Annotated in this window: 181 protein-coding genes, 1 tRNA gene and 1 pseudogene (1 of these 183 cut by a window edge); 71 read left to right on the plus strand and 112 right to left on the minus strand. The window is 61.8% G+C overall.

The window, feature by feature from the left end:
• Positions 1 to 467 carry the 5' portion of an aa3-type cytochrome oxidase subunit III gene (gene ctaE / locus ABIE18_RS07655; protein ID WP_431115325.1) on the minus strand. It extends 172 nt beyond the left edge of the window, so only the first 467 of its 639 coding nucleotides appear in the window; its start codon is at positions 465 to 467; its stop codon lies beyond the left edge, outside the window.
• Between the two features lie 148 nt (positions 468 to 615).
• Here ctaE and trpD point away from each other — a divergent pair, with 148 nt between their 5' ends.
• Positions 616 to 1,683, plus strand: coding sequence for an anthranilate phosphoribosyltransferase (gene trpD / locus ABIE18_RS07660; RefSeq protein ID WP_499722080.1), 1,068 nt, complete (start codon positions 616 to 618; stop codon positions 1,681 to 1,683).
• Positions 1,684 to 1,759: 76 nt separating this feature from the next.
• Here trpD and ABIE18_RS07665 read toward each other — a convergent pair whose 3' ends face one another.
• The gene (locus ABIE18_RS07665; RefSeq protein WP_223932953.1) at positions 1,760 to 2,038 is read right to left on the minus strand and encodes an Lrp/AsnC family transcriptional regulator; all 279 of its coding nucleotides are present in this window, start codon (positions 2,036 to 2,038) and stop codon (positions 1,760 to 1,762) included.
• Between the two features lie 71 nt (positions 2,039 to 2,109).
• Positions 2,110 to 2,499 (minus strand): DUF3054 domain-containing protein, encoded by a 390-nt coding sequence (locus tag ABIE18_RS07670; RefSeq protein WP_499722082.1) that lies wholly within the window; start codon positions 2,497 to 2,499, stop codon positions 2,110 to 2,112.
• A 131-nt stretch (positions 2,500 to 2,630) separates the two neighbouring features.
• On the opposite strand from ABIE18_RS07670, the gene ABIE18_RS07675 reads away from it, so the two are divergent.
• The 3 genes from ABIE18_RS07675 (at position 2,631) to ABIE18_RS07685 (ending at position 4,125) form a co-directional block, all read left to right on the plus strand.
• On the plus strand, positions 2,631 to 3,008 hold the full coding sequence (locus tag ABIE18_RS07675) for a VOC family protein (protein WP_499722084.1): 378 nt from the start codon (positions 2,631 to 2,633) through the stop codon (positions 3,006 to 3,008).
• 142 nt (positions 3,009 to 3,150) lie between these two features.
• Positions 3,151 to 3,609 carry a VOC family protein gene (locus tag ABIE18_RS07680; RefSeq protein WP_498700588.1) on the plus strand — a complete coding sequence of 153 codons (459 nt, stop codon included), beginning with the start codon at positions 3,151 to 3,153 and terminating at the stop codon, positions 3,607 to 3,609.
• 87 nt (positions 3,610 to 3,696) lie between these two features.
• Positions 3,697 to 4,125 (plus strand): VOC family protein, encoded by a 429-nt coding sequence (locus ABIE18_RS07685; RefSeq protein ID WP_499722086.1) that lies wholly within the window; start codon positions 3,697 to 3,699, stop codon positions 4,123 to 4,125.
• Positions 4,126 to 4,187: 62 nt separating this feature from the next.
• On the opposite strand, the gene ABIE18_RS07690 is transcribed toward ABIE18_RS07685, so the two are convergent.
• Positions 4,188 to 5,171, minus strand: a complete 984-nt coding sequence (locus ABIE18_RS07690) for an Lrp/AsnC ligand binding domain-containing protein (RefSeq protein ID WP_499722088.1) — start codon at positions 5,169 to 5,171, stop codon at positions 4,188 to 4,190.
• A 202-nt stretch (positions 5,172 to 5,373) separates the two neighbouring features.
• Here ABIE18_RS07690 and ABIE18_RS07695 point away from each other — a divergent pair, with 202 nt between their 5' ends.
• Positions 5,374 to 6,123 carry an RNA polymerase sigma factor gene (locus ABIE18_RS07695; protein ID WP_499722089.1) on the plus strand — a complete coding sequence of 250 codons (750 nt, stop codon included), beginning with the start codon at positions 5,374 to 5,376 and terminating at the stop codon, positions 6,121 to 6,123.
• Between the two features lie 623 nt (positions 6,124 to 6,746).
• Here the strand turns inward: ABIE18_RS07695 and ABIE18_RS07700 are convergent.
• The gene (locus ABIE18_RS07700) at positions 6,747 to 8,969 is read right to left on the minus strand and encodes an ATP-binding protein (protein ID WP_499722090.1); all 2,223 of its coding nucleotides are present in this window, start codon (positions 8,967 to 8,969) and stop codon (positions 6,747 to 6,749) included.
• A gap of 143 nt (positions 8,970 to 9,112) precedes the next feature.
• Between ABIE18_RS07700 and ABIE18_RS07705 the strand changes: the two genes are divergently transcribed.
• Positions 9,113 to 9,361, plus strand: coding sequence for a putative antibiotic biosynthesis monooxygenase (locus ABIE18_RS07705; RefSeq protein WP_477515693.1), 249 nt, complete (start codon positions 9,113 to 9,115; stop codon positions 9,359 to 9,361).
• 666 nt (positions 9,362 to 10,027) lie between these two features.
• On the opposite strand, the gene ABIE18_RS07710 is transcribed toward ABIE18_RS07705, so the two are convergent.
• On the minus strand, positions 10,028 to 11,365 hold the full coding sequence (locus tag ABIE18_RS07710; RefSeq protein WP_499722091.1) for a haloacid dehalogenase-like hydrolase: 1,338 nt from the start codon (positions 11,363 to 11,365) through the stop codon (positions 10,028 to 10,030).
• Positions 11,366 to 11,538: 173 nt separating this feature from the next.
• Entirely contained in the window at positions 11,539 to 13,932 is a 2,394-nt protein-coding gene (locus tag ABIE18_RS07715; protein ID WP_499722093.1) for an ATP-binding cassette domain-containing protein, read from the minus strand.
• 252 nt (positions 13,933 to 14,184) lie between these two features.
• On the opposite strand from ABIE18_RS07715, the gene ABIE18_RS07720 reads away from it, so the two are divergent.
• Genes ABIE18_RS07720 through ABIE18_RS07730 form a run of 3 tightly spaced genes read left to right on the plus strand, consistent with a single transcriptional unit; the run spans position 14,185 to position 17,177 of the window.
• Complete coding sequence (locus ABIE18_RS07720) at positions 14,185 to 15,321, plus strand: type III polyketide synthase (RefSeq protein ID WP_499722094.1); 1,137 nt, start codon at positions 14,185 to 14,187, stop codon at positions 15,319 to 15,321.
• Positions 15,318 to 16,037, plus strand: a complete 720-nt coding sequence (locus ABIE18_RS07725; protein WP_499722097.1) for a class I SAM-dependent methyltransferase — start codon at positions 15,318 to 15,320, stop codon at positions 16,035 to 16,037. The genes ABIE18_RS07720 and ABIE18_RS07725 overlap by 4 nt, the downstream gene beginning before the upstream one ends.
• A gap of 9 nt (positions 16,038 to 16,046) precedes the next feature.
• Positions 16,047 to 17,177 carry an FAD-dependent oxidoreductase gene (locus tag ABIE18_RS07730; RefSeq protein WP_499722098.1) on the plus strand — a complete coding sequence of 377 codons (1,131 nt, stop codon included), beginning with the start codon at positions 16,047 to 16,049 and terminating at the stop codon, positions 17,175 to 17,177.
• A gap of 15 nt (positions 17,178 to 17,192) precedes the next feature.
• Here the strand turns inward: ABIE18_RS07730 and ABIE18_RS07735 are convergent, their stop codons facing one another.
• Positions 17,193 to 17,612, minus strand: a complete 420-nt coding sequence (locus ABIE18_RS07735) for a nuclear transport factor 2 family protein (RefSeq protein WP_499722100.1) — start codon at positions 17,610 to 17,612, stop codon at positions 17,193 to 17,195.
• 99 nt (positions 17,613 to 17,711) lie between these two features.
• Between ABIE18_RS07735 and ABIE18_RS07740 the strand changes: the two genes are divergently transcribed.
• On the plus strand, positions 17,712 to 18,389 hold the full coding sequence (locus ABIE18_RS07740) for a peptide deformylase (protein ID WP_499722101.1): 678 nt from the start codon (positions 17,712 to 17,714) through the stop codon (positions 18,387 to 18,389).
• A gap of 17 nt (positions 18,390 to 18,406) precedes the next feature.
• Here ABIE18_RS07740 and ABIE18_RS07745 read toward each other — a convergent pair whose 3' ends face one another.
• On the minus strand, positions 18,407 to 20,422 hold the full coding sequence (locus ABIE18_RS07745; protein ID WP_499722102.1) for a S9 family peptidase: 2,016 nt from the start codon (positions 20,420 to 20,422) through the stop codon (positions 18,407 to 18,409).
• A gap of 69 nt (positions 20,423 to 20,491) precedes the next feature.
• On the opposite strand from ABIE18_RS07745, the gene ABIE18_RS07750 reads away from it, so the two are divergent.
• The 4 genes from ABIE18_RS07750 to ABIE18_RS07765 all read left to right on the plus strand — a co-directional run bounded on the left by ABIE18_RS07750 (position 20,492) and on the right by ABIE18_RS07765 (position 23,587).
• Positions 20,492 to 21,346, plus strand: coding sequence for a methyltransferase domain-containing protein (locus ABIE18_RS07750; protein WP_499722104.1), 855 nt, complete (start codon positions 20,492 to 20,494; stop codon positions 21,344 to 21,346).
• Between the two features lie 82 nt (positions 21,347 to 21,428).
• Positions 21,429 to 21,890 (plus strand): NfeD family protein, encoded by a 462-nt coding sequence (locus ABIE18_RS07755; protein WP_216925837.1) that lies wholly within the window; start codon positions 21,429 to 21,431, stop codon positions 21,888 to 21,890.
• Positions 21,891 to 21,987: 97 nt separating this feature from the next.
• Positions 21,988 to 22,983: an SPFH domain-containing protein gene (locus tag ABIE18_RS07760; RefSeq protein ID WP_477515682.1), complete on the plus strand. Its 996-nt coding sequence runs from the start codon at positions 21,988 to 21,990 to the stop codon at positions 22,981 to 22,983.
• 256 nt (positions 22,984 to 23,239) lie between these two features.
• Positions 23,240 to 23,587, plus strand: a complete 348-nt coding sequence (locus tag ABIE18_RS07765; RefSeq protein ID WP_021470504.1) for an RNA polymerase-binding protein RbpA — start codon at positions 23,240 to 23,242, stop codon at positions 23,585 to 23,587.
• A gap of 75 nt (positions 23,588 to 23,662) precedes the next feature.
• On the opposite strand, the gene ABIE18_RS07770 is transcribed toward ABIE18_RS07765, so the two are convergent.
• The 18 genes from ABIE18_RS07770 to ABIE18_RS07855 form a co-directional block, all read right to left on the minus strand.
• Positions 23,663 to 24,406, minus strand: coding sequence for a polyprenol monophosphomannose synthase (locus tag ABIE18_RS07770; protein WP_224090400.1), 744 nt, complete (start codon positions 24,404 to 24,406; stop codon positions 23,663 to 23,665).
• Between the two features lie 420 nt (positions 24,407 to 24,826).
• A complete protein-coding gene (locus ABIE18_RS07775) occupies positions 24,827 to 26,488 on the minus strand; it encodes an amidohydrolase (RefSeq protein WP_499722105.1) in 1,662 nt (553 codons plus the stop codon).
• A gap of 55 nt (positions 26,489 to 26,543) precedes the next feature.
• Positions 26,544 to 29,513: a DEAD/DEAH box helicase gene (locus ABIE18_RS07780; protein ID WP_499722106.1), complete on the minus strand. Its 2,970-nt coding sequence runs from the start codon at positions 29,511 to 29,513 to the stop codon at positions 26,544 to 26,546.
• Positions 29,514 to 29,537: 24 nt separating this feature from the next.
• Entirely contained in the window at positions 29,538 to 30,374 is an 837-nt protein-coding gene (tatC, locus tag ABIE18_RS07785) for a twin-arginine translocase subunit TatC (protein ID WP_477515679.1), read from the minus strand.
• Between the two features lie 6 nt (positions 30,375 to 30,380).
• Complete coding sequence (gene tatA, locus ABIE18_RS07790) at positions 30,381 to 30,650, minus strand: Sec-independent protein translocase subunit TatA (RefSeq protein ID WP_431115294.1); 270 nt, start codon at positions 30,648 to 30,650, stop codon at positions 30,381 to 30,383.
• Between the two features lie 36 nt (positions 30,651 to 30,686).
• A complete protein-coding gene (locus ABIE18_RS07795) occupies positions 30,687 to 31,037 on the minus strand; it encodes a hypothetical protein (RefSeq protein WP_442005316.1) in 351 nt (116 codons plus the stop codon).
• Between the two features lie 9 nt (positions 31,038 to 31,046).
• Entirely contained in the window at positions 31,047 to 33,086 is a 2,040-nt protein-coding gene (locus ABIE18_RS07800) for a helix-turn-helix transcriptional regulator (RefSeq protein ID WP_499722107.1), read from the minus strand.
• Between the two features lie 97 nt (positions 33,087 to 33,183).
• Positions 33,184 to 33,579: an FKBP-type peptidyl-prolyl cis-trans isomerase gene (locus tag ABIE18_RS07805; protein ID WP_216925697.1), complete on the minus strand. Its 396-nt coding sequence runs from the start codon at positions 33,577 to 33,579 to the stop codon at positions 33,184 to 33,186.
• Between the two features lie 87 nt (positions 33,580 to 33,666).
• Positions 33,667 to 34,596: an FKBP-type peptidyl-prolyl cis-trans isomerase gene (locus ABIE18_RS07810; protein ID WP_499722109.1), complete on the minus strand. Its 930-nt coding sequence runs from the start codon at positions 34,594 to 34,596 to the stop codon at positions 33,667 to 33,669.
• Positions 34,597 to 34,725: 129 nt separating this feature from the next.
• Entirely contained in the window at positions 34,726 to 36,090 is a 1,365-nt protein-coding gene (pafA, locus tag ABIE18_RS07815) for a Pup--protein ligase (RefSeq protein WP_431115290.1), read from the minus strand.
• A 1-nt stretch (position 36,091) separates the two neighbouring features.
• Positions 36,092 to 36,799, minus strand: a complete 708-nt coding sequence (gene prcA, locus ABIE18_RS07820) for a proteasome subunit alpha (RefSeq protein ID WP_431115289.1) — start codon at positions 36,797 to 36,799, stop codon at positions 36,092 to 36,094.
• Position 36,800: 1 nt separating this feature from the next.
• On the minus strand, positions 36,801 to 37,610 hold the full coding sequence (prcB, locus tag ABIE18_RS07825; RefSeq protein ID WP_499722111.1) for a proteasome subunit beta: 810 nt from the start codon (positions 37,608 to 37,610) through the stop codon (positions 36,801 to 36,803).
• An 80-nt stretch (positions 37,611 to 37,690) separates the two neighbouring features.
• Positions 37,691 to 37,894 (minus strand): ubiquitin-like protein Pup, encoded by a 204-nt coding sequence (locus ABIE18_RS07830; protein WP_216925702.1) that lies wholly within the window; start codon positions 37,892 to 37,894, stop codon positions 37,691 to 37,693.
• Between the two features lie 117 nt (positions 37,895 to 38,011).
• Positions 38,012 to 39,631, minus strand: a complete 1,620-nt coding sequence (gene dop / locus ABIE18_RS07835) for a depupylase/deamidase Dop (protein WP_499722270.1) — start codon at positions 39,629 to 39,631, stop codon at positions 38,012 to 38,014.
• Positions 39,632 to 39,681: 50 nt separating this feature from the next.
• Positions 39,682 to 41,493, minus strand: a complete 1,812-nt coding sequence (gene arc, locus ABIE18_RS07840) for a proteasome ATPase (protein WP_431115286.1) — start codon at positions 41,491 to 41,493, stop codon at positions 39,682 to 39,684.
• A 96-nt stretch (positions 41,494 to 41,589) separates the two neighbouring features.
• Entirely contained in the window at positions 41,590 to 42,678 is a 1,089-nt protein-coding gene (locus ABIE18_RS07845; RefSeq protein WP_499722113.1) for a tRNA (adenine-N1)-methyltransferase, read from the minus strand.
• Between the two features lie 111 nt (positions 42,679 to 42,789).
• The gene (locus tag ABIE18_RS07850; RefSeq protein ID WP_431115283.1) at positions 42,790 to 43,953 is read right to left on the minus strand and encodes a site-2 protease family protein; all 1,164 of its coding nucleotides are present in this window, start codon (positions 43,951 to 43,953) and stop codon (positions 42,790 to 42,792) included.
• Complete coding sequence (locus tag ABIE18_RS07855; protein ID WP_499722115.1) at positions 43,954 to 44,673, minus strand: HAD family hydrolase; 720 nt, start codon at positions 44,671 to 44,673, stop codon at positions 43,954 to 43,956.
• Positions 44,674 to 44,795: 122 nt separating this feature from the next.
• On the opposite strand from ABIE18_RS07855, the gene ABIE18_RS07860 reads away from it, so the two are divergent.
• Complete coding sequence (locus tag ABIE18_RS07860) at positions 44,796 to 45,701, plus strand: PAC2 family protein (protein ID WP_431115281.1); 906 nt, start codon at positions 44,796 to 44,798, stop codon at positions 45,699 to 45,701.
• On the opposite strand, the gene mshC is transcribed toward ABIE18_RS07860, so the two are convergent.
• Both mshC and ABIE18_RS07870 read right to left on the minus strand, forming a co-directional pair.
• Entirely contained in the window at positions 45,698 to 46,975 is a 1,278-nt protein-coding gene (gene mshC / locus ABIE18_RS07865) for a cysteine--1-D-myo-inosityl 2-amino-2-deoxy-alpha-D-glucopyranoside ligase (protein ID WP_499722116.1), read from the minus strand. The genes ABIE18_RS07860 and mshC overlap by 4 nt on opposite strands.
• A gap of 15 nt (positions 46,976 to 46,990) precedes the next feature.
• A complete protein-coding gene (locus tag ABIE18_RS07870; protein WP_499722117.1) occupies positions 46,991 to 47,824 on the minus strand; it encodes an undecaprenyl-diphosphate phosphatase in 834 nt (277 codons plus the stop codon).
• A 51-nt stretch (positions 47,825 to 47,875) separates the two neighbouring features.
• Here ABIE18_RS07870 and ABIE18_RS07875 point away from each other — a divergent pair, with 51 nt between their 5' ends.
• Positions 47,876 to 48,808 carry an aldo/keto reductase gene (locus tag ABIE18_RS07875; protein ID WP_499722120.1) on the plus strand — a complete coding sequence of 311 codons (933 nt, stop codon included), beginning with the start codon at positions 47,876 to 47,878 and terminating at the stop codon, positions 48,806 to 48,808.
• A 12-nt stretch (positions 48,809 to 48,820) separates the two neighbouring features.
• On the opposite strand, the gene rfbA is transcribed toward ABIE18_RS07875, so the two are convergent.
• Positions 48,821 to 49,687 carry a glucose-1-phosphate thymidylyltransferase RfbA gene (gene rfbA, locus ABIE18_RS07880; RefSeq protein WP_431115277.1) on the minus strand — a complete coding sequence of 289 codons (867 nt, stop codon included), beginning with the start codon at positions 49,685 to 49,687 and terminating at the stop codon, positions 48,821 to 48,823.
• Positions 49,688 to 49,741: 54 nt separating this feature from the next.
• On the opposite strand from rfbA, the gene rfbB reads away from it, so the two are divergent.
• Together rfbB and ABIE18_RS07890 are read left to right on the plus strand one after the other, a co-directional pair.
• Positions 49,742 to 50,740 (plus strand): dTDP-glucose 4,6-dehydratase, encoded by a 999-nt coding sequence (rfbB, locus tag ABIE18_RS07885; RefSeq protein WP_499722122.1) that lies wholly within the window; start codon positions 49,742 to 49,744, stop codon positions 50,738 to 50,740.
• Between the two features lie 2 nt (positions 50,741 to 50,742).
• Positions 50,743 to 52,152, plus strand: a complete 1,410-nt coding sequence (locus ABIE18_RS07890; protein WP_499722123.1) for a sugar nucleotide-binding protein — start codon at positions 50,743 to 50,745, stop codon at positions 52,150 to 52,152.
• On the opposite strand, the gene ABIE18_RS07895 is transcribed toward ABIE18_RS07890, so the two are convergent.
• Entirely contained in the window at positions 52,144 to 53,004 is an 861-nt protein-coding gene (locus ABIE18_RS07895; protein WP_499722125.1) for a glycosyltransferase, read from the minus strand. The two genes, ABIE18_RS07890 and ABIE18_RS07895, sit on opposite strands and share 9 nt — an antisense overlap.
• A 312-nt stretch (positions 53,005 to 53,316) precedes the next feature.
• On the opposite strand from ABIE18_RS07895, the gene ABIE18_RS07900 reads away from it, so the two are divergent.
• Positions 53,317 to 56,070: a WecB/TagA/CpsF family glycosyltransferase gene (locus tag ABIE18_RS07900; protein ID WP_499722127.1), complete on the plus strand. Its 2,754-nt coding sequence runs from the start codon at positions 53,317 to 53,319 to the stop codon at positions 56,068 to 56,070.
• 49 nt (positions 56,071 to 56,119) lie between these two features.
• Here the strand turns inward: ABIE18_RS07900 and ABIE18_RS07905 are convergent, their stop codons facing one another.
• From ABIE18_RS07905 to ABIE18_RS07965, 13 genes are all read right to left on the minus strand, one after another.
• On the minus strand, positions 56,120 to 57,277 hold the full coding sequence (locus ABIE18_RS07905; protein ID WP_499722128.1) for a glycosyltransferase family 4 protein: 1,158 nt from the start codon (positions 57,275 to 57,277) through the stop codon (positions 56,120 to 56,122).
• Positions 57,261 to 58,685, minus strand: coding sequence for an O-antigen ligase family protein (locus tag ABIE18_RS07910; RefSeq protein ID WP_499722129.1), 1,425 nt, complete (start codon positions 58,683 to 58,685; stop codon positions 57,261 to 57,263). Before ABIE18_RS07910 ends, ABIE18_RS07905 begins: the two co-directional genes overlap by 17 nt.
• Positions 58,686 to 58,687: 2 nt before the next feature.
• Positions 58,688 to 59,353: a YveK family protein gene (locus ABIE18_RS07915; RefSeq protein WP_499722130.1), complete on the minus strand. Its 666-nt coding sequence runs from the start codon at positions 59,351 to 59,353 to the stop codon at positions 58,688 to 58,690.
• Positions 59,354 to 59,355: 2 nt separating this feature from the next.
• Complete coding sequence (locus ABIE18_RS07920) at positions 59,356 to 60,087, minus strand: hypothetical protein (RefSeq protein ID WP_499722131.1); 732 nt, start codon at positions 60,085 to 60,087, stop codon at positions 59,356 to 59,358.
• Positions 60,084 to 62,147 carry a glycosyltransferase gene (locus tag ABIE18_RS07925; protein WP_499722132.1) on the minus strand — a complete coding sequence of 688 codons (2,064 nt, stop codon included), beginning with the start codon at positions 62,145 to 62,147 and terminating at the stop codon, positions 60,084 to 60,086. The genes ABIE18_RS07920 and ABIE18_RS07925 overlap by 4 nt, the downstream gene beginning before the upstream one ends.
• Positions 62,147 to 63,412: a glycosyltransferase family 4 protein gene (locus ABIE18_RS07930; protein ID WP_499722134.1), complete on the minus strand. Its 1,266-nt coding sequence runs from the start codon at positions 63,410 to 63,412 to the stop codon at positions 62,147 to 62,149. The genes ABIE18_RS07925 and ABIE18_RS07930 overlap by 1 nt, the downstream gene beginning before the upstream one ends.
• Positions 63,409 to 64,872, minus strand: coding sequence for an oligosaccharide flippase family protein (locus ABIE18_RS07935; RefSeq protein WP_499722135.1), 1,464 nt, complete (start codon positions 64,870 to 64,872; stop codon positions 63,409 to 63,411). The genes ABIE18_RS07930 and ABIE18_RS07935 overlap by 4 nt, the downstream gene beginning before the upstream one ends.
• Positions 64,869 to 65,531, minus strand: a complete 663-nt coding sequence (locus tag ABIE18_RS07940; RefSeq protein ID WP_224090344.1) for an acetyltransferase — start codon at positions 65,529 to 65,531, stop codon at positions 64,869 to 64,871. Before ABIE18_RS07940 ends, ABIE18_RS07935 begins: the two co-directional genes overlap by 4 nt.
• Positions 65,528 to 66,694: a DegT/DnrJ/EryC1/StrS family aminotransferase gene (locus ABIE18_RS07945; RefSeq protein WP_499722138.1), complete on the minus strand. Its 1,167-nt coding sequence runs from the start codon at positions 66,692 to 66,694 to the stop codon at positions 65,528 to 65,530. Before ABIE18_RS07945 ends, ABIE18_RS07940 begins: the two co-directional genes overlap by 4 nt.
• On the minus strand, positions 66,691 to 67,710 hold the full coding sequence (locus ABIE18_RS07950; RefSeq protein WP_499722140.1) for an NAD-dependent epimerase/dehydratase family protein: 1,020 nt from the start codon (positions 67,708 to 67,710) through the stop codon (positions 66,691 to 66,693). Before ABIE18_RS07950 ends, ABIE18_RS07945 begins: the two co-directional genes overlap by 4 nt.
• Positions 67,707 to 68,816: a Gfo/Idh/MocA family protein gene (locus ABIE18_RS07955; RefSeq protein ID WP_499722141.1), complete on the minus strand. Its 1,110-nt coding sequence runs from the start codon at positions 68,814 to 68,816 to the stop codon at positions 67,707 to 67,709. The genes ABIE18_RS07950 and ABIE18_RS07955 overlap by 4 nt, the downstream gene beginning before the upstream one ends.
• A gap of 103 nt (positions 68,817 to 68,919) precedes the next feature.
• On the minus strand, positions 68,920 to 70,599 hold the full coding sequence (locus tag ABIE18_RS07960) for a sugar transferase (RefSeq protein ID WP_499722143.1): 1,680 nt from the start codon (positions 70,597 to 70,599) through the stop codon (positions 68,920 to 68,922).
• Positions 70,600 to 70,875: 276 nt separating this feature from the next.
• Positions 70,876 to 71,133 (minus strand): hypothetical protein, encoded by a 258-nt coding sequence (locus ABIE18_RS07965; RefSeq protein WP_431115260.1) that lies wholly within the window; start codon positions 71,131 to 71,133, stop codon positions 70,876 to 70,878.
• 39 nt (positions 71,134 to 71,172) lie between these two features.
• Between ABIE18_RS07965 and ABIE18_RS07970 the strand changes: the two genes are divergently transcribed.
• A complete protein-coding gene (locus ABIE18_RS07970; protein WP_216925728.1) occupies positions 71,173 to 71,406 on the plus strand; it encodes a DUF5703 family protein in 234 nt (77 codons plus the stop codon).
• Between the two features lie 13 nt (positions 71,407 to 71,419).
• Here the strand turns inward: ABIE18_RS07970 and ABIE18_RS07975 are convergent, their stop codons facing one another.
• Positions 71,420 to 72,580: an acyl-CoA dehydrogenase family protein gene (locus ABIE18_RS07975; RefSeq protein WP_499722144.1), complete on the minus strand. Its 1,161-nt coding sequence runs from the start codon at positions 72,578 to 72,580 to the stop codon at positions 71,420 to 71,422.
• Positions 72,581 to 72,609: 29 nt separating this feature from the next.
• Positions 72,610 to 73,914 (minus strand): M20/M25/M40 family metallo-hydrolase, encoded by a 1,305-nt coding sequence (locus ABIE18_RS07980; protein ID WP_499722145.1) that lies wholly within the window; start codon positions 73,912 to 73,914, stop codon positions 72,610 to 72,612.
• Between the two features lie 268 nt (positions 73,915 to 74,182).
• Between ABIE18_RS07980 and ABIE18_RS07985 the strand changes: the two genes are divergently transcribed.
• Positions 74,183 to 74,265 (plus strand) — tRNA-Leu (locus ABIE18_RS07985).
• A gap of 95 nt (positions 74,266 to 74,360) precedes the next feature.
• On the opposite strand, the gene ABIE18_RS07990 is transcribed toward ABIE18_RS07985, so the two are convergent.
• From ABIE18_RS07990 to ABIE18_RS08010, 5 genes are all read right to left on the minus strand, one after another.
• Positions 74,361 to 74,645 (minus strand): hypothetical protein, encoded by a 285-nt coding sequence (locus ABIE18_RS07990; protein ID WP_499722146.1) that lies wholly within the window; start codon positions 74,643 to 74,645, stop codon positions 74,361 to 74,363.
• Between the two features lie 60 nt (positions 74,646 to 74,705).
• On the minus strand, positions 74,706 to 75,158 hold the full coding sequence (locus tag ABIE18_RS07995) for an SRPBCC family protein (protein WP_499722148.1): 453 nt from the start codon (positions 75,156 to 75,158) through the stop codon (positions 74,706 to 74,708).
• A gap of 109 nt (positions 75,159 to 75,267) precedes the next feature.
• A complete protein-coding gene (locus ABIE18_RS08000) occupies positions 75,268 to 76,191 on the minus strand; it encodes a MaoC/PaaZ C-terminal domain-containing protein (RefSeq protein WP_499722149.1) in 924 nt (307 codons plus the stop codon).
• Positions 76,188 to 77,528 carry a 3-oxoacyl-ACP reductase gene (locus tag ABIE18_RS08005; protein WP_499722150.1) on the minus strand — a complete coding sequence of 447 codons (1,341 nt, stop codon included), beginning with the start codon at positions 77,526 to 77,528 and terminating at the stop codon, positions 76,188 to 76,190. The genes ABIE18_RS08000 and ABIE18_RS08005 overlap by 4 nt, the downstream gene beginning before the upstream one ends.
• 9 nt (positions 77,529 to 77,537) lie before the next feature.
• Complete coding sequence (locus ABIE18_RS08010) at positions 77,538 to 78,914, minus strand: acetyl-CoA C-acetyltransferase (RefSeq protein WP_499722152.1); 1,377 nt, start codon at positions 78,912 to 78,914, stop codon at positions 77,538 to 77,540.
• Here ABIE18_RS08010 and ABIE18_RS08015 point away from each other — a divergent pair.
• Positions 78,913 to 79,713 carry a TetR family transcriptional regulator gene (locus ABIE18_RS08015; protein ID WP_499722153.1) on the plus strand — a complete coding sequence of 267 codons (801 nt, stop codon included), beginning with the start codon at positions 78,913 to 78,915 and terminating at the stop codon, positions 79,711 to 79,713. The two genes, ABIE18_RS08010 and ABIE18_RS08015, sit on opposite strands and share 2 nt — an antisense overlap.
• 46 nt (positions 79,714 to 79,759) lie before the next feature.
• Entirely contained in the window at positions 79,760 to 81,898 is a 2,139-nt protein-coding gene (locus tag ABIE18_RS08020; protein WP_499722155.1) for an acyl-CoA dehydrogenase family protein, read from the plus strand.
• A gap of 149 nt (positions 81,899 to 82,047) precedes the next feature.
• Here the strand turns inward: ABIE18_RS08020 and glgA are convergent, their stop codons facing one another.
• Entirely contained in the window at positions 82,048 to 83,244 is a 1,197-nt protein-coding gene (gene glgA / locus ABIE18_RS08025; protein ID WP_499722157.1) for a glycogen synthase, read from the minus strand.
• A gap of 93 nt (positions 83,245 to 83,337) precedes the next feature.
• Between glgA and glgC the strand changes: the two genes are divergently transcribed.
• Positions 83,338 to 84,750 carry a glucose-1-phosphate adenylyltransferase gene (gene glgC, locus ABIE18_RS08030; protein WP_431115247.1) on the plus strand — a complete coding sequence of 471 codons (1,413 nt, stop codon included), beginning with the start codon at positions 83,338 to 83,340 and terminating at the stop codon, positions 84,748 to 84,750.
• A 75-nt stretch (positions 84,751 to 84,825) separates the two neighbouring features.
• A complete protein-coding gene (locus tag ABIE18_RS08035) occupies positions 84,826 to 86,277 on the plus strand; it encodes an SDR family NAD(P)-dependent oxidoreductase (RefSeq protein ID WP_499722158.1) in 1,452 nt (483 codons plus the stop codon).
• Between the two features lie 76 nt (positions 86,278 to 86,353).
• Here the strand turns inward: ABIE18_RS08035 and ABIE18_RS08040 are convergent, their stop codons facing one another.
• The 3 genes from ABIE18_RS08040 to ABIE18_RS08050 all read right to left on the minus strand — a co-directional run bounded on the left by ABIE18_RS08040 (position 86,354) and on the right by ABIE18_RS08050 (position 89,767).
• Complete coding sequence (locus tag ABIE18_RS08040) at positions 86,354 to 87,205, minus strand: transglutaminase family protein (RefSeq protein WP_477515641.1); 852 nt, start codon at positions 87,203 to 87,205, stop codon at positions 86,354 to 86,356.
• Positions 87,202 to 88,128, minus strand: coding sequence for an alpha-E domain-containing protein (locus tag ABIE18_RS08045; protein WP_216925742.1), 927 nt, complete (start codon positions 88,126 to 88,128; stop codon positions 87,202 to 87,204). Before ABIE18_RS08045 ends, ABIE18_RS08040 begins: the two co-directional genes overlap by 4 nt.
• 82 nt (positions 88,129 to 88,210) lie before the next feature.
• Positions 88,211 to 89,767, minus strand: a complete 1,557-nt coding sequence (locus tag ABIE18_RS08050; RefSeq protein WP_499722159.1) for a circularly permuted type 2 ATP-grasp protein — start codon at positions 89,765 to 89,767, stop codon at positions 88,211 to 88,213.
• A 111-nt stretch (positions 89,768 to 89,878) separates the two neighbouring features.
• Here ABIE18_RS08050 and ABIE18_RS08055 point away from each other — a divergent pair, with 111 nt between their 5' ends.
• Positions 89,879 to 90,943 (plus strand): YeiH family protein, encoded by a 1,065-nt coding sequence (locus tag ABIE18_RS08055; protein ID WP_499722160.1) that lies wholly within the window; start codon positions 89,879 to 89,881, stop codon positions 90,941 to 90,943.
• 4 nt (positions 90,944 to 90,947) lie between these two features.
• The gene (gene pepN / locus ABIE18_RS08060; RefSeq protein WP_499722161.1) at positions 90,948 to 93,551 is read left to right on the plus strand and encodes an aminopeptidase N; all 2,604 of its coding nucleotides are present in this window, start codon (positions 90,948 to 90,950) and stop codon (positions 93,549 to 93,551) included.
• On the opposite strand, the gene lplAB is transcribed toward pepN, so the two are convergent.
• Both lplAB and ABIE18_RS08070 read right to left on the minus strand, forming a co-directional pair.
• Positions 93,548 to 94,666 (minus strand): lipoate-protein ligase LplAB, encoded by a 1,119-nt coding sequence (lplAB, locus tag ABIE18_RS08065; RefSeq protein ID WP_499722162.1) that lies wholly within the window; start codon positions 94,664 to 94,666, stop codon positions 93,548 to 93,550. The two genes, pepN and lplAB, sit on opposite strands and share 4 nt — an antisense overlap.
• A gap of 87 nt (positions 94,667 to 94,753) precedes the next feature.
• Positions 94,754 to 95,011: a type B 50S ribosomal protein L31 gene (locus tag ABIE18_RS08070; RefSeq protein ID WP_223932840.1), complete on the minus strand. Its 258-nt coding sequence runs from the start codon at positions 95,009 to 95,011 to the stop codon at positions 94,754 to 94,756.
• A 282-nt stretch (positions 95,012 to 95,293) separates the two neighbouring features.
• On the opposite strand from ABIE18_RS08070, the gene ABIE18_RS08075 reads away from it, so the two are divergent.
• Complete coding sequence (locus ABIE18_RS08075) at positions 95,294 to 96,679, plus strand: NAD(P)-binding protein (RefSeq protein WP_499722164.1); 1,386 nt, start codon at positions 95,294 to 95,296, stop codon at positions 96,677 to 96,679.
• 36 nt (positions 96,680 to 96,715) lie between these two features.
• Here ABIE18_RS08075 and ABIE18_RS08080 read toward each other — a convergent pair whose 3' ends face one another.
• Genes ABIE18_RS08080 through ABIE18_RS08090 form a run of 3 tightly spaced genes read right to left on the minus strand, consistent with a single transcriptional unit; the run spans position 96,716 to position 99,206 of the window.
• Complete coding sequence (locus ABIE18_RS08080) at positions 96,716 to 97,609, minus strand: TrmH family RNA methyltransferase (RefSeq protein WP_499722166.1); 894 nt, start codon at positions 97,607 to 97,609, stop codon at positions 96,716 to 96,718.
• Positions 97,610 to 97,616: 7 nt separating this feature from the next.
• Positions 97,617 to 98,402 carry a sulfite exporter TauE/SafE family protein gene (locus tag ABIE18_RS08085; protein ID WP_499722167.1) on the minus strand — a complete coding sequence of 262 codons (786 nt, stop codon included), beginning with the start codon at positions 98,400 to 98,402 and terminating at the stop codon, positions 97,617 to 97,619.
• An 18-nt stretch (positions 98,403 to 98,420) separates the two neighbouring features.
• Positions 98,421 to 99,206: an ABC transporter ATP-binding protein gene (locus tag ABIE18_RS08090; RefSeq protein WP_499722169.1), complete on the minus strand. Its 786-nt coding sequence runs from the start codon at positions 99,204 to 99,206 to the stop codon at positions 98,421 to 98,423.
• Between the two features lie 111 nt (positions 99,207 to 99,317).
• Between ABIE18_RS08090 and serB the strand changes: the two genes are divergently transcribed.
• Positions 99,318 to 100,211 (plus strand): phosphoserine phosphatase SerB, encoded by an 894-nt coding sequence (gene serB, locus ABIE18_RS08095; protein ID WP_499722170.1) that lies wholly within the window; start codon positions 99,318 to 99,320, stop codon positions 100,209 to 100,211.
• 11 nt (positions 100,212 to 100,222) lie between these two features.
• On the opposite strand, the gene ABIE18_RS08100 is transcribed toward serB, so the two are convergent.
• A complete protein-coding gene (locus ABIE18_RS08100; RefSeq protein ID WP_499722171.1) occupies positions 100,223 to 101,755 on the minus strand; it encodes a SpaH/EbpB family LPXTG-anchored major pilin in 1,533 nt (510 codons plus the stop codon).
• A 191-nt stretch (positions 101,756 to 101,946) separates the two neighbouring features.
• Here ABIE18_RS08100 and ABIE18_RS08105 point away from each other — a divergent pair, with 191 nt between their 5' ends.
• Together ABIE18_RS08105 and ABIE18_RS08110 are read left to right on the plus strand one after the other, a co-directional pair.
• Positions 101,947 to 102,396, plus strand: coding sequence for a hypothetical protein (locus tag ABIE18_RS08105; RefSeq protein ID WP_499722173.1), 450 nt, complete (start codon positions 101,947 to 101,949; stop codon positions 102,394 to 102,396).
• A 328-nt stretch (positions 102,397 to 102,724) separates the two neighbouring features.
• Positions 102,725 to 103,093: a hypothetical protein gene (locus ABIE18_RS08110; protein ID WP_499722174.1), complete on the plus strand. Its 369-nt coding sequence runs from the start codon at positions 102,725 to 102,727 to the stop codon at positions 103,091 to 103,093.
• Positions 103,094 to 103,173: 80 nt separating this feature from the next.
• Here the strand turns inward: ABIE18_RS08110 and ABIE18_RS08115 are convergent, their stop codons facing one another.
• The 4 genes and pseudogenes from ABIE18_RS08115 to ABIE18_RS08130 form a co-directional block, all read right to left on the minus strand.
• Positions 103,174 to 103,911, minus strand: a complete 738-nt coding sequence (locus tag ABIE18_RS08115; protein WP_499722271.1) for an ATP-binding cassette domain-containing protein — start codon at positions 103,909 to 103,911, stop codon at positions 103,174 to 103,176.
• 333 nt (positions 103,912 to 104,244) lie between these two features.
• Positions 104,245 to 104,676: pseudogene (locus ABIE18_RS08120) on the minus strand (ATP-binding cassette domain-containing protein); the annotation flags it as partial.
• Positions 104,677 to 104,961: 285 nt separating this feature from the next.
• On the minus strand, positions 104,962 to 105,714 hold the full coding sequence (locus tag ABIE18_RS08125) for an SDR family oxidoreductase (RefSeq protein ID WP_499722176.1): 753 nt from the start codon (positions 105,712 to 105,714) through the stop codon (positions 104,962 to 104,964).
• Positions 105,715 to 105,839: 125 nt separating this feature from the next.
• On the minus strand, positions 105,840 to 106,565 hold the full coding sequence (locus tag ABIE18_RS08130) for a beta-ketoacyl-ACP reductase (RefSeq protein WP_223932850.1): 726 nt from the start codon (positions 106,563 to 106,565) through the stop codon (positions 105,840 to 105,842).
• Positions 106,566 to 106,718: 153 nt separating this feature from the next.
• On the opposite strand from ABIE18_RS08130, the gene ABIE18_RS08135 reads away from it, so the two are divergent.
• The 4 genes from ABIE18_RS08135 to ABIE18_RS08150 are packed head-to-tail and all read left to right on the plus strand — an operon-like array spanning position 106,719 to position 108,836.
• Positions 106,719 to 107,222 carry a DUF3099 domain-containing protein gene (locus ABIE18_RS08135; protein ID WP_499722177.1) on the plus strand — a complete coding sequence of 168 codons (504 nt, stop codon included), beginning with the start codon at positions 106,719 to 106,721 and terminating at the stop codon, positions 107,220 to 107,222.
• Positions 107,219 to 107,494 (plus strand): hypothetical protein, encoded by a 276-nt coding sequence (locus ABIE18_RS08140; RefSeq protein ID WP_499722179.1) that lies wholly within the window; start codon positions 107,219 to 107,221, stop codon positions 107,492 to 107,494. Before ABIE18_RS08135 ends, ABIE18_RS08140 begins: the two co-directional genes overlap by 4 nt.
• Positions 107,495 to 108,367 (plus strand): SURF1 family cytochrome oxidase biogenesis protein, encoded by an 873-nt coding sequence (locus ABIE18_RS08145; protein ID WP_499722180.1) that lies wholly within the window; start codon positions 107,495 to 107,497, stop codon positions 108,365 to 108,367. It abuts the gene before it with no gap.
• Complete coding sequence (locus ABIE18_RS08150) at positions 108,351 to 108,836, plus strand: YbaK/EbsC family protein (RefSeq protein ID WP_499722181.1); 486 nt, start codon at positions 108,351 to 108,353, stop codon at positions 108,834 to 108,836. The genes ABIE18_RS08145 and ABIE18_RS08150 overlap by 17 nt, the downstream gene beginning before the upstream one ends.
• Positions 108,837 to 108,938: 102 nt before the next feature.
• Here ABIE18_RS08150 and ABIE18_RS08155 read toward each other — a convergent pair whose 3' ends face one another.
• Complete coding sequence (locus tag ABIE18_RS08155) at positions 108,939 to 110,537, minus strand: ABC-F family ATP-binding cassette domain-containing protein (protein WP_223946045.1); 1,599 nt, start codon at positions 110,535 to 110,537, stop codon at positions 108,939 to 108,941.
• 279 nt (positions 110,538 to 110,816) lie between these two features.
• On the opposite strand from ABIE18_RS08155, the gene ABIE18_RS08160 reads away from it, so the two are divergent.
• From ABIE18_RS08160 to ABIE18_RS08170, 3 genes are read left to right on the plus strand one after another with little or no spacing between them, the layout of a single operon-like run.
• Positions 110,817 to 111,431, plus strand: coding sequence for a biotin transporter BioY (locus ABIE18_RS08160; RefSeq protein ID WP_223946046.1), 615 nt, complete (start codon positions 110,817 to 110,819; stop codon positions 111,429 to 111,431).
• A gap of 33 nt (positions 111,432 to 111,464) precedes the next feature.
• Positions 111,465 to 112,217 carry an energy-coupling factor ABC transporter ATP-binding protein gene (locus ABIE18_RS08165; protein ID WP_499722183.1) on the plus strand — a complete coding sequence of 251 codons (753 nt, stop codon included), beginning with the start codon at positions 111,465 to 111,467 and terminating at the stop codon, positions 112,215 to 112,217.
• On the plus strand, positions 112,214 to 112,843 hold the full coding sequence (locus ABIE18_RS08170; RefSeq protein ID WP_499722184.1) for an energy-coupling factor transporter transmembrane component T family protein: 630 nt from the start codon (positions 112,214 to 112,216) through the stop codon (positions 112,841 to 112,843). Before ABIE18_RS08165 ends, ABIE18_RS08170 begins: the two co-directional genes overlap by 4 nt.
• A 48-nt stretch (positions 112,844 to 112,891) precedes the next feature.
• On the opposite strand, the gene ABIE18_RS08175 is transcribed toward ABIE18_RS08170, so the two are convergent.
• Complete coding sequence (locus tag ABIE18_RS08175) at positions 112,892 to 114,121, minus strand: thiolase family protein (protein WP_499722186.1); 1,230 nt, start codon at positions 114,119 to 114,121, stop codon at positions 112,892 to 112,894.
• Positions 114,093 to 115,484: a class I adenylate-forming enzyme family protein gene (locus ABIE18_RS08180; RefSeq protein WP_499722188.1), complete on the minus strand. Its 1,392-nt coding sequence runs from the start codon at positions 115,482 to 115,484 to the stop codon at positions 114,093 to 114,095. Before ABIE18_RS08180 ends, ABIE18_RS08175 begins: the two co-directional genes overlap by 29 nt.
• A 61-nt stretch (positions 115,485 to 115,545) precedes the next feature.
• Here ABIE18_RS08180 and ypfJ point away from each other — a divergent pair, with 61 nt between their 5' ends.
• Positions 115,546 to 116,445: a KPN_02809 family neutral zinc metallopeptidase gene (ypfJ, locus tag ABIE18_RS08185; RefSeq protein ID WP_224090248.1), complete on the plus strand. Its 900-nt coding sequence runs from the start codon at positions 115,546 to 115,548 to the stop codon at positions 116,443 to 116,445.
• Between the two features lie 87 nt (positions 116,446 to 116,532).
• On the opposite strand, the gene ABIE18_RS08190 is transcribed toward ypfJ, so the two are convergent.
• The 6 genes from ABIE18_RS08190 to ABIE18_RS08215 are packed head-to-tail and all read right to left on the minus strand — an operon-like array spanning position 116,533 to position 121,687.
• Positions 116,533 to 116,865 (minus strand): metal-sulfur cluster assembly factor, encoded by a 333-nt coding sequence (locus tag ABIE18_RS08190; protein ID WP_018777579.1) that lies wholly within the window; start codon positions 116,863 to 116,865, stop codon positions 116,533 to 116,535.
• Positions 116,866 to 116,878: 13 nt separating this feature from the next.
• Positions 116,879 to 117,664: a Fe-S cluster assembly ATPase SufC gene (sufC, locus tag ABIE18_RS08195; RefSeq protein ID WP_477521537.1), complete on the minus strand. Its 786-nt coding sequence runs from the start codon at positions 117,662 to 117,664 to the stop codon at positions 116,879 to 116,881.
• Between the two features lie 44 nt (positions 117,665 to 117,708).
• A complete protein-coding gene (locus tag ABIE18_RS08200) occupies positions 117,709 to 118,065 on the minus strand; it encodes a non-heme iron oxygenase ferredoxin subunit (RefSeq protein WP_377653811.1) in 357 nt (118 codons plus the stop codon).
• 21 nt (positions 118,066 to 118,086) lie between these two features.
• Positions 118,087 to 119,400, minus strand: a complete 1,314-nt coding sequence (sufD, locus tag ABIE18_RS08205) for a Fe-S cluster assembly protein SufD (protein ID WP_499722189.1) — start codon at positions 119,398 to 119,400, stop codon at positions 118,087 to 118,089.
• A 2-nt stretch (positions 119,401 to 119,402) separates the two neighbouring features.
• Complete coding sequence (gene sufB, locus ABIE18_RS08210) at positions 119,403 to 120,866, minus strand: Fe-S cluster assembly protein SufB (protein ID WP_223932865.1); 1,464 nt, start codon at positions 120,864 to 120,866, stop codon at positions 119,403 to 119,405.
• Entirely contained in the window at positions 120,866 to 121,687 is an 822-nt protein-coding gene (locus ABIE18_RS08215) for a helix-turn-helix transcriptional regulator (RefSeq protein WP_499722191.1), read from the minus strand. Before ABIE18_RS08215 ends, sufB begins: the two co-directional genes overlap by 1 nt.
• Before the next feature lie 109 nt (positions 121,688 to 121,796).
• On the opposite strand from ABIE18_RS08215, the gene ABIE18_RS08220 reads away from it, so the two are divergent.
• From ABIE18_RS08220 to ABIE18_RS08230, 3 genes are read left to right on the plus strand one after another with little or no spacing between them, the layout of a single operon-like run.
• Complete coding sequence (locus ABIE18_RS08220; RefSeq protein WP_499722193.1) at positions 121,797 to 122,762, plus strand: ABC transporter ATP-binding protein; 966 nt, start codon at positions 121,797 to 121,799, stop codon at positions 122,760 to 122,762.
• A complete protein-coding gene (locus ABIE18_RS08225) occupies positions 122,759 to 123,523 on the plus strand; it encodes an ABC transporter permease (RefSeq protein ID WP_499722195.1) in 765 nt (254 codons plus the stop codon). The genes ABIE18_RS08220 and ABIE18_RS08225 overlap by 4 nt, the downstream gene beginning before the upstream one ends.
• A 30-nt stretch (positions 123,524 to 123,553) precedes the next feature.
• Positions 123,554 to 124,498 (plus strand): COX15/CtaA family protein, encoded by a 945-nt coding sequence (locus ABIE18_RS08230; RefSeq protein ID WP_431115214.1) that lies wholly within the window; start codon positions 123,554 to 123,556, stop codon positions 124,496 to 124,498.
• 478 nt (positions 124,499 to 124,976) lie between these two features.
• On the opposite strand, the gene ABIE18_RS08235 is transcribed toward ABIE18_RS08230, so the two are convergent.
• Positions 124,977 to 125,939 carry a heme o synthase gene (locus tag ABIE18_RS08235; protein WP_216925779.1) on the minus strand — a complete coding sequence of 321 codons (963 nt, stop codon included), beginning with the start codon at positions 125,937 to 125,939 and terminating at the stop codon, positions 124,977 to 124,979.
• Positions 125,940 to 126,369: 430 nt separating this feature from the next.
• On the opposite strand from ABIE18_RS08235, the gene tkt reads away from it, so the two are divergent.
• From tkt to pgl, 6 genes are read left to right on the plus strand one after another with little or no spacing between them, the layout of a single operon-like run.
• The gene (gene tkt, locus ABIE18_RS08240) at positions 126,370 to 128,496 is read left to right on the plus strand and encodes a transketolase (RefSeq protein ID WP_477521541.1); all 2,127 of its coding nucleotides are present in this window, start codon (positions 126,370 to 126,372) and stop codon (positions 128,494 to 128,496) included.
• Positions 128,497 to 128,518: 22 nt separating this feature from the next.
• Positions 128,519 to 129,637, plus strand: a complete 1,119-nt coding sequence (gene tal, locus ABIE18_RS08245) for a transaldolase (RefSeq protein WP_499722198.1) — start codon at positions 128,519 to 128,521, stop codon at positions 129,635 to 129,637.
• A 6-nt stretch (positions 129,638 to 129,643) separates the two neighbouring features.
• Complete coding sequence (locus ABIE18_RS08250) at positions 129,644 to 131,275, plus strand: phosphoglucose isomerase-related protein (protein ID WP_499722199.1); 1,632 nt, start codon at positions 129,644 to 129,646, stop codon at positions 131,273 to 131,275.
• A 15-nt stretch (positions 131,276 to 131,290) separates the two neighbouring features.
• A complete protein-coding gene (gene zwf, locus ABIE18_RS08255; RefSeq protein WP_499722201.1) occupies positions 131,291 to 132,847 on the plus strand; it encodes a glucose-6-phosphate dehydrogenase in 1,557 nt (518 codons plus the stop codon).
• On the plus strand, positions 132,844 to 133,785 hold the full coding sequence (locus tag ABIE18_RS08260; RefSeq protein WP_499722202.1) for a glucose-6-phosphate dehydrogenase assembly protein OpcA: 942 nt from the start codon (positions 132,844 to 132,846) through the stop codon (positions 133,783 to 133,785). Before zwf ends, ABIE18_RS08260 begins: the two co-directional genes overlap by 4 nt.
• Positions 133,775 to 134,593, plus strand: coding sequence for a 6-phosphogluconolactonase (gene pgl / locus ABIE18_RS08265; protein WP_499722203.1), 819 nt, complete (start codon positions 133,775 to 133,777; stop codon positions 134,591 to 134,593). Before ABIE18_RS08260 ends, pgl begins: the two co-directional genes overlap by 11 nt.
• Here the strand turns inward: pgl and ABIE18_RS08270 are convergent.
• The 15 genes from ABIE18_RS08270 to ABIE18_RS08340 all read right to left on the minus strand — a co-directional run bounded on the left by ABIE18_RS08270 (position 134,546) and on the right by ABIE18_RS08340 (position 150,485).
• Positions 134,546 to 134,941: an RNA polymerase-binding protein RbpA gene (locus ABIE18_RS08270; protein WP_442005392.1), complete on the minus strand. Its 396-nt coding sequence runs from the start codon at positions 134,939 to 134,941 to the stop codon at positions 134,546 to 134,548. The two genes, pgl and ABIE18_RS08270, sit on opposite strands and share 48 nt — an antisense overlap.
• A 165-nt stretch (positions 134,942 to 135,106) precedes the next feature.
• On the minus strand, positions 135,107 to 135,364 hold the full coding sequence (gene secG, locus ABIE18_RS08275; protein WP_216925786.1) for a preprotein translocase subunit SecG: 258 nt from the start codon (positions 135,362 to 135,364) through the stop codon (positions 135,107 to 135,109).
• A 36-nt stretch (positions 135,365 to 135,400) separates the two neighbouring features.
• Positions 135,401 to 136,216 (minus strand): triose-phosphate isomerase, encoded by an 816-nt coding sequence (tpiA, locus tag ABIE18_RS08280; protein WP_499722205.1) that lies wholly within the window; start codon positions 136,214 to 136,216, stop codon positions 135,401 to 135,403.
• A gap of 74 nt (positions 136,217 to 136,290) precedes the next feature.
• Positions 136,291 to 137,517, minus strand: coding sequence for a phosphoglycerate kinase (locus ABIE18_RS08285; RefSeq protein WP_499722206.1), 1,227 nt, complete (start codon positions 137,515 to 137,517; stop codon positions 136,291 to 136,293).
• A gap of 9 nt (positions 137,518 to 137,526) precedes the next feature.
• A complete protein-coding gene (gap, locus tag ABIE18_RS08290) occupies positions 137,527 to 138,537 on the minus strand; it encodes a type I glyceraldehyde-3-phosphate dehydrogenase (protein WP_499722207.1) in 1,011 nt (336 codons plus the stop codon).
• A 270-nt stretch (positions 138,538 to 138,807) separates the two neighbouring features.
• Complete coding sequence (locus ABIE18_RS08295) at positions 138,808 to 139,431, minus strand: superoxide dismutase (protein WP_216925790.1); 624 nt, start codon at positions 139,429 to 139,431, stop codon at positions 138,808 to 138,810.
• A 175-nt stretch (positions 139,432 to 139,606) separates the two neighbouring features.
• Positions 139,607 to 140,587, minus strand: coding sequence for a DNA-binding protein WhiA (gene whiA / locus ABIE18_RS08300; RefSeq protein WP_018777554.1), 981 nt, complete (start codon positions 140,585 to 140,587; stop codon positions 139,607 to 139,609).
• A 13-nt stretch (positions 140,588 to 140,600) separates the two neighbouring features.
• Positions 140,601 to 141,617, minus strand: coding sequence for a uridine diphosphate-N-acetylglucosamine-binding protein YvcK (locus ABIE18_RS08305; RefSeq protein ID WP_431115202.1), 1,017 nt, complete (start codon positions 141,615 to 141,617; stop codon positions 140,601 to 140,603).
• Entirely contained in the window at positions 141,617 to 142,540 is a 924-nt protein-coding gene (gene rapZ, locus ABIE18_RS08310; protein ID WP_216925792.1) for an RNase adapter RapZ, read from the minus strand. Before rapZ ends, ABIE18_RS08305 begins: the two co-directional genes overlap by 1 nt.
• 86 nt (positions 142,541 to 142,626) lie before the next feature.
• Complete coding sequence (uvrC, locus tag ABIE18_RS08315) at positions 142,627 to 144,648, minus strand: excinuclease ABC subunit UvrC (protein ID WP_499722209.1); 2,022 nt, start codon at positions 144,646 to 144,648, stop codon at positions 142,627 to 142,629.
• A 43-nt stretch (positions 144,649 to 144,691) separates the two neighbouring features.
• Entirely contained in the window at positions 144,692 to 145,360 is a 669-nt protein-coding gene (locus ABIE18_RS08320) for a lysophospholipid acyltransferase family protein (protein ID WP_309926194.1), read from the minus strand.
• Entirely contained in the window at positions 145,347 to 146,063 is a 717-nt protein-coding gene (locus ABIE18_RS08325; protein WP_499722210.1) for an HAD hydrolase-like protein, read from the minus strand. The genes ABIE18_RS08320 and ABIE18_RS08325 overlap by 14 nt, the downstream gene beginning before the upstream one ends.
• Positions 146,064 to 146,174: 111 nt before the next feature.
• A complete protein-coding gene (uvrA, locus tag ABIE18_RS08330; RefSeq protein ID WP_499722212.1) occupies positions 146,175 to 149,102 on the minus strand; it encodes an excinuclease ABC subunit UvrA in 2,928 nt (975 codons plus the stop codon).
• 65 nt (positions 149,103 to 149,167) lie between these two features.
• Positions 149,168 to 149,548 (minus strand): GntR family transcriptional regulator, encoded by a 381-nt coding sequence (locus tag ABIE18_RS08335; RefSeq protein ID WP_216925843.1) that lies wholly within the window; start codon positions 149,546 to 149,548, stop codon positions 149,168 to 149,170.
• A 157-nt stretch (positions 149,549 to 149,705) separates the two neighbouring features.
• A complete protein-coding gene (locus tag ABIE18_RS08340) occupies positions 149,706 to 150,485 on the minus strand; it encodes a trans-aconitate 2-methyltransferase (RefSeq protein WP_499722213.1) in 780 nt (259 codons plus the stop codon).
• A 70-nt stretch (positions 150,486 to 150,555) separates the two neighbouring features.
• Here ABIE18_RS08340 and ABIE18_RS08345 point away from each other — a divergent pair, with 70 nt between their 5' ends.
• From ABIE18_RS08345 to ABIE18_RS08360, 4 genes are read left to right on the plus strand one after another with little or no spacing between them, the layout of a single operon-like run.
• The gene (locus tag ABIE18_RS08345) at positions 150,556 to 153,090 is read left to right on the plus strand and encodes a DEAD/DEAH box helicase (RefSeq protein ID WP_499722214.1); all 2,535 of its coding nucleotides are present in this window, start codon (positions 150,556 to 150,558) and stop codon (positions 153,088 to 153,090) included.
• Between the two features lie 56 nt (positions 153,091 to 153,146).
• Positions 153,147 to 154,529, plus strand: a complete 1,383-nt coding sequence (locus tag ABIE18_RS08350) for a CoA transferase (RefSeq protein ID WP_499722215.1) — start codon at positions 153,147 to 153,149, stop codon at positions 154,527 to 154,529.
• A 29-nt stretch (positions 154,530 to 154,558) separates the two neighbouring features.
• Positions 154,559 to 155,071, plus strand: coding sequence for a GNAT family N-acetyltransferase (locus ABIE18_RS08355; protein WP_477515600.1), 513 nt, complete (start codon positions 154,559 to 154,561; stop codon positions 155,069 to 155,071).
• Positions 155,064 to 156,413, plus strand: coding sequence for an alpha/beta fold hydrolase (locus ABIE18_RS08360; RefSeq protein ID WP_499722216.1), 1,350 nt, complete (start codon positions 155,064 to 155,066; stop codon positions 156,411 to 156,413). Before ABIE18_RS08355 ends, ABIE18_RS08360 begins: the two co-directional genes overlap by 8 nt.
• A gap of 29 nt (positions 156,414 to 156,442) precedes the next feature.
• Here the strand turns inward: ABIE18_RS08360 and ABIE18_RS08365 are convergent, their stop codons facing one another.
• The 4 genes from ABIE18_RS08365 to coaE all read right to left on the minus strand — a co-directional run bounded on the left by ABIE18_RS08365 (position 156,443) and on the right by coaE (position 162,351).
• A complete protein-coding gene (locus ABIE18_RS08365; RefSeq protein ID WP_499722217.1) occupies positions 156,443 to 157,759 on the minus strand; it encodes an MFS transporter in 1,317 nt (438 codons plus the stop codon).
• 29 nt (positions 157,760 to 157,788) lie between these two features.
• Positions 157,789 to 158,817, minus strand: coding sequence for a TerC family protein (locus tag ABIE18_RS08370; RefSeq protein ID WP_223932894.1), 1,029 nt, complete (start codon positions 158,815 to 158,817; stop codon positions 157,789 to 157,791).
• Between the two features lie 166 nt (positions 158,818 to 158,983).
• Complete coding sequence (uvrB, locus tag ABIE18_RS08375) at positions 158,984 to 161,080, minus strand: excinuclease ABC subunit UvrB (protein WP_499722218.1); 2,097 nt, start codon at positions 161,078 to 161,080, stop codon at positions 158,984 to 158,986.
• 29 nt (positions 161,081 to 161,109) lie between these two features.
• A complete protein-coding gene (gene coaE, locus ABIE18_RS08380; protein WP_499722219.1) occupies positions 161,110 to 162,351 on the minus strand; it encodes a dephospho-CoA kinase in 1,242 nt (413 codons plus the stop codon).
• A gap of 22 nt (positions 162,352 to 162,373) precedes the next feature.
• Between coaE and ABIE18_RS08385 the strand changes: the two genes are divergently transcribed.
• Both ABIE18_RS08385 and ABIE18_RS08390 read left to right on the plus strand, forming a co-directional pair.
• Entirely contained in the window at positions 162,374 to 163,060 is a 687-nt protein-coding gene (locus ABIE18_RS08385) for an IMPACT family protein (protein ID WP_499722220.1), read from the plus strand.
• Positions 163,050 to 163,571, plus strand: coding sequence for a GNAT family N-acetyltransferase (locus ABIE18_RS08390; RefSeq protein ID WP_499722221.1), 522 nt, complete (start codon positions 163,050 to 163,052; stop codon positions 163,569 to 163,571). The genes ABIE18_RS08385 and ABIE18_RS08390 overlap by 11 nt, the downstream gene beginning before the upstream one ends.
• Positions 163,572 to 163,668: 97 nt before the next feature.
• Here the strand turns inward: ABIE18_RS08390 and rpsA are convergent, their stop codons facing one another.
• From rpsA to polA, 4 genes are all read right to left on the minus strand, one after another.
• A complete protein-coding gene (rpsA, locus tag ABIE18_RS08395) occupies positions 163,669 to 165,144 on the minus strand; it encodes a 30S ribosomal protein S1 (protein WP_216925808.1) in 1,476 nt (491 codons plus the stop codon).
• A gap of 205 nt (positions 165,145 to 165,349) precedes the next feature.
• Positions 165,350 to 166,384, minus strand: a complete 1,035-nt coding sequence (locus ABIE18_RS08400) for a polysaccharide deacetylase family protein (RefSeq protein WP_499722223.1) — start codon at positions 166,382 to 166,384, stop codon at positions 165,350 to 165,352.
• Positions 166,385 to 166,446: 62 nt separating this feature from the next.
• A complete protein-coding gene (locus ABIE18_RS08405) occupies positions 166,447 to 167,787 on the minus strand; it encodes a GNAT family N-acetyltransferase (RefSeq protein WP_499722225.1) in 1,341 nt (446 codons plus the stop codon).
• A gap of 82 nt (positions 167,788 to 167,869) precedes the next feature.
• Positions 167,870 to 170,512 (minus strand): DNA polymerase I, encoded by a 2,643-nt coding sequence (gene polA, locus ABIE18_RS08410; RefSeq protein ID WP_499722272.1) that lies wholly within the window; start codon positions 170,510 to 170,512, stop codon positions 167,870 to 167,872.
• A 160-nt stretch (positions 170,513 to 170,672) separates the two neighbouring features.
• Between polA and ABIE18_RS08415 the strand changes: the two genes are divergently transcribed.
• Positions 170,673 to 171,137, plus strand: a complete 465-nt coding sequence (locus ABIE18_RS08415; RefSeq protein WP_223932901.1) for a hotdog fold thioesterase — start codon at positions 170,673 to 170,675, stop codon at positions 171,135 to 171,137.
• An 8-nt stretch (positions 171,138 to 171,145) separates the two neighbouring features.
• On the opposite strand, the gene ABIE18_RS08420 is transcribed toward ABIE18_RS08415, so the two are convergent.
• From ABIE18_RS08420 to ABIE18_RS08445, 6 genes are all read right to left on the minus strand, one after another.
• A complete protein-coding gene (locus ABIE18_RS08420) occupies positions 171,146 to 171,691 on the minus strand; it encodes a dihydrofolate reductase family protein (protein ID WP_499722226.1) in 546 nt (181 codons plus the stop codon).
• A 13-nt stretch (positions 171,692 to 171,704) separates the two neighbouring features.
• Complete coding sequence (locus ABIE18_RS08425) at positions 171,705 to 172,634, minus strand: hypothetical protein (RefSeq protein WP_499722227.1); 930 nt, start codon at positions 172,632 to 172,634, stop codon at positions 171,705 to 171,707.
• Positions 172,631 to 173,629, minus strand: a complete 999-nt coding sequence (locus ABIE18_RS08430; protein ID WP_499722228.1) for a hypothetical protein — start codon at positions 173,627 to 173,629, stop codon at positions 172,631 to 172,633. Before ABIE18_RS08430 ends, ABIE18_RS08425 begins: the two co-directional genes overlap by 4 nt.
• A 92-nt stretch (positions 173,630 to 173,721) precedes the next feature.
• On the minus strand, positions 173,722 to 173,943 hold the full coding sequence (locus tag ABIE18_RS08435) for a hypothetical protein (protein ID WP_499722229.1): 222 nt from the start codon (positions 173,941 to 173,943) through the stop codon (positions 173,722 to 173,724).
• The gene (locus ABIE18_RS08440; RefSeq protein WP_499722230.1) at positions 173,940 to 175,145 is read right to left on the minus strand and encodes an inorganic phosphate transporter; all 1,206 of its coding nucleotides are present in this window, start codon (positions 175,143 to 175,145) and stop codon (positions 173,940 to 173,942) included. Before ABIE18_RS08440 ends, ABIE18_RS08435 begins: the two co-directional genes overlap by 4 nt.
• A gap of 179 nt (positions 175,146 to 175,324) precedes the next feature.
• Complete coding sequence (locus ABIE18_RS08445; RefSeq protein ID WP_431115178.1) at positions 175,325 to 175,831, minus strand: HAD domain-containing protein; 507 nt, start codon at positions 175,829 to 175,831, stop codon at positions 175,325 to 175,327.
• Between the two features lie 131 nt (positions 175,832 to 175,962).
• On the opposite strand from ABIE18_RS08445, the gene kynA reads away from it, so the two are divergent.
• Genes kynA through ABIE18_RS08460 form a run of 3 tightly spaced genes read left to right on the plus strand, consistent with a single transcriptional unit; the run spans position 175,963 to position 178,965 of the window.
• Entirely contained in the window at positions 175,963 to 176,832 is an 870-nt protein-coding gene (kynA, locus tag ABIE18_RS08450; protein WP_499722231.1) for a tryptophan 2,3-dioxygenase, read from the plus strand.
• 34 nt (positions 176,833 to 176,866) lie between these two features.
• Positions 176,867 to 178,105, plus strand: coding sequence for a kynureninase (locus ABIE18_RS08455; RefSeq protein WP_499722232.1), 1,239 nt, complete (start codon positions 176,867 to 176,869; stop codon positions 178,103 to 178,105).
• Positions 178,102 to 178,965, plus strand: a complete 864-nt coding sequence (locus ABIE18_RS08460; RefSeq protein ID WP_499722234.1) for a PaaX family transcriptional regulator — start codon at positions 178,102 to 178,104, stop codon at positions 178,963 to 178,965. Before ABIE18_RS08455 ends, ABIE18_RS08460 begins: the two co-directional genes overlap by 4 nt.
• A gap of 36 nt (positions 178,966 to 179,001) precedes the next feature.
• Here ABIE18_RS08460 and ABIE18_RS08465 read toward each other — a convergent pair whose 3' ends face one another.
• Positions 179,002 to 179,733 carry a GntR family transcriptional regulator gene (locus ABIE18_RS08465; protein ID WP_499722236.1) on the minus strand — a complete coding sequence of 244 codons (732 nt, stop codon included), beginning with the start codon at positions 179,731 to 179,733 and terminating at the stop codon, positions 179,002 to 179,004.
• 113 nt (positions 179,734 to 179,846) lie between these two features.
• Between ABIE18_RS08465 and ABIE18_RS08470 the strand changes: the two genes are divergently transcribed.
• The 7 genes from ABIE18_RS08470 (at position 179,847) to ABIE18_RS08500 (ending at position 187,265) form a co-directional block, all read left to right on the plus strand.
• Entirely contained in the window at positions 179,847 to 181,280 is a 1,434-nt protein-coding gene (locus ABIE18_RS08470; RefSeq protein ID WP_499722237.1) for a sugar porter family MFS transporter, read from the plus strand.
• Complete coding sequence (locus ABIE18_RS08475; protein ID WP_499722239.1) at positions 181,277 to 182,206, plus strand: N-acetylglucosamine kinase; 930 nt, start codon at positions 181,277 to 181,279, stop codon at positions 182,204 to 182,206. Before ABIE18_RS08470 ends, ABIE18_RS08475 begins: the two co-directional genes overlap by 4 nt.
• 40 nt (positions 182,207 to 182,246) lie before the next feature.
• A complete protein-coding gene (locus ABIE18_RS08480) occupies positions 182,247 to 183,317 on the plus strand; it encodes an SIS domain-containing protein (RefSeq protein ID WP_499722241.1) in 1,071 nt (356 codons plus the stop codon).
• 130 nt (positions 183,318 to 183,447) lie between these two features.
• Positions 183,448 to 184,662, plus strand: coding sequence for a LolA family protein (locus tag ABIE18_RS08485; RefSeq protein WP_499722243.1), 1,215 nt, complete (start codon positions 183,448 to 183,450; stop codon positions 184,660 to 184,662).
• Between the two features lie 95 nt (positions 184,663 to 184,757).
• The gene (locus ABIE18_RS08490) at positions 184,758 to 185,732 is read left to right on the plus strand and encodes an ABC transporter ATP-binding protein (RefSeq protein ID WP_499722244.1); all 975 of its coding nucleotides are present in this window, start codon (positions 184,758 to 184,760) and stop codon (positions 185,730 to 185,732) included.
• A 76-nt stretch (positions 185,733 to 185,808) separates the two neighbouring features.
• The gene (locus ABIE18_RS08495; protein WP_499722245.1) at positions 185,809 to 186,624 is read left to right on the plus strand and encodes an ABC transporter permease; all 816 of its coding nucleotides are present in this window, start codon (positions 185,809 to 185,811) and stop codon (positions 186,622 to 186,624) included.
• Positions 186,625 to 186,644: 20 nt separating this feature from the next.
• Positions 186,645 to 187,265, plus strand: coding sequence for an L-threonylcarbamoyladenylate synthase (locus tag ABIE18_RS08500; protein ID WP_499722246.1), 621 nt, complete (start codon positions 186,645 to 186,647; stop codon positions 187,263 to 187,265).
• A 36-nt stretch (positions 187,266 to 187,301) separates the two neighbouring features.
• On the opposite strand, the gene ABIE18_RS08505 is transcribed toward ABIE18_RS08500, so the two are convergent.
• On the minus strand, positions 187,302 to 188,426 hold the full coding sequence (locus ABIE18_RS08505; protein WP_499722247.1) for a serine hydrolase domain-containing protein: 1,125 nt from the start codon (positions 188,424 to 188,426) through the stop codon (positions 187,302 to 187,304).
• A gap of 14 nt (positions 188,427 to 188,440) precedes the next feature.
• Positions 188,441 to 189,466 (minus strand): non-homologous end-joining DNA ligase, encoded by a 1,026-nt coding sequence (gene ligD / locus ABIE18_RS08510; RefSeq protein WP_499722248.1) that lies wholly within the window; start codon positions 189,464 to 189,466, stop codon positions 188,441 to 188,443.
• A gap of 113 nt (positions 189,467 to 189,579) precedes the next feature.
• Between ligD and ABIE18_RS08515 the strand changes: the two genes are divergently transcribed.
• Positions 189,580 to 190,245 carry an alpha/beta hydrolase family protein gene (locus ABIE18_RS08515; protein ID WP_477515574.1) on the plus strand — a complete coding sequence of 222 codons (666 nt, stop codon included), beginning with the start codon at positions 189,580 to 189,582 and terminating at the stop codon, positions 190,243 to 190,245.
• Between the two features lie 4 nt (positions 190,246 to 190,249).
• Here the strand turns inward: ABIE18_RS08515 and ABIE18_RS08520 are convergent, their stop codons facing one another.
• The 3 genes from ABIE18_RS08520 to ABIE18_RS08530 form a co-directional block, all read right to left on the minus strand.
• A complete protein-coding gene (locus ABIE18_RS08520) occupies positions 190,250 to 192,334 on the minus strand; it encodes an elongation factor G-like protein EF-G2 (RefSeq protein ID WP_499722250.1) in 2,085 nt (694 codons plus the stop codon).
• 144 nt (positions 192,335 to 192,478) lie between these two features.
• Positions 192,479 to 193,225: a M50 family metallopeptidase gene (locus ABIE18_RS08525; RefSeq protein ID WP_499722251.1), complete on the minus strand. Its 747-nt coding sequence runs from the start codon at positions 193,223 to 193,225 to the stop codon at positions 192,479 to 192,481.
• A complete protein-coding gene (locus ABIE18_RS08530; RefSeq protein ID WP_499722252.1) occupies positions 193,222 to 193,839 on the minus strand; it encodes a TetR/AcrR family transcriptional regulator C-terminal domain-containing protein in 618 nt (205 codons plus the stop codon). Before ABIE18_RS08530 ends, ABIE18_RS08525 begins: the two co-directional genes overlap by 4 nt.
• A 155-nt stretch (positions 193,840 to 193,994) precedes the next feature.
• On the opposite strand from ABIE18_RS08530, the gene ABIE18_RS08535 reads away from it, so the two are divergent.
• The gene (locus ABIE18_RS08535) at positions 193,995 to 195,452 is read left to right on the plus strand and encodes an APC family permease (RefSeq protein ID WP_499722253.1); all 1,458 of its coding nucleotides are present in this window, start codon (positions 193,995 to 193,997) and stop codon (positions 195,450 to 195,452) included.
• Positions 195,442 to 197,103 carry an amidohydrolase gene (locus tag ABIE18_RS08540; RefSeq protein ID WP_499722254.1) on the plus strand — a complete coding sequence of 554 codons (1,662 nt, stop codon included), beginning with the start codon at positions 195,442 to 195,444 and terminating at the stop codon, positions 197,101 to 197,103. Before ABIE18_RS08535 ends, ABIE18_RS08540 begins: the two co-directional genes overlap by 11 nt.
• A 19-nt stretch (positions 197,104 to 197,122) precedes the next feature.
• Here ABIE18_RS08540 and hrpB read toward each other — a convergent pair whose 3' ends face one another.
• Both hrpB and ABIE18_RS08550 read right to left on the minus strand, forming a co-directional pair.
• Positions 197,123 to 199,834 (minus strand): ATP-dependent helicase HrpB, encoded by a 2,712-nt coding sequence (hrpB, locus tag ABIE18_RS08545; protein WP_499722273.1) that lies wholly within the window; start codon positions 199,832 to 199,834, stop codon positions 197,123 to 197,125.
• 81 nt (positions 199,835 to 199,915) lie between these two features.
• Positions 199,916 to 200,959 carry an NAD(P)-dependent alcohol dehydrogenase gene (locus ABIE18_RS08550; RefSeq protein WP_499722255.1) on the minus strand — a complete coding sequence of 348 codons (1,044 nt, stop codon included), beginning with the start codon at positions 200,957 to 200,959 and terminating at the stop codon, positions 199,916 to 199,918.
• A 130-nt stretch (positions 200,960 to 201,089) separates the two neighbouring features.
• Between ABIE18_RS08550 and ABIE18_RS08555 the strand changes: the two genes are divergently transcribed.
• From ABIE18_RS08555 to ABIE18_RS08565, 3 genes are all read left to right on the plus strand, one after another.
• Positions 201,090 to 202,028, plus strand: a complete 939-nt coding sequence (locus ABIE18_RS08555; RefSeq protein ID WP_499722256.1) for a helix-turn-helix transcriptional regulator — start codon at positions 201,090 to 201,092, stop codon at positions 202,026 to 202,028.
• Positions 202,029 to 202,049: 21 nt separating this feature from the next.
• A complete protein-coding gene (locus ABIE18_RS08560) occupies positions 202,050 to 202,454 on the plus strand; it encodes a (R)-mandelonitrile lyase (protein WP_499722257.1) in 405 nt (134 codons plus the stop codon).
• Between the two features lie 53 nt (positions 202,455 to 202,507).
• A partial coding sequence (locus ABIE18_RS08565; RefSeq protein ID WP_499722258.1) for a hypothetical protein occupies positions 202,508 to 202,877 on the plus strand: 370 nt, incomplete at its 3' end.

Consider the following 202,877-nt stretch of genomic DNA (forward strand, 5'->3'; position numbering starts at 1 on the left):
CCATGGAAGCCCGTAGTCATGTAGAAGGCGGAACCGTAGGCATTGGATGACAGGGATACGTGCTCCGAGACGAGCATCGCGTATTCCGTGGTCTGTCCGGCTACGAAGAAGGCACCCATGATGAAGGTGAGGACGAACCATTCGCTCATGCCCCAGCGGGTGAACTGCAGGGGGCCGCCGGTGCGGCGCGGTTCAAGGCGCTCAGCGGCGAAAACGCCCATCTGGCAAGTAAAGGAACTGGCCACGAGGACGATCGTGTTAACGAGCGCAAACGGGAAGTTGAGCTTGGCCGACTCCTCGGCCCACATCAGTCCTGATGTGGAGCGCAGGGTGAAGTACATGGCAAAGAGACCGGCGAAGAACATCAACTCACTGGACAGCCAAACAACGGTTCCAACAGAAACCAGATTGGGGCGGTTCAGCGTCGGGTGCGCCGGGGTACTGGGGGCATGGGTCGCAGATGTCACAAGGACATTATGTCTGTAAAAGTCCAGACTTCCCAATGCAAACCACCGATTCGGGAGACTTTTTCTACAAAGACGCGAAATCGCGCGGAAAAGTTCCCGGTCCGGTTCACATTGGTCATCGGTGCAGCCCGGTCGATAGCATCAAGGGGTGACTTCTCCGGCATCGGCACCTGCAGCCAGCAATAACTGGCCAGGGCTCATCTCAGCACTGATCAATGGCGACGACCTTGCAGTGGGCAATACTGAGTGGGCCATGAACACGATCATGGCCGGCGAAGCGACTCCCGCGCAGATCGCGGGTTTCCTGGTTGCCCTGCGTGCCAAGGGCGAAACGGTGGAAGAACTGACCGGCCTTGTGGAGGCCATGCTTCAGAATGCCAACCCCATACAGATCTCCGGTGAAAAGCTGGACATCGTGGGAACGGGCGGGGACAGGCTGAACACTGTCAACATCTCCACCATGGCAGCCCTTGTGGCGGCCGGTGCGGGCGCGAAGGTCGTCAAACACGGAAACCGGGCGGCGTCGTCGACGTCCGGTTCTGCTGATGTGTTGGAAGCTTTGGGTGTCCGCCTGGACCTTTCGATTGACCAGGTTGCCCGGAATGCGGAGGAGGCAGGAATCACCTTCTGTTTTGCACAGGTTTTCCATCCCTCGTTCCGTCATACTGCAGTACCCCGGCGGGAGCTGGCAGTGCCCACGGCCTTTAATTTTCTCGGCCCCATGACAAATCCTGCTCATGTTCAGGCTTCGGCAGTTGGCGTCGCCAACGCCCGGATGGCTCCTCTGGTTGCGGGCGTCCTTGCCCGTCGCGGCAGCCGCGGCCTCGTGTTCCGTGGTGACGATGGGCTGGACGAATTGACGCCCACGGGGCCATCGACTGTCTGGGAGATAAGGAACGGAACTGTCACTGAACAGGTGTTCTCACCCGCTGAGCTCGGTATCGAACCGTCCACCGTTGCGGATCTGCGGGGCGGGGACGCCGCCGCAAATGCAGTGGTTGTACGTGAGGTCCTTGATGGCAAGACAGGTCCTGTGCGCGATGCTGTCCTCTTGAATGCTGCCGCTGGCCTGGTGTCCGTTGATCTGAACGCCGAGGGTGACCTTTTGGAACGGATGCGAGCTGCCTTCACACTGGCAGCGGAGTCCGTGGATTCAGGTAAGGCCGCCGGCGTCCTGACCAAGTGGATCGCCCTTAGCCAGAGTTCCAAAGGCTAGCCACAGCCTCTGCAGACTGTGCGGCCGCTGGACTGTGCTGCCGCTTCGAATCGGGATCTGCAGGGGTCCCTGACCCTTATTCGAATCCCAACGCAAAGGCGGCGTCGAGATCGTGCTGGGAGTAGGCACGGAACGCTATGTGAGTAGTGGTGTGGACCACTGAATCCACCTTCGACAGGCGGTCAGCGATGACGTCCGCGAGGTCTTCATGCTTGGACACCCTGGCTACAGCGATGAGGTCCCATTCTCCAGTGACGGAATAGACTTCACTGATGCCCTGGATGGCTGAAATCTGCTCGGCGGTTTCCGGGATGCGCGAAGCATCCGTCTTGATCAGGACGAAAGCGGTGATCACGGGGGGCCTTTCCGGAAAAGCTTCATTGCGGACGCACTTCAGCCTAGTACATGGGAGATGCGGGGACCCTTTCAGACTTTGGACTGGCGCTTTCGTGACGTGCGCAGAATTAACGCGAGAATGGCGCGGAAGCCGAGCAGGAAAACACCAAGGCTGATAAGTGCCACGATGACAAAGGGCAACACCACCGTCTGGCCGGTCACCGCCCTGAGCAGCATGCCGATCCCTACGGCACCGATCCAGACACAAATGCCCGAAGGCCAGAGGGCATAGGGCGCACGCCAAACCCTCGCGACCAGCCAGGCGACGCCCGCACCAGCGAGGAAGGGCCAGGCCGTGACAAAGGCGCCTGTGATGATGTCTCCACGGGCATGGGCGTCCCGGCCGATCGCGGCGAAGACAAGAATCAACACGAGGTCGGCGGCGGCGGCAGGAATCCAGGATCTAAGCGATGACGGCATGTTCTGACATTATCCGGGCGGAAGTGTTGGCGCGAAGTTGACGACCCGCAGGTACTCGCTTGCGCTTGGTTTCTGCTCCGGCCACGATGACTGCAGGAACAAAGGACGCACCCCAATTAGTGGAGGAGATCATGCGATTCGTTCAAGTAGCCCAGCATGCCGAAGACCTCAAGCGGGCGGCGGCCTTCTACGCTGCACTGCTGGGCGCCGAGCCCAAGGCTTTGTACGACCCTCCCGGGCTCCTCTTCTTTGACGTGGGTGGCGTGCGGCTTCTGCTGGAGAAAGGAGCGCCGTCGTCCCTGCTCTATTTCGAGGTTGGAGACCTTCACGGCACAGTGGCCGCGTTGAGGAGCAAAGGCGTCAAGATCATTTCGGAGCCGCACATTATTTTCACTCATGAGGATGACCTCCTCGGACCGGCAGATTCAGAGGAATGGATGGCCTTCATTGAAGACAGCGAGGCCAATACCGTTGGCCTGGTCAGCCGGATCAGGACGGCAGGCGACTAACTCTTGCTTGATCAGCAGGCCCCGCGCTGGTGCGCATAACGCATCCGGTGACAGCCGCCGTCGGGCGTTGTGTGGTGGAACCCACACGACTAGCCTCAGTCGGGGGACAACTGGTTCCTCACGATCCTGGAGGACTTGCAGAATGCAGAAGATTTCCACCTGTTTGTGGTTTGACGGCCGGGCGGCAGAGGCGGCGGAGTTCTACACATCGACATTTGATGATTCGTCCATCCTGACATCGATGCCGGGTCCAGACGGACAGGTTCTTACCGTGGACTTCGAGATTGAAGGACGGCAGTTCATGGCCTTGAACGGGGGACCCGCTTTCACCTTCAACGAAGCGGTTTCCCTCGTGGTGAACTGCGATTCGCAGGACGAGGTGGACCGTTACTGGAATGCGCTCTTGGAAGGAGGGGGAGAAGAAAGCCAGTGCGGATGGCTGAAGGACAAGTTTGGCTTGTCATGGCAGATCGTCCCTGCTGGGATGCCGAGCCTGTTGAATGGTCCGGATCCAGCAGGTTCCCAGCGGGCAATGGAAGCCATGTTGAAGATGCGGAAGCTTGATATCAACGTTTTGCAAAAGGCGTACGACGGCGACTGAAAGTTCGGGGGACAGGCGCCTTGGGCGCTGCTAGCATTACCGCACGGTGACGTGCGCACCTATTACAACCATGAGGAGAACTGACTAATGACAACCCGCCTCAACCCATATATCTCGTTCCGCGATAATGCCAGGGACGCAATCAACTTCTACGAGTCCGTCTTCGGTGGCGAACTGACGCTCAGCACTTTCGGCGAATATCAGGCAAGCGAAGACCCCGCCGAAGCGGAGAAGGTCATGCACGCAATGCTGGTAACACCCAACGGTCTGACGCTGATGGCTGCCGACACGCCGAACGGCATGGACTACAACCCGGGCAACAACATCTCGGTGTCTCTAAGCGGCCAGTCCGAGGATGAAGCCGAACTTCGTGGTTACTGGGACAAACTCGCCGACGGCGGTACCGTCACCATGCCACTTGAAAGCGCACCGTGGGGTGACACCTTCGGGATGTGTGTGGACAAGTTCGGCATCGCTTGGCTGGTCAACATTGCAGGAGCCCAACAGGAGCAGTAGCAGGCGCGCGGAACGAATGCCTCGTCCGGCTCGCGTTGGACGGGGCATTCCCGTTCCGGCTTTTACACGATGCGACGGCCAGAGGGATCAAGCCTGACGCCAACATGCTTAGGTGTCCGCAAGACGACTGAACGGTCCATGATCTCCACCATGGGCAACTTCTCACCCAGTTGCCGTTCGAGAATGCTCATGTCCTCAAGCCGGCGAAGCCACATCGCCATCACAATCGAATACAGCCCACCTGTGGTGACGACAAGACGCACTTCTCCGAGGCCTGCCAGCCTGCCCGCCACTGCCTGCACCTGTGTGGCTGGGACACGGAGGAAGTACCAAACGTTTACGGGCCAAGGCGACAATGTACGCGCCATTTCAAGGCGGACAACTATCCGATCCTGGGCCAAAGCTGCGGCTAGAGCGCTCTTCGCCCGCGGCGGGCTGATTCCCAACTTTTGGGATATTTCGGTAATCGAGGCTCGACCGTCAGCGCGCAGGATCCAAAAAAGTTGTTCTTCCAGATCCGCCGATGCGCCCTTCGCGGCCGGACTTGGTTGAGGTGCTGCGCGTTCTATGAGTTTTACCTCGTGGTCCTGCAAGGAGCGCAACCGCCAGCTCCGGGCGTCCGCCAACAGATTGATGCCCGGATGGGTTCTCGTGCTGCGGATTCCTTTGACGGCCGGCAAGCGGTCCAAAACGAAACGTCCGAGGGAGGCGTCATCGCGGCTCATGACAGTGATGACCATGTCCCTGCCACCTGCGGTGTGATCCATGGAGAGCACATCCGGATCGGCCGCAAGCTCTTCGGTCACGCCCGCCATGCTGGCAGGCGAGCACTCAACTTCCACCAGGGCAAAGGCGACTTTGGAACCGAGCCCACGGTAGGTTGCTACCCATGCCAGCCCTTCACCGGAAAGATATTTCCAGCGTCGGGCCAAGGTGACTGCATCCGCACCCACACCAGGTGCCAAGGCCGTCCATGGTGCCCGGGGGCGGATCTGAAGAGCATGCAGGAGTTTGAGGTCCCGTTCATCAAAGTCGAAATCCTGCATGGAACGTCTACTTCCAACAAATTGCCTGCGTTTTGAGTGTGACCAATCACTTGCTGCCTAGATTCTAGGCGTCACCACTCAAACACTTCGGAAGGCAGCCATGCTTGCTCCCGTCCTGCCGTTCGGCCGCGTCCAATCTTCCACGACGGCTCAGCAAGTACAAGTGCTTCTGAAACCTGCACTAAGTCAGCAGGGGAGGGGAGTGGGCACACACCCAACAGTGGCGGGCGAGAGTGAAACACTTCTGCTTGCTTCCGTGCGCGGGGGTGACTCTGGATCCTACGAGGAACTTTTTCGCCGGCACCAAGGCATTGCCACCTATGTCGCCCTGACTGAATCGGATAATCCAACGGATGCTGACGACGTGGTCTCCGAGGCGTTTGCATCGATCCTGAAATCCCTGCTGGAGGGCAGGGGGCCGGTGGACTCATTCAGGGCTTATCTGTTGACCACCGTTCGGCGAATGTCGCACCGTCGCAATCTGCAGAGCAGACGAGCAGCGGCGACGGTGAATGGCGTTGAGAGTCAGGTCATGGTTGTCAACGATGATCCTGTTCTCAAAGACTTCGAGAACACGATCCTTATGCTGGCTTTCCGTTCCCTGCCATCCCGCTGGCAGACCGTACTTTGGCAGGTGGACGTTGAGGGCATGAAGCCGGCTGCAGCGGCACGGGCCATGGAACTGACTCCAAACGCTGTGTCGTCATTGCTCATCCGGGCACGGGAGGGTCTCCGCCAGGCGTACCTGCAAGAACACGTGCAGGAATCAGCTACGGACCCCTGCACGGACTTTTCGCGCTACCTAGGTAAATACGTCCGAAATGCCGTGCGCCAGGCCGCCCAGGAGAAACTTCGCCGGCACTTGGACGATTGCCTCCGTTGCACAGGGGTGTTGGCTGAGTTGGTGGAAGTTCAGTCAGTAATGAAACAGGCCGGGTCCCGCGCTGGATAGGTCTGGCCGCGTGTTTCGCTGCATAGGGGACTGAACTGCCGTTACAAGCTGGAAGTATGTCGGAAAGATGGAGAAAACATAGGCCAGGAGAAAGGCATATCCCATCGCGAACGCGGTCTGGTATGGCCACCTGGTGCGTCGAAGGTTCTCTTCTTCGACTGAGTGCTGACCCGACGTTCCAGGTCGGAACAAACGCACTGGAGGCAACTGCACGTGGAAGATGGTCACTGCAAGAAGCTGAAGGATCGCAGCTGAATAAGCCAGCAGCGGCATCCGACAAAAACAGTGACGATTGGAAAAAGGACATCCACTCCAATGGCGACCACATTTCCCGCCAGCTGAAACCGCACGAAGAACTGATCCGTACGGGATCCCTCCTTCACAGGAAGGCGAAAGCGTCCAGCTGCTGCCACGGCCAGTCCGACAAGAACCAAGGCCAGGAGTATCAGGAACCGTTCCATTACAGACACACCCCAACGGAAGTGACTGTGGGAGCAGGGGAGTCAACGAAGTGCTGTAATCAACGGTTACTGGTCATCGTGCACATTCGACACGGAACTATTCAATGGACCGTGCTGCTTCTCGGCGTTTGACGACGGTTCGCCGACTGGCTTCGCCAAGGTCTAGTCAGGCTTCCGGTGTTCGGCAGCCCAGACAGCCAAGGCAGCGCGGCTGTGCAGTCCCAACTTTGTCAGGGCATGCGCGACGTGGTTCTCCACGGTCCGCGCCGAGAGCGAGAGCTGCCTCGCGATGGACGCGTTCCCGAGGCCTCTGCGCACAAGCTCGGCGATCTCGAACTCGCGGGGCGTGAGCATGTCCGGCTGCAGCACACCTTCGACGGCCCGGAGCTCCTCCGCGGCCTCAGCGAAGGAGAGCTTCTCCCCGGCCTCCCATGCGGACGCGAAGCCTTGCGGTCCGAGCAGCAGCTCAGCGGACGACCGCACGTGGTCGAAGTCGGCGAGCGCAATCTCGTGGAATCTTCCGCCGGCCCCCTCCCTGCGGGTCGTCGCGGCGGCAGCTCGCACCGCCGTCGCCGGGTCCCGGGGCACAGTGAGCGCCGCGAGGCGGGCGAGCGCGACTCCGCGGTAGGATATATCGCCCACCCGGGCGAAGGCGTCCACCCCTTCGAAAAGCCTTGCCCGGCCCATGGCAGGGCGGCCCCGATTCGACTCGGCAAGGCCCAAGTACGTGAGGATCTGCCCCTGCGCCCAGAGGTCCCCCGCGTAAACGGCAAGGTCCAAAGCCCTAGTGAGGATGCGTATTGCCTCCTCGTCGCGATGTGCCCACACCGCCGCCATTCCCCGCATGCCGATGGCCCTGCTCTGTCCGGCTACATCACCGAGCCCTGTATATACGTCCAGAGCCGCCTCGCACGACTCGATACAACCTTCGGTGTCTTTGGCAAGACAGCGGGCGATGGCCTGATAGAAGAAGGCGGCGCCTGCCCCTGCCGAACCTGGTTCAAGAATGGCAAGCGCTTCCGCAGCCAGCCGGTTCCCAGCCTCGGTCTCCTGCCGCGAGGTGTGGCAGACGGAAGCCGTTATCAGACCTTGAGCCCGCGCATCATCATGCATTGGATGGCGTTGCAGAAGACCAGTGGCCCGGGAAAGTCCTTCGTCCTGGGCATAGCGGAACCACAGTTCTCGCGTTGCGCCCATGATCTGAAGGCCCTCGGCAGGTGCGGCAACGACCGCGAAGTCGAGAGCCGCCCGGAGATCCGGCAAGCGATCGACGGCTTGCCCGTTGCGTGAGCTCTCCATCACGCTCAATGGTCTGTCGGCGCTGAACTCTGCCGCGATCCACGCAAGGTGGCGCCTCTGCACCTCCGCGAGCCGTTCGCTGTCGAGCCCGTCGCGAGCGAACTCCCGCAGGCTCTCTAGAAGTCGGAAGACCGTGTGGCCTGCCGCGTCGAAGGACGGCTGGAGCAGGGATCGGGCCACGAGGTCTTCGACGGTCTCCAGCGACGCACCCGCGACGGCGGCCGCCGCGCGCGCGTCGAACGGACTCGCGAAGACGGCGCACGCCTCGAACGCGGCGCGCTCGTGCTCCCCAAGTGGGTCCACACTTGTTGCGATGCAGGCTCTCAGGCTGCGGTGGCGGGCCGGCCCTGTGGAAGGTCCGGATCCAAGAGCATGCAAGGGGCGCTCGAGCAGGGGCAGCATCTCCGCCGGCGTCATGACGGACATACGAGCAGCTGCCAACTCAAGGGCCAGCGGCAGCCGGTCCAGACGTGCGCACAGTTCGCGGGAGGCGGAGCGGGATTCCGAGGAAACCGTAAGTGACGGCCGAACTGCCTGCGCGCGCTCCCAGAAGAGAGCCTCGGCGTCGTCGTCCAGCATGGGCCCCACCGGGACGATACGCTCACCCGAAATGCGCAGCGGCTCTCGGGTCGTCACCAGAACGGTACAGTCCAAGGCGCCCTCCAGGAGCTCGGCCACAAGGGCAGCCGTCTCCTCAAGGACATGCTCCGTGTTGTCCAGCATGAGGAGTACGCGCTCCCCGCCGTCGAGCCACCACAGGATCGCGTTGAGCGCGCCCTCCCTCTTGACACCGCGAAGGCCCACGGCCTCCGCGACGGATAGCGCGACTGGGGCTCCTTTTGGGATTCGGGTGAGGTCCACGAATACCGGATGACCAAAGCGATCGCCCGCGGCGCTCACCGCGGTCAGTGCGATGCGTGTCTTCCCGACACCCCCGGGGCCGGCCAGCGTCACGAGGCGGCTCGACAGGAGAGCGTTATTGATGGCAACTAGTTCGTCGACGCGGCCTATGAAGCTGCTGGGAGACGCCGGGAGACGCCCCGGCGCACGCGCCCTGGGTCCCAGGGCATGGGTTCTCCTGGCCATGCCATCAGTATCTGCGGCAGGGGAGAAGTGTGTCTATCCCCTAAATGAGTAGGCACTTGAGTAGCCGCCCGGATGTCTCAGCCAGCAGTCGAGACCTACTGTAAAGGCATCAGAAAGGGCATACAGACCGTAAGGAGCCCCCCATGTACGCCACAACACCAACCCCGGCGCGAACACCCGCCCCGCCGACAATCCATGAGCGAGCGGCCATCACATGGACCGCCATCTTTCCGCTCGTCGCGCTTAGCCAGTGGGCGCTCACACCGTTGATCGGGCCATGGCCATCTGTGCTCCGGGCCCTGGCAATCACGCTCATCGTGGTCCCCGTCGCCGTATACGTCGTCGTCCCCCGCTTGATTGCGGCGTATCTCCGGCTTGCACGCCGGCCGTGATGCTTCGCCGCTTGTTCGACAGTGAACGGGCCCCGCCGCAAACGCTGTTGACGAAAATCGAGTTGGCAGTCGAGATTCGGGCGAACGGCGCCTTTGCTCCAGGCCCCGGACTTTCGTGCATCCCGGACGCTGGAATCCATGGCCCGGCGCAGTGTCCTGACCCGGCCGGGGGAGAGGCCCGGCTCTTCGCAGTAGCGGTTGAACCTGCGGTTCAGCGCAGTGTCGGAAACCAAAATGCCGCGTTCGGAGGGGAACAGGTCCAGCCCGTCGCTAATGTGGGGGTGGCCGCGTTCCAGCCAGTCCGCGAGGATCTCCGCCGACGAGTCAAACACCCTCGGGACGCTGCGGCGTTTCCAGGGAGATCCTTTCATGGCCTTGCCATAGCGGATCTCCAGCACTGCATACTTGCAGAATTCCCGGGCGTGCGGGTTCCTGGCAAAGTCCACGGTCTGCAGGTGTCTGACCTCATCGCGTTGCAGCCCCCAGCAGTAGGCCACCTTGAACAGGACTAAGTCGCGGTAGATCGGCAGCCAGCCAGTCAAAACAGATCTGCGAAGCCGGGGCGGGCAGGGGGGCAACGAGGTGCTGCAATCAACCTTTACTTTACATAATGTAGATTATCGGCGTTATAAGCCCCGTTGTGGAAGTGGTTACTGGAACTCCCGTTTAGTGGACGCGGTCCACCTGGTCCGGAATGAGGCTGCCGTCCTCGCGCACCACTGGCCCCTTGCTGCTGTCCGGGTTGGTGTACGCCTTGGTGGTGCATGGATACGGCTCGCTACGCTGTGGTTTGGGGTCGATGAACATTGGGGTGATCAGCCACTTGCCGTCCTCGTTGTCGTAGGCTCGGCACATAATTTCGGCGTTGTTCCGGTTCACCACCAGCCTGGCTTCGGTGGCGTCGCCAACGAAGGTTACGTCTGTGCCGGAGTCGCCGGCGGCCAGGATCTGGCGGCGTTCGGCAGGCAGTTGCTCAAAGGCTGAAGGACCCTCGACGCCGAAGATCACCTGATTGGCCCAGCAACGTTTTCCCTCGATGTAGGTCATGACGGAATCTTCGCCGTCGGGTATTCCGCCGCAGCCTTTCAGATGGGAGGTTTGGATGCCATCCTCGTAGACGCTGCGGACGCCCACGACGTGCCCGGCATCGATGCCGACGTCGCCGGCCCACGCTTTGACCACCGGCTCCGGCGATGCGGAAACCACCCAGGTTTCGATGCCGTGTGCCTGAAGAACGCCGATGAGGTCCTTGATCTGTGGGTAGATCCGGATGTAACCGTCCACCTGCTGGCTTCCAACTGTCTGCATGCTGCCTTGTGCTGCGGACAGGTTCTCCTGCTTCATCGCCAGTGCGAACTGGCCGAGCTGCTCCTCGGTATACCCGGCAGAGAGAGCCGTACCCCAGGCATAGGCGCCTATGAGGTGGCGCGCATTGAAGCCCTCAAAAGCTGGCTCGCCGGAACGCGTCTTGTCCTCAAGGATGGCGAGGATTTCATCGGCGCAGTCCGTATTGCTGCTGGTCTTGAGAGGCTGGCCCGGGGCCGTGTCGGTACCGCATGCCACTGTCAGTGCCTTCGCTGCCGCATCCGTAAGGTAGCGGTTTGTGCTTTTCCAGTCCTTATTCGCCGGTTGCAGGACTTTGTCGTGCCGCAGCATCCAAAAGTTCGTGCCGTAGCCGATGTCGTTCTTCACTACGGTGTTGTCCCAGTCAAAGATCGCCACTGGAGCTTTGCCTCCGCGCGCTGTTCCGGTGCAGTTGCTGTGGGCGTCAATGGTCTTTTGTAGTTGTTCCCGGACCTCCCCCGGCCATGCCAGTTGGGCGTCAAGTTGGCGGCATTCGGCTGCTGCCCCAGTATTGGTGGCAAGAGGCGTGGCGCACGACGTGGCCGACATGAGGGTCGCCACTACGGCCGCGGTGGTCGCAAACCGGAAATACTGTTTCCTGAGCGATCCCTTCCTGTGGCTGTTGTCATCCTTGACTGGCCCTGACGAAAATGTGGACATGTTTCCCCCGGTTCTCAAGATTCTTAATGGTCTGTAAATAGTCCAAAGTCCTGAGTAAGTGTGTGTCACATCACGATGGATAGTCAAGGAATTAGAGGGAAATTTCTGGCAGGAAGTTGGGGTCGGCCACTCTGAAGCAAGTGGTATTGGCATTTTTTCAGGCCGGCCACGAATCAAGCGCCGACGTAAACCGCCAAATGCTTGCCGGTCAGCGTCGAGCGGTCAGCCACAAGGTCAGTGGGCGTGCCAGAGAAGACTATCTTGCCGCCGTCGTGTCCGGCGCCGGGCCCGAGGTCGATAATCCAGTCGGCATGTGCCATGACGGCCTGGTGATGCTCGATCACGATGACTGACTTTCCGGACTCAACCAAACGATCCAGCATGCCGAGCAGGTTCTGGACGTCGGCGAGATGGAGGCCTGTGGTCGGCTCGTCCAGGATGTAGATGTCGCCCTTCTCCGACATTTGCGTGGCAAGCTTGAGCCGCTGGCGTTCCCCGCCGGACAGTGTGGTGAGCGGCTGTCCCAGCGTCAGGTAACCGAGTCCGACGTCGGCGAGGCGGTCCAGGATCTTGTGGGCGGCCGGTGTGCGAGCTTCCCCTTCGCTGAAGAAGGTCTCAGCCTCGTTGACAGACATTGCAAGCACCTCTGCAATATTGCGCCCGCCAAGCCTGTACTCCAATACGGACGCCTGGAAGCGCTTTCCTTCACATTCCTCACACGTTGATTCCACCGTCGCCATGACGCCTAAATCCGTGTAAATGACGCCGGCACCATTGCATGTGGGGCAGGCGCCCTCGGAGTTGGAGCTGAAGAGTGCCGGTTTCACATTGTTGGCCTTGGCGAATGCCTTGCGTATGGGCTCAAGGAGCCCAGTGTAAGTTGCAGGATTGCTTCGGCGGGAACCCCGGATGGCACCTTGGTCGATCACCAGGACGCCGTCCCGTTTGGCCACCGATCCGTGAATCAGCGAGCTCTTGCCCGATCCGGCCACACCGGTGAGTACACACAGCACGCCCAGTGGAATATCAACGTCCACGTTTTGAAGATTGTTGGTGGAAGCTCCGCGGACCTCAAGAGTGCCGGAAGCTGTCCGTACCTGCTCTTTAATGGATGCGCGATCGTCGAGGTGGCGCCCAGTGATGGTGTCACTCCCCCGCAGCCCGTCCAGATCGCCTTCGAAGCAGACCGTGCCGCCGCCTGTGCCCGCGCCAGGTCCGAGATCCACCACGTGGTCAGCGATCGCAATCGTTTCAGGCTTGTGCTCGACTACCAGCACAGTGTTGCCTTTATCCCGCAACTGCAGCAGCAACTGATTCATACGCTCGATGTCATGCGGGTGCAGGCCGATAGTTGGCTCGTCGAAGACGTAGGTGACGTCAGTCAGGGATGAGCCCAGATGCCGGATCATCTTGGTTCGCTGCGCCTCTCCCCCGGACAAGGTACCGGCAGGCCGATCGAGGGACAAGTATCCGAGACCTATCTCGGCGAATGAGTCCAAGAGGTGCTGCAGTCCCTTGAGAAGCGGAGCCACTGAGGGCTCATCGATTTCCCGGATCCATAAAGCAAGGTCACTGATCTGCATCGTGCACACATCCGCAATGCTCTTCCCCCTGATCTTGGAAGAACGTGCCTCCGGGCTCAACCTGGTGCCTTCACACTCCGGACAGGTGGTAAAGGTGATGGCCCGCTCCACGAAGGCCCGGATGTGTGGTTGAAGTGCGTCAACGTCCTTGGAGAGCATCGATTTCTGGATTTTTGGGATGACGCCTTCATACGTGAGGTTGATGCCTTCGACCTTGATTTTGGTCGGTTCCCGGTACAGGAGGTCGTGGAGCTCCTTCTTGGTGAACTTGGCAATTGGCTTGTCCATATTGAAGAAGCCTGATCCGCTGAAGATCCGGCCATACCAGCCATCCATCGTGTACCCGGGAATGCTGAGCGCGCCCTCGTTCAAGGACTTGCTGTCGTCGTACAGCGCGGTGAGATCGAAATCGTTGACTGAACCCATTCCCTCGCATCGTGAGCACATGCCGCCCAGGCGATTGAAGCTGGCCTTCTCCGTTTTGGTTTTGCCCTCGCCGCGATCCACCGTGATGGCCCCGCTGGCTTTTACGGTAGGCACGTTGAACGAGTACGCGTTCGGCGATCCGATGTGGGGCTGCCCGAGCCGGCTGAAGAGAATACGGAGCATGGCATTGGCATCTGTTGCGGTACCCACGGTTGAGCGCGGATTTGAGCCCATCCTCTCCTGGTCCACGATGATGGCAGTTGTCAGACCTTCCAGCATGTCCACGTCCGGCCGCGACAATGAAGGCATGAAGCCCTGAACAAAAGCGCTGTAAGTCTCATTGATCATTCGCTGGGACTCTGCCGCGATGGTGCTAAAGACCAACGAGCTCTTGCCCGAGCCGGAGACACCCGTGAACACCGTGAGGCGACGTTTGGGGATCTCGACACTGATGTCCTTGAGGTTGTTCTCGCGCGCACCCTGCACCCGTATGAGGTCGTGGGTGTCTGCTACGTGCGACGGCGGAGACTGCGTGTCGGTGCTCGTGGCAATGCTCATGATCTCTCCATCTGTTGGGCGGCACCTGCTGGTCACAACCTGTTGGTCGGTGCTGCCCAACAGTCCCCCGTCGACGCCGCCTGGCCAGGACTGACCAACGTGAGGTCAGTATGTAAAATTCTCGTTCGTCGTCGCGAATGCGGCAACGGTCATTGTCCACACTAACGGCCCGTGCTGCAGGCCTTTGGGAGGACGCGAAGCCCGAGCCGTTCCAACCATTGTCATCAGCGGCCGACTCACTAAGAATGAAGCATGCCGGTATACATGAGGTCCCTTGAAACCGCAGTTCCGCCAACCATCCTCGTGCAGTCGCAGGCACGCGACGTCTTCGCAGCTCAACCAGGCTTGACGCGGCTCGGATCGCGACTGGTCTCCACCTGCTTCGACTCAGCTGCAATAGATACCCGCTATACGGCGGTGGAAGAGCTGAGCCTCGACGCGCATCCGGAAAATCCACGATTCTTTGACCCTTCGACCAATCTAGTGCTCAGCCCCAGCACCAAAGTCCGGAACGAGATTTTTGCCACGGAGGCCACCAAGCTCTTTATCGAGTCCGGCAAGGCTGCGGTAGCACGCGTGCCGGATATCGACCTCGATGACATTACTCATGTCATTACTGTGTCCTGCACGGGGTTCTTCAATCCTGGTCCCGACTACAAGGTCGTCCGGGCGCTGGGACTGAACCCCGCCGTGCAGCGTTACCACCTCGGCTTCATGGGCTGCTATGCCGCGTTTCCAGCCCTGAAGGCAGCCAAGCAGTTCTGCCTGGCAGATCCAGCCGCCGTCGTTCTGGTTATCTGTGTGGAGCTTTGTTCGCTGCACGTGCGCACCTCCAACGACCCCGACACCATCATGGGTTCGGCCATCTTCGGCGACGGTGCGGCCGCGGCCATCGTGACGTCCAAGGAACCCCAAGGGCCCGAACCAGTGATCAGGCTGGACCACTTCGAAACGGTCCTCACCCCCGTTGGTGAAGAGGCGATGGCCTGGAACATTGGCGACGAGGGTTTTGAAATGGTCTTGGGTTCCTATGTGCCCCACATCATCGAGGAGCACATCACCGGGGCGTTGGAGCCGTTGCTCGCCAAAGAGCCGCAACTGGCAGAACTCCCCTATCGGGATATAACGCACTGGGCCATTCATCCCGGTGGGCGCAGCATTCTGGACAAGGTCGAATCCAAGCTCGAACTCACCGCGGAGCAACTGGTCCCGGCGAGGGAAACACTCAGGGAATACGGCAACATGAGTAGCGCCACTGTGTTGTTTGTCTTGAAGTACATGCTTGGGCAACCCGCAAATCAACGCGAGGAGCGAATCTGCTCCATGGCGTTCGGTCCCGGCCTCACTGTGGAGACTGGCCTCTTTACGTTGGTCTCTCCCACCCTGTGAGCCCGTGGGGATCCCTGAAAGACAGGGACTTGGATGCCATCGAGGACATGGACCGGCCTGATTGTGACCTCCAGCGCCTGGATCGCAGCTACGCCCGCTTCCCGGTGGTTAACCGCCTCCTTTCCGGATGGCACCGGACGTACCGTGACCGCTTCCGTCCACTTCTTACAGCCAACGGCACGGCGTCGGTCCTGGACATCGGGTGCGGTGGTGGGGATGTCGCTCGAAGCTTGGCCAGATGGGCCGCAAAGGATGGATTTGCGTTGAAGGTAACTGCCATAGACCCTGACGAACGGGCATACAGTTTTGCGACCCGGGCGCCAGCGGTGGAAGGCGTCACCTACCGGCGGGCACACAGCGCGGATCTTGTCGCGGAGGGCAGGAGGTTCGATATCGTCCTCTCGAATCACATCCTCCACCACCTCGATGCTGACCAACTCGCCGGGGTGTTGAAGGACTCAGAAGTACTGTGCCGGAGGCTCGCGCTGCACAATGACCTCAAGCGGAGCAATATCGCATACCTTCTCTTCGCGGCAGGCTTCTGGCCTTTGGGCGTCGGCTCTTTCATCTGCGGTGACGGTTTGGTCTCCATCAAGCGCAGCTTCACCTCCGGGGAGCTCCAGGCGGCGGCACCGGAAGGATGGAGGGTGGATCGAAACGGACCGTGGCACAACCTGCTCGTCTACGATCATGCCGGCGATGGATCCTGGACGTGAGGGACAGACGTGCTTGACGTCATCATCGTGGGTGCCGGCCCGGTCGGTTTGTTCATGGGCGCCTTGTTGCTCAAACAAGGGCATCAGGTCCGAATCCTTGAACGCCGTCCGACCAGGAGCCACCGTTCAAGAGCAATAGGAATTCACCCGCCGGCGCTCATCGAACTCGGACGGGCCGGTCTTTCTGCGCCGTTGTTGGCATCCGGTGTGCGGATCGAGCGGGGCGTTGCGTACAGCAAAGGCAAGAAAATCGCCGAGCTGCCCTTTACAGGGGACCCGGGCTTCCCCTTCATCCTCGCTGTCCCGCAACCAGTGACGGAGCAGGCACTGGAACAAGCGATCCTGGCGTTGGACTCCAAGGCGATCATCCGCGGCGCGGACGTGCGCAAGTTTGCCGACGACGGCGGCACTGTCAGCGTCCGGGCGGTCTCACCTTCCGGAGAACACACCTTCACCAGCCGTCTCTTGGTGGCAGCTGACGGAGCCCACTCGCTGATACGACAACGTCTTCTCCCCGACCTTCCGGCCCGCAGCTATCCGGATAGTTATCTGATGGGAGATTTCATTGATGGGACAGGCCACGGAGACAACGCGGTCCTGTATTTGGAGCCCGAGGGGATCGTGGAGTCGTTCCCCCTGCCCGGGGATGTTCGCCGGTGGGTGGTACGGCTTGGAGCCCCGGCGGGCGGCGCGACGGCGGCTGACCTGGCTGCCATGGTCCAAGCCCGGACCGGCGCCGTGCTGGATCCGGAAAGCAACACCATGTTGAGCGCATTTGATGTCCAGTCGAGGCTTGCGGGCCGCATGATCCATGGCAGAACAGTGTTGTTGGGCGATGCCGCCCACGAGATCAGTCCCATTGGTGGCCAGGGAATGAACCTTGGATGGCTTGATGCTGCTGCCCTGGCACCTCTTATTGATGCCTCCCTCAGGGGACAGGCTGTCGGTCGTCAGCTTCAGGTGTTCGAGAAGGACCGACGCCGGGCAGCGGCCCGCGCATCCTTGCAGGCGGGCTTGAACATGGCACTTGGAAGGCCCCTCCCTCCGGCAATCATGGCGGCCAGGAACTCGTTTTTTAGCTATGCGTTGGAGTTTCCTGCTGTCTCAGCGTTGGTGGAGCGGCGCTTCACCATGCGCTAGCTCGTGCGTGTTCCTTCAGGACGTTGCCTGCTCAGGGAGTGTGTAGTAGCAGTCGTAGGTGTCCTGGCTGATGATCAAACCGTCCCGCAGCTCAAAGACAGCGGTGCTCCGCGCACGTATGGTTTCGCCGGCGTCCCAGTGCGGGAGGTCCAGGAGCAACGTGGCTGACCAGTTCATCTCCAGGACTACCCGGTTGCCTTCGCAGGTGGTCCGGACCACCTCAAAGCTCTGGTTCGCCACGATGTTCTTACTGTGATCCGCGCCAGTGAGAGTCTCCTGAAGGGTCCTGGTGGAACCGGTCTTGGATAGTGCGTGCGGCCATTCCGTCAGTGTGAAGTCGTGGGCCAGGTACGGGCTGATCTCAGCGGCGCCGCCGCCGGACTCAACCGTCCTGATAAACCCGAGTACATGGTCCAGGGGGTTGCTTTCAGTCATCCGACGAGCCTAGCTGAACGCGGAGACCGGCGCCCGGCAAGGGCGCTCCCGGGTGCAGGACACAGGCGCGAAGAGGAGCCTTCGCGTTAGGCTCAAGTCATGACGCAGCAACCTCACTCCGAGGCGCCCAGCCCGGCTACTGACTTTAATCCCCTCCAGATCAGGGACGCAGTCCTGCGGCTACTTGAAACCGAGGAACTTCCGCCCATCGTTCAAGCCGGGCACCCCGTCCTCCGGCAACAGGCCGCGCCATATGACGGCCAGCTTGATGGCGCTGAATTGGCGGCGTTCATCGAACGGATGCGTGAGGTTATGCATGCGGCACCGGGGGTTGGGCTGGCGGCTCCGCAGTTGGGCATTCCGTTGCAGTTGGCAGTCCTTGAAGACAAGTACGAGGTGGATCCGGAGTCGGCAACGGTCCGGCACAGGGAGCCGCTGGAGTTCATGGCTGTCCTCAACCCGAAATATCGGCCTCTGGGAAACGAGACAGCGTCCTTCTATGAGGGATGTCTGTCCGTTAACGGCTACCAAGCGGTGGTCACCAGATACCGCAATGTGGAATTGAGCTATCTCACGCCAGAGGGACGCCCTGTGGAGGAATGGTTCTCAGGGTGGCAGGCACGCATAGTGCAACACGAAACGGACCACCTGCAGGGAATCCTTTACGTGGACAAAGCAGAAATGCGATCGCTTTCCAGCAACGCCGAACACTCATTACGGTGGACCAACCCGGACATTGAGGACGCGCGCCGGACCCTCGGTTTCCTGCACGGCTAGCCGCTCCGTGACGTGTATCAGTCCGCCATGTGGTTTGATGCCGTAGGCAGATGCCTGGCCCACCACGCGAGGATGTGTTCGAACCGCTGCTTGCGGTGATGTGGGGTCCCGGAACGCGACAATTCATGGTCCTCGCCCGGGAAGACAAGCAACGACGTCTCTACTCCCCTCTCCTTGAGCAGCGCATAGTACCGCTGCCCTTGTTCAAGAGGACACCGAAGGTCGTTTTCGCTGTGGATCACCAGGGTCGGTGTCACGACGGAGCCGCCTACGGCCAAGGGGCTCTGTGCCACAAGCTGATCGGGTGTGGCTCCAGCGTACTCGCCGCCAAAAAACCAGCCGATATCGGACGTGCCCGCAAAGCTGGCAGGGTCCAGGAATCCGCGTTCGACAATTGCCCCTTTGAAACGGTGGTCGTGTGCGATGGTCCACGCCGTAAGGTAACCGCCATAGGATCCACCCATGATGCCCACGCTGTCCGCGTCCAAGGTTGCGTGGGCGGATAAGGCAGCCTCCAGGAAGGCGAGCACGTCCTGCATGTCCACGGTTCCCATGCGCTCCTTGATGACCCGTCCATGGGATTGTCCATAGCCTGAAGAGCCCCGCGGATTGCACATCACTACTGCGTATCCTGCAGCTGAATAGACTTGCGCTTCGTCAAAGAAGGCTCCCGTGTATTGGGAGAACGGACCCCCGTGGATGGTCAGCAGGACAGGGTGCGGTCCCGGTCCGTCGGGCAGCACCAACCAACCGTTCACGGGGTATCCGTCGTCGGCGGTTGCCTGGAAATCCACGGGCTCACTGACCCGTGAGCTATTCCGTAGTCCCGCCGAGAAGTCTGTCAGCAGACGCAGTTCACCACGCGCCAGGGAGGCGACGTCGCCAGCGGTGGCCGCATCCAGGAAGGTCACGGCAATTTCGCCATTGGCACCAACTGTGGCTCCAATAACCACGCGGGCGCCATGGACCAGTGGCGTAATGCTTCCCGCCGCCGTGACATCGAGGAGCTCCACGCTGCCCAATGCTGTGTTCAAGACCAGGACGCTGTCCGGTCCGCTCGGTTCCAGCGGACCTGAGACGTCCAAATGCTCGACGTCGGTGAGGGCCACGGCATCTCCCCCGATGACAGGCATTGAGTAGAGAACGCTGTTGCGCGCGACAAAATCCCGTCCTGTGTCGCCCAGGTCCTGCGCGGTGAAGAAGAGCGAACGGCCATCGGAGGACGCCCGCACGGCCGTGACGGTCTGCAGTTTTGGGTTGTGGGGTTTGACGAGCTCGGGTTCGCCGCCTGTTGCGTCAATCCGGTACACGGACGTTACTAGGTCCTCATCCTGCCCGTCGTGGAGAGCGGCCACGAAGTAGAGGAATCTGCCGTCGGCCGAGAAACATGGCGCCTCATGGTCCGATTCGCCGAACGTCATCTGCCTGGCATCGGGAACCCCGGTTACCTTGGCACCCGGCCGTTCGTGGGCGGCTCTGCCACGGGGAATGACAACAGGCTCGCCACCCAATTCCGGCACGTCAACCACAAACAGTTGCTGGCGCTGGTCAAGGACGTACCCCACACCGTTCATCCGGTACTGGTTCACGGCGATAAGCCGGGCGTCTTCGCTGCCGGAAGTAACGCCGTCGACCGTTCCATAGCGGCCCGGTTCCGCAACACGGCTGGTGAAGACCACCCGATGGGAATCGGGCGCCCACGCAAACCCGTTGACCCCGGCGTGCTGATCCGTGACCTGCTGTGGTTCGCCCCCTGCGGACTCCACTACAAACAGCTGTGCTTTTCCCTCTGCGTCGCTCCGCAGGAAGGCCAAAACCAAGCCGTCAGGCGAGAAAGCCGGCGAAGTGTCCCTGAACCCGCGGGTGATGCGTCGTGGGCGCTTGCTGGTGTCCAGCGGTACGTTCCACAATTGGCCGACGTAAGCATCGGCGTCGAAATCAGGCCTGACGACGGATACCACCGCTTTAGTGCCGTCCGGATGGATGGCTGGGGCGGAGACGGAGTTCAACAAAGGCAGCTGCTCGGGTTTCACCTTGGTGAGCCTAGCCCCGCCGCCCTGGCGCAGGCACCAGACACTCCGGCCCACCGTAGGATTGAATCCATGTTGTCCGATGCCGTTGCCGCCCTCCGTTGTCCCGTTTGCGAAGGGCGGTTTCAGCTTGTCGAGGATCCACAGCGGAGGCTTGTTTGCGGTTCCGGGCATGTATTCGATGCCGCCAAACAGGGTTACTTCAACCTGCTGACAGGTAAGGGCACAGTCTTCGAAGCTGATTCGGCGGAGATGGTGGGAGCCCGGCATCGATTCCTGGACAGCGGACACTACGCTGCTTTGGCCGAGCGCGTTGCGGGTCTGGCAGCCGCATCGCTGCAGCGGCCCGGGGCCGTGGTTCTCGACGCCGGAACGGGCACCGGGCACTACCTGCACCGTGTCCTGGAAAGGACTCCGGCTTCTGCGATAGGGCTGGACATCTCCAAATTCGCACTCCGCCGCGCTGCACGGCTCAACGAGGATGCTGCCAACCTCGTCTGGGACATTTGGCGTCCGCTGCCCATTGCCGATAACGCGGTGGACGTGGTCCTGGTGGTGTTCGCTCCCAGGAATCCGGCAGAGTTCGCCCGGGTGCTGCGGCCTGGTGGAGAACTGATTGTGGTGACACCGCAGCCAGGACACTTGGCTGAAATCGCTGCCCGCACCGGAATGCTCAGCATTGAGGAAGGCAAGGCCGAGCGCTTGGCTGAATCCCTGGGCGGCTATTTCCACGCCGATTCAACGTACAACCTGGACGTGCCGCTCACCCTCACGGGCTCCGAGCTGGCCGACATCGCCTATATGGGGCCGGCCGGTCACCACATCAAGCCCGAAGAACTCGCTCTGCTGGCCGATGCGGATGGGACCGTAGCAACCACGGCGAAGTTCCGAATCAGCCTCTTTACAGTGGGTGCTTCGGCTTCCTGACGAGGGACTCAGCGTCGGGCTAGGATGGAGGAACAGCGACTGTGACCCGTCTCCGGCGGGGTCCGGGACCAAGGGGGAAATGATGTTTGAATGGCTCGGCGAGAATTGGTGGGCCCTCTGGCTCACGGTCTTCCTCGCGTTCGCGGTGGTGGAGATGCTAACCCTCGACCTCTTCTTCATCATGCTCGGAGGCGGCGCATTGGCCGGGCTCATAGCCGACTTCGCCGGGGCCGATTTCTGGCTCCAGATCGTCATCTTCAGCGTGGTCTCCCTCTTGATGATCGCCTTCGTCCGGCCGGTCGCCTTGAAACACCTGCATAAGGGACCAGCAGAACAGCGGACGAATATCGACCGGCTCATCGGTCAGCCCGCCCTCGTCATAGAAGCGGTCACAGGCACCAGCGGGCTGGTAAAGATCGGCGGCGATGTCTGGAGCGCGCGCAGCACCGCTGGAGTCCTCGACGCCGGCGCTACCGTTCAGGTCACCAGGATTGACGGCGCGACGGCGGTAGTAGCCTCGCCTGCCGAAAACAGCCCGCGCTGATTCGAACCGGAAAAACCAGAATTCTGCGGATAACAGGCTGGCAGCCTGCCCGCAAAAGGTCAAAGCAAGCCACGCAATTGGGGAATCAAGGAGACGCATGGACGGTTTAGGAGGAACAGCGGCAGCAGTTGTGCTGATTGTTCTCGTCATTTTTGTCATCATCGTGTTGGTCCGCTCGGTAAGGATCATCCCGCAGGCACGTGCCGGCGTCGTTGAACGCCTCGGCAAGTACCAGCGCACGCTCAACCCGGGTCTTACCATCCTGATTCCGTTCGTCGACAGGCTCCTGCCGTTGCTCGACCTCCGTGAGCAGGTGGTGTCCTTCCCGCCGCAGCCAGTCATCACCGAGGACAACCTCGTGGTTTCGATCGACACCGTGGTCTACTTCCAGGTAACGGACCCCCGGGCGGCTACCTATGAAATCGCCAACTACATCCAGGCGGTAGAGCAGCTGACCACCACCACGCTTCGTAACGTTGTGGGTGGCCTGAACCTCGAAGAGGCACTGACCTCCCGTGACCAGATCAATGGCCAGCTGCGTGGAGTGTTGGATGAAGCCACAGGCCGCTGGGGCATCCGCGTCTCGCGTGTGGAACTGAAGGCTATTGATCCGCCCCACTCCATCCAGGACTCGATGGAAAAGCAGATGCGTGCAGAGCGCGACCGTCGAGCAGCCATCCTGACTGCTGAAGGAACCAAGCAGTCGCAAATTCTTACAGCAGAAGGCCAGCGCCAAGCGGCCATCCTCGCAGCTGAAGGTGATGCGAAGGCCGCCATCCTTCGGGCAGACGGTGAAGCCCAGGCTATCCAGAAAGTCTTTGACGCCATCCACAAGGGCAACCCGGACCAGAAGCTTTTGGCTTACCAGTATCTGCAGACGCTACCCAAGCTCGCTGAAGGCAGTTCCAATAAGCTGTGGATCATCCCCAGTGAAGTTGGCGAGGCCTTGAAGGGCATTGGCAGTGCGCTCGGAGGCGCCAACGGTGACTCCGATGCTGCTGGCTTCTTTGGCGGCAGCAACAAAGCTGCCGCTTCGGAGCCGGCAGCTCCCGTGGAATCCACCACGGCAGCACAGTCAAGGCCCGCGGAGTAACTCTGTTGTCAGGCAGTTGAGCGGTCAGCCAAACGGCTGGCCGCTCATCGCATTTTGTACTGCTTTTGGGTACTTACCATCCATCCGCGTATAATGGGATATTTGTCCGGCTGGTTCAGTGTGGATGGAACATTAAAGCTTGGCCAGGCGTTGCAATTAGTGATGCAAGGTGTGCAGAAGTAGTCCGTAGGGACCGTGAAAACGGCCTACGGCTAGCGCGGAGTTCAGACTCCGCGAACAGACAGAGGGAGTAATCATGAGCGATCGCAGCCTGCGGGGTATGCGTCTTGGCGCCCAAAGCATGGAAACCGAGTCCGGCGTTGAACCGGCACCGCGCCAGCGGGTTGAATACCGCTGCGAGGACGGCGAGCAGGTCTTCGTCACCTTCTCTGCTGAAGCCGAGATCCCCCCTGTTTGGGTTTCCAAGACTGGCAAGGAAGCCTTGCTCGTAGACGGCGAGCGTCCCGTGGATGCCAACGAGAAGGCCGTCCGCACCCACTGGGACATGCTCCTGGAACGCCGCAGCCTTCCGGAGCTGGAGCAGATCCTTGAGGATCGTTTGAACATCCTGCGTGAGCGCCGCGGAGAGCGTCGCTCAGCTTAGTCTTCAAACTCAAGCAAAAAGGCCGGAGCGGTTCCTTTTGGGAACCGCTCCGGCCTTTTCTTATGAAAGCTACCTTTATTTTGCGAGGGCAGGCTGTTTTCCGGTGAGCTTGGCCCACCGTGCCGCCAGACCCCATTTGGTGACGTTGATCATGGCTTCCACCACAATGTTGCCACTCATCTTCGATGCACCGAGTTCCCGCTCAACGAAGGTGATGGGACGTTCCTCAATACGCAGGCCGAGCTTTGCCACGCGCCAGGCAAGATCAACCTGGAAGCCATAACCCACTGAATCCACTTCATCCAACTTGAGGGCTTCAAGTGTGCTGCGGCGGAAAGCACGGTAGCCGCCCGTGACGTCCTTGATTTTCAAGCCAAGCATGATGCGGGCATAGGTGCTGCCAATACGGGAGATTGCCTGGCGGTAGAGAGGCCAGTTCACAACACTGCCTCCCGGTACCCAGCGCGAGCCCATGGCAAGGTCGGCGCCCTCTTTGACCGCATCAAGGAGGAGGGGCAGCTGCTCGGGCTTGTGGGAGCCATCGGCGTCCATCTCGACCAGAACGTCATACCCGGCGGCGAGGCCCCACTTGAAGCCGGCGATGTAGGCCGCGCCAAGGCCTTCCTTGCCTTTGCGGTGCAGCACGTGCACTTGCTTGTCCTCGGCGGCTATGCCGTCAGCAAGTTGTCCCGTGCCGTCCGGGCTGTTGTCATCAACCACCAGGACGTCCGACTCAGGCACTGCGGTCCGCAGCCGGCCCAATGTCTTGGGGAGCGATTCCAGCTCGTTGTAGGTAGGGATGATCGTCAGGACACGCAAGAAGAGGCCTTTCCTTGATGGAGCGGTCAGTGTGCCGGACCAGCCTCAAGGCTGGCGTTCTGGCGCAACTCTCCATTATAGGACGATCCTGTGCACTACTACGGGCAGCTGTGGCCCCGGCCACACAGACTTAAGCGCTGCGGGCAGGTCCATAGACCCAGGACCAGTGTTGTCCGGACAGGCATTTTGCCGGACGAACTGTTTTCTAGGGCCCTATGGGCCTGCCCACTCGCGTACCGCCACCAAGCCATATCCTGGCCGCGAACCAGATAATTACTCCCGGGAAAGCCCCAGGACTTAACAATCTGTTGAGCCTCAATGCTACGGACTTTACAAAAGCTGTCAACCAGGGCTTGACCTGCGCGTTCGTGCATCGTCCCAGTTCAGGCGGGGAATTCAAACCTCAAGGAAACAGTGGGCTCACACCCGGAGGGATTCGTGCGCGAAGAGCTCCTGGCCTTCCCTCACCGTCTGCAGACATACAGGATCGTTGCCAGTATCCAAGGCCGGGAGCAAGGGGGTGCGGGCACGGGGATCGGTGCTCCAGGACTGCACACGGCTATCCGCTACCTGCACCATGAGTTCCTCAATTTCCCATACCGCGAAGCTGGCTGGCGCACCAGGGACGAGTTGGCCCATGAGAGGGTTCCTGTGTTTGGTGGCCCGCCAGCCCGCCCTCGTATGGCCAAGGAAAGCCGCGCGCGCTGAAATGCGCTGGTCCGGGTTGCTGTGTTCCAGGCAGGCCCGGATGCTGGACCAAGGGCTGAGCGGTGTGACCGGGCTATCGCTGCCAAAGGTGATCGGAACTCCGCTGGCGTAGAAGGACGCAAACGTGTTCATTGCCTTGCTGCGGCCGCCGAGTCGTTGCTCGTAGAATCCCCCAGGGCCTCCCCAGAGAGCGTCGAATGCCGGTTGCATGCTGACAGTCACGGAGTACTTGGCCAGCTTCTCGACGGCGGACTGGTCGGCGAGCTCAACGTGTTCAAAGCGGTGACCCGCCGCGCGGATCCGCTGCTCCCCCACCTCGTCAGCTGCGGCGTCCAATGCCTCAAGCGCAACATCAAGGCCTGCATCACCAATGATGTGGAAACCGCCCTGGATGCCCAGCAGCGAGCATGCAGCAAGGTGCTTGGCGGCTTCATCCACTGAAAGATACACGTTGCCCCGTTGACCTGGCGCATCGGAATAGTCTTGCCTCAAGGCAGCTGTCCGCGAACCGATGGAACCATCGATGTTCAGATCTCCCGCCAAGCCCAGGACCTCGGGGCCCACGCTGTCCAGGATCCTGCGGGCATGATCTTCCGATGACGCCAGCTCGCCCCAATACGGCAGCACCTGCGGTTTGCCGGCTTGCCTGTTCCAGGACATGGCCATCTGAAGATCTTCTGGCCCGCAAATGTGTGGGGCCGACATTTCCGCAAGGGCAACATAGCCGTTGGAAGCCGCATAATGCAGGGCCTGTTCCTGATACCCGCTCCGTTCGGCCTCACTGAAGCGCCGTGCCGCGAGGCGGGCGGCGGTGTGGGCAGTCCTGACTACGCGGCCGCTGTCCCCCGTGAAGCCGTCCATGCCCGCAAGGCCTGCCGACGCCGCAAGAGAGGATGAAACGAGGGCGGAGTGAACGTCAATGCGGGAAAGGTAAACCTGCCTGCCGCCCGAGGCCTGTTCCAGCTCTTCAAGCGTTGGAAGGGTGGCATCCTGCCAGGTTGTTTCATCCCAGCCATGCCCAATGACAGTCCCGGTACCGCCAGCGGCAGCGACGGCGTCCAGCAGCTCCCGGGCAGAGCGCACGCCCGTCAAGGACAGTCCAGCCAAAGCGAGGCCCGTCTCCGTCAAGTGAGCATGGGAGTCAACAAAGCCCGGCGCCACGAGGGTTCCCCGAAGATCAATGATGTCCATGGTGGAATCCGCGATGGACGTCGCTGCTTGCTCGGAGCCCACCCACGCGACCGTGTCACCGTCCACCACCATGGCGGTAGCGAACGGATCGGCAGCGGTATAGATCGAACCGTTCCGGTAAAGGGTTACCTTGCGGACGTTTTCGTGGGGGCGGTCGCCGGCGGACAGGCCTGGCTGGTTCATGCGGTGTGCTCCTCGAGCGTTGAAGAAGGTCTGGGGTCTCGAAAACGGTTCCGGGTCAGGCGACGGTGGAGTAAGCCACGACCCCCCGGCGGACCAGATCGATGGATTCACGGCAGATCCGCGTCAAGCGGGGATCCAGTTGTGGAATTTTGGCGAGTTGGTCCAGGAGGTCAACCACTTGCTTTGCCCAACGGACGAAGTCGCCAGCAGCAAGGTCAGTGCCGCTGAGCACCTCCTGAAGATGGCGGCCTTTCGCCCACTTGTACATGGGCCACATGAGGCCCAGCTCCGGTTCGCCGGTGAGCGGAAGCCTGTTCTGTTCCTCGGTGTCCTCAAGTTGCGACCATTCCCGGACGACGATATCGACCGCCGTTTCCAGCGCAACCGAGGGCATCCTCGGGCGAAGGCCCCGGTCCTCACGCTTTGCCTGGTACACCAGGGTGCTGGCCAAGGAGGCAAGCTCGGCAGCATCGAGATCGTTGATGGCACCACGCCTGATGGATTGTGAAATGAGGAGGTCCTTCTCACCGTAAATGCGCCGCAGCCGCTGCCCGTCCGTGCTGATGGTGACCTTGCCGGCGTCGTTGGTTTCGAGGTACCCATAGGCCGAAAGGACATCGCATACGCGATCGAACGTTTTGGCAATCGTGTTGGTCCTGCTTTGGATCTGGCGGATCAGGCCGTCTGTCTCCTTGCGAAGTTTCCACCAACGCTCGCCCCAGCGGGCGTGGTCTTCGCGTTCACTGCAACCATGGCAAGGATGCGCCCTGAGCGCCCTGCGTAGTTCAGTGATCTTCTGTTCCTGGTCCGGGAGCCGGGAACCCAAGCCAAAGTCTTCATGCCTGCTGTTGCGGCGCGACTTGGGCGCTTCGTCGCTGATGGCATGGCGCATGGAGGAGGCGAGGTCACGCCGCGATTTGGGGACCTTGGCGTTGAAGGATTTCGGGATCCTGATCCGGGTCACAGGAGACACCGGGGCATCGACGTCGTGGACGCCGATCCGGCGCAGTTGATTGTCCGAGGTGAGGACAGAAGGCCTCGGCTCACGGGCGTTGGCATCGGAATCAAGCACGACGGCGTAGCCCGCCAGCCTGCCGCTGGAGACGCTGATGACGTCCCCTGGGATGAGCCGCGTCAGTGAGTCCGCCACCCTGGACTTTCGCGCACGGTGGTAGTTCCGTTCAGCGAACTGTTCAGTGTCACTGAGCTCCCGCCGGAGCCTGGCGTATTCGGTGAAGTCGCCCAGATGGCACTCCATGGATTTCGCGTATCCTGCCAACGACTCCTCGCGGCCACGAACTTGCCTCGCCAACCCTACGACGGAGCGGTCCGCCTGGAACTGGGCAAAGGACGACTCGAGGATTTCACGTGCCCGGACACGGCCAAACTGGGCTATCAGGTTGATGCTCATGTTGTACGTGGGCCGGAAGCTGGAATTCAGCGGGTATGTGCGGCGTGACGCCAAGCCAGCCACGGCAGCGGGATCCGTTCCCGGCTGCCACAGGACTACGGCATGGCCCTCGACGTCGATACCCCGGCGTCCAGCCCTGCCAGTGAGCTGCGTGTACTCCCCCGCCGTGATGTTGACGTGGGCTTCGCCGTTGAACTTCTCAAGCTTTTCCAGCACCACGCAACGCGCGGGCATGTTGACCCCGAGCGCCAACGTTTCCGTGGCAAAAACTGCCTTGACCAAGCCATCCGCAAACAGCTTCTCCACCACCTCCTTGAAGGTGGGAAGCATGCCCGCGTGATGAGCCGCGAAGCCCCGGATGAGGCCGTCGCGCCAGCCCCAGAATCCCAAGACATCGAGGTCATCGGCAGGGATCTCGTGGCTTGCTTCATCCACCCGCTGCGCAATGATCTGCTGTTCGCGTTCAGTAGTGAGCCAGAGTCCCGATGCCGCGCACTGGGCCACTGCAGCATCACAACCGGCCCGGGAAAAAATGAACGTAATGGCAGGCAGCAGGCCCTGACGGTTGAGGCTTTCAATAACCTGGGGGCGGCTTGCCTTCCGGACCGGGCTGCGCTGTTCGGTGTTCTGCCGTTCATCCCTGGAGCGGTCCTGCCGACGGCGGCTCCGGCCACCGTGGCCAAAGCGGCCGTTGAAGTTCATCCGGCTCTCGGAGCGGGCCATTGCCAGCAGATCGGGGTTCACTTCGAACTCGGGGCCGGTCACTGCCTGGCGGACCGGAGATGCGGCAGAACTCTTGACCGCGATCTTCCGGGTTTCTGCCGGGAGGGTGGCCTCGTCCACGGCGTCGTCAGTATCGCTAAGATCCGGAACTTCTGTGTCCGGTATCTGGGGAGCGATTTCATCGAAAGTGGTATCGCCGGCAAAGAGGTCAACGATCTCCCTGCCCACCATGACGTGCTGCCACAGTGGCACGGGCCGGTGCTCGGACACGATGACGTCGGTATCGCCCCGAACGGTATCCAGCCACGCACCAAACTCTTCGGCATTGGAGACCGTTGCGCTCAGCGAAGCAACCTGCACTTCACTGGGCAAGTGAATGATGACTTCCTCCCAGACGGCTCCGCGGAAGCGGTCTGCGAGGTAGTGGACCTCGTCCATCACGACGAAGCCGAGGTCGCCGAGCGTCTCCGAATCGGCGTACAGCATATTGCGGAGGACTTCGGTGGTCATCACCACAACGGGCGCCTCACCGTTGATGGTTGTATCGCCCGTCAGCAGGCCAACGTTGGCAGAGCCATACTTGGCGGCGAGCTCGGAGAATTTCTGGTTGCTCAGCGCCTTGATGGGTGTCGTGTAGAACGCTTTGAGGCCACGTTCCAAAGCCAGATAGATGGCAAATTCGCCAACGATCGTCTTTCCCGCACCTGTGGGAGCCGCGACGAGGACGCCACGGCCCTCCTGCAATGAGCGGCACGCGTCACGTTGGAAGTCATCCAATTCGAAGTCCAGCGTCCGGGCAAAGGCACCAAGATATGTCTTGGCCTCAGCTGCCCGGTGAGCTGCCGCCTGGTAGCGGTCTGATGGTGATGGAGACCCGGAAATGGAGGACATGCACCAAGCCTAATGGCCTGAGGTCTAGAGATTCTCCAGATCCGAGGCCGGGGTAGCAATATCTGCCGTGGCTTCGGTCTCAGCAGCACGCTTGATGGCGCGGCGTTCCCGCCGGCGGTCGTTCCAGAGACAAACGCCGATGGCAGCGAAGAACAGAAGCAGCATGGGCGCCGCCAAGTAGAACATGCTCATGGCGTCGGCACCCGGGGCAGCCATGGCCGCGAACAGGCAAACCAGGAAAATAGTGATCCGCCAGCTTTTGACCAGTTGCTTGCCCTTGACGATTCCGGCCAGGTTCAGCCCGACCAGTACCACCGGCACCAGGAAGGCGATTCCGAAGGCCAGAAGAAGCCTGAGGACAAACGCAAGGTAGATTTCAGCGCTAATGAAGTTCGAAGCGCCGGTGGGCGTGAAGTCCGTCAGGACACGCACCGCGTTGGGAAGCACGAGCCATGCCAACAGGACGCCGCCGATAAACAGCGGAACGGCAGCCGCTACGAAGGACAAAGCCAACCGACGCTCTTTTTTGTGCAGGCCAGGGACAATGAAGGCCCACAGCTGGTAGATCCAGACAGGACTGGAAAGGATCACGCCAAGGAATACGGAGACCTGCACCATCAGGTCAAATGAGCTGGCTACGCCATCAAAGTTGAGGCTGGCAGCGCGGCCCTCTTTTTCGTTGAGGTCTTTGATCGGCTTGATCAAAGCTTCCAAGAGGGGCTGATAGACGATGAAGCCCAGCACCGTTCCAAGAATAACGCCGATGGCAGCCTTGAAGAGCCGGTTCTTCAGCTCCTTAAGATGGTCAAGGAGCGCCATCCGGGCTTCGGGGTTGGCCTTGCGCCCCTTCGTCTCTACCACTTCTTCTTAGACGCGGTTGGAGGGCGGAACGTCGGTCTCGCCGGTGTTCTTGGCCTTTACGTCGGGGTGGTCTACAACCCTGCCTTCGACGGCGTCAGAGGGGTCTTGCGTTTCCTTCTTTTCGGAGGAACCGTCCTTCTTCATTTCCCGGACTTCAGACTTGAAAATACGCATCGACTGGCCAATGCTGCGCGCCATGGACGGCAGCTTCGGTGCAGCGAAAAGCACCAGAGCCAGGACGATGATGATGATGAGATGCCAGCCTTCGAGCCTCATGTGGGGAGGTCCTTTCCTTTTGGATACATCCTACGTCTATCTGAATTCAATGTCGTGCAGGGATTGGGGCTGACCCCGCTCTGCTTTGCGCTGAACGCGCTTTTGGCGACGAACTTCCTGGCGGAAGGCTTTGGCCGTCAGGTAATCATGACGCATCTGCTCCGGCGAGGCAAAAATTGCGGATCCCGGCTCCGGGCGGCGTTCCGGGGCCTCAACATCGGAGGTTTCTGCGGCAGGAGAAACATGGCTGAAACGTTTCCCGGCGTCCCCTAATTCGTGAACGGTGGCCATGAATTTCCTGAACAGCCGAAAACCCAAGGTCACATGGAGGAGCAACGACAGGGCTATGAGCGCGATCCACAGCAGGATCCAAAACCACCAAGGCATCTGAGTAGTCTAGCCAGCCACGATGTCCGACGAGGAAACGGCACCGTATTGGTCAAGCGCCGCCGTGAGCCACGCTTGGACTTCCTGGCGCAACTGCGCAGGTTCCAGCACCCGCACCGTCCCTCCATGTTGGGACACAAACATCGGTAACCACTCCACATTTCCAAAGCGCACCTCGGCGAGCAGTCCGCCATTGGGCAATTCGGCAGTGCGCTCGGCGTAATAGTCGTCAGCCAGGCCAGCACCCTGCCGGGTCAACTCAAGCACCACCAGGACGTCGTCGTCACTGGGCGTGAAGAGCCTTGCCGGAAAGTCTGCATCAGCAGTTGCTGTCCCGGAGACGGGACGGCCATTGGGTTCCAGGGATTGCACACGGTCCAGCCGGAAATTCCGGAGTCCCGACTTGCTATGGCAGTAGGCCTCGAAGTACCAGGTGTTGTCCAGGGAGTAGAGCCGCAGGGGGTCCACGTCGCGCTCGGTTACTTCATCCCTTTGCGGGGAAAGGTAGCTCAGGCGCAGTTGTTGGCCGTCCCTGATGGCGTGCGTGATGGTGGCGAAGGCTTCCGATTGCTCGGGTGCCACCGACTGGCCTGCAACGGCACCGGCCAAGCGTCCGGCTTTTCCTGCCGCACCCGTCAACTTGATGGTCACAGACTCCAGGGCGCTGCCCGGTTCGTCTTCGGGCAAACCTGCAAGTGCAGGGAGATCGCCGAGCATCGACAATCCAGTCAGCAGCGCCGCGGCTTCGTCCTCGCTGAAGCGAACAGGGCGGTTCAGGTCCAAATGCTCCGTGATGTACACATGGTCGTTTTCCCATTGGATGTCCAGGAGATCGTCCGGGTAGCCTCCGGGCAGCCCGGAACAGATCAGGATTTTCAGGTCGTCGATAAGTGCTTTGCGGCTGATGCCAAAGCGGTCAGCTACCTCCTGCACGTGCAGGCCCTGATGGTGGACCAGGAAGGGCACCAGTTGCAGCATGCGCGTGAGTTGGTCTTCGGACGTGCGTTTCCTTGATCGCTGCGCGCGCGCAGCTTCGGGGAATTCCACGGGGATGGCCGGAGACGCATTGAACTCCGCAGCGCTTTTGAGCCGGCGTACGACGGCGGCACGCAGCTCGGCAGGTTCAACCACTTTGAGGTGGGGGCCATACGAGGCCAATTCCTCGGCGAACTGTTCGGGATCCCGGAAGTCCACCAGGAGCCTGTCCCTGCCGCCCAATCCCATCTCAGCCGGTTCCTTCCCGTCACCGCTGGAAACAGCACGTTTGCGCAGGGCGAGAAGACGTCCGGCGTCTACGTCCATGACAGCCAGCTGCACGGGAAGTTCGTTGAGCGAATCCAGCTCCGCCCGGGCATTGAAACCGGCTGGCGGCTCAAAGGAACTGCCAGGCATGACCGAGACGGCAGTGGTCATGCGTGACAACCTGAAAATCCTCTTGGCTTCCCTCCCCCGGTCAAATCCCACGAGGTACCACTGCCCGAACCGGCTTCCCAAGCCCCAAGGCTCCACCTCACGCATTTCCTCACGCCCGGTGCTTCCGGCGAGGTACCGGAAGCGGACGGCGTGCCGGCCGTGCATGGCTCCAACGACGTCGTCGAATGCTTGTCCGGCTGGCTTGATCCGCGGCTGGACGCCGGCAGGAAGGTCGACGTCGGTGAATCCGCCTGCGGCCTGCAGCTTGCGGACGGCATTGACTGCGGCGGAGCCGAGAGCAGCACGTTCCCACAACTGGGCAGCAAGGAGGAGGACGGTGGATTCGGCGGGCGTCAGGCTGACATCAGGAAGCCTGTTCGAGTCCTTGCCAATGCGGTAGCGGGTTGATGCGGGATCCTCGGACCCGAAACTGCGGGGGTCCGTGAGGGTCTCGATCTCAAAGCCGAACTGTTTCAGATCCACTTTGTCCCGCTCGAACATCCGTCCGAACGCGACGTCGTTTTCGGCGGTGTCGTGATAGACCTTTTCCCGCAGGACAGAGCGCGGAAGGCCCACCCTGGTATTGAGCAAGGCAAGCAGGAGATTCAGGAGTCGTTCAGTGCGGGATGCGGACACGCTTGCTACGTTACTAAAGTCCTGGGCGAAAGCAGCAAGGCGCGTCACCGGCCCGGCAAAGCCGGAAGGTAACGCGCCTTGGCGGGAAGCTTGCGCCCTAGCGGACAGCTACGAGGTCAACGACGAAAATCAGGGCCTCGTTGGGCTTGATTGCTCCGCCGGCGCCACGGGACCCATACGCCAGTTCTGAAGGGATCTCCAGGCGGCGACGGCCGCCAACCTTCATACCCAGCAGGCCCTGGTCCCAACCCTGGATGACCTGGCCAACGCCAACACGGAAGTCCAGCGGAGCGCCACGGCCCCAGGAAGCGTCGAACTCTTCGCCCGTAGACCAGGCGACGCCAACGTAGTGGGTGGATACGGTATCGCCGGCTTTGGCCTCGGCGCCGGAACCCTCGATGAGGTCCGTGATGACGAGTTCGGTGGGAACGTCGCCTTCCGGGAAGTCGATTTCGGGCTTGGTGCGGTCGAAGTCACGCTGACCAAATGACATGGTTGCTCCTTGCTTTGGGGGACGTAGGGGTGTGAGGGACGAATGGTGTCAGGAACCAGCTTAGCCAGTCCCGGATCAGGTAGCTGCCTACTTGACGCCGAGGATGTCAACGACGAAGACGAGATCGCCCTTGGCTTCACCCTGTCCAGCCGCGCCGTAGGCAAGGTCCTGCGGGATGACCAGAAGAACGCGGGAGCCGACCGTCTTGCCTTCCAGGCCTTGGGTCCAGCCCTTGATGACACCGGAAAGCGCGAAGCTTGCTGTCTGGCCTCGGTCAAAGCTCGAATCGAACTTCTGGCCGCCCACAAGATTGACGCCTACGTAGTTCACCGTGAGAGTGTCAGTGGCCTTAACAGCAGCGCCGGAGCCCTTGATGAGGTCCTGTGCGATGAGTTCCTTCGGAGCGGCTGCGCCGTCAACGGAGATCTGCGGGAGGCCCTTGTCATCTTCCTTCACGGTGGGGAGCCCAGCCGGAGGAGTGACGGTCTCGCCTTCCGGCTTCGACAGGACCGGAGCTGCTTCCTTAGCGGAAAGCAGCTTGAAAACCACCAACTGCGTAGAGCCGGCTGCGGCGCCCGTAGCGGCCGAACCCGGCGCGGCGAACGCGATGTGGGAACCGATCTTGGCGCCAACAATGGCGTTGTAGATCAGCTCGTTGCCCTTCTTGAGCTCGTCATTCAGCTCAATGGGCTGGGGGCCGTTCTTGTAGACGTCTTCAACTGTCTTGCCGTCATTGCCATCCACTGCGATGTATGCGAGCTCGGCAACCTGGCCGGCCTTGATACGCTCGCCGTTGCCTTCGCTGACTACCTTGATGGTTGGTTCAGCGACGGTAAGCGGCTTGGTGAAGTCCAGGCCAGGGGCTTTGTCATCTCCGTTGTCTGTCACCTTCACGGAATCGAGCTTGGAGACATCGCCGGATGACTGGCTGGTGGGCTCGGCGGCTGGCGTACCCCCTCCCCCACACGCAGTGATGAGCAGCAGGGCAGGAAGAAGAATTGCTAGGAGTCGGCGCACAAAAAAGACACTTTCGTCGGGGCAAGGGACACTCGGAAAGGCGCATGGCAGATCCAAGCCAATGGCCTCTTGGAAAGAGGCCACAGTCCAGAATAGCCGGTGAAGCTGGGAGTCCGCTCAGAAAAGCTGTTAGCCCATGGAGTCCAGGAGCGCATCAACGCGGTCGTCGACGCTGCGGAAGGGGTCCTTGCACAGGATCGTCTGGTGTGCGCGGTCGTTGAGCTTCAAGTGCACCCAGTCCACCGTGTAATCGCGTCCAAGTTCCTGCGCCCTCCGGACAAAGTCTCCCCGCAGCTTGGCCCTGGTTGTCTGTGGAGGAGTGTCAACAGCGTCCTTCACTTCGGTTTCGGGGACCAAACGCCGTGCGGCATCCCGTGATTGCAGCAGGAAGAAGAGGCCGCGCTGGCGTGAAATGTCGTGGTAGGTGAGATCCAGTTGAGCAATGCGTGGCGAGTCCAGGCTGAGGTCGTGCCGACGCATGTAACTGTCCATCAGCTTCTTCTTGATGGCCCAGTCCACCTCGGTATCGATAGTGCTGGTATCGCCGCTTTCAATGGCGTCCAGGGTCCGCTCCCACAGATCGAGAATAAGCGGCACATGGGCATTGTGTGCGCCGTTCGCGGCCACGAACTCTGTGACCTTGGCGAGGTACTCCCGCTGGATATCGAGCGCCGAAAGTTGCCTGCCGTTTGCCAAACGGACCAAGGCGCTGCCCGTGAGGTCGTGCGAAATTTCCCGGATGCTCCGGATGGGGTTTTCCATTCGCATGTCCCGCATGATCACCCCTGCCTCGATCATTCGAAGGATGAGGTCCACCGTGCCAACTTTGAGGAGTGCTGAGGTCTCAGACATGTTGGAATCACCCACGATCACATGGAGCCGGCGATAGAACTCGGCATCGGCATGCGGCTCGTCACGGGTGTTGATAATGGGGCGTGACCTGGTGGTGGCAGAGGACACACCTTCCCAGATGTGATCCGCCCGCTGTGAAAAGGCGAAAGTTGCACCATGGGGTGTCTTCAGCACCTTGCCCGCCCCCGCGATGAGCTGACGGGTCACCAGGAACGGGATGAGGATCTCGGCCAGCCTGGAGAACTCACCCCGGCGGGGTATGAGGTAATTTTCGTGGCTGCCGTAGGAGTTTCCGGCGGAGTCGGTGTTGTTCTTGAAGAGGTACACCGTACCGTTGAAACCTTCCGCAGCGAGCCGGGCCTGGGCCTCATCAACGAGGTCGTCCAGGATGAGCTCGCCGGCGCGGTCGTGGGCGATGAGTTGCGCGAGGTCGTCGCATTCTGCGGTGGCGTATTCCGGGTGCGAACCAACGTCCAGGTACAGGCGTGAACCGTTGGTCAGGAAGACGTTGGAAGACCTGCCCCAACTCACCACCTTGCGGAACAAATAGCGGGCCACTTCTTCGGGGGCCAAAGGACGTGAGTCGGGGCTGGAATAGGAAATCCCAAACTCCGTCTCGATGCCGAATATGCGCTTGTCCATTTCAAGCCTCCTCTGTGAGCAACTGTGTCATGTCCTCGGGAAGCAGACGCCGGAAAGCCCGGCGGGAACCCCTGTGACTCTCCGAAGCGCGGTCCAGGACTGCGGCTTCGACGGCGGTCGCCGGGAGGGCGTCGGCTTCCTTGTCTGTCGCCAAAGCGCGCAAAGCCAATCTCATGGCCCCGGCAAAACCAAGCTCAGGCTCCCAGGCCCCGCTGACGACGTCGGAAATCTGATCGGCAAGTCCGCCCATCACCACGAAGCCGTTCTCATCGGCAATCGAACCATCAAAGGTGAGCCGGTACAGGTGGTCCTGCTCCTGCGTCGGGGCGACTTCAGCCACGGCCAGTTCCACTTCGAACGGCTTTTGTTCGGCGGTGAACACGGCGCCGAGGCTCTGCGCGTAGACGCTGGCCAATCCCCGGGCGGTCACGTCTTCGCGATCGTAGGAGTAGCCGCGGACGTCTGCGTACCGTACCCCGGCCTGCCTCAGGCTTTCGAACTCGTTGTACTTGCCCACCGCCGCGAAGGCGATTTTGTCGTAGATCTCGCCGATTTTGTGCAGCGAAGGTGACGGGTTTTCAGCAATCAGCGCGATGCCATCAGCGCAACTGATTACCACTACAGAACGTCCGCGGGCAATGCCCTTCCGTGCGAAGTCCGCACGGTCCTTCATCAGCTGTTCGGGCGAGACATAGAACTGCTGCGTCATGTCAGGCCTCCCGTCCGGCGATGGCACGGGATTCGACGATGGCACCGGCTATCGCCGCCAGGTCCCGTTCAGGTACCCGGCGATTACCGGCTCTGTTGACCGTGTAAACCACTGGCCACAGCTGGCGGACGGGGTCCGGGCCGCCCGTTGCGGAGTCGTCGTCCGCGGCGTCGTAGAGGGCCTCAACCGCGACGGCCACAGCTTGTTCTTCCGAAAGGTTCGGCTTCCAGAGTTTTTTCAGGGCCCCACGTGCAAAAACAGAACCGGAACCCACTGAGTGGTGTTCCTGTTCTTCGTAGCGCCCACCGGTTACGTCGTAGGAGAAAAGCCGCCCGGTGCCCGATACGTGGTCGAAACCGGCAAACAAGGGAATCACCGCCATGCCCTGCATTGCCATGGGCAAGTTGCCGCGGATCATCGCACCCAAACGGTTCGCCTTGCCCACCAGGCTAAGGAGCGTGCCCTCAATCTTCTCGTAGTGCTCCAGTTCCACCTGGAAGAGCCGCGTAATATCGATCGCCAGGCCGGCGGTGCCGGCAATGCCCAGAACCGAATACTGGTCCGCGGGAAAGACCTTCTCAATGTGCCGGCTGGCGATCACGTTTCCCATGGTTGCCCGCCGGTCCCCCGCCATGAGCACGCCGCCGGCATACGTCAAGGCGACGATGGTGGTCGCGTGCGGCAAGGACGGTACGGTGCCGGCCGGCAACGTTTGGTTGAAGGGAAGGAGTTCGGGACGCGAGCGTTGAAGGTGCTCCGTGAATGAAGACGTTGCCTGGGTGGCCAGGGGGCCGGTTGATGGGTCCTGCATTGCTGCACTCCTTCGACTCTGCATTCCGATGCCCGGCGGCCTCGCGCCGGCCGGGCAGTACATAGGTTGTCCGGGTCCGCTTACTGGCCGCCCTTTTGGACGAAGGCCCTGACGAACTCTTCAGCGTTGGATTCCAGGACGCCATCGATTTCGTCAAGGAGATCGTCCACACCCTGTGTCGCGTCCGAGGCCTGGGCTTCGGGTGCTGCCGGTGGGGCCTCCGGGACGTCTACTTCAGTCTCGGTGTCCCGTGACTGCGGTTGCTGCTGTTCCTGCGCTGCCATTTCATTCTCCCTACTGTCAGCCCCCGTTTGTGGGGACTTCCTACTGCCATATTGCCACGCCGTGGGCTGCTGCGCCCGGCTTTGCCGGGGCACCATTTTTCCCCGCGCCTGAACGCCTCACTCCTTGGGCGGCGGCGGTTTTTGGCCCAGCAATTCGGCCAGGAACGAGCCGGCCTCCCGATGCCGGTCAAAGAGCGCTCCTGTGAGCGCCCGGGTTCCCCGAAGTGGTTCGCGGGTGGGGACACGCTGAAGTTTCCCAAGTCCCGGAACATCGAAGATGACCGAGTCCCAGCTGGCGCCCACAACGTCTTTGCCGAAGCTGGAAACGCACCGTCCGCGGAAATACGCGCGCGTATCCGACGGCGGTTCGCCCACCGCCCTGGCGATGTCGGCGTCGTCGACGATCCGGATCATCCTGTCCCTGGACAGCATCCTGTAGTAAAGACCCTTCTCCGGCCGGATATCGGACCATTGGAGATCGACCAACCCGAGCCTGGCATCGTCCCAACCAAGGCCGTCCCGGTTCCGGTACCCCTCAAGGAGGGATTTCTTGGCTACCCACTCCACGGATGACGCCGCAGCAACGGGGTCGCTGCCCAGCACTGACAGGGTGGATTCCCAGCGTTCAAGGACGCCATGCGTGTGCCCGTCGCCAGTGACGGAATCGGCAACTCCGGTTTCTTGCGCCAGCTTTGCGGCGGCTTCGTAGTACATCCACTGGATGTCCAGGGCGGTCACCCGTCGTCCGTCCAGCAGTCTTACGGTAGTGGCCAGGGTTGTGTCATGACTGATGGCCTGCAGCGCCTGAACGGGTTCATGGACTTCGATGCGGGGCGCCTGGCCAGCTTCAATGAGGCTGAGAACCATGGCCGTGGTGCCGAACTTCAGATAGTTCGAAACCTGGCTGAGGTTCGCATCGCCGATAATTACGTGAAGCCGCCGATACTTATCCGCGGTGGCATGGGGCTCGTCCCGGGTGTTGATGATGGGGCGGCGGATAGTGGTCTCAAGGCCCACCTCAGCCTCGAAGAAGTCTGCCCGTTGGCTGATCTGGTAGCCGGCAGTGGAACTGTCCTGTCCGATCCCCACACGCCCGGCACCACAAATCACCTGCCGGGACACGAAGAATGGTGTGAGCCCTCGGATGATGTCGCCAAAGGGAACTGAACGGGGCATGAGGTAGTTCTCGTGCGAGCCATAGGACACTGATTTGTTGTCAGTGTTGTTCTTGTAGAGATTGATCGGCGGAAGGCTGGTGTCTGCCGCTACTTTCCTCACCGTGGCAAGTGCGACGAGATCGCCGGCGGCATCCCAGGCCACCGCATCCCGCGGGTTGGTGACTTCAGGGCTTGAGTATTCCGGGTGTGCATGGTCCACGTAAAGGCGCGCGCCGTTCCCGAGGACCATGTTCATAAGGAGCGAACCGGATTCGTCCTGGCCGTCCAATTCCAGTTCCTGGCGGCCATATGCCAACGCTACTGCCTCGGCGTCGAGCACTGGCGGTTGGTCAGTCAACTGGCTGGGATCGGCGGACGCCCGGTCAACGGTCCAACCGCGGGCATCGTGTAGAGGTTCTTCGTCCGTGTAGTCCCAACGTGTTTCCGCTCCCCCGGCGGCACGTTGGCGCGTGACCGTGGCATAGGCCTGGATGATCCGGGCGGACATCATGGTGGCGTTCGCCCCTGGCGCCGATGGCGCATGGATTCCGTACTCGGTTTCGGAACCCATGACGCGCATGGCGCCACCCACCGGCAACCTTTCCCCTGGCACACCCTCGGTTTTGGCCGTCACAGGTACTGGCCCGTGTTGGCTGTGGTCTCGATCGACTTGCCAGGTTCCTGGCCGGCCTTGCCTTGCACGATCGTACGGATGTACGTGATCCGTTCACCCTTCTTCCCTGAAATTCTTGCCCAGTCGTCAGGGTTTGTGGTGTTCGGCATGTCCTCGTGTTCCCGGAATTCATCCACCACTGCACGCAGCAGGTGATCGATCCTCAGACCCTTCTGATGGTTGGTCAGCAGGTCCTTAATGGCGTACTTCTTAGCCCTGTCCACGACGTTCTGAACCACGGCCCCTGAGTTGAAATCCTTGAAGTACAGCATTTCCGTATCACCGTTGGCGTACGTGACTTCAAGGTATTCGTTCGACTTCTCGGTGGAATACATTGCCTCCACGGTGCGCTGGATCATGGCGTCGACAGTAGCTTGGACGTCCCCGCCGTACTCCGCCAGATCCTGTGCATGGAAAGGCAGGTCCGTGGTGATGTACTTGCCAAAGATGTCTGCAGCGGCCTCGGCATCGGGTCGCTGGATCTTGACCTTTACGTCAAGGCGGCCCGGCCGGAGGATCGCGGGATCGATCATGTCCTCGCGGTTTGAGGCACCAATGACGATCACGTTGTCCAATCGCTCCACGCCATCGATCTCGCTGAGCAGCTGCGGGACGATGGTGGTTTCGACGTCGGAAGACACGCCAGTGCCACGGGTGCGGAACAGCGAATCCATTTCATCGAAGAAAACCACCACGGGGCTGCCATCGGACGCTTTTTCCCGGGCGCGGGAGAAGATCAGCCGGATGTGCCGTTCGGTTTCGCCAACGTACTTATCCAGGAGCTCAGGACCCTTGATATTGAGGAAGTAGCTCTTGAGGTCGGTGTTGCCTGCGCGCTCAGCGGCACGGGCTGCCAGGGAATTGGCCACAGCCTTGGCGATGAGGGTCTTGCCGCAACCTGGCGGACCGTAGAGAAGGATGCCCTTGGGCGCCTTGAGCCCGTGTTCCCGGTACAGGTCAGGATGCAGGAACGGGAGTTCAACAGCATCGCGGATCTGTTCGATCTGGGGACCAAGGCCGCCGATGTCCTGATAGGTGATGTCCGGGACTTCTTCCAGGACAAGGTTCTCCACCTCAGCGCGCGGGACTTTCTCCAGCGCATAGCCGGTGCGCGAATCCAGTGATAGCGCGTCTCCTACCTTCAGGTGCACGCTTTGCAACGCTCCGGAAAGGCGGACTACGCGTTCTTCGTCGGCGCGGCCAACTACCAACGCACGGTCCTTGCCCAGCATCTCCTTGAGCGTAACGAGTTCACCCGCCCGTTCGTAGCCGAGTCCGGCAACCACCAGCAGGGCCTCATTCAAGAGGACTTCCTGGCCAACGGCGAGCTGGTTGACATTTACCAGCGGGCTGATGCCAACACGCATCTTGCGGCCTGCATTGAAAATGTCCACGGATTCCTCCGTGGCCGCCTGGCCGGAACTTCCCGGGCCCGGCTGCCTGCGGGGGTTGATCTGTACCACTGTTCCGAAGCTGTAGGGCGGCTGCCCTTCCTGCTCCAAAGCACCCTTCAAACGGAGGATCTCGCTCTTCGCCGTTTCAAGCATGCTGACGAGCTTGCTGTTGTTCTGGGTGGCGGCGGCAAGCTGGCGGTCGATGTGGCGAAGCTTGTCCCGAAGGATGTTGATCTGGCGTTCGGCCACGGTCAATTCACTGGATGGGTCGGGCGGCTGGATGGCGGCAAGCCTCCGGTTTGCTGCCTCTTCAGCAGCGGCGTTAGCTTCCTCCGGTGTCGGCCGTCCAATGTCGTTGTTGTTCGACGTATCCACGATTCATCAGCCCCTTCCTGCGCTTAACAAGACCTTAGTCCCGAAAAGCTCAGGGTGCTTGGTGACATCCGGAATGCGGACCCTATTGTGACCTTTTCAGTTTGTGACCGAGGGGTCGTCCTGGACGTTGGTTCCGGCGATGGCATCACGCGCTGCGCGCCGGAGTTTCTTGTCCGATACGGCACGCTCCCCTACTGCTCCCGGAGTCCAGGCGTTCAGGTCTTCCTCGCTGAATTCGGTCTTGGATGGGCGCCGTTTCACGGAGATTCCAGTGACGCCGTCGGCGAGCCGCCTGGTGACCAGGAGGAATCCAGTGTGGGCCACCATGCGGTGGTCCGGGCGCACTGCGAGTCCTTCAAGGTGCCAGCCGCGCACCATGGATTCCCAGGCATCCGGCTCGGTGAAGCGTCCGTCAGCCCTGATGGCCTCGGCGGTTCGGGAAAGCTGCGTCACTGTTGCCACGTAGTTGATCCAGACGCCACCCGGGGCCAGAACAGTTGCCACAGCGTCAAGGCACTCCCAGGGAGCAAGCATGTCCAGCACTACACGGTCTACGGAGCCAGGTGCTTCGGCACGGACCACTTCTTCCTGGAAGTCGCCCAGTGAGATCTGCCAAGCGGGGTGCGGGCCACCGAAAATCGTCTCGACGTTCCCCCGGGCGATGTCCGCGAATTCTTCCCGGCGCTCAAAGGAATGGAGGTAGCCACCATCGCCTACTGCACGGAGCAGGGAAATGGACAGCGCGCCGGAGCCCACGCCGGCTTCAACAACGCGCGCACCGGGGAAAATATCTGCCATGGTGACAATCTGGCCGGCATCCTTCGGATAGACGACCGCCGCGCCACGAGGCATGGACAGGACGAAGTCCGAGAGGAGGGGACGCAGCGTTTGGTACTGCTGCCCGATGTTATTGCTGACTACCGAACCATCAACCTTGCCGATTATTTCGTCGTGGTTCAGGAACCCGCGGTGGGTATGAAAAGCTCCCCCCACCTCAAGCGTGATGGTGTTCATCCGGCCACGCTCGTCGGTGAGCTGCACCCGCTCGCCCACGCGGAAAGGCCCACGGCGCCGGGCTGCCCCGGTTGGTTGCGTGGCAGAGTCAGTGGCTGGCTTGTCGATGCCTGTGTCCGCGCCCGTGACAGTGCCTGCGCTTGTCTCAGCCGCGGCGGTTTCGCTGCTCATGTGGTGTTCCTCGCTCCTGGGCGGCTGCGCCGCCATGTGTTGCTGCCGTATGGGCGCCGAAAATCGATGGTTTGCTTTATGGACCGGCACGTAACTCTACCGGCAAGGGCGTCAGGCGCGCCCGCTGCCCCGGGCTTCTTTACCTGTTATCGCTGTCACTACTGCCTGCTGGCGGAGCAACCCGGTCACGGTTCCGTTGTGGTCCACCACAGCGTATTCGCCACCCTCCAGCCGCGCCAGATACTGGATCAGCTCCTGGCCCTTGGACCATTCCGGGACGTACGCGCCGGCCGCCAGTGCATGCGCTACGGCGGTGACCGGCGTCGTCGCTATGGCCTCGGGAGGAACCGCGGCGGCCGCGCCCGGATCCACCACTCCCTGGGGTTTTCCGTCAGGTCCGCAGATTACGACGGCGGGACTCCCGGCAGGTGATACCACCAGGACGTCCGCCACAGTAGCCGCGTTCGGGAGGCCCACTGCGGGCTCCGCGAGCCCGGCCGCGCTCACCAGGTAAAGGCGGCTGCGGAGTTTTGCATGGTTGATTGAGCTCGATGCGCCCATCCACAGGAAACCGCAAACAAGGACGGTGATGAGCATGAGGCTGATGTCAAGGGGCGCTCCGGTGAGGAACGGCACTCCGATGAACCAAATGACAAGTGCGGCGACGATGACGCGGCCTGACCATCCTGCCGCAATGGTTCCCTTGTCCTGGCTGCCCGTGGCCTTCCATACCGCCGACTCCACCAAGCGGCCGCCATCCAAGGGCAAACCGGGAAGAACGTTGAAGATGCCAATAAGGAGGTTGGCCCACATCAGGATGTTTGCCAGGATTTCCGCGACGCCACCGAGGATGCCTGAAGAAAGGACAGCCCACATGCCGCCGGCCAGGACAAAGTTCGACACCGGTCCGGCAAGGGCGACGATGACAGAGCGTCCCGGGGATGCGGTGAAGCTCTCGAATTGGGTGTGGCCACCCCACAGGTTCAGGACAATCTTTTCCGTTGGCCAGTTGAACGCTTTGGCGCTGAGCGCATGGGCAAGCTCGTGGACCAGGACGGAGAGCGCCAGCAGCAAGGCATAGCCGAGGGCAACAAAGTAGGCCCAGATGCCCAGGTTGGGCATTCGCACCAGCAGGGCAGGCCCATAGACGATGACGGTGAAGCCGGCGATAACGAACCACGAGTACGCGAGGTACACGGAGATTCCGGCGATTTTTCCTAGCGGGATGCCGTCCCTTTTGGTAACGGCATGGTGTGGCGTGGAGGAGCTGCTCACCTAGTTTGCCCCTTCAAGCAGGTTTCCCGGTGCGAGGCGATCAGCAACCAGCTGACTGACATCTGCTGCGGACCGGCCCACCAGGGTTTCCCACATGACCATGCCAGGGTACTCGGGCAACGGAACCTGGTGCGGGATGCCCACTGTCAGTACGCCCGATGCCAGGGCAGCCGTGGCGCCAGGAATGGAATCTTCCAACGCAACACAGTGATCGATGGTCAGTGACGGGTCCTCGAGCCGAAGCCGTTCAACAGCTGTGAGGTAGGCCTCGGGGTGCGGTTTGCCGTTGGTGACGGTGTCTCCCGTGACCAGGAATTCGAAGTAGGGCTTGGGGAGGCTTTCAACGATAACGCCGGCCAGCGGGCCCTCGGACATGGTGACGAGGGCACAACGGATGCCTGCCTGGTGCAATTCGTCCAGCAACTCGCGTGCTCCCGGGCGCCAGGGAACTTCATTGCGGACGTGCATGATCACCTGCGCGCTGAGGGTATCCACGATTTCCCGGGCTTCAAGGCGGACTCCTGCAGCTTGGAGTACAGCGGCGGAGTGCAGCAGGGACTGGCCCACCAACTGCATGGCCTGCTGGTGTGACCAGGTCCCGCCATGCGCCTCCACGAGTGCGCGCTCGGCGGCGATCCAGTAGGGCTCAGTGTCCACAAGGGTGCCATCCATATCCCAGAGCACGGCTTTGAGGAGGGGCTGACTGGATGAGGAAGGCATGGTTTCAAGTCTACGTGGAAGCCGGGGCGCTTCCGGCCGGGCTTGCGCTGTGGGCGAATACAGGACACGCTTCGGCGCGAAATGCCATGCATCCACAAGGGACTTGGACGTAGGGTGAGTGGATGAACAGTGTGGACGGGACCCCCGAAGGACAGGACATCACCGCGGAGCCCGAGCGTTTCCTTAAGGAACCCGCGGAAGGCCAGCGCGTCACCGTAATGATCGCTGCGTTTGAAGGCTGGAACGACGCCGGTGAGGCCGCCAGCGATGCGCTGCACTATTTGAACAAGCTCTGGGATGGCAAGAAGGTTGCCACAGTGGACGCCGAGGAGTACTACGACTTCCAGTTCACCCGGCCCACCGTGCGGCGCACGTCCTCTGGTGCGCGCAAGGTTAAATGGCCCTCAACGCGGATCTACAAAGCGTCAGTTCCGGACAGCAATGTGGACGTGGTGTTTGTTTTGGGCACCGAACCTTCATACCGTTGGCGCGCCTACACAACCGAACTCCTGGTCCATGCCGAGGCACTGAAGGTGGACTCGGTCATTCTTGTGGGTGCGCTGCTGGCCGACGTTCCCCACAGCAGGCCTATTCCGGTAAGCACCACCACGGAAGACAGTTCACTTCGGGAACGCTTGAACCTGGAGGCCTCCCAGTACGAGGGGCCCGTGGGCATTGTGGGTGTGCTGGCCGAGTTTGCCATGCTGGCAGGGCTGCCAACAGTTTCCCTGTGGGCAGCGGTCCCCCACTATGTCGCACAGCCGCCCTCGCCCAAAGCCCAACTGGCCATCCTTCACAAGATCGAGGACCTGCTCCAGGTTCCCTTGGACAGTCAGGCCCTCGCGGAAGAGTCCGAGGCTTGGGAACGCGGGGTGGATGAACTTGCCACCGAAGATCCTGAGATTGCCGCCTACGTGCGCCAGTTGGAGGAAGCCAAGGACACCGCGGACCTCCCGGAGGCATCAGGCGAGTCCATTGCCCGGGAGTTCGAGCGGTATTTGAAGCGACGCGGTAAGGACCGGCCCTAAAGCTCCACGCCGAGTAACGCGTCTACGGCGTCGCCCATAAGGGCGGCGTCGATCCCGGAGGCCGGGGCGTTGTTCCGCAATGCCTCCTCAGCCCAGCGATCGACGGCGGCAATGGCTCCGGGAGCGTTGAGGTCATTGGCCAATTCCGGGCGCATGGCGTCGACAAGTGCGGACGCAGAACCGGCAGGAGCTGCGTCGCGGGCATTGCGCCAGCGGGCGAGCCGATCCTTTGCTGCCCCGAAGTCCGCCTCGGTCCAGGACCAATCAGAGCGGTAGTGGTGGGCGAGGATCGCAAGGCGGATGGCTGCTGGTTCTTCTCCCGCAGCCCGGAGCTTGGAGACAAGAACCAGGTTGCCCTTTGACTTGCTCATCTTTTCGCCATCAAGGCCCACCATGCCGGCGTGGGCATAGTGTCGGGCAAGGGGAACGCCCGCCAGTGAGTAAGCATGTCCTGCTCCCATTTCGTGGTGCGGGAACACGAGGTCGGAGCCGCCGCCCTGCACGGTGAAAGGGGCGGGCAGGTATTTCTGCGCGATAACCGTACACTCGATGTGCCAACCGGGACGGCCGTCACCCAGGGTGGCCCCCGGCCAGCTGGGTTCGCCTTCACGTGCTACCCGCCAGAGCAGGGGATCGAGCGCTTGACGTTTGCCTGTCCTGTCCGGATCGCCCCCACGCTCAGCAAAAAGGGCAAGCATTTCCGCTTCGCCGAGTCCTGAAACGTCGCCCAGCGTCCATGCATCAGTGGCGTCGGATCGTTTGCCGGCCATTTCGACGTCGTAGTAGACATCGCCGTCGGGCTCGCCGTCTGTACCTTGTACGCGGTAGGCGACGCCCTCGGCAATAAGCCGCTCGATGGCGGGCACAATGTCCGGAATGGCTTCGACTGCGCCGATGTAATGATTTGGAGCAAGGACGTTGAGGGCGTCCATATCCGTGTGGAACAGTTCAATCTGGCTCTGCGCCAGGTCACGCCAGTCCACACCGGTGGCGGTGGCGCGCTCAAGGAGCGGGTCATCGATGTCCGTAACGTTCTGAACGTAGGCCACCCGGATTCCGGCATCGCGCCAGGCCCTGTTGAGGAGGTCGAAGGCCACATAGCTGGCAGCGTGGCCCATGTGCGTGGCGTCGTACGGCGTAATGCCGCAGACGTACATCGATTGTTCCGGCTGCGGCTCTATCTCCACAACGCGGCCAAGGGCGGTGTCGAAGAGGCGTAGTTGCGGCATTGTGCCGGGCAGCTCAGGAACAGGGCGGGAAGTCCACGATTTCACGACTCAACCTTAGTGCTAGGCGCTGATCACATTGAAACCGAGCAGGACATACAAGGCCAGGCCAAGAAGGATGCGGTACCAGACAAAGAGCCTGTAACTACGTGTGGAGACGAACTTAAGGAACCAACCAATGATCACGTAGCCCACCACGAAAGCGATGACTGTGGCCAGGGCCGTCTCCGGGAGGCCGAAGGGACCGGCAAGGCCCTCCTTGGAGACCGTTTTGTAGAGCTGGTAGAGGCCGCTGCCGAAAACCGCCGGAATGGCGAGGAGGAACGAGTAGCGGGCCGCAGCTTCACGCGTGTACCCCATCAACAACCCGGCAGTGATGGTTCCGCCGGAACGCGAAACGCCGGGAATCAGCGCCATTGCCTGGGCAAAACCGTACAGAATGCCGTGCTTATAGCTGAGCTGTGTGAGATCCCGTTCCTGGCGGCCAACGGCGTCGGCAACTGCCAGGATCATGCCGAAGACAATGAGCATGGTGGCAACTATCCACATGCTCCGCAGGACCGACTCGATCTGGTCCTGGAACAACAAGCCGAGAACGATGATGGGAAGGCTGCCCAGGATCACCAGCCATCCCATGCGGGCGTCCGGGTCATTTCGTGGGACTTTTCCGCTCAGGGACCTGAACCAGGCCCCGATGATCCGCACGATGTCGCGCCAGAAATAGACGATGACCGCCGTCTCCGTACCCAGTTGGGTGATGGCCGTGAAGGCGGCTCCGGGATCGGCTGCATTCGGAAGGAATGAGCCCACGATCCGCAGGTGTGCGCTTGAGGAGATCGGGAGGAATTCGGTGAGGCCCTGCACCAGGCCCAGCAAGGCTGCTTCTATCCAGTTCACGTGAATAGACCCTACGTCATGAAGACTGGGAACTCCCCGTAAGCTATCAGCATGCAGCAGCGTTATGTCGGGAACAGCGGGTTCCGTGTCTCCTCTTTGTCCCTCGGAACAATGTCCTGGGCGCAGGAGACGGATGAGCAGGACGCTGCCGAGTTGCTCCACGCTTTCGTGGACGCAGGTGGCACCGTCATCGACACCGCTGCATCGTATGCCCAAGGCCAGGCTGAGGCGATGTTGGGCTCCATGTTGGGTGATGTCGTGGCTCGCTCCGAAGTCGTCATATCTACCAAAGCCGGTGTCTCGTCGTCCGAATCCAGGCGCAGCATCAACGCATCACGCGGTGCCCTGTTGTCAGCATTGGATGCCAGCCTGGCAAGGCTTGGAACCGATTACCTCGATATCTGGTTCGTTCATGAATGGGACCCGAATGTTCCTTTGGACGAGACTCTGTCAGCGTTGGAGCTCGCGCAGAGGTCGGGACGTGCCCGCTACGTGGGAATTTCCAACTACAACGGGTGGCAGACAGCCAAAGCGGCGGCCGTCGCTGGTTTCACGCTGGTAGCCAACCAATCCGAATATTCCCTGGTGCAGCGAAAGCCGGAGGAAGAGCTCATTCCTGCCGTGGAGGATGCCGGGCTCGGCCTGATGGCCTGGGCTCCCCTGGGCCGTGGTGTCTTGAGCGGAAAGTACCGGGGCCAGATTCCCGCGGATTCCCGTGCTGCGCAGAGCAGGCTTGCTGCGTATGTTGAAACATACCTTGAACCGAAGGCATCACGGGTAGTGGAGGCCGTTGCCATGGCCGCGCGGGGTTTGGGACGATCGCCCCTGGACGTATCGCTGAGTTGGTTGCTTTCGCGTCCCGGCGTTGCCACGGCGATAGTGGGAGCCCGGAACGCCGTCCAACTCAAGGAATTGCTGGATGCCCAGTTGACGGTTCTCCCGGCCGAAATTTCGCGCGCTTTGGAGGACGTCTCGGCGGTATAGCCCTCGAGGTCCTTACTGGCGGTCGAGGATGTCCAACAGGTAGCTGCCGTAGCCGCTCTTGGCGAGCTTGGACGCCTGTTGGCGGAGTTCGTCGTCGTTGAGGTAGCCCATTCGCCACGCCACCTCCTCCGGCGCTCCGATCTTCAGGCCCTGCCGGTTCTCGGTGGTTCGGACATAGTTTGACGCATCGTTGAGGTCACTGAAGGTTCCCGTATCCAGCCAGGCGGTCCCGCGGGGGAATTTCTGCACATGGAGCCTTCCGAGCTCCATGTATTGCCGGTTGATGTCCGTGATCTCCAGCTCCCCCCGAGGGGAAGGTTTGAGGTCTTTTGCCATGGCGACGACGTCATTGTCGTAGAAGTACAGGCCCGGCACCGCATAGTTGCTCTTTGGGGACGCGGGCTTTTCCTCGATGGAGACGGCCAGACCATCGTCATCGAATTCCACGACGCCGTAAGCACTTGGATCCTTGACCCAGTAACCGAAGATCGCGCCGCCTTCAACGTCGGCGTATTTGCGGAATTGGTTACCCATCCCCGGACCGTTGAAGATGTTGTCCCCCAGGATGAGCGCTACTTTGCCATTGCCAATGTGCTGCTCCCCCAGGATGAATGCCTGCGCCAATCCATCAGGCGTGGGTTGTTGTGCATATGTGAGGTTTATGCCGAATTGGGATCCGTCGCCCAGTAAGTTCTCGAACTGGGGCGCATCCGTGGGTGTAGTAATCACCAGAATGTCCCGAATGCCGGCAAGCATCAGCGTGCAAAGCGGGTAATAAATCATGGGTTTGTCGAATACGGGGACTAATTGCTTGCTGATTCCAAGCGTTATTGGGTGAAGCCGGGAGCCCGTGCCGCCTGCAAGAACGATGCCGCGCATATCAGCTGTCCCTTCCCGCTGCACATAGCCCCAATTGGCGGCTACGCTATGGCCATGCAGAGAATCCTTGTCACCGGCGGGGCCGGATTCATTGGATGCAACTTTATCCACTACATCATGGAGCACTCACGCCTCCATGTCACGGCCCTGGACAAACTCACCTATGCCGGAAACATCGAGTCCCTCGCCGGCCTGCCTCCTGAACGCTTCGAATTCGTCCAGGGTGATATCTGCGATGCCCCGCTGATAGACCGCATGACGGCAGCCGTTGACGCCGTGGTCCATTTTGCGGCCGAATCGCACAACGACAATTCACTGCAGGATCCCCGGCCGTTCGTGGACACGAACCTCGTAGGCACGTTCACGCTCATTGAAGCGGCGCGGAAGCACAACACCCGCTTCCACCACATCTCCACAGATGAGGTGTACGGGGATTTGGCCCTGGAAGATCCGGAGCGTTTCACCGAGTCCTCGGTCTATCGGCCCACGAGCCCCTACTCGGCAACCAAAGCCGGTTCAGACCTGCTGGTCAGGGCATGGGTCCGTTCCTTCGGCCTCAAGGCGACCATCAGCAACTGCTCCAACAACTATGGGCCCTATCAGCACGTGGAGAAATTCATTCCGCGACAGATCACCAACATCCTGGATGGCAACCGTCCCCGCCTCTACGGCAACGGCCACAATGTGCGGGACTGGATCCATGTGGAGGACCACTCCGCGGCTGTGGCGGCAATCCTGGAGCGTGGGCGGATTGGTGAAACATACCTGATCGGCGCTGATGGTGAGCAGTCCAACCGGGACGTCGTGGAGAAGCTGCTTCGGCAAATGGGACAGCCTGCTGAGGCCTATGATCTGGTGACTGACAGGCCCGGTCACGATCTTCGATACGCGATCGATTCCAGCAAGCTTCGAAAGGAACTTGGCTGGGTCCCCCGGTTTGCAGACTTCGACGCCGGCCTGGCTGACACCGTCCGCTGGTACCAGGACAACGAAGCTTGGTGGCGGCCGCAAAAAGCTGCGACCGAGACTAAATACGCAGGCCAAGGCCACTAACCATGGGACCCGCTGAATTGACATCCCGTAGTACACCGATCCCCGGGCTGGTGCTTTTCGGGCTGCCCGTCCACGGGGACCAGCGGGGATGGTTCAAGGAGAACTGGCACCGTAGCAAGATGATGGCTTTGGGCCTCCCCGACTTTGGGCCGGTGCAGAACAACATCTCCTTCAATGCCAAACGCGGGACTACTCGGGGTATCCACGCCGAACCGTGGGACAAGTTCATCTCGCTCGCCTCAGGGCGGATCTTTGGTGCGTGGGTGGACCTGCGTCAGGGCCCGACTTTCGGCAGGGTTTTCCACGCAGAGATGTCCCCCATGGAAGCCATCTTTGTTCCCCGGGGCGTGGGCAACGCCTTCCAGACCCTCGAGGACAATACCGCCTACACCTACCTGGTCAACGATCATTGGAGTGCCGCAGCGCAGGCCGACTACACGTTCCTCAATCTTGCCGACGAAGACGTCGGTTTACCATGGCCCATCCCGCTGGAGGAGGCCGTGGTGTCTGACCAGGACCGGACCCATCCACGATTGGGCGATGTGGCTCCAATGCAATCCAGGCGGACGTTGGTACTCGGCGCGGACGGCCAATTGGGGAACGCGCTCAGAGAGGAGTTCGACGGCGACCCGACGGTGGACTTCGCAGGGCGGGCCGAGTTCGATATCTCGGCAGAGAATTCCTATCTCGCCACCGATTGGCGCAAGTATTCCACCATCATCAACGCCGCAGCTTTCACGGGAGTCGATGCCGCGGAGACAGCGGAAGGCCGCACTGCCGCCTGGAGCATCAACGCAGCCGCGGTGTCCCGCCTGGCCAGGACCGCCGTCGAACATTCACTGACGCTTGTCCATGTATCCAGCGACTATGTGTTCGACGGTACCGCCGCTGTGCACCGGGAGGACGAGGCACCCACTCCCCTGGGTGTCTATGGGCAAAGTAAAGCGGCCGGAGACGCTGCCGTTGCTGCGGTGCCGCGGCACTACATTGTGCGGAGCAGTTGGGTAGTGGGCGAGGGCCGCAACTTCGTCCGCACCATGGCTGGGCTGGCCGCAAAAGGCGTAGCACCCACAGTGGTGGGTGACCAATGGGGGCGGCTGACGTTTGCTTCTGATATTGCCGCAGGCATCAGGCACCTGATCACGCAACAGGCACCTTACGGAACGTACAACCTCACCAGCGACGGCGAGCCGCAGTCTTGGGCTCAAATTGCACAGGAGGTCTATCGCCTCTGTGGTGTGGATCCTGGGAAAATTACCACCATCAGCACGTCCGAATACGCAAAACCCGGGATGGCGCCGCGTCCAGGCAGCAGCGTCCTGGACCTTTCGAAAATAAAGGAAACGGGCTTCAGTCCGTCCATGTCGCATTCCCGGTTGGAAGCATATCTGCGGTCCGGAACGCTACTTTGAGACGAAGGTTCCCGCTTTCCGCGCTACGAGGGTCTTGGCCAGGTCCCTCAGCCGCGATGGCTTTCGGAGCAGCCGCAGGAGAATTTTCCAGGCGCCCAGGATCTTGTCCAGGCTGCGGCTGACGAAGCGATCGTCCACGTCGAGGGAAACAGAAAAGTGCGGGGCAATGCGTCGGGCACTCGTCCGCAGGCCCACAACCTCGTTGAGGACGTTGCCGCCGTGGATCACCTGCAACCACATCGGGTGTGCAGTCCGCGCATTCAGGACGGGGGCATAGGCATCGATCCGGTAATGGTGTTCAACGAACACCGTGGCCGGAGCGTGGTTCGCAACCCGCTCTATCAAGCTCGAAAATGGATTCATCGTGTACGGGCGGACGTAAACTTTCCGCCCGGCATACTGCGCACCGTTCACCAGATTTACGAACGTTTTGTCCTGTTCCCTGAAACAACTTTGAATTGTCTCAATAAAGTCGTTTGCTACTGCGTCGTCGTTGTCTACCCGTGTGGTAATGACGTAGGGCGTGGCACTAAGTTGGCCAATTGTCCGGCTCAGGAATTCCTGCGAGAAGGCACCCTCAACGTAAACAGCCCGAAAGACGCCTTGGGATAATTTGTCAATCTCCTGCCGCAACCATAATGGCGACAGGGAGTCAAGGAAAACCAGCCAGGTAAACCGGGTTACCGTTTGATTTCGGAAGCACGGGATGCAGTACATTTCAAACAGCTGAAGGCGCTCGCGAAGCCATGCGTCCGTGGGCTCTGCCTTGTGATAAAAGCTGCGGACATTGAAGCGTGTGAGAACAAAATGCGTTGCCAGGCCCCCCAAACAGTCTGTGATCTCGCTGCCCATGTCCGTCCTCTACGTGGTCAGGGTTGGTCCCCTCGGTGTCGACATAACGCATCCTCTCCCGGCAGGGGCCGGCAGGCAATACCCTGACACCGCGGACCTTCCCATGAGTCAAACGCGCGCTCTGGTGCACGCAGGCAAATCGTCCTAAAGTAGCCCTACGGCAGCCTCGAAACAGTAGGGCCGGGAGACAACTCAAGGAAGTAAGTTCGGGCGGCACCCGCCGTCCGGCATCGGCGATCCAGGAAGTGCAGCGACTTGGATCGCCGGCACATTTTTGTGCCGTGAGTTGGATCATCGAGCCTGGAGCCGAGAATGCTGCACCAAGAGACTGCGCCCTCCCGGGTTGCCACCCGCCACATTTCTCCCCGACTTCGCCCGTGGGAAGCCAGAGGGCATGGTTCCCGACCACCAACCGTTTCCCCAGCAGGGCAGGGTCTCTGGGTGAGCCTGGGCGGAGTTCCCGTGAAGCTCTTGGAGTTTGATGGCGCCCTGCGGGAAATCATGGACCGGGCAACTTCAGTTGGCGCGTCACCTCTTGGCGTTTGTTCTGCCAACCTGGACCATATCCTGCACTTTGGGGCCGGAAGCAGGTGGATGGGCGCTATGGCGGAGCACGCGTCCGTGGAGTGGCTGACATTGTTGGACGGAGCCCCGCTGGTTGCTGAAGCCCGTCGTCTCACCGACCAGCCTTGGCCACGATTGGCGGGAAGCGATCTTGTGGAGCCCCTGCTGGACGAAGCCGAACGCCGTGGCCTGAGCGTGGGATTCCTCGGTGGGACGGAGCAGGCCCAGGAGCTTATCCGCAGCAGGTTCGCAACGGAGCGTCCGGATCTGGCGATTGCAGGCTGGTGGGCCCCGGAAAGGTCCGTGATCAGTGATGAGCAGGCTTCCTTGGAACTCGCCGCGCAGATAGCGGCCACTGCTCCGGACATCCTGGTGGTGGGCATGGGCAAGCCCCGCCAGGAATTGTGGGTCAGCAAGTATGGTCGCCTCACGGGAGCCAAGATTCTGCTGGCGTTCGGTGCTGTTGTCGATTTCCTGGCTGGTCGAATCCGGCGCGCCCCATCCTGGATCAGTTCCCACGGGTTTGAGTGGGCTTGGCGACTCATGCTGGAGCCGCGCAGGCTTGCCCGCCGGTACCTGATAGATGGACCCGAGGCGTACCTGAAGTTGCGTCAGGTCAGTGCTGCAGACGTTCCTCCCCCCGCACTGCCCGTGGGCCGGAAGCCAGAGGATTCGGTATTTGCCCCTGCCCCGATCAACAACCAGGCCCCGCAGCACTTCCTCCCGGCTGAGGCGAGGGCAGAGGTGGCAGCCATAGTTGTTACCTACAACAATGCCGACGACGTCGGACCCCTGATTTCGAGCCTGAGGGCCATGACGGGTGACCAAACCATGAAGGTAGTGGTGGCTGACAATTCTCCTGACGATCGCACGATGACCGAGCTGGCGAAGCATTCGGATGTCATCTCTTTGCGGACGGGCGGAAATCTCGGCTACGCGGGTGGCATCAACGCGGCGATGCGGGTGGCGGGTCCCGCCGATGCCTACCTCATCTTGAATCCGGACCTGCGGGTGGAGCCGGACGCAGTGGCAGCATTGCGCCGAAGAATGCGGCTGTCCCACGCTGGGGCGGTTGTGCCGGTCCTGCTGGAAGATGATGGCAGTGTTTACCCCTCGCTGCGCCGCGAGCCGAGCGTGATGCGGGCCCTGGGAGATGCCGCACTGGGCAGCCATCTGCGCCGGCGGCCGGCCTGGCTCTCGGAGATGGACTTCGACGTGGAGGGCTACCAATACGCTCATCGCATCGAATGGGCCACAGGCGCGGCTCTCCTGATAAGCGACGAGGCAGCCCAGGCCGTTGGGGAATGGGACGAGCAATTCTTCCTGTATTCGGAAGAGACAGATTATTGCCATCGAATCCGTGAAGCAGGGAAATCAATCTGGTTCGAGCCCACAGCAAGGATGTGGCATGAAGGCGGGGGTTCGGGTACCTCGCCTCAGCTGACGGCGCTGCTGTCCGTGAATCGTGTTCGCTATGCGGCCAAACATCTCGGGCGGAGCAGGGCTATGCTCTTCCGGGCCGCCGTTTGCGCCGCTGAGATGGCACGCATCAACAAACCTGGCCACCGGGAAGCAGCGCGGGCCCTGTTGAGGAAACGGCTATGGCAGACGTTGCCTCATGCCACGCGATCCCCTGATTTTTCGAAGGACCTTCCAACCGGAGCGGTCATCATCCCGGCGCACAATGAGTCAAAAGTTATTGGCCGGACACTGGATTCTTTGAAAGAAGTCATAAGTGCCGGAACTGTGGATGTCATCGTGGCGTGCAATGGCTGCACGGATGACACGGAAAAGGTCGCCTCCCAGTATCAGGGCATCAAGGTCCTGCATGTCGAGGGTGCGTCCAAAACAGCAGCGCTCAACGCGGCGGACGGTGCTACCGAACGGTGGCCGCGACTGTATCTTGATGCTGATGTGGAGCTCAACCCCGAGGCCCTGCACGCCGTTTTCAGGGCTCTCGAGGCCGGGCCCCTTCTGGCTGCACGGCCAGCCTTCCGCTACGACACCAGCGGAGCCTCCGTGTTGGTCAGGGCTTATTACAGGGCCCGGAACCGGATTCCTGGAAACGCGCAGGGACTGTGGGGGGCCGGAGTCTACGCAATGAATGCAGATGGACATGAACGGCTCGGAGAATTTCCCGCTCTGACCGGCGACGACTACTACGTGGATCGTTTGTTCCAACCGGGCGAAAAAGCTGTTCTGGCGACCGACCCTGTCGTTGTGAGGACCCCCCGCTCGTCGAGGGCGTTGCTCGCGATTCTTCGGCGCACTTACCGCGGAAACCAACAGCAAAGACCCTCACGGGGCCCACTGTCGACGTCATCTGGCGCAGCCTCCTCGACGGCGCGGACTTTGCAGGAGCTAGCCGTTTCCGTACGCGGGCCGGTCAGTGCATTCGATGCGCTGGCTTATGCAGCTTTCGCTGTTATTGGCCGGTACGGAGCATTCTTTGCGGGGAGGGCCATCGGTTCCTGGGAACGCGATGAGAGCAGCAGGCAGTAGAACCCGTGTGGGCGGGGTCCAGGCGGGTGGGATTGTCTTGCAGCCGGGGCTAGTGCTGGGCGGACCCTAGCGGTACGCCGCTTCTCCGGGACCAAAAGCTTCTTCGGCTTGGCCGCGCCGACAACTCGAGCACATTGCTCCTGACATGATCTATGAAGTCTTCCAAACGGTGGTTTTGCTCCACGTAGGCGCGACCACGACGCCCCATTTCTTCGGCAGCTTCCGGGTCGGCCAGGAAAGACTCTATGCGGCTCCTGAGGGCCCGGGAATCTTTTGCTGGCACGAATACTCCGGTGTCGCCGTCACGGATAACGTCCACCTGGCCTTGGGTTTCAGAGACAATGACAGGTCTTCCCATGGCCATGCCCTCCAGGATGACGTTCACGCCTGCGTCAATGTCGGTGGGTAACAGCGGAACAACCACCACCTTGGCGGCGGCATACGCGTCTCGCAGTTCAATGGACGTCAGTGGCCGGACCTGGCAGTTCTCTGGCCAGCCCGGTTCATCACGAACGTCCCGGGTGATGATTTTGTATCCGTCAAGGGCAACCACCAGGGATGCGGCTATATGAACGGGCACGTCCAATCCCCGGACTGCGTCTGCGAAGGTCGGAAAGTCCCGTTGGGTGGAGCCTGCCGAGAAGATGATCCCACGCTCGGTATCGACTGGCTTGAAGAATTCCAAGTCCACGGGATGGCGAACGAGGACTACGTCGGCGGGCTTAAACCCAATCTTTTCAACCGCCACGGTCTGCTGGATGGAGCTCCATGTCACGATTCTGTCTATACCGGTCCGGAAAAGCCTGAGAGGCCACTGAACTGCGGGTTTTGAAAGCCAGAACATCATGGCTAAATGCGGAGTCCTGATCCGGAGGATGGCGAATACTGCCGCAACGGCAACTGAATGCCGTTCAGACCACGTAATAATGACATCGTAGGAGCTGCTGAGCCGTGCGGCTTCGAAGGCTTGGGCGGCAAAGGCCGGTAGGCGCTTGTAGACGTGTGCCCGGAGGCCTGCTGTGTGTTGAACGGTGTTTTCATCGAGGACGTCGCAGTTCAGGGTTTTTTCAAACAGGAGACTGCGCGGCTCTGCGCCGGAGGACTCCAGGCGCTGCCGTTCCGCCCGCTCCACGGTCGAGCGTCCCCTGGTCTTGACGAGGAGGATTCTCGGCGCATCTCCGCGGAAGACCTCATCTGTTCGAACCATCATCAACTCCGTCTCGATGCGGGCGCAGTAATCCAAATACAGCAGTCTTTCCGGCGGGCAGCGCATGCAGCCTCCCCGCAAGCAGGCCTCCCCGTTCGTCCTGCACGATGCGCCACAAGGCCCCTGCGAGTCCAAGCATGAGGAACAACATCGCGGCGGCCATGGGAAATGAGAGCCCGTCGAAGAAAGCAAAAGTGACAGCTACGGCTGCCAGGGACGCAAGGACTGCCTGGCTCAATTGACGCATGTCGTTGTCCACTGCCAGGTGCCGCGCGCGCCAAGCGCACGTTAGCCCACTGACGATGAGGGCCAGGAACAGGGCCAGTCCAAGAACCCCCAGTTCCACAAGCAGTCCCAAATACTGGTTGTCGACGATGATGTACTCGGGCAGGAACGTTCCGAACGCCCGCCCAATGAGGGGATTGTTTTCCAACATGCCCAAGGCCGTGGAGTATCCATTGGTCCTGGAAGTAATGCTTGTGTCGTCGCCCCCGACCGTGAACAGTCCTCGAAGCGTGCCAAGCAGTCCAGGAGTGACGACATAGATGGCTCCCACGAGGACTATTGATGCCAGATAGGCCCGACGCCGCATTGACTTGGACCATGCAGGGATGAGGATAACGAAGGCGATGGCGACCGCGATCAATGCGGAACGGGAGACGGACAAGACGGAAGCAACGGCGATAGCGATGACCGGTAGCCACCGCAGCAGCCAGTTCCTGGTGGTCTGTGTCAGTGCCAAGGTCAAAGCGATGGGAAATGAGGTCGAAAGTACAACTCCGTACTCAAGCGGGTGGGACGCCATGGCGGCGGCCCGGACAAATCCGCCCCTGACGTCAATGTTGGAGAAGTCCGGGCTCGATGACATACCCGGGATGGTGATCCAGTCGATGAGGGACGCTCCGGTAGCAAACTGGAGAAGTCCAAGGACTGCGGTGAATGTTCCCATCATGACGACACTTCGCATGATGGTAACCAGTCCACGTCGATCCTTGAGGCCATCGTGGATCAAGAGGAGAATCCCGGCCCAGGCAAGCAAACGAATGAGTCCACCATCTGCAGGACTGGATTCCTTTTCGGGCAGGCCGTGGAGCATCGCCACCGCGTAACTTGCTACCGCAATAGCTAAAAAGAGGGCCAGGGCGAGACGGACGGGGCGGCGCCCCACAGCCTCCGGCTTGGTCCTGTGCACCTGGTACAGCACCCACCATACGAGTGCCAAAAGGGCCCACAAGGTAGTCAACCGTCCTACGGTGCCCAAGGCGGAAATCGTCAGGTTGGAAGGCACGGCACACGTGACCACCAGATATATCGTGACGAATGTGGCGACATCCGAGCGCTCGCGCTGCATCCCCATCCGGGCCATGCTTACTTCACGCGGGTCCCAACCATCTGGTGTGTCCCGCATATCTACTGACCTGCCCCTCGACGTACCCCAGTGCGCCGGGCAATCTGGCGTTCAACAGTGGCGGCCGTGGCCATGGCGGCCGCGCAAGCGAGGGCGAGCCAGGCGCTGGCACCCTTGAGGCGGTCCGTGGGCGTCCCCCCGCCGAAGATGATCTCCGGACTTGACGGCGTGGTCACCGTGGTTATCACTGCGCCATGAACGTCGGTTTCCTTCTGCAGCGACGTGGATTCCTCCTGGATCCTCTTAATGACCACGGACAGTACTTCGTTCACCCGCTCCGCGCTCGAGTCCACCACCTGAACCGCCAGCACCGGCCTGGAAAAGCTCTTGGTCCACTGGCCTCCGGTATTGGGCAACGTTACGGAATATCCTTGCTTCACACCTGCTCCGTAGAGGGTCCCTCGGGACAGGACCAAATTCACTGAACCGGAGTCGTCGTTGACGCGTTTCTCCACCAAAGCGGCAAAAGGCACGAGCGCCGCCACATCGCCTCCTGGAACCCAGTAGGCAGGTTCGCCCGTGGGTGCAACGAACGAGACCTCTGCCTGCGTCCAATAGACAGGATCCAGGGACCGGATCGCCCCCAGCCCTGCGAAGCCAATCAACAGAACAGCGACGGCGGCGTACCACCTCCTTCGCAGGACCTGGAGCAGTGTCTTGGGCGTCATGGCTACGAGGGCCTGTGTGAGACTGGCAAGGTGACCGGGACGTCGTCGTGCGCTGGTTCGAGTGCTGGCGCTGTAGCCGGCACACTATGCTTGGTCTCCTCCGGGATCCGGGAATCCTTTTCCCTGTGGCGACGGGCCTTGCGTGATTTCAGCAGGCTGTCCAACAGGACGGTAAGCACCAAGGTCAGCCCTACTCCCCCGGCTGCTGCCACGAGGAGGATCTGGGTCCTTGCCTTTGATTCCGGTGTGGCCCGGGTATCGACCAGAAGGGTCATGGTTGAGATCCGCGACTCCTCCGGAACGTTCAAAGCGCCCTGCATGTTTTCCAGCAACAGTGGGGCTTGGTCCATGACGGCCCGCATGGTGCCCAAGGATTCTTCCGGGTTCGGTGACGTGGCTGTGATGAGGAGGATGGCTCCGCTGGTGCCTCGATCCGTTTCAGCCGTATAGGTTGCGTTTGAAAAGTCCTCCGCGATCTTGTGGCGGATGTCCTCAGCCGAGAGCCGGCGCGTGAGGATGTCCAGCGCCTCCCCCATCCCGCCCAGGTTCAGGTACGGATTGCCGTCTGCGCCAACACTGTGTGCCGATGGCATCATCACGAGGCTTGCTTGCGCTTTGAATTTCTCGGGGGTGTTCTGTTGGACCTGAAGGCACAACACAAGCGTCATGATCAGGCCGAGGACGAGGAAGTACCACCTTCGTCCGAGGCTCCTTAGAATCGTTCGAATTTTCATGATCCGATCTCCCGCCTGTTCTGTCCCAGAAAAACTTTCACCCTGTCGATTCCACTTCTGCCGAGGAGCCTGATCGTGGCCGTTTTGATGGCGCTGCGAAGACCGTCGCGAAGCAGGCGCACTGGCCCCTCAACCAGGGCGTCGCGCACCAACGCCAGCGTTTCGACGGTCGCCACGTCGTCGAGCAACCCGGGGAATCTGTCTGCAAATGGATCAGCCGCCACAAGTCGTCCGCGGATTCTGTTACTGACGTTTGACCCGTGCACAACCTGCAGCCAAGCCGGCGGCCCACCGACCTCCTCGGTGGCCATGATCTCGCCCAGCTGGTTATGCCAGGCCGACCAGCATGTCACCGGAGCACTCCACGTGGACCGCACCGAGCAAAACGCGTTCCGGTCATCGTGCCTCAAGTAGACCGAGGCACCGCCTTTAACCAAGCCGGCGGAGAGATAAATAGCCGAAGGCAAGTGCGAGCACTGGACGTCCTGTACCTGGGCCACAAAGTCAGCTGCCAGACCGTCGTCGTTATCCACGTTGGTGGTCAGCAGATTTTGTGTCCGCCGCCCCGTGACTTCCTCGATGTCCGAGAGGAGCTCGTCGGCAGAAACTTCAGCCCGGAAAATCGGAGTGAACAGACCGTCGGCACTCAGGTCCTGAATCCTCTCCAATAACCACTCAGGAGACTCGGGATCGAAGTAGACAATCCAATGAAAACCTTTGCGTGTTTGGGCTCGAACCGAGGGAAGACAATATCTCTCGAAGAGTTCAACGCGGTTGTGAAGCCACCCGTCTTTGGCCCTGACAAGGCTCTCGAAGCCCTTTGACGGAAGGTTGAACCTGGTCAGGAGCGCGTGGTCTACCCTTGGCTGCACGTCATCCGGCTGGCCTTGCACGGCAGGACCTGACAGCTGCGTCGGGTGCCCGTCGCTGAAATTCCGGGTCTGCTTTCCCGTGGCCAGGAGTCCCCGGACTTTGGCGCCCCGTGAGTCCCAGCTGTGCGACCGTACGGTGGCGTCAATATCTTCACGGAGTTCCTGTGTCATCGGCTCACGCAGGGCCTTGAGAACGAGTTGCGAGAATTCGGCCGGTGTCCTGGCTGCGGCAATGGCGGGCGAGTCGATCCATCGGGTCGACGGCAGGTCCGTGGCTACTACCCGGAGCCCTGCAGCAAGGTATTCAAGGGTCTTCAAAGGAAAACTCGACCGGTTGAACTCTGTGTCTGCATAAGGAGTGATACCGACCGACACCGTTTGCAGCAATCGGGCAACGTCGTCCTGGCCCACCAACCCCCTCCAATCCACGTTTGGCCTGGACAACAAGGCATCCAACCTGGAGCGGACAACTGGATCGCCGTCCGCCCGGGGCCCAATGATGAGCAGTGGGACCTCCGTTGCAGCTACGGATTCCAGGGCGTCCAGATCCAACCGGTTGTTGAGCTGACCAACCAGGGCTACAACCGGACTGCGGCGGGAACCTGATGGAGTGGTTGCAGGAGTGCAGCCGTTGGGCAGGACTTCGACGGGCCTGCCGGAAAACCTGGAGATCTTGGCTGCCAGTTCCTCAGAGACTGCGCTAACAGCATCGGCAGATCGGATGTTCTCTTCCAATACGCGGATCAAATGGGACGAAGTGAAGCCCATGAGATTCGTCCCCGCCAACCAATCATCGGTCAGGTGCAGGAGCCGCGTCCCTTCCGGGCGGCGGGACGGAAACAGCATGATCGGCGATGAATTGACGATGCCGGCAATACGCCCGGCAGTCCGATCCAGGGCGGCATCTACACAGCGGCGTACAAGAGCATCCGTAGAGCGACGCACAACCGGTTTGCTCACGCCGGGCAGAGCCGGAATCCGCAGGCGGCTGATATTCGTCCCCACATTTTCGCCGACGCCACGAAGGCTCCGTATGAGGTGGCGTCGGACATCCGCGTAGCTTGTAAGTGGAACCGGGTGATCAACCCACAGAATATGGTGTGTCCTGGCCAACGTATTGGCCAGCATCTTGTCAGTACCCGAAAGGCTGTCCCAGCGGGTCCCGGACATGTAGACGATCGTTTCCATCAGCTGTCCCGTCCGCGCACGGCCAGGGAAGGCATCGAGGCTACCGGCTTGGCATTGAAGTCATCAGCCGCGTTGTGTCCGAAATAGCGCTGAAAGCGTCGACGTCCCACGTAGGCGGCATATTGAGCACCAGCTACCGCCTCGGCCCTCAACGAAGAGAATGTTCCTGTGCTTTCTTCCAGTGAACGCCGGTAGAACTGCACCTGTACCCGGGCTGCGTTAGTGAGCGAAAACCTGTCCTGAACAAGTTGGTGCCCAAAGGAGCCCAGCTGGGCTCGTTCCTGCTCGTTGTCCAGCAGGAATCCAAGGATGGAAATCAAGTTTTCCCGCCCCGATTCCGTGCCGCTGCCTACGCCGTACCATCCCTGCCAGAGGAAACGGTCCAGAGTTTCAGGGGTCAACAATTCCCAGAAGCCGCGCTCCCCTTGAACCACCAGTGGCTTCCCAAAGGAAAGACCGCGCAAGGCCGAGCCGCCCATCCCCAAGACAACATCAGCAGCCGCGTACGCTGGCCTGGGATCCTCAAGCTCCCCCGTTAGCAGGACCACGCGTCGTCCCAGCCCGTCATTGATAACGGAAGCCTTGGCAATCGCGTCCCTCATCCCTGGCCCGTCTCCAACGATCACAAGGCGAACGTCCCTCAGCCGTGCCAATTCAGCGATGGCGTCCATCGAGGACAAGATGCCCTCAAGCTTCAACTCCCGGGCAAGTCGTGAAACGCAAACAACTACGTGGGCCTGGTCGATGAGTCCAAACCGTTCCCGGAACTTGTCCAGCGCTGCAACGGCTGACGGACTGTTCGCGACGACATCTACGGGGGGCTCCAGAAGCCCCACGCGCTCGCGACCGAAAGCCGACTCGGCCTTAAGAATCTGTTCAGTTCCTACAAGAAGGGGCATCGTCCTGGGGATAAACGGAGCAACTGCCATGGACATGACAGTCGCCATGCTGCTGCAGCCGGGTACCAGTCTTGAAGCAATCAAGCACTCAAGGGCCGGTGGCCATTCATAACCATGGAGTACGTCAAGCATGCGTCCCCGGGCGAGCTTGCCCAACGCCGCGCACACTGACGGGGACGGCCGCTTCCGGGGAGCCGGTGCCTGAATGAACTCCAGATCAAGCTCCCGCACCTTCCGGGTAAGGGTTCCGGGCTGCCCAAAAATGACCACGCTGTGGCCCAGGTCCCGGACAGCGGCTCCCAACTCAATGGCGTTGACCTGGCTGCCACCAATTCGAAGGTCATGCGGATAGATAAGAATCTTCACCGGACAACCTCCTTTTCCCAACCCATACGACGCAACTGCTGAATGTCTCCCAGCCGGAGGAACACCGAGACCGTAATGGCCAGCAGACCAACCAACAGGCTGGCACCCACTGCCATGAAGGGCGAAGGAATCGACGAGGACAGCACGAAACAGGCCACTCCGGCAGCTACCGAGATACCGGTGGACGCGCTGACGCTGACCGCAAGGCTCCTTAAGGGAACGCCTGCCCGGGAGAGTGCGCCTAAATAGAGTGGCGAAGTTACGGCCACTGCAATGAACAGCGGAACTGCCGCCAAGGCTTGGAGGCCGCCCAGTTGTGCGCCCAAAACAAGAGCCGGAATCAAGGCCAGGAGGGACAAGAACTGGACCCTCAGAATGGGAACCGACTGCTTTATCACCACCAGGTAGTCATAAATGAGTTCGTGGAAAACCCTGAAGACGGCAACCGGTGCCAGCCAGGCCAGGGCCACGGCAGCCGGCGCCCACGCCTCCCCATACAACAGCGTCACGACCGGAACAGCGCAGGCAGTCAGGACTGCCGAAACCGGCAGCATGGCTGATGCAACCACGGCAACAATTGACAGCATGGCTGCACGCATCTCCGCGGGAGCATCCTGCAGCCTGGCAAATGTCGCAGGTGCCACGCTGCGCAGAGGCTGCGACAACAAGCTGGCTGGCCAACCTGCCATATTCGTGGCCATCACATAAAACCCCAACACCACCGGACCGAGCATCTTTCCAGCAACCAGTTGGTCAACGTAACCCACACCAAAGACCACCATGCTCGCGCCCGCCAAGGGCAAACCGAACCCCAGCAGCTGTTTCGCCAGCTTCCTGGAGAACCCAAAGCGATAGGGCAACGGAGAGTAGATCAGGAAAAGGACAGCGGAAACAAGGCTGGCCAGCACACGTCCTACGGCAAGACTCATGGCACCCATGCCCATGATGACGAGAACCAGGGAGACGCCTGCCCCAAGCCAAACGTTGACCTGGTCAATGATCATGCGTTGGCCCTGGCGGAAGTTCCGCTGTAGAACGGCCGCAGGCGTAGCCACCAGCCCATTGAGGACGATGCAGAAGGCGAGCGCCCTGACGACGTCGGTGGCGGCTTCGTTTCCCATGGCTGCTGTGAAGTATGGCGCCATCATGTAGGAGCCTGCGAAGAGAACAATGCTGCATGCCGTTGAAATCGTAGTCACGGTCGCGGCGATTTCCTTGGGATCCCCTGGCCATCGAACGATCGCCAGGCTGACCCCAAGTTCGTTGAAGCTCAGTACAGCCATCAGCGCTACAAAGGCCACAGCGTATGTTCCGAACTGCTCGGGCCCCAGTAACCGCGCGAGTGCTATGCCGATTGCGATTGTTCCCAGGCGTGTCACGACTGCGTTCAGGACGCTGATGACGAACGCCCGTGTTGGAGTGGGCGTTCGCGGGTTTGCAGCACGGCTGCGGAGGGTCACAGGGCGTCCTCCAGTTCGGGTGAATAGCCGCGGCGGATGACGCGTGCGGGCACGCCGGCCCATGTTTCTTCGTCGGGAACATCGGTTAGTACTGCCGCTCCCATGCCGATGGTTGCCCCGGCGCCGACGGTGCGGCGCTCGCGGACGCTGGCGTTCATGCCGATGTAGGCTGCGCGGCCGATGTGGACGTTCCCGCCGAGGGATACGCCTGCGGCCAGGGTGGCGAAGTCGCTGACGACGTCGTCGTGGGTGAGCGTGACGCCGGGCATGGCTACTACGTGGCTTCCGACTGTGACGGAGGCTGTCATGGTGACGTTGGCCAGGAGGATGCTCCCGAGGCCGATTCTGCATCCTTCCGGTGGATGTACTGATGAGTCGATCGCTGTCGCATAGCGGTCCTCTGCGAGGCCCAGGGTGCGTAAGCGCATGACGACGCTTTCGCGTCCCCGGCCGGATCCAATACAGACAAGCAGCATGGCGTGTGGGAAGGTCAGGGCATCGCGGATGGGGCCCAGTACGTGGGCGCCGTCCACGACGCGTCCTAGTTTGTCTTCGTCGTCGTCCAGGATTCCGATGACGTCGTATTGTCCGGTGTTGCGGACCATGGCCAGGACCTCGCGGGCGAGTCCGCTGGCGGCGATGAGGAGGAGCTCGGTCATCTTCCCTGTCCTGCCGCGCGAAGTACTGAGTCGATGACCCGGACCTGGTCACCCAGGGTGAGTTGGTGGTAGAGAGGCAGGATCAATGTGTGGTCTGTCAGCCATTCAGTTGCTGCCAGCGAAACCGCGCCGTTGGATGTCGCGGCGTAGGCAGGTTGCCGGTGTGCGGCCATGATGCCGCGTCGTGCCGATATTCCCTCCTCTGCAAGGCGGGTCATCAGGGCGTCTCTTCCCAGGGGGAAAGCCGTGCCTACTTCCAGCCAGCAGGATTGGAAGTTTCCGGTTCCGTATCCGGGGTCGTCCACTAAACGGAGGCCTTCGATACCAGCGAAGGCCTGTGCGTAGTTGGCGGCCAGTTCGCGCCTGCGTTGTACTGCTTGGTGCAGGCGGCCGAGTTGGACGATCCCGACGGCGGCCTGCAGGTCAGTCATGCGGTAGTTGAAACCTATTTCGAGGTATTCCTCGGCGGGGGCAAGGATGCTGGCATGACGGTCCGCGGCGGAGACGCTCATTGCGTGTTCGCGGAGCCGGCGGGACCGGTCTGCGAGGTCCTGCCGCGGTGTGGAGAGCATCCCGCCCTCGCCGGTGGTGAGGATTTTGCGGGGGTGGAAGGACCAGGCCACCAGTTCAGCGCCGGCTCCTACTGGGCGGCCGCGGTAGCGGGAACCGATGCCGCAGGCTGCGTCTTCCACCACGGTGATGCCGAGGGGGTCGCACAGGGCCCGGATGGGATCGAGGTCCACGGGTACTCCGCCTTGGTCCACGGCTATGACGGCCCGTGTGGCGGGCGTCAAGGCGGCGGCAATCGTTTCAGCGGTGACACAACCTGTGAGTACGTCGACGTCGGCGAAGACGGCCCGGGCGCCCACGTAGGTGGGGGCGTTTGCCGTGGCAATGAAGGAGAAGGAGGGAAGGACGACGTCGTCTCCCGGACCGACGCCGGCGACGGCGAGTGCCAGGTGCAGGGCTGAGGTGCAGCTGGAGACCGCGACGGCGAAGGAGGCCTGTTGCTCCAGGGCGAAGGCTTCCTCGAACTGCTTGACTTTGGGGCCTTGGGCCACCCAACCGGAAGCGATGACCTCGGCCACTGCTTGGGCTTCTTCTTCCCCAAGCCATGGTTTCATGACGTCGATGCGTGCCAGGGAGGTTTCGGAGGTGGTCATCGTGCACCTACTGAGGGTGCTTCCGGCCGGGCAAGCTGCCGGGAGGCTGCGATTTCTTCACGGAGCGGACGCCACCATGTGACGAGTGAGCGGAGTCCATCTTCCAGTTCTATTGCGGCTTCAAAACCGAGGTCCCGCTTGGCGGCGGTGACGTCTGCGAGGCGGCGGGCAACGCCGTTGACTGCCCGTTCAGGTCCGTGGTCAAGGTGCAGTGGGGACTGCATGACCCGTAGCAGTGTTTGCGCGAGTTCGGCCAGGCTGGTTTCCGTGCCGCTGGCCACGTTGTACACGCCCTCCCGGACGTCGCTGGCGGCTGCGAGAATGTTGGCCCTTGCGACATCGGCGGTGTGGATGAAGTCCATTGTCTGGTGGCCGCTGCCGAAGATCAGGGGCGGAAGGCCATCGACTATCCGCTCCATCCAACGGACAAGTACCTCTGTATAGAGGCCGTGGACGTCCATGCGGGGTCCGTACACGTTGAAGTACCTCAGGAGGACGTACTCCAGGCCGGACATGGCCCGGAAGCTCCTGGCCATTCCCTCGTTGAAAGATTTCGCGGCCCCATAAAAGGTGTCGTTGTTGTGGTGGTGGTGTCTCTCGGTGGTGGGGAATTCTTCTGCCATTCCGTAGACGGAGGCACTCGACGCCGCGATGACCTTTTCCACGTTGTGCTCAACGGCGGCTTCGAACACGTTGAAGGTTCCATCCACCAGGACCTCAAGCGCCAACCGTGGCTCCTCGGCGCATTGGGTGATACGGATTGCAGCCTGATGGAAAACCAGATCCTTGCCTCTGGTGAGGTCGTGGACAAGGTCCCGATCCCTCAGGTCACCTTCCACCAGCTGTACGAGTCCGGTAGCCAAGGCATCGTTGAGGTTGGCCCGGCGCCCCCTGACGAGGTTGTCCAGGACGTCCACGTGCGCCGCACCGGCGTCGAGCAGTTGATCTACCAGGGTGGATCCGATGGTTCCGGCGCCTCCGGTGACCAGGACGTTGGCGCCGAGCAGCTTCTTCACTGTGCGACCTGGAGAGCGACCTCGTTGCCGGCAACGATGGTTGACTGGCCGTCTGTTCCAAGGCTTTGGGTGACGGCTTCCAGTACGGAGAGGACCCTGAGCCCGGATTCGCCGCTGGTGCGCGGTATCGTGTGGTTCCGGATGGATCCGGCCAGCTCGGCGACCACCTGGCCCAAGGGTTCGCGTTCCTGCAGCGCTGGTGACCAGGTGTCGCCCAGGCGATAAGAAATGGCCGAGTTCTTTTTGTCCGCCGCAGACCGTGGCTGCTGTTCCAGGCTGACGCCGCGATCGTAGACGCTGAGGCGTTGTTGCGGGTTCAGGTCGTCCCAGACGAGCGTCCTCTTTGAGCCGCCAATGATCATCTGGCGGATTTTGGTGGGACTGAGCCAGTTCACGTGGATATGGACCATGGCGTCGTTTGGCAGGCCGAAGGTCAAGTGGCCTACACAGTCGCGGCCCGTTCCCAGCGGATCTGCGCCGTGGGCGGAGATCTCGGTGGGGTGCAGGCCTCCCGGGAGGACGAAATCCAGGATCGACAGATCGTGGGGTGCAAGATCCCAGAACACATTGACGTCCGGTTGGACAAGTCCGAGGTTGATGCGCACGGAGTCGACGTACAAGATGTCGCCCAATGCCCCACTTGATACGAGCTCCTGGATCTTCAAAACCGCGGGAGTAAAACAATAGGTATGGTCTGCCATGAGGACGAGGCCGCGGGCCTTGGCTTCCTCCACCATTTCCAGGCCCTTGACACGGCTGTCCGCGAGTGGCTTCTCGACGAGTACGTGCATGCCGGCACGCAATGCAGTCATCACTACTCCGTGATGCGTGTGCGCCGGGGTCGCCACAGCGACGGCGTCCAGGTTGTACGTGTCCAGAAGTTCGTCCAAGGACTCGACGACGGCGACGCCGCCTACCGTTTCGGCCAGCCGAAGTCCGCGCTCCACGTCAAGATCGCAAATTGCCACCAGTTCCCAATCCGGGCTGGCTTTGAGGTTCCTGGCGAGGTTCGGGCCCCAATATCCCGCTCCGACCACGGCGATCCGTAACTTCGGGGTCATCCCGTGGCCGTTAAGGTGGCCTGATGGAATAGTTCCTATGCTCATTTTCCACTCGGATTCTGTGTTGGATAGCTCGGTTCTTTCTCAGGTAATGCTTGTTGTTCCGCTTGGCGTGCCCCGGGTCAGCCAGTAAGTTCACGCCGGCCCATCAGTAGGCACCCGAGGGCTGGATCATGGCCCTGAAGGTCCGCCACATGATCATCAGATCGCCCGCTATCGACCAGTTTTCGACGTAGTAGAGGTCCAGCCGGACGGCTTCATCCCAGGGGAGGTCCGATCGTCCATTGATCTGCCACAAGCCAGTAATTCCGGGTTTGATGAGCAGCCGGCGGTGGGTATGCCGTTCGTAACCACTGACTTCGCGAAGAAGCGGCGGACGGGGGCCCACCAGGCTCATGTTCCCTGCCAGCACATTCCAGAACTGGGGTAGCTCGTCCAAGGAGTACTTGCGCATCCAACGGCCGCACTTGGTGATGCGGGGATCGTCACGCATTTTGAAGAGAACACCCGCGCCCTGGTCCTTTCCGCTGAGTTCTTCCAGCCGCGCTTCGGCATCAACCACCATGGAACGGAACTTCAGCATCTGGAAGGTGGTTCCTCGCCTGCCAATCCGTTCCTGCCGGAAAAGCACGGGACCCGGACTGTCAAACCTGACTATCAGCGCCAAAACAGCCAGCAGGGGCGCCAGGCAAAGCAAAGCAGCAGCCGAGACCACAATGTCCATGAGTCGCTTGAGCGTGTGTTTGCCGCCGGAGTAATGCGGAATATCCACGTGCATCAAGGGCAGGCCCTCAACGGGGCGCCAGTGGATGCGCGGGCCGGCCACATTGGTCAACGTTGCCGCCAGGACCAGTTCGGCGGAATCTTCTTCCAAGCGCCAGCCCAACTCCTGGATGAACTGGTTGCCCCCGGGGACCGGACCGGCAACGATCACCGCGTTGGCGCCCGTCTGACGCACAGTATGGGCAATGCCGTAAATCGATGACAAGACGGGAACCCGTACGTTATCCACCACCAGGACGGCGCCACGCCGAGCCCCTGGAAGGCATGCCCCCAGGATGTTGTACGCGGCACCGGACTTCCGGTTGATTTGCTTGATGACGTATCTGACGTCCTGTGGCTCCCCCACCACAATGGCGCGGGAGAGGCAGCGGCCGCGTGACTTTTCGCGCGTCAGCCAGCGGCGGAACATCCACCGGCTGCCTGTCAGGGACACCAAGCCCACGGGCAGGGACACCAGGACGAATGAGCTTGCGGACTCCAGTCGGAAGACGACTGCCACGAGCCCCAGGAAGCCAAAAACGCGCAGGCTCGCGGAGAAGACACGCTTGTATTCTTCGGGTCCAACCCCGAGTACTTTCGGATCCCGTGTCCGGTAGACCTCCAGTGCGCCCAGCCAGGCAATGCCAAGTATGAAACCGAGCATGAGGTGCCGCTCATGTCCCGCGCCGCCTGCCGCAACGGCAAGACCGTCAGTGTTCAGAAGGAAACCTGACGTGACTGCTGCCGCTACAAGGGCGGTATCTGCCAATCGAAGGCTGTTGGTGAGCAGCCGTGTCCAGCCGTATCGGCGGGCCAGGGCGGAGGTGCGGCGGGAGCTGCGGTGGGTGACTGGCGGCTTGAGGTCCAGGGTGACATCTGCCCTCAACGCCGCCAGTCCCGCCTTTTCAGCCCGTTGTGCAGCAACGGACTTGTCAATCCAGGGAGACACCGGCGGATTGACATCGACAACAGCCGGTTTCGCTGTGAACGCCGCGCCCAAGGAAAAGTCGTGCGCACCTTGTGGTGCTGCCACCTTGCCCGAACGCAAGACTGGAACTTTTACCATGTCAGCCTTCTTCGCAGACCTGCCGTTGCCTACATCCCAGTGAAGCGGCGGCTGTCAGGAGGCGCACCAGTAGTCGGTACTCAAGTTTGCGCAGTTTTACCCATGGCTCCTACGTGCGAGTACCTAGCCGGATGAGGCAGGACTACGTGCTTTAAGCCTCACGGAACCACCGAAAACCGCTACATTTCGGGCTGGAAACAGGACAAAGAGGTCGCGAGACGACACAAAAAACCGGCCACCGTCGGTGGCCGGTTGGTTGCCGCTTATTGAAGGTTCCTAGTCCTCCAGGCTTTCGAGGTCTTCGTCAAGGATCTCGTCATCGTCCTCTTCCTCGTCATCAAATACCTGCAGCGGAGTAACCTCGGAATATGCCTCGTACAAGGCGTCTTCATAAACCTCGAAGGCATCTGCGACGGCGAAGAACGCCGCCTCGACGTTGGGGTCACCCTCGCCCCGACGGGCGGAAGCGGCGGCCAAATGCTCTTCCAGGGCAGCAGTCAGTGACTGAAGCGCGACACGCGGATCGATGCTCATGACTTCACGTTAGCCCGAAAAGGACGAAAATGGAGAGGGATGAAGGAACAATTTCGAGGCAGCTCCGAAGAGCGCCAACGCGACTATGCACGTCAGTACGAGTACCTCGTACTGACGGTGGGACCTGACGATTCACTGCCCGAAGCCCGGCGTCGGCTCGCAGAGCACTCGGAGTACGGGAAGTGGGAGTTGGAACGCAGCCGGCTATACCTCGGCGGCGGCAGACGCTTCTGGTTGCGCCGAAAAGTCTATTCCGTGCAGCGCACGGTTTAGTCAGCTGGTTTCCTCAGCTATCCAGGGGGCCCAACCAGGCGTTCGCCACCGTATTGTGCGCCGATTCGTCATTGGACGGATGGAAAATTCCAGCGAGTACGTCCCGGTAGAGGCGTTCCAGTTCCGAACCGCGGAAGTAACTGGATCCTCCCGTGACCCTGATCGCCAGATCCACCACGTAGCGGGCATTTTCCGTGGCCCGCGACTTGAGTCCAACAAGCTTGGGGAACCACTGGGTTCCATGGTCCACCAGGTTGTCGATGTCGCGCGCTACTGCCGACAACTGGGGATAGATACCGTCCATGGCAAGGGCTGCGTCGGCAACTTTCCAGCGGATGTCCGGGTCCTGGGCGAAACTGCGTCCGCCGTGCTTCGCCGAGACCCGTCGCTTGACACTTTCAATGCCCAGCATGAATGCGCGCTCCGCCAATCCCGTGTAGACGGCCGCCAACAAGGTCTCAAAGCAGGCAAAGATCGCGAAAATCAGTAAGTCCTGGTTGGGCCCGACAGGCAGTTTACGGAAGATCCGCTCCGCAGGAACCGCCGCTCCCTGCAGCAGTGTGGTGTTCGAAGCACTGGCCCGCATGCCCAGAGTGTCCCAATCGTTAAGGGTTTCGTGCCCCGGTTCATCACGATGGATGAATCCAAAAACCAACTCGCCCTCTCCGTTTCTGGCGTTGGCGTCCTTGCCGAACGTTCCCAGACGTGTCCAACCATGGGAGAGGCTCGTGAAGATCTTCCGTCCGGTGAATCGATAACCACCGTCGGCCAGCGGCTCCGCAAGGGTAGTGGAATCGAACAGCATTGAATCGTTGCCCGCTTCCGAAATTCCGAAAGCGAAAACTTCCCCCTTGCCGGCTTCCTTCAACACGAAGTCCAGCGAGTCCTCTCCCCTGGCGGCCATGACATGCGCGACGCCGGTCCAGACCAAGTGCATGTTGACTGCCAACGCTGTGGCAGGCGCTGCCGTGGCGAGGCGCTGCTGCAACGCAGCTACCGCTTCCAGACCGAGTCCCATACCGCCGTCGGCAACTGGCACGAACAATTTCAGGTAACCGGCGGCTGCCAGCTCTTCAAGGTCTTCATGGAAGAAGAGATTGTTGTGGTCATAACCGGCCGCCCGTCCGCGCAGCCGTTCCAACAGCACATCCGGAAGGATTTCCTCTGGAGTCATCGCGAACCGTCTTTCTTGAAGATTGCGTTTTAGTAGTTGCTCAGCAGCCTGTTCAGGACGCGCGCGCCGAACTGCAGGGACTCTGCCGGTACTCGCTCGTCCACTCCGTGGAACATGCCTGTGAAGTCCAGCTCGTCCGGCAGCATCAGTGGAGCGAAGCCATAGCCGGTGATGCCGATCTTGCTCAAGGACTTGTTGTCCGTGCCTCCGGAGAGGGTGTAGGGAAGCACCCTGGCGCCCGGGTCCTCTGAGTGCAAGGCGTCGATCATGGAGTCCACGAGGTTGCCGGCAAACGGCACCTCCAGCGAGACGTCCTTGTTGACGTAGCTGATCTCAATGCCGTCCCCAGCGAGCTCCTTGATGGTCTCGAACACCAGTTCCTGCTGGCCGGGCAGCGTGCGGCAATCCACGAATGCCTCGGCCGATTCCGGGATGACATTGTGCTTGTAGCCCGAGCGGAGCAGCGTGGGGTTGGAAGTATTTTGCAGCGTTGCCCCCACAAAGCGGGCCACGGTGCCAAGCTCCTTGAGCAGGATGTCCGGGTTGTCGGCATCAAACTCCACGCCAGTGAGTTCGGTCACGCCGTCCAGGAACTGCCTGGTGGTGGGAGTCAGTTCCACAGGCCACTTGTATTCGCCGATTCGGGTGACGGCCGCCGCAAGCCGGGTGATCGCGTTGTCCGTATTGATTTGTGAGCCGTGGCCAGCCCGTCCATGGGCCACCAGCCGCAACCAGGACAAGCCCTTTTCGGCAGTTTGCAGCAGGTAGGTTCGCTGGCCACCGATGGTCGCGGAGAAGCCGCCCACTTCGGAGATAGCCTCGGTGGCCCCATCGAACAATTCGCGCCGGTGCTCCACGGCATACCGGGCGCCATAAGTGCCGCCGGCTTCCTCGTCTGCGAAGAAGGCGAAAATGATATCCCGCTTGGGCCTGCGACCCGTCCTGGCGAAGTCCCGCATCACTGACAGGATCATGGCATCCATGTCCTTCATGTCCACGGCACCGCGACCCCAGATCAGTCCATCCTTCAGCTCACCACTGAAGGGGTCAACGCTCCACTGATCTTTCAAGGCCGGTACAACATCCAGGTGTCCGTGGACCACCAGCGCGTCAGCTGAGGGGTCCTCCCCCGCCATACGCGTGACGACGTTGGCGCGTCCCGGTGCAGACTCGAAAATCTCGGCCTCAAGACCCACCTCAGTGATCAGGCCGGCCGTGTACTCCGCAGCAGCGCGTTCGCCCGGTCCGGTGTCGTCGCCGAAGTTGGAGGAGTCAATCCGGATGAGCTCCTGGCAGATCCGGACAACTTCGTCTTCGGGGCGGATGACAGACATGGAAATTCTCCTTGCGTTGGCTGGGCTGCAGGTGCCGGCGACGCGCACTGCGGACCCCGCAGCTCTACCGTCCCGTGTTCCACCAGCCTACTCACCGGAAGCGCCGTCGGTTGAGCAATTCCGGGCGCCGCCACGCGTTGAAAGCCCGCAGCCCGTCCTGACCAGCATCGATTTTTTAGTTGCTTCAAACCGTGTTAGAGTTTTTCTCGCTGCTTCGGAGGAAAGTGAAGCACCGGAAGGTGCAGAATGGCTTCTCTGAACACCACCTGCGCGGGTGGCGGAATGGCAGACGCGCTAGCTTGAGGTGCTAGTCCTCGAAAGGGGGTGGGGGTTCAAGTCCCCCTCCGCGCACAAAGAAGGCCCCGGGAAACCGGGGTTTTTTTGTGCCCTCAACCACGCCGAGGCCCATATCCAACCACGAGGGCCCATTTCCAACCATGGGTTTACTAAGCCAACGGCCAGCCCCTCCATGAGTCCTGGGCCACCCGTTTGATCTGTCCGGCTGGAAACCATTCCACATGATAGTCCCGCCGATCATCCATCCACTCCACAAGGCCGTAGGTCCGTGTGTACTTGATCGCCCTTCCATACACCTCACCAACACGGACAAGCGGTTGGGCACCCGGCTCCAGCTCCATGATTTTGCCATCGTCAGGTTTGGGGTGCTTTGCCTCCGCCTCGGTCTGCAACATCATGCGGGCGAAAGCTTTGGAGTCTTGCTTGGGTCTCATGGACTAAGAATAGAACATATATTCGAATATGGCTGAGGGTCCGCGCAAGGGCATCACCTCTCAGTTGCCCTGGCGGGCAGCCTTCTCGACCGCCGCCAGCATACTTTCGAAGGTCGCCGTCAGCATTCTGTCAATCAGGGGGCCGGTCAGGCGGCCAACGGGCCCACCCCTGGGCACATAACGGTAGTCAAAGGCCATCGCTGTCCCCTCGCCATCTTGCTGCAGGACGAGCCTGGACTTCGCTTGTTTGAAGGGCACCAAGGCCGACGGCTCGTTCTTCGTTGCGAGGGCGCGGCCTTCCTCCCATTCGGTGACAGTTTCGATCATCGAGCCGACGGGCGACAGGTGTACCTGACGGCGGGCGCCCAGCCCTTGGGTCTTGATGCCGACGGCTTCTGATGCCCTTAGGCCGTTCCAGACGTCGGCGAGGTTCCCGAAATCCGCTAACACAGCCCAGATGGATGTACTGGATGCAGCCGCTTGTCGCCGTACGGTCAGGTGGCGTTCCCTCATGATCATCACTCCCGGCTGAACTGGAATGCGCGGCGTCCAGGCAGGATTCCCAGCGCTAGGTGAGTGTATCCAGAGGATACTTCCGAAGTCACCAGGTTCCAGCAGGCTCCTACAATGGAGCCACGCTGCCCCTGAAGTGACGCCGACCGCTGCGTGGGTTCCACGCCACGTAGTCCGAACGCTGCCAAGCCCCGGTTTCCGCCTGGATGGTGGAGATGTCCAGCGCCACCCGGGCCGGCAGGAACACCGGCGCCTCAAACGTCACGTCCCAGGTGAAGGCATCAGACTTGACCGCTCCGACGTCTGCCAACGCTCGGGAGGCAAGGTACATGCCGTGGGCAATGGATCCCCTCAAACCCAATGCTTTGGCCGATAGGACGCTCAGATGGATGGGATTGAAATCGCCGGAGACGGCGGCATAACTGCGTCCGATGTCCAGGTCCAGTTGCCACAGGGCCGTGGGGTCCGGCGGGGAAAAGTTGCCATTATCTCCGGAGCCGCTTGGGTTTCCCGGCTTGTCGATACCAGGCAGGAAGACCCCTTTCGCAAGGTATGTGGAAATTCCCCGCCACAGAAGCACGCCTAAGGTGCTGGAGCGCACTTCAGCGATGACATCCACTTGCGTACCCGCCCGATGACCCGAAAGGTTCTCCGACCAGGACCGGATGTCCAGGGCTTCTGTGAACTGGATGGGAATCCGCTGCTCTACATGGTTCCTGAGGTGGATCATCCCGAGCAGTGGCAATGGAAAATCATCCCTGTTCATCACGCTCATGGACACCGGAAAGGCCAGTGCGTGAACGAATCCTGCCGGCAGGATGTCACTGGCGGTCTCTCCCAGAAGGTGCTGGTAAGCGGTCAGGTTGGCGACGTCCGCCTGGACTCCCTTGACCTCGTGGCTAACCGCGGGCAATGTTGCCTGGCCCGCCGATGACCCCAGCACGCGCCGGCGGGCGGCAGTTGCCGCGGCATTCATGTAGAGCTTGGACAGCGACGGCAGCTCCCCAAGGATGACCGGCTGCGGTTTGCTCATGCTCCCACCAATTGCTGTCCGCACACGCGAAGGACTTCGCCCGAGATTCCTCCCGCGGCGTCGCTCGCCAGGAATGCGATGGCTTCCGCCACGTCCTGTGGCTGGCCACCCTGCCTGAGGGAATTGGCCCTTCGCGCAGCTTCCCGAATGACGAACGGCATCCGGGCGGTCATCTCTGTTTCAATAAACCCCGGTGCTACAGAGTTGATCGTCCCTCCGAAGGACTCCATGAGCGGCGCTGTTGAGCGCACCATTCCGATCACGCCACCCTTGGACGCGGCATAGTTGGTTTGGCCCCTGTTGCCGGCAATGCCGCTGGTGGATGCCACCGAAACGATGCGCGGCTTCTCCTTGAAGTGCTCCGATGCCAGGAGGGTCTGATTGATCCTCAGTTGCGCGGCGATGTTGACGGCGATGACAGACTGCCAGCGGCCCTCATCCATGTTGGCCAGGAGCCGGTCGCGGGTGATGCCAGCGTTGTGGACTACGACGTCGAGCCTGCCATGGCGTTCCACTGCGTGGTCGATGATCCGGTGACCGGCGTCGTCCCGGGTGATGTCGAGCTGGAGGGCGGTCCCGCGGACCTCGTTGGCCACTGCCGCCAAATGATCCCCCGCGGCAGGGACATCCACCAGCACAACCTTTGCCCCATCACGGTGGAGCGTCCGGGCGATCGCGGCACCAATGCCCCGCGCTGCACCAGTGACCACGGCAACTTTTCCGGCAAGGGGTTTGTCGGCGTCAAAGGGCAGGCTGCCGAGCGACGAACTGACAGTCAGGAACTGGCCATCCACATAGGAGGAGCGGCCGGAAAGGAAGAACCGGAGGGCTCCCAGTGCGGACGGGCTGGTGGTGGCTAAATCCTCGTCGAGAAGAATGCCGTTCGCGGTGGCTCCGGCACGCAATTCCTTGGCCAGTGAACGCAGCAGGCCATCGACGCCCTGCCGGGCGGCAGCGGAAGCGGGCGCCGGTGCCGACTGGGCCGTTCTTGAGAGGGTAATGACACGTCCGTTGGGTGCGAGGTCCCGCAAGGAAGCACCAATTGTCAGCACTGGTTTGCCCAGGTCCTCCGGGTGCTGCACGGCGTCGAGGACAACAATGATGGCCCCGAGCTTTTCCTTGGGCAATGCATGACGGCGGATGTCCAGGCCCCAACCAACAAGCGTGGTGGCGAGGTCATCTGCGCCCCGGCTGTCGCCGTTGACCAGCACCGGCCCAGCCACAAGCGGTGCGCCTGGTTGGTGTCGACGTAGCTCAACCGGCTGCGGCAGGCCGAGCCTTTTGGCGACGTCCTTGCCTAGGCCCTTGCTGACCATTTTGGCGTACTTGTCTGTCATCACGCTCCCCTAGGCTGCTTCCAGAATGGCAACAACGCCCTGCCCGCCGGCGGCGCACACGGAAATCAGGCCACGTGCCGGCCTTCCATCCACAGCTCCCTTGTCATGGAGCATCTTTGCCAGCGAGGCCACGATCCTGCCACCGGTTGCTGCAAATGGGTGACCGGCAGCGAGTGAAGAACCGTTGACGTTGAGCTTGGTGCGGTCCACCTTTCCCAGCGCACCGTCCAGCCCCAACCGCGTTCGGCCGAAGTCCTCATCTTCCCAGGCAGCCAGGGTGCTGAGGACGGTTCCGGCGAAGGCCTCATGGATTTCGAAGAAGTCGAAGTCCTCCAGAGTCAGCCCATGGCGGGCGAGCAGGCGCGGTACGGCAAAGACCGGCGCCATCAGAAGTCCGTCCTTGCCGTGGACGAAGTCGACGGCGGCCGCCTCACCGTCCAGGACGGTGGCGAGCTTGGGCAGGCCGCGGCTGTCCGCCCACTCTTCGGTGGCAAGGAGGACCGTTGCGGCGCCATCGGTCAGCGGCGTCGAATTGCCGGCGGTCATTGTGGCCTCGGATCCCAGGTTCTTGCCAAAGACAGGCTTCAGCGTGGAGAGCTTCTCCAACGTGGTGTCCGCGCGAAGATTAGAGTCCCGGTTGAGGCCCCGGTACGGAGTAATGAGGTCCTCGAAGAAGCCGCGTTCGTACGCGGCGGCGAGGTTGCGGTGGCTGTTGAAGGCGAGCTCGTCCTGTGCCTCCCGGCTGATCTTCCACTGTGCCGTGGTGAGGGCCTGGTGTTCGCCCATGGACAGACCGGTACGTGGTTCGCCGGTGTTGGGAGCATCCGGGGCCAGATCCTTTGGCCGGATGCGGGCCAGGATCTTCAGCTTCTGGACGGAGGTCTTGGCGCGGTTGAGGTCCAGCAGGATCTCCCGCAGCCCCTCGCTGACAGCGATCGGGGCATCGGACGCGGAGTCAACGCCACCGGCGATCGCCGATTCGATCTGGCCGAGCTTGATCTTGTTGGCCAGCCCAAGCACGGTTTCCAGTCCCGTTGCACATGCCTGCTGAAGATCGTATGCGGGTGTCTCTGGAGATAACGCCGAACCCAGTACAGCCTCCCGGGTGAGGTTGAAGTCCCGTGAATGCTTCAGCACGGCTCCAGCCGCTACTTCACCGATCCGCTCATCCTGCAACCCGAAGCGGGCGATCAGTCCATCCAGTGCAGCAGTAAGCATGTCCTGGTTGGAGGACTTCACATAGGCGCCGCCCGTCCGGGCAAAGGGGATCCGGTTGCCTCCGACGATGACGGCAGAACGCGTCCCTTGAATGCCGTTGTTCCGCTCTCCGCTTGCGAAGCCGTTTGTACCTGTGTTCGTGCCCGCGGGTGCGTCTGCTGCAGCCATGCTTGACTCCTTCGATGAATACCAGTTACCGATACCCAGCGTACCTGATACGCTGGGTATCGTGAACCGTCGTCGTACAGATTTTCCGCACGAACCTGCCTCTTCCGGGGCTGGTGCTGTTGATACCGCCGTAGAGTCCGGCAACGCCCTCCCGGACCCTGCGGTAGATGGGCGTGCCGCCAGATGGCAGAGCCATCGCGAGGAGCGTCGGCGCGAGCTCATCAAGGCAGCACGCAGGGCTGTGCACGCCTTGGGCAGTGAGGCGTCAATGGAAGACATCGCCGGTGCCGCAGGCACCTCAAAGTCGGTGTACTACCGCTATTTCGGCGATAAGGCAGGCCTTCAACAGGCCATGGGAGAAGTGGTGCTGGGGCAAATGCAACGCCGCATGAAAGAAGCGGCACAATCGGCGCAGACGCCACGTGAAGGGCTCTACGCCATGGTCTCGGCCTACCTGCAAATGGCGGAGTCCAGCCCCAACGTTTATGCGTTCATCACCCGGTTGACGCCCGGGGAAGCTTCCTCGCAGGATGCCATTGCGGCGTCGGGCGCTCTGGGAAACTTCTTCGAACAAATCACCGACATGATCGCCACGCCCATGCGGCAGTATCTCGGTGCAGAGAAAGAGGCGTTGATCGAGTACTGGCCCACTGCAGCCATCGGGCTCGTTCGGAACGCCGGCGAAATGTGGCTGGGAAGCCCTGCCTCCGACAGCAAGCCGAACCAGGCAACCATGGCCGGGCACATTACGGACTGGCTCTGCCTGGGCATCGCTCCTGAGCTCAAAGCAACAACCTGACATGAGCAACGACCCATCAGTTGTAAGAACCACAGAAGGAATCAACATGACTGAAGTAGTGGACCGGGCGCCATCAGCCCATCAACCGTCCGGCCGCGAGGACGCGGCCACGCGCACCAGTGGCTCCGGCAACACTGCATCCGGCAAGCACGGTGCGGACCCCGTGGTGGATGTCGCGGCGCTGGGTGAGCAGCTCTTGGGCAAGTGGGCCCACATCCGGCACCAAGCCCGCGAGGTAGCGGGTCATCCCGATGTCCAGAAGATCGAAGGCCTGCACCACACGGAACACCGTTCCCGCGTGTTTGAACAGTTGAAGTTCCTGGTGGATAACAATGCTGTCCACCGGGCGTTCCCCACGCGCCTGGGAGGCTCTGATGATCACGGCGGCAATATTGCCGGATTCGAAGAGCTCGTCACTGCCGACCCGTCACTGCAGATCAAGGCCGGCGTTCAGTGGGGCCTCTTTGGCTCCGCTGTCATGCACCTTGGTACCCGGGAGCACCACGACCAATGGCTCCCCGGCATCATGAGCCTGGCAATTCCGGGGTGTTTCGCGATGACCGAGACGGGCCACGGCTCCGATGTCGCAAGCATCGCCACTACGGCCACCTATGACGAAGCGACCCAGGAATTCGTCATCAACACCCCCTTCCGGGCAGCCTGGAAGGACTACATCGGCAACGCCGCGAACGATGGCTTGGCCGCCGTCGTGTTTGCACAGCTGGTAACCAAGAACGTTAACCACGGCGTCCACGCCTTCTATGTAGAGCTGCGCGACCCCACTACCAAAGAATTCCTGCCAGGCATCGGCGGGGAGGATGACGGCATCAAGGGCGGCCTCAACGGCATCGACAACGGCAGGCTCCATTTCACTGATGTCCGTATCCCCCGCACCAACCTCCTGAACCGATACGGCGATGTAGCTGCCGATGGAACGTATTCATCAACCATCGAGAGTCCGGGCCGCCGTTTCTTCACGATGCTTGGAACCCTGGTCCAGGGCCGGGTCTCCTTGGACGGGGCAGCTGTGGCGGCCAGCAAGGTGGCGCTCAAAACAGCCATCCAGTACGCCACCGAGCGCCGTCAGTTCAATGCTTCCTCCCCCACTGACGAAGAAGTCCTGCTGGACTATCAGCGTCACCAGCGGCGCCTGTTCACCCGGCTTGCCACGACCTACGCCGCCAGTTTTGCCCACGAGCAGCTCCTGCAAAAGTTCGACGACGTCTTCTCCGGTGCCCACGACACCGACGCCGACCGTCAGGATCTGGAAACCTTGGCGGCCGCGCTGAAGCCCCTCAGCACCTGGCATGCGCTGGACACGTTGCAGGAATGCCGGGAAGCCTGTGGTGGCGCAGGCTTCCTGATCGAGAACCGCTTCGCCTCGTTGCGCGCGGACCTTGACGTTTACGTCACTTTTGAAGGCGACAACACCGTACTGCTGCAGCTGGTGGCCAAGCGTCTCCTGGCTGACTACGCCAAGGAATTCCGCAGTGCGGACTTCGGCGTGCTTGCACGCTATGTAGTGGACCAGGCCGCGGGTGTCGCCTTGCACAGGACGGGCCTTCGCCAGGTTGCCCAGTTCGTAGCGGACACGGGTTCGGTGCAGAAAGCAGCACTGGCTTTGCGCGACGAGGAAGGCCAGCGGACCCTGCTGACTGACCGCGTGCAGTCCATGGTGGCAGAAGCAGGTGCTGCGCTGAAGGGTGCCAATAAGCTGCCGCAGCACCAGGCGGCGGCCCTGTTCAACCAGCACCAGCATGAACTCATCGAAGCCGCTCAAGCCCATGCCGAGCTCCTCCAGTGGGAGGCCTTCACGGAGGCACTGGCCGAGGTATCCGATGAGGGAACCAAGCGGGTCCTCACCTGGCTGCGGGATCTGTTCGGGCTTTCGCTCATCGAGAAGCACTTGTCGTGGTACCTCATGAACGGCCGGCTGTCGATGCAGCGCGGCCGGACCGTAGGGACGTACATCAACCGGTTGCTGGTCAAGATCCGTCCGCACGCGCTGGACCTCGTGGACGCCTTTGGCTACGGACCCGAGCACCTGCGGGCAGCAATCGCGACCGGCGCTGAAGCAAGCCGCCAGGATGAGGCCAGCACCCACTTCCGTAAACAGCGCGCCAGCGGCTCCGCACCGGCGGACGAGAAGTCACTACTGGCACTGAAGGCGTCCAAGTCCCGGTAACAGTACAAGACATCCGGTCAGTGAACTTTTTCGGAAGTTTCGCCAAACCACGACGGCGCCGTCCCCACTCAAGGGGGCGGCGCCGTCGTGGTTTTGACTGCTTTTCCGGACGGGCCGGGGCTGAATTAAGGCTGCCCAGGTAAGAGTGCTCAGTTGAGAACGGAGCGGTATACCTCAAGGGTGGTTTCAGTGATCGATTCCCACGAGAAGTGTTCCTCGGCGCGGCGCCTGCCCGCCATGCCCATCTTGCGGGCGCGCTCTGGATCTGCCACTACCTCGTTCAGGGCTGCAGCGAAGTCGGCCACAAATTTCTGTGGATCCAGGGGCGTTCCCGTACCGTCGGTGACCTGCTCCAAGGGGACCAGCAAGCCGGTTTCGCCATGCTGGACCACCTCTGGAATGCCGCCGGTTGCGCTTGCCACCACAGCGGCGCCGCAAGCCATTGCTTCAAGGTTCACGATGCCCAGCGGTTCGTAGATGGAGGGGCAGGCGAATGCCGTGGCATGGCTGAGGACCTGGATGAGTTCCCGGCGCGGGAGCATCCTCTCAATGAGGATGACGCCCTCGCGTTTGCTTTGGAGCTCCTCAATGAGGCGTGCTGTTTCAGCTGCCAATTCGGGGGTGTCAGCTGCGCCCAGGCAGAGGACCAGCTGAACGTCGGCGGGAAGGCTGGAAGCGGCGCGCAACAGGTAGGGGACGCCCTTTTGGCGGGTGTTCCGGCCAACGAACACCACACTTGGCTTGCCGGGATCTATACCCAACGCGCGGATGGCGTCGTCCTCTTCGTCTCGTTCCCACAGGGAAACATCGATCCCGTTATGTACCACCCGGACCTTGGCGGGATCAACGTCAGGGTAGCTGCGCAGGATGTCCTGCCGCATTCCATCGGACACGGCGATGATCGCCGCGGCAGCTTCATAGGCTGTCTTCTCCACCCATGAGGACAATGCGTAGCCGCCACCGAGCTGTTCGGCCTTCCACGGACGCAACGGCTCCAGGCTGTGGGCGCTCAGTACATGGGGGATGCCATGCAGCAGCGAAGCGAGGTGTCCTGCCATGTTGGCGTACCAGGTGTGCGAGTGGACGAGATCCGCTCCCGCAATGTCCGGAACGATCCGAAGATCCACGCCCAACGTCTGCAGGGCAGCATTGGCGTCGCCGAGGTCCTGGGGTGTGGCGTAGGAGGCCACGGTGGCCCCATGGTAGTCGGCATCACGTGGGGCGCCAAACGCCCGGACATGAAGATCCACGTGCTTCGCCAGCACACGGCTGAGCTCGGCAACGTGGACACCGGCACCGCCATAAATTTCCGGAGGGAATTCTTTAGTCACAATGTCTATTCGCACGTTACCCAACGTAGTCGTTCCGGCTTATGTGTTCTAGTGTGAAAGGGTCCGGAAAATCGGACTTTTGGGGGCTACGAAGACGTACGGGGAGCTATGACCATGGCGTTGAAGAAAGTATTGGCAATCGTGTTGGCTGGCGGCGAAGGCAATCGCCTCATGCCTTTGACGGCGGACAGGGCGAAGCCAGCGGTTCCGTTTGCGGGGGGCTACAGGCTTATTGACTTTGCACTATCGAATCTGGTCAATTCGGGATATTTGAAAATCGTGGTTCTGACGCAGTATAAATCGCACAGCCTTGACCGCCATATCTCCGAGACGTGGCGCATGTCCACACAGTTGGGCCGCTATGTAGCTTCCGTTCCCGCGCAGCAGCGCGTCGGCAAGAGCTGGTTCCTTGGCAGCGCCAACGCCATCTACCAGTCTCTGAACCTTATTCACGATGACGCTCCGGACATTGTGGTTGTGGTCGGCGCAGACCACGTTTACCGCATGGACTTCTCACAGATGGTGGAACAGCACATTGCCAGCGGCGCGAAGGCTACCGTAGCAGCCGTCCGGCAGCCGCTGAACATGGCCAACCAATTCGGTGTGATTGAGGTTGACCAGAACGATCCCCAGAAGATCGCGGCATTCGTGGAGAAGCCGGCCAGCACGCCCGGACTTGCGGCCGATCCCACCCAGTTCCTCGCCTCCATGGGCAACTATGTCTTCAACGCGGACGCCCTCGTTGAGGCGCTTCATGTTGACGCCGAGCGCCTCGATACAAAGCACGACATGGGCGGGGACATCATTCCCTACTTCGTGGACAAGGGTGAAGCCGGAGTCTATGACTTCACGCTTAATGACATCCCTGGTGCGACGGAACGCGACCGTACCTACTGGCGGGACGTTGGCACCATCGACTCCTTCTACGACGCCCACGTTGACCTCATCTCCCCCGTTCCCATCTTCAATCTCTACAACTCCGAATGGCCCATCTACACCCGCCAGAGCATCTCCCCTCCCGCCAAGTTTGTCCGTGGCGGGAACAGCACGGTGGGTACCGCCCTGGACTCCATCGTGGCCAGCGGAGTGGTCATCTCAGGCGGCATTGTTGAAGGATCCGTGCTCTCCAACGACGTCTTCGTGGAGGCGGGCAGCCGTGTCCAGGACTCAGTACTGATGGATAAGGTCCGCGTCGGCGAAGGTGCAGTGATCAAGCGGGCCATCCTGGACAAGAACGTCAAGGTCCCTGCCGGCGCCGCGATCGGACTGGACCCGGCCTTGGACAAGGCCCGTGGCTACAAGGTCACCGAATCCGGGATCACAGTCCTTGCCAAGGGACAGCTTGTTCCTGAACCTGGCGAAGAGGAGCTCGCGTTGTCCGCAGAGTACCGCCGGGGCCTGCCGGAAGCCGTTAAGGCTGCCACGCAGGATGACCCCGATATCCGGGATTCTGCAGAAAAGGTGGCTGCCGGCATCCAGGCACGGGTGGTAGACGCAGCATCACAGGGCGCCGGCCGCTAGGTTCCCGCCCGGCACCGGCTGCGCTGGTAGAACCCGAGGCAGGCCTCAGGCTCCCAAGGCTGTAAAATCAGGTCAATGAGCTCCACCGATCTGACGCCTGAAGAGATCCAGGCCTGCCTCAAGGTTCTGACCACAATCCACGTCTACGACGAGGAGCACCCGGACTACGTCGCGGTCCGCCGTGCAACGGGCAAGATGTTCAAAGCCGTCAAGCGGCACCGCCGGGTCACCAAGCGGGACCTGATCGCGGAAGCCGACCGTGCAGTCCTTGCCCTCACTGCGACAGCTGCGCCGGACCGCATCGATGACGAAACCCGTGGCAACAAGCTTGCTCCTTCAGCCACCGGCGAGGTCGCGGGCCACCTGATCCGTTCACGTCCCTGCTATATCTGCAAGCAGCACTACACGCAGGTGGATGCGTTCTACCACCAGCTGTGCCCCGAGTGCGCTGCGTTCAGCCACAGCAAACGCGACGCCCGCACGGACCTCACGGGTCGCAACGCCCTGTTGACGGGTGGCCGCGCCAAGATTGGTATGTATATTGCGCTGCGCCTGCTCAGGGACGGCGCCCACACCACCATCACAACACGATTCCCCAAGGACGCAGCCCGTCGGTTTGCTGCCATGGAAGACAGCGCGGATTGGCTGCACCGCCTGCGGATCGTTGGCATCGACCTCCGTGATCCCGCCCAGGTGATGGCCCTGACGGACTCCCTGAACAAGGCCGGCCCGCTGGACATCATCATCAACAATGCCGCGCAAACCGTGCGACGCTCGGGCAACGCCTACAAACCCTTGGTTGACGCCGAGGACGAGCCCTTGCCGGCCGCATTGGAGGCTGTCAACGGAGGCCCCGAATTGGTCACGTTCGGCCACGCCCATGACAAGCATCCCCTGGCCCTGGCCAGCAGCGTCACCGAACATCCTGTCCTTGCCGGAGACGCGATCACTTCCCTGGCGCTCTCTACAGGTTCGGCGTCTTTGGCCCGGATCGAATCCGGAACGGCTATCGATGCCGGTGGGCTGGTCCCTGACCTCGCCACCATCAACAGCTGGACGCAGGTAGTGGACGAAGTGGATCCGCTCGAAATGCTCGAGGTGCAGCTGTGCAACGTCACAGCTCCGTTCCTGCTGGTCAGCCGTCTCCGCGATGCCATGAAGCGTTCAACGGCACGGCGAAAGTACATCGTGAACGTTTCGGCCATGGAGGGGCAGTTCTCCCGTGCCTACAAGGGTCCGGGGCATCCACACACCAATATGGCCAAAGCTGCCTTGAACATGATGACGCGCACCAGTGCGCAGGAAATGTTGGATTCCGATGGCATCCTCATGACTGCCGTGGACACCGGTTGGATCACCGACGAACGTCCGCATTACACCAAGGTGCGGCTGATGGAAGAAGGATTCCATGCGCCCTTGGACCTGGTGGACGGTGCTGCCCGCGTGTACGACCCCATCGTGATGGGTGAGAACGGCGAGGACCAGTACGGTGTGTTCCTCAAGGATTACAAGCCCTCACCCTGGTAAATCCAAAAGTCTTCGAGTGTGTTTACAGATATGGCCCCCAAGCGCTTCTTGGGGGCCATATCTGTTCACAAACTACTTATGCGAGGCGGGTGATCTCCACGGAAACGGATAGCCCCGAACCTCCGCCGCCGGAAAGAATGCCTTTCAGGGGCGGAACATCCCGGTAATCCCGTCCCCTCGCCACAGTCACGTGGTAGTCGCCGGCAGGCTTATGGTTGGTGGGATCCCAGCTGCGCCATTCGCCGTCCCACCACTCCAGCCAAGCGTGGGACTGACCGGCAACGGTTTCGCCGATGTCAGCGGACGATCGCGGATGGATGTAGCCCGAAACGTAGCGCGCTGGTATGCCCCGGCTACGCAATGCGCCAATGGCCAAATGGGCAAGGTCCTGGCAGACACCCTGGCGTTGCGTCCACGCCTGTTCGGCATTCGTCGTGACACCTGTGGTGCCCTTCATGTACGTCATCTCGCCGGCCATCCACGAAAAGACCGCCAAGGCCGCCTCATGGGGGTTCTTACCGTCGACCACGCCTGGAATGATGCCGAGGACTTCCTCACCCGGACCGCTCAAGCGGGACTGGGGCAGCCAATCGCTGAATTCGTCCTGGATCTTCTCCGAGGCGATGACGTCCCAGCCGACGATGTCGTCCTCGGTTGCCACGCGCTCGGTGCGGTGCACTTCCACCGTGGCCGTGGCAAGGACCTCGAGGCTCTCGTGGGGCATCTGCATATCGAAGGCAGTGACGCGAGTGCCCCAGTAGTCGCGGTAGGTGCTGACCGAGGCCTGGTTGGGCGAAACCTTCAGCGAGGATTCCAGGACCACCTGCTGGCCGTCCGTCAATGGAGTCATCCGGGCCTCGTTGTAGGACAACGTCACGCGTCGGTTGTATTTGTAGGCCGTCTTGTGGACGATGCTCAGCCGGGTCATGAAACTTCTCCCACCCAGGCGTGCTCATCAGCCTGATTGAAGTACTTACGGGAAATCGCGTCCGAAGCCTGGGTAACGGCCTTCTGCACACGTTCCATATGCTCGGGCAATTCGGACATCAAGTCATCCGTCCTGTGGAACTCCAGGAACGTTCTGGCCTGCCCAACAATCCGGCGGGCATCGTTGATGAAGCCGACCCGCTGTGCTGAAGGATCCAGCTTTGCCAGGCACTCGTCCGCGTCGCGCAGGGCGTAGACGATCGAGCGCGGGAACAAACGGTCCAGAAGCAGGAACTCGGCTGCGTGCTGGTCGCCAAATGCGGCCCTCCGGGTCCGGATGAAGGACTCGTACGCGCCGGCGCACCGCAGCATGTTCACCCAGGACATTCCCGCGGACTGGACATCCCGCGTGGACAACATGCGTGCTGTCATATCGGCCCGCTCAAGCGACCGCCCGAGTACCATGAACAGCCAGCTCTCGTCATGGCTGACGGTGGTATCCGCCAGTCCGCGCACCATGGCGGTCCGCTCAAGGACCCAGTTGCAGAAACGGTAGGTTCCCACGACGTCCTTGCGATGCTGGCTGAGGCCGTAGTACGTGGTGTTGAGGCTTTCCCAGAGTGACTGCGAGACGGTCTCCCGCGCCCTGCGTGCGTTCTCACGTGCGGCGCCAAGCGAGCCCGCGATGGAGGACGCGCTCTGCTTGTCATAGGCAAGGGCATGCAGCAACTCGGGCAAACCGAAGTCTTCGCTTTGTGGTTTCGCGCCCATTACGGCGAGGAGTTCACGGGCAACACTGCGTTGCTCTTCAAGCGGCAGGTGGTTCAGGCGCTCCAGGTGCACGTCCAGGATCCTGGCAGTGCCGTCGGCCCGCTCTACATAGCGTCCGATCCAGAAAAGTGACTCGGCAATACGGCTCAGCATGAAACTGCGCCTCCTTCGCGTGGTGCTTGTCGAAGTTCAGGGGTCAATGCAGCAGGGGTCCCTCTGAGGCCTGCAATCCGGATCACTGCTGCTGCTCCGTCTGGCGGTCCCGCCAATTGCTTTCCACGGGCCACACAGAAACCTGTTCGCGCACCGTCACGGACTGGCGCGGAATGATCTCGGCAGGCATCTGTGGCGAATTGGCCAACACCCAGGTGTCCTTGGAACCGCCGCCCTGGCTGGAATTCACAATCAGGGAACCTTCCTTGAGCGCCACACGGGTCAGGCCGCCGGGAAGGACCCAGACGTCGTCGCCGTCGTTGACTGCAAAGGGGCGGAGGTCCACGTGCCGCGGGCCGAATTTGTCTCCGGAGAGCGTGGGCACCGTCGAGAGTTGAAGAACGGGCTGGGCGATCCAGCCACGCGGATCTGCAATCACGCGCTTCCGCAAAGCGTCAAGCTCCTCCTTGGAAGCATCCGGGCCAATGACCAGGCCCTTGCCGCCTGAACCATCGACGGGCTTGACCACCAGCTCCCCCAAGCGGTCCAGAACATGTTCCCTGGCTTCCTTTTCCTCGAGCCGGAAAGTGTCGACGTTGGCGATGATCGGCTCTTCGTGAAGGTAGTACCGGATCAGGTCAGGCACGTAACTGTACACGAGCTTGTCATCGGCCACGCCGTTGCCAACCGCGTTGGCGATGGTTACGCCACCAGCGCGGGCGGCGTTGACCAGGCCAGGGCAACCGAGCATGGAATCGGAACGGAACTGCAAGGGATCCAGGAAGTCGTCGTCGATGCGCTTGTAAATGACATCCACGCGCTGTTCGCCGGCGGTGGTCCGCATGTACACACGGTTGCCGCGGCAGATCAGGTCCCGGCCTTCCACCAATTCCACGCCCATGAGTCCGGCAAGGAGAGTGTGCTCAAAATAAGCGCTGTTGAAGACACCAGGCGTGAGGACCACAACCGTGGGATCGTCGACGCCGGCCGGTGCGGTCTTGCGCAGCGCTGAGAGGAGCCGGCGGGGGTACTCCTCTACGGGCCGAATGTGCTGCTGCCCGAATGCCTCGGGCAGGCCTTTGGCCATGGCGCGGCGGTTCTCCAGTACGTAGCTCACTCCGGAGGGGACACGGACATTGTCCTCAAGGACACGGAAGGTGCCTTCGGCATCACGGACGACGTCGATGCCGGAGACGTGGACGCGAACACCACCGGAAGGCTCGAAGCCGTGAACCGCACGGTGGAAATGGGCGCTGGTGGTGACGAGTTGCCGGGGAATGACGCCATCAGTCACTACAGCCATCCGGCCATACACATCGTTGAGGAACGCTTCGAGGGCCTTGACCCGCTGTGCCACGCCGCGCTCAAGGACGTCCCACTCGTCAGAGGGGATAACGCGGGGAACGATATCCAGCGGGAACGGCCGCTCCTCCCCCGCGTAGTCGAAGGTCACGCCGCGGTCCAGGAACGTGCGTGCCATGGAATCGGCGCGGGCGGTGACATCGGCCAGGGAAAGCTCGCGCAGTGCACCGGCAACCTGACCGTAGGATTTTCTGGCGACGTGGCCGGGGGCGAACATCTCGTCGTAGGCGCCGCTGCGCGCAGCGGCCTCGGAATAATCCTGAAATAGGTCAGACATGGGAATTAGACAATCACCTTTTTGAGTCAAGCGCATTTCGCACTGATTGTGTCGCGGTTTCCGGAGACTCCCGGTTCGCCTTTCGGTGCCCCCATCCGGCAGGGTTGAGGCATGCCCTTGAACAGTCTTGCCCTCCAACTGTCCCGGCTGGGGCCGGGGTTGGTCCTGAGTATTGCCGCAACGGGGGTCGCCTTCACCGTCCACGCGGTATTTCCGGCATTGGGGGTCATTCCCGTCATGACGCTTGCTGTTGCACTGGGCCTGCTCTCTGCAAATATACCGGGCACTGCTGTCTGGGCGGCGGGGCGCGCCCGGCCAGGCCTGGACTTCGCCGGGAAGCACCTCATGCGTGCCGGAATCGTCCTGCTTGGACTCAAGGTGAGCATGGGCGACGTCCTCGGATTGGGGTGGTTGTCACTGCTTCTGATTGCAGCCGTGGTGTTACTGAGTTTCGCAGGGACCTACGGACTCGCGAAGATCCTCCGCCTTCCGGATGAGGCGGCACTCCTGATCGCCACAGGGTTTTCCATTTGCGGGGCGTCGGCCATCGGTGCCATGGCAGCGGTAAGGCGGGTCAAGCACCAGGACACTGTTCTTCCCGTGGCGTTGGTGACATTGTGTGGCACCCTGGCGATTGGAGTGCTCCCCCTCCTCATGCACCCCCTGGGCTTGAACCCGGAACAATTCGGAGCGTGGACCGGTGCGTCAGTACATGATGTCGGCCAAGTGGTTGCCACCGCCCAAACTGCGGGGACAGCGGCACTGGCTGTCGCCGTCGTCGTTAAATTGACGAGGGTGGTGCTCTTGGCGCCCATCGCGGCGGCGGCAGGGCTTCACCAGCGGGTGATGCACGTGCGGCGGCGGGTTAACGGCGTGTCAGGTCAATCAGGAGAGCACGACGGCGATGGCCGGTTTCCGCCAATTGTCCCTCTGTTTGTCCTCGGCTTCATCGCGATGGTGGGCGTTCGTACCTTGGGGTGGGCGCCGCCGGCGGCTCTGGAAGCCGCCGCCGGAGTACAGGACATCCTGCTCGCGACCGCCCTGTTTGGGCTCGGTTCCGCGGTGCGGGTGCGCACCCTCGTTCATACAGGGGGCCGTGCCGTTGCTGTGGCACTGGGATCGTGGCTGCTGATCGCAACGCTGGGCCTGGGCGCCGTTTGGATCATGATTAGATAGCTGTGTGTCGAATCACAATCTCTCGCGCGACGAAGCCGCAACACGTTCAGCCCTGATCACCACCCACAGCTACGACGTCACCCTCGATGTCCGCGACGCGGCAGATCCCGCAACCGCAGGGTACCCGAGCACCAGCACCATCAGGTTTTCAGCCATACCCGGTGCAGCTACTTTCCTGGATTTCATCAGCGGCGGAGTGCAGTCCGTGGTGCTGAACGGCAAGGCGCTTGATGTTGAGCGTGTGGTGGACCGGGACAGGATCATCCTGGAAGGCCTGGCTACCGAAAACACTGTCACTGTGACCGGCACAGCGCTCTACAGCCGCTCCGGAGAGGGCATGCACCGGTTCGTCGACCCCGCCGATGGCCAGTGCTACCTCTACACCCAGTACGAACCGGCCGACAGCCGCCGGGTCTTCGCGAACTTCGAGCAGCCCGACCTCAAAGCAGAATTCACTTTCCACGTGATCGCTCCGGCAGTCTGGGAAGTCGCCTCCAATGGCATGGAGACCGCCCGAACGCCTCTGGCGGATGATGCGTCGGCCCACCGCTGGGATTTTGCTACCACCAAACGGATGTCCACCTACATCACCACCATCCTCGCCGGACCCTACTTCAAGGCCACTGATCATTGGGGAGCAAGGCTCGACGACGGCACCCGCCTTGACGTGCCACTGGCCCTTTACTGCCGCGCGTCTTTGGCGGAGTCGTTCGATGCCGATGAACTCTTCCGGTTGACCAAGAGCGGGCTGGCGTTCTTCAACGAGCTTTTCGACTACCCCTATCCTTGGGGCAAATACGATCAGGCGTTCGTGCCCGAGTACAACCTCGGGGCCATGGAAAACCCCGGGCTGGTCACCTTCACTGAGAAGTATGTCTACGCTTCGCGGGCAACAGACGCCCAGTACCAGGCGCGCGCCAACACCCTGATGCACGAGATGGCGCACATGTGGTTCGGCGACCTCGTCACCATGACCTGGTGGGACGACCTCTGGCTCAAGGAATCCTTCGCTGACTACATGGGGACCCTCGGCGTGGACCGGGCCACTGACTGGGATACCGCATGGGTGAACTTCGCCAGTAAACGCAAAGCCTGGGCCTATGTACAGGACCAGCTGCCCACCACGCACCCCATCGTTGCCGATATTCCGGACCTCGAGGCGGCCAAGCAGAACTTTGATGGAATCACGTATGCCAAAGGGGCCTCTGTTCTGAAGCAGCTGGTGTCTTACGTAGGCTTTGACGACTTTATCGCCGGGTCCCGTCAGTACTTCCGGGACCACGAGTTCGGCAACACCTCGCTGCAGGACCTTCTGCAGGCGCTCAGCGTCGCGTCGGGAAGGGACCTTGCCGGCTGGGCGCGCCAGTGGCTGCAGACATCGGGCATTTCCACCATCACCGCAGACATTGTGGATGACAGCGGGATCATGGGCGCCGTGACGCTCCAACAGGATGCGACCGACCCCCTGACGGGCAAGCAGGAGTTGCGGCCCCACCGACTCCGGTTGGGCCTGTATGACCTTGATTCCTCCGGCCACCTCGTCCGGAGAGAGAGCATCGAGCTGGACGTCTCCGGCCCGAGCACGCTGGTGGCCGAACTGGCAGGGAAGCCCCGGCCCGCCCTGCTGCTGGTCAACGACGAGGACCTCAGCTACGCGAAGGTGCGGCTGGACGCCCTTTCGGAGCACACGGTCCGCAGTTCCCTGGGCACTATCGAAGACCCCATGGCACGTGCGCTGTGCTGGACCGCCCTGTGGGATTCGGCTCGGGATGGCGCTACGCCAGCGGTTCGGTACGTTGCCGCCGTCGAACAGTTCGCTCCCGCCGAAACCGGCATCGGCGTCCTCCTGAACGTGCTGGGCAACGCAGCCACCGCTATTGAACGTTATGTCCCGGCTGTCATGCGGGAAGGCGTGCGAAAGGACTTCCTGGCAGTCGCCGCCGCCCAGTTGCAATCCGCAGCCCCTGGATCCGACCACCAGCTTGCGTGGGCCAGAACCCTGGCCGATGTTTCCAGGCACGGCGACAGCGAGCTCCCCCTGCTGCGGGGCATCCTGGAAGGCGGCACGATCATTGACGGCCTGGCCGTCGATGCCGAACTGCGCTGGAGTTTCCGGCAGGCCCTCGCCGCCCACGGACAAGCCATGCAGCGCGAGCTGGATGCTGAACTTGAGGCGGACAAGACGGCCTCCGGCCGCGAAGGCCATGCAGTAGCCTCCTCAGCACGCCCTGACGCCTCCGTAAAGGCGGCAGCCTGGGACGCAGCCGTCAACAATACCGACCTCTCCAACGAGATCCTCAGTGCAACAATCACGGGTTTCACCATTGCACCCAGAGACCTCCTGGAGCCATACATCGAGCCGTACTTTGAATGCCTGGAACGTGTCTGGGCGGAGCGCAGTATCGAAATCGCAGGCAGGATCGTCAGGGGCCTCTACCCCGGCGCCCAGGATCTGGCGGCCGGCATGGAGCCGATCACGCATCCAGTGCTGGTAAAGACTGACCAGTGGCTGCATGAGCATACCGATGCACCCCGTGCTTTGCGCCGCATCATTATCGAACAGCGCAGCCACCTGCTGCGGGCCCTGACGGCGCAGGCGGCCGGTTAGGGAACCCTGTTCAGCCACTCCTCTGTGCCAAACTTGGTTTCTACCCGCTTCCTGGCTTCCAAAAGTTCGTCGTCCGACAGACGCGACTCAACTGCGCCGTACCGTTCCGTAAAGACTTCCTGCATGGCCTCAATGATGGCGGCGCGGGCCAAGCCGGTCTGACGGCGCAACGGGTCCACTCGCTTCTTGGCGCTTCGCGTGCCTTTGTCTGAGAGCTTTTCCTTGCCGATGCGCAGGACCTCCACCATCTTGTCGGCGTCGATGTCATAGCTCATGGTCACGTGGTGCAGCATCCCTCCGTTGGCGAGCCGTTTCTGGGCCGCACCCCCGATCTTGCCTTGCTCAGTGGAGATGTCATTGAGGGGAACGTAGAAGGCCGTGATGCCAAGCTTCTCCAGCGCCGCCATGACCCATGCATCAAGGAAGGCGTAGGAATCAGCGAAACTGATGCCATCCACCAACGTCTGCGGTACGTAGAGGGAGTAGGTGATGCAGTTGCCGGCTTCCATGAACATTGCACCGCCACCACTGATACGGCGGACTACCGTGATGCCGTGCCTGGACACGCCTTCAAGATCGACTTCGTTGCGAACAGACTGGAAACTCCCGATGACCACTGAAGGTTCTTCCCAGTCCCAGAAGCGCAGGGTGGGATTTCGGAGTCCCGCGCCGACTTCTTCCGTGAGCACCTCGTCGAGTGCAACGTTAACCTCGGTGGGCAGGACCGTCGGCGGGATAATTTCCCATTGGTGGTCGGACCAGCCCGTGGCTTTGGACAGCGCACGGCGGACAGTCACGGCAACCGCCTCTGCAGAGAATCCAAACAGTACGGACTCTGGTGACAACCCTGCTGAGACGGCCGCAGTGATGTCTGCAGCCGGGGTCGTCACGGGCAGGCCAGTCAGCGCGGCATTAATGTCCTGCAGCGCTTCGTCGGGCTCCAGGAAGAAGTCCCCGCTCAGTGAAACGTTGGCCAGCCGGCCATCCCGGACATCCAGGTCCACCACCACGAGTTTGCCCCCGGGAACTTTATACTCCCCGTGAAGGCGCGTGACGCCGTCGTTGATGTCGTTGATGTCGTTAAGGTGTTCTTCGTGTGCGGGCTGGGGCGTCATGCGTTCCATCTTGCCGGAAAACGAAAAAGCCCGCACTGCCGGAAATTCCAGCGATGCGGGCCTTCGAAAAGCCTTGGGGTGAAGTGGTTACTTCGAGCCGCCGAAGCCCTTGAAGCGAGCGTTGAAGCGCTCGACGCGGCCAGCGGAGTCCATGATGCGCTGCTTGCCCGTGTAGAACGGGTGGGACTCCGAAGAGATTTCGACGTCGATAACCGGGTAGGTGTTTCCGTCTTCCCATTCGATGGTCTTCGAGGAAGACACAGTCGACTTGGTCAGGAACTTCGTGCCGGAAGCCAGGTCGTTGAAAACAACAGCTTCGTACTTCGGGTGGATATCAGACTTCATAATGGGACCTTTTGTTCACGCAACTGGATTTTGCCAGCTGCCAGGTATGAATGGAGGTGGTCCGCCTGCTGCCATGTAGAAATTTCAGCGGCCGGGCCAACAATCAATCATAGCCGAAACCAGCCGGGTGCACGAACCAGGCTCAGTCCTGCGGACGTTCCCCGAGTTTGGGTATGTTGCGGGCAGCGAGTTCGTCACGATCAATGGCGTCCTCGGTCAATTCCATGGCGGCAACAGTGAAGCCCTTTTCCCTGCGGAGACGGCCGGGTTTACTGTAAGTGCATGCGCGGGCGCATCGAAGCCGACTATCTGGTGGTCGGCGCTGGGACAGCGGGGATGGTCTTCACCGACCGGATCCTCGCGCATTCGGATGCCACGGTCGCAATCGTAGATCGTCGGCACGCGCCCGGGGGACAATGGCAGGACGCATATCCGTTCGTTCGGCTGCACCAGCCCGCGAGCCTCTATGGCGTCGAATCCGTGCCATTCGGAGCCAGCAGGCGCGACGTCAGCGGCACGAATGCAGGCATGTACGAGCTGGCGGGCCCGAGCGAGATCTGCGCGCATTTCGAAGAGGCGATGACGCGGGTCTTCCTGCCGACCGGTCGTGTAGTGTACCTGCCCGAGTGCGAGTTCGTTGACGAGGATCGGATCGTCTCCCGCCTGGACGGCCGCACCGTGCCCGTCACCGTGCGCCGCCGCGTGGTAGATGCCAGGTATCTCGAGGGGCGCATCCCCGCTACCTCCGCCCCGCCGTTCGCCGTGGCCGATGGAGTCCGCTGCATCCCAACCGGTGGGCTCGCCCGACTCGCCCACCCGGCCGGACGCTTCACCGTGATCGGCGCGGGAAAGACCGCCCTCGACACATGCGTGTGGCTTCTCGAGCGGGGTGTGGATCCCGCCGACCTCACGTGGATCAAACCCCGCGAGGGCTGGTGGCCGAATAGACGCTACCTGCAGCCGCACGACCTGGTCGTCGACCAGTACGTCGCGAACGCCGCACAGATCGAGGCCATGGCCCAAGCAACGACGGTTGACGATCTCTTCGCACGGCTCGACGAACAGGGAATCCTGCTACGGGTTGATCCCTCGGTGCCACCCACGATGTTCCACGGCGCGATCGTCGGAGAAGCCGAGATCGCCCTCCTCCGGCAAATCGCGGATGTCGTCCGCCTCGGCCACGTGCGTACTGTCGAGCGCGACCGCATCATCCTCGACGACGGTGTCATCCCCACGACACGCGAAACGCTGCACGTCCACTGCGCGGCGTCGGGGCTCGTCCGGCCTCCACTTCGTCCGATCTTCGAACCTGGCCGCATCACGCTTCAGCCGATGTTCTGGGGCACCGTCTCGTTCCAGTACGCGATGCTTGGCGTCGTCGAAGCCGAACTCCACGACGACGACCAGAAGAACAAGCTGTGCCGCCCGCTGCACCTCTGGGATCGGAATGTCGACTTCCTCATCGCCTACGCCGCGCTGATGGCGAACGCCCGGGCACGCGGCCAGCATCCGGCCGTGTCCGCATGGTCGCGCACGAGCCGGCTGTATCCTTTCGCCGAGCTGGAGCGTTACGCCGACGACCCACGCATCCCCGAGGCTCACGAGCGCAGCCGAGCCCATGCCGCCGGAGCGCTCTCCAACCTCCCCCGCCTCATCGCCTCGGCGTGACCCGGCCGTCGTCGGGCCGCGATCGCTGAGGGGCCACTACTTTGTCGCGTAGAACGCCACAGCGGATGACGCGGCAACATTCAGCGAATCCACGCCATTCATCATCGGAATTGTTACGCGCGCGTCGAGCACCTGGTCAGTCTCCGGCTTCAGCCCATCGCCTTCAGTTCCGAAAACCAGCGCCAGGTTCGGATGGTCCTGGGCGACCAGCTCATCGAGTGTAATGGCCCCTTCGCCAAGCGACATGCCGGCAACGAAGTAGCCTGCTTCCTTAAGGACCTCAAGGTCTCCAGGCCACGACTCGATCCGCGTCCACGGCACCTGGAACACGGTGCCCATCGACACCCGGATGGAGCGCCGGTACAGCGGGTCGGCGCACTGGGGCGAGACCAGTACAGCGTCGACACCGATGGCTGCCGCGCTGCGGAAAATCGCTCCTACGTTCGTATGGTCGGTAAGGTTTTCAAGGACCGCGATCCTCGATCGTCCTCGAAGAGGAGCCCTTTCGTCCCCCTGCACTTTGGAACCACCCACGTTGGTGCGGTCCACGATGTCTTCCAGTACGGCAACCCGGCGCGCGCCCGCGAGCAGCTGCGAGAGCGGCACGGGTGCCGGACGGTGCATGGCTGCCATCGCTCCGCGGTGCAGATGGAAACCCGTGATTTCTTCCAGCAGCTTGGCTTTGCCGATGAACACCGGAACGTCGGGATAAGCCTGGAAGACGTCGTCGAGGTCTTCCAGCCACTTCTCCGCCAGGAAGAACGAGCGTGGCTGATGACCTGCTGCCAATGCACGGCGGAGGACCCTGGAGGATTCGGCAATGTACATGCCTTCTTCAGGCTCGCGAACCTTGCGAAGGTGCACGTCGGTCAGCGTGGTGTAGTCGGTCACGCGGGGATCATCGGCGGACTCTAGGTAGTGGAACGTCACCGGCCGATTATTTCAGCAGATTGGCGATCATGAAGCCAAGGGCAACAATGCCAAGGGTAAAGATAACCGCCCTCAAGACACGCGGGGAAAGCCTCCGGCCAACCTTGGATCCCACCAGGCCACCGATGGTTGAACTCACGGCAATAAGCAGGACCACGAGCCAGTTAATGCGATCGAAGGCAAAGATCAGGTAGGACACAGCGGCCACCATGTTGACGCCGAGCACCAGGATGTTCTTCATGGCGTTGGCGTTCTGCATGGTCCCGGTGAGGAACACGCCAAGTATTCCCACGAGCAGAATCCCTTGTGCCGCTACGAAGTAGCCCCCGTAAACGCCGGCGAGGTAAACCAGGACCACGAGGAGGATGCCGTGGCTCCGGTCCCTGAGGGCATGCTCCGGGTTCTGTTCACGGTTTCGCACCGAGGCCTGGAGGCGAGGCTGGAACACCACCATCAGCAGCGCGAGCACCAGCAGGACGGGGGCCACATAGTGGAAGACTTTGTCCGGCAGATGAAGCAGCAGCCAAGCCCCCGTGATACCGCCCAGCAGAGAGGCCGGAAGTAGCTTCATCAGCTGCCTGCCGCGGCCCGCGAGTTCGCGGCGATACCCCCACGCTCCGGCGGCAGTGCCGGCCACCAGGCCCATGGCATTGCTCATGGAGGCAACCACTGGAGTCACGCCCAGCGCGATGAGCACAGGAAAAGTCACGAGGGTGCCGGAGCCGACCACCGCATTGATGGTGCCGGCCCACAAGCCCGCGAAAAAGACCAGGATGCTGCTAAGAATCTCCACAGTCGACCTCGGGCCCGCCTAGCGGCGGGCGGTTGCCGTGTAACGCCCGGCGTTTTCCGTGACGTCCAGGGCCAGCCCGAAGGTGTTGCTTAGGTGCTCGTCCGTGAGGACGTCCTTGATGGCACCGGCTGCCACCACTCCACCTTCGCGCAGCAGCATGGCGTGGGTGAATCCCGGGGGAACTTCCTCAAGGTGGTGGGTCACCAGGACCATCGCCGGAGCTGCCTCGTCCTTGGCAAGTTCACCGAGTTTGTGCACGAGCTCTTCGCGCCCCCCAAGATCGAGTCCGGCAGCCGGTTCATCCAGGAGCAGGAGTTCGGGATCGGTCATGAGTGCGCGCGCGATCTGCACCCGCTTCCGCTCACCTTCGGAAAGCGTGGCAAACGTGCGATTGAGCAGTGGGCCCATCCCCCAGTCATTCAGGAGGCTAAAGGCACGACGCTCGTCGTCGCGCTCGTATCCTTCACGCCAGCGGCCGGTGACGCCGTAGGCCGCAGTCACTACGACGTTGAGGACGTTCTCGTGTTCCGGGATCTGGGTAGCGAGTGCTGCCGAGGAAAGGCCGATGCGGGGGCGCAGTTCAAAGACGTCAACCCGGCCCAGGGTTTCGTCAAGGATCCCTGCCCTTCCGCTGGACGGGTGCATGCGGGCTGCAGCAATCTGGAGAAGCGTCGTTTTGCCTGCGCCGTTGGGGCCAAGAATGACCCAGCGTTCGCCTTCGTTGACCTGCCAGTCAACCTTGTCCAGCAGGGTCTTCTTGCCTCGGACAACGCTGACGGAAGCCAATTCCAGAACATCACTCATAGCACTAGACACTAGGACAAAAATACAGATGACTGATAACCGGGCATATGTCCTCGTTGCTGCGGAGAAACGAATTCGGGTGAACGTAGCGCGCTCAGTAGGATTGATGCCATGACTTCGAACTTGGCTGCGGTCAGCTATGGCGTGAATTTGTCCCCTGAATCGCTTGATAACGTGCGCAAAGTGCTGGCTGATGCCGGCGCGGCAGTGTCATCGGAATCACAGTCCGGAGACGACCGCTTTGGTGTTCACACGGCCGGTCTCGCCGTTGATGCAATCACGCCCGAAGACCTGACAGCCATTCGACGGCGGGTGGCTGAGGCCGCGGATGCCGGAGTGGATACTGCGATCGTTCCGGAGGCCCTTCGCCAGGCTCCGAGGAAACTGCTCATCATGGATGTGGATTCCACGCTGATCCAACAGGAAGTCATTGAGTTGCTTGCCGCTTATGCAGGCAAGCGCGACGAAGTTGCAGCTGTTACCGAAGCAGCCATGCGTGGGGAGCTGGATTTCGCACAGAGCCTTTACGCCCGCGTTGAGGTCCTCGCAGGGCTGCCGGCAGCCGTCGTCGACTCTGTACGTGCGGAAGTGCGCCTCAGCCTTGGCGCAGCAGAATTGGTGGCCGCATTCAAGGCGGCGGGCCACGTGGTGGCTGTGGTTTCCGGTGGCTTTAACCAGATCCTTGGGCCCATAGCTGAAGAACTCGGCCTGGATTACTGGATTGCCAACGAGCTGGAAATCGTCGATGGCGCTTTGACCGGCAGGGTGCTGGGCGACGTCATTGACCGCGCAGCAAAGGAGAAGTACCTGCGTAAGTGGGCAGCTGCCGAGGGGATCGACCTTCAGCACACCATCGCAGTGGGCGACGGCGCCAACGATCTCGACATGCTGGGAGCGGCCGGAATTGGCGTTGCCTTTAACGCCAAACCGGCCGTCCGTGCGGTGGCCGACGCCGTCATCAACATGCCGTACCTTGATGCCGTGCGGCACATAGCCAACGTCTGAACCCCAGGTGCCTAGCTGTTGTTATCTGCCCTGCGGTTGCGGACGAACAGCAGGCCGGCACCAATGACCAGAAGAGCGCCGGCTGCATAAAGCAGGGCCGAACCTACGCCACCGGTCAAAGGCAGCTCGAACCCGGCGTTGGACGGCATGTTCTTGACGCTCAGGTCAATGCCGACGGCTGTGGTGGTGGAGTTGATCAGGAAGGACACAGGCTCGGCAAGCAGTTCGTAGCCTGCCGGCGCCGTGGTCTCCACCAGATAGTAGGTGCGGTAGTCCGCGTCCCCAGGTGCAACGGCCGCACCGTTGGCCCAATCCGAGTAGCGCAGGCCTGAAATGGTCAACATTCCATCGCCGGCAACGGTGAAGACACTTTGGCCGTCAATATCCACGGGGTTGGTGCCTGCCCTGGCATCAGCCTCATTGCTGTAGACCGAGAAAGAAGCGCCGGCCAGGGCGGCAGCATTCTCGTCGACCTTCTGCAACGTCATCCCGCCCCATTTCGTAACGACAGGCGGCGTTACTACCGGCCCGCCGGGCTGGCCGGGGGTGATGTTGAAGCTCGCAGCGTTCGGGTAGGCAAGTGCGACGTTTTCAATCTCACCTATGGTGTTGACCTTGGTGCTCACAACGATCTGCACACGGGTTCCGGTGCGGGAGGCCAGGAAGGCACGGCCGTCATCGGTGAAGTCCACCGAGACGGTGTTGGTTGTGGCATCGAACCTCACAACGTACTCGGTTCCTTCAGCAAGTTCAGTACCGTCTTCCAGGCTGACTGTCGTACCGACGTAGGTCAGTTTGGTGTCGAGCTGATCCACCACCTTGTAACCGTCAATCACAGCCTCGTTCGGGATATCAGCCGTGATCGTCCAATCGACCTGGTCGCCGAGCTTGACGTCGGGAGCATCAGTGACGATCTTCTCCGCACCGGAAACAGAGTTCTTCGGGTACACGTCGACGTCGTAGATCCAGTTGTCCTGGTTATCCGGATCGGTCATCGGCACCGAGATAAGGAATGGAGCCGACGGGGTGACACCGGCAGGATAGTTTGTCTCGGTCACCAGATACAGGCCTATGGGCAAGTTGGCGAAGATGGCAGTGCCGTCGGCAGCAGTGACCTGGGCGTGGCTGGCACCCAGGGTGTATCCAGCGGCAGTGATGGACCCGGACGGATCTGACGATGCAAACACATAGCTAAGGTTGTGTGCCGCGTCCCAGCCAGCATTGGTGGATAGATCAATGGTGTTGACCTGCTGGATCGTGAACTCGATACCAGGCAGGGGCGTCAGGCTGGTGGTGTCAGGAACGGCGCGGGAAAAGTTATTGCCGCCACCGTCGTGGCCTCCCCCATTCCCGCCGCCGCTGTTGTTGCCGCCGCCACCAGGGATCGGCTTCTCGAACTTGTGAACGGTGATGGAACCGGTTTGGTCACTATTGATCACCGGGGCTGCCGAAGCCGGCGCGACGGAAAGCGACACAGCCAGCACCGTCCCGATCAAGGTGGCAGTGGCCGCTCGCCAATGTCGTGAGGCGCGTTGATTGATCACTCTTTTCCCCTTCGATTGATGGTGCCCCGACACTTGGCCAAGGACCTCCACCATGCGAGTAGCGCTGGCGCAGTGTTCATGTTGCGGATTCAACAACGTTTTCAGCGAAACGATTGGCGCTTCCAGGACACTCATCAGATGTGACGCCTGCCGGTTGGCGCACGTCGGCTTGCCCATCCGAAGGAGATGCGTTGCTGGAGCATGAAACCCTTTGCAGGTCTGTTGTTTCTGCAGATCCTGACGGTGTGCTGAGGAAGCACTTCACCACCTGGTGTGCGCGGTTCAAGATCTTTCCAACAGAATCGGGCTTCGCCACCGAAACCGGCCACGTCGTCTACCCGGCTCACGGAGTTGTCGAGGCAGATGGAACTGTGTGGTTGTCTACTTTGGCATCCTTTGATCAATCCGGGATCCGTGGGCACGTGGAGAACCACCCGGGTTTCCGGGACATGCTGGCAAATGCGTCCAAAACGCCGGACAGGGCTCCTGACGGGATAGCCCTTTTGATTGGACGTACTCCGTATCAAGTCATCTTCCAAAATACGATGGAGGCTGGAGCAGACCACATTATTAACGTCGCTTTCATTAATCGAAAGGCGCTGCACAGAAACACCTCGGAGGCACGTGGTCGCATTTCGTGACGCCAACTTCGGAATAATTTATGCGATTGTCACTAACTGGTTCACTTCTTGAGACAGTGCGTTCCAGTGGCTTCTCAATGTGTAAAGTTGGAAACTCCAAGACGGAGCCGTGATGCATTAGGCAGCCCGGGATCAATACCAGCAGGGGCAGAAAGTGAATAGTTCGGGGCACGCACGGAGATGGTGGAAACGTCAGGAAAAGTCTGTGCCTGCTGAAGTGCATGCCGGTGAGGATGAATCACTCCTCAATGCGCCTATGTACCAGGAAACCCGCGCGGTCTACTTCACACATATCGGTGATGATAAAAAAGAAAAGGAAGAACAAAATATGAGCACGCTTGACGAATCCATAAAGCAGTTGCTGTCCATAGAGGGCGCAACAGGCGCGGCCGTCGTGGACTACTCCAGCGGAATGGCCTTGGCCCAGGGCGGAAACCCTGGCTTTGACCTGGGTGTGGCAGCAGCCGGCAACTCAAATGTTGTCAGTGCAAAACTCCGCACCATGGCGGACCTCCACGTGGACACCGATATCGAAGATATCCTCATCACGCTCGGTTCGCAGTACCACCTGATTAACGTTCTGAACTCAGGTGGTGCCAAGGGCCTGTTTGTCTACTTGGTGCTGGACCGAACGTACGCAAACCTTGCACTGGCGCGCCACAAGCTCAACAACCTCGCCAAGGGAATTACCATCTGACCTTCCCAGGAAGAGTGAAGGGGCGGCCGCGCATTCGCGGTCGCCCCTTTCGGTTTCATGTCAGGAAGGGCACAGTGCCGTCAACTCTTCACGCGGCGGGCTTCCCCACTGCCGGAAGTGAACTTCTCGCCCAGCATATGGTGCACCAGGGCGTCTTCATTGGTATTGGCATTTGCCTCGATGGCCACCATTTCGCCGTTGCGCATCACACCAATCCGATGGCACCAGCTGACCAGTTCCGACAAATCCGACGACAAGAGGATGATGGCAACCCCTGTGCGGCTGAGCTCCTGGAGCATCCTGTACACCGTCTCTTTGGCCCCAACATCTATGCCGCGGCTGGGGTGGCTAAGAATCAACACATCGCAGTCACTGGTCATCCATTTGGCAAGCTGCACCTTCTGGCGGTCGCCGCCCGAAAGAGTGGTGATGGCGCCATGAATGTTTGTCGTGTTGATGCGCATGCGGCGAACCAGTTCGATCACGCCACGAAGCTGAGTGATCTCATCCTGTAAATTCGCTCCGGCAGCATCGTCACTGCGCTGAAGGCCTTCAACGATTCCGCTTGCCGATTCCAGGGTATCTGCGGTGTCTGACAAGTAGCCGATCTTCAAACGGAGTGCATCCTGCAGCCCCCGGATCTGTACAGGCTTTCCTTGCATGAAAATCTGGCCCGAGGTGCTCGGGCGAATACCTACCAGCGCTTCAAGCAATTGATAAATGCCTGAGCGATGTGTTCCGGCCAAACCGAAAATCTCACCCTTGGATACGCTGAAGGAAATATCGCGGATACTGTCTTCCACAGTGAGCTCCAGCACCCGCATAGCCTCATCTCCGGGTGCCGGATCAGTGGGCCTGGAGTTATTTGCCAGCTTGTGCTCAAGCAAGAGGAAAGCGAGTTCGTCGACGTCGGTCCGGCTGGCTTCCAGGATTTTGTGAACCTTGCCATCCCGCATGACGGCGATGCGGTGGGCTACGGATCGGACTTCATCAAGGCGGTGCGTGATGTAGATGATCGCACGCCCCTGCCCGACCAGCATCCTCAAGACTTGATGCAGGACGGCGACGTCATGATCAGGGAGCGACGCAGCAACCTCGTCCATGATAACGAGTTGGGCTTCTTCGGCAACCATTCTCAGAACTTCCACGAGGGTCTGCTCGGCACGAATCAGAGTGCCCACTGTCGCGTCGGGATCCAAGGTGATTCCAATGTCCTGAATGAGTTTAATTGCTTGAACCCGGAGTTCATCATGGGATTTATCGGCTTGAAAAGTTCCCCGAAAAATTGCCTCGGCGACCGTCAGGTCAGAGTTGAGCCGGAAGTTCTGCGGGATGAGGCCTACGCCGCAAGCCTGGGCCTCCTCCGTCGAATCCGGTCCATATTTCTCGCCAGCCAGCATGATTTGCCCGCCATCGTGCTTATGGGATCCGGCCAATACGCTCATCAGAGTCGTTTTGCCGGCGCCATTGGTCCCGATTAATCCCAGGATCTCGCCGCGGTGGAGTGAAAGTTCAACGCCTTTGAGGATGCGTCTTTGATCGTAGGACGCGTGAATATCATCAGCATGCAGTAACAGGTCCAAAGATGCTCCTAGTTCACAGTAGTGGGTTCGACCCTGGACACTGCCATAAAGTTCCTGCCTTGGCTTAATACAGTTTGCTTACATTTAGGGACGATGACGCCTTGGAGATTCAACCAGATGAGCCGCATTAACGCAAAAGGAGAAACGTGAAACAACTAATCGCATTTCGTGTCGCGAGAATCTGAACTATTTATCAAGATCGTCCTGGCTCCCCTTGGCTTTCCCATGAACGGTTAAACAGTTGCGGCCCGGACGTGTGTCCGGGCCGCAATGAACTTGAAGGTGCTACTCGGCGGATTTGCCGAAGTAGTCTGCTCCACCCACGTATTCGGTGTGGCCGGTTTCGACGTCGGCCGTCACCATCTTGGCGACCTCTGCCGCAAATTCTTCAACCGAATACAACTTGCCGGCTTCTGCGCGTCGGGCCTCGATGGCGCCCGGGTTGGAGCGGTCAAGCAAAGTGGCCGTGACGGTGCCCTCGATCATGTCACCGGAAACAACCACCAGCGAGATGCCTTTGTCAGCAAGGTTTGGCAGGAGTGCGCGCAGTGCGTCCTCGCCGGCCCGCTTGCTCTTTGCCACCGGCTCGTATTCAGGCATGGTGGGAACGGTCTCCACGAAATGAGCCTGGTGGCTGGTCACGAAGACGACACGCGAGCCTTCGCGCATGAGGGGAACAGCCGCATTGAGCATGTTGACCTGGGCATCGCGGTTGAGCTTGAGGGCGTAACCCTCCTCCATTCCGGACTCCATGCCGCCGGAAGCATTCAGTACCAGGACATCCAGCGAACCGAACTGCTCCATGGCGGTGCTGGCAAGAGTGTGTACGCCTTCGTCGGTGGTGAGGTCTGCACCGACGGCCGCAGCGCGGCCGCCGGCTGCCTGGATCTCAGCAACTACCTTGTTGGCGCGCGGTGCCTTCTGGCGGTAGTTGACGACGACGGCCGCGCCCTCACCCGCGAGGATCTTGGCGACTTCAGCACCGATGCCACGGGAAGATCCCGTCACGATCGCGGTCTTGTTATCCAGCATTCCCATTCGTGCTCCTTTTGTTCACTTCATCTAAAAATCTGCGGGCCTGGGTTCCATCATGCCAGTGGCGGGCTCGAACCCCTTTGTCGGGTAACGACAAAAACTGGCTGATGGCCTCAGAGCGTGGCGCTTTAGTGGCCCATCCCGAGACCACCGTCAACGGGAATCACAGCGCCCGAAATGTAGGCGGCCTCGTCGCTGGCTACCCAACGCACAACATTGGCTACTTCGGAAGCCTCGGCGAAACGGCCTGCCGGCACGTTTGCCAAGTAGGACTTCTGGGTTTCCTCGGGCAGTTCTGCCGTCATGTCCGTGTTGATGAATCCGGGGGCTACCACGTTGGCCGTGATCCCCCGGCTGCCCAGTTCGCGGGTCAGCGAGCGTGCGATCCCCACCATGCCCGCCTTCGATGCGGAGTAGTTGATCTGGCCCGGAGCTCCGTAGAGGCCGGACACTGATGAGATGAGGACCACGCGGCCTTTGCGGAGCCGGATCATGCCTTTGGAAGCACGCTTAATGACGCGGAACGCACCGGTGAGGTTCGTGTCCAGCACAGAGGTGAAGTCGTCCTCACTCATGCGCAGGAGCAGCGTGTCTTTGGTGATGCCCGCATTGGCAACCAAAACCTCCACCGGGCCGTGCGCTTCCTCTACTGTCTTGAAGGCGGCATCGATCGAGGCTTCGTCAGTGACGTCGGCTTTGACTCCCAGGATGCCTTCAGGCAGTTCTGTTTCGCTTCGATAGGTCACTGCCACCTTGTCACCGTTTGCGAGGAAGGACTCGGCAATGGCCAGACCGATGCCCCTGTTGCCGCCGGTAATGAGGACGCTACGGCCGGTGGATACTGCTTCAGACATACTTTCGCTCCAGGTTCTGCGGCATGGGTGTGCTGCGGTGAAGAGGGGATTTCCTGCCTTGATCTTATCGGGCACCTGCTCCAACCCGCGGGTAACCGCCCTGTCCCGCGGTTTGGGCGGCTACCGCCTTGGTGAGAGAATTGAGAGAAGCCTTTGGAGCGTGATGATTCAGCTGTGACACGAGAAAACAGTCCCCTGCAGCAGGTGCCCGGGGATCCGGACGCTGTCTCCGGCGACCCCGAAGTCCACAGCATCACCGATGCCGCGGCTGCCCACTCGGAAGACATGCGGGAGCGCATGATCAAGTACGCAGTGGCTATGGGTATTCGCATGGTCTGCATCATCCTGATTTTCGTGGTGGACGGCTGGTTGAAAATAATCGCCGTGGCCGGCGCGGTGTTCCTCCCTTGGATAGCCGTTGTCATAGCCAATGGCAGCGATAAAGCCGAGGACCACAGCGATTCCCTGCTGGACTACGTGGAAGCAGCTGAAATCGAGGGCTCTCCGAAGAGCACTGAAGACCACGCGACGGACAATGTCACGGTGCTAAAAGGCGAAGTGGTGGACGACGCCGAGCCACCAGGTCAGGGCGCAGAATCTGACGCGACTCATACACCCAAGGCCGGGGATGCCGGCAACGAACGGGCGGCTTCATGAACATCTTTAACCTTGGCGACGCCGGTTTGGGCAGCCAGGAGCCCGATCGCGCCATCGGCCCCGCTCTCTGCTCCCGTAAGGGGTGCCGGGAGGGCGCAGCCTGGCAACTCCTGTGGAACAACCCGCGGATCCATACCCCTGAGCGGCGGAAGGTTTGGCTTTCCTGCAACGAGCACCGCGATTGGCTTGAGGACTACCTTCAAACCCGAGGCCTCTGGAAAGAGACCGTCCCTTTCGAGGCAGATGACGCTGCCGTTGGCGAGGCCCGCTGAATGTATCGTTTCCTTTTCTCCAGCAAGTGGCTGGGCTATTTCGTTCTGGCCGTTATCTTCGCCACAGCATGCGTGTTCCTCGGCCGCTGGCAAATGGATCGGCGGGCAGAAACGCTGGCTGAGATCAACCGCGTAGTGAGCAATTACTCCGCGACACCCGTCCCCTTCGCTGACATCAAGGACCAGTTCCGCACCCTGGACCCCGAGCGGGAATGGACCCAGGTGGAGCTGCGGGGTAGTTACGACTTGAACGGCCAGCGCGTTGTACGAAACCGTCCGTTGAATGGGCAGCCAGGTTACGACGTCGTGGTTCCTTTGCGCCTCACCACCGGTGAAGCGGTGGTCATAGACCGCGGCTGGTTGCCCATTGGCAACAACACGCCCGGCCGTCCCGACGTCGTTCCGGCACCTCCCGTGGGTGAGGTCACCGTGGTTGCCCGCCTCAAGCCAACGGAACCGAAGCTGGACCGCGGTGCCGTGGATGGACAGCTGCCATCCATTGACCTGGCCAGCTTCGCAAGCGAACTCCCCTACCCCATTGCGACGGGTGCCTATGGGCAGTTGGCCAGCGAGGATCCCGCGGTCCAGCCCATGCCCACGCCCTTCCCCAAACCAGCCACGGAAGAGGGCACACACCTCTCCTACTCCCTGCAGTGGTTTGCCTTCGGCGTCCTGATGTTCATCGGCTTCGGTTACGCGGCCCGGCAGCAGGCGCGTAACGCTGCCATCGACGCGGAAGAGGACGAAGATGGCGAGGACGAAGTCATTGCCGTCAGTGGGCCGCCCAAGCGTCGTGTGCCCACAAACCGAAAGAACAAGCGCCCCACGTCAGAAGAAGAGGAAGACGCAATCCTGGATGCCCAAGGTTACTGAAGCGATTCCGGACCCGGTGCTCAACGTGAAGTCGGCCCTCATGGCCGCAGGCGTTGTGGACACTGTCCGGATCTTCGAGGAAAAGGTGCCCACGGCTGCAGCGGCCGCCTCTGTCCTTGGATGCGAGGTTGCAGCGATCACCAACAGCCTGATTTTCGAACTCGACGGCAAACCCTTGCTCATTCTCGCCAGCGGAGCCGCGAGAGTAGACACAACACTGGTAGCCAAACTACTGGGCACCGGAAAGATCCGCCGGGCGAAGCCCGATTTTGTGCTCAAACACACCGGCCAGGAAGTGGGAGGCGTCGCCCCGGTCGGTCACCCCGAACATTTAAAGACGATCCTGGACACCTCGCTGCAAGAACACCCACTACTGTGGGCCGGCGCCGGAGACCACAATTCAATGTTCTCCATCACCTACGACCAGCTGCAAAGGATAACGAACGCCGAGCCGTTGCAGGTCCGCTAGCCCCCGCGAAGGCGACTGACTCACGAGCGGAGCAGCGCGGTGGCACCCAGCACGGTGCGCAGCGGCACATCAAGCATGCCGCACAGCGGACGGCGAGGCGGACTAGGCCAACGTAATCAGGTCCAGGTAGTCCTCGTTCCAGTGATCTTCAACACCATCGGGGAGCAGGACCACGCGTTCCGGATTCAGGGCCGAGACAGCGCCTTCATCGTGGCTGACCATGACGACGGCGCCACTGTAGTTCTTCAGTGCGCCAAGGATTTCTGCACGGCTGGCTGGGTCCAGGTTGTTGGTGGGCTCGTCGAGGAGCAGTACGTTGGCGCTCGAAGCAACGATGGTTGCGAGGGCGAGCCGGGTCTTCTCGCCACCGGACAGAACACCGGCCGGCTTTTCGACGTCGTCACCTGAGAACAGGAATGACCCCAGAATGCCGCGGACTTCGGCGTCCTTCATGTCCGGCGCGGAGGAACGCATGTTTTCAAGGACTGTGCGATCGTGGTCCAGGGTTTCGTGTTCCTGGGCGTAGTAGCCCACCTTCAATCCGTGTCCCGGGATGATGTCGCCGGTGTCCGGCTTGTCTACGCCTGCAAGCATTCGCAGGAGGGTGGTTTTGCCCGCACCGTTGAGGCCAAGGATGACCACCTTGGAACCGCGATCGATCGCCAGGTCCACGTCAGTGAAAATCTCCAAGGAGCCGTAGGACTTGCTGAGCCCTTCGGCTGTGAGCGGAGTCTTGCCACAGGGTGACGGATCCGGGAAGCGCAGGGCGGCGACGCGATCGTTTTCACGAACGGCTTCCAAACCGCCAAGGAGACGCTCTGCACGCTTTGCCATGTTCTGCGCTGCGACGGCTTTCGTTGCCTTTGCGCGCATCTTGTTGGCCTGGTCGATGAGGACCTGGGCCTTCTTTTCCGCATTGGCCCGTTCGCGTTTGCGGGCCCTTTCATCCGTTTCGCGCTGCTGGAGATAGCGCTTCCAACCCATGTTGTAGTAGTCGATCTGGGCTCTGTTGGCATCAAGGTGGTAGACCTTGTTGACCGTGGCCTCCAGCAATTCGACGTCGTGGCTGATCACGATCAACCCACCCTGGTGGTCCTTGAGGAAGTCGCGCAGCCACGTGATGGAGTCGGCGTCGAGGTGGTTGGTTGGTTCGTCCAGGAGCAGGGTTTCTGCCGAGGAATAAAGAATGCGGGCGAGCTCCACGCGGCGGCGCTGGCCACCGGAGAGGGTCTTCAGCGGCTGGTTAAGGATGCGTTCCGGGAGCGCAAGGTTGGAGGAGATCGCGGCTGCCTCAGCTTCAGCGGCGTACCCGCCGCCAGCCAGGAACTCAGCCTCCAAGCGATCGTAGCGGTTCATGGCTTTGCGCTGTACGGCTTCGTCCTCGCTTGCCATCTCAGCCTGGGCCTTCTTCAGCTTCCCCACCACCACGTCCAATCCACGTGCAGAGAGGATGCGATCACGGGCGAGCTGCTCCATGTCCGGGGTGCGGGGATCCTGGGGCAGATAGCCGATCTCACCGCTGCGGGTCACTTTGCCACCCGCGGGAAGGCCTTCGCCCGCGAGGACGCGGGTCAAAGTGGTCTTGCCCGCGCCGTTGCGTCCAACAAGGCCGATCTTGTCGCCTTTGTCCACCCTGAAGTTGACCTTGTCCATGAGCAGGCGTGCGCCGGCGCGGAGTTCGAGTTCCTGGACGGTAATCAATTCGGGTGATGCCTTTCAATGGGGAACGCCTGCGTGACCGGTTGGCCCGGTAGTTGCGGCGGGGACGGCTGTGAGAACAGCCTGTTCAAGTCTACCGGCACCCCGCCCTCCCCCGGACATAACATCGCCCGAGCGGCACATTGTGCCATCTCTCACAGAATTTTCACCCAGGGTTGTGGAGAGGCTCCAAAAAAGCCCTTTCCCATGCTCCGTATCCTCACTGTTGGGGGAAACAAAACTTCAACCTCGCACCCACAGCATTTCCTGATAGGACCCGTCATGAGCCAAACCACCTCCGCCTCTGTGGAGCGCAACTCTTCGCGCAAGCGATGGACCGCCACAGACCTCGGCCTCATTGCCGTCTTCGCAGCCCTGGTGGCAGCGTCCGCGATCGTTCCCGGCATTCCGGTTGGCGCCCTGGGCGTGCCGATCACCTTGGTGACCCTCACTGTGATGCTGAGCGGCCTGGTGCTTGGCCCCGGGCGGGGATTCGCCGCCGTCGGGCTTTATGTCCTCCTTGGCCTGGCCGGCCTGCCGATCTTCAGCGGCGGCCGCAGCGGACTGGGCATCCTCGCTACAGCTTCGGCAGGCTACATCATTGCCTTCCCCCTTGCGGCGGCCGCCACGGGATATCTGGCGGCCCTGATTATCCGTAAAACGGTGCGGAACCGTTCCCTGCTGCTGTTTGCTGCCGCCATGGTCAGCAGCATCGTCCTCATCCACGGACTGGGCGTCCTGGGCATGATGGTCAATGGCAAACTGGACTTCACCAAAGCCTTCATTGCCGATCTCGCCTTCTACCCCGGGGACATCCTGAAGAATGTCCTCGCCGTGATCATTGCGGTGGCTATTCACAAGGCCTTCCCGGATGTCCTGGTCCGCCGGGTCAAATAGCCTGCATCAGGCAAAGTCAGAAACAATATATCTATGAACTCCATCAGCTTCAGCAGGGTCTCGGTTCGTGTAGCCATTGACGGCAGCAGCACGTCCAAGACCCTGCTGGAGGATGTTTCCTTGAGCCTTACGGAGCGGCGTATCGGCGTCATCGGAGCCAACGGTTCCGGTAAGTCCACGTTGTTACGGCTGTTGAACGGTTTGGTGGAGCCCAGCGACGGAACCGTTGAAGTCCACGGCGACGACACAGTCAAAGCTGTCCGCCGGGTTCGTGCGAACGTCGGATTCGTCTTCACTGATCCCTTGTCGCAACTGGTGATGCCTACCGGCCGTGAAGACGTTGAACTCTCCCTGCGGCGCTCCATTAAGAACACCCGCGAACGAGCCGCACACGCAGAGGCAGTTCTTGACAGGTTTGGCCTGCTGCCACTGGCAGACCAAAGCATCTATGAGCTCTCCGGCGGGGAGCGCCAACTGCTCGCCTTGGCCGCAGTCCTCGCCGTCAATCCCCAGGTGCTGGTCCTCGACGAGCCATCCACCCTCCTGGACCTGCGTAATCGCGAGCTGCTCCGGCGCACCTTGGCGGGCCTGGAGCAGCAAGTTGTCATGTCCACCCACGACCTCGACCTCGCACTGGAGATGGACCGCGTCCTCGTGGTGGAGTCGGGGCGAATAGTGTTCGACGGCGATGCCGCCGAAGGTGTCGCCCGGTACCGGGAGCTGTGCGCAACTGCGCTCGACGAGGTTCCGGGCCTTGGGGACCGTCCGGGGCGAGGCCAATTATGAGGGGCCACGGCTTCCTGATAGCAAACTATGTGCCGGGCAACTCGCCCATCCACCGAATCCCGTTGTGGCTGAAGTTCCTGGTGGTTGCAGGCTGCGGGACGGCGTCCTTCCTGATTGTCGACTGGGCAGTGTCGCTGTTGGTCTTCGCCATGATGTGCGGCTTGTTCCTTCTCAGCGGGGCCGGTTTGCACCGCCTGATGCGTGCCATATGGACGGTGACGCCCATCCTCGTGGTTATTGGATTGTTCCAGTGGTGGCAATTGGGTGGCCCCACGGCTGCACGCATCGTCCTGAACGTCCTGGTGTGCGTGGTCGCAGCCTCGGTTCTGACTGCCACCACGCCCGTCCAGGACCTTTTGGACGGCGTTGTCTCCCTCGCCAAACCATTCCAGCGCTTCGGCGCCGATCCCGAGCGTTTCGCGCTCACCATCGCCGTGATGCTCAGGAGCATCCCCTTCATTGCAGGAGCCTTTTCGGACGTCAGGGATGCGGCCCGTGCCCGTGGACTGGAACGCAATCCCAGGGCACTGATACTCCCTGTCTTTATTACCACGGTCGCTTATGCGCGCCAAACCGGCGACGCCTTGGCCGCTAGGGGGCTCGGGGAACCGGACGAGCCCAAGTAGGTCGCAGCAGATGCCGTTTTGAGGGCTCAAAAGGGCATCTGCTGTTACTCAGATGGGCTGGAACCGGGAATAGCGCAGCAGGGCTGCCGTTCCCATGCCCCCCGCGATGCTGATCATCGCCAAGCCCAGCGGTGCTGCTCCGGAATTTTCAGCGAGGCCACGAGCCTGGGTAAGCAGGCGCGTCACCAAGACAGCCCCCGAAGCACCGTAGCCATGGCCGAGCGCCAGCGCTCCGCCCTCTGCATTGGCTTTCCCAGGATCGATGCCCAAATGATCAAGGCAAGCGATGGTCTGGGAGGCAAAGGCTTCATTGAATTCGATGAGGTCTACGTCCGTGGCGGCCACGCCATGTTGAGCCAACAACCGCTCGGCGGCGTGCGCGGCCCCGATACCGAGCAACTCCGGATGCACTCCCGTTGTCTCACAACCCAAAACCAACAAGCCGTCAACCGCGCCCATCTCACGGGCGCGCTTCAGGGACGTTATGACGACGGCGGCAGCGGCGTCGGCGTCAAAGCATGAGTTCGCTGCCGTGACAGTTCCATCGGGGACGAAGACCGCCGGGAACCGCGACATCAGTGAGGCGCGCAACGAAGGCTTGGGACCGTCGTCGACGTCGACAATCGTCCCGGCATTTTCAAGCGGCACAATTTCGCGTGCGAGCTTGCCCGCTGCAGCAGCCTCAAGAGCCCGTCGATGGCTGCGGAGTGCGTACTCATCCTGCCGCTCACGACTGATGCCAAACGTGCGGGCTACATTTTCCGCAGCCACACCCATGTCAGGGTCACCAAACACGGGTGGCACAAAGGCGGCCCGCGAGTAAAAGTCCAGGGCGCCGTCGTCGGTCCTGTTGGCACGGGCCGGAGCGGTACTGATGCTTTCCACCCCGCCGGCAACATACAGCGGATCTCCACCGGCGCCAACCAGACGCGCAGCAAGCGCAATAGCATCCAACCCGGAACCACACTGCCGGTCAATCGTCAGCCCCGGGACCGTGACAGGCAAACCGGCCTGCAGTGCGGCGAAGCGCGCTACGTTTCCACCACCACCAACAGCATTGCCCATGATGACGTCGTTCACGCCGGCCGGGTCAATGCCTCCCGACTCAATGAGGGAACGGATGACCGGCGCCAGGAGATCCGGCGCCCGGAGCTGCCTCAGCTGCCCGTTTGCACGGCAGATCGGAGTGCGCAGCGCCGCGATGATGACCGGCTGGCGGGACTCGTCCACCTCCTGCATCGAAGCGCCGCTACCCAAGGGGACGCGCCCGGGCATCATGGTTCTTGATCCAGTCAAGCAGCACCATCCGGCTGACCTTACCTCGATCCGTCATCGGTAACTCGGACAGGACGTAGTACTGCAGGGGCCACTTGTCCCGGGCGAGCAGGCCATCAAGGCCCGTGCGGAGCTGTGTCGCCGTGACGGCACCGAAGGCAGGAACGACGCCGGCAATCACCTTTTGACCGCGGATGTCATCCGGAGCGCCGGCTGCTACGGCAACTTCGATGCCTGGAACGGAGGCGAGGGCGAGTTCCACCTCGTGCGGGTACACGTTCTTCCCCGCAGTGATGATCATGTCCGAACGTCGTCCCAGAATGTGCAGGGTCCCGTCGTCGAGATAGCCCTGGTCCCCCACTGTGTACCAGCCGTCCAAGCAGCGGAGGGCCTGGCCGTCGTCGCCCCACAGGTAGCCGTTGCTGACCATTCCACTGCGGACGCTGATGTTGCCGTGCTCCCCGTGCGGGAGATTCTGGCCGGCGTCGTCCAGGATTCGCAATTCCACACCAGGAAAAGGCCGGCCAATCCCCGTACCCCCAACGTCGAGGGGCTCGCCGGCAGCCAGTCGCGTGCCGGAGACAAAGCTCAATTCGGAGGCTCCGTAGTACTCAAAGATGGCAGCACGCGGGGCCCAGCGGCGCGCCGCCTCCAACGTACGGCCATCAAGCTTGGAACCCGCGCAGATGATGCTCCGGATGCCGGAAGCATCCACGTCTCCAGCTAAGCCGCGTTCGCTCAGCAAACGAAGCATGGTGGGTGTAAGCACCAGTCTTGTGATGTTGTCGTGGCTGATCGAAGCGTGGGCGTCACCGACGTCGAAGGACTCCAGCGTGTGGAATGCAGAGCCCGCATACATGCACTCAGACAGGGCGTAGAGGTTCAAGCTGGAGGAGAGCGGACCTGCCGCCAGGGTCCGATCGTCCTGGGACAGCCCGAAGAACTCGATCGAAGCGTCGAACGAAACCTGCCACGAGCGGCGGGACCGCGTGAACGCCTTCGGCACTGAAGTTGTACCGGAGGTAAGCCCAATCAGGAAGGTCGTGGAGGGATCCCCGTCCACAAGTTCCACGCCAGTTGAGATGGTGGAGTCGGCGATACGGGACGTCACTTCCTCCACCATTGCTGCAGGCCACTGTGGGTCCAGCACCGCACAGCGGCGCTCCCCCGCCACCGCTGCAGCAAACTTCACGACGAAGTCAGTGGAGTTGGGTTCGGCAAGCACAGTGGTGGCCATCGCATGGCCAAGCAGGGCCGCCGCGGCGTCGCGGAGCTCGGCCCAGTTGAGCCGGCTGCGACCCACAACGACGGCGGTGTCGTGGGGACGCTCATCGGCCCAGAGCTGAATTTTGTCCAGGAAAGGCATCCCCGCAATTTTACGGCAGTGTCCGCCCTCCAGCACCAATGGTGACGTCTATTCTGACTGTATGAGTTTCAATGACGGTGCGCAGCTTGACCCATCCCAGGTAGAAGACCGACGCGGCGGAGGCATGGGCCGCGGGACGAAAATAGGTGGCGGGATTGGTGGTGGCATCGTCGTGCTGCTTCTGGCCCTCTTCGGAATCAACCCCAACATCCTTGGCGACCTTACTGGCGGCGGAACCCAGCCACCCGCCGTCGAAGGTGGGAGCGGCGGTGTGCAGGAGTGCCAGACGGGCGCTGATGCGGACAAACGACTCGACTGCCGGATTACAGGCACCGTGAACAGCCTTAATGCCTTCTGGCCGGAATACCTCGCCCAGTACAACGTTCAGTATTCCCGGCCCGGAACGGTCATCTTCGATCAAGGGACCAATACCGGATGTGGCCCTGCCACCACGGCTGTAGGACCCTTCTATTGCCCAGCGGACACCAAGGCATACTTCGACCCCGGGTTCTTCGACGAACTCGTGACCCGTTTTGGTTCATCAGGGGGACCACTGGCGCAGGAGTACGTGGTGGCCCACGAATTCGGCCATCACATCCAAAACATCCTGGGCAACCTGGATCGGGCACAACAGGATCCACAGGGGCCGCAGTCCGGTGCAGTCCGTGTTGAATTGCAGGCGGATTGCTACGCAGGACTCTGGGTTCGCCATGCCACCACGCAGAAAGACCCGGCGACAGGCAAGCCGTTCCTTGACCCCCTCACCGAGCAGGACCTGCAGGACGCGCTGTCGGCCGCGTCCGCCGTCGGCGATGACCGTATCCAGGAAGCCGCAACCGGACGGGTCTCGCCGGAGTCCTGGACCCATGGCTCAAGTGAACAGCGGCAGAAGTGGTTCTACCAGGGATACGCCACTGGCGACATCAACAAATGCGACACCTTTGGTGTGGCGGCGCCGTAGCTCCTGAGTCATCCGCTGAACGCAGAAATGGTCCCGAACCACAGGTTCGGAACCATTTCTTTGCCCCTGGAGGGCGAAAACTGCTGATCAGATGTTGAAGCCCAGGGCCCTCATCTGGTCCTTGCCGTCATCGGTGATCCGCTCGGGACCCCATGGCGGCATCCATACCCAGTTCAGGCGCCAGTCATCCACTACTCCATCGAGGGACTTGCCTACCTGCTCTTCCAGCACGTCCGTGAGCGGGCAAGCCGCCGTCGTCAGTGTCATGTCGATCAGGAGTGCGCCGTCCTCATCCGAGTACTTCAGGCCATAGAGGAGGCCCAAGTCCACGACGTTGACACCGAGCTCCGGGTCAATGACGTCCTTGAGCGCTTCCTCGACGTCCTCGAGGCTGGTGCGCGCCGCGTTGATTTCGGTCATGGAACGATCCTAACTAGGCCTGTACGGCAGGAGCAACGGCAACGCCTGCGCCTGCGGCGTAGCGGTCGTAGCCCTCTTCTTCAAGACGGTCGGCCAGCTCCGGGCCGCCCTCTTCAACGACCTTGCCGTCGACGAAGACGTGGACGAAGTCCGGCTTGATGTAGCGCAGGATGCGGGTGTAGTGGGTGATGAGCAGCGTGCCCATGTTTCCGTCTGCATGTGCGCGGTTGACGCCTTCGGAAACTACCTTGAGGGCGTCGACGTCCAGGCCTGAGTCGGTCTCATCCAGAACGGCGAACTTGGGCTTGAAGAGCTCAAGCTGAAGGATCTCGACGCGCTTCTTCTCGCCGCCGGAGAAGCCTTCATTGACGTTGCGCTGTGCGAAGTCGGCGTCGATGCGCAGCTGCTGCATGGCAGCCTTGACGTCCTTGGTCCACGTGCGCAGGGCGGGCGCTTCGCCGTCGATCGCCGTCTTGGCGGTACGCAGGAAGTTCGTCATGGTGACGCCGGGAACCTCAACCGGGTACTGCATGGCGAGGAAGACACCTGCACGGGCGCGCTCGTCAACGCTCATTTCGAGGACGTTTTCGCCGTCGAGAGTGATGGTGCCGCTGGTCACCGTGTAGCGCGGGTGGCCGGCAATGGTGGAAGCGAGGGTGGACTTGCCCGAGCCGTTGGGGCCCATGATGGCGTGCGTTTCACCGGTCTTGATGGTGAGGCTGACGCCCTTCAGGATCTCCTTGGTGCCCTGCTCCGTCTCGATGCTGACGTGCAGGTCCTTGATCTCAAGAGTAGACATGCTCTTCTTTCTTTTCCGTTCGTAAGTCTGGTGATACCGGGCGCTCAGTAGTTATCTACCGAAGCACCGTTCACAACGTTGGTCACGTCCACGTAGACGTCGTCACCATCGATGGTGACCGCGAAAACCGGGACGGGGTCGTAGGCAGGCAGCTGGAGAGGCTGTCCGCTGCGGAGGTCGAACTGGGAACCGTGTCCCCAGCACTCAATCGCACAGCCTTCAATCTCGCCTTCGGACAACGAAATGTCCGCGTGCGAGCAGGTATCGCCGATGGCGTGGATCTCACCCATCGAGTCCCTCACGATGGCTACGGGATAGTCATCGATCAGGACACGCAGCGCCTGCTTGACCTGGATGTCATTGGCGTTGCATACCAGTTCGCCCTTGGTTTGTTCACTCATGGTTGTCCTGCCTGGTCTGTGCTAGTTGTCGGTCGCGGCGAGTTCGCGCTCAACAGCTGCGGTCAGGCGTTCTTCGATTGCCGGGACGTTGATCTGCTGGATGATCTCGTTGAGGAAGCCTCGAACCACCAGGCGGCGGGCAACCTTTTCAGGAATGCCGCGTGCCATGAGGTAGAAGAGGTGCTCGTCGTCGAAACGGCCGGTGGCGCTGGCATGGCCGGCACCCTCGATGAGTCCCGTCTCGATTTCCAGGTTCGGCACAGAGTCCGCACGCGCACCATCCGTCAGGACCAGGTTGCGGTTGGCCTCATAAGTGTCGGTGCCTTCTGCTTCCTTACGAATCAGGACGTCGCCCACCCACACAGTGTGGGCATTGCGGCCCTGCAGCGCGCCCTTGTACAGCACGCGCGACTTGCAGTTGGCCACTGCGTGGTCAACAAACAGGCGCTGCTCAAGGTGCTGACCGGCATCGGCGAAGTACAGGCCAAACATTTCGACGTCGGCACCAGGTGCGGTGAAACGTGTGGACGGCGTAACGCGCACGACGTCGCCGCCGAGGCTGACCACAATGTGTTTGAATTTCGCGTCGCGGCCGATCTTGGCCTGCTGGGCGGATGCGTGAACAGCGTCGTCGGCCCATTCCTGCAAGGACACGACGGTCAGCTCAGCGCCATCTTCGACGATAATTTCAACGTTCTCGGAGACAACAGCGGTGCCCTGGTGGTCCAGGACCACTACCGCCTTGGAGAAACGCTCTGCCACAATCACGATGTGCTGGGCAGCCGGAGCCTCGCTGGATCCGGTGATCAGGACGGAAACTTCGCTCTCGGCCTGGAGTTCGGCCGGAACCGTGACAACGGTAGCCTCGGCGAAGTTCTCCCAACCGTTGGCGGACACGCGGTCCTCGGGGATGGCTGCCTGGCCGATCCGCTTATCCTCGCGGCCAACCGTTTCGACGACGACGCCGGCCGGTGCGGTCACGCTGACGGCAGGAGCGGCACCGTTAAGGACCTCGGTGTGAAGACCGCGCAGGCGCTTCAGGGGCGTGAAACGCCAGTCTTCTTCAAGGCCCGTCAGGGGCTTGAAGTCCCCCAGCTTGTAGGACGTGAGGCGACCGGCGCGGGAGCTGTCCGGGATGCCGACGCCGCCACCATGCGAGTGGCTCTTTACCGATGCGCCACCGAGCGGACCAGCAACAGGCTGCTCCGACGTCGTGCTGGTGTTGGTTCCGGTGTTTACGGGCGAAAGGTTTTCGCCTTCCTCGGTGAAGCCGTTGATAAACGGCTGGGCCGAGGGCGCGCCGATGCGTGCCTTTTCAGTAGTGATATCAGTCATTGTTAACCGACGGACCCTTCCATCTGCAGTTCAATCAAGCGGTTCAGCTCAAGGGCATATTCCATGGGCAGTTCACGGGCGATCGGCTCAATGAAGCCGCGCACGATCATGGCCATGGCCTCGTCCTCAGGCATGCCGCGGGACATCAGATAGAAGAGCTGCTCTTCGCTGACGCGGGAAACGGTGGCCTCGTGACCCATGACGACGTCGTCCTCGCGGATGTCGATGTACGGGTACGTGTCCGAGCGGGAAATGGTGTCCACCAGGAGGGCGTCACAACGGACCGTGTTGGCCGAGTGCTTTGCACCTTCGCGGACCTGGACCAAGCCGCGGTAAGCCGCACGGCCACCGCCGCGGGCCACGGACTTGGAAATGATGGAGCTCTTGGTGTTCGGTGCGATGTGCACCATCTTGGAGCCGGTGTCCTGGTGCTGGCCCTCGCCTGCAAATGCGATGGACAGGGTTTCACCCTTGGCGTGCTCGCCTACCAGGTAAACGGCCGGGTACTTCATGGTCACCTTGGAGCCGATGTTGCCATCGATCCATTCCATGGTGGCGCCCTCTTCGCAGATGGCACGCTTGGTGACGAGGTTGTACACGTTGTTGGACCAGTTCTGGATGGTCGTGTAGCGGACGCGGGCGCCCTTCTTCACGATGATCTCCACAACGGCGGAGTGCAGCGAGTCCGAGGTGTAGATCGGAGCCGTGCAACCTTCGATGTAGTGAACGTAGGAGTCCTCATCGGCGATGATCAGGGTGCGCTCGAACTGGCCCATGTTCTCCGTGTTGATACGGAAGTAAGCCTGGAGCGGGATGTCCACGTGCACGCCCTTGGGCACGTACACGAACGATCCACCGGACCATACTGCCGTGTTCAGGGAGGCGAACTTGTTGTCGCCCACGGGGATGATGGTGCCGAAGTACTCCTGGAAGATCTCCGGGTGTTCCCGCAGGGCGGTGTCCGTGTCCAGGAAGATAACGCCCTGGGCTTCGAGGTCCTCGCGGATCTGGTGGTAGACAACTTCGGATTCGTACTGGGCCGCGACGCCGGAAACGAGCCGGCTGCGCTCAGCTTCCGGGATGCCGAGCTTTTCGTAGGTGTTCCGGATGTCTTCGGGCAGGTCTTCCCACGTTGCCGCCTGCTTCTCAGTGGAACGCACGAAGTACTTGATGTTGTCGAAGTCGATGCCCGAGAGGTCTGCGCCCCACGTAGGCATGGGCTTACGGTCGAAGTACTTCAGGCCCTTGAGGCGCAGATCGAGCATCCATTCGGGCTCGTTCTTCTTCGAGGAGATGTCGCGGACAACCTCCTCGTCGAGGCCACGACGGGCGTTTGCGCCTACGTCGTTCTTGTCGGCCCAGCCGTACTCGTAGTTTCCGATACCGTGCAGTTCGGGATTCTTCTCCAGAATCTCCGAGATCACAGTGCCGTCAGCTACCGCTTTCTCTGCTAGTTGGTCCGTCATCACGGCCTTTCTTGCTGGTTGTTTGATTCCTGGTACGGGTTCCCGGACTGCTCTGCGGTGCTGTGATGCACCGTGGCAGCTGGTCGCCCGGTAGGTATGTGGGTGGTGCAGACGTGCCCGCCTTGCGCCAGGGTTGAAAGGCGCCGGACATCGACGCCCACCAAGCGGGAAAAGACTTTGGTCTCGCTGTCACAAAAAACAGGGAATTCCGCTGCGAGCTGCTGGATGGGGCAATGTCCCTGGCACAGCTGGACACTGGAAAATTCTGCCGGCAGAGGGGCCTTGGCCTCAATGGAATGGGCAGAGGCTACATAGCCGTCCCGGCTGAGGGCCTTGGACAAGGCCAAGGCGCGGGCGGCGATGTCCTGCCCGGCAGCCGCAACTTCGGGCGCATACCGGCGCTCCATTTGAGAGAAGCGCTCTTCAGCATATTCGCGGACTGCATCCTCGCCGGCGATTTCCTGGAGTCGTCGGAGCGCGGAGCTGGCAATGTTCAAGTAGTCATCGCCAAGCTTGGATTGCCCCTGTGAACTCAGGACATAGCGGCGCGCAGGGCGTCCCGCCCCGGCTCCTGCCTTGGCGACGCGCTTGACTTCGATAACGCCATTCCGCTCCAGGTGATCGAGGTGGCGGCGGACCGCTGCAGGCGTGAAGCCAAGAAGGTCACCCAGCTCGGCAGCACTGACGGGGCCGTTCTCCAACACTGCACCAAGGACGCGGTCCCTTGTACGGTCTTCCGCGTCCGGCAGCGCGGAAGACGGCGCAAAGGCCTCCGCCGCTGCAGCATGCCGCCTTGCGGGCATGGAAATTGGACTGCTCATGGAATACACAACACAATCATGTCGTAATTTGTTTCATGCATCCAGTAAGGCAAGACTGACCTTAGTCACCCGCCAAGTGTGACCGTACTACTTCACGTAGAATACTCTGGTGCGATCCACTGATTCCCCTGTCCTCACTATAGACGGACTCATTAAGGATGTAGGGCCCCTGGCCTCCCTTGACGGCAAAATGCTCCGGGTTGTTGGTGGGCTGTCCATGGTGGCTGAGCGGGGCCGGATTACGGCCCTCCTTGGAGCCAACGGCGCCGGCAAGACCACCACCCTTGAATGTGCGCAGGGTTTGCAGAAACGGACCGGGGGAACCATCTCACTCCTGGGTGCGGATCCGGACACCGCCGGCGCTGACTTGAGGTCCCGCGTAGGTGTCATGCTTCAGGACGGCGGCCTCCCGCCGTCGGCCCGCCCAATCCCCCTCTTGCGTCATGTTGCCGGCATGTACCGTAACCCCATGGACGTCGATGCCCTCGTGGACCGACTTGGCATTGGCCAGTTCAGCCGCACCAGTGTGCGGCGCCTCTCTGGTGGCCAAAAGCAACGGCTGGCGTTGGCCGCAGCATTGGTTGGGAATCCCGAGGTCCTCTTCCTCGATGAACCCAGTGCGGGATTGGATCCGCATTCGCGGCAAGTGGTTTTCGACCTTATTGCGGAACTGCGCGACGCCGGCATGGGCATCATCCTCACGACGCACCTCATGGACGACGCCGAGCGCCTGGCTGACTACGTCTACATCATCGACGGCGGACACAACGTCGCCGAGGGAACAGTCGCCGACCTCCTGCGGCACGATCATTCCACCGACACCGCGATCACTGACCGGACCCTCTTCTTTGATGCGCCGCCGGGACTCGAGTTCAAAGACGTCCTTGGCGCAGGTCTGCAGGTCCTTGAAACCCGTGCCGGCAGCTACTCGATCACCGGTGCCCTGGGGCCCGACGACCTGGCCGCGCTGACCGCCTGGTGGGCCGAACGGAACATCATGCCAGCCTCGCTGAGACTCGAGGCGCGGAGCCTCGAGGACGTTTTCCTGGACATTTCCGGAAGGGACCTCCGATGAGCAAGCTGCTGTCCCCCAACGCCGGACCCGCTTCCCTGCCTCGCCGTATTCTGCAGCAAGGCCGCTACGAGACCATCACGATGCTGCGGAACGGCGAGCAACTGATTCTTGCCGTCGTCCTGCCGCTGCTTGCATTGGCCGGCCTGACTGTTACTCCCCTGCTGGATGGGCTCGGAGGCTCTCGTGTCGACGTGGCCACGCCGGGAATCCTCGCCTTATGTGCCATGTCCACCGCCTTCACCGGCCAAGGCATCGCTACGGGATTTGACCGGCGTTACGGCGTTCTTCGCTTCCTTTCCACCACCCCCCTGGGGCGTGGTGGACTGATCGCGGGCAAGATACTCGCTGTGCTCGTCGTTCTCTTCCTTCAAGTACTGGTAGTGGGGGTTGTCGCCGGATTCCTGGGCTGGCAGCCGCGGCCGGAGGCATGGCTTCCAGGCCTTGGGATCCTCGTCCTCGGTGCGGCTGCGTTCACGGCGCTGGGACTCCTGGTCGCCGGAACGGTGCGGCCTGAAGCTACCTTGGCCATCACCAATCTTCTGTGGATCCTCCTCGGAGCGTTGGGCGGGATCGTTGTCCCGGCGGAGAGGCTTCCAGCTTTGGCCCAGGGCATCGTTCACTTCCTGCCCTCGGGTGCACTGGGCCAGGCATTGCGGGACGCGTTCCTGCTGGGCATGGTGCCCTTCCCGGCCGTCCTGGTCCTCCTGACGTGGACCCTGCTGGCCGGCGCGGCAGCTATTCGCTGGTTCAAGTGGAACTGACAACAAGCAGAACTGAGAGTTGAGCAAACTGTGAGCACGGCATCGCGCCTCCCCAAATCCGTCCAGCGATTCACCACCAAGCTGCCAACGGAGGTAAACCGCACTATCCGCCGGCTATCTGTCCTTTCCCTGATCGGACAGACAGTACTCGTGGTGACCGGTGGTGCAGTTCGCCTTACGGCTTCGGGCCTCGGTTGCCCCACGTGGCCGCGGTGCACCGACGAATCCCTCGTCAACACCCCTGAAATGGGGATTCACGGCTTTATCGAGTTCGGCAACCGTATGCTCACGTTCGCGTTGGCGGCGGTTGCAGCGCTCATGCTGGTTTACTTGTGGAATCTCCGCAAGGAACGTCGCGACCTGTTCATGCTCGCTCTTGGCCTCCTGGCGAGCATCCCGGCTCAGGCCATCATCGGCGGGATCACGGTCCTGTCCAACCTCAACCCCTGGGTTGTGGGCCTGCACTTCCTGGTATCCATGGCCTTGGTTGTCTTCGCGACGCTGCTCGTGAACCGCGCCTTCGGCCGCACCGGCCGATTCATGAAGCAGGCACTGCCTGCACTGCCTTCGGTTGCCCGGCCTGTAATGCTGGCGGTCGCCGTCTTCTCGGCCATAGCGGTCATGCTCGGCGTAGTAGTCACAGGTGCCGGTCCGCACGCGGGCGATGCCGATGCGCCCCGCAACGATCTGGACTGGGACCTTTTCTCACACATTCACGCTGTGCCCGCTTACCTGATCACAGCCGGGACACTATTCGCTGTATACCTTGTGGTCCGGCATAAGATCGGCGGCCCGTTCCGAACCGCTTCGTTCTTGCTGCTCGCCGTGACGCTACTCCAGGCCGTCATCGGGTTCACCCAGTACTACAACGGGATCCCTGCGCTGCTCGTGGGTGCACACATGCTGGGGGCAGCCCTCCTGATGAGCGCATCGACCAACGCGGCCGACATCGCAAAGTCCAGCCCCGCCAAGTAGCCTTCTCTCACATCCGGGGCCCTTTGGGCCGGATGTTCTCTCACGTCCAGGGCCTTAGGGCCGGATGTTCTCTCACATCGGGTGGCGCTGGGCGGGATGTTCTCTCACATCGGGTGGCGCTGGGCGGGATGTTCTCTCACATCGACCCCGGGCTTTCGAGACCCACCCTTATCCCGACGCTCCCCCCCTGGGCCGTTTGTTCAGTCGGTGGGTGAGAGAAGATCGGTAAAAACCGCGGTGGGACGTGAGAGAACATCGGCCGAAAACCGGTGGGACGTGAGAGAACATCGGCCGAAAACCGGTGGGACGTGAGAGAACATCGGCCGAAAACCGGTCGGACGTGAGAGAACATCGGCCGAAAACCGGTGGGATGTGAGAGAACATCCGGGGGAAACGAGAAGGCGCGACGCCGGAACTCGGGTGAGTGCCGGCGTCGTGCCTTCTTTGTCGTGCCTCTTTGGGGAAGCGGTCGCGAAGGTCAGCCGCCGATGATCGGTGATCCGATGAACGGGTCTACTGCCAGCGCGATGAAAAGTAGCGTCAGGTAGCTGATGGAGCCGTGGAAGACCTTCATGGCGCCCTTGTTGGAGACGTCCCCGCCCTGTGCCCGCTTGTAGAGGGCGTGGCTCTCGTACAGGAACCAGGCGCCGGCAGCGACGGCGGCAATTGTATAGACCCAGCCGGCACCGCCAACGGGAATCATCAGCAGTGAGCAGGCCACCATGGCCCAGGCGTAAAGGACCACCTGGACGGACACAACTTTGGCCCCGGCAATTGCTCCGAGCATGGGCACCTTGGCGTTGCGGTAGTCCTCGCCGTAGCGCATGGACAGAGGCCAGTAGTGCGGGGGCGTCCACAGGAAAATGACCATGAACAGCACAATGGCAGGCCACTCAACCGTGTTGGTGACCGCGGCCCAGGCGATCAGAACCGGGAAGCAGCCGGCGGCCCCGCCCCAGACGATGTTTTGTGCAGTGCGGCGCTTCAGGATCATGGTGTAGATGACCACGTAGAAAACGATGGCACCCAGTCCAAGCCATGCGGACAGCGGATTCGCACCGAACCACAGGATGGCGATGGAAGCGGCGCCGAGAATCCAGGCGAAGACCAAAGCCTCCCTGGGCGAAACTTCACCAGTGACCAACGGACGCTTCTCGGTGCGGTGCATCAATTTGTCGATGTCGCGGTCGATGTAGCAGTTGAACACGCCGGCGCTGCCCGCCGCGAAAGCGCCGCCAACGAGAGTCGCCAGAATCAGCCCGATGGACGGGAAGCCGCGCTGGGCAAAGATCATGGTGGGGAGCGTGCTGACCAGGAGCAGTTCGATGACACGGGGCTTGGTGAGAGCCAGATACGCCTTTAACTTACGGGAGATTCCGATGCTTCCCCGGGCCGGGGACGCGTTGAGGGGCGTATCAGTTGTGCTCACGGCGGCAGTCACTCTGTTCTATGCTCTGGGGTTCTCGCAGCGGCTGCAGTCCGGGTTTCCGAGATGGAACCGCAGGCGCATGAACCGCTGGTGGCCTCCAGATATCATACCGTGGCTGGAAGTGGGTCCATGTCCGCAAAATACGCGAATGTTTCGGAAAGTTCACTTCCCAGCGGCGCCATCGTGATTCATATAAGGGAAATTCTGTCCAGTTAGTGGGATTCCCTGAGTCTCAGGACACGTTTGGGGCTAAGCTGTTGAGCAGATCAGCACACGTTGACACTCCGGGAAACCGTATTCTCGGATAATCCGTGCGTCTGGATGAAGGATCAACGTTTCAATGGTGAACGGCTGGTAGACACATTGCAGCGGGCGCCATCCTGTGCTTCCTGCGTGCCGTGTCCTTCCGCCTGCCGTCAGCACAGAGAGGGGCTCGGTTTTCGTGCCACATTTGGAAGAGCAAGAACTGTCATGGACCGATCTGGACCGGAAGGCGGTTGACACCGTTCGCGTGTTGGCTGCTGACGCCGTGGAGAAGGTTGGAAATGGCCACCCCGGAACGGCTATGAGCTTGGCTCCGGCAGCGTACCTGCTGTTCCAGAAGCTGATGCGCCATGACCCGAAGAACCCTGACTGGATTGGGCGTGACCGGTTCGTCCTGTCCCCCGGCCACACATCACTGACGCTTTACATCCAGCTGTTCCTCTCCGGATACGGCCTGGAACTGAAGGACCTCGAAGCACTCCGTACCTGGGGTTCGCTGACCCCGGGCCACCCTGAGTACAAGCACACCGCGGGTGTGGAGATCACTACCGGCCCGTTGGGCCAGGGCCTGGCTTCGGCTGTTGGTTTCGCTTACTCCCAGCGCCGCCAGCGCGGCCTGTTCGACGCCGATGCTCCCGCCGGTGAGTCGCCGTTTGACCACACGATCTGGGTTATCGCATCCGACGGCGACCTCCAGGAAGGCGTGACGTCCGAGGCGTCCTCGCTGGCTGGCCACCAGGAGCTGGGCAACCTCGTGGTGATCTACGACGAGAACCACATTTCCATTGAAGACGATACCGACGTTGCGTTCACGGAAGATGTCCTGAAGCGCTACGAAGCCTACGGCTGGCACACCCAGCGTGTGGACTGGACCAAGACCGGGGACTACGTCGAGGACGTCCAGGAACTCTACTCCGCACTGCTGGCGGCGAAGGCTGAGACGAACAAGCCGTCCATCATTTCGCTGCGGACCATCATTGGCTACCCGGCCCCGAAGAAGCAGAACACGGGCAAGATCCACGGCTCGGCCCTGGGGGCCGAGGAAGTCGCAGCACTGAAGACCGTGCTCGGTTTCGATCCCGCCAAGTCCTTCGATGTTGACGAAGAGGTCCTGGCACACGCCCGCAAGGTCCTGGACCGTGGCGCGGAATCCCGCGCTGCGTGGCAGTCCTCGTTCGAGGCCTGGCAGTCCGCCAACCCGGACGCTGCTGCCCTGCTGGAGCGCGTTGAGGCCAAAAAGCTTCCCGTGGGCATCGACGCCGCGCTGCCGGTGTTCGAAGCCGGCAAGGACGTCTCCACCCGCGCAGCATCGGGCAAGGTCCTGAACGCGATCGGCCCGGTTCTTCCTGAGCTGTGGGGCGGTTCCGCCGACCTCGCCGAGTCCAACAACACCACGATTGAAGGCTCGCCGTCGTTCATTCCCACCTCGCGCTCCACGGACGCGTGGAAGGGCAACCCCTACGGACGGGTCCTGCACTTCGGTATCCGTGAGCACGCAGCTGCGTCGATCGTGAACGGCATTTCCCTGCATGGACGCACGCGTGCGTTCTCGGGCACGTTCCTGATCTTCTCGGATTACCAGCGCCCGGCCATCCGCCTCGGCGCGTTGATGGGTGTGCCGTCCTTGTACGTATGGACGCACGACTCCATCGGCCTGGGCGAAGATGGTCCCACCCACCAGCCCGTGGAGCAGCTCGCTTCGCTGCGTGCCATCCCTGGCCTGGACGTAGTCCGCCCCGGTGACGCGAACGAGGTCTCGGCAGCGTGGAAGGCGATGCTGGAGAACCACGAGAACCCGGCCGGCATCGTGCTGACCCGCCAGAACATCCCCACCTACGCCCGCGGCGAAGGCACCGCAGAAGGTGACACCTTCGGTTCCACCGCTGGTGTGGCCAAGGGTGGTTACGTCCTGGCTGAGGCCTCCAAGGACGGCGAAACCGTTGACGCGCAGGTCATCCTGATCGGCACGGGCTCCGAGGTCCAGCTCGCCGTCGCGGCCCGCGAAGCACTCCAGGCCGAAGGCATCGCCACCCGCGTTGTTTCCATGCCGTGCGTGGAATGGTTCAACAAGCAGGACGAGGCGTACCGCGAGTCCGTGCTCCCCGCCGATGTGAAGGCACGCGTTTCCGTCGAAGCCGGCCTTGCACTGGGATGGCGCGAATTCGTCGGTGACGCCGGACGTTCGGTCTCCCTTGAGCACTTCGGTGCCTCAGCAGACTACAAGCGGTTGTTCCAGGAATTCGGCATCACTGCCGAAGCCGTTGCCGCCGCTGCAAAAGACTCCCTCGCAGGCCTGAGCGCCTGATACCTCTATCAAGGAGAAAACAATGACCAGCACCCCCACGCAGCAACTCTCCGACGCCGGCGTTTCCATCTGGCTCGACGACCTTTCCCGTAACCGCCTCGAAACGGGCACGTTGCAGAAGCTCATCGACGAAAAGAACGTAGTCGGTGTCACCACCAACCCGTCCATTTTCCACGCCGCCATCACCACCGGCACGGACTATGACGCCACGATCGCCGCGCAGGCCGCGGCCGGTGCCAGCGTCGAAGAGACCATCTTCGAGATCACCACCACGGACGTCGCCGACGCCTGCGATCTGTTCGCACCGATCGCTGCCGCCACCAACGGCGTGGATGGCCGCGTGTCCATCGAGGTGGATCCCCGCCTGGCGTGGGACACCCAGGCCACGATCGCCGAGGCCAAGCACCTCTATGGCAAGGTCAACAAGGACAACGTCCACATCAAGATCCCGGCAACCCTGGAAGGCCTGGAAGCCATCACGGCAACCCTGGCCGAGGGCATCAGCGTCAACGTGACCCTGATCTTCTCCCTGGAGCGCTACCGCGCAGTCATCAACGCTTTCCAGTCCGGCCTGGAGCAGGCCAAGGACAACGGCCACGACCTCTCCAAAATCCACTCCGTGGCATCCTTCTTCGTTTCCCGCGTGGACACCGAGATCGACAAGCGCCTGGACGCCATCGGCACCGACGAAGCCAAGGCCCTCAAGGGCAAGGCAGGCGTCGCCAACGCACGCCTCGCCTACCAGGTCTACGAAGAGCAGTTCTCCACCGAACGCTGGGCCTTGCTCGCTGAAGCCGGCGCCCTCCCCCAGCGTCCGCTCTGGGCCTCCACCGGCGTCAAGGATCCCGCTTACCCGGACACCCTGTACGTCACCGAACTCGTCGCCCCGGGCGTGGTCAACACCATGCCGGAAAAGACCCTCGACGCAACGTTCGATCACGGCGTAGTCACCGGAGACACCATCACGGGCACCTACGCAGAAGCGAACCAGACCCTCGACGCACTCGAAGCCGTTGGTGTCTCCTACAACGACGTCGTAGCCGTGCTTGAGTCCGAAGGCCTCGAGAAGTTCGTGGCCAGCTGGAAGGAACTCCTGGCCGACGTTGAAGGCGCCCTCGCCACCGCACGGAAGGCTTCCTAACCAACCATGAGCACAATCAGCTACGACGCCAGCGGTGCCGCGCAGCAGGCCATCGCCCAGAACATCACCAGCCTGATAGACGACAAGGTCGCCACGAGGATTTTCGCCAAAGACCACACGCTGTGGGGTCCTGAAGCGGAATCCGAGTCGGCCATTCGTCTGGGCTGGGTTGAGGCTGCCGCCGTATCGCAACCTTTGGTGGAGGGCATTCTCGAGCTTCGCGATGCTCTCCGCGCCGAGGGCGTCTCCCGTATTGTCCTGTGTGGCATGGGTGGCTCCTCCTTGGCTCCCGAGGTCATCGCCGGCACCGCCGGCGTCGAGCTGACTGTGCTGGATAGCACAGATCCTGAGCAGGTCAGCGCTGCTTTGACGGACCGGTTGGCGGAGACTGCGATTGTGGTGTCCTCCAAGTCCGGTTCAACTGTTGAGACTGACTCCCAGCGCAGGGTGTTCGAGAAAGCGTTCAACGACGCCGGTATCGATGCCAAGAGTCGAATCATCATCGTCACTGATCCGGGTTCTCCGCTGGACAAGGCATCCCGCGAAGCCGGCTACCGTGCCGTCTTCAACGCCGATCCCAACGTCGGCGGCCGGTTCTCTGCTCTTACGGCGTTCGGGCTTGTCCCTTGCGGGCTGGCTGGCGTGGACATCCAGGCTTTCCTGGACGAAGCTGAGGAGGCTGCCGAGATCCTCAACGAGGATTCGGAGGACAACATTGGTCTTGCTTTGGGCATTGCCCTGGGCGCTACCAATCCTCTGCGCAACAAGATCGTCATTGCCGAGGACGGTTCCGGCATTGTGGGCTTCGCTGATTGGGCCGAGCAGCTCATCGCGGAGTCCACGGGCAAGCTCGGCACGGGTGTGTTGCCTGTTGTCGCGGGCCCGGAGTCACCCGAGGCCCTTGGCGGCGCCGAGGATGTCCTGGTGGTCCGGCTGGTTAGTGCGGACGCCGACGTCGAACTTCGTGAAAACGAAGTTGCCATCGCAGGTGGCCTGGCCTCCCAGATGTTCCTCTGGGAATTCGCGACCGCCGTTGCAGGCCGCCTCCTGGGCATCAACCCGTTTGACCAGCCCGACGTCGAGGCTGCCAAAGTGGCCGCGCGCGGCCTGCTGGATGCCCGCCCCGAGCCCACTCCAGCCGCGTTCACCGACGGCGTCGTGGAAGTTCGCGGCGGCGAATGGCTCGGTAGCGCTTCCACCGCAGCCGAAGCCGTGCAGGCACTTCTGGCCCAGCTCGGCTCTGACGGTTACCTGAGCGTCCAGGCTTACCTGGACCGCATCTCCCATGCGCCCCTTGAAGGCATCCGTGACGAACTCGCCGCTGTCTCCGGCCGTCCGGTGACGTTCGGCTGGGGCCCGCGGTTCCTGCATTCCACAGGACAGTTCCACAAGGGCGGTCCCGCTATTGGTGTGTTCCTTCAGATCACCGCAGCATCGTCTTTGGATCTGGACATTCCTGACCGCCCCTTCACGTTCGGGGAGCTCATTGCTGCACAGGCCTCGGGCGATGCCCAGGTCCTGGAAGGCCATGGCCGTCCCGTGTTGCGCCTGCACCTCACCGAGCGTGCTGCCGGCGTAGCCCAGCTCCAGGAAGTCGTCGCTGCGCTGGCCGGCCAGGCCAGCGCACTCGAAAGCTAAGGCACAAAACCAAACATGCCAGAAACTGAAAACGGCAGGAAGAACGCCGGCCTGCGGAACCCCTTGCGGGATCCGCGGGACCGGCGCCTGAACCGCATCGCCGGGCCGTCCTCGTTGGTGTTCTTCGGAGTCACCGGCGACCTCGCCCGTAAGAAACTCATGCCTGCGGTCTATGACCTTGCCAACCGCGGCCTGCTTCCGCCGAGCTTTGCCTTGGTTGGATTCGGACGCCGTGAGTGGGACAACGCCGATTTCGCTGCGGAGGTGAAAGAGAACGTCAAGGCCCATGCACGGACCAAGTTTGACGAAGCTGTCTGGGAACAGTTGGCTTCGGGCATCCGTTTCGTTCAGGGCGAATTCGACGACGACGACGCCTTTGAGCGACTCGGAGACGTGCTGGAGGAGCTGGACGAGACCCGCGGCACGCGCGGCAACCATGGCTTCTACCTCTCCATCCCGCCCAAGGCGTTCGAGCAGGTCTGTCGCCAGCTGTCCAAGCATGGCCTGGCGCAGGCGAAGCCCGGGCAATGGCGCCGCGTGGTCATCGAAAAGCCTTTCGGTCACGACCTCGAGTCCGCCCGCCAGCTCAACGACATCGTCGAGTCAGTGTTCCCGCCGGATGCAGTGTTCCGCATTGACCATTATCTGGGCAAGGAGACGGTGCAGAACATCCTGGCGCTGCGCTTCGCAAACCAGTTGTTTGAACCTCTCTGGAATGCCAACTACGTTGACCATGTCCAGATCACCATGGCCGAGGACATCGGTACCGGCGGCCGTGCCGGCTATTACGACGGCGTGGGCGCGGCCCGTGACGTCATCCAGAACCACCTGCTGCAGCTCCTGGCCTTGACAGCGATGGAAGAGCCTATTTCGTTCAACGCCGATGACCTGCGTGCCGAGAAGGAAAAGGTCCTCGCGGCCGTTAAGCTGCCCGATGACCTGTCCACCCATTCGGCCCGGGGACAGTTTACCGGTGGCTGGCAGGGCGGCGAAGAGGTACTGGGGTACTTGGATGAGGACGGTATTCCGGCTGATTCCAAGACCGAAACGTATGCTGCGATCCGCGTGGACATCAACACCCGCCGCTGGAACGGTGTGCCGTTCTACCTGCGGGCCGGTAAGCGCCTGGGCCGTCGAGTGACCGAGATCGCCGTGGTGTTCAAGCGTGCACCGAACCTGCTGTTCCGGGACCACAACGATGACGACTTCGGCCAGAACGCCGTGGTGATCCGTGTTCAGCCTGACGAGGGTGCCACGATCCGGTTTGGGTCCAAGGTCCCGGGCACGCAGATGGAGGTCCGCGACGTCACGATGGACTTCGGCTACGGCCACTCGTTTACCGAGTCCAGCCCCGAAGCCTACGAACGGCTCATCCTGGACGTACTTCTGGGCGAACCGCCGCTCTTCCCGCGCCACCAGGAAGTCGAGCTGTCCTGGAAGATCCTGGACCCGTTCGAAGAGTACTGGGCGGCCCTGGAAGAACAACCGCAACCGTACGCACCCGGTAGCTGGGGACCGGCTTCAGCCGATGAACTACTTGCCCGCGATGGACGAACCTGGAGAAGGCCATGATCGTAGATCTTCCCGACACAACCACCTCCAAGATCTCCAAGAAGATCATGTCGCTGCGGGAACAGGGTGGCGTGATCGCCCTGGGCCGGGTGCTGACGCTGGTGGTTGTCACGAAGTCCGGGCAGGAAGAAGACGCCATCGAGGCGGCCAACGAGGCCAGCCGCGAACACCCCTGCCGCATCATCGTGCTTGCCGATGCCGGGGTTGAGGCACCGGACCGGCTTGACGCGCAGATCCGCGTTGGCGGCGACGCCGGTGCTTCCGAAGTCATCGTCCTCCGAGGGTTCGGCCACATGGCCCACGAAAGTGAATCCTTGGTAGCAGGCCTCCTGCTTCCGGATGCACCGATTGTGGCCTGGTGGCCGCACGGCGCACCGGAAAGCGCCTGCGAGACGTCCATCGGCCGCATCGCACACCGCCGCATCACGGACTCGGCCAACGAGCCCGACCCCACCCAGGCGCTGGAGAACATTCGCCGGACATACAAGGCGGGCGACACAGACCTCGCATGGACCCGCCTGACCAACTGGCGCATGCAGCTTGCTGCCGTGTTCGACCAAGTGGACAGCGATCCCGTCTCGGCTGTAGCGGTGGAGGGTGCTTCGGACTCTCCCAGCACCTTGCTCCTCGCAGCCTGGCTGGGCCTTGCCCTGAAGGCGCCGGTGACGATCGTTGCCGATCCGGCGGGTACTGGCATCCGCCGCGTCCGCATGACGCGTGCCAGCGGTGACGTCCAGCTTTTCCGCCCCGGATTGTCCGTGGCCGAGCTAACGCAGCCCGGCCAGCCTGCACAGCGCATCACCCTCCCCCGGCGCAGCCTGAAGGATTGCCTCGCCGAAGAACTCCGCCGGCTGGACCCCGACGAAGTCTTCGGAGAAGTGATTACGATGGGACTGCCATTAACCAGTCAGAGGAGAGTCCAGACCAGTGCACGCTGAGCCCAGAGTAAGCATCCACCCCGATTCCAAGGTGCTCATGGCAGCCATTGCGGCCCGCCTTATCACCAAGCTTGTGGATGTCCAGGACAAGCACGGTGAGGCCACGGTGGTCCTGACAGGAGGAACTGTCGGGATCGGCACCCTGAAAGCGGTGGCGGATTCCGCTGCGGCACCAGCTGTCGACTGGTCAAAGGTGAACTTCTGGTGGGGTGATGAGCGCTTTGTTGCAGCAGGCAGCGATGACCGCAACACCCGCCAGGCACACCAGGCCCTGCTCACTCACCTGCCGGTCGACCCTGCCCGGGTCCATGAGCCCGGTTCTTCGGACGAGTTCGCATCGGCTGACGACGCTGCGGCTGACTATGCCGACAGGCTGAAGGCAGCAGCAGAGGCAGAGCATGCAGCTGACATGTCCGATACCCGTCCGGAGGAGCCCGGTATCTTGCCGCGCTTCGACGTACTGCTGCTCGGTGTTGGTCCAGACGCCCACGTCGCTTCCCTTTTCCCGGAGCAGGCAGCCATCAGGGAGAAGAACCGTACGGTGGTGGGCGTCGAAAACTCACCCAAGCCGCCGCCGTCGCGCATTTCCTTGACTTTGCCGGCCATCAACACGGCGCAGGAAATCTGGATGGTAGTAGCGGGCGAGGACAAGGCCGGTGCGGTGGGCCTTGCCCTGGCAGGCGCCAACCCTGTTCAGGTCCCCGCAGCGGGCCCGGTTGGGCGCTCCAGGACCCTGTGGCTCATCGACGAGAACGCAGCGTCACGTGTCCCCCAGCAGTTGGTCCGGAAGGACCCCGCGGGCGCGTAACCGCTCCAACGCTCCGGCCAGGACGATTTCGGCGTCCTGGCTGGAGCGTCTTTCTTTAACGTAATCCAAGTGGGACTTGAAAAGGTCGTCTTCCGGCCGGGTTTCCGCCACCTGGCCTGGGTCTCTCGATGCAAGGAGGCCGCACTTGGGACAGTCCCAGTTCTTGGGTATTTGTTCGTCCGGCAGTTTAAGGAAAACAAGCCGCGTCTCGTGTCCCTTGGCGCACCAATACGGGACACGAATACGCGGCAGTTGTTCTCCATCGCCGTGGTCGCTTTGATGTCGAGGAGCAGATCCGAGTGCTACACCAACGCGGGTGCCCCGGTAACCAGGCGTGCCATGAACCATTTTCGAACCCCTAGCGACTCGGTGGTTGGCCGTCACGGCCCGTAGGCCTTACAGCCAACAGGCCCAGTCTAATGCGAGGGGTACGACGGCGGCACTGGTGTTTGGCGCCGATTGATTCAGAAGTGCAAGGAAGGCTCCCTTGGAGGAGCCTTCCTGCGCGAACTATTAGGAATCGCCACCCGAGGTGAAGCGCATGATCAGGCCCAGGCCGATGATGACGACTCCCCACGTGACACCAAGAATGATGGTGAAGCGGTTCAGGTTCCGCTCAGCGACGCCGGACGAGCTCAATCCGGAGCTCATGCCTCCACCGAACATGTCGGACAAACCGCCTCCACGTCCTTTGTGGAGAAGAATGAGCAGCGTCAGCAGAAGGCTGGTTACGCCCAGCAGGATCTGCAGAATGACATGAAGAACGTCCACGACGGCCTTTCGAAGAAGCGGAAAACGGGAGCCGGACTAGTCCGTGACGAGGTGGCTCTCGAACCTGACAATGTTAGCAAACTCAGCTGGGTCCAGACTGGCGCCACCCACAAGCAGGCCGTCAACATCGTTTTCTGCCATGATGGCGGCAGCGTTGTTTGCCTTGACGGAGCCTCCGTACAGAAGGCGCGTCTTTTCAGCCACGCCATCGTCGAAGAGCTTGGCAAGTTCGGCGCGGATGGCAGCACACATTTCCTGTGCATCGTCCGGACCTGCAACTTCACCGGTTCCGATAGCCCACACGGGCTCATAGGCGACCACAAGCTCAGCGGCCTGTTCCGGCGTGAGGCCTTCGACGCCGGCGCGCAGCTGGGTAAGCGTGTGCTCCACGTGTGTTCCGGCCTGACGGATTTCGAGGCCTTCACCGACACAAAGGACCGGTGTGACACCGTGGCGGAACGCCGCTTTGACTTTGGCGTTCAGGACGTCGTCGGACTCGTTGTGGATGGTCCGGCGTTCACTGTGCCCTACCAAAACGTATGCGCAGCCCAGCTTGCTGAGGAACTGGCCGGAGATGTCACCGGTATAGGCTCCGGAATCGAACTGGGACAGGTCCTGGCCGCCGTAAACAACGTCAAGTTCGTCGCCCTGTACGAGCGTCTGAACGCCGCGGAGATCAGTGAACGGCGGGAAGACGGCAACCTCTACGCGGTTGTAATCATGCTTGGCGTCCGAGAGGGTCCAGGCGAGCTTCTGTAGCAAGGTGATGCCCTGGACATGGTCCATGTTCATCTTCCAGTTGCCTGCGATGAAGGGCTTTCGGACAAAGTTGCCGTTGGCAGAGGTAGTCACATGAACTCCAAGAATGCGTTGATAAATGGAACAGCCGGCAGGACGCGTGGGCGTCCTGCCGGCCGGCTTGCTGTTTAGCGGTCCAGGACGCTGAGGCCCGGAAGTTCCTTGCCTTCAAGATATTCCAGGCTGGCCCCACCACCGGTGGAGATGTGGCCAAACTGGGAATCCTCGAAGCCGAGGGTCCTTACTGCTGCGGCCGAGTCGCCGCCACCAACCACTGTGAAGGCCACAGTGTCAGTCAGGGCCTGCGCGATTGCCCGCGTGCCGCTGGAGAATGCCTCGAATTCGAAGACGCCCATGGGGCCGTTCCAGAAGACGGTCTTGGCTCCTTCGATCTGCGCCGCAAAAGCGGATGCTGATTCGGGCCCAATGTCCAGTCCAATGCCGGAGGCACCAAAGGAGCTTTCCTCGATGGCATCCGCGCGGACGACTTCGTGCTCGGCATCCGCCGCGAAACGGCTTGCAACCACGACGTCCGTAGGAATCACGAACGACGTACCGGCGTCAGCCGCACGCTTGAGGTAGTCCTGTACCACAGGAATCTGGTCTTCTTCCAAGAGGCTGCCGGCTACCTTGTGGCCTTCGGCGGCCAGGAAGGTGAACAGCATGCCGCCACCAACCAGGATGGTATCTGCCTTGCCAAGAAGGTTGTCGATGACTGCCAGCTTGTCCGAGACTTTGGAACCGCCCAGGACAACGACGTAAGGCCGCTGGGTGTCTGCGGTGAGCTTCCGGAGAACTTCCACCTCGGTGTGCACGAGGTCGCCGAGGTAAGACGGCAGCCGCGTTGCGACGTCGTAGACACTGGCGTGCTTGCGGTGGACCGCGCCGAAGGCATCGTCCACGAACGCGCCGTTGTCACCCGTGAGGGCAACCAGCTCGTCAGCGAATGCGCCACGCTCGGCGTCGTTCTTGCTGGTCTCGCGGGCGTCGAAACGCACGTTTTCCAAGATGAGTACTTCGCCATCCTGCAATGCAGCTGCCAGCTCCTTGGCGGAGTCGCCAACGGTATCAGCAGCCAATTGGACGTTGAAGTCCGCAAGTTCCGCAAGGCGGCTCGCAGCGGGCTTCAAAGAGTACTTTTCCTCAGTGGCGCCCTTGGGGCGGCCGAGGTGGGCGGTTACGAGCACACGGGCACCGGCGTCCGAGAGCTTCTTAAGGACCGGGAGGGAGGCCTTGATGCGGCCGTCGTCGGTCACTGTAGAGCCGTCGAGCGGCACATTAAGGTCACTTCTGACCAGAATGTACCGCCCGCGGACACCTTCAGCGATGAGTTCGTTGAGGGTGTGAGATGTCATGTGTCTACCCTAGCCCAGCTTGGATGCGACGAGCTCCGTGAGGTCGACGAGGCGGTTGGAGTAGCCCCACTCGTTGTCATACCAGGAAACAACCTTGACCTGGTTGCCGATGACCTTGGTCAGGCCGGAGTCGAAGATCGAGGAAGCGGGGTCGCCAACGATATCCGAGGAGACAATGGGAGCATCCGTGTAGCTCAGGATGCCGGCGAACTGATCGGACTCTGCGGCAGCCTTGACTGCGGCGTTGACTTCCTGGACCGTAACTTCGCGGGAAACAGTGACCGTGAGGTCCGTGGCGGAACCGGTGGGGACGGGAACGCGGATGGCGTAGCCATCGAGCTTGCCCTTGAGCTCCGGCAGGACCAGGCCGATGGCCTTTGCGGCACCTGTGGAGGTAGGGACCATGTTGATGGCGGCAGCGCGGGCACGGCGGAGGTCGCTGTGGGGGCCGTCCTGCAGGTTCTGGTCAGCCGTGTAGGCGTGAACCGTGGTCATCAGGCCACGCTCGATGCCGAAGGCGTCGTTGACAACCTTGGCCAGCGGGCCAAGGCAGTTGGTGGTGCAGGATGCGTTGGAAATGATGTGGTGGGCCGCGGGATCGTAGAGCTCGTGGTTCACGCCCATGACGATGGTGATGTCTTCGTCGCTGGCAGGTGCCGAGATGAGAACCTTCTTGGCGCCGGCGTCGATGTGCTTCTGTGCAGCTGCTGCCTTGGTGAAGAACCCGGTGGATTCGATGACGATGTCCACGCCGAGCTCGCCCCAGGGAAGGTTTGCGGGATCGCGTTCAGCAAGGACCGTGATGGACTCGCCATTAACAACGAGGTTGCCCTCTTTGACTTCCACGGACTGGGTCAGACGGCCACCGACGGAGTCGTACTTCAGGAGGTGGGCGAGGGTCTCGGGGCTGGTGAGGTCGTTGACTGCGACGATCTCAAGGTCTGCGCCCTGGGCCAGTGCTGCGCGGAAGTAGTTACGGCCGATGCGGCCGAAGCCGTTGATACCAATACGGGTGGTCACTATGTGTCAATCTCCTTGGTGCTCTTGCAAGCACGCCTAGTGAGTCGGATCAATATTTCCAACTAACAGACCCCGCACGTCATTGGGCAGAGGTGATTATCAGATCGGAGGGCGACCAGCCACGTTGCTGAAGGCTAACCGCCTTCCGTGACCCATCTTACGTTTAACTAAGCCTGCCCCCGCAACTGCGGGGGCAGGCTTTCCAGTATTTGGTCCCATTTCACCGTTAATGTGACTTTTGTTACATCAACGTGAACCGGGCCTCACCAGCTACAGAACGATGAGGCCCGTAGCGTTGGCGCGGGCTGCTTCGAAGCGCTTGGCGACATCTGCCCAGTTGGCGATGTTCCAGAATGCCTTGACGTAGTCGGCCTTGACGTTGACGTAATCCAGGTAGAACGCGTGCTCCCACATGTCCAGCATGAGCAGCGGGGTGGTGCCAACGGCGACGTTGCCCTGCTGATCGTAGAGCTGCTCGATGACGAGGTTGCCACCGATGGGCTCGTACGCCAGGAAGGCCCAACCGGAACCCTGCAGACCCAGTGCGGCAGCGGTGAACTGGGCACGGAAAGCGTCAAACGAACCGAAAGCGTCCTCGATGGCGGCTGCGAGTTCGCCCTCAGGCTTGTCGCCGCCGTCCGGGGAGATGTTGTTCCAGAACACGGAGTGGTTGATGTGTCCGCCGGTGTGGAACGCGAGGTCCTTGGAGAGGCGGTTGATGTTGGCGAAGTCACCCGATTCGCGGGCTTCAGCGAGCTGCTTGAGGGCGTTGTTGGCGCCTGCAACGTAGGCAGCGTGGTGCTTGCTGTGATGCAGCTCCATGATCTTCGCCGAAATGTGCGGCTCAAGAGCTGCGTAGTCGTAGCCGAGCTCGGGCAGAACGTACTCTGTCACGAAATCCTCCAATGTAATGGACCGAAGTCCGGTTTGGTAACTCTCGTTGTGTTCATCCGGCCGGCAGGCCAGCCGGAAATCCTTGGGGAAGAAGCTTGCTCCTGCCACCAACGGGAACAACCCGCCGCGACCTCGCAGTATTTCCTCCACACGTTCTCGATTCTATGGGCGGGAACTACTCGTCCATCATTTCCGGAGTCACATTTGCTTCCGTACCCGGAATTCCGAGATCCAGGGCGCGTTTGTCGGCCATCGCGAGCAAACGACGGATCCGGCCGGCAATGGCGTCCTTGGTCATGGGGGGGTCGGCAAGGCGGCCCAGTTCGTCCAGGCTTGCCTGCTTGTGGGCGACCCGGAGTTCCCCTGCGTACTTCAGGTGATCCGGAACATCGTCGCCCAGGATTTCAAGCGCGCGGTCCACCCTGGCGCCGGCCGCTACGGCAGCCTGCGCCGAGCGGCGCAGATTGGCGTCATCAAAGTTGGCCAGCCTGTTGGCGGTGGCCCGGACTTCCTTGCGCATGCGCCGCTCCTCCCAGACCATCAAGGCGTCATGTGCACCCATCCGGGTAAGGAGCGCGGCGATCGTGTCACCGTCGCGGATAACCACGCGGTCTACGCCGCGGACTTCGCGGGCCTTGGCTTGTATGCCCAGCCGGCGGGCGGCACCCACCAGTGCAAGTGCGGACTCCGGCCCGGGACAGGTTACTTCCAGGGACGAAGACCGTCCTGGTTCGGTGAGGGACCCATGGGCCAGGAAAGCTCCGCGCCAGACGGCTTCGGCATCGGCCGCGGACCCATTGACGACTACGGAAGGCAGGCCGCGTACCGGGCGGCCGCGACCGTCCAGGAGTCCTGTTTGGCGGGCCAGGGCTTCGCCATCGCGGACAACACGGACCACGTAGCGGCTACCGCGGCGCAGGCCGCCACCTGAGACCACGATGATCTCGCTCTGGTGTCCGTAAACCTCGGCAATCGCGGCGCGCAGACGCCGGGCAGTGGAGGCCAGGTCCACCTCAGCCTCGATGACGATTCGTCCCGAAATAATATGCAAGCCCCCTGCAAAGCGGAGCATCGCCGAAACCTCAGCTTTACGGACTGAAGATTTCTTGATGTCCAGCCGGGACAGTTCGTCCTTGACCGACGCGGTAAGTGCCATCGCGTGTGTATTCCTAACTGTTCCCGAAAATATCGTGGTACGCCGCTGCCAAGAGCAGTGGATCATGGACAGGGCGGCGCCTCGAAGCCCCTACTCTACCCAACACCACTTCCGCACCGATCATCCCCGCTGCTTTCTCAAAGGCCTTCAGGTCCTGGATCGCGGAGGGATCGGCGAGTACGACGTCGACGCTGAACTCCGGCGCATAGCGTCGCAGGACATCCAAGTGGTCGGCCGCCGTCATGCCGGACGTTTCCTTGGTTTCGACGTCAAGATTCATGGTGAGGCAGCGCTTGGCTGCGGTATCGCCCAAGGCCTGCCGAAGCTCCGGGAGCAACAAATGGGGCAATACCGATGTGTACCAGGACCCTGGGCCGAGGATGACCCAGTCGGCGAGCTCGATCGCGGTGAGTGCCTCAGTGCAGGCTCGGGCGTCCTCGGGCAGCAGCCGCACTTCCTCCAGTTTTCCGGCAACGGCGCACTTCGCCTGTCCGCTGACGGTCTGCAGTTCATGTCCCCCGCCGGGCAATTCCACCCGGGCCTGGCCCTCAATGGTCAAAGGCACACTGGACATCGGCAGTACCTGGCCGCGCGCACCAAGCAACGCCCCGGCCCATTTGAGGCCGGCCACGGTATCCCCCAGCAGCTCCCAGAGCGTGACGATGAGCAGGTTGCCCATCGCGTGGTGGTCCAGGGAACCGCCCTTGGCGGTTCCTGCAGTGAAGCGGTGCTGCATGACGTCCCGCCATGTCCGGCCCCAATCGGTGTCGTCGCAGAGTGCACTGAGCGCCATCCGCAGGTCACCGGGCGGGAGGACGCCGTACTCGTCCCGTAGGCGCCCGGAGGAGCCGCCGTCGTCAGCTACCGTGACGATCGCCGTCAGTTCTGACGTCAACAGGCGAAGTGCGGAGAGCGAAGCCGCCAGTCCGTGCCCGCCGCCGAGGGCCACCACGGAAGGACTTTTGTTTTGCTGGCTGCCCGGAACGCCCTTCGGCGGGATGAGGGGCAACGGACCCGTAAGGACTCCCATTACTCACGCCCCAGGTCGCGGTGCGTGGTTGTCACCGTAACGCGCGGATATTGCGCAAGGCGTTTGGAGAGCTCGACGGCGACTGCCACCGAACGGTGCTTGCCACCGGTGCATCCCACAGCCAGGGTGGCGTAATGCTTGTTCTCCTGGCGGTAGCCGTCCAGGACCGGTTCCAGGGCTTTGACGTAACGGTCGACAAACTCCTGGACCCCATCAGCGGAGAGCACGTAGTCGCTGACGTCCTCATCCAATCCTGTGTGGGGACGAAGTTGCGGCACCCAGTGCGGGTTGGGAATGAAACGGGCGTCGGCCACGAAGTTGGCGTCTACGGGCAGGCCGTACTTGAATCCAAAACTCATGACATTCAGCCGGAGCGTCACAGGTCCGGTATCGCTGAACAACTCAGTGATGGCTGTTGCAAGGCCGTGCACGTTGAACTCACTGGTGTCCAAGACGACGTCGGCATGCTCCCGCAGTTCGCGCAGGACCTCACGCTCTATGCCGATTCCGTCAAGGATCCGTCCACCGCCCTGCAGCGGATGCGGACGCCGGCCTTGTTCGAAGCGGCGGACCAGGACTTCATCGCTGGCATCGAGGAACAGTACCCGGAACGTGATGCCAGTGGCGCTCAAGGCGCCCAGGGCGGTCTGGATGTCAGTAAAGAGGTCCTTGCTTCGGACATCCACCACTACGGCCAGCTTGGGGATGGATTTAGGCGCGTGCGAGACGATTTCCGCCAAGGTGCCAAGCATCTGGGGAGGAAGGTTGTCTACAACGTACCAACCGTGGTCCTCCAGGGCGTCCGAAGCGGTACTGCGGCCCGCCCCCGACATGCCGGTAACCACCAGCAGTTCCGCCTCCGCCGGCTTGACGGGCGTTAGTCCGTCCTGCTCCGCGCCGGCTCCTGCCGTTGCCTCATCCATCAGTGGTCCCCGTTTCCTTGGAAGTGGTTGTTACAGCCTGACCGGTGGCATCGCAGTTGCGGCCACCGGTCAAGTTCTTACCCTAGCTAAGATTCGAGGATTTCGCCGGTCGTCATGTTCACCGCAGGAGCGGCTTCTCCTGCGTCTTCGCTGGAACCCAGATGCTGCACGACTGCAGCTGCCAACGCCGGACCGATGCCCTTGGCGGAGGTGAGTTCCTCCACACTGGCCGCCCGGATCTTCTTGAGGGAGCCAAAATGTGCCACCAAAGCCTTGCGTTTGGCCTCCCCCAGGCCCGGAACGCCGTCCAGGGCAGAGACTGTCATGGCCTTGCCGCGCTTTTGCCGATGGAAGGTGATGGCGAAGCGGTGGGCTTCATCGCGGATGCGCTGGAGCAGGTACAAGCCCTGCGACGTCCGCGGAAGGATCACCGGGAAGTCGCTGTTGGGAAGCCAGACTTCTTCAAGGCGCTTCGCCAGGCCAACCACGTAGACGTCGTCGATGCCCAACTCAGCCAAAGCACGCGCTGCAGCATTGACCTGCGGCTGCCCACCGTCCACCACCACCAGGTTGGGCGGGTACGCGAACTTGGCTTTGGGGGCCGGCATGGTGGGGTCCGACGGCGGCGCTTCAGTTCCATTGGCAGCTGCGGCGGTGCCCGCACGGGTTGGGTTGATGATTTCGCCGGAGACAGGCACCTGGGCGGCCTTGTCAGTGAGGTAGTGACGGAAACGGCGAGTCAAGACATCGTGCATGGCGGCGGTATCATCGGCTGCGGCCGCTCCCGTGATGGAGAACTTGCGGTAATCGGACTTCTTGGGCAAGCCATCTTCCACCACCACCATGGACGCCACCACGTTGGTTCCTTGGACGTGCGAGATATCGAAGCATTCGATCCGCAGCAGCGGAACCGGAAGCTCAAGGGCCTCCTGAAGCTCCTGAAGGGCCAGCGAGCGGACGGTGATATCCCCGGCGCGGCGGGTCTTGTGCAGCTTCAGCGCCTGCTCGGCATTCTCCCGGACTGTTGACATGAGCGCAGCCTTGTCACCTCGCTGGGGCACACGGATATCCACCTTTGCCCCGCGTAGCCCGCCCAGCCATTCACTCAGCTCGGCATGGTTGCTCGGATTCTCGGGAACGAGTACTTCCCGGGGGATGCGGCCCTGGACCTCGCTGTCTTCCCCGTAGACCTGCTGCAGCAGGTGCTCGATGAGTTCCGGCGTCGTGGCGTCTTCAACTTTCTCCACCACCCAACCACGCTGTCCACGGACCCGGCCGCCGCGCACGTGGAACACCTGCACGGAGGCCTCGAGCTCGTCTTCATGCAGCGCGAAGACGTCGGCGTCCGTATCCTCCGCGAGGACTACGGCGTTGCGTTCGAAGACCTTGCGCAGAGCGATGATGTCGTCCCTGAGCCGTGCGGCGCGCTCATAGTCGAGCTCCGCCACGGCGGCCGCCATGTCCTTTTCAAGCCGGTTAATGAAGCGCTTGGCTTCCCCGCCCATGAAAGCGCAGAAGTCCTCGGCAAGTTGGCGGTGCTCCTCCGGCGTCACGCGGCCGACGCAGGGTGCTGCGCATTTGTCGATGTAGCCCAGAAGGCAGGGGCGTCCACTGGCTTGTGCCCGCTTGAGGACGCCTGCGCTGCAGCTGCGGACCGGGAACACGCGAAGCAGGGTGTCCATGGTTTCCCGGATGGCGCCCGCCGTGTAGGGGCCAAAATACCTGGTGCCCTTCTTGCGCTCGCCACGCATGACCTGCACCCTGGGGTACTTCTCCCCCATGGTGACGGCCAAGTAGGGATAAGTCTTGTCGTCCCGGAAGACCACGTTGAAACGCGGCTTGAATTCCTTGATCCAGGTGTACTCCAGCTGTAGCGACTCCAACTCGCTGCCTACCACCGTCCACTCCACGCTGCTCGCGGCATGGACCATGGCATGCGTCTTGGGTAGAAGCCCCGAGGGGTTGGCAAAGTAGGAATTCAGCCTGGAACGGAGGTTCTTGGCTTTGCCCACATAGATGACCCGGCCGTGGGGGTCGCGGAAACGGTAGACGCCCGGGGTGGTGGGAATTTCACCCGTCTGGGGCCGGTAACTTGCTGGATTTGCCACGATTCCAGTCTAGTGAACCGGACCGACAGCCAGCGCCAAGCGCTCAGTCCACCGACTTGCTTTGGTTGTAGCTTGTGGACCGTTCCTGACCACTGAGGGCGGCGATGGCATCCATGATCTTGTCCGTCACCTGGCGGCGTGCAGGAAGGGAATGGTCCGGGCCCGTCTTGTCGAAGTAGAGCGGCTCGCCAACCTTCATGGTGAAGTGCTGGGGACGGACGGCGTTCTTGTCCGCTGGCTGCAATTTCTCCGTGCCTATCAGCCCCACGGGAATTACGGGTGCGCCCGTGGTGAGTGCCAACCAACCGACGCCGGTACGGCCGCGATACAGGATGCCGTCGCGGGACCGGGTACCCTCCGGGTAGATTCCAATGCCCTTCCCGGACTCCAGGATGTCCAGCAGGGTCTTCAGCGCCTGCACGCTCGCTGCCTGTTCACCGCGTTCCACCGGGATGGAACCGACGGCTTCGAAGAAGGACTTCATCACAGCGCCCTTAACGCCTTTGGTGGTGAAATACTCCGCCTTGGCGAAGAACGCCACTGGACGAGGCATGAGCGCCTGGACAATCACGCTGTCCAGGAAAGAGAGATGGTTCGGCGCCACGATGAACGGGCCTTCTGTTGGCACGTTCTCCAGTCCAATGACCGTGGGCCGGCACGTGGTGGAGATCAGTCCACGCGTAGTCCAGCGGATCGCATCAAAGACTGCCATCGTTTTGTACCTCGCTCAGGGCCGCCGCACGGACAGCGTCAAGTTCTTCAATTTTGGTTCGCAACTCAAGGGCGGTGCCGACCACGGCCACCGCACCGGCTTCCTCCAGCTCGCCGTCTGAGGCGAAGCCCCAACGGACACCAATGCAATCCAGGCCGTTGGCCATTGCTCCGCCAACGTCCTGGTGCCGGTCTCCCACCATCACAGCAGGATTGGAGTGGAGATCCGCCAAGGCTGCGCCAACAATCTCGATCTTGCCGGACGCGGAATTGGCCGCCAGCGATTCGTCGTCGGCAGCTCCCCTAATGGACACAAAGAAATCCGCAATACCGTGATGCTCAAGGACAATCCGGGCAATACCTTGGGGCTTCTGGGTTGCAACGGCGACGGCCCGCCCTGTTTCGGCAAAGAATTCAAGGAGGTCGAAGATTCCCGGATACAACTTGCTCTGGCCAATACCGGTTTCCCTGTAATGCCGCCGGTAGCGGGAAATGGTTTCATCGACCAATTCCGCCGGGACATTCGCTAAATGCAGGAGTGCATCGCTGAGCTTGGGGCCAACCATGGCGTTCAGCACGGCCTGTTCCGGAACCGGGAGGCCCATTTCGCGCAGGGCCGCGGATATTCCTCCTGTGATACCGCCGGCTGGATCGACAAGGGTGCCGTCCAGATCGAAAATTACGGGCACCGTTGTTTGAGTCACCGGGTTAGTTTCTCACGAGTAGCGGCATGCCTGAAACTCGCATGCCGCTACCGGAATACTTCTGCCGTGCTGAGGATATTCTTTAGGCATCCGGCGAGGCAGTTCGGGCTGTTAGCGCAGAATTTCCGCAAGGAACGTTGCGGTGTGGCTGTCAGTGGACTTGGCAACCTGCTCCGGTGTGCCCGTTGCGACGATTTTGCCTCCACCTGAACCACCATTCGGCCCGAGGTCCACAATCCAGTCCGCGGACTTGATGACGTCCAGGTTGTGCTCAATGGTGATCACGGTGTTGCCCTTGTCCACCAGCCCCTGGAGGACCATGAGCAGCTTCCGGATGTCCTCGAAGTGCAGGCCGGTAGTGGGTTCGTCAAGAACGTAGATGCTGCGGCCGTTGGACCTCTTCTGGAGTTCTGCGGCCAACTTCACGCGCTGCGCTTCACCACCGGACAGGGTTGTGGCTGGTTGGCCCAGCCTGACATAGCCCAGTCCCACGTCCACCAAGGTGTTCAGATGCCGCGCGATGGGGGTGAAGGCAGCAAAGAATTCAGCGCCTTCCTCGATGGGCATGTTAAGGACGTCGGCGATTGTCTTTCCCTTGTAATGCACTTCAAGGGTTTCGCGGTTGTAACGGGCGCCGTGGCACACCTCACAGGGAACGTAGACGTCGGGCAGGAAGTTCATTTCGATCTTCAACGTGCCATCTCCGGAGCATGCTTCGCAGCGGCCGCCCTTGACGTTGAACGAGAAGCGGCCGGGCTGGTAACCGCGGACCTTTGCTTCAGTGGTTTCAGCAAACAGTTTCCGGATGTTGTCGAAGACGCCTGTGTACGTTGCCGGGTTGGAGCGCGGTGTGCGGCCGATGGGGCTCTGATCAACGTGGACCACCTTATCCAGGTGCTCCAATCCATTCACGCTCCGGTGCCGTCCGGCAACCTGCTTGGCGCCATTGAGCTTGTTGGCGAGGACCTTGTAAAGGATCTCGTTCACCAGCGTGGACTTGCCCGAACCGCTGACACCCGTCACTGCCGTAAAGAGCCCCAGGGGGAACGTGGCATCCACATTGTCCAGGTTGTTTTCCCTGGCACCGACAACCTTCAACTCACGTTTTTTGTCATACTTGCGGCGCTTGGCCGGGATATCGATCTTGCGGCGGCCGGACAGGTAGTCGCCCGTCAAGGACTCCTTGTTCTCCAGCAGCTCCTTGTACGTACCTGAATGCACCACTTGTCCGCCGTGCTCGCCGGCGCCGGGTCCAATGTCAACCACCCAGTCCGCTTCATGGATGGTGTCCTCGTCATGCTCCACCACGATCAGGGTGTTGCCGAGGTCCCGCAGGCGGGTCAGCGTCTCGATCAAGCGTCGGTTATCGCGTTGGTGCAGGCCGATGGATGGCTCGTCCAGGACGTAGAGGACTCCCACGAGTCCGGAACCAATTTGCGTGGCAAGGCGGATGCGCTGGGCTTCACCGCCGGACAATGTCCCGGAAGGACGTTCCAGGTTCAGGTATTCAAGTCCCACGTCCAAAAGGAACGTCAAGCGGGCCTGGATTTCCTTCAGGACCTGGTGGGCAATCTGCGCCTCGCGGTCGGTCAGGGTCAGGCTTCCCAGGAACGACGCGCATTCACGCATGGGAAGGGCCGCAACTTCAGCGATTGACTTGCCATTGATCAATACCGACAGCGAGGCAGGGTTGAGCCGTGCACCGTTGCACTCGGGGCAGGGAATCTGGCGCATGTACTCTTCGTACCTGTCCCGCGCCCAATCCGAATCAGTTTCGCCGTGCTTGCGGTGAACATATTGAATGGCACCCTCAAAGCCGGTGCTGTACTTGCGTTCCCGGCCGAACCGGTTCCGATACTGGACCACAACCTTGTGGTCCTTGCCGTGCAGCACGGTGTTCCGGACATCCTTGGGGAGCTTTTCCCAGGAGGTGTCCATGGAGAAGCCGAGTTCGTGGGCCAGGCCCTCCAGAAGGCGGTTCCAGTACTCGGTGGTGGCGGTGCCCAGGGACCAGGGAGCGATGGCGCCCTGTCCCAGGGAAAGCTCCGGATTGGGAACAATCAGTTCCTCGTCCACTTCAAGCCTGGTTCCAATGCCACTGCACGCTGAGCAGGCGCCAAAGGGGTTGTTGAACGAGAACGAGCGTGGCTCGATTTCATCGATGGCCAGGGGGTGCTCGTTGGGGCATGCGAGGTTCTCGGAGAAAGCACGGATACGTGCGGGGTCCCCGGCCTCAAGGTCCACGAATTCAATCAGCACCCGGCCTTCTGCCAAGCCCAGGGCAGTTTCAATGGAATCGGTAAGCCGCTGGCTGATGTCTTCCTTGACCACCAAGCGGTCCACTACCACCTCGATGGTGTGCTTAAACTGCTTGCCAAGCTTGGGCGGCTCGCTGAGCTGGACCAGTTCGCCGTCCACCCGGGCGCGCGAATAGCCTTTGGCCGTCAATTCCTTGAAGAGGTCCACGAACTCGCCCTTGCGCCCGCGAACCACGGGAGCGAGAACCTGGAATCGTGTGCCCTTTTCCAGTTCCAACAGCTGGTCAACGATCTGCTGCGGGGTTTGCCGGGCGATGGGCTCGCCACACACGGGGCAGTGCGGACGGCCTACGCGCGCCCAGAGCAGACGCATGTAATCGTAAATTTCCGTGATGGTGCCCACGGTGGAACGAGGGTTCTTGCTGGTGGATTTCTGGTCGATCGACACCGCCGGCGACAGGCCCTCAATGAAGTCCACATCCGGCTTGTCCACCTGGCCCAGGAACTGGCGGGCATAGGCGGACAACGATTCCACGTACCGCCGCTGTCCCTCGGCAAAGATCGTATCGAACGCCAAGGAGGACTTGCCCGAACCTGAAAGGCCCGTGAACACGATCATCGCATCCCTGGGGAGGTCAAGATCTACATTGCGCAGGTTGTGTTCCCGTGCGCCTTTGACTACCAGCCGGGACAGATCCGGCCTGGTGGGCTTGGTATCGGGAACGACGGCTGCGCTCTTCAGGGCATCGATGGCTGCATCTTCAGCTAAGGCTTTGGGCACCTACCAATGCTAATCGAAAACTTCTTCGAATTTCCATGTCGTGCCTCACATGCTACTGATCGGTATCAATCAGCGTCATATGCGGCCGCAAGAAGCTGCACAGCTTCCGCGAAGGACGCTCCTTGGGCTTTGGCCGCAGCAGCATACTGGGCGGCGACTTCCGCAAGCGCGCCCCAGCGGTCATCCCGGGCACACACGATGGTGCCGTTGCGTCCCCTCGTAGCGACGACGCCAGCAGCCTCCAGTTCCTTGTAGGCGCGGGCCACCGTATGTGGGGCAACATCCAACACGCCCGCCAGGTTGCGGACCGGCGGGAGCTTCGCTCCAACTGCGAGGACCCCGGAGTCTGCCAGTTCGATGATGCGCAGCCTCAGCTGCTCGAAAAGGGCAACTCCGCTGCTGGTGTTGGGGCGCCAGTTCCCGGGAAAGCCGTCCATGGCAGTCATCGCGAACACCGGCCTGGTGCCGGGACCCATGCGGGCGTTTGCTGCTGAATGAAGCGTCCATGGTCCATGCCGAGAATTAGACCAGCGACGCGGAAAGGGTACAAGCCACCGACGGCTGGAAACTTAATTGCTACGACCGGCAACAGGTCCTGGCGCCTCATGTGTCTTTCCGGGCCACCGCGAAGATGCGGCGGAACGGGAACACCGTCCCGTGGCTTGTGGCCGGATACGCCTCGCCCAGCAAAGCAGAGTATTCCTGCTCGAAGTCGGCGGCGTCGCCGGGAGACAGCGCTGCCAGTACGGGCCGCAGTCCCGTGCCCCGCACCCATTCAAGGACCGGGTCCTTGCCCGGCAGCAGCTGCTGGTAGGTGGTTTCCCAAGCGTCAGCTGCACAGCCGGCGTCGAGCATAATACCCAGGTAGTCCGCTGGACTGCCCACAATGCCATCATGCCGAAGAACGCCGCCGAGGCGGGAGGACCATTTGGGTGACTCGGCGAGCTCCCTCATGAGCGTGTGCGAAGGGGATGTGAAGTTTCCCGGCACTTGCAGGGCGAACCAGGCACCCGGTTTAAGTGCACTTAGCCAGTGACCGAGCATGGCTTGGTGCCCGGGAACCCACTGGAGCGCGGCATTGGTTACTACGACGTCGGTCTCCTGGTCAGGCTGCCAGTCAGCAATATCCGCCTGCTCGAATTCCAGGTTGGCGGATTTCCGGGCCTGTCCAGCTGCCTTCGCAAGCATTTCGCCGGAGGAATCGAGGCCGACCACGCGGGCATCAGGCCAGCGGACAGCCAGCGTGGCTGTGAGGTTACCGGGGCCGCATCCAAGATCCACCACTTTCTGCGGCGACTCAGCCTGGATCCTGGCCACCAGGTCATGGAACGGCCTGTCCCTGTGATTGCCGAACTCCACATACTTGGACGGATCCCACCTCATATAAGCCTCCTTTCGTTTGGCAGCAGTGCTGGGGCGAGCCTAAACCGTGCGGGCACTAAGCTGGAAACCAATGAAACTTCTTGAGCAGCTCCCTGGTTCCACCCCCTCCAACCCGTTGGGTCCGGACGAGATCTATACACGGTTCGTTGAGTGGACAGAAGGCCGCGGCTTGCAGTTGTACGCTGCTCAGGACGAGGCCATCATGGAGCTCGCCTCCGGCGCCAACGTCATCCTGGCTACGCCCACGGGCTCGGGTAAATCGCTGGTGGCCATTGCAGCTCACTTCGAGGCCATGGCCCGTGGCCAACGCAGTTACTACACCGCTCCCATCAAGGCTTTGGTCTCGGAGAAGTTCTTCGCGCTCTGCGAGATCTTCGGTGCCGAAAACGTTGGCATGATTACGGGTGACTCTGGCGTAAACCAGGATGCGCCCATTATTTGCTGCACCGCCGAGATCCTGGCCAATATTGCCCTTCGCGAGGGAGCTTCCGCGGAACTTGGCGCTGTGATCATGGATGAATTCCACTTCTACTCCGATCCCCAGCGCGGATGGGCCTGGCAGGTTCCCCTGCTTGAACTCCCCCAGGCCCAGTTCCTGCTCATGTCCGCGACGCTGGGCGACGTCAGCCGTTTCGAAGCCGGCCTCACTGAGCTCACCGGGCGGCCCACCACTACCGTCAGCTCTGCGGAGCGTCCGATTCCACTGCATTACTACTATCACCTCACGCCGGTTCACGAGACCCTGGAAGAGTTGCTCTCCACCAAGCAGGTCCCCGTCTACGTTGTGCACTTCAGCCAGGCAGAAGCGATTGAGCGTGCCCAGAACCTGATGAGCATCAATATGTGCAGCCGGGCAGAAAAGGACCGCATCGCAGAGCTCATCGCAGGCTTCCGGTTCGCGGCGGGCTTCGGAAAGACACTGAACCGGCTGGTCCGCCATGGCATCGGCGTGCATCACGCCGGGATGCTGCCCAAGTACCGCCGCTTGGTGGAGCAACTGGCACAAGCCGGGCTCCTGAAGGTCATCTGCGGCACTGACACCCTGGGCGTAGGCATCAACGTGCCCATCCGCACGGTTCTGTTGACGGCCTTGAGCAAATACGACGGCGTACGCACCCGGGTGCTCAACCCGCGTGAGTTCCACCAGATTGCCGGCCGGGCTGGTCGCGCAGGATACGATACCGCAGGCACGGTGGTGGTCCAGGCGCCGGATCACGTAGTGGAGAATGCCAAGGCCATGGCAAAGGCCACGGCAAAGTTCGGCGACGACCAGAAGAAGCTTCGCCAAGTGGTCAAGAAGAAGCCACCGGAAGGTTTCGTTTCCTGGGGTGAATCAACCTTCAAGCGGCTGGTGGAGTCGGTTCCGGAGCCTCTGACGTCGAGTTTTACGGTCACCCACGCGATGCTCCTTAACCTTATGGAACGCCCCGGAGATCCTTTCCAGGCGACCCGGCGCTTGCTCAGTGAAAACCACGAGACCCGCCCGGCACAGTTGAAACTCATGAAGAAGGCGTTGGGCATCTACCGCGAACTGCTGGCCGCGGGTGTGGTTGAACGCATTCCGGAAGATGAACAACAATCCGAAGGCCGTTCTGTCCGCTTGACGGTCCACTTGCAGGCCAACTTCGCCCTCAACCAGCCGCTTTCACCGTTTGCGCTTGCCGCGCTGGAACTGTTGGATCCAGAGTCGCCGTCGTATGCGCTGGACGTTGTCTCGGTTATCGAGGCCACGTTGGAGAAGCCGCGCCAGATTCTCTCTGCGCAGCAGAAGAAGGCCCGTGGCGAGGCGGTTGCCGCCATGAAGGCTGACGGCATCGAATATGAGCAGCGCATGGCCATGCTCGACGACGTGACGTACCCGATGCCCTTGGCGGAGATTCTCGGTGAAGCCTTCGAGGTGTACCGAAAGGCTGCCCCATGGGTGGGCGACTTCGAGTTGGCGCCCAAATCAATCATCCGCGACATGTATGAACGTGCCATGAACTTCGGAGAGTTCGTGCAGTTCTACGGCCTGGCCCGCTCCGAAGGCATCGTCCTGCGCTACTTGGCGGATGGATTCCGTGCACTCAGGCAGACCGTGCCCCAGGACTTGCTGCGCGAGGACCTTGAAGACCTCATCGCCTGGCTGGGTGAACTTGTCCGGCAAGTGGACTCCAGCCTCCTTGATGAGTGGGAGGAGCTCACCTCAGGGCTAATGCCAACACCGCATGACGCTCCCCCGCCACCGCCGCCGCTTTTAACCACGAACATCAGGGCTTTCCGGGTCATGGTCCGGAACGAAATGTTCCGCAGGGTGGAGCTCTTCGCGGACGAAGACTCTGCCGCCCTGGGTGAGCTGGACGTCGACGCCGGCTGGGACGCCGAACGCTGGGAAGAGGTTCTGGACGACTACTTCGATGAACACGATGACATCGGCACGGGACCCGATGCCCGAGGCCCCGGATTGCTCATCATCACCGAAGAACCCGGTACGTGGCGGGTCCGCCAGATCTTCGATGACCCCGCTGGAAACCACGACTGGGGCATCTCCGCCGAAGTGGACCTCGAGGCCTCCGATGAGACGGGCACCGCTGTGGTTCGCGTGACGAACGTCAACCGGCTCTAAGCCAAGCCGCTGAGGGTAAAACCGACTCAACGTCAACCGGCTGAAGGAGGCCTCCCATGGAATCCGTCCCCGATCTCGGCGGCAGCTTGCGGGCGCTGGAGGTAATGAGCGCACAACCTACTGCTCCTTGGACCGGATCGCGTCGATGGTGGGCCTCCGCAGGTGGCGTTCCTGCACTGGACGTGGAAGGGCTGGCTTTGGGCGCGGTGCGGGCTGCAGCTACGGCCCTGAACGCCTTGACGGGAACGGCGCTCAGGTATTCGGTGGCTGCCGGACCCACGGCCGCTGCGTTCGATTCCCTGGGGCACCTGCGGATAGGTGGCCAGAAACCTGAAGGGTTCGCTCCCTTGTCCGGTTTCCGAAGAACCGCTGATGGTTGGATCCGCCTCCACGCCAACTATCCACACCACGCCGCCCGGCTCATGGAGGCGGTCTCGGCCAGCGAACCTGCCGATGTGGACCGCGCATTACTGGCCATGACGTCTTTGGAAGCCGAAGACCTTATTACTGGCAACAACGGCGTAGCTGCCGCCGTCCGTACCAGGGAAGAGTGGGCAGCCGCTCCTATGTTTGAAGCGGCCAGTGAGGGGCCGTGGATCAGTTTCGGCCACCTGGGACCATCCACGGAACCAAGCCGCCCGTCGTCGTGGGTTCCTTCCGCGGTTCCAGACCGCCCTCTGGCAGGTCTCAAAGTCCTTGACCTGACCCGCGTCATTGCCGGCCCCGTGGCAACCCGGCTCCTTGGCGCCCTGGGCGCGGACGTCCTCCGGATAGACCCTGCGCACCTTCCGGAGCTGACGGACGCCTTCATTGACTCAGGCTTTGACAAGCGCAGCGCCGAAGCAGACTTCCGGAATCCGGACGATCTGGCTGCGGTCATGGGCCTCCTGGAGACGGCAGACGTGGTGGTCATGGGGTATCGCGACGGCGGGCTGGATCGTTTTGGATTGACCCCTGACGCGCTGCTGCTGCGCCGCGCCGATCTCGTAGCAGTGGCCTTGAGCGCATGGGGCCACGGAGGTCCCTGGCAGCGGCGACGTGGCTTTGACAGCCTGGTGCAGGCAGCATGCGGCATAGCTGACCGATATGGCCATTTCGACGACGGCGGGTGGAGGCCCGGCGCGCTGCCCGTGCAGGCACTGGATCACGCCACGGGTTATGGCCTTGCGGCGGCAGTGTTCGCTTTGCTGACCCAGCGACTGGGTACGGGGCGTGGCGGAACGGCGCGGCTTTCGCTGGTCCGGACAGCGGAAGAGCTACTTCTCCTTCCGACGGGCACCGGGACTGACGTCGAGCTGCCGGCGCCCGACTACCACGAGGTAGACAGTCCGTACGGCCGACTCCGGTACGTCGGCCCGCCCATTACGGTGGATGGTGTTCCCATTGCTTATCAAGAACCGCCTGTCACGTACGGTTCCTCCGCACTGGGTTGGCGGTAGGCGGTCCGGCCCCTAGTAAGCTCGGAAGCATGAGTGTAATCCGCCCTGCCACCGTTGAAGACGTTCCCACAATACTGCGCATGATCCACGATCTTGCGATCTACGAAAAGGAACCCGACGCCGTCAGGAATACCCCGGAGCTGCTGACCGAGGCGTTGTTCGGAGAGAACCCGCGGGTGTATGCGAGCATGGCCTGTAATGCTGCTGGTACCGTGCAGGGCTTTGCCCTGTGGTTCCTGAATTACTCAACGTGGGAAGGTGTTCACGGCATCTACCTGGAAGACCTCTACGTCGTTCCGGACGCGCGAGGCGAGGGCCACGGCAAGGCGCTCCTGCAGCACCTGGCCGCGACCGCCGTCGAACGTGGCTATGCCCGGGTGGAATGGAGCGTCCTGGACTGGAACGAACCGTCCATCAAGTTCTATAAGAACCTTGGCGCCTTCCCCATGGAGGAGTGGTCTACGTTCAGGCTGACCGGCGAGGCGCTGGAAACGTTCGGGGCAGGTGCCAGCAACGGTAACAAGGCTCTTGCCCATGGCTGAAATGCGAGCCTTGGCCGACGCTCACCGCATCCGCGCCCGGCACGAATTCCGAGGCCTCCGAACCGCCGAGCACTACTTCACGGTCCCCCTGGACCATGGTTCGGCTAAATCCGCCATGGATGACCAGACCACCGGCGAAACGATCACTGTGTTCGCACGGGAGTATTCCTCCACCGATCACTCAGAGGAGGAGGCCGCCAAACTTCCATGGTTGCTGTTCCTCCAAGGAGGACCTGGCGGGCGCGGGAACCGCGTCACGTCCCTTTCAGGTTGGATGAAGGCAGCGGCCAAGGATTTTCGGATCCTGATGCTGGACCAGCGCGGCACGGGCCTTTCCACACCTGTGGAGCGACAGTCCTTGGCGCTCCGCGGTGACGCCGCAGCCCAGGCTGACTACCTGACGCATTTCCGGGCTGATTCGATCGTGGCCGACGCCGAGTTCATCCGGCATGCCTTGGATTCCGGACCATGGTCAGTGCTGGGCCAGAGCTTTGGTGGATTCTGCGCGTTGACCTATTTGTCCTTCGCCCCGAAAGGGCTGCGGGAGGTCCTCATCACTGGAGGACTTGCTCCGCTGGACGGCCCCGCCGAGCGCGTGTACCGTGCCACTTTCCGGCGGGTGGCGGAGCGGAACGCGGAGTACTTCGCCTGGTATCCGGAAGACCGCGAAACTGTCACCAGGATCGTCCGCCACCTCGAACAGCATGAGGAATTCCTGGCCAGCGGAGAACGGCTGACGCCCGAGCGGTTCCAGATGGTGGGATCGTTCCTTGGCGGCAACACACGGGTGGACTCCCTGCACTACCTCCTCGAGGACGCTTTCATCGAAACACCTTTGGGTGAACGCCTGTCGGAGGTGTTCCTGGAGCAAGTGCGGAGCCTCGTGAGCCGCGCAGGGAATCCCTTGTACGCGGTCCTCCACGAATCGATCTACGGGCAGGGCGAGGCCACGGACTGGGCAGCGTGGCGCGTGCTGGAAGAATTCCCGGAGTTCAAGCCGGGAGCAGAGGCACCCCTGCTCACGGGAGAAATGGTCTATCCCTGGTACTTCGAACAGGATCCGGCACTGATCCCGCTCCGCGACGTAGCCGCCTTGCTGGCTGCCAAGTCGGACTGGTGTCCCCTGTACGACCACCAGCAGTTGGCGGTCAACAAGGTTCCAGCAGCAGCCGCCGTCTACAAGGACGACATCTACGTGGACCATGACCTCTCAATGGAAACCGCCGCGGCAGTCCGTGGGCTTCAAACCTGGGTCACGGACGACTTCCACCATGACGGCATAGGGGAAGACGGCGAAGGTATCTTTGGGCGGCTCTTCGGGCTGGTGCGGGGTTCCCGCTAACCCCACGCGTTCCTACGCGGGGATTGGTCCTACAGGGGGATTGAACGGCGCACCCGGGCCGCGGTGACGGCCGTTAAGGCCAGCATTACGGCGGCCAGCACGCCGGCGGCTATGTTCAGCCCTTCGTAGCCGAGCCAGGCGAGGACAAGTCCGGACGTAGCACCACCCGTTGCACCGGCCGCGCCCATGAGCGTATCGGAAACGCCTTGGACGGTTACCCTCTGTTCTTCGGCAACGCTCTCCGCAAGGAGGGTGGATCCTGCGATGGTCGCGGCGGACCATCCAAGGCCAAGGATGATCAGCCCAGTGGTGACCAGCACGGGTTCTTGCTGGCCGATTCCAGCGATCAGCACTGCCACCAGCAGAAGCCCGTGGCCCATGGCGATGGTCTGGATGCGGCCGGCTTTGTCAGTCAGCCAACCCCATAGTGGGGACAGAGCGAACATGCCGGCGATGTGCAGCGAAATGGTCAGCCCAATGACAACCAGGGCGTCGGTGCTGTCAGTTGTTCCGCCGTGATGGCCGGCGTGTGAACCGCCCACCAGCTGCTGTAGGTGCAAGGGGGTCATGGACATTATGGCCACCATGACGCCGTGGGCAGCGACCACGGCTGAAAGCGCAAGGATGGCCCGCGGCGAGGAACGAACAGCCTGAAGGCCGGAGCGGATAGTGCCCCTGACAGGGAGGGTTCCCGTGCGTGCGGACTCCGAGGCCAACCGCCGGGCCAGCAGCAACGGGTCGGGCCGCAAACCGGCAAAGAGCAGCACCGCCGCCAGGAACAGACCTGCAGCTGAGAAGACGAAAGGCCCGGCAATGGGCGGCAGGCCCAACGCGGCCCCCACTGCGGCACCGGGCTGGATGAGGTTTGGACCGGCCACGGCGCCAACAGTGATTGCCCAGACAACGGTGGACAATGACCTGCCGCGGCGCTCAGCGTGGGCGAGGTCGACGGCGGCGAACCTCGCTTGAAGGTTGGCGGCTGTACCAAGGCCGAGAAAACCGGCAGCGAGCAGGAGCAGCGGGAAAGACTCACCCACCACGGATGCCATCACCAGGAGCGCCCCGATCATGGCAGCCACCAGGCCGGAGACGAGGCCCACCCGGCGTCCCCGAGCTTCCGCAAGCCGTGCCAGCGGTAGTGCGGACAGGGCTGCCGCCAGGGTCAGCACAGTAGTGATCGATCCCGCCCACGCCTCGGATCCGGACAGATCCACGGCCAGGAGTGATCCAATGGACAACGTGGCGCCATTGCCGATTCCGCTGAGGAGCTGGGCCGAGCTGAGCAGGAAAACAGTACGGCGCTGAACCCGTTGGGGGTCCAGCGCCGTAGTAGAAGTGGTAGTCACTTCACGAGACTACAACTTTCACAGCCCGGTTACTCTGCTTCGCTCAAGCTCTTCTTCGCGTCCTCTTCCAGCCGCGCGTCCAGCTTGGACTGGCGGGCCGCCGGGCTGAGCAAGCTGGCAACGACTGCTACCACGATCGTGCCGATAATGACCGCCAACGAAACGAAGGTGGGAATCTCTGGGGCCCACTCGATGTGGTGGCCGTTGTTGATGAAGGGAAGCTCGTTGACATGCATTGCGTGCAGGACGAGCTTGACGCCAATGAAGGCAAGAATGACCGACAGGGCGTGCTTCAAGTAGATCAAGCGGCTCATCAGTCCACCGAGCAGGAAGTACAGCTGGCGCAGGCCCATGAGCGCGAAGATGTTGGCTGTGAAGACGATGAAAGCGCTCTGGGTCAGGCCGAAGATCGCGGGGATGGAGTCCACCGCGAACAGGAGGTCGGTCATGCCGATGGTCACGAAGACGATCAGCATCGGGGTGAAGACCTTCTTGCCGTTTACCGTGGTCCGCAGCTTGCCGCCGTCGAACTTTTCAGACATCGGCAGGACCTTGCGCAGCCGCGCAACCAGCGGGTTCTCGGCGCCTTCTTCTTCGTCTTCACCGGAATCCGTGGCCTGCTTCCAGGCAGTCCACAGCAGGAACGCGCCGAAGATGTAGAAGATCCAGCTGAACTGCTCGATGACTACCGCGCCCAAGGCGATGAAAATACCGCGGAGGACCAGTGCGATGATGATGCCCACCATCAGCACTTCCTGCTGGTATTTCCGGGGCACGGAGAAGCGGGCCATGATGATGATGAAGACGAACAGGTTGTCGATGCTCAGGCTGTATTCAGTAACCCAGCCGGCGACGAACTGGCTGCCGTATTCGGGACCGGTGAAGTAGAACATGGCACCGGCAAAGACCAAGGCCAAGGCAACGTAGAAGGCGACCCAGAGGCCGGCTTCCTTCATTGATGGTTCGTGGGGACGCTTGACCACGAGGAGGAGGTCGATGAGCAAGATGATACCGAGGGCGACGAACGAGCCGACCTCAAACCAGATTGGAAGCTCCATTAATGTGGGCCTTTCGCAGGGTACGGGAAAGCGGTGTAAGTCTCTCCGGCCTGCCAGTGCGGTGAATGCACATTCAGCGGCCCACTAAGTCCGGCGAGGCATCTGTGCCTTGCGTGCTGACGGACGTAGCGCTTGGGATACTCCCCTACGTGACCACAACCTTACCTTAGGCGTGCCCTGCGGACTGCATTTGACGCAATTCCCGCTTCAACTCCCCCACTTCGTCACGGATTCGGGCGGCGACCTCGAACTGCAGCTCGGCAGCGGCGCCGTGCATCTGTTCCGTGAGTTGTTCGATGAGGCCAACCAGGTCTTCCGCTGGAGCCGCGGCCAGCCCGTCCTTCCGGACGGTGGCTGCACCCTTGCTGCCCGAGGTACGTTTGGCTCCCTTGGCAAGCCTGTTGTTGTTCAGGAGCTCCTGGGTATCGGCATCTTCGCGTGCCAGCTGGTCCGTGATATCAGCGATCTTCTTCCGAAGGGGCTGGGGGTCAACGCCGTTGTCGGTGTTGTACTTGACCTGGATGGCGCGGCGCCGGTTGGTTTCTTCGATGGCGTGGGCCATGGAGTCCGTGATCCTGTCCGCGTACATGCGGACCTGTCCGGACACGTTTCGGGCGGCGCGGCCAATCGTCTGGATGAGGGACGTAGAGGAACGGAGGAAGCCTTCCTTGTCCGCATCCAGGATGCTGACCAGCGAGACTTCAGGCAGGTCCAGGCCTTCACGCAGGAGGTTGATGCCGACCAGGACGTCAAAGACTCCCATCCGCAGCTCACGCAGTAGCTCAACCCGGCGAAGAGTATCGACGTCGGAGTGGAGGTACTGGACTTTGACGCCATGGCCAAGGAGGTAGTCCGTGAGGTCTTCGGCCATCCGCTTGGTCAAGGTGGTTACCAGGACGCGTTCATCCCGTTCAGTGCGTTGGCGGATTTCGCCCAGGAGATCATCGATCTGGCCCTTGGTGGGCTTCACGATCACCTCGGGATCGATGAGTCCAGTGGGCCGGATGATCTGCTGGACAGTGCCGTCTGCCTTCCCGAGCTCGTACTTGCCGGGCGTGGCCGACAAGTAAACGGTCTGGCCGATGCGTTCAAGGAACTCGTCCCACTTCAAAGGCCTGTTGTCCATGGCCGAGGGCAGCCGGAAGCCGTGGTCCACCAGTGTGCGCTTGCGGGACATGTCCCCTTCGTACATGGCGCCAATCTGTGGGACGGTGACGTGGGATTCGTCGATGACCAGGAGGAAGTCGTCAGGAAAGTAGTCCAACAGGCAGTGTGGTGCGGTACCGCCTGCACGGCCGTCAATGTGCCGGGAGTAATTCTCGATGCCGTTGCAGAAACCCATCTGCTGCATCATTTCGAGATCGTAGGTGGTCCGCATCCGCAGGCGCTGGGCTTCCACCAGCTTGTTCTGGCTCTCCAGCACCTTCAGGCGCTCGGCGAGTTCGTCTTCGATGGCTGTGATCGCGCGGCCCATTCGTTCCGGGCCGGCCACGTAGTGCGAAGCCGGGAAGACGTACATCTCGGTTTCCTCGCGGATGACCTCGCCGGTGACCGGATGCAGCGTGTAGATGTTCTCGATTTCGTCGCCGAAAAATTCGATTCTGAGTGCGAGTTCCTCGTACATGGGAATGATCTCTACAGTGTCACCACGGACGCGGAAGGTGCCCCGGTGGAAGTCCATGTCATTGCGCGCGTACTGCATGGAAACGAACTTGCGAAGGAGGTGATCCCGGTTCATTTCGGCGCCCTTGGTGAGCGTCACCATGCCCGCGATGTACTCTTCGGGTGTTCCCAGGCCGTAGATACAGGAGACTGTGGCTACTACGATGACGTCGCGCCGGGTCAGCAGCGCGTTGGTGGCCGAGTGCCGAAGTCGCTCGACTTCCTCATTGACCGAGGAGTCTTTTTCGATGAACGTATCCGTTTGGGGTACGTACGCTTCGGGCTGGTAGTAGTCGTAATACGAGACGAAGTACTCCACTGCATTGTTGGGCAGGAGTTCCCTGAACTCGTTGGCCAGCTGGGCTGCCAGGGTCTTGTTTTGAACCATGACCAGTGTGGGACGCTGCACCTGCTCAATAAGCCAGGCTGTGGTGGCGCTCTTGCCCGTACCGGTGGCGCCGAGAAGGACAACATCCTTCTCGCCGTTGTTGATGCGTTCTGTCAGTTCCGCAATGGCAGCCGGCTGGTCGCCGGCGGGCTTGTAATCGCTGACGACTTCGAAGGGCGCGACGACACGGTTGATCTCCTGGGCAAGGCTCATGACACCAATCTACCCCCGCACCCCGACAGTTATTGTCCGGATTTATGTCCCGCTGCAACGGAAGAATACGACGGCGGTTGCCAGCCAGTGCGGTTGGCCCACTCATCCATCAGCGGCCAGGCGATGTCTGTGAACCACGGTTCTTTGGCATCGGCATAGCCAGCGGTGCCGGGGTCGGTGGCATGCTGTGCAGCAAGTTGGCGCTTGTGCCCCTCATACAGGGCAACGGCAGAAGGTTCCGCCCTCAACCAGTCACGGAACAGCAGGGCGTATCTCCAGCCGGGCGAGCCGGCAACGCGCACATGCAGGTTCGTCGGGCGTCCCGGATCCGCGTTGGCATGGAAGCGCTTTTGCCATTGGGCTGGATCAGGTTCCGACGGCTTCGGAGTGTCAGCGAAAACGCCGGGAACACGTGGGTATCCTGCTGTGGCCAGACGCGGTGCAATGCGATCCGCCACCTCAAGGTCGGCAACAGTCACTTGAAGGTCTATGACATCCTTGGCGGCCAATCCGGGCACGGACGTTGACCCAATGTGGTCCACGGCAAGGATGTCCTCCGGTGCTGCCGCCTGGATGCGCGAGGAGAGCCGGGCCGCTTCCAGGCCCCAGCCGGTTCTCGAGGCGGACAGGACAGGACCATTTGTCCGCCGGGCACGAACTCCACGCCGGCAATTGTCTGCAAAAGGCACCAATCGCCCGAACCACAAGGCATCCACTGTGGCGAGCAGTTCCTCCCGGCTACCGGAATTTTCCAGGACGATGTCCGCTGCAGCGTTTCTTGCCTTCTGGCTGGCTTGGGCTGCCATTCGGGAACGGGCGTCCTCCAGGCTCATTCCGCGAAGACCCACCATCCGTTGAATCCGCACCTCATCGGGGGCGTCCACCACAATGACCAGGTGGAAAGCACTCCCCTGCCCTGTCTCAACCAACAGGGGAATGTCCTGGACCAGAATGTCCTCATCCGCGGCTTCGGCGACGATTTTCGCTGCTGACTCCCGGACCAACGGATGGATGATGCCATTGAGTACTTCCCGCCGCGAGGGATCCTGGAAAACTATGGCGCCAAGGGCGGGACGGTCCAGTTTCCCCTCAGGGTCCAGGATCCCCGGCCCGAAAGCCTCCACAACACGGGCAAGGCCCGGAGTTCCAGGCTCCACCACCTGCCTGGCGATGAGGTCAGCATCAATGAGCAGGGCGCCCAACTCTTGCAGCCTGGCCGCCACCAGCGATTTTCCCGAGGCGATGCCGCCCGTCAGCCCGATTTTCAACACCCCTCCACACTAGACTGAAGCGGTGGAAATTGAGGATGACAGCCGTGCAACCACTTACACAACGCTCGCTGAAGGTCCGGATTTCCGACACGAACTGGAGATCCGGCGTTCACGCTTCATCACCGTCCTCCGCCGCTCGCCCGACGAAGATACTGCACGCACCCTGGTGGCTGCGCTGCGACGCGAGTTCCATGACGCACGGCACCACTGTTCGGCTTTCGTTGTAGGTCCGGACAGGATGATTCAACGTTCCAGTGACGACGGCGAACCGTCGGGCACTGCGGGTATTCCCATGCTGGAGGCACTGCTCAAGCGTGAGACCGCGCCCGGGGTGACGGACCTTAGCGACGTAAGCGTCGTCGTCGTCCGCTATTTCGGTGGAATCCTCCTGGGCGCGGGCGGGCTGGTCCGCGCCTATTCCGAATCGGTATCTGCCGCTTTGGAACTGGCACCTCTGGTGCAGCGTCGGCGGCTGCGGCTTTGCGACATCGACGTGCCGCACGCGGATGCCGGACGGTTGGAGAACGAACTCCGCGGATCCGGCTTTGTCATGGCGAACACCAGTTATGAAGCCAAGCACACAGTCCTCAGGGTCGCGCTGGCGGACAACAGCGACGCCATCGCGGACGCGCATTCCCGTGTAGCGGCCCTCACTGCAGGCACGGGCAGACTGAGTCCGCAGGGAACGGAGTGGATCGATGTGCCCTGAATCAACGGTGGATCCCCAGGTGGCACTGGCCCACGTTGACGAGGAAATGCTCAAGGAATTGCTTGCCGTGGCTCTGTCGCATGCCAGCGCCGATGAGGTCACTCCGCCGCTGGGCACAACGCCGGGATGGAACCCTGAGCGGATCGCCTGGTTCCGCGCCTATCACCGGGCGGCCGCGGCCGGACTTGAAGGGCCTGCGCGTGAGAAGACCTGGGCTGTTGTGGCAGGCGGAACGGTGGTGGGCTCGGTCCGGTTGAAGTCGTCCGGGCCTGATGCCGTAGGACCCGATGCCGTAGAAACCGGTATATGGCTTGCCGCTCCCTTCCGCGGCCAAGGTGTTGGGCGGCTTGCCCTGCAGCTGGTGGCAGACGAAGCGCGTGCCCGTGGCTTCGCGGTCCTTGAAGCCTGCACGACGCCAGGAAACAAGGCTGCACAATCCCTGCTGTCTTCCCTCGGCGCCGAGTTGGCGTTCGAGGGGGCTTTGGTAAAGGCGCGGCTGGCGCTCCGATAGCCGGTGCTCTTTCCACTTGGCTTAAGCAGAAGGACCCCTGCCGCATGGCAGGGGTCCTTCTTTGGCTATTCAGCGCATCCCCTGAGGGGTGGCGGAATTAGTTGCCGGTCAGCTTCTCACGCAGTGCTGCGAGAGCTTCGTCGGACGCCAGGGTGCCGGCGTTGGACTCAGCAGCAGCCGGCTCCGAGGAGTAGCTGGTGGTGCCGGAATCGCTCTCACCGGACGTTGCAGCGGCAGCGTCGTCAGCAGCGTGCTGTGCAACCTGCTTCTTGTGGGCTTCCCAACGGGTCTGGGCGTCAGCGTACTGCTGCTCCCAGGCGGCGCGCTGGGTCTCGTAGCCTTCGAGCCATTCGTTCGACTCGGGGTCGAAGCCCTCGGGGTACTTGTAGTTGCCCTCTTCGTCGTACTCAGCGGCCATACCGTACAGAGCGGGATCGAACTCGGTGCTGTCAGCGTCAACGCCCTCGTTAGCCTGCTTGAGGGAGAGGGAGATGCGACGACGCTCGAGGTCGATGTCGATGACCTTGACGAACAGTTCGTCGCCAACGGAGACAACCTGCTCGGCGAGCTCAACGTGGCGGACAGCCAGCTCGGAGATGTGAACGAGGCCTTCGATGCCGTCTTCGACGCGAACGAACGCACCGAACGGAACCAGCTTGGTGACCTTACCCGGAACAACCTGGCCGAGGGCGTGGGTGCGGGCGAAGGTCTGCCACGGGTCTTCCTGCGTAGCCTTGAGCGACAGGGAGACACGCTCGCGGTCCAGATCCACTTCGAGGACCTCGACGGTGACTTCCTGGCCAACCTCGACAACCTCGGACGGGTGGTCGATGTGCTTCCAGGACAGCTCGGAAACGTGAACGAGGCCGTCTACGCCGCCAAGGTCCACGAATGCACCGAAGTTGACGATGGAGGAAACGACGCCGGGACGAACCTGGCCCTTTTCCAGCTTGTTGAGGAACGTGGAGCGGACCTCGGACTGGGTCTGCTCGAGCCATGCACGGCGGGACAGCACAACGTTGTTGCGGTTCTTGTCCAGCTCGATGATCTTGGCTTCGATCTGCTGACCGATGTACGGAGCGAGGTCGCGGACACGACGCATCTCGACGAGGGATGCGGGCAGGAAGCCGCGCAGGCCGATGTCCAGGATGAGGCCACCCTTGACAACCTCGATGACGGTACCGGTAACGACGCCGTCTTCTTCCTTGACCTTCTCGATGTCGCCCCAGGCGCGCTCGTACTGAGCACGCTTCTTGGAGAGGATCAGACGGCCTTCTTTGTCTTCCTTGGTGAGAACCAAAGCTTCGACCTGATCGCCAACGGCAACAACTTCGCCGGGGTCAACGTCGTGCTTGATGGAAAGCTCGCGGGAAGGGATGACACCTTCGGTCTTGTAACCGATGTCGAGCAGGACTTCGTCGCGGTCGACCTTGACGACGGTACCTTCGACGAGGTCACCGTCGTTGAAGTACTTGATGGTGGCGTCGACAGCTGCGAGGAAGTCCTCAGCGGTACCGATGTCGTTAATGGCGACTACGGGGGTACCGGGCTTCTCGGTGGAGGTGATGGTCATGTAGTAGGGGCTCCGTTGTGGATAGTGTGTCGGTCAGGCAAACCGCTGCCGCCCGGGTCCGGACGGCAGAACACGGCAAAATACCGGGTCATCCTGATTTGTGGATTAATACAAAATGGACGCATGCACGTAGTACACGCCCGTTTATTCTAGTCGTATCTGCAAAGCAGGGTCAAAAGGACCCCGGCAGGACCAGAGAAGGCCTTCACACAGGCAGGACCTCCCCGAGGCGCGCGAACGTAACCCCGCGCTCCAGCAAGCGAGGCAAAGCCCTCGCATAACCCTCTGCGGTTCCCGCGCCCGGCCTGTTGAAGTGCGAGATGACGATGTCTCCCGCCGCTGCCTTGGCCAGTTCTCCGGCGACGGTAGCCGGAGCAAAGGTGGCCCCGCCGTCGCCGTTTACCGTGAAGTTGACCGGCAGCATCCCGAGCCTGCGGGTCATGCTTGCAGCGACTTCGTCGTAGAACGCCGTTCCTGGCCGGAAGAAGCGCGGGGAAACACCGGTCAACTCAAGCATCAGGGCCTGGTTGCCCATCAGTTCCTCGTACACTGCGGCCGGGTTTGCCGTTCCAGCAATGCCGTAGGCGGACTTGCCATTAACTGACAAGGGCAGGTGGAGTGTGCCGTGGTTCGCGAGCTCGAACAGGGGGTCGGCGGCCAGTTCCGCGGCAAGTGACCTGTTCGCGGCAATCCAACGGCTGTTAATGAAAAGGGTGGCCGGGACGTTGAGGCTGCGAAGGGACTTCAGCAATTTGTGGTCACAGCCGGTTCCGCCGGGGCCGCCGCAGGCATCGAACGTGAGGGCCACATGCCGGGAGGCAGAATTGTTCACCACACCCGTAACGTGAAGCCCCCACTCCTGCGGCCGCAAGGGTCCAAATTCTGCCAGGATCTGCGGCTTGGCCGGGATTGCGGCTGGCGATGCGGAAGCGCTCGACGGCGGCACTGGAGTCTGGTCGCCTGTGTCGCCGCTGCCTCCCTCACCGCCGCCGGGTTTGGCCGCGAGGGCGGCAGCAGCCTGCTCGCTGGACAGCGCGGCGATGGAGGGCGGTGGCGTGGCAGGGCCGGCTCCTGGTCCGTTTGGTGGAATAACAGGGGCCGGCTGCCCTGGTCCAGCGGCGTCCGGGAGCGCCGTCCTCCCGTTGTCCGCGCAAGCCGCCAGGGCTGCAGTTGCCAGCCCCGCCATTCCAAGCAGCACTGAACGCCGGCCGGCCAACGGCCGCCGCTTGGAATCCCCCATGGATGTCCTTGTCTATTGAGTATTGGAGTTATTTGTGAAGGTGCTTCTTGCAGGAGCTTTTTCTAGAAGTGGGTGAGGCAGTGCGCCGGCCGTTCCACAGCGAAAAGCTGCTGGGCTGCGAACGCGGCACCTGGCTTGCATTCACTCATCCGCCCGGCAGCAGTGAGCGTCACTGGGGACACAGCACCAAGATAGATGGACGCGAGATCGGCGACATCCATGCAGAGATCGGGTTCCTGGCCGGATGCCTCAGTGACGGCCGCGGCAGCACCGCCGTCGGACTCCAACGCCCACGTGCCACCTGCCATACCAAGAGTATCCGAGACTTTCATGACGAGCTTTCCGGCAACCGGGTACCGGCGGGCGGACAGCGCAGCCGGAACGTCCAGGATCCGTAGCCACAACATGTCCCGCACGTCCGAGGAGTCGATGCATCTGGGATCTTCCAGGGCCCACGTCAACGGATCATCCACGGGAGCCTCGGCCCAGGTCACCTGGTCAATGAGATCGATGCTCCCAAGGAAGCGCCAGAGATCGAGATAAGCCGCATTGGTACCAGCAACGAGGTCCACAATTTCCATGGTGTAGGGCTTGGCATCCCAGCCCTTGAAACGATAGGAAACGTAGCCGTCCGGGGTCCCGGAGGCGTTGTAGTGAAGGGCGCTTCTGACAGCAGTGTCCGGCTTCCCGTCATGACCGATCGCTCCGGAAGCCAGCAAGCGATAGTACTCCTGGCGGTCCACTGAACCAGGAGTCGCCCGCTGGACGTGGCCGAAGACCTGCGGCGCAACGTCAAGGAGCACGGCCGGATCCGCCACCTCTACCGTTCCTGTTGCCAACCCCCTAAGGCGGAAACGGGGTCCCGTATCGACCTTGATGCTGCGTTCAAATGTAGCCACGCCAAAACCGAAGCGGCCGTAGATGGAACCCTCTGAGGCGGTGAGCGCTGCCATGGCGAGACCATCGTCCTTTGCGCCCGCAAGGTCAGCGGTGATCATGCCCCGGAGCAGCCCTTTGCGCCGGTGCGTTCCACGGACAGTCACGTTGGTCACCAGGTTTGATTCAAGTTGCCTGCCAAACCCGATGTTCAGGGATTTGCGCATGGTGCCGTACGTGGCCACCGGGACCTCCGCACCCAGAGCGTGCTCGGGAACGTCACCGTTGATGTACACCCCGGTCAATTCGCGGTGGTCCGCGCGGTAAGCCCCCAAGGTCTTGGCGATGTAGTCGTCGTCGCGCCTGTGCTGGTGGAAGCCGTGCGAGACTGCCTGGACCCATGCGGCACAGCGGGAGTAGGCAGGGTCCTCACGATCAGCTACTGCAGGGAATTGTTGAACCCTGTATTTTTCGGCATATTTCTCGGCGGAGTTCGTTTCGGAATAACTTTCATTGGGATCAGCCACGCCCCGAGCCTAGCCAGACGCCGGAGGGCGCGCCACCATCGAGGCGGCGCGCCCTCCGGCGAACCTTCGGAACTTACGGCGACTAGTGGCCGGCCTCGTACCAGCTGGAACCTACGCCGAGCTGAACGTCCAACGGGACTGACAGCTCAGCAGCAGACCCCATTTGCTCCACTACCAGTTTTTCGACGGCGTCGCGCTCTCCCGGTGCCACCTCGAGGACGAGTTCATCGTGGACCTGGAGAAGCATCCGCGATTTCAAGCCCTGGCTTGCAAGTTCGGCCGAAACGCCCAGCATTGCGCGCTTGATGAGATCGGCGGCGGAACCCTGGATGGGCGAGTTCAGGGCAATGCGCTCGGCTGCCTCGCGGGCCTGGCGATTGGTGCTGGTGAGGTCCGGGAGGTAACGGCGGCGACCTTCAATGGTGGCCGTGTAACCGTCCACCCTCGCCTGGTCCACAACGCCCCTGAGGTAGTCACGCACGCCGCCGAAGCGATCGAAGTAGTCCTTCATCAGCGTCCGGGCCTCGTCCACGGAAATCTCCAGCTGCTTTGAGAGGCCAAACGAGGTCAGCCCGTAAGCCAGGCCGTAGGACATGGCCTTCACCTTGGAACGCATCGCGCTGGTGACTTCGGCAGGAGGGACGTTAAAGATCCGCGAGCCCACGAAGCGGTGCAGGTCCTCGCCGTCCCTGTATGCCTGGATCAGTGCCTCGTCACCGGAGAGGTGGGCCATGATGCGCATTTCGATCTGTGAGTAGTCAGCGGACAGCAGGCATTCATACCCTTCGCTGACCACGAAGATCCCACGGACCCGGCGTCCTTCTTCGCTGCGGACCGGGATGTTCTGCAGGTTGGGGTTGTTCGAGGAGATCCGGCCCGTGGCAGCAATGTTCTGAGCGTAGGTGGTGTGAATACGTCCATCATCCGACACGGACTTCTTGAGTGTTTCCACCATCTGCGCGAGCTTGGACGATTCCCGGTGGGCCATCAGCTGCACCAGGAATTCATGGCCGGTCTTCTCCAGCAGGGCCTTCAAGGATGCCGCATCCGTGGTGTAGCCGGACTTGATTTTCTTGGTCTTCGGGAGGCCGAGTTCCTCAAAAAGGACGGTCTGGAGCTGCTTGGGTGAACCCAGGTTTACCTCGTGCCCGATCGCCGCGAAGGCCTGCTCCTGGGCATTCTCGATCACCTTGGTGAGGTCCGCAAGCTGCTCGTTCATGCGATCCATGGAGACGTAGATACCGGTCAGTTCCATCTGCGCCAGGACGCGGGACACCGGAAGCTCCAGCGTGGTCAGCAGGGCGTCGGCCTTGCGCTCGGCAAGTTCCTTCTCGAAGTGCTTGCTGAGGGCATGCACGACGGCGGCCTGCTGGACGAGCGCTGCAGCTGCTGCTTGGTCACTGCCTCCCATGAGGTCCAGTTCCAACTGCCCGGCCGATGCGGTCACAACGCCCAAGGAGATCTTGAGGTGGACCTGGGCGAGCTCAGGGAGATCGTAGCTGCGGCGGTCAGGCTGGATCAGGTATCCGGAAACCGACGTGTCATCAACCACGCCTTCCAGGCCCAGGCCACGGTTGTGCAGGGCCTTGAGGGCGGCCTTGAACTCGTGCACCACCTTGGCTTCTTCAGGGTCCCGGAGCCAGTTGGCCAGCACCGACTCGGCTGCTGAATCCAACTCCGTGAGGTCAATATAGGCAGCGCCATTGTTCCGGACCACAGCCAATGCGCTGGCATCCTCGCCTATACGGCCTTGGACCGGCTGGATGGCTATCGCGGAACGTGTGCCGGAACCGGCGCTGAAGAAGGCCTCCAGCCCAGCGGAGTCCTTGAGTGTGTCAAACTCGGGGGCTTCGATGGTGTCCGGGGCAGCACCGGTGGTGTCGTCGCCGTAGAGATCGAACAACCGGGCGCGCAGGGTACGGAATTCCAGCTCCTCGAACAGTTCCTCGATGGCCTGCCGGTCGGGGCGCGGCTCGTGGAGGTCCTCCAGCCTGACGGGCAGTTCGAGGTCTGTCAGCAGCTGGTTCAACCTCCGGTTCCGTTTGACGTTCTCAAGGTTCTCCTTGAGGGCCCCGCCCACCTTGCCACCGATGGCGTCCAGGTTCTCCAGGATGCCCTCCAGGCCACCGTAGAGGTTGATCCACTTGGCGGCAGTCTTTGGCCCCACGCCCGGTACGCCCGGAAGGTTGTCCGCGGATTCGCCCACCAAGGCTGCAAGGTCCGAATACAGGGCAGGCTTGACGAAGTACTTCTCTTCAATGGCGGCGGCATCCAGCTTGGGGATGTTGCTCACGCCCTGTTTGGGGTAGAGCACAAACACGTTGTCATTGATGAGCTGGAAGGAGTCCCTATCCCCCGAGACCAGGAGGACCTCAAAGCCGGCAGCGTCCGCCTGGGCAGCAAGGGTGGCCAGGATGTCGTCAGCCTCGTAGCCGGGCAGCGCAATGGTCTTGATACCCCATGCCTCCATGACCCTCGCGATCAGCGCGATCTGGCCTTGGAACTCCGCCGGCGTCGCGTTGCGGCCACCCTTGTACTCGCTGTACTCGGCCTTGCGGAACGTGGTGTCGTCAGAGACATCAAACGCGACGGCGACGTGCGTGGGCTTCTGGTCCTTGATCAGGTTGATCAGCATGGAGGTGAATCCGTGCACGGCGTTGGTGTACTGGCCTCTGGCAGTAGAGAAGTTTTCAGCAGGAAGGGCGTAGAAGGCCCGGAATGCCATGGAATGGCCATCCAGGACCAGCAACCTGGGCCGGCCCTCCCCCGTGGTGCTGGATGAAGCGGTGGAAGAGGGGGTGGGTGCTGTTGCAATGGCAGCAGCTTGGGCCGTTGGAACCTGGTCCGGTTTGGTTGTTTCACTCACAGGTGCCAGCCTAGTTGGCATGATGGACAATTTCACGCCGAACCGGTTTGTCGACGAACTCAACGAGGCAGGTGTGCCCGAAGAGTTCCATGATTGGCTTTCCGGGCACGGCGTTGGCTCACTTGTGGTGAAAATGGGTATTCGGTTTACCGAGCTCAGCGCCGAACGAACTGTGGCAACCATGCCGGTGGAAGGGAACACGCAGGTAGCCGGCATCCTTCACGGCGGAGCCCACGTGGTCCTCGCCGAAACCCTGGGTTCGTTTGCGGCATCGCTTCACGCCGGCAGGGGTCGGCACGCTGTGGGAATCGAAGTCGGAGCGACGCATCACCGCTCGATTGCCAGCGGAACGGTAACCGGCACGTGTACCGCCATCCACCTGGGCGGGACCTTGGCGACCCACGAGATCGTTATCACCGATGAAAAAGGCCGAAGGCTTTCAACTGCCCGGATTACCAACATGATCCGGAACAACCGCCACTGACGGAACAGTTACTGCGGCGGCATGCGGTAATGCAGTTCAGCCGCAGCCCCGCCAAGGATGCGCGAGGAGAGCAACTCAAGTGGTGCCGTCGGGCCTTTGAGCGGCAGCAGCCGCTTACCGGCGCCGAGTACAACGGGGATGATGGTGACGATCACCTCGTGGAGCAAACCGGCGTTGGCGAACTGGGCCACGAGGTCCCCGCCGCCCACCAGCCAGACGTTCTTGTCTCCGGCGTCGGCGAGGAGATCCGGTGCGAACTCGCTCACGTCCCCACGGACGAACGTGACGTTGGAACCGGCCGGAGCTGAATATTCATGATGCGTGAACACCCAACAGGGGGTGTCCGGGTACGGCCACTTGCCGGGCTCGTGCTCCATGAGCCAACGGTAGGTCTCGCCGCCCATCGCGATACAACCCACACCTGCGAAGAAGGACTCATAGCTGCCGCTCACGCCTTCAACCTGGTCGAATTGCAGGAGCCAGCCGAGATCGTCATCCTCAGAAGCAATGAAACCGTCAACGGTGGACGCCACGTAGTACTGGAAGATCGACATGGCCCCAGACTAGTCAGTTGGCGCTGGCGTTCCCATACTCCACACGGACGCTGCCATCATCGCGGAGTACCACCACCCTGCCCTGGGCAAGCGTCCATCCATCGTTGAGCAGGAAGATCCTTCCTCCGCTGACCACCAGCAGCCGCAGGCCCGTATATCGGTACAACGGCTCGGCGTCTGTACCAGCGGAGTCCTCATGGACGTTGGGCGCTGTCACGGCCAACCGCTCCTTGCTGTACACCACGGCTGTTGGCAGCAGGCTGGATCTTTCCTGGTAGTCGATGGCGGCGCCCCGCCCAAGGGCTTGCGCGTAATCGGAGGTTCCCCAGAACAGCAGCAGGGTGACCAGGACGAACACAAGGGATCTTTCGAGCGAGCGCGGACTGGTGGCGCGGAGTACTCGTTGGACGGGATCAGCGGCCCGGCGACGCACACTCAGCCCCCATGCCCCCACCAGCAGGCCGGCGGCGATGAGGAAGGGTGCATAGAGCAGGATCCGTCCCGGCTGGGTCACGATCGCCACCCACATCACCGCCGCGTAGGCGAAGCCAAGAACCAGGACCACCAGGGCGGCCCTTCGCAGGAGCGTCCGGTAGCGTGCGGCGCCCAGGAGCCGGGAAACGAGCCGGTCCACCATGAGCCACAACAACCCGATCACCACTAGCCAGGCCAACGGCTGAAAGAGCGACTGGATACTCCGCAGGATAAAGTCCTGCACGGTATAACCAAACAGGCTGACGTCCAGGCCCATGGCCTTCGCCTGGGCATCCGTCCGCGCCCAGCCGAAGTAGACCAACAACGCCGTGGCCACGGTCAGGGGCGGACCAATGACGGAGAGGACGTCCAGGGTCCGCTGCCAGCGGTTGTTGACCAGGCTCCGCTCATCGGCTATTTGGGACGCATCGGATTCTTGTGACGCAGCGGGTTCCTGGGCGACGCTCATGGAGTTGCCGTGGGGGACGCGCCAACAGAAGGAATGGCTGGCGGGGCGCTCTGCGTGGGTTCAGCGCTTGGCCGGGTTCCAGGGGTTTTGGGCGTTCCACCCGGGCCCGTGCTGGTCGGCGTGGAATCTTCATAGAAGAAGGTCACTGTTCCGCTGATGTCCACGGTGTCCGTAATGGAAATGCGGAGGGAGTCGCGGCCGTCGGCCGGCGGCATCCTCAGGTATAGCGTTTCGTAATCCCCTCCTCCGGCAACTATTTCGGGGGCTGCCGGGACGCCGTCGAACAGGATGTCCGCAACCCTGACGTAATAGCCATCCAGCCTGACGACAGTTCCGCCTGATCGGGGGCCGGAGGCACGTGCTGTGCCGGCCACTGGCCTCAGGTCGTTGTCTACCACCGTGAGGCCGCTCAAGTGCCGAGGGCAAGCTTCACCCGGGGCGGTCTCGGGCTTTAGTGGAACTCCCGGGTTGCTGCGGTGTTGGGCGATCGCAGAGGCTGACGTTGCTGCGACCGTGAACTCAAGACACTGGGTCTGCGGTATGCGCGGTGTTGCGGCAACGGCGTTCGAAGCCCGCTGCCAGTCCTGCTGGGTACCACTTTGCAGTGCCTTGCAGACAGCCGCGCCCGCCAGCCAGACCGCAGCGTCTTCCGCGCCTTCCAGGCTTTGGGCCAGGGCATCGCATTGGAATTGCTGCAGCAGAAGATAGCGTTGACCCGATGTGGGATCGTTGGGGCCTACTGGTCCAATGGGCACCCAGCGCACCACCGGCGCTTCTGCTTGTGGAGCTCCGGGCCCCGCCGGACCTGCGGGCTGCCCCGCGGTGGGATCGACGGCGGTGGGAACCGCTGGTGACGTGGCGGTGGTGACGGGCGGAGCCGGATTGGGGGAAGGATTACCTGGTGAGGCGGTGTTGGGAACGCAGGCAGAAAGTGCCAGCATCAGGACCGGAACCAGCGCCAGTCCGATGAGATGGCTTCGGGAATGGCACTTCATGACAGCCCCACATCTGCCGGATCACGACCACGCAGTGATGTAACTTCACTGCTGATTATTCTCCCGAACGGACTTTGCTGCCAGAGAGGGCGTTACTTTCCGAAGTAGGGCACGATCAGGTAGATGCCGAACAGCACAGCGAGCCCGCAGATGGCAAAGCATACGGCCGCCAGGGAGCGAACCAGTCCGGGCGACTTCTGCTGGGCGTCACCCGCAATTGCGGTGAGGCGTACTCCCAGGGAGTAAAGGACCACCAGAGTCACAGCAGCAACGAGCGTGACGCCGGCAACCTGAAGCAATTCCAGCCACTTCATCGCTGCACATCCTTGTTGTTGACGGACTTTCGGGATTTCTTTTTCTTGCTGAACTTGACCGCGTGGCCGGCTTCTTCGACTTCGACTGCATTGTGGTGGCCGACATGCGATTTACGCGATGCAACAAACATGAAGACGACGGCGGCGCTACCGACAACCGCGGCGATGACCACACCCACGACGCCGATGTTCACCAGGAGCGCGGTAAGTGCACCTACGATGGCCGACGCCGGCAGGGTAAACAGCCAACCCAAAGCGATCTTGCCGGCAGTGCCCCAACGCACGGACGTGCCCTTTCGGCCCAGGCCGGAGCCAATGACCGAGCCGGAGGCGACCTGCGTGGTGGAGAGCGCGAAGCCCAGATGGGAAGAAGCCAGGATGGCTGAGGCAGTGCTGGTCTCGGCCGAGAAGCCCTGCGCAGGCTTTACTTCGGTCAGGCCCGATCCCATGGTGCGGATGATGCGCCAGCCGCCGGCATAAGTACCGATGGCGATGGCCAAAGCACAAGCGGCCACAACCCAGAACTGTGGACCGGATCCCGGAGTCTGCGTACCTGCGGCGATGAGGACCAGGGTGATGATGCCCATGGTCTTCTGGGCATCGTTGGTGCCGTGAGCGAGGGCCACGAGGCTGGACGTGAAGATCTGGCCGGTCCGGAAACCGCCGCGTTTCTGCGTGAGCTTGTCCCCCGTTTCCGGGTCATGCCGGGAAGTCAGCGCATAGGCCAGCCGGGTACAAAGGTACGCCACGGCGCCTGCGATAAGTGGTGCAAAGACAGCCGGCAGGATCACCTTCTGCAGCACTGTTTCAAAGTTTATGGAGTGCACTCCGATACCCACCACGGCGGCGCCGATGAGGCCGCCGAACAGTGCGTGGGAGGAACTGGAAGGCAGGCCCTTGAGCCAGGTGACCATGTTCCAGAGGATTGCACCCATCAGGCCCGCAAAGATGATGTCCGGCGTGATGTGGATACCGTCCGAGCCTTCCCGGATGAGTCCGCCGGAAATGGTTTTTGCCACTTCAGTTGATAGGAATGCCCCAACAAGGTTGAGCACGGCAGCCAGGGCAACCGCCGTCTTGGGCTTGATCGCCCCCGTAGCGATAGGCGTGGCCATCGCATTGGCTGTGTCGTGAAAGCCGTTGGTGAAGTCAAAGAATAGGGCCAACGCTATGACAAGCGCGACCATGAAGGTGATTTCCACCTGTTGCCCAATCTGCAGAGTCGACGTTCAGGAGTTTCACTTCCCCATACCTGCCATGCACAGCATAGTTCAGCCATTGTTCAACTGACTGGACTTGCCGCACTCTATCCGGCGGGCTTGAAACCTTAAGAATCCTACGTGCCAACCACCGAGCCGACAAACATGTACCAGCACCTCGGTCAACCGAGGAAGGTCCGGACCGCGGCAAGATCGCTGCGGGAGAGTCCCTTGCGCGGATCCGGTGAGATGCAAAGCACACGGTCCTGGTGGTATTCGGCCCAGGAACGGGCGTCTGACTCCTGGCCAAGTTGGTCGTCCAGCCACACGAAGCGCTCAGCTCCCATCGCGGCCAGGTCCTTCTGGAGCGCCCCGAGTTTCCACCATTCCGGGCTTTGGTCCCACCCCTGGCTGGAAAGGACAGGCCAGTCCTCGCCCTTCAGTCCAATGGCAGGACAGAGGAACTCCGGGGCAAGGCGCTCCCACGTGGTGAGCCATACAAAGCGGGCGGAGGGATGAGCCGCGAGCTCGTTGAGTTCGGCCACTGCCTCGGGCGCGAACGCGACGTCAAGGATTCCGGCGTCGGCGATTTTCCATTCGCCGCCCCAATCAGTGACGCCTTGGGGTCCGAACGGGTTCACCACGCCGTCGACGTCCAAATATATGGACACCGGCATGTTGGAGGCCATGGCCGTCCTCCCTTCCCCCAGGTTCCGGTGTATCAAGCCCAGCGTACGGTACCGCGGAGAACTTCAGGGGAAGGAGGTGCCAATAAAATCATTCTCTTGACGTTCGTCATGGAAGTGATAATCTCGAAGGTATGGAAAAGCCCCCAGTCCATTCCCCCCAAAGTGTCCGCCACATAGAAGACTCAGTGCGCACCGATTTCCGGCATGCGATGTCCTATGGCGGCTATCTGGACCTGGACCACCTGCTCAACTCGCAGCATCCGCTCAGCCAGCCGGAGCACCACGACGAACTGCTGTTCATCATCCAGCACCAAACCAGTGAGCTATGGCTCAAACTGGTCCTTCACGAGCTCTTGGAAGCCCGCAGGCTTTTCGACCAGGACAACCTTGGCAAAGCCCTGAAATGCATCGCCCGCGTCAAAGCCATCCAGCGCACCATGACCGAACAGTGGTCGGTCCTGGGTACGCTCACGCCCCGCGAGTATGCGCAGTTCCGCGGCTTCCTGGGCAGTTCCTCAGGTTTCCAGTCCTACCAATACCGAGGCGTTGAATTCCTGCTGGGCAACAAGAACCGTGGCATGCTGCGGGTTTTCGAAAGCGACCCCGAGGCACATGCGCTGCTCAGCAGGCTTCTGGACGAGCCCACGTTGTACGACGCCTTCCTGGCGGTGCTCGCCCGCGCCGGATACGACATTCCGGCAGACATCCTTGAGCGTGACACCAGCGAGCCGTGGACCTTCCGCAAGGATCTGGTGCCCGTCTTCCAGAAGATCTACGAATCGGACGATACCCAGTGGGGACTGTACGAGGCGTGCGAAGACCTGGTGGACGTCGAAGACAACTTCCAGGCCTGGCGTTTCCGCCACCTGCGCACGGTCCAGCGGACCATCGGGTTCAAGGTAGGCACCGGCGGTTCCTCCGGTGTCGACTTCCTCAAACGTGCACTTGATCTCACCTTCTTCCCCGAGCTTTACGCGGTCCGCACTGAGATCGGCAACTAACAAACTTCCGGACACCACTCCCCAGGAGGGAACCATGACTACCGCCCAGCAGACCCAACGGCCAACGTCGGCCGAACTGGACGCCGCAGATCCGCTCGCCGCCCAGCGTGAGGCCTTCTACACGCCCGACGCCGGACAGCTCACCTCGTATCTGGACGGCAACTCCCTCGGGCGTCCCTTGAAAGCAACTGCTGCCAACCTGCAGTCGTTTGTCCAGGACGCCTGGGGCAGCCGGCTGATCCGCGGCTGGGACGAACAGTGGATGGATGAGCCTACGCGCGTGGGCGACCGCATCGGCGAAGTGACGCTTGGTGCGGCTCCCGGGCAGGTCACCGTGGGCGACTCCACCTCGGTCATGCTGTACAAGCTGATCCGGGCAGCGGTAGATGCCCAGCCGGGCCGTGACGAGATCATCATTGACCGGGACAACTTCCCCACGGACCGCTTCATCATCGAAGGTATCGCCAAGGAACGCGGGGCAAGCATCAAATGGATCGCCACCAACCCCGCAAGCGGCGTTCGTGCGGCGGACCTTGACGGGCTCCTTGGCGAGCGGACCGCCGTCGTGGTTCTTAGCCATGTGGCCTACCGCTCCGGGTTCCTGGCAGACGCGAAGGCAATCACCGGCAAGGTGCATGCCGCAGGTGCCCTCATGCTCTGGGACCTGTGCCATTCCGTAGGTTCCGTGCCGTTGGACCTTGATGCCTGGAACGTTGACCTGGCCGTCGGCTGCACCTACAAGTACCTCAACGGTGGTCCGGGCTCCCCCGCGTTCGCATATGTCAACGCCTCACGGCAAGACGTGCTCCAGCAGCCAATTTGGGGCTGGATGGGCGCGGACAATCCGTTCGGCATGACGGATTCGTACCGTCCCGCAGAGGGAATCCGCCGGTTCATCACGGGTACTCCTCCGGTTCTTGCCATGCAGCCGATCAAGGACATGGTGGAGCTGATCGCCTCTGTGGGCATGGATTCGGTCCGGGAGAAGTCGGTCAAACTCACGGAGTATGCGATTGCCCTGGCAGGCGAGCTCCTGGTTCCACTTGGAGTTCAGATCGTGAGCCCGCTTGACGCTGCCGAGCGCGGCTCCCACATCACTGTGGACCACCCGCTCTTTGCCGACGTCACAGCCAGGCTCTGGGAGAAGGGCGTCATCCCGGACTTCCGTCCCCCGCATGGCCTGCGCATCGGCCTGTCTCCCTTGAGCACGAGCTACGCCGAGGTTGAGCTGGGAGTGACCGCTATCCGCGACGCCCTCGCCGAACTGCTGTGAGTGCCGTTCTTGACGATATGGACTCCCGTCCCGGGAGCACCACATCGTTGCTGCGAACCGTCATCGGCTTGTACTTGCGGGAAGCGGGCGGTTGGATGTCGGCCAAGGACATCGTCGTCCTCATGGAGGCCCTTGGCACGTCCGGCACCGTGAGCCGGACCGCCCTGGGCCGCCTGCGGAAGAAGGACGTTGTCCTTCAGGAGACGCGCGACGGGATCCCCGGTTTCACGCTGACCGAAGGAGCCGCATCCATGCTGGCCCGCGGCGACCGCAGGATATACAACCCCATCAGCATGTCACCGTCCGATCCGTGGTGCCTCGTCTCCTTTTCGATTCCGGAGACGGAGCGCGAGAAGCGCCACCAGTTACGGCGCAGGCTCCACTGGATTGGTTGCGGGACTGTGGCCGCCGGCCTGTGGATCTGCCCGGATACCCTTCGCGGCGAGGTGGAGGAAATCCTCGCCGACCTCGAACTCCGAGGGATGGCCACCCTCTTCGTCACGCAAACCCCCTTGGTGGGCGGCACCCTCCAGGACGCTGCGTCCGCTTGGTGGGATTTGGACTCGGTGGCAGAGCTGCACAAGGATTTCATCCGCCAGCACGGCGCCGCAGTGCCTGGGCAGGAGGGCGCGGGCGTTGAGGCGACAGCACAGGCGTTCGCCACTTTTGTCCAGTGCATCGACCGCTGGCGGATCATCCCCTACCTGGACCCGGGGTTGCCGGCCACGTTCCTGCCCAAAGACTGGCCCGGGGCTGAAGGGACAGCGTTGTTCAAGCGGATAATGGACGCGTACGCACAACCCAGTGCCGAGTTCGTGCGCCGCACGCTTGGGAGCGACTTGGCGGTCGTTGCTCGCTGAGCGATTTGCCGGCAGCTGTTTTTAGATTGTGCGCTTTTAGACGGCGCTCTTGACCCTCGAGACGAACCGGAAGCGATCGCCGCGGAACGTGCTGCGCGTCCATTCGACAGGAACCCCCGCAGCATCCCGTGCCAGGCGGTGGACCACCAGCAACGGCGCCCCCATTTCGATTCCGAGCAGCCGGACGTCCTCCGGCCCAGCCAGTGCCGTCTCCACGGTGTCCTCGACGTCGGAGATGTGGATGCCGTACATGTCGGCCAGGGCTGCATAGAGCGAACCGGCCTTCTCGAGGTTTGCCTTGAACCGCGGCAGCTTGCCCGGGAGGTAGGCGATCTCGTGCGCCAGCGGTTCGCCGTCGATCAACCGGATTCGCTCAAGCCGGGTGACTACAGCGCCGTCGTCGAGCCCCAAATGCGCCGCGACGTCGATGTCTGCCTTTGCCATTGCCAGGGACAGGAGCTGCGAGTCAGGCCGCAGGCCTTGGCTCCTCGCGTCGTCGGAGAAGGACGTGAGCTGCCGCACGTGGGTGATCTTTGGCGGCGCCACAAAGGTGCCATGCCCTTGGATGCGGCCCAGCTTCCCTTCTGCAACGAGCTCGCTGATGGCTTGCCGCACGGTGGTGCGGGACGTCTTGTACTTCTCTGCGAGCGCCCGCTCCGTGGGAATGAGCGTGCCCGGCTGCTCTCCGGCGATCGAGGCTAGCAGCTCGGTCTTGAGGATGTAGTACTTGGGCATCGCCGGCGCGGCATCAGTGGACATATTGGACATCCTACTTGTAGACAACGCCATTGGTCTATGCCAATCTTGTGCAGGTTGGTCTAAACCAATTTTGAAGAAACTCCGCAAACCCCCCTACTTTTCCACAGATCCAAGGGACAAAGATGTCGATCCTGCAAGACCTACGGCAAACACCCAAGCTCGGGCTCCTGGTGGGCGGCGCCGCCGCCACCATCGGTGTGATTTACGGCTACGACATGTCCAACATTGCCGGCGCCCTGCTGTTCATCACCAAGCAATTCAGCCTCACCACATCCCAGCAGGAACTGGTGACCACCGCAGTGGTGGCCGGGGAAGTTCTTGGGGCGTTGGCAGGTGGCTGGCTATCCAATCGCGTGGGCAGGAAATTCTGCATGGTGGGCCTCGCGCTCGGCTACGCCCTCTTCGCGGTGCTCAGCGCACTGTCCAGCGATGTGCCGACGCTGCTCATCGCCCGCCTCCTGTTGGGCCTCACCATCGGTGTCTCCGTCGTAGTGGTTCCCGTGTTCGTTGCCGAGTCCGCGCCGGCGAAGGTCCGCGGCGCCCTCTTGGTGGCGTATCAAGTGGCCACAGTCTTCGGCATCATCGTCGGCTATCTGGCTGCCTACGCCCTTGCAGGCACGGGCTCCTGGCGGTGGATGCTTGGCCTCGCTGCGATCCCCGCAGTCATTGTCCTCGCCATAGTGATCAAGCTGCCGGATACTGCCCGGTGGTACATGATGCGAGGCAGGACTGCTGATGCCAGGCGAACTCTGTCCGCCATTGAGCCCCACGCGGACGTGGAAGCAGAATTGGCCGAGATGCAGCGGGCCATCAGCGAAGAACGCGGCGGCGGCCTCCGCGAGATGCTGCGCGTTCCTTACCTTCGGGCCACCGTGTTTGTGGTTGGCTTGGGCTTCTTCATCCAAATAACCGGCATCAATGCTGTGGTCTACTACAGCCCAAGGATCTTCGAAGCCATGGGCTTCAGCGGCAACGCAGCGCTCCTGCTGCTTCCCGCTGCAGTGCAGGTGGCCTCGCTCGTCGCTGTTTTCGTGTCCCTGGCCTTGGTGGACCGGCTGGGCCGCCGCCCGGTGCTGTTGACCGGCATCGGGATGATGGTGGTGGCCAACGTCCTGTTGGTAGGTGTTTTCATGGCCGGCCAGGACTTCGGCGGGCTGCTCACTGTCCTCGGCTTCCTTGGCGTCCTTCTTTTCACCGTGGGCTTCACGTTCGGGTTCGGTGCACTGGTGTGGGTATACGCCGGCGAGAGTTTCCCTTCCCGGCTCCGCTCGCTTGGTGCGAGCGCCATGCTGACCTCCGATCTGGTGGCCAATGTCCTGGTGGCAGCGTTCTTCCTGACCATGCTCCAGCGTTTGGGTGGTGCAGGCACCTTCGCAGTGTTCGGTGTTCTGGCTATCCTCGGCTTTATGTTTGTCCGCAAGTTCGCTCCCGAGACGAAGGGCCGCCCCTTGGAGGAAATACAGCAGTACTGGGAAAACGGTGGGAAGTGGCCGGAGGCTGACGCGGCCGGAAACATCCCCGCACAGGAAAACATCGAACCGGCGGTTGTCCGGTGACGCCGACGGTGTTGGGCCTTCATATTGGAGGTTCCAAGACACATGCTGTCCGTTCGGACCTTGGCTCGGACCCGGACCCGGGCCAGGGCCAGGGCCCGGAGACGAGCAGCGAGGCACCTCTTGAGATCACCGAGGCGAGCGCCAACCTGTCCTCAGTGGGTCATCAGGGAGCAGATGCCGTGCTGCGGCGGATCGCGGACGCCGTCGGTGATGGTGTTGAGGCGGTTTGCGCCGGTGCTGCAGGGGCGGATACTCCTGCCAGCAGGGCTGTCCTGAGTGCTTTGCTTACCGAGTATTTTCCCGGCGCCAGGATTGAGGTGGTCCATGACACCCGCATCGTCCTCGCCGCAGCAGACCTCGACGCCGGAGCGGTTCTGGTCGCAGGCACCGGATCGGTAGCTTGGGGCCGGACCCGGGAGGGACGGGAAGCGCGCAGCGGTGGCTACGGCTACTTGCTCGGGGATGAAGGCGGAGGGTACTCCGTGGTCCGTGACGCCGTCCGGGAGGCCTTGCGGGAGTACTATGCGGGACTGGGACCCGGCACGATGGTCAGCGCCCTTTTGGCCGCGACGGCGAGCGCGGACGCGCTGCAGCTTATGGATCTCTTCTATGCCAAGCCGGAGCCGGACCATTGGGCGGGCCTTGCCCCGCTGGTCCTGGATCTTGCGGTTGAAGGTGATCCTGCTGCGTTGCGGATTCAAGCCGAAGCCGCGCATTCCCTGGCCACGTTGGCCCGGCAAGTGCTGGGCGAGCTCGGATTGGACCTGCCATTGGTGATGGCTGGTGGCCTTCTGGTCAATCAGCAGCAGTTGGCCGGCGCTGTTGCCCGCAAGGTTGCCTTGGAGGATCCGTCGCTGATCAGGATCCAGAGCCAGGCCCCCGTGCACGGAGCCGTAAAGCTCGCACGGCAGTTGATCCAGCCCTGACTCCCAGAGATTTTGCCCCTTCGAACAACAGACAGGAACCATGATCATCACTCCTACCTCCCCAGACGTCTCGCACCATACTCCCGGCGTCAAGATGACCAACGAGATCGGCGAGCAGCCCCAGGTTCTTGCCGGACTCCTGGACTCGGGCCGCCACCAGTTCGTGGCTATGGCGGACATCATCAAGAAGGCGAGCCCACGGTTTGTCCTGCTCGCTGCCCGCGGCACGAGTGACCATGCGGCGTTGTACGCGAAGTACCTCATTGAAATCAGCTTGGGGCTGCCTGTTGGCCTCGCGTCGCCGTCGACCCTTACTGCCTATGGCGCCACGCCCCAACTGGAGGGCGTGCTGTGGTTGGCGGTTAGCCAGTCCGGCGGCTCGCCGGACCTGGTGGAGTCGACGGCGGCAGCGCGTCGTCTGGGCGCTCTTACTGTTGCGGTGACCAACTCTCCGGAATCCCCGCTGGCTGGGGCCGCGGAGCATCACCTGGATATTGGGGCGGGCAGCGAAACTGCGGTTGCCGCTACCAAGAGCTACACGGCGCAGCTCCTGGCCTTGTGGTTGTTGGTTGATGCGTGGCGTGGTGGGACGTTCGCGGACGCGGCGGGCCTTCCGGAGTGGGCCGCTTCCGTCCTTGCCGACGACGCCGTGCTGGAGGTCGCTGGTGGTTACCGCTTTGCCGATCGCATTATCACCACGGGTCGTGGCTATTCCTACCCCACGGCGAGGGAGGGTGCCTTGAAGCTCATGGAAACCTCCTACCTTCCTGCCCAGGCATTCTCTGGCGCGGACCTCCTGCACGGGCCGTTCGCGATGATCGACTCCCAGCACCCTGTGATTGCCGTTGTGCCGGAGGGAATCGGAGGTAAGGCCATGCGCCCTGTCCTGGAGAGGCTCGCAGGCCGTGCAGCGCACGTGTGTGTGGTGGGCGATCCCTCTGCCGCCCTTCCAGGTAGTTTGGTCCTTCCAGTGCCTACGGGCGTGCCCGAGGAGCTTTCTCCTATCCTGCAGATCCTGCCCCTCCAGCGACTGGCCCTGCAGTTGTCGGTGGAGCGCGGCAATGATCCCGACGCACCGCGCGGCCTGCTGAAGGTCACCGAAACCTGGTAGGCGCAGCAATCTGGTGCCCACATATGCGTGGCTGGATGTGCAGGCCGCATCCAGCCACGCGGACCGATGATGCGTTCAGGTAACGGGAGTAGTCTGGATTCATGCCTCTCACGCGTGGTGGTCGGTAGCAATGGCGCGGGCCCGGCAGCGGTGGCTGCCAGCTCTCCTGATTCCCCTTGCACTGGCACTGGCGGCGCTTATTGGCTCCGTGCAGGCCGGCGCAACTGTCTCCCTGCCGCCCAAAACGGCCGACGAGATCCTGGCGATGATAGCCCGTACCGAGGTGCGCGCTTTATCCGGCACAGTGGTGCAAACTGCGGAGTTGGGGCTGCCTGAGGTTCCAACTGCTGGCCCGGGAATCGGGCCCGGAGCCACGTCTGCACTTGAGCTGCTCACGGGTTCGCACACAGCGCGGGTGTACGTGGGCGGCCCTTCCAAGGCCAGGTTGCAGATCATGGACCGGATGGCCGAACGTGACTTTGTGGTCAATGGAGGCGATGCCTGGTTCTACAACTCCGCTGACAACAGCGCGACGCACCTGAGCGTCCCTGTGCCTTCATTGGCCGAGCGGAAGGAATTCCTTCCAAGTGAAACAACCCGTCCTGGCATGCCCACTCCCGAGGCAATGGCCAGTCATTTCCTGTCAGCCATTGATTCCAGCACTGAGGTAACAGTGGGCGAAGCTTCCACTGTGGCGGGTCGCAGCGCGTACCGGCTAAGCCTCCTGCCGCGCAGTGACGGAACTTTGGTTGATTCGGTATCGATCGACGTCGACTCCGAAACCGGTTTGCCGCTGGGCGTCGAGGTCCGTGCGAAGGGCCAGCCGGAGCCCGCGTACTCACTTGCCTATACCGACGTAAACTTCTCCACACCTGACGCGGCCTTGTTTAACTTCACTCCTCCGGCCGGTGCAACTGTCACGGAGAAGCCGGTTCCCATGAAGCCGTTGCCGCCCGCGATGGAAGATCCTGCCGTCCCAGCTCCGGATGTTCCCGTCCCAGCCCCCAGTGCGCCTGCCCCGGATGGTTCTGCCCCTGCTCCGAATGACTCTGCTCCGGCACCGGACGCTGTTGTTCCAACACCTGAGGGGTCAGCCACTCCCATGCTCCCCCACCCCAGCCCTTCAGTGACCGGCGAAGGGTGGGCCACCGTGATCGGTTTACCCGCTGGCACGGCGCCCGCCGAACTCACATCCAACCCGCAACTCGCCCAGGCCCTGCAACCCGTAAGTGGCGGACGGGCGTTGACTACCTCCCTGGTGAGCGTTCTCATTCTCGACGACGGCCGCGTGTTTGCGGGATTGGTGCCTTTGGACCGGCTGGAATCAGCCGCGACGGCGCAATGATCGGTGCATAGTGATCGGTGCACAACGGACGGTCAACCTGTGAACGGCGCCCTACGATCGGCGCCCAATGATCGGCACCCTATGATTGGCGCCCTGTGACGGAGATCCGTGAAGCCGCTCCTGGCTCCCAACCGATTGACCTTGCCATAGAAACCCATGGCCTCGTGAAGCGCTTTGGGCACCGTTCCGCGGTGGACGGCATTGATCTTGCGGTCCCCCGTGGTGCGGTCTTCGGCTTCCTGGGGCCCAATGGTTCGGGAAAGACCACCACCATCCGGGTTTTGCTGGGCCTGGCTTCAGCGAACCGTGGCGAAATACGGGTTCTGGGCAGGGAGATGCCGCAGCAGTTGGCTTCGGTGTTGCCCGAGGTGGGCGCGCTGGTGGAGGGGCCAGGCTTCTATCCGTTTCTTTCCGGAGCGGCCAACCTCCTGCGGCTGGACTCCGCGGACCGCCATGCATCCTCTTCCACCCGACGCCAGCGGGTCGACGAGGCGTTGGACCGCGTTGGGCTGAGCCACGCCGCGGGGAAGAAAGTACGTGCCTACTCACTCGGCATGAAACAGCGCCTCGGGCTTGCCAACGCCATGCTCCGGCCGCGGGAACTGCTGGTGCTCGACGAACCAACCAACGGACTGGACCCTCAAGGCACCCGGGAGGTACGCAGCCTGGTGCGCTCCCTTGCCGCCGGCGGGACCACCGTCTTCGTTTCCAGCCACCTCCTGGCCGAGGTGGAACAGATGTGCACCCATGTGGGGGTCATGAGTGCCGGACGGCTGGTGGCCCAAGGACCGCTGGATGAACTGCGGTCTGCCGGGCAAGCGCACGTCCTGGTGCGAACGCCCGACGTCGAACGTGCCGCCCGTGTCCTGGCCCGCCTGGGTCTGGTACCCGGCGAACCGCCTGGCCACGGTGTGATCCAAGGAAGCGGACTTGACGGCGTTGAGCCTGAAGAGATCGTTGCCGCCTTGGTGGCCGACGGCGTCCGGGTCAGGGGTTTCACTGTCGAGAATGCAAGCCTGGAGGAGCGGTTCGTGTCCCTGACCGGAGAGGGGTTCGACGTTGTCGGCTGAAACGGGTGACAGTGTTGAGACTGCTGGAAGGGCTGGAACGACTGGTACTTCGAAAGACAGCGCTGTCCGTCCCGGGATGGGGTGGGCGTTGCTTGGCTCGGAATTATCCGTGCTGTTTCGTCGCCTCCGGACCTGGGCCATGCTGGTGGCCCTCGCCGCAGTTCCCATCCTGATCGCGCTTGCCGTCAAGCTCTCGTCCCGGCCCGCGACACCGGGCCGAGGGCCACTATTTTTGGATCGCATCACCCAGAACGGCCTCTTTGTTGCTGTGACAGCCTTGGTTGTTTGTGTCCCTCTGTTCCTCCCCCTCACCATCGGTGTGGTGGCAGGAGACACCTTCGCCGGAGAGGCCAACCTCGGAACCTTGCGCTATCTTCTCCTGGCACCGGCCGGGCGTATCCGCCTGCTCCTGGTCAAGTACGCCGGGGCCGTCGCTTTCTGCTGTGCTGCTACGGCCACCGTCGCAGCGGCAGGTGCCTTGGCCGGCGTGGTGTTCTTCCCCATCGGTCCTGTGACGCTACTCTCCGGCGACACGATCGGGGTAGGCGAGTCCGTACTGAGGTCGTTGCTGATCGCTGCCTACATCACGGTCTCACTCCTGGGCTTGTCCGCGATCGGGCTGCTCATCTCCACTTTCACGGACGTGCCCGTGGGGGCGATGGCCGCCACCATCGTCCTCTCGGTGGTGTCGCAAGTACTGGACAACCTGCCACAACTGGAGTGGCTGCATCCCTGGTTGTTCAGCCACCACTGGCTGGGCTTCGCCGACCTCTTGCGGCAACCGGTCTCCTGGACATCGTTTGGCGAAAACGCGCTGCTCCAAGCCGGCTACATTGCCGTCTGCGGCGCGCTGGCCTACGGGAAGTTCTCCACCAAAGACATCCTGTCCTAGCTTTGCCGTAGGCTCTCTCCATGGCCAGATTCTTTGACGTCCACCCTGAAGATCCCCAACCACGTGCCATCAGCCAAGTGGTTAACATGCTGCAAAGCGGCGGGCTGATCGCCTACCCCACCGACTCCTGCTACGCACTGGGTGCCCAGATCGGAAACAGGGAAGCATTGGATCGCATCAGGACCATCCGGCATCTGGACGACAAACACCACTTCACCCTGGTCTGCAAGGATTTTGCCCAAATGGGGCAGTTCGTGATGATCGATAACGACGTCTTCCGCAGCATCAAAGCCGTCACCCCGGGCAGCTACACTTTCATCCTCCCGGCAACCCGCGAGGTTCCCAAGCGCCTGCTCCACCCGAAGAAGAAGACAGTGGGCGTGCGCATTCCGGATCACAAAGTAGTCCAGGCGCTCCTTGCGGAGCTGGGCGAACCGTTGCTTTCCAGCACCCTCCTGCTGCCTGACCAGGAGGAGCCCCTGACCCAAGGCTGGGAAATCAAGGAACGGCTGGACAACGAAGTAGACGCAGTGATCGATTCCGGCGATACCGGTTCCGAGCCCACCACAGTGATCGACTTCTCCAGCGGCGCGGCAGAAGTAGTTCGCCGCGGAACGGGCGATCCTTCGCGGTTCGAATAGGGCCTTTAGTGTCCCCGGTGCAACGTTGTCCTAAGTTCAGCGGAACTGGAAACGGCAACTGGCGTTTAACGCAACCTGGGCGAGTCCTGTCAGTTCCAAAGCGATGGCCGAGGGCCGCGTAGACAGCGGCAGCGGCGGGTAGGCCAAGGAAATGGTGAGCTGACGGTTCCCATCAGCGCTGCTGATTGAGATGGTGCCAAAGCCAGGTACGTCACCTGAATGTCCGTAATAGAAACCGTTGGTGCAACTGTCCTTCCAGTGGTCCAGGCCGAGTCCGTAATCGGCGAAAACCGAACCCTTCATCTCCACGAGGCTGTCCGGTAACAGCAGCCGTCCCTTGAGCAACGCGGCGTAGAAGGCGTTGATGTCGGCCACGCTGGCGACCACGCCCTCCGAAGCCGGGCCACCTTGCTGCGCCGAATGCGTGACGTCCACTGTTTCACCCCCCACCACTGCATAACCATGGACCAGGGGGTCAGGAAGGGGGCCTTCATCCAGCACCATGGTTGAGTGCAAATTCAAAGGATCCAGGATCTCGGTCCGCAGCACCGCCGCCAGTGGAGCGCCGCGGAGCCGCTCCACCAAGAAGCCAAGGACTGCATAATCCGAAAGTCCGGTGGCATAGGGAATCCCTGTGGTGTGGCCCAGCAAGTGCCGGACTGTCACCCGTGCTGGCTCTGGTGGCAGGAGGACTTCGATCCCCGGCAGGTATTTTGCGATCGAATCGTCAAGTACCAGCCGGCCTTCTTCCACCAGCTTCAGCACGGAAACTGCCACCATGGTCCGCGTGAGGCCGCCCACCCGGATGGGATCACCCGGTTGGACGGGGTCGCCGCCCTCAAGGCTCCTGACGCCTGCCGCATGCGTCCACACTTGCTGGCCGGCTTTGGCCTCTATCAGCACCGCTGGCGCACCGTTCTGGAGCATCTCGCGGCTAAAGAGCTCCAAAGTTGCCTGCAGCTCGCGAAAGGCGGGTGTTACCGGTGGTGAGGGTGATGGCGCCGTGGAGGGCGGCGCGGGCACCATGGGAGGGACCGCCGTCGAGCTTGTCACCGGTCCCGGTGGAAGCGGGTTGGGCTGCGGTTCGTCCGTGCAGCCAGCGAGGAACAGGCCGCACACAAGCGCTGCGGTCAAAATGCCCCTGCGTGAACCTGGATGCACACCTGCTCCTGCGGTTACTCCTCCTGCTTGCGGGCCCGGCTCGGCTGCACCCGCATGGGCTCGCCCGGCATCTTGGGAAACTCCGGTGGGAACGGCATTTCGCCTTGGCCGTTCTTGACGTCGCGCTCCCACCATTGCAGAAGGACGTCGATGTCTCCGGGCTTCTCATGCATAGTGGCCCAAGGGTCGCCCGTTGTCTTCAGCCGGTCCGGGACTGTGGTGATGGTGTAATTGGCCGGATCTGCATTCTCCAGCTCTTCCCACGCCAACGGGCACGATACCTGTGCATTTGGCACGGCACGCGGGCTGTATGCACCGGCAATCGTCCGGTCCCGGTTGGCCTGGTTGAAGTCCACGAAGATCCTGGTCCCGCGTTCTTCTTTCCACCATGCGGTGGTGACCTTCTCCGGCATCCGTCGCTCCAACTCCCGGCCCGCAGCGATCACCGCGTGGCGCACTTCCAGGAACTCATGCTTGGGGTGGATGGGGGCGTACACATGCAGTCCCCGGTTGCCCGAGGTCTTGATGAAGGCCGTCAACCCGGCTTCGTCCAACAATGCCCGGAGTTCCTGCGCAGCCGGTATGGCGTCGCCAAAGTCGGTTCCAGGCTGGGGATCGAGATCGATACGCAGCTGGTCCGGATTGTCGGGATCGTTGGCACGGGAAGCCCACGGGTGGAAAACGACCGTGTTCATTTGCGCTGCCCACACCGCGGCCGCGGGTTCGTCGATCACCAACTGCGGATGGGTCCGGGCACTCGGATAGGTCACCATGACCGAGCGGACATACTCCGGCGCACCCTTGGGAGGGTTCTTGGAGAAGAACATCTCGCCCTCGATGTTGCCCGAGTACCGCTGGAGACTGACGGGCCGGTTGCCGTTGGCCGCCACAAAAGCATCGCCCACATCCACCAAATAGTTGGCCAGGTCCAGTTTCGTCAGCCCGGCCTCAGGCCACATGACGCGGCTTGGACTTGAAATCCGGACTTCGCGGGGGCCCTCGGGACCGGGCACGGAGACTGTTGCTGATTCGCTCGCCATGGCCACAAGCTACCCCGTCCAGGGCGTTCCCGTCAGCATCCCGCGTTCCTTTTTTCGGGCGACGCGAAGTAGTGCCTGACAGCTCCAAGGCCAAACTGCACCATGATGGATACATGCCAAACACTGAAACCGCCCTGACTGTTGCCGTGGGAGACACCAAGGTATCGGCAATCCACGTTCGTCCGGAGAAGTCGTTCGCCACCCTCGTAGTTGCCCATGGCGCCGGAGCAGGAAAGGAACACCCCTTCCTGCAGGGATTTGCCGATGCGATGGCGGAGGAAGGCGTCAGTACGCTGCGCTTCAATTTTCCGTACCGGGAAGCGGGGCGACGGTTCCCCGACCGTCCGCCGGCAGCCATCGCCACGTGGCGGGCCGTCATGGAAAAGGCCGAGGAGCTCGCAGGCGATGAACCGTTGTGGGCAGGGGGAAAATCTTTTGGGGGTCGGATGGCATCCATGGCCGTGGCTGAGGGAATGCCCACGAGTGGCCTGGTGTACCTTGGGTATCCCCTCCATGCTCCGGGCAAGCCGGAGAAGCTCCGCGATGAACACCTCTACGGGATAACCGTGCCCATGCTCTTCCTCCAGGGCACCCGCGATACGTTCGCGACGCCGGAACTTCTGGAGTCTGTGGTGGCCAGGATTGGCCCGACGGCGACTCTCCAGTGGAGCGAAAATGCCGACCATTCGTTCGTGGTCAAGGGCCTCAAGCGCAGTGCCGCCGAGATAGGTGCCTCGCTTGCACCCGCGGTAGCGGGGTTCATCAGGGACAACAGTTGAGGAACTACTTCGGCACCGGTTCGTGACGCAGATAGGATCGCCGGAAGCGGCCGGTGCCCGCTGTCAGGGCCCGAAGTTCAACGGCGTAGCGCAGAAGTTCCTGGTCAGGAACTTCGGCCGTAATCTCAGTACCTTCGCCGTTGGCTGCCGTAGTTCCGGTCACCCGTCCCCTCCGGCCCGACAAATCGCTCATCACCGCCCCCACGTGTTCGTCCGGGACACTGACCACTACGGCGGACACGGGCTCCAGCAACTGGATCCTGGCCGTTGCCGCGGCTTCGCGAAGCGCCAACGCACCGGCTGCCTGGAAGGCTGCGTCGGAGGAATCCACGCTGTGGGTTTTTCCGCCCACCAAGGTGACTTTGATATCCACCACGGGGAACCCGGCCGAAACGCCCTTGAGCATCTGGGAGCGCACGCCCTTTTCCACGGAAGTGACGAACGTACCGGGAATAACACCGCCCACCGTCTTGTCAGCGAATTCAAACCCCTCCCCGCGCGCCAACGGCTCAACTTCGATGTCGCAGATGGCGAATTGTCCATGGCCGCCTGATTGCTTGACATGCCGGCCGTGCCCTGCGGCCTTGCTGGCGAAGGTTTCCCGCAGCGGCGTGATGACCTCCACTGTTTGAAGCTTGACGCCCTGGTTGCGCAGCCTGTCCAGTATCACCTCGGCATGAGCTTCACCCATGCACCACAGAATCAACTGGTGCGTGTCCTGATTGCGTTCCACCCGAAGCGTCGGATCTGCTGCGACTACCTTCCCGATGCTCTTGGCCAGTGCGTCCTCATCGCTACGGGACATTCCTTCGATCGCTATGGGCATCAGCGGCTCAGGCATGTTCCAGGTTTCGATCAGCAGTGGGGCGTCCTTGTCCGAGACAGTGTCCCCGGTTTCCGCGTTTGCCAGCTTGCTGATGGCGCAAATGTCACCGGCGATGCACTGCGAAACAGCCTTCAGGCTCGATCCGACGGGCGAATACAGATGCGTGACGCGTTCATCGCTGTCGTGGTCCTCGTGGCCCCTGTCCGCCAATCCCCTGCCGCCGATGTGGATGGCTGAATCTTCACGCAGAGTCCCGGAAAAAACACGGACCAGGCAGACGCGGCCCAGGAACGGGTCCACCGTGGTCCGCACCACCTCGGCAGCCAGGCGTCCTGCAGGATCGCACTCCAGTGGTTTCAAGGACGAACCATCGAGTTTCATCACTGGCGGCGCCATGCGTTCCAGCGGCGAAGGCAAAGCATCAATCATCAGTGCCATGAGCTCGGGAAGCCCCAAACCCGTCTCCGCCGAGGTAGCCATCACAGGGAAGAAGGAGCCCCTGGCCACAGCGGTTTCCAGGTCCGTGATGAGGTCCTCCAGCGGCAACTTTTCACCGCCCAAGTAGCGGTCCATCAAAGTCTCGTCTTCGCTTTCGGCAATGATCCCTTCAATCAAAGGACCGCGGGCTTCCTCCACGGCAGGATCATCGCTGTTCCCATCGAGCACCGCTGCCAACCCTCCGCCGGAGGGCAGGTATAGCGGGAGGACAGACTCACCGAAGGCTTCCTGGCAACGCACGACGGCGGCGCTGAAGTCCGCGCGGGGATGGTCCAGGCGGCTGACTACGACAGCCCGCGGCATACGGATCTTCTCGCATTCACCCCACAACGCGATGGTGGCGCCGTCGATGCCGTCCACGGCGGAGACGACGAAGAGGGCCGCATCGGCGGCCCTCAATCCTGCTCGTAATTCCCCCGTGAAATCCGTGTACCCCGGAGTGTCGATCAGGTTCACCTTTACCTCGCCCACCAGTATCGGGGCCACTGACAAGGTGACGGACCTTTGCTGATGGATGGCTGAAGGGTCTGAATCGCTGACGGTGGTTCCCTCGGTGATCGAGCCCATCCTGGCGATGGCGCCGGTGGCAGCCAACAGCGCTTCTACCAGCATCGATTTCCCCGCACCTGAATGCCCCACGAGTGCCACGTTGCGTATCTTGGCAGGATCACTTGCCGCCAGAGCCGTACCGTTCTCGCTTCGTCGGGACTCGGGTGTGCCGGGTCCGGCCGCCTTGGCCGTCTCCCGTGTGCCCTTCGCGGACATGAGCACCTCCTGGTGTCGTATCCAAGCTCGGAGTTCGAACGCGCCGAAAGGTTCGAACGTGTAAGAGGATTGGACACCCTGAGGCGACCACAGGGCAAGACCCAGCCGCGGACGAAGAGCCGGGGGTGAAGCGGCCAACGTGTACTAGGCCCGGACCATCCCCCATAACAACCATGCTGAGGTGACTGTGCTTCCGGTGATGACCACGAAGAATCCTGTCAACCACAGGAATGATGGGACACCCGTGGTTCGGCCAAGGATGTAGGCGTCCGACGCTGCGAGCCGGTCCCGGCGCCGTGTATGGACGCCGGCGAGCTTGAAAAGGTCGCGCACGGCACCCACTGACAGGGCGATTCCCAGGGCCAGCACAGCATAGTTGACGATGGTGGGCGATCCGAAGAAGACCAAAAGCTGGGCGATAGCTGCGCTGACCACCGCCACGAGGATCCCTGTCAGGTTGCGCAGGAAAATCAGGGAGACCAGCAGGATGAGGGCACCTAAAGACATCGCAGCCCCTGATCGGCCGGCGGCGAACGCGGCAATCAAGGCAAGTCCCACGACTGCTGGCGCTGGATATCCCCAGAACCCCGACCAGGCCGCACCAAAGGGGCTCCGGCCGCTGCTGACGAGGCGGCCCGAATGATCCAGTCCAATGCGAAGACTGTGGACAAATCGCCCCGTCATGAGGGCAGCATAGGCATGGCCAAGCTCATGGACGAAGGTCACGTACAGACCGAACCATCGCCACGTGGCTCGAGGGATGCTCAATATGGTTGCTGCGGCGAGAATCGCCAACAACGCAGGTAGGGGCACGGCAGTAGTGTGGACGTCGGTGAAGCCACGGACCACAGCCGCCCACCAGGTTTGTACAGGGTTCACAGCAGGGTTCACAGCACCGACGATTTGAGGCGTGAACGGAGTCCCGCAACCAGGATCTCCAAACCGAAATCGAAGGCTGCTTCACCACGCCGGTCCGGCGGACCCGCATGCGTTAGCGCTTGGGTAAGGGCCGGGTAGCCGTGAACCGGAGGTGCCCACACGACGTCGGGAGCGGCCAGATCCAAGGCAAATCCCAAGGCAAAGCTGTCGATCGTGGAGATCGCCGAAACCACATCCTGCCCTTGGAAACCGGCGGTTTCCAAGGCGACCGCCAGATTCTCATAGAGAGCCAGCACCTGATCGTCCTGCACCGTTTGCAACACCAGCAGGGGCGCCAGCCGGGGGTGCCGGGCGAACGCGTCGCGGTAGCTTCGGACTATAGCCCTGAGGGCATCCTCCCAGTCCATACCTTCATGGAGGGTGTAGGGGCTCTGGGCAATGATCCGCCCGCGCATGAGCTCCAATATTTCTTCCCGCCCGCTCACGTGGTTGTAAATGGAAGATTGGCTGACGCCGATCCTCTTGGCCAGTTTGGGCAGGCTGAAGTCCCCGGCCTCGTCCACCAGCTCCAAGGCGGCCGTGACGAGTGCGTCGATGGATATCAGCGGAACCAGTGGGCGTGGCATTGGGTTCTCCAATCAATGTGTTGTTACGACTCTAGCCAGAAGTTTGGGCAAAGGTATTGTGCCCCCAATCACAAGGCCTTACGATAAACGAAAGCCTTTCGCTTATCGATCGGCTCCTCCCCCAAATCTCCCCGCATTAGACCTCCGAGGACACCATGTCTGAAATCGAAACCCGCCCTCCTGCAGCGGATGCTGGAAACGGGCTCAAGAAGAACGCCATTGGCACCGGCGGCATTGCCTTCCTTGTGATCTCCGCAGCAGCCCCCTTGACCGTGATGGCCGGTGTGGCACCTGTGGCCATTGGCATCGGGGGCATTGGCGCCCCCATGGGCTACGTCATCGCCGGCGCCGTTCTCTTGATCTTCGCTGTGGCTTTCATGGCCATGACCAAGCACGTCAAAGCAGCCGGCGGCTTCTACACCTACATCACACTTGCCATGGGAAAAACGGTGGGTCTGGCCTCCGCCATTCTCGCGATCGTTTCCTATAACTGCCTGCAGATCGGCGTCTACGGGCTCTTCGCAGTCCAGACCCAGGCCATGCTCCGGACACTCTTCGGCCTGGACGTCCCATGGCCCGCCGTAGCCTTGGTGGCCGTTGCCGCCGTCTGGTTCCTTGGCTATCGGGGCATCGACGTTGGGGCCAAGGTCCTGGGTGTGCTGCTTATTTCCGAGACCGCCATTCTTGTCGTCATGGGCGCCGGCATTCTGGCGAACGGCGGCGCACATGGCATCAGCGTTGCCTCCTTCTCCCCCGAGCATGCGTTCACGCCTGGCGTCCTGGCCATCCTTGCCATCTGCTTCGCCGCCTTCATGGGCTTTGAGTCCACGGTGCTGTACCGCCGTGAGGCCCGCAACCCGGACAAGTCTGTGCCCAGGGCAACCTACATTGCCGTCGGCTTTATGTCCGTGTTCTACGCCTTCATCGTGTGGACAGTCATCCAGGCCTACGGCGACGGTGATGTGATGGCCGCTGCCGGTGAATTGGCCGACGGTATGTTCTTCGCCACCATCAACCACTACGTGGGTCCTTGGGCAGAAGTTGTCATGTACGTGCTGATCGTGACCAGCGTCTATGCCTCCCAGCTGGCATTCCACAATGCCATCAACCGCTACGTTTACATGCTCGCCAAAGACGGCGTCCTTCCGGCATTCCTGGGCAAGACCCACCCGAAGTACAAGTCCCCGCACCGCGCCGGGCAAATCCAGACAGCCCTCGCCGCCGTCTCCATCATCATTTGCGCCATCGCAGGCGCCGATCCCTACAAGCAGCTTCTGATCTGGGTCAACACCCCCGGCATCTTCGGCATTGTCGCCTTGCAGGGACTGGTGTCCGTGGCAGCTTTCATCTATCTTCGGCGCAATCCTGAGGCCGTGACCAACCGGCTGCTGATTCCCTTGAGCATCGCTTCAGCCATCCTGCTCTTCGGCGTGGTTGCCCTGATCGCCATCAACATCGAGCTCCTGACTTTCGCCGATGCCCTCACCAACACCATCCTCCTGTTGGTGACCCCCCTTGTTTTCCTGGCAGGCCTGCTGATAGCCCGCAGATTGCGCACCACCCGCCCTGACATCTTCGCCCGGATTGGAAGCTTCGAAACCCATGACTCCTGACCTCATCGTCCTTGCCGACACCATCCACACGCTCGATGACCGCCCGGCTAACAGCTTCCGGCCGGACATCCAGGCCGTCGCCGTCAGCGCAGGGATGATTGCCGCCGTCGGATCCCGGGAGGATGCGCAGGAGTGGCGTAAGCCGGGTACCCGGGTAGTGGATCTTGGCGGTGCGACACTCACGCCCGGCCTGGTGGATTGCCACATCCACCCCGTGTTTGGCCTGGACCTGACCATTGGCTGCGATCTGTCCGGCGCGTCCACTTTGGCTGAAATACGCGCGCTGCTGCTGGCAGAGTCAGCCCGATTCGCAGAATCAGTGAACGACGGCGGCTGGTTGCGTGCCTGGGGCCTGAATCCGAACGCGTTTGGTCCAGTACCCTTGCACCGGAGTGTGATCGACGAAGTCTCCGGAGGCCGGCCGGCCATGATCCGGTTGTTCGACGGCCATTCGGCATTGGCGAACAGCCGGGCACTGGAAGTGGCCGGGATCCGTGGCCGCGTTGAATTTGAACAGAGCGCCGAGGTGGTCTGCGACGCCGACGGCGTCCCCACCGGGATGCTCCTGGAAGCGGCGGCCATTGAACTGGTGCAGCGTCACATTCCCAAGGAATCGTTTGAGGAACGCAAGACCCGCCTGGGCAACTTGCTCCGGGACTTCGCCCGGTCCGGCCTGACCGGCGGGCACATCATGGACCATGACGAGGAATCGACGGCCCTGTTTCAGGCTTTGGAAGCCGACGGCGAGCTGCCCCTGCGCCTGCGCAGTGCGCCGTGGTGCATGCCGGGCACTGGCGAGGCCGAGTGGAAGCAACTTTCCCGCACTGTAGGCACCGGCGGACGCCGCTGGTCGATCGAGGCCATCAAACTGTTCGTTGATGGAACCGTGGACAACGGGACCGCGTGGCTTTACGAGCCGGACCTGTACGGCCAATCCACTGCGCCATTCTGGCCGCGGCCCGAAGAATACACAGCAGCGGTTCGATACTTTGCCTCCCGCGGCATCCCGACGGCGACCCACGCGATTGGCGATGCCGGCGTGGAACATGTCCTGGACGCCTTGGAGTCGCTCCGCGGCGTTGTGCCCTCGGACGTGCTCCGCCAGACGGTTCACAGGATTGAACACATCGAAACGGTGCCCGACCAGCTGGTGGAACGCTTCCAGCACGCCGAAGTGGTGGCGAGCATGCAGCCCACGCACTGCACGCACTATTCCGTGGCGGACCACAGCGACAATTGGTCTACCAGGCTTGGCAAGGTCCGTGCCGACCACGCGTGGCGTTGCAGGGACCTCCGCGAGGCTGGAGTGACCGTGGGTATCGGCTCAGACTGGCCGATTGCGCCCTACGAGCCCCTGCCGATCATTGCAGACGCCCAGTTGCGGCGCCGTTCCGGCTATCCGGAACAGGAACCCATCGCACCTTCCCAGGCACTCACCGCACTCCAGGCGCTTGAGGGCTACACCTCACACGCCGCACGCGCTGCAGGACTGTGGGACGTTTCGGGCTCGATCACGGTGGGTAAACGCGCCGACTTTACCGCGTTCGAGCGCGATCCACTGACCACCGCCCCGGACGAGTTGGCCGCCAGCAGCGCAGTAGGTACGTTCGTGGGCGGCGAGATCCAGTTCATGCTGGAAAGGCTTGCCTAGCGTTTTTTGATCGGGCGGGCTACATGCGGTTCTTGGTTTTGGCCGTAGCCAGTGCTGTCCATGGATCTTCGGGCCAGGGATGCCTGGGGTAGCGCCCACGCATCTCTGCCCGGACCTGGGCGTAGGGCCCTGACCAAAACGATGCGAGGTCGCCTGTCACCGCCAATGGCCTGCCTGCGGGGGACAAAAGGTGGAAAAGCACCGGCACCCTTCCGCCAACAAGGCGAGGCGTGCGGTCCCAGCCGAAACACTCCTGCAGCTTGACCGCCACAACCGGGCTACCGCCGTCGTGCTCCGCATTCTTTCGATCGAGGACCCCGGAGCCCTCAGAGACCTCCGGGTACTCGATCCTCACCCGCGAGCCACTGGGCACCTGAAGGCGCTCAGGCACCAGGCTGTCCAGGTTGGCGGCCTCGGGCCACGGAAGCAGGCGCCGGAGTGGATCGGTGAGGTCAATGGCGGTGGCGGGGGTCCCGGTGGCCATGGATTCGAGCTCCGCGGCAAGCCAGTCATCCAACCTGGCCAACAGCGCGGATTCGCTGACATCAGGCCATGGATCGCCGAGCTCCCGGTGCAACAAAGCCAGACGTCGGCGCAGCGCATCTGCCGCAGCGGACCACCCGATCATCGAGAGTCCTGCCTTTTCCAGTGCAACCGCAACAGCTTGGCGGCCCTGCTCCACGCTGGGGCGCACGGGCGTCGAGGCCAGCACAAGGGCTCCCAGCTTCCGCTCAACCTTGGCGGTCACCCGCCCTTGGGCGAAGCGTGCCGTTACGTCCTCGACCAACAGCTCCGGCGCCGCAGCGGTCGCCAGCTCAGCGGACAGGGGCGCCGCCGATCGGATCACGGATCCCGTGCCCGCGGCGTCCCTGCCTTGGGCGCGGGAAACCTCCGCCACAGCCAACCAGTCATGCCCGGCCAGCGAGCTACCTGCGGGCAGACCAGCCCTGGTGCCCGATGTCAGCAGATATGTCGGTGCCCCTTGGCCGGGAACCCGCCTGGCAATACGGTCCGGGAAGGCCAACGCGACCACGAACCCGGGTGCCTCCCCCACTGACACATCCAGTGCCCGTCGTTCATCGATGCCTTGTTGATTTGCGACGTCGGAGGTCTTCTGGCGCGCGATCGATTCCATCCGTTTGACGTCCTCGGCGAATCGTCGGGCTGCCGGGTCTGATCCGGAACGAACTGCCGCCAAGAGCTTTGTGAGATCGGCACCAGGCGCGCGTTGATCACCGGCTACCAGTGCCACCGTTTCAGCGGCAAGGCGACGGCCAACCAGCGCAGAACCATCCAGCAGTGCGCGGGCGAGCCGAGGGTCTGCCGGGATCTTCGCGAGCGTCCTGCCCAAGTCCGTGACAGTTCCTTCCACTGTCACCGCACCGAGCTCCCGCAGGACCTCGACGGCGTCATCCATAGCGGCACGCGGTGGTGCGTCGGGCAGTGCAAGCCCACGGCCCCCGGGGGCTCCCCAGCAAGCGAGCACCAGAGCGGCGCTGGTGAGGTCGGCCACCGAAATCTCGGGGGTTTGATGCGCTGGCGCGGCGGCGAAGGCCTGCTGGTCGTAGCACCGAACCACCCTGCCTGGTCCTTGGCGCGCTGCGCGTCCGGCCCGCTGCTCGGCCGAAGCCTTCGAGCAGGACACCGTCACCAGTCCGGACATGCCTCTGCCCGCGTCACGACGCGGTTCACGTGACAGGCCGGAATCTATGACGAGCCGGACACCCGGCACCGTGAGTGACGACTCGGCCAACGCCGTTGACACGATAATTCGAGGAGGGTCGCCGGGTTCCCGGCCTGAAACCGCCCGGTCCTGGGCGTCGGGACCAATCTGGCCGTGCAGCTCAAGTACCTCAACACCGGCCCGGACCCGCCCGCGGAGCCGGCTGGCGACGTCGGACACTTCGCGGACGCCTGGGAGGAAGACCAGAGCGTCAACGTCGGGGTTTCCCCTGAGCGCTTCCTCATGCGCAGCCGCCGCTGTTTCGGCAACGTGGTTCAGAAAGCTGTATGCAACGCCGCGCTCGTCCAGGCGCTGACCTACGGCCGGAACCCACTGGACCTCCAGGGCGTACAACACGGAAGGACAGTCGACGACGGGAGCCGGCGCGCCGTCGGCGGCCTCCCCAAACCCGGTTGGCCCTAACCCGCTTCGTCCCAGCAGGGCGGCGAAGCGAGTGGCGTCAACGGTTGCCGACATCGCCACCAGCGCGAGGTCGCCGCGGAGTTCCTGGACTTCCGCGAGCATCCCGACGAGCAGGTCGGTTTCGAGGCCACGCTCGTGGACCTCATCCAGGATCACCGCTTGCGTACCCTCAAGTCCCGGATCAGCCAGGAGGCGCCGCAAGAGAATGCCGGGAGTGACGAACTCCACCACAGTGTCCGAACCCGATTTGCTCTCGCCGCGGACCGTATAACCCACTCGGCTGCCCAGGCGGCTGCCGTCGAGTGAGGCAAGACGGCGGGCGGCTGAGCGCGCGGCCACCCTGCGCGGTTGGGTGACGACGACGCGGGGCTGGCCTGGGTGCCTCTCCTCCACGAGGTTGGCAAGCAGTGGAGGGACCAGCGTGGTCTTTCCTGTCCCGGGCGGTGCCTGGACGACCACCGTTCCGCCGTCGCCCTGGCTCTCCAAAGCGGCGCCGAGCTTTGCCAAGGAACCAGCGAAGACCAGCCCTGCGCCGATGGTGTCCAGTCTGAAAGTCACCACACCATTGTCCCTGCTCGCCAGCACTAAAAAGGCCACGCCCCTCGGTCAACCTGACGGCTTGAGGAGGCGTGGCCCCTTCAGTGGTGGTGCTTTTAAGCCAGCGTGTTAGCCAATGGTGGACGTGTCAATGACGAAGCGATAACGCACGTCGGAGGCGAGCACGCGCTCATAGGCCTCGTTGATCTTGCTGGCCGGGATGACCTCGATCTCGGCACCGAGCCCGTGCTCGGCGCAGAAGTCCAGCATCTCCTGGGTTTCGCGGATTCCGCCAATCATGGAGCCGGCGAACCTGCGGCGCCCACCGATGAGGGCGAAAGCATTCACGGGCAGCGGCTCGGCCGGCGCGCCAACGTTCACCAGCGTTCCGTCAAGGCTCAGCAGTTGCAGGTAAGCGCTGATGTCGATGGACGCGCTGACGGTGTTGATGATGAGGTCAAACGTGCCTGCCAGTTGCTCGAACGTGGCAGGATCACTGGTGGCGTAGTAGTGGTCAGCGCCCAGGTTCAGGCCATCTTCCATCTTCTTCAGGGACTGCGAGAGGACCGTCACCTCGGCACCCATGGCGTGAGCAATCTTGACCCCCATGTGGCCCAAGCCGCCCAAGCCCACGATCGCGACCTTCTTGCCAGGACCGGCCTCCCAGTGATGCAGCGGGGAGAACGTCGTGATGCCTGCGCACAGCAGCGGTGCGGCGACGTCGAGATCCAGCGCTTCAGGGATGGTGACGACAAAGTCCTCGTTCACGACCACGCTGCTCGAGTATCCGCCCTGGGTGATCGTGCCGTCACGGTCAACTGCGCCGTAGGTGCCCACGTTGCCGTTGAGGCAATACTGTTCCTCGCCCGCCAAGCAGTTCCTGCACTCTTTGCACGAGTTAACCATGCAGCCGACACCAACCCGGTCGCCCACTTTGTGCTTGGTGACGTTCGGGCCAACTTCGGTAACGATGCCGGCAATCTCGTGGCCAGGGACCAGCGGGTACTGCTGAGGGCCCCAATCCCCGCGCACGGTGTGGATGTCCGAGTGACAGATGCCAGCGAATTTGATGTCAATGTGGACGTCGTGAGGTCCAACTTCGCGACGTTCGATGGTGGTCAGGGTGAGGTCGCCCGTGGCCGAAGGTGAAGCATAAGCGTTAGCGGAAGGCATGTTTCTCCTGCGTGATGAAGATTAGTGGATGTTTCCATCTAACCCTCTTTTCCAAAATGCAAGGAGTTACTGCTGTTAGGGGTAATGACAGTGACTCCCTTGGAGGGCCAAAAGTCATACCGTTGGAAACATGGACAACCGGACCGAGACGCGCGATTTCCTCTCTACCCGAAGAGCGAAGATCACCCCCGAGCAAGCTGGGCTGGCTGCCTATGGCGGCAATCGGCGCGTCCTTGGGCTCCGACGCGGCGAAGTTGCCATGCTTGCCGGCGTAAGCGTTGAGTACTACACCCGTTTGGAGCGGGGGAACCTCTCAGGCGTCTCGGAGAGCGTCCTCGAGGCACTGGCCAACGCCCTGCAACTGGACGACGCCGAACGGGCACACCTCTTCGACCTCGCCCGTGCGGCCAACGACGGCGGCCGGCTGCGACGGCGTCCGGTACGGAAGCAGTCCATCCGACAGGGTGTCCAACTGACCTTGGACGCAATCGCGCATTCGCCTGCCTTTGTCCGCAACGGCCGGCTCGATATCCTCGCTACCAACGCCTTGGGCAGGGCACTGTACTCGGATAGCTACGACACCCCTTCCGGACCGCCCAACCTTGCCCGCTTCCTCTTCCTGGATCCCCGCAGCCATGACTTCTATACCGATTGGGAACGGGCTGCCAACGACACCGTGGCCATCATGCGGACCGAGGCCGGGCGTAACCCCTACGACCGTGGACTCACCGACCTCGTGGGTGAGCTGTCCACCCGCAGCGAAGAATTCCGTGTTCGCTGGGCGGCGCACAACGTCCGGCAGCACTACACCGGGAAGAAACAGTTCAGGCATCCGATCGTCGGGGACCTGCACATGCTCTATGAGGCGTTTGAGTTGTCCGCTGACGACGGCCTGACCATGACTATCTATAACGCGGAGCCTGGCACCGGAACCGAGGATGCCCTGCGGTTGCTGGCGAGTTGGGCGGCAACCACGCACGCGTCCGAAGCTGACGCGTCTGAATCCCGCACGTCTGAAACGGGCGCGTCTGCATCCGGCCACGACCTCCGCAAGACGAACCGCAACTAATTCCGCAACGAAAAAGGAACCATGGACATAACCCCCAAGACCACCAGCACCAAGGGACCGTCAGGGCTCTTCACCGGCGACGTCTACTTCGACGTCATCGCCAAAGGAGACGAGCCCTCCCGACTGCGGGTGAACATCGTCCGCTTCACTCCCTGCGCGAGAACGGCGTGGCACACCCACGCGGCTGGTCAGACGCTCCACGTGACGGACGGTGTGGGCCTGGTCCAGGCGCGCGGAGGCGAGGTGAAGGTGGTGCGTCAAGGTGACACCATCTATACGCCGCCGGGCGAATGGCACTGGCACGGTGCTGCTCCGGACCATTTCATGAGCCACCTTGCCATGTGGGAAACCACCGGAGCCACCGACGGTTCCGAAACAACGTGGGGCGAGCTAGTGACAGATGAGGAGTATGGCCATCCGGGCTGAGGGCTTTTAGCGGGCTTCCTAAAAATGTCAGACCCTGATGAGAGGGTTTATTTATGGGAAGCATTGGGGATATTCTGGCGCGTCGGGCAGCGATGTCCGGCGCCACGTTGCGCCCCCGACGCCTCCCCCGAGCAGGCCATTCCGTGCCTGCCAACGCGCAAGCGGGCTGGGAAAGCCCGACGGCGGCAGTCACCGATTCGGAGAACGCCCGGGCCATGGCGCTGCTTCGCGGCATTGAACCACGGCCCTTCTCTGCCCCTGGTGACGTCGAGCCTAAAGTTGGCGCTGACGTCGTTCCTGTTTCCCCAGGGCTGCGCGTTTCCCCTGGGCTTGATGGTTCCAAGGGGCTTAGCGTTTCCCACGGGCTTGACGGTGCGTTGGGACTTGAGGGGGCGCTGGCTGACAGCGCCCAGGCGTTGGAAT

Origin of the sequence: Arthrobacter sp. 2762, from assembly GCF_040548745.1 — a bacterium.
Classification (GTDB): domain Bacteria; phylum Actinomycetota; class Actinomycetes; order Actinomycetales; family Micrococcaceae; genus Arthrobacter.

Excerpts from the sequence above, each read along its gene's own strand:
- ABIE18_RS08305 (WP_431115202.1), bottom strand. The coding sequence starts at position 141,617 with ATGGGAGTCCTTACGGGTCCGTTGCCCCTCATCCCGCCGAAGGGCGTT.
- ABIE18_RS08515 (WP_477515574.1), top strand. The coding sequence starts at position 189,580 with ATGCCAAACACTGAAACCGCCCTGACTGTTGCCGTGGGAGACACCAAG.
- ABIE18_RS08350 (WP_499722215.1), top strand. The coding sequence starts at position 153,147 with ATGGAATCCGTCCCCGATCTCGGCGGCAGCTTGCGGGCGCTGGAGGTA.
- ABIE18_RS07690 (WP_499722088.1), bottom strand. The coding sequence starts at position 5,171 with ATGCAGGATTTCGACTTTGATGAACGGGACCTCAAACTCCTGCATGCT.
- ABIE18_RS07965 (WP_431115260.1), bottom strand. The coding sequence starts at position 71,133 with ATGAGCATCGATCCGCGTGTCGCGCTTCAGTCACTGACTGCTGCCCTG.
- ABIE18_RS08020 (WP_499722155.1), top strand. The coding sequence starts at position 79,760 with ATGACTGAAGTAGTGGACCGGGCGCCATCAGCCCATCAACCGTCCGGC.
- ABIE18_RS07940 (WP_224090344.1), bottom strand. The coding sequence starts at position 65,531 with ATGACCGAGCTCCTCCTCATCGCCGCCAGCGGACTCGCCCGCGAGGTC.
- dop (WP_499722270.1), bottom strand. The coding sequence starts at position 39,631 with ATGCGCGTCATGGGTTCCGAAACCGAGTACGGAATCCATGCGCCATCG.
- ABIE18_RS08390 (WP_499722221.1), top strand. The coding sequence starts at position 163,050 with ATGTGCCCTGAATCAACGGTGGATCCCCAGGTGGCACTGGCCCACGTT.
- ABIE18_RS08320 (WP_309926194.1), bottom strand. The coding sequence starts at position 145,360 with ATGGCAGTCTTTGATGCGATCCGCTGGACTACGCGTGGACTGATCTCC.
- ABIE18_RS08040 (WP_477515641.1), bottom strand. The coding sequence starts at position 87,205 with ATGACCCGGCTGAGCATCGTCCACAAGACGGCCTACAAATACAACCGA.
- ABIE18_RS08560 (WP_499722257.1), top strand. The coding sequence starts at position 202,050 with ATGGACATAACCCCCAAGACCACCAGCACCAAGGGACCGTCAGGGCTC.
- ABIE18_RS07710 (WP_499722091.1), bottom strand. The coding sequence starts at position 11,365 with ATGTCCACATTTTCGTCAGGGCCAGTCAAGGATGACAACAGCCACAGG.
- prcB (WP_499722111.1), bottom strand. The coding sequence starts at position 37,610 with ATGCAGGACCCATCAACCGGCCCCCTGGCCACCCAGGCAACGTCTTCA.
- ABIE18_RS08435 (WP_499722229.1), bottom strand. The coding sequence starts at position 173,943 with ATGAAGTGGCTGGAATTGCTTCAGGTTGCCGGCGTCACGCTCGTTGCT.
- ABIE18_RS08130 (WP_223932850.1), bottom strand. The coding sequence starts at position 106,565 with ATGTCTGAAGCAGTATCCACCGGCCGTAGCGTCCTCATTACCGGCGGC.
- polA (WP_499722272.1), bottom strand. The coding sequence starts at position 170,512 with ATGGCATTCCGGGCCTTCTACGCCCTTCCTGCTGAAAACTTCTCTACT.
- ABIE18_RS07705 (WP_477515693.1), top strand. The coding sequence starts at position 9,113 with ATGTACGCCACAACACCAACCCCGGCGCGAACACCCGCCCCGCCGACA.
- zwf (WP_499722201.1), top strand. The coding sequence starts at position 131,291 with ATGCCAGAAACTGAAAACGGCAGGAAGAACGCCGGCCTGCGGAACCCC.
- ABIE18_RS07670 (WP_499722082.1), bottom strand. The coding sequence starts at position 2,499 with ATGCCGTCATCGCTTAGATCCTGGATTCCTGCCGCCGCCGCCGACCTC.
- ABIE18_RS08180 (WP_499722188.1), bottom strand. The coding sequence starts at position 115,484 with ATGCCTTTCCTGGACAAAATTCAGCTCTGGGCCGATGAGCGTCCCCAC.
- ABIE18_RS08465 (WP_499722236.1), bottom strand. The coding sequence starts at position 179,733 with ATGTCCAATATGTCCACTGATGCCGCGCCGGCGATGCCCAAGTACTAC.
- ABIE18_RS08090 (WP_499722169.1), bottom strand. The coding sequence starts at position 99,206 with ATGAGTGATGTTCTGGAATTGGCTTCCGTCAGCGTTGTCCGAGGCAAG.
- ABIE18_RS07720 (WP_499722094.1), top strand. The coding sequence starts at position 14,185 with ATGCCGGTATACATGAGGTCCCTTGAAACCGCAGTTCCGCCAACCATC.
- ABIE18_RS08360 (WP_499722216.1), top strand. The coding sequence starts at position 155,064 with ATGGCTGAAATGCGAGCCTTGGCCGACGCTCACCGCATCCGCGCCCGG.
- serB (WP_499722170.1), top strand. The coding sequence starts at position 99,318 with ATGACTTCGAACTTGGCTGCGGTCAGCTATGGCGTGAATTTGTCCCCT.
- ABIE18_RS08170 (WP_499722184.1), top strand. The coding sequence starts at position 112,214 with ATGAGGGGCCACGGCTTCCTGATAGCAAACTATGTGCCGGGCAACTCG.
- ABIE18_RS08050 (WP_499722159.1), bottom strand. The coding sequence starts at position 89,767 with ATGTCTGACCTATTTCAGGATTATTCCGAGGCCGCTGCGCGCAGCGGC.
- ABIE18_RS08145 (WP_499722180.1), top strand. The coding sequence starts at position 107,495 with ATGTATCGTTTCCTTTTCTCCAGCAAGTGGCTGGGCTATTTCGTTCTG.
- ABIE18_RS08045 (WP_216925742.1), bottom strand. The coding sequence starts at position 88,128 with ATGCTGAGCCGTATTGCCGAGTCACTTTTCTGGATCGGACGCTATGTA.
- ABIE18_RS08190 (WP_018777579.1), bottom strand. The coding sequence starts at position 116,865 with ATGACCGAAATCAACGCGGCGCGCACCAGCCTCGAGGACGTCGAGGAA.
- ABIE18_RS08555 (WP_499722256.1), top strand. The coding sequence starts at position 201,090 with ATGGACAACCGGACCGAGACGCGCGATTTCCTCTCTACCCGAAGAGCG.
- ABIE18_RS08485 (WP_499722243.1), top strand. The coding sequence starts at position 183,448 with ATGGCGCGGGCCCGGCAGCGGTGGCTGCCAGCTCTCCTGATTCCCCTT.
- tatA (WP_431115294.1), bottom strand. The coding sequence starts at position 30,650 with ATGAGGCTCGAAGGCTGGCATCTCATCATCATCATCGTCCTGGCTCTG.
- ABIE18_RS07675 (WP_499722084.1), top strand. The coding sequence starts at position 2,631 with ATGCGATTCGTTCAAGTAGCCCAGCATGCCGAAGACCTCAAGCGGGCG.
- ABIE18_RS07760 (WP_477515682.1), top strand. The coding sequence starts at position 21,988 with ATGGACGGTTTAGGAGGAACAGCGGCAGCAGTTGTGCTGATTGTTCTC.
- rapZ (WP_216925792.1), bottom strand. The coding sequence starts at position 142,540 with ATGGATGAGGCAACGGCAGGAGCCGGCGCGGAGCAGGACGGACTAACG.
- ABIE18_RS08495 (WP_499722245.1), top strand. The coding sequence starts at position 185,809 with ATGGGGTGGGCGTTGCTTGGCTCGGAATTATCCGTGCTGTTTCGTCGC.
- ABIE18_RS07805 (WP_216925697.1), bottom strand. The coding sequence starts at position 33,579 with ATGTCATTTGGTCAGCGTGACTTCGACCGCACCAAGCCCGAAATCGAC.
- ABIE18_RS08420 (WP_499722226.1), bottom strand. The coding sequence starts at position 171,691 with ATGTCGATCTTCCAGTACTACGTGGCGTCCACCGTTGACGGTTTCATT.
- ABIE18_RS07700 (WP_499722090.1), bottom strand. The coding sequence starts at position 8,969 with ATGGCCAGGAGAACCCATGCCCTGGGACCCAGGGCGCGTGCGCCGGGG.
- ABIE18_RS08165 (WP_499722183.1), top strand. The coding sequence starts at position 111,465 with ATGAACTCCATCAGCTTCAGCAGGGTCTCGGTTCGTGTAGCCATTGAC.
- ABIE18_RS08225 (WP_499722195.1), top strand. The coding sequence starts at position 122,759 with ATGAGCAAGCTGCTGTCCCCCAACGCCGGACCCGCTTCCCTGCCTCGC.
- ABIE18_RS08110 (WP_499722174.1), top strand. The coding sequence starts at position 102,725 with ATGAGCACGCTTGACGAATCCATAAAGCAGTTGCTGTCCATAGAGGGC.
- ABIE18_RS07775 (WP_499722105.1), bottom strand. The coding sequence starts at position 26,488 with ATGAACCAGCCAGGCCTGTCCGCCGGCGACCGCCCCCACGAAAACGTC.
- ABIE18_RS08055 (WP_499722160.1), top strand. The coding sequence starts at position 89,879 with ATGCCCTTGAACAGTCTTGCCCTCCAACTGTCCCGGCTGGGGCCGGGG.
- lplAB (WP_499722162.1), bottom strand. The coding sequence starts at position 94,666 with ATGACGCCCCAGCCCGCACACGAAGAACACCTTAACGACATCAACGAC.
- ABIE18_RS07830 (WP_216925702.1), bottom strand. The coding sequence starts at position 37,894 with ATGGCAGCGCAGGAACAGCAGCAACCGCAGTCACGGGACACCGAGACT.
- rfbA (WP_431115277.1), bottom strand. The coding sequence starts at position 49,687 with ATGCGCGGCATCGTTCTTGCAGGCGGCACGGGCTCCCGGCTTCACCCA.
- ABIE18_RS08470 (WP_499722237.1), top strand. The coding sequence starts at position 179,847 with ATGTCGATCCTGCAAGACCTACGGCAAACACCCAAGCTCGGGCTCCTG.
- ABIE18_RS07990 (WP_499722146.1), bottom strand. The coding sequence starts at position 74,645 with ATGAGACCCAAGCAAGACTCCAAAGCTTTCGCCCGCATGATGTTGCAG.
- ABIE18_RS08520 (WP_499722250.1), bottom strand. The coding sequence starts at position 192,334 with ATGTCCGCGAAGGGCACACGGGAGACGGCCAAGGCGGCCGGACCCGGC.
- ABIE18_RS08250 (WP_499722199.1), top strand. The coding sequence starts at position 129,644 with ATGAGCACAATCAGCTACGACGCCAGCGGTGCCGCGCAGCAGGCCATC.
- ABIE18_RS07860 (WP_431115281.1), top strand. The coding sequence starts at position 44,796 with ATGAACAGTGTGGACGGGACCCCCGAAGGACAGGACATCACCGCGGAG.
- ABIE18_RS07765 (WP_021470504.1), top strand. The coding sequence starts at position 23,240 with ATGAGCGATCGCAGCCTGCGGGGTATGCGTCTTGGCGCCCAAAGCATG.
- ABIE18_RS07900 (WP_499722127.1), top strand. The coding sequence starts at position 53,317 with ATGCTGCACCAAGAGACTGCGCCCTCCCGGGTTGCCACCCGCCACATT.
- ABIE18_RS08150 (WP_499722181.1), top strand. The coding sequence starts at position 108,351 with ATGCCCAAGGTTACTGAAGCGATTCCGGACCCGGTGCTCAACGTGAAG.
- ABIE18_RS07750 (WP_499722104.1), top strand. The coding sequence starts at position 20,492 with ATGTTGTCCGATGCCGTTGCCGCCCTCCGTTGTCCCGTTTGCGAAGGG.
- ABIE18_RS08550 (WP_499722255.1), bottom strand. The coding sequence starts at position 200,959 with ATGCCTTCCGCTAACGCTTATGCTTCACCTTCGGCCACGGGCGACCTC.
- prcA (WP_431115289.1), bottom strand. The coding sequence starts at position 36,799 with ATGACGCAGCAGTTCTATGTCTCGCCCGAACAGCTGATGAAGGACCGT.
- ABIE18_RS08160 (WP_223946046.1), top strand. The coding sequence starts at position 110,817 with ATGAGCCAAACCACCTCCGCCTCTGTGGAGCGCAACTCTTCGCGCAAG.
- ABIE18_RS08400 (WP_499722223.1), bottom strand. The coding sequence starts at position 166,384 with ATGGGGGATTCCAAGCGGCGGCCGTTGGCCGGCCGGCGTTCAGTGCTG.
- ABIE18_RS08340 (WP_499722213.1), bottom strand. The coding sequence starts at position 150,485 with ATGAGGTGGGATCCGTCCAAGTATGTGGAGTTCGGCAATCACAGGGAC.
- ABIE18_RS08070 (WP_223932840.1), bottom strand. The coding sequence starts at position 95,011 with ATGAAGTCTGATATCCACCCGAAGTACGAAGCTGTTGTTTTCAACGAC.
- rpsA (WP_216925808.1), bottom strand. The coding sequence starts at position 165,144 with ATGACCATCACCTCCACCGAGAAGCCCGGTACCCCCGTAGTCGCCATT.
- ABIE18_RS08425 (WP_499722227.1), bottom strand. The coding sequence starts at position 172,634 with ATGAGCGTCGCCCAGGAACCCGCTGCGTCACAAGAATCCGATGCGTCC.
- ABIE18_RS08415 (WP_223932901.1), top strand. The coding sequence starts at position 170,673 with ATGATGGACAATTTCACGCCGAACCGGTTTGTCGACGAACTCAACGAG.
- ABIE18_RS07970 (WP_216925728.1), top strand. The coding sequence starts at position 71,173 with ATGAAGGAACAATTTCGAGGCAGCTCCGAAGAGCGCCAACGCGACTAT.
- ABIE18_RS07955 (WP_499722141.1), bottom strand. The coding sequence starts at position 68,816 with ATGAGCATAGGAACTATTCCATCAGGCCACCTTAACGGCCACGGGATG.
- ABIE18_RS08335 (WP_216925843.1), bottom strand. The coding sequence starts at position 149,548 with ATGACTGCCATGGACGGCTTTCCCGGGAACTGGCGCCCCAACACCAGC.
- ligD (WP_499722248.1), bottom strand. The coding sequence starts at position 189,466 with ATGGCGAGCGAATCAGCAACAGTCTCCGTGCCCGGTCCCGAGGGCCCC.
- ABIE18_RS08000 (WP_499722149.1), bottom strand. The coding sequence starts at position 76,191 with ATGAGCAAACCGCAGCCGGTCATCCTTGGGGAGCTGCCGTCGCTGTCC.
- ABIE18_RS07715 (WP_499722093.1), bottom strand. The coding sequence starts at position 13,932 with ATGAGCATTGCCACGAGCACCGACACGCAGTCTCCGCCGTCGCACGTA.
- ABIE18_RS08005 (WP_499722150.1), bottom strand. The coding sequence starts at position 77,528 with ATGACAGACAAGTACGCCAAAATGGTCAGCAAGGGCCTAGGCAAGGAC.
- ABIE18_RS07925 (WP_499722132.1), bottom strand. The coding sequence starts at position 62,147 with ATGGAAACGATCGTCTACATGTCCGGGACCCGCTGGGACAGCCTTTCG.
- ABIE18_RS08200 (WP_377653811.1), bottom strand. The coding sequence starts at position 118,065 with ATGAGTGAACAAACCAAGGGCGAACTGGTATGCAACGCCAATGACATC.
- ABIE18_RS08530 (WP_499722252.1), bottom strand. The coding sequence starts at position 193,839 with ATGCCACGCCCACTGGTTCCGCTGATATCCATCGACGCACTCGTCACG.
- ABIE18_RS08500 (WP_499722246.1), top strand. The coding sequence starts at position 186,645 with ATGGCCAGATTCTTTGACGTCCACCCTGAAGATCCCCAACCACGTGCC.
- ABIE18_RS07795 (WP_442005316.1), bottom strand. The coding sequence starts at position 31,037 with ATGCCTTGGTGGTTTTGGATCCTGCTGTGGATCGCGCTCATAGCCCTG.
- ABIE18_RS08370 (WP_223932894.1), bottom strand. The coding sequence starts at position 158,817 with ATGGAGCTTCCAATCTGGTTTGAGGTCGGCTCGTTCGTCGCCCTCGGT.
- ABIE18_RS08535 (WP_499722253.1), top strand. The coding sequence starts at position 193,995 with ATGTCTGAAATCGAAACCCGCCCTCCTGCAGCGGATGCTGGAAACGGG.
- ABIE18_RS08260 (WP_499722202.1), top strand. The coding sequence starts at position 132,844 with ATGATCGTAGATCTTCCCGACACAACCACCTCCAAGATCTCCAAGAAG.
- ABIE18_RS07740 (WP_499722101.1), top strand. The coding sequence starts at position 17,712 with ATGACGCAGCAACCTCACTCCGAGGCGCCCAGCCCGGCTACTGACTTT.
- ABIE18_RS07960 (WP_499722143.1), bottom strand. The coding sequence starts at position 70,599 with ATGGTAAAAGTTCCAGTCTTGCGTTCGGGCAAGGTGGCAGCACCACAA.
- whiA (WP_018777554.1), bottom strand. The coding sequence starts at position 140,587 with ATGGCACTTACCGCGTCGGTCAAGGACGAACTGTCCCGGCTGGACATC.
- ABIE18_RS08140 (WP_499722179.1), top strand. The coding sequence starts at position 107,219 with ATGAACATCTTTAACCTTGGCGACGCCGGTTTGGGCAGCCAGGAGCCC.
- ABIE18_RS07980 (WP_499722145.1), bottom strand. The coding sequence starts at position 73,914 with ATGTCTGTCATCCGCCCCGAAGACGAAGTTGTCCGGATCTGCCAGGAG.
- ABIE18_RS08540 (WP_499722254.1), top strand. The coding sequence starts at position 195,442 with ATGACTCCTGACCTCATCGTCCTTGCCGACACCATCCACACGCTCGAT.
- ABIE18_RS08175 (WP_499722186.1), bottom strand. The coding sequence starts at position 114,121 with ATGATGCCCGGGCGCGTCCCCTTGGGTAGCGGCGCTTCGATGCAGGAG.
- ABIE18_RS08355 (WP_477515600.1), top strand. The coding sequence starts at position 154,559 with ATGAGTGTAATCCGCCCTGCCACCGTTGAAGACGTTCCCACAATACTG.
- ABIE18_RS07905 (WP_499722128.1), bottom strand. The coding sequence starts at position 57,277 with ATGGTTCGAACAGATGAGGTCTTCCGCGGAGATGCGCCGAGAATCCTC.
- ABIE18_RS07945 (WP_499722138.1), bottom strand. The coding sequence starts at position 66,694 with ATGACCACCTCCGAAACCTCCCTGGCACGCATCGACGTCATGAAACCA.
- ABIE18_RS07855 (WP_499722115.1), bottom strand. The coding sequence starts at position 44,673 with ATGCCTTCCTCATCCAGTCAGCCCCTCCTCAAAGCCGTGCTCTGGGAT.
- kynA (WP_499722231.1), top strand. The coding sequence starts at position 175,963 with ATGGAAAAGCCCCCAGTCCATTCCCCCCAAAGTGTCCGCCACATAGAA.
- ABIE18_RS08270 (WP_442005392.1), bottom strand. The coding sequence starts at position 134,941 with ATGGTTCATGGCACGCCTGGTTACCGGGGCACCCGCGTTGGTGTAGCA.
- ABIE18_RS07915 (WP_499722130.1), bottom strand. The coding sequence starts at position 59,353 with ATGACGCCCAAGACACTGCTCCAGGTCCTGCGAAGGAGGTGGTACGCC.
- ABIE18_RS08125 (WP_499722176.1), bottom strand. The coding sequence starts at position 105,714 with ATGGGAATGCTGGATAACAAGACCGCGATCGTGACGGGATCTTCCCGT.
- tal (WP_499722198.1), top strand. The coding sequence starts at position 128,519 with ATGACCAGCACCCCCACGCAGCAACTCTCCGACGCCGGCGTTTCCATC.
- ABIE18_RS07780 (WP_499722106.1), bottom strand. The coding sequence starts at position 29,513 with ATGTCCTCCATTTCCGGGTCTCCATCACCATCAGACCGCTACCAGGCG.
- glgC (WP_431115247.1), top strand. The coding sequence starts at position 83,338 with ATGACCATGGCGTTGAAGAAAGTATTGGCAATCGTGTTGGCTGGCGGC.
- ABIE18_RS08480 (WP_499722241.1), top strand. The coding sequence starts at position 182,247 with ATGATCATCACTCCTACCTCCCCAGACGTCTCGCACCATACTCCCGGC.
- ABIE18_RS07685 (WP_499722086.1), top strand. The coding sequence starts at position 3,697 with ATGACAACCCGCCTCAACCCATATATCTCGTTCCGCGATAATGCCAGG.
- ABIE18_RS08035 (WP_499722158.1), top strand. The coding sequence starts at position 84,826 with ATGAGCTCCACCGATCTGACGCCTGAAGAGATCCAGGCCTGCCTCAAG.
- sufB (WP_223932865.1), bottom strand. The coding sequence starts at position 120,866 with ATGACGGACCAACTAGCAGAGAAAGCGGTAGCTGACGGCACTGTGATC.
- ABIE18_RS08430 (WP_499722228.1), bottom strand. The coding sequence starts at position 173,629 with ATGAAGTGCCATTCCCGAAGCCATCTCATCGGACTGGCGCTGGTTCCG.
- ABIE18_RS07995 (WP_499722148.1), bottom strand. The coding sequence starts at position 75,158 with ATGAGGGAACGCCACCTGACCGTACGGCGACAAGCGGCTGCATCCAGT.
- ABIE18_RS07895 (WP_499722125.1), bottom strand. The coding sequence starts at position 53,004 with ATGGGCAGCGAGATCACAGACTGTTTGGGGGGCCTGGCAACGCATTTT.
- ABIE18_RS07875 (WP_499722120.1), top strand. The coding sequence starts at position 47,876 with ATGCAGCAGCGTTATGTCGGGAACAGCGGGTTCCGTGTCTCCTCTTTG.
- ABIE18_RS07975 (WP_499722144.1), bottom strand. The coding sequence starts at position 72,580 with ATGACTCCAGAGGAAATCCTTCCGGATGTGCTGTTGGAACGGCTGCGC.
- ypfJ (WP_224090248.1), top strand. The coding sequence starts at position 115,546 with ATGAGTTTCAATGACGGTGCGCAGCTTGACCCATCCCAGGTAGAAGAC.
- ABIE18_RS08075 (WP_499722164.1), top strand. The coding sequence starts at position 95,294 with ATGCGCGGGCGCATCGAAGCCGACTATCTGGTGGTCGGCGCTGGGACA.
- uvrB (WP_499722218.1), bottom strand. The coding sequence starts at position 161,080 with ATGAGCCTTGCCCAGGAGATCAACCGTGTCGTCGCGCCCTTCGAAGTC.
- ABIE18_RS07890 (WP_499722123.1), top strand. The coding sequence starts at position 50,743 with ATGGGACCCGCTGAATTGACATCCCGTAGTACACCGATCCCCGGGCTG.
- ABIE18_RS08455 (WP_499722232.1), top strand. The coding sequence starts at position 176,867 with ATGACTACCGCCCAGCAGACCCAACGGCCAACGTCGGCCGAACTGGAC.
- ABIE18_RS08010 (WP_499722152.1), bottom strand. The coding sequence starts at position 78,914 with ATGGCTGCAGCAGACGCACCCGCGGGCACGAACACAGGTACAAACGGC.
- ABIE18_RS08285 (WP_499722206.1), bottom strand. The coding sequence starts at position 137,517 with ATGACATCTCACACCCTCAACGAACTCATCGCTGAAGGTGTCCGCGGG.
- ABIE18_RS08015 (WP_499722153.1), top strand. The coding sequence starts at position 78,913 with ATGCTTGACTCCTTCGATGAATACCAGTTACCGATACCCAGCGTACCT.
- ABIE18_RS08345 (WP_499722214.1), top strand. The coding sequence starts at position 150,556 with ATGAAACTTCTTGAGCAGCTCCCTGGTTCCACCCCCTCCAACCCGTTG.
- rfbB (WP_499722122.1), top strand. The coding sequence starts at position 49,742 with ATGCAGAGAATCCTTGTCACCGGCGGGGCCGGATTCATTGGATGCAAC.
- ABIE18_RS08215 (WP_499722191.1), bottom strand. The coding sequence starts at position 121,687 with ATGAGCAGTCCAATTTCCATGCCCGCAAGGCGGCATGCTGCAGCGGCG.
- ABIE18_RS07910 (WP_499722129.1), bottom strand. The coding sequence starts at position 58,685 with ATGCGGGACACACCAGATGGTTGGGACCCGCGTGAAGTAAGCATGGCC.
- ABIE18_RS07920 (WP_499722131.1), bottom strand. The coding sequence starts at position 60,087 with ATGAAAATTCGAACGATTCTAAGGAGCCTCGGACGAAGGTGGTACTTC.
- ABIE18_RS07755 (WP_216925837.1), top strand. The coding sequence starts at position 21,429 with ATGTTTGAATGGCTCGGCGAGAATTGGTGGGCCCTCTGGCTCACGGTC.
- ABIE18_RS07735 (WP_499722100.1), bottom strand. The coding sequence starts at position 17,612 with ATGACTGAAAGCAACCCCCTGGACCATGTACTCGGGTTTATCAGGACG.
- ABIE18_RS07845 (WP_499722113.1), bottom strand. The coding sequence starts at position 42,678 with ATGAGCAGCGAAACCGCCGCGGCTGAGACAAGCGCAGGCACTGTCACG.
- sufD (WP_499722189.1), bottom strand. The coding sequence starts at position 119,400 with ATGACTGATATCACTACTGAAAAGGCACGCATCGGCGCGCCCTCGGCC.
- pafA (WP_431115290.1), bottom strand. The coding sequence starts at position 36,090 with ATGGACAAGCGCATATTCGGCATCGAGACGGAGTTTGGGATTTCCTAT.
- sufC (WP_477521537.1), bottom strand. The coding sequence starts at position 117,664 with ATGTCTACTCTTGAGATCAAGGACCTGCACGTCAGCATCGAGACGGAG.
- ABIE18_RS07680 (WP_498700588.1), top strand. The coding sequence starts at position 3,151 with ATGCAGAAGATTTCCACCTGTTTGTGGTTTGACGGCCGGGCGGCAGAG.
- ABIE18_RS08445 (WP_431115178.1), bottom strand. The coding sequence starts at position 175,831 with ATGGCCTCCAACATGCCGGTGTCCATATATTTGGACGTCGACGGCGTG.